General features: G+C 67.3%; 202 protein-coding genes, 1 tRNA gene, 9 pseudogenes, 2 CRISPR repeat arrays and 1 riboswitch (2 of these 215 running past the window's edge). Of the genes and pseudogenes, 83 read left to right on the top strand and 129 right to left on the bottom strand.

Annotation, left to right across the window (positions count from 1 at the left end):
- Positions 1 to 939, bottom strand: the start of a protein-coding gene (locus ACTMO_RS0106790; RefSeq protein WP_019853919.1) for a cellulase family glycosylhydrolase. Its footprint begins 984 nt before the window's first position; the window shows 939 of its 1,923 coding nt (coding positions 1-939); it begins with the start codon at positions 937 to 939; its stop codon lies beyond the left edge, outside the window.
- Between the two features lie 598 nt (positions 940 to 1,537).
- Between ACTMO_RS0106790 and ACTMO_RS20570 the strand changes: the two genes are divergently transcribed.
- The 5 genes from ACTMO_RS20570 to ACTMO_RS0106760 all read left to right on the top strand — a co-directional run bounded on the left by ACTMO_RS20570 (position 1,538) and on the right by ACTMO_RS0106760 (position 6,830).
- Positions 1,538 to 2,572, top strand: a complete 1,035-nt coding sequence (locus ACTMO_RS20570; protein ID WP_019853917.1) for a 3-oxoacyl-ACP synthase III family protein — start codon at positions 1,538 to 1,540, stop codon at positions 2,570 to 2,572.
- Positions 2,573 to 2,575: 3 nt separating this feature from the next.
- On the top strand, positions 2,576 to 3,385 hold the full coding sequence (locus ACTMO_RS0106775; protein WP_033401505.1) for an SDR family NAD(P)-dependent oxidoreductase: 810 nt from the start codon (positions 2,576 to 2,578) through the stop codon (positions 3,383 to 3,385).
- Between the two features lie 26 nt (positions 3,386 to 3,411).
- A complete protein-coding gene (locus tag ACTMO_RS21930) occupies positions 3,412 to 4,155 on the top strand; it encodes an AfsA-related hotdog domain-containing protein (RefSeq protein ID WP_019853915.1) in 744 nt (247 codons plus the stop codon).
- A 7-nt stretch (positions 4,156 to 4,162) separates the two neighbouring features.
- Positions 4,163 to 5,965 (top strand): acyl-CoA dehydrogenase, encoded by a 1,803-nt coding sequence (locus tag ACTMO_RS0106765; RefSeq protein ID WP_019853914.1) that lies wholly within the window; start codon positions 4,163 to 4,165, stop codon positions 5,963 to 5,965.
- Positions 5,966 to 6,062: 97 nt separating this feature from the next.
- A complete protein-coding gene (locus ACTMO_RS0106760; protein WP_026448952.1) occupies positions 6,063 to 6,830 on the top strand; it encodes a dienelactone hydrolase family protein in 768 nt (255 codons plus the stop codon).
- A gap of 115 nt (positions 6,831 to 6,945) precedes the next feature.
- On the opposite strand, the gene ACTMO_RS0106755 is transcribed toward ACTMO_RS0106760, so the two are convergent.
- The 3 genes from ACTMO_RS0106755 to ACTMO_RS23425 form a co-directional block, all read right to left on the bottom strand.
- Positions 6,946 to 7,488 (bottom strand): hypothetical protein, encoded by a 543-nt coding sequence (locus ACTMO_RS0106755; RefSeq protein WP_245556059.1) that lies wholly within the window; start codon positions 7,486 to 7,488, stop codon positions 6,946 to 6,948.
- A 1,536-nt stretch (positions 7,489 to 9,024) separates the two neighbouring features.
- Positions 9,025 to 9,642 carry a hypothetical protein gene (locus ACTMO_RS22315; protein WP_084792085.1) on the bottom strand — a complete coding sequence of 206 codons (618 nt, stop codon included), beginning with the start codon at positions 9,640 to 9,642 and terminating at the stop codon, positions 9,025 to 9,027.
- On the bottom strand, positions 9,642 to 12,395 hold the full coding sequence (locus ACTMO_RS23425) for a polymorphic toxin-type HINT domain-containing protein (protein ID WP_019853909.1): 2,754 nt from the start codon (positions 12,393 to 12,395) through the stop codon (positions 9,642 to 9,644). The genes ACTMO_RS22315 and ACTMO_RS23425 overlap by 1 nt, the downstream gene beginning before the upstream one ends.
- 184 nt (positions 12,396 to 12,579) lie before the next feature.
- Between ACTMO_RS23425 and ACTMO_RS0106735 the strand changes: the two genes are divergently transcribed.
- Complete coding sequence (locus ACTMO_RS0106735) at positions 12,580 to 14,394, top strand: DUF2339 domain-containing protein (RefSeq protein ID WP_026448950.1); 1,815 nt, start codon at positions 12,580 to 12,582, stop codon at positions 14,392 to 14,394.
- Positions 14,395 to 14,454: 60 nt separating this feature from the next.
- Here the strand turns inward: ACTMO_RS0106735 and ACTMO_RS0106730 are convergent, their stop codons facing one another.
- The gene (locus tag ACTMO_RS0106730; protein ID WP_051099214.1) at positions 14,455 to 14,946 is read right to left on the bottom strand and encodes an Rrf2 family transcriptional regulator; all 492 of its coding nucleotides are present in this window, start codon (positions 14,944 to 14,946) and stop codon (positions 14,455 to 14,457) included.
- 144 nt (positions 14,947 to 15,090) lie between these two features.
- Here ACTMO_RS0106730 and ACTMO_RS0106725 point away from each other — a divergent pair, with 144 nt between their 5' ends.
- Positions 15,091 to 16,212: an NADH:flavin oxidoreductase gene (locus ACTMO_RS0106725; protein ID WP_019853906.1), complete on the top strand. Its 1,122-nt coding sequence runs from the start codon at positions 15,091 to 15,093 to the stop codon at positions 16,210 to 16,212.
- A gap of 57 nt (positions 16,213 to 16,269) precedes the next feature.
- Here ACTMO_RS0106725 and ACTMO_RS0106720 read toward each other — a convergent pair whose 3' ends face one another.
- Positions 16,270 to 17,487, bottom strand: coding sequence for a metal-dependent hydrolase family protein (locus tag ACTMO_RS0106720; protein ID WP_019853905.1), 1,218 nt, complete (start codon positions 17,485 to 17,487; stop codon positions 16,270 to 16,272).
- Between the two features lie 436 nt (positions 17,488 to 17,923).
- Here ACTMO_RS0106720 and ACTMO_RS0106715 point away from each other — a divergent pair, with 436 nt between their 5' ends.
- Positions 17,924 to 18,556, top strand: coding sequence for a DUF4360 domain-containing protein (locus ACTMO_RS0106715; RefSeq protein WP_019853904.1), 633 nt, complete (start codon positions 17,924 to 17,926; stop codon positions 18,554 to 18,556).
- A gap of 453 nt (positions 18,557 to 19,009) precedes the next feature.
- On the opposite strand, the gene ACTMO_RS0106710 is transcribed toward ACTMO_RS0106715, so the two are convergent.
- On the bottom strand, positions 19,010 to 19,726 hold the full coding sequence (locus ACTMO_RS0106710; protein ID WP_019853903.1) for a polyamine aminopropyltransferase: 717 nt from the start codon (positions 19,724 to 19,726) through the stop codon (positions 19,010 to 19,012).
- Between the two features lie 320 nt (positions 19,727 to 20,046).
- A complete protein-coding gene (locus ACTMO_RS0106705; protein WP_019853902.1) occupies positions 20,047 to 20,316 on the bottom strand; it encodes a YdeI/OmpD-associated family protein in 270 nt (89 codons plus the stop codon).
- Between the two features lie 715 nt (positions 20,317 to 21,031).
- Here ACTMO_RS0106705 and ACTMO_RS0106700 point away from each other — a divergent pair.
- Positions 21,032 to 21,607, top strand: coding sequence for a TetR/AcrR family transcriptional regulator (locus ACTMO_RS0106700; protein ID WP_019853901.1), 576 nt, complete (start codon positions 21,032 to 21,034; stop codon positions 21,605 to 21,607).
- A gap of 419 nt (positions 21,608 to 22,026) precedes the next feature.
- Positions 22,027 to 23,304, top strand: coding sequence for a DUF2254 domain-containing protein (locus ACTMO_RS0106695; protein ID WP_019853900.1), 1,278 nt, complete (start codon positions 22,027 to 22,029; stop codon positions 23,302 to 23,304).
- Positions 23,305 to 23,510: 206 nt separating this feature from the next.
- Here ACTMO_RS0106695 and htpG read toward each other — a convergent pair whose 3' ends face one another.
- Complete coding sequence (htpG, locus tag ACTMO_RS0106690; protein ID WP_245556058.1) at positions 23,511 to 25,361, bottom strand: molecular chaperone HtpG; 1,851 nt, start codon at positions 25,359 to 25,361, stop codon at positions 23,511 to 23,513.
- Between the two features lie 437 nt (positions 25,362 to 25,798).
- Between htpG and ACTMO_RS0106685 the strand changes: the two genes are divergently transcribed.
- The 14 genes from ACTMO_RS0106685 (at position 25,799) to ACTMO_RS0106615 (ending at position 45,998) form a co-directional block, all read left to right on the top strand.
- Complete coding sequence (locus ACTMO_RS0106685) at positions 25,799 to 26,980, top strand: glycosyltransferase family 87 protein (RefSeq protein ID WP_019853898.1); 1,182 nt, start codon at positions 25,799 to 25,801, stop codon at positions 26,978 to 26,980.
- A 475-nt stretch (positions 26,981 to 27,455) separates the two neighbouring features.
- On the top strand, positions 27,456 to 28,004 hold the full coding sequence (locus tag ACTMO_RS0106680; RefSeq protein WP_245556056.1) for a CHAP domain-containing protein: 549 nt from the start codon (positions 27,456 to 27,458) through the stop codon (positions 28,002 to 28,004).
- Positions 28,005 to 28,167: 163 nt separating this feature from the next.
- Positions 28,168 to 28,341: riboswitch (cobalamin riboswitch) on the top strand.
- 20 nt (positions 28,342 to 28,361) lie between these two features.
- Positions 28,362 to 29,399 carry an ABC transporter substrate-binding protein gene (locus ACTMO_RS0106675; RefSeq protein ID WP_051099027.1) on the top strand — a complete coding sequence of 346 codons (1,038 nt, stop codon included), beginning with the start codon at positions 28,362 to 28,364 and terminating at the stop codon, positions 29,397 to 29,399.
- Positions 29,400 to 29,410: 11 nt separating this feature from the next.
- On the top strand, positions 29,411 to 30,541 hold the full coding sequence (locus ACTMO_RS0106670; RefSeq protein WP_211212916.1) for a FecCD family ABC transporter permease: 1,131 nt from the start codon (positions 29,411 to 29,413) through the stop codon (positions 30,539 to 30,541).
- On the top strand, positions 30,538 to 31,323 hold the full coding sequence (locus ACTMO_RS0106665) for an ABC transporter ATP-binding protein (RefSeq protein WP_019853894.1): 786 nt from the start codon (positions 30,538 to 30,540) through the stop codon (positions 31,321 to 31,323). The genes ACTMO_RS0106670 and ACTMO_RS0106665 overlap by 4 nt, the downstream gene beginning before the upstream one ends.
- Positions 31,324 to 31,371: 48 nt before the next feature.
- Positions 31,372 to 32,118: a (2Fe-2S)-binding protein gene (locus ACTMO_RS20555; RefSeq protein WP_019853893.1), complete on the top strand. Its 747-nt coding sequence runs from the start codon at positions 31,372 to 31,374 to the stop codon at positions 32,116 to 32,118.
- Positions 32,119 to 32,399: 281 nt separating this feature from the next.
- Positions 32,400 to 33,080, top strand: coding sequence for a transposase family protein (locus ACTMO_RS0106655; RefSeq protein ID WP_157062819.1), 681 nt, complete (start codon positions 32,400 to 32,402; stop codon positions 33,078 to 33,080).
- Between the two features lie 94 nt (positions 33,081 to 33,174).
- Positions 33,175 to 33,396 (top strand): hypothetical protein, encoded by a 222-nt coding sequence (locus ACTMO_RS0106645; protein WP_019853891.1) that lies wholly within the window; start codon positions 33,175 to 33,177, stop codon positions 33,394 to 33,396.
- Positions 33,397 to 33,815: 419 nt separating this feature from the next.
- Positions 33,816 to 34,547, top strand: coding sequence for an EF-hand domain-containing protein (locus ACTMO_RS0106640; protein WP_157062818.1), 732 nt, complete (start codon positions 33,816 to 33,818; stop codon positions 34,545 to 34,547).
- Between the two features lie 4 nt (positions 34,548 to 34,551).
- The gene (locus ACTMO_RS0106635; protein ID WP_033401504.1) at positions 34,552 to 36,075 is read left to right on the top strand and encodes a PfaD family polyunsaturated fatty acid/polyketide biosynthesis protein; all 1,524 of its coding nucleotides are present in this window, start codon (positions 34,552 to 34,554) and stop codon (positions 36,073 to 36,075) included.
- Between the two features lie 17 nt (positions 36,076 to 36,092).
- Positions 36,093 to 40,781 (top strand): type I polyketide synthase, encoded by a 4,689-nt coding sequence (locus ACTMO_RS0106630; protein WP_019853888.1) that lies wholly within the window; start codon positions 36,093 to 36,095, stop codon positions 40,779 to 40,781.
- Positions 40,774 to 44,025: a hotdog family protein gene (locus ACTMO_RS21920; RefSeq protein ID WP_019853887.1), complete on the top strand. Its 3,252-nt coding sequence runs from the start codon at positions 40,774 to 40,776 to the stop codon at positions 44,023 to 44,025. Before ACTMO_RS0106630 ends, ACTMO_RS21920 begins: the two co-directional genes overlap by 8 nt.
- A complete protein-coding gene (locus ACTMO_RS0106620) occupies positions 44,022 to 45,026 on the top strand; it encodes an SDR family oxidoreductase (RefSeq protein ID WP_019853886.1) in 1,005 nt (334 codons plus the stop codon). The genes ACTMO_RS21920 and ACTMO_RS0106620 overlap by 4 nt, the downstream gene beginning before the upstream one ends.
- Before the next feature lie 72 nt (positions 45,027 to 45,098).
- Complete coding sequence (locus tag ACTMO_RS0106615) at positions 45,099 to 45,998, top strand: IS982 family transposase (protein WP_019853885.1); 900 nt, start codon at positions 45,099 to 45,101, stop codon at positions 45,996 to 45,998.
- A gap of 109 nt (positions 45,999 to 46,107) precedes the next feature.
- Here ACTMO_RS0106615 and ACTMO_RS0106610 read toward each other — a convergent pair whose 3' ends face one another.
- Together ACTMO_RS0106610 and ACTMO_RS0106605 are read right to left on the bottom strand one after the other, a co-directional pair.
- Complete coding sequence (locus ACTMO_RS0106610) at positions 46,108 to 47,343, bottom strand: PucR family transcriptional regulator (RefSeq protein ID WP_019853884.1); 1,236 nt, start codon at positions 47,341 to 47,343, stop codon at positions 46,108 to 46,110.
- Positions 47,344 to 47,603: 260 nt separating this feature from the next.
- Positions 47,604 to 48,968, bottom strand: a complete 1,365-nt coding sequence (locus tag ACTMO_RS0106605) for an NAD(P)/FAD-dependent oxidoreductase (RefSeq protein ID WP_019853883.1) — start codon at positions 48,966 to 48,968, stop codon at positions 47,604 to 47,606.
- A gap of 122 nt (positions 48,969 to 49,090) precedes the next feature.
- Here ACTMO_RS0106605 and ACTMO_RS22305 point away from each other — a divergent pair.
- Positions 49,091 to 49,341 (top strand): annotated as a pseudogene (locus ACTMO_RS22305) (IS5/IS1182 family transposase); the annotation flags it as partial.
- A gap of 16 nt (positions 49,342 to 49,357) precedes the next feature.
- Here ACTMO_RS22305 and ACTMO_RS0106600 read toward each other — a convergent pair.
- Genes ACTMO_RS0106600 through ACTMO_RS0106590 form a run of 3 tightly spaced genes read right to left on the bottom strand, consistent with a single transcriptional unit; the run spans position 49,358 to position 53,199 of the window.
- Positions 49,358 to 50,755 carry a flavin monoamine oxidase family protein gene (locus ACTMO_RS0106600; RefSeq protein ID WP_019853882.1) on the bottom strand — a complete coding sequence of 466 codons (1,398 nt, stop codon included), beginning with the start codon at positions 50,753 to 50,755 and terminating at the stop codon, positions 49,358 to 49,360.
- Positions 50,739 to 51,689 (bottom strand): alpha/beta fold hydrolase, encoded by a 951-nt coding sequence (locus tag ACTMO_RS0106595; protein WP_425394316.1) that lies wholly within the window; start codon positions 51,687 to 51,689, stop codon positions 50,739 to 50,741. Before ACTMO_RS0106595 ends, ACTMO_RS0106600 begins: the two co-directional genes overlap by 17 nt.
- On the bottom strand, positions 51,664 to 53,199 hold the full coding sequence (locus ACTMO_RS0106590) for a flavin-containing monooxygenase (RefSeq protein WP_026448944.1): 1,536 nt from the start codon (positions 53,197 to 53,199) through the stop codon (positions 51,664 to 51,666). The genes ACTMO_RS0106595 and ACTMO_RS0106590 overlap by 26 nt, the downstream gene beginning before the upstream one ends.
- Before the next feature lie 326 nt (positions 53,200 to 53,525).
- On the opposite strand from ACTMO_RS0106590, the gene ACTMO_RS0106585 reads away from it, so the two are divergent.
- The 3 genes from ACTMO_RS0106585 (at position 53,526) to ACTMO_RS0106575 (ending at position 55,403) form a co-directional block, all read left to right on the top strand.
- Positions 53,526 to 54,230: a hypothetical protein gene (locus tag ACTMO_RS0106585; protein ID WP_019853879.1), complete on the top strand. Its 705-nt coding sequence runs from the start codon at positions 53,526 to 53,528 to the stop codon at positions 54,228 to 54,230.
- On the top strand, positions 54,227 to 54,598 hold the full coding sequence (locus tag ACTMO_RS23420) for a hypothetical protein (RefSeq protein ID WP_019853878.1): 372 nt from the start codon (positions 54,227 to 54,229) through the stop codon (positions 54,596 to 54,598). The genes ACTMO_RS0106585 and ACTMO_RS23420 overlap by 4 nt, the downstream gene beginning before the upstream one ends.
- Before the next feature lie 220 nt (positions 54,599 to 54,818).
- Positions 54,819 to 55,403, top strand: coding sequence for a TIGR03086 family metal-binding protein (locus ACTMO_RS0106575; RefSeq protein ID WP_019853877.1), 585 nt, complete (start codon positions 54,819 to 54,821; stop codon positions 55,401 to 55,403).
- 916 nt (positions 55,404 to 56,319) lie between these two features.
- Here the strand turns inward: ACTMO_RS0106575 and ACTMO_RS21675 are convergent.
- Positions 56,320 to 57,290, bottom strand: a pseudogene (locus tag ACTMO_RS21675) (tyrosine-type recombinase/integrase).
- A gap of 1,241 nt (positions 57,291 to 58,531) precedes the next feature.
- Positions 58,532 to 59,900: direct repeats of the CRISPR family, unit length 28 nt; unit sequence GGATTCCCCGCGCAAGCGGGGGTGAGCC.
- A 531-nt stretch (positions 59,901 to 60,431) separates the two neighbouring features.
- On the opposite strand from ACTMO_RS21675, the gene ACTMO_RS20540 reads away from it, so the two are divergent.
- The 10 genes from ACTMO_RS20540 to fxlM all read left to right on the top strand — a co-directional run bounded on the left by ACTMO_RS20540 (position 60,432) and on the right by fxlM (position 72,400).
- On the top strand, positions 60,432 to 63,026 hold the full coding sequence (locus ACTMO_RS20540) for a CRISPR-associated helicase/endonuclease Cas3 (RefSeq protein WP_084792082.1): 2,595 nt from the start codon (positions 60,432 to 60,434) through the stop codon (positions 63,024 to 63,026).
- Positions 63,023 to 64,558 (top strand): type I-E CRISPR-associated protein Cse1/CasA, encoded by a 1,536-nt coding sequence (casA, locus tag ACTMO_RS20535; RefSeq protein ID WP_019853873.1) that lies wholly within the window; start codon positions 63,023 to 63,025, stop codon positions 64,556 to 64,558. The genes ACTMO_RS20540 and casA overlap by 4 nt, the downstream gene beginning before the upstream one ends.
- Before the next feature lie 13 nt (positions 64,559 to 64,571).
- On the top strand, positions 64,572 to 65,108 hold the full coding sequence (casB, locus tag ACTMO_RS20530; RefSeq protein WP_019853872.1) for a type I-E CRISPR-associated protein Cse2/CasB: 537 nt from the start codon (positions 64,572 to 64,574) through the stop codon (positions 65,106 to 65,108).
- Between the two features lie 71 nt (positions 65,109 to 65,179).
- Positions 65,180 to 66,373, top strand: a complete 1,194-nt coding sequence (gene cas7e, locus ACTMO_RS0106550) for a type I-E CRISPR-associated protein Cas7/Cse4/CasC (RefSeq protein ID WP_019853871.1) — start codon at positions 65,180 to 65,182, stop codon at positions 66,371 to 66,373.
- Positions 66,370 to 67,122: a type I-E CRISPR-associated protein Cas5/CasD gene (gene cas5e / locus ACTMO_RS0106545; protein WP_026448942.1), complete on the top strand. Its 753-nt coding sequence runs from the start codon at positions 66,370 to 66,372 to the stop codon at positions 67,120 to 67,122. Before cas7e ends, cas5e begins: the two co-directional genes overlap by 4 nt.
- A complete protein-coding gene (cas6e, locus tag ACTMO_RS0106540) occupies positions 67,119 to 67,784 on the top strand; it encodes a type I-E CRISPR-associated protein Cas6/Cse3/CasE (RefSeq protein ID WP_019853869.1) in 666 nt (221 codons plus the stop codon). The genes cas5e and cas6e overlap by 4 nt, the downstream gene beginning before the upstream one ends.
- Positions 67,781 to 68,761 (top strand): type I-E CRISPR-associated endonuclease Cas1e, encoded by a 981-nt coding sequence (gene cas1e, locus ACTMO_RS0106535; RefSeq protein ID WP_026448941.1) that lies wholly within the window; start codon positions 67,781 to 67,783, stop codon positions 68,759 to 68,761. The genes cas6e and cas1e overlap by 4 nt, the downstream gene beginning before the upstream one ends.
- A complete protein-coding gene (gene cas2e, locus ACTMO_RS0106530) occupies positions 68,761 to 69,096 on the top strand; it encodes a type I-E CRISPR-associated endoribonuclease Cas2e (RefSeq protein WP_019853867.1) in 336 nt (111 codons plus the stop codon). Before cas1e ends, cas2e begins: the two co-directional genes overlap by 1 nt.
- A 29-nt stretch (positions 69,097 to 69,125) precedes the next feature.
- Positions 69,126 to 70,069: a CRISPR direct-repeat array (repeat unit 28 nt; unit sequence GGTTTCCCCGCTCACGCGGGGGTGAGCC).
- A 155-nt stretch (positions 70,070 to 70,224) separates the two neighbouring features.
- Positions 70,225 to 71,157, top strand: coding sequence for a lanthionine synthetase C family protein (locus tag ACTMO_RS21670; protein WP_019853866.1), 933 nt, complete (start codon positions 70,225 to 70,227; stop codon positions 71,155 to 71,157).
- Positions 71,158 to 71,185: 28 nt separating this feature from the next.
- Complete coding sequence (gene fxlM / locus ACTMO_RS0106520) at positions 71,186 to 72,400, top strand: methyltransferase, FxLD system (protein WP_019853865.1); 1,215 nt, start codon at positions 71,186 to 71,188, stop codon at positions 72,398 to 72,400.
- A gap of 176 nt (positions 72,401 to 72,576) precedes the next feature.
- Here the strand turns inward: fxlM and ACTMO_RS0106515 are convergent, their stop codons facing one another.
- The 6 genes and pseudogenes from ACTMO_RS0106515 to ACTMO_RS20515 all read right to left on the bottom strand — a co-directional run bounded on the left by ACTMO_RS0106515 (position 72,577) and on the right by ACTMO_RS20515 (position 74,741).
- A complete protein-coding gene (locus ACTMO_RS0106515) occupies positions 72,577 to 72,789 on the bottom strand; it encodes a DUF397 domain-containing protein (protein WP_019853864.1) in 213 nt (70 codons plus the stop codon).
- Complete coding sequence (locus tag ACTMO_RS22850; RefSeq protein ID WP_157062816.1) at positions 72,786 to 73,346, bottom strand: DUF5753 domain-containing protein; 561 nt, start codon at positions 73,344 to 73,346, stop codon at positions 72,786 to 72,788. Before ACTMO_RS22850 ends, ACTMO_RS0106515 begins: the two co-directional genes overlap by 4 nt.
- A gap of 729 nt (positions 73,347 to 74,075) precedes the next feature.
- Positions 74,076 to 74,206: pseudogene (locus ACTMO_RS22845) on the bottom strand (IS110 family transposase); the annotation flags it as partial.
- A gap of 8 nt (positions 74,207 to 74,214) precedes the next feature.
- A pseudogene (locus tag ACTMO_RS24040) lies at positions 74,215 to 74,298 on the bottom strand (site-specific integrase); the annotation flags it as partial.
- A gap of 10 nt (positions 74,299 to 74,308) precedes the next feature.
- A complete protein-coding gene (locus ACTMO_RS23240) occupies positions 74,309 to 74,479 on the bottom strand; it encodes a hypothetical protein (RefSeq protein ID WP_019853861.1) in 171 nt (56 codons plus the stop codon).
- Positions 74,472 to 74,741: an AbrB/MazE/SpoVT family DNA-binding domain-containing protein gene (locus tag ACTMO_RS20515; RefSeq protein WP_157062815.1), complete on the bottom strand. Its 270-nt coding sequence runs from the start codon at positions 74,739 to 74,741 to the stop codon at positions 74,472 to 74,474. Before ACTMO_RS20515 ends, ACTMO_RS23240 begins: the two co-directional genes overlap by 8 nt.
- A gap of 26 nt (positions 74,742 to 74,767) precedes the next feature.
- Between ACTMO_RS20515 and ACTMO_RS21910 the strand changes: the two genes are divergently transcribed.
- A complete protein-coding gene (locus tag ACTMO_RS21910; RefSeq protein WP_084792080.1) occupies positions 74,768 to 75,115 on the top strand; it encodes an ANTAR domain-containing protein in 348 nt (115 codons plus the stop codon).
- Positions 75,116 to 75,208: 93 nt separating this feature from the next.
- Here ACTMO_RS21910 and ACTMO_RS20505 read toward each other — a convergent pair whose 3' ends face one another.
- From ACTMO_RS20505 to ACTMO_RS23875, 16 genes are all read right to left on the bottom strand, one after another.
- Positions 75,209 to 76,435: a 3-deoxy-7-phosphoheptulonate synthase gene (locus ACTMO_RS20505; RefSeq protein ID WP_342670122.1), complete on the bottom strand. Its 1,227-nt coding sequence runs from the start codon at positions 76,433 to 76,435 to the stop codon at positions 75,209 to 75,211.
- Between the two features lie 231 nt (positions 76,436 to 76,666).
- Positions 76,667 to 77,632 (bottom strand): dTDP-glucose 4,6-dehydratase, encoded by a 966-nt coding sequence (rfbB, locus tag ACTMO_RS0106480; protein WP_026448940.1) that lies wholly within the window; start codon positions 77,630 to 77,632, stop codon positions 76,667 to 76,669.
- Positions 77,633 to 77,840: 208 nt separating this feature from the next.
- The gene (locus ACTMO_RS0106475) at positions 77,841 to 78,806 is read right to left on the bottom strand and encodes an NAD-dependent epimerase/dehydratase family protein (RefSeq protein WP_084792079.1); all 966 of its coding nucleotides are present in this window, start codon (positions 78,804 to 78,806) and stop codon (positions 77,841 to 77,843) included.
- 14 nt (positions 78,807 to 78,820) lie between these two features.
- Positions 78,821 to 80,020: a hypothetical protein gene (locus ACTMO_RS0106470; RefSeq protein ID WP_019853855.1), complete on the bottom strand. Its 1,200-nt coding sequence runs from the start codon at positions 80,018 to 80,020 to the stop codon at positions 78,821 to 78,823.
- Entirely contained in the window at positions 80,020 to 80,544 is a 525-nt protein-coding gene (locus ACTMO_RS0106465; protein ID WP_019853854.1) for a nucleoside 2-deoxyribosyltransferase, read from the bottom strand. The genes ACTMO_RS0106470 and ACTMO_RS0106465 overlap by 1 nt, the downstream gene beginning before the upstream one ends.
- Before the next feature lie 17 nt (positions 80,545 to 80,561).
- Positions 80,562 to 81,314, bottom strand: a complete 753-nt coding sequence (locus ACTMO_RS22295; RefSeq protein ID WP_084792078.1) for a class I SAM-dependent DNA methyltransferase — start codon at positions 81,312 to 81,314, stop codon at positions 80,562 to 80,564.
- Positions 81,315 to 81,327: 13 nt separating this feature from the next.
- The gene (locus ACTMO_RS21905; RefSeq protein ID WP_019853853.1) at positions 81,328 to 82,806 is read right to left on the bottom strand and encodes a glycosyltransferase family 4 protein; all 1,479 of its coding nucleotides are present in this window, start codon (positions 82,804 to 82,806) and stop codon (positions 81,328 to 81,330) included.
- Positions 82,807 to 83,008: 202 nt separating this feature from the next.
- Positions 83,009 to 84,427, bottom strand: coding sequence for a GNAT family N-acetyltransferase (locus ACTMO_RS21900; RefSeq protein WP_019853852.1), 1,419 nt, complete (start codon positions 84,425 to 84,427; stop codon positions 83,009 to 83,011).
- A 150-nt stretch (positions 84,428 to 84,577) separates the two neighbouring features.
- Complete coding sequence (locus ACTMO_RS0106450) at positions 84,578 to 85,558, bottom strand: Gfo/Idh/MocA family protein (protein WP_019853851.1); 981 nt, start codon at positions 85,556 to 85,558, stop codon at positions 84,578 to 84,580.
- Complete coding sequence (locus tag ACTMO_RS0106445) at positions 85,555 to 86,898, bottom strand: NDP-hexose 2,3-dehydratase family protein (protein ID WP_084792076.1); 1,344 nt, start codon at positions 86,896 to 86,898, stop codon at positions 85,555 to 85,557. The genes ACTMO_RS0106450 and ACTMO_RS0106445 overlap by 4 nt, the downstream gene beginning before the upstream one ends.
- 349 nt (positions 86,899 to 87,247) lie before the next feature.
- Positions 87,248 to 88,468 (bottom strand): DegT/DnrJ/EryC1/StrS family aminotransferase, encoded by a 1,221-nt coding sequence (locus ACTMO_RS0106440; protein ID WP_157062812.1) that lies wholly within the window; start codon positions 88,466 to 88,468, stop codon positions 87,248 to 87,250.
- A gap of 100 nt (positions 88,469 to 88,568) precedes the next feature.
- Positions 88,569 to 90,401 (bottom strand): non-ribosomal peptide synthetase, encoded by a 1,833-nt coding sequence (locus ACTMO_RS0106435; protein ID WP_019853848.1) that lies wholly within the window; start codon positions 90,399 to 90,401, stop codon positions 88,569 to 88,571.
- Positions 90,402 to 90,414: 13 nt separating this feature from the next.
- Positions 90,415 to 91,314, bottom strand: a complete 900-nt coding sequence (locus tag ACTMO_RS0106430; protein ID WP_019853847.1) for a hypothetical protein — start codon at positions 91,312 to 91,314, stop codon at positions 90,415 to 90,417.
- Between the two features lie 320 nt (positions 91,315 to 91,634).
- Entirely contained in the window at positions 91,635 to 93,188 is a 1,554-nt protein-coding gene (locus ACTMO_RS0106425; RefSeq protein ID WP_084792074.1) for a class I adenylate-forming enzyme family protein, read from the bottom strand.
- A 96-nt stretch (positions 93,189 to 93,284) separates the two neighbouring features.
- Positions 93,285 to 94,235, bottom strand: a complete 951-nt coding sequence (gene rfbA, locus ACTMO_RS20490) for a glucose-1-phosphate thymidylyltransferase RfbA (RefSeq protein WP_051099210.1) — start codon at positions 94,233 to 94,235, stop codon at positions 93,285 to 93,287.
- A 477-nt stretch (positions 94,236 to 94,712) separates the two neighbouring features.
- Positions 94,713 to 94,847 carry a hypothetical protein gene (locus ACTMO_RS23875; protein WP_281167484.1) on the bottom strand — a complete coding sequence of 45 codons (135 nt, stop codon included), beginning with the start codon at positions 94,845 to 94,847 and terminating at the stop codon, positions 94,713 to 94,715.
- Between the two features lie 327 nt (positions 94,848 to 95,174).
- On the opposite strand from ACTMO_RS23875, the gene ACTMO_RS22830 reads away from it, so the two are divergent.
- From ACTMO_RS22830 to ACTMO_RS24035, 8 genes and pseudogenes are all read left to right on the top strand, one after another.
- Positions 95,175 to 95,714 carry a hypothetical protein gene (locus tag ACTMO_RS22830; RefSeq protein ID WP_157062810.1) on the top strand — a complete coding sequence of 180 codons (540 nt, stop codon included), beginning with the start codon at positions 95,175 to 95,177 and terminating at the stop codon, positions 95,712 to 95,714.
- Positions 95,715 to 95,867: 153 nt separating this feature from the next.
- Entirely contained in the window at positions 95,868 to 97,985 is a 2,118-nt protein-coding gene (gene pabB, locus ACTMO_RS0106415) for an aminodeoxychorismate synthase component I (RefSeq protein WP_026448939.1), read from the top strand.
- A gap of 11 nt (positions 97,986 to 97,996) precedes the next feature.
- Positions 97,997 to 98,782: an aminotransferase class IV gene (locus ACTMO_RS20485; RefSeq protein WP_157062809.1), complete on the top strand. Its 786-nt coding sequence runs from the start codon at positions 97,997 to 97,999 to the stop codon at positions 98,780 to 98,782.
- 441 nt (positions 98,783 to 99,223) lie between these two features.
- Entirely contained in the window at positions 99,224 to 100,909 is a 1,686-nt protein-coding gene (locus ACTMO_RS0106405; RefSeq protein ID WP_026448938.1) for an ABC-F family ATP-binding cassette domain-containing protein, read from the top strand.
- Between the two features lie 180 nt (positions 100,910 to 101,089).
- Complete coding sequence (locus ACTMO_RS0106400) at positions 101,090 to 102,001, top strand: ABC transporter ATP-binding protein (protein ID WP_019853841.1); 912 nt, start codon at positions 101,090 to 101,092, stop codon at positions 101,999 to 102,001.
- Positions 101,994 to 102,773: an ABC transporter permease gene (locus tag ACTMO_RS20480; protein WP_019853840.1), complete on the top strand. Its 780-nt coding sequence runs from the start codon at positions 101,994 to 101,996 to the stop codon at positions 102,771 to 102,773. The genes ACTMO_RS0106400 and ACTMO_RS20480 overlap by 8 nt, the downstream gene beginning before the upstream one ends.
- Positions 102,774 to 103,282: 509 nt before the next feature.
- Positions 103,283 to 103,636, top strand: a complete 354-nt coding sequence (locus tag ACTMO_RS22825) for a hypothetical protein (RefSeq protein ID WP_157062807.1) — start codon at positions 103,283 to 103,285, stop codon at positions 103,634 to 103,636.
- 428 nt (positions 103,637 to 104,064) lie between these two features.
- Positions 104,065 to 104,825, top strand: a pseudogene (locus tag ACTMO_RS24035) (IS5 family transposase); the annotation flags it as partial.
- Between the two features lie 40 nt (positions 104,826 to 104,865).
- On the opposite strand, the gene ACTMO_RS21665 reads toward ACTMO_RS24035, so the two are convergent.
- The 4 genes and pseudogenes from ACTMO_RS21665 to ACTMO_RS0106370 all read right to left on the bottom strand — a co-directional run bounded on the left by ACTMO_RS21665 (position 104,866) and on the right by ACTMO_RS0106370 (position 106,332).
- Positions 104,866 to 105,162, bottom strand: coding sequence for a putative immunity protein (locus ACTMO_RS21665; RefSeq protein WP_157062806.1), 297 nt, complete (start codon positions 105,160 to 105,162; stop codon positions 104,866 to 104,868).
- Positions 105,163 to 105,285: 123 nt separating this feature from the next.
- A pseudogene (locus tag ACTMO_RS24030) lies at positions 105,286 to 105,924 on the bottom strand (tyrosine-type recombinase/integrase); the annotation flags it as partial.
- Positions 105,866 to 106,036, bottom strand: a complete 171-nt coding sequence (locus ACTMO_RS22815) for a hypothetical protein (protein WP_019853837.1) — start codon at positions 106,034 to 106,036, stop codon at positions 105,866 to 105,868. The pseudogene ACTMO_RS24030 and the gene ACTMO_RS22815, both read right to left, overlap by 59 nt.
- A 209-nt stretch (positions 106,037 to 106,245) precedes the next feature.
- Positions 106,246 to 106,332: transfer RNA gene (locus ACTMO_RS0106370), tRNA-Leu, on the bottom strand.
- A 121-nt stretch (positions 106,333 to 106,453) separates the two neighbouring features.
- Here ACTMO_RS0106370 and ACTMO_RS0106365 point away from each other — a divergent pair.
- On the top strand, positions 106,454 to 107,815 hold the full coding sequence (locus tag ACTMO_RS0106365; protein ID WP_019853836.1) for a M20/M25/M40 family metallo-hydrolase: 1,362 nt from the start codon (positions 106,454 to 106,456) through the stop codon (positions 107,813 to 107,815).
- 95 nt (positions 107,816 to 107,910) lie between these two features.
- Entirely contained in the window at positions 107,911 to 108,918 is a 1,008-nt protein-coding gene (locus tag ACTMO_RS0106360) for a tyrosine-type recombinase/integrase (RefSeq protein WP_019853835.1), read from the top strand.
- 3 nt (positions 108,919 to 108,921) lie between these two features.
- Here the strand turns inward: ACTMO_RS0106360 and ACTMO_RS0106355 are convergent, their stop codons facing one another.
- Entirely contained in the window at positions 108,922 to 109,587 is a 666-nt protein-coding gene (locus tag ACTMO_RS0106355; protein ID WP_019853834.1) for a VOC family protein, read from the bottom strand.
- A 146-nt stretch (positions 109,588 to 109,733) separates the two neighbouring features.
- Entirely contained in the window at positions 109,734 to 110,096 is a 363-nt protein-coding gene (locus ACTMO_RS0106350) for a hypothetical protein (RefSeq protein WP_084792070.1), read from the bottom strand.
- Positions 110,097 to 110,265: 169 nt separating this feature from the next.
- On the opposite strand from ACTMO_RS0106350, the gene ACTMO_RS0106345 reads away from it, so the two are divergent.
- From ACTMO_RS0106345 to ACTMO_RS0106335, 3 genes are all read left to right on the top strand, one after another.
- Positions 110,266 to 111,141 carry a glycerophosphodiester phosphodiesterase family protein gene (locus tag ACTMO_RS0106345; RefSeq protein ID WP_019853832.1) on the top strand — a complete coding sequence of 292 codons (876 nt, stop codon included), beginning with the start codon at positions 110,266 to 110,268 and terminating at the stop codon, positions 111,139 to 111,141.
- An 88-nt stretch (positions 111,142 to 111,229) separates the two neighbouring features.
- Positions 111,230 to 112,639 (top strand): MFS transporter, encoded by a 1,410-nt coding sequence (locus ACTMO_RS0106340; RefSeq protein WP_019853831.1) that lies wholly within the window; start codon positions 111,230 to 111,232, stop codon positions 112,637 to 112,639.
- A gap of 482 nt (positions 112,640 to 113,121) precedes the next feature.
- The gene (locus tag ACTMO_RS0106335; protein ID WP_019853830.1) at positions 113,122 to 113,478 is read left to right on the top strand and encodes an RNA polymerase-binding protein RbpA; all 357 of its coding nucleotides are present in this window, start codon (positions 113,122 to 113,124) and stop codon (positions 113,476 to 113,478) included.
- A gap of 69 nt (positions 113,479 to 113,547) precedes the next feature.
- Here ACTMO_RS0106335 and ACTMO_RS0106330 read toward each other — a convergent pair whose 3' ends face one another.
- The 4 genes from ACTMO_RS0106330 to ACTMO_RS0106315 form a co-directional block, all read right to left on the bottom strand.
- Positions 113,548 to 114,339, bottom strand: coding sequence for a polyprenol monophosphomannose synthase (locus ACTMO_RS0106330; protein ID WP_019853829.1), 792 nt, complete (start codon positions 114,337 to 114,339; stop codon positions 113,548 to 113,550).
- An 84-nt stretch (positions 114,340 to 114,423) separates the two neighbouring features.
- Positions 114,424 to 116,055 carry an apolipoprotein N-acyltransferase gene (gene lnt, locus ACTMO_RS0106325; RefSeq protein ID WP_245556054.1) on the bottom strand — a complete coding sequence of 544 codons (1,632 nt, stop codon included), beginning with the start codon at positions 116,053 to 116,055 and terminating at the stop codon, positions 114,424 to 114,426.
- A gap of 129 nt (positions 116,056 to 116,184) precedes the next feature.
- A complete protein-coding gene (locus ACTMO_RS0106320; protein WP_019853827.1) occupies positions 116,185 to 117,798 on the bottom strand; it encodes an amidohydrolase in 1,614 nt (537 codons plus the stop codon).
- A 181-nt stretch (positions 117,799 to 117,979) separates the two neighbouring features.
- Positions 117,980 to 118,585 carry an FxsA family protein gene (locus ACTMO_RS0106315; protein WP_019853826.1) on the bottom strand — a complete coding sequence of 202 codons (606 nt, stop codon included), beginning with the start codon at positions 118,583 to 118,585 and terminating at the stop codon, positions 117,980 to 117,982.
- Positions 118,586 to 118,755: 170 nt separating this feature from the next.
- Between ACTMO_RS0106315 and ACTMO_RS0106310 the strand changes: the two genes are divergently transcribed.
- On the top strand, positions 118,756 to 119,835 hold the full coding sequence (locus ACTMO_RS0106310; RefSeq protein ID WP_019853825.1) for a GDSL-type esterase/lipase family protein: 1,080 nt from the start codon (positions 118,756 to 118,758) through the stop codon (positions 119,833 to 119,835).
- A gap of 3 nt (positions 119,836 to 119,838) precedes the next feature.
- Here ACTMO_RS0106310 and ACTMO_RS0106305 read toward each other — a convergent pair whose 3' ends face one another.
- The 9 genes from ACTMO_RS0106305 to ACTMO_RS0106265 form a co-directional block, all read right to left on the bottom strand.
- Positions 119,839 to 120,549, bottom strand: a complete 711-nt coding sequence (locus tag ACTMO_RS0106305) for a class I SAM-dependent DNA methyltransferase (protein ID WP_026448936.1) — start codon at positions 120,547 to 120,549, stop codon at positions 119,839 to 119,841.
- A 136-nt stretch (positions 120,550 to 120,685) separates the two neighbouring features.
- On the bottom strand, positions 120,686 to 121,159 hold the full coding sequence (locus ACTMO_RS0106300) for an Lrp/AsnC family transcriptional regulator (protein WP_019853823.1): 474 nt from the start codon (positions 121,157 to 121,159) through the stop codon (positions 120,686 to 120,688).
- The gene (locus ACTMO_RS0106295) at positions 121,156 to 122,310 is read right to left on the bottom strand and encodes a M24 family metallopeptidase (protein ID WP_019853822.1); all 1,155 of its coding nucleotides are present in this window, start codon (positions 122,308 to 122,310) and stop codon (positions 121,156 to 121,158) included. The genes ACTMO_RS0106300 and ACTMO_RS0106295 overlap by 4 nt, the downstream gene beginning before the upstream one ends.
- Positions 122,311 to 122,625: 315 nt before the next feature.
- Complete coding sequence (locus ACTMO_RS0106290) at positions 122,626 to 124,170, bottom strand: glycoside hydrolase family 32 protein (protein WP_019853821.1); 1,545 nt, start codon at positions 124,168 to 124,170, stop codon at positions 122,626 to 122,628.
- A gap of 33 nt (positions 124,171 to 124,203) precedes the next feature.
- Positions 124,204 to 124,497 (bottom strand): HPr family phosphocarrier protein, encoded by a 294-nt coding sequence (locus ACTMO_RS0106285; protein WP_019853820.1) that lies wholly within the window; start codon positions 124,495 to 124,497, stop codon positions 124,204 to 124,206.
- A gap of 35 nt (positions 124,498 to 124,532) precedes the next feature.
- Positions 124,533 to 126,005: a PTS fructose transporter subunit IIC gene (locus ACTMO_RS0106280; protein WP_019853819.1), complete on the bottom strand. Its 1,473-nt coding sequence runs from the start codon at positions 126,003 to 126,005 to the stop codon at positions 124,533 to 124,535.
- A complete protein-coding gene (locus tag ACTMO_RS0106275; protein ID WP_019853818.1) occupies positions 126,002 to 126,454 on the bottom strand; it encodes a PTS sugar transporter subunit IIA in 453 nt (150 codons plus the stop codon). Before ACTMO_RS0106275 ends, ACTMO_RS0106280 begins: the two co-directional genes overlap by 4 nt.
- A gap of 4 nt (positions 126,455 to 126,458) precedes the next feature.
- On the bottom strand, positions 126,459 to 127,394 hold the full coding sequence (gene pfkB / locus ACTMO_RS0106270) for a 1-phosphofructokinase (RefSeq protein WP_019853817.1): 936 nt from the start codon (positions 127,392 to 127,394) through the stop codon (positions 126,459 to 126,461).
- Positions 127,391 to 128,152 carry a DeoR/GlpR family DNA-binding transcription regulator gene (locus tag ACTMO_RS0106265; RefSeq protein WP_019853816.1) on the bottom strand — a complete coding sequence of 254 codons (762 nt, stop codon included), beginning with the start codon at positions 128,150 to 128,152 and terminating at the stop codon, positions 127,391 to 127,393. The genes pfkB and ACTMO_RS0106265 overlap by 4 nt, the downstream gene beginning before the upstream one ends.
- 191 nt (positions 128,153 to 128,343) lie before the next feature.
- Between ACTMO_RS0106265 and ACTMO_RS0106260 the strand changes: the two genes are divergently transcribed.
- Positions 128,344 to 129,261, top strand: a complete 918-nt coding sequence (locus ACTMO_RS0106260; protein ID WP_033401754.1) for a 5'-3' exonuclease — start codon at positions 128,344 to 128,346, stop codon at positions 129,259 to 129,261.
- 22 nt (positions 129,262 to 129,283) lie between these two features.
- On the opposite strand, the gene ACTMO_RS0106255 is transcribed toward ACTMO_RS0106260, so the two are convergent.
- The 14 genes from ACTMO_RS0106255 to dop all read right to left on the bottom strand — a co-directional run bounded on the left by ACTMO_RS0106255 (position 129,284) and on the right by dop (position 144,612).
- Positions 129,284 to 130,501 (bottom strand): GNAT family N-acetyltransferase, encoded by a 1,218-nt coding sequence (locus ACTMO_RS0106255; RefSeq protein WP_019853814.1) that lies wholly within the window; start codon positions 130,499 to 130,501, stop codon positions 129,284 to 129,286.
- A 57-nt stretch (positions 130,502 to 130,558) separates the two neighbouring features.
- A complete protein-coding gene (locus ACTMO_RS22280) occupies positions 130,559 to 131,104 on the bottom strand; it encodes a DUF4333 domain-containing protein (protein ID WP_084792068.1) in 546 nt (181 codons plus the stop codon).
- A 149-nt stretch (positions 131,105 to 131,253) separates the two neighbouring features.
- A complete protein-coding gene (locus tag ACTMO_RS0106245) occupies positions 131,254 to 134,052 on the bottom strand; it encodes a DEAD/DEAH box helicase (protein ID WP_019853812.1) in 2,799 nt (932 codons plus the stop codon).
- Between the two features lie 104 nt (positions 134,053 to 134,156).
- A complete protein-coding gene (gene tatC, locus ACTMO_RS20460) occupies positions 134,157 to 135,017 on the bottom strand; it encodes a twin-arginine translocase subunit TatC (RefSeq protein WP_019853811.1) in 861 nt (286 codons plus the stop codon).
- A 99-nt stretch (positions 135,018 to 135,116) separates the two neighbouring features.
- Complete coding sequence (gene tatA / locus ACTMO_RS0106235; protein WP_019853810.1) at positions 135,117 to 135,422, bottom strand: Sec-independent protein translocase subunit TatA; 306 nt, start codon at positions 135,420 to 135,422, stop codon at positions 135,117 to 135,119.
- Positions 135,423 to 135,462: 40 nt separating this feature from the next.
- The gene (locus ACTMO_RS0106230) at positions 135,463 to 135,699 is read right to left on the bottom strand and encodes a hypothetical protein (protein ID WP_019853809.1); all 237 of its coding nucleotides are present in this window, start codon (positions 135,697 to 135,699) and stop codon (positions 135,463 to 135,465) included.
- 12 nt (positions 135,700 to 135,711) lie between these two features.
- Positions 135,712 to 136,689, bottom strand: a complete 978-nt coding sequence (locus tag ACTMO_RS0106225) for a helix-turn-helix transcriptional regulator (protein ID WP_019853808.1) — start codon at positions 136,687 to 136,689, stop codon at positions 135,712 to 135,714.
- On the bottom strand, positions 136,676 to 137,677 hold the full coding sequence (locus ACTMO_RS0106220) for a helix-turn-helix transcriptional regulator (protein ID WP_019853807.1): 1,002 nt from the start codon (positions 137,675 to 137,677) through the stop codon (positions 136,676 to 136,678). Before ACTMO_RS0106220 ends, ACTMO_RS0106225 begins: the two co-directional genes overlap by 14 nt.
- Positions 137,678 to 137,761: 84 nt before the next feature.
- Positions 137,762 to 139,237 carry an amidase gene (locus tag ACTMO_RS0106215; protein WP_019853806.1) on the bottom strand — a complete coding sequence of 492 codons (1,476 nt, stop codon included), beginning with the start codon at positions 139,235 to 139,237 and terminating at the stop codon, positions 137,762 to 137,764.
- Positions 139,238 to 139,302: 65 nt separating this feature from the next.
- A complete protein-coding gene (gene pafA, locus ACTMO_RS0106210) occupies positions 139,303 to 140,661 on the bottom strand; it encodes a Pup--protein ligase (protein ID WP_026448935.1) in 1,359 nt (452 codons plus the stop codon).
- A gap of 178 nt (positions 140,662 to 140,839) precedes the next feature.
- The gene (prcA, locus tag ACTMO_RS0106205) at positions 140,840 to 141,625 is read right to left on the bottom strand and encodes a proteasome subunit alpha (RefSeq protein WP_019853804.1); all 786 of its coding nucleotides are present in this window, start codon (positions 141,623 to 141,625) and stop codon (positions 140,840 to 140,842) included.
- Between the two features lie 128 nt (positions 141,626 to 141,753).
- Positions 141,754 to 142,602, bottom strand: coding sequence for a proteasome subunit beta (prcB, locus tag ACTMO_RS0106200; RefSeq protein WP_019853803.1), 849 nt, complete (start codon positions 142,600 to 142,602; stop codon positions 141,754 to 141,756).
- A 119-nt stretch (positions 142,603 to 142,721) separates the two neighbouring features.
- Positions 142,722 to 142,919 carry a ubiquitin-like protein Pup gene (locus tag ACTMO_RS0106195; protein ID WP_019853802.1) on the bottom strand — a complete coding sequence of 66 codons (198 nt, stop codon included), beginning with the start codon at positions 142,917 to 142,919 and terminating at the stop codon, positions 142,722 to 142,724.
- Positions 142,920 to 143,115: 196 nt separating this feature from the next.
- Complete coding sequence (gene dop, locus ACTMO_RS0106185) at positions 143,116 to 144,612, bottom strand: depupylase/deamidase Dop (protein ID WP_019853800.1); 1,497 nt, start codon at positions 144,610 to 144,612, stop codon at positions 143,116 to 143,118.
- Positions 144,613 to 144,708: 96 nt separating this feature from the next.
- On the opposite strand from dop, the gene ACTMO_RS0106180 reads away from it, so the two are divergent.
- Positions 144,709 to 145,224 (top strand): NUDIX hydrolase, encoded by a 516-nt coding sequence (locus ACTMO_RS0106180; RefSeq protein WP_019853799.1) that lies wholly within the window; start codon positions 144,709 to 144,711, stop codon positions 145,222 to 145,224.
- 91 nt (positions 145,225 to 145,315) lie between these two features.
- Here the strand turns inward: ACTMO_RS0106180 and ACTMO_RS0106175 are convergent, their stop codons facing one another.
- Positions 145,316 to 146,269 (bottom strand): aldo/keto reductase, encoded by a 954-nt coding sequence (locus ACTMO_RS0106175; protein ID WP_019853798.1) that lies wholly within the window; start codon positions 146,267 to 146,269, stop codon positions 145,316 to 145,318.
- Between the two features lie 114 nt (positions 146,270 to 146,383).
- Positions 146,384 to 148,177: a proteasome ATPase gene (arc, locus tag ACTMO_RS0106170; RefSeq protein ID WP_019853797.1), complete on the bottom strand. Its 1,794-nt coding sequence runs from the start codon at positions 148,175 to 148,177 to the stop codon at positions 146,384 to 146,386.
- 592 nt (positions 148,178 to 148,769) lie between these two features.
- Between arc and ACTMO_RS0106165 the strand changes: the two genes are divergently transcribed.
- Together ACTMO_RS0106165 and ACTMO_RS21895 are read left to right on the top strand one after the other, a co-directional pair.
- The gene (locus tag ACTMO_RS0106165) at positions 148,770 to 149,414 is read left to right on the top strand and encodes a hypothetical protein (protein ID WP_019853796.1); all 645 of its coding nucleotides are present in this window, start codon (positions 148,770 to 148,772) and stop codon (positions 149,412 to 149,414) included.
- Between the two features lie 43 nt (positions 149,415 to 149,457).
- Positions 149,458 to 150,246 carry an Rv0361 family membrane protein gene (locus tag ACTMO_RS21895; protein ID WP_019853795.1) on the top strand — a complete coding sequence of 263 codons (789 nt, stop codon included), beginning with the start codon at positions 149,458 to 149,460 and terminating at the stop codon, positions 150,244 to 150,246.
- Positions 150,247 to 150,387: 141 nt separating this feature from the next.
- Here the strand turns inward: ACTMO_RS21895 and ACTMO_RS0106155 are convergent, their stop codons facing one another.
- Both ACTMO_RS0106155 and ACTMO_RS0106150 read right to left on the bottom strand, forming a co-directional pair.
- Positions 150,388 to 151,218, bottom strand: a complete 831-nt coding sequence (locus ACTMO_RS0106155; RefSeq protein ID WP_019853794.1) for a tRNA (adenine-N1)-methyltransferase — start codon at positions 151,216 to 151,218, stop codon at positions 150,388 to 150,390.
- An 89-nt stretch (positions 151,219 to 151,307) separates the two neighbouring features.
- Positions 151,308 to 152,438 (bottom strand): site-2 protease family protein, encoded by a 1,131-nt coding sequence (locus ACTMO_RS0106150; protein ID WP_019853793.1) that lies wholly within the window; start codon positions 152,436 to 152,438, stop codon positions 151,308 to 151,310.
- Positions 152,439 to 152,595: 157 nt separating this feature from the next.
- Here ACTMO_RS0106150 and ACTMO_RS0106145 point away from each other — a divergent pair, with 157 nt between their 5' ends.
- Together ACTMO_RS0106145 and ACTMO_RS0106140 are read left to right on the top strand one after the other, a co-directional pair.
- Complete coding sequence (locus ACTMO_RS0106145) at positions 152,596 to 153,516, top strand: RecB family exonuclease (protein WP_019853792.1); 921 nt, start codon at positions 152,596 to 152,598, stop codon at positions 153,514 to 153,516.
- A gap of 45 nt (positions 153,517 to 153,561) precedes the next feature.
- Complete coding sequence (locus ACTMO_RS0106140) at positions 153,562 to 154,353, top strand: thioesterase family protein (RefSeq protein WP_019853791.1); 792 nt, start codon at positions 153,562 to 153,564, stop codon at positions 154,351 to 154,353.
- Positions 154,354 to 154,414: 61 nt separating this feature from the next.
- Here the strand turns inward: ACTMO_RS0106140 and ACTMO_RS0106135 are convergent, their stop codons facing one another.
- The 3 genes from ACTMO_RS0106135 to ACTMO_RS0106125 form a co-directional block, all read right to left on the bottom strand.
- On the bottom strand, positions 154,415 to 155,260 hold the full coding sequence (locus ACTMO_RS0106135) for a VOC family protein (RefSeq protein ID WP_019853790.1): 846 nt from the start codon (positions 155,258 to 155,260) through the stop codon (positions 154,415 to 154,417).
- Between the two features lie 198 nt (positions 155,261 to 155,458).
- Positions 155,459 to 155,722 (bottom strand): phosphoribosyl-ATP diphosphatase, encoded by a 264-nt coding sequence (locus ACTMO_RS0106130; protein WP_026448934.1) that lies wholly within the window; start codon positions 155,720 to 155,722, stop codon positions 155,459 to 155,461.
- A 73-nt stretch (positions 155,723 to 155,795) separates the two neighbouring features.
- Positions 155,796 to 156,512 (bottom strand): HAD family hydrolase, encoded by a 717-nt coding sequence (locus ACTMO_RS0106125; protein WP_019853788.1) that lies wholly within the window; start codon positions 156,510 to 156,512, stop codon positions 155,796 to 155,798.
- A 292-nt stretch (positions 156,513 to 156,804) separates the two neighbouring features.
- Here ACTMO_RS0106125 and ACTMO_RS0106115 point away from each other — a divergent pair, with 292 nt between their 5' ends.
- The gene (locus ACTMO_RS0106115; RefSeq protein ID WP_019853786.1) at positions 156,805 to 157,695 is read left to right on the top strand and encodes a PAC2 family protein; all 891 of its coding nucleotides are present in this window, start codon (positions 156,805 to 156,807) and stop codon (positions 157,693 to 157,695) included.
- 104 nt (positions 157,696 to 157,799) lie between these two features.
- Here the strand turns inward: ACTMO_RS0106115 and ACTMO_RS0106110 are convergent, their stop codons facing one another.
- From ACTMO_RS0106110 to ACTMO_RS0106070, 9 genes are all read right to left on the bottom strand, one after another.
- Positions 157,800 to 159,035, bottom strand: a complete 1,236-nt coding sequence (locus tag ACTMO_RS0106110; RefSeq protein ID WP_026448932.1) for a styrene monooxygenase/indole monooxygenase family protein — start codon at positions 159,033 to 159,035, stop codon at positions 157,800 to 157,802.
- A gap of 46 nt (positions 159,036 to 159,081) precedes the next feature.
- Positions 159,082 to 159,678 carry a GTP-binding protein gene (locus ACTMO_RS0106105; protein WP_342670105.1) on the bottom strand — a complete coding sequence of 199 codons (597 nt, stop codon included), beginning with the start codon at positions 159,676 to 159,678 and terminating at the stop codon, positions 159,082 to 159,084.
- Positions 159,653 to 160,024, bottom strand: coding sequence for a DUF742 domain-containing protein (locus tag ACTMO_RS0106100; protein ID WP_019853783.1), 372 nt, complete (start codon positions 160,022 to 160,024; stop codon positions 159,653 to 159,655). Before ACTMO_RS0106100 ends, ACTMO_RS0106105 begins: the two co-directional genes overlap by 26 nt.
- Before the next feature lie 17 nt (positions 160,025 to 160,041).
- Positions 160,042 to 160,485: a roadblock/LC7 domain-containing protein gene (locus ACTMO_RS0106095; RefSeq protein WP_019853782.1), complete on the bottom strand. Its 444-nt coding sequence runs from the start codon at positions 160,483 to 160,485 to the stop codon at positions 160,042 to 160,044.
- Complete coding sequence (locus ACTMO_RS0106090) at positions 160,482 to 161,741, bottom strand: sensor histidine kinase (RefSeq protein WP_019853781.1); 1,260 nt, start codon at positions 161,739 to 161,741, stop codon at positions 160,482 to 160,484. Before ACTMO_RS0106090 ends, ACTMO_RS0106095 begins: the two co-directional genes overlap by 4 nt.
- A 599-nt stretch (positions 161,742 to 162,340) precedes the next feature.
- Positions 162,341 to 163,579: a cysteine--1-D-myo-inosityl 2-amino-2-deoxy-alpha-D-glucopyranoside ligase gene (gene mshC / locus ACTMO_RS0106085; RefSeq protein ID WP_026448931.1), complete on the bottom strand. Its 1,239-nt coding sequence runs from the start codon at positions 163,577 to 163,579 to the stop codon at positions 162,341 to 162,343.
- A 106-nt stretch (positions 163,580 to 163,685) separates the two neighbouring features.
- Positions 163,686 to 164,678 (bottom strand): MBL fold metallo-hydrolase, encoded by a 993-nt coding sequence (locus ACTMO_RS0106080; RefSeq protein ID WP_019853779.1) that lies wholly within the window; start codon positions 164,676 to 164,678, stop codon positions 163,686 to 163,688.
- A 92-nt stretch (positions 164,679 to 164,770) separates the two neighbouring features.
- Positions 164,771 to 165,565: an SCO1664 family protein gene (locus tag ACTMO_RS0106075; RefSeq protein WP_019853778.1), complete on the bottom strand. Its 795-nt coding sequence runs from the start codon at positions 165,563 to 165,565 to the stop codon at positions 164,771 to 164,773.
- A 6-nt stretch (positions 165,566 to 165,571) separates the two neighbouring features.
- The gene (locus ACTMO_RS0106070) at positions 165,572 to 166,138 is read right to left on the bottom strand and encodes a DUF3090 domain-containing protein (RefSeq protein WP_019853777.1); all 567 of its coding nucleotides are present in this window, start codon (positions 166,136 to 166,138) and stop codon (positions 165,572 to 165,574) included.
- Between the two features lie 255 nt (positions 166,139 to 166,393).
- Here ACTMO_RS0106070 and ACTMO_RS0106065 point away from each other — a divergent pair, with 255 nt between their 5' ends.
- Together ACTMO_RS0106065 and ACTMO_RS0106060 are read left to right on the top strand one after the other, a co-directional pair.
- Entirely contained in the window at positions 166,394 to 167,332 is a 939-nt protein-coding gene (locus ACTMO_RS0106065) for a S66 peptidase family protein (protein ID WP_019853776.1), read from the top strand.
- Between the two features lie 76 nt (positions 167,333 to 167,408).
- Entirely contained in the window at positions 167,409 to 168,041 is a 633-nt protein-coding gene (locus ACTMO_RS0106060) for a nucleoside/nucleotide kinase family protein (RefSeq protein ID WP_019853775.1), read from the top strand.
- A gap of 32 nt (positions 168,042 to 168,073) precedes the next feature.
- On the opposite strand, the gene nikE is transcribed toward ACTMO_RS0106060, so the two are convergent.
- The 4 genes from nikE to ACTMO_RS0106040 are packed head-to-tail and all read right to left on the bottom strand — an operon-like array spanning position 168,074 to position 173,469.
- Positions 168,074 to 169,684, bottom strand: coding sequence for a nickel ABC transporter ATP-binding protein NikE (gene nikE, locus ACTMO_RS0106055; protein WP_019853774.1), 1,611 nt, complete (start codon positions 169,682 to 169,684; stop codon positions 168,074 to 168,076).
- Positions 169,681 to 170,583: an ABC transporter permease gene (locus ACTMO_RS0106050; protein ID WP_019853773.1), complete on the bottom strand. Its 903-nt coding sequence runs from the start codon at positions 170,581 to 170,583 to the stop codon at positions 169,681 to 169,683. The genes nikE and ACTMO_RS0106050 overlap by 4 nt, the downstream gene beginning before the upstream one ends.
- Complete coding sequence (locus ACTMO_RS0106045; protein WP_019853772.1) at positions 170,583 to 171,611, bottom strand: ABC transporter permease; 1,029 nt, start codon at positions 171,609 to 171,611, stop codon at positions 170,583 to 170,585. Before ACTMO_RS0106045 ends, ACTMO_RS0106050 begins: the two co-directional genes overlap by 1 nt.
- A 4-nt stretch (positions 171,612 to 171,615) precedes the next feature.
- Entirely contained in the window at positions 171,616 to 173,469 is a 1,854-nt protein-coding gene (locus ACTMO_RS0106040; protein WP_051099206.1) for an ABC transporter substrate-binding protein, read from the bottom strand.
- A 152-nt stretch (positions 173,470 to 173,621) separates the two neighbouring features.
- Here ACTMO_RS0106040 and ACTMO_RS0106035 point away from each other — a divergent pair, with 152 nt between their 5' ends.
- Positions 173,622 to 174,449, top strand: a complete 828-nt coding sequence (locus tag ACTMO_RS0106035; protein WP_026448928.1) for a M55 family metallopeptidase — start codon at positions 173,622 to 173,624, stop codon at positions 174,447 to 174,449.
- A gap of 49 nt (positions 174,450 to 174,498) precedes the next feature.
- Here the strand turns inward: ACTMO_RS0106035 and ACTMO_RS0106030 are convergent, their stop codons facing one another.
- On the bottom strand, positions 174,499 to 175,215 hold the full coding sequence (locus tag ACTMO_RS0106030; RefSeq protein WP_026448927.1) for an Imm1 family immunity protein: 717 nt from the start codon (positions 175,213 to 175,215) through the stop codon (positions 174,499 to 174,501).
- A 309-nt stretch (positions 175,216 to 175,524) separates the two neighbouring features.
- Here ACTMO_RS0106030 and ACTMO_RS0106025 point away from each other — a divergent pair, with 309 nt between their 5' ends.
- A complete protein-coding gene (locus tag ACTMO_RS0106025; protein WP_019853768.1) occupies positions 175,525 to 176,268 on the top strand; it encodes a sugar isomerase domain-containing protein in 744 nt (247 codons plus the stop codon).
- 142 nt (positions 176,269 to 176,410) lie between these two features.
- Here ACTMO_RS0106025 and ACTMO_RS0106020 read toward each other — a convergent pair whose 3' ends face one another.
- The 5 genes from ACTMO_RS0106020 to ACTMO_RS0106000 form a co-directional block, all read right to left on the bottom strand.
- On the bottom strand, positions 176,411 to 177,223 hold the full coding sequence (locus ACTMO_RS0106020; protein ID WP_019853767.1) for an enoyl-CoA hydratase/isomerase family protein: 813 nt from the start codon (positions 177,221 to 177,223) through the stop codon (positions 176,411 to 176,413).
- A gap of 264 nt (positions 177,224 to 177,487) precedes the next feature.
- Positions 177,488 to 177,697 (bottom strand): helix-turn-helix domain-containing protein, encoded by a 210-nt coding sequence (locus ACTMO_RS24025; protein WP_017975887.1) that lies wholly within the window; start codon positions 177,695 to 177,697, stop codon positions 177,488 to 177,490.
- A 413-nt stretch (positions 177,698 to 178,110) separates the two neighbouring features.
- Positions 178,111 to 179,739, bottom strand: coding sequence for an ABC-F family ATP-binding cassette domain-containing protein (locus ACTMO_RS0106010; protein ID WP_019853766.1), 1,629 nt, complete (start codon positions 179,737 to 179,739; stop codon positions 178,111 to 178,113).
- Positions 179,740 to 180,074: 335 nt separating this feature from the next.
- Complete coding sequence (locus tag ACTMO_RS0106005) at positions 180,075 to 180,752, bottom strand: acVLRF1 family peptidyl-tRNA hydrolase (protein ID WP_026448926.1); 678 nt, start codon at positions 180,750 to 180,752, stop codon at positions 180,075 to 180,077.
- Between the two features lie 7 nt (positions 180,753 to 180,759).
- Entirely contained in the window at positions 180,760 to 182,358 is a 1,599-nt protein-coding gene (locus tag ACTMO_RS0106000; protein WP_019853764.1) for a deoxyguanosinetriphosphate triphosphohydrolase family protein, read from the bottom strand.
- 65 nt (positions 182,359 to 182,423) lie between these two features.
- Between ACTMO_RS0106000 and ACTMO_RS0105995 the strand changes: the two genes are divergently transcribed.
- The gene (locus tag ACTMO_RS0105995; RefSeq protein WP_019853763.1) at positions 182,424 to 183,692 is read left to right on the top strand and encodes a lycopene cyclase family protein; all 1,269 of its coding nucleotides are present in this window, start codon (positions 182,424 to 182,426) and stop codon (positions 183,690 to 183,692) included.
- Between the two features lie 142 nt (positions 183,693 to 183,834).
- Positions 183,835 to 185,616, top strand: a complete 1,782-nt coding sequence (locus ACTMO_RS0105990) for an EAL domain-containing protein (RefSeq protein ID WP_019853762.1) — start codon at positions 183,835 to 183,837, stop codon at positions 185,614 to 185,616.
- A 117-nt stretch (positions 185,617 to 185,733) separates the two neighbouring features.
- Here the strand turns inward: ACTMO_RS0105990 and ACTMO_RS0105985 are convergent, their stop codons facing one another.
- The 7 genes from ACTMO_RS0105985 to ACTMO_RS0105955 form a co-directional block, all read right to left on the bottom strand.
- Entirely contained in the window at positions 185,734 to 186,087 is a 354-nt protein-coding gene (locus tag ACTMO_RS0105985; RefSeq protein WP_211213043.1) for a metal-sulfur cluster assembly factor, read from the bottom strand.
- Between the two features lie 68 nt (positions 186,088 to 186,155).
- Complete coding sequence (gene sufU / locus ACTMO_RS0105980; protein ID WP_019853760.1) at positions 186,156 to 186,617, bottom strand: Fe-S cluster assembly sulfur transfer protein SufU; 462 nt, start codon at positions 186,615 to 186,617, stop codon at positions 186,156 to 186,158.
- Positions 186,618 to 186,627: 10 nt separating this feature from the next.
- Positions 186,628 to 187,968, bottom strand: coding sequence for a cysteine desulfurase (locus ACTMO_RS0105975; RefSeq protein ID WP_019853759.1), 1,341 nt, complete (start codon positions 187,966 to 187,968; stop codon positions 186,628 to 186,630).
- On the bottom strand, positions 187,965 to 188,738 hold the full coding sequence (sufC, locus tag ACTMO_RS0105970) for a Fe-S cluster assembly ATPase SufC (protein ID WP_019853758.1): 774 nt from the start codon (positions 188,736 to 188,738) through the stop codon (positions 187,965 to 187,967). Before sufC ends, ACTMO_RS0105975 begins: the two co-directional genes overlap by 4 nt.
- A gap of 108 nt (positions 188,739 to 188,846) precedes the next feature.
- Positions 188,847 to 190,040, bottom strand: a complete 1,194-nt coding sequence (gene sufD / locus ACTMO_RS0105965) for a Fe-S cluster assembly protein SufD (protein WP_019853757.1) — start codon at positions 190,038 to 190,040, stop codon at positions 188,847 to 188,849.
- Positions 190,040 to 191,500, bottom strand: a complete 1,461-nt coding sequence (sufB, locus tag ACTMO_RS0105960; protein ID WP_019853756.1) for a Fe-S cluster assembly protein SufB — start codon at positions 191,498 to 191,500, stop codon at positions 190,040 to 190,042. The genes sufD and sufB overlap by 1 nt, the downstream gene beginning before the upstream one ends.
- 69 nt (positions 191,501 to 191,569) lie before the next feature.
- Positions 191,570 to 192,361 carry a helix-turn-helix transcriptional regulator gene (locus ACTMO_RS0105955; protein ID WP_019853755.1) on the bottom strand — a complete coding sequence of 264 codons (792 nt, stop codon included), beginning with the start codon at positions 192,359 to 192,361 and terminating at the stop codon, positions 191,570 to 191,572.
- Positions 192,362 to 192,545: 184 nt separating this feature from the next.
- Between ACTMO_RS0105955 and mptB the strand changes: the two genes are divergently transcribed.
- The 5 genes from mptB to ACTMO_RS0105930 all read left to right on the top strand — a co-directional run bounded on the left by mptB (position 192,546) and on the right by ACTMO_RS0105930 (position 197,941).
- A complete protein-coding gene (gene mptB / locus ACTMO_RS0105950; protein WP_026448925.1) occupies positions 192,546 to 194,159 on the top strand; it encodes a polyprenol phosphomannose-dependent alpha 1,6 mannosyltransferase MptB in 1,614 nt (537 codons plus the stop codon).
- An 11-nt stretch (positions 194,160 to 194,170) separates the two neighbouring features.
- Positions 194,171 to 195,109, top strand: coding sequence for an ABC transporter ATP-binding protein (locus ACTMO_RS0105945; RefSeq protein ID WP_019853753.1), 939 nt, complete (start codon positions 194,171 to 194,173; stop codon positions 195,107 to 195,109).
- A 44-nt stretch (positions 195,110 to 195,153) separates the two neighbouring features.
- A complete protein-coding gene (locus ACTMO_RS0105940; RefSeq protein WP_026448924.1) occupies positions 195,154 to 195,939 on the top strand; it encodes an ABC transporter permease in 786 nt (261 codons plus the stop codon).
- Between the two features lie 42 nt (positions 195,940 to 195,981).
- The gene (locus ACTMO_RS0105935; RefSeq protein WP_026448923.1) at positions 195,982 to 196,836 is read left to right on the top strand and encodes an SCO6745 family protein; all 855 of its coding nucleotides are present in this window, start codon (positions 195,982 to 195,984) and stop codon (positions 196,834 to 196,836) included.
- A 136-nt stretch (positions 196,837 to 196,972) separates the two neighbouring features.
- Positions 196,973 to 197,941 carry a COX15/CtaA family protein gene (locus tag ACTMO_RS0105930; RefSeq protein WP_026448922.1) on the top strand — a complete coding sequence of 323 codons (969 nt, stop codon included), beginning with the start codon at positions 196,973 to 196,975 and terminating at the stop codon, positions 197,939 to 197,941.
- A gap of 21 nt (positions 197,942 to 197,962) precedes the next feature.
- Here the strand turns inward: ACTMO_RS0105930 and ACTMO_RS0105925 are convergent, their stop codons facing one another.
- The 3 genes from ACTMO_RS0105925 to ACTMO_RS0105915 form a co-directional block, all read right to left on the bottom strand.
- Positions 197,963 to 198,451: a GbsR/MarR family transcriptional regulator gene (locus ACTMO_RS0105925; RefSeq protein ID WP_019853749.1), complete on the bottom strand. Its 489-nt coding sequence runs from the start codon at positions 198,449 to 198,451 to the stop codon at positions 197,963 to 197,965.
- Between the two features lie 225 nt (positions 198,452 to 198,676).
- Positions 198,677 to 199,609 carry an ATP-grasp domain-containing protein gene (locus ACTMO_RS0105920; protein WP_019853748.1) on the bottom strand — a complete coding sequence of 311 codons (933 nt, stop codon included), beginning with the start codon at positions 199,607 to 199,609 and terminating at the stop codon, positions 198,677 to 198,679.
- A 4-nt stretch (positions 199,610 to 199,613) separates the two neighbouring features.
- Positions 199,614 to 199,931: a hypothetical protein gene (locus tag ACTMO_RS0105915; protein ID WP_019853747.1), complete on the bottom strand. Its 318-nt coding sequence runs from the start codon at positions 199,929 to 199,931 to the stop codon at positions 199,614 to 199,616.
- A gap of 174 nt (positions 199,932 to 200,105) precedes the next feature.
- Here ACTMO_RS0105915 and ACTMO_RS0105910 point away from each other — a divergent pair, with 174 nt between their 5' ends.
- Positions 200,106 to 201,074: a quinone oxidoreductase family protein gene (locus tag ACTMO_RS0105910; RefSeq protein ID WP_019853746.1), complete on the top strand. Its 969-nt coding sequence runs from the start codon at positions 200,106 to 200,108 to the stop codon at positions 201,072 to 201,074.
- Positions 201,075 to 201,081: 7 nt separating this feature from the next.
- On the opposite strand, the gene ACTMO_RS0105905 is transcribed toward ACTMO_RS0105910, so the two are convergent.
- Positions 201,082 to 201,450: a group I truncated hemoglobin gene (locus tag ACTMO_RS0105905; protein WP_019853745.1), complete on the bottom strand. Its 369-nt coding sequence runs from the start codon at positions 201,448 to 201,450 to the stop codon at positions 201,082 to 201,084.
- 437 nt (positions 201,451 to 201,887) lie between these two features.
- On the opposite strand from ACTMO_RS0105905, the gene ACTMO_RS0105900 reads away from it, so the two are divergent.
- A complete protein-coding gene (locus tag ACTMO_RS0105900) occupies positions 201,888 to 202,583 on the top strand; it encodes a DedA family protein (protein WP_019853744.1) in 696 nt (231 codons plus the stop codon).
- 40 nt (positions 202,584 to 202,623) lie between these two features.
- Here ACTMO_RS0105900 and ACTMO_RS0105895 read toward each other — a convergent pair whose 3' ends face one another.
- The gene (locus ACTMO_RS0105895; protein ID WP_019853743.1) at positions 202,624 to 203,613 is read right to left on the bottom strand and encodes a DUF2157 domain-containing protein; all 990 of its coding nucleotides are present in this window, start codon (positions 203,611 to 203,613) and stop codon (positions 202,624 to 202,626) included.
- 371 nt (positions 203,614 to 203,984) lie between these two features.
- Between ACTMO_RS0105895 and tkt the strand changes: the two genes are divergently transcribed.
- The 6 genes from tkt (at position 203,985) to pgl (ending at position 212,248) form a co-directional block, all read left to right on the top strand.
- Positions 203,985 to 206,054 (top strand): transketolase, encoded by a 2,070-nt coding sequence (tkt, locus tag ACTMO_RS0105890; protein ID WP_019853742.1) that lies wholly within the window; start codon positions 203,985 to 203,987, stop codon positions 206,052 to 206,054.
- Between the two features lie 47 nt (positions 206,055 to 206,101).
- Positions 206,102 to 207,208, top strand: coding sequence for a transaldolase (gene tal, locus ACTMO_RS0105885; protein ID WP_019853741.1), 1,107 nt, complete (start codon positions 206,102 to 206,104; stop codon positions 207,206 to 207,208).
- A 148-nt stretch (positions 207,209 to 207,356) separates the two neighbouring features.
- Positions 207,357 to 208,982, top strand: coding sequence for a glucose-6-phosphate isomerase (locus tag ACTMO_RS0105880; RefSeq protein ID WP_019853740.1), 1,626 nt, complete (start codon positions 207,357 to 207,359; stop codon positions 208,980 to 208,982).
- A 28-nt stretch (positions 208,983 to 209,010) separates the two neighbouring features.
- Positions 209,011 to 210,540: a glucose-6-phosphate dehydrogenase gene (gene zwf, locus ACTMO_RS0105875; RefSeq protein ID WP_026448921.1), complete on the top strand. Its 1,530-nt coding sequence runs from the start codon at positions 209,011 to 209,013 to the stop codon at positions 210,538 to 210,540.
- Positions 210,537 to 211,508, top strand: a complete 972-nt coding sequence (gene opcA / locus ACTMO_RS0105870; protein ID WP_019853738.1) for a glucose-6-phosphate dehydrogenase assembly protein OpcA — start codon at positions 210,537 to 210,539, stop codon at positions 211,506 to 211,508. Before zwf ends, opcA begins: the two co-directional genes overlap by 4 nt.
- The gene (pgl, locus tag ACTMO_RS0105865) at positions 211,505 to 212,248 is read left to right on the top strand and encodes a 6-phosphogluconolactonase (protein WP_019853737.1); all 744 of its coding nucleotides are present in this window, start codon (positions 211,505 to 211,507) and stop codon (positions 212,246 to 212,248) included. Before opcA ends, pgl begins: the two co-directional genes overlap by 4 nt.
- Before the next feature lie 59 nt (positions 212,249 to 212,307).
- Here pgl and rraA read toward each other — a convergent pair whose 3' ends face one another.
- Genes rraA through ACTMO_RS0105850 form a run of 3 tightly spaced genes read right to left on the bottom strand, consistent with a single transcriptional unit; the run spans position 212,308 to position 214,345 of the window.
- Positions 212,308 to 212,787 (bottom strand): ribonuclease E activity regulator RraA, encoded by a 480-nt coding sequence (gene rraA / locus ACTMO_RS0105860; protein ID WP_019853736.1) that lies wholly within the window; start codon positions 212,785 to 212,787, stop codon positions 212,308 to 212,310.
- Positions 212,784 to 213,479 (bottom strand): 4'-phosphopantetheinyl transferase family protein, encoded by a 696-nt coding sequence (locus tag ACTMO_RS20450; protein ID WP_019853735.1) that lies wholly within the window; start codon positions 213,477 to 213,479, stop codon positions 212,784 to 212,786. Before ACTMO_RS20450 ends, rraA begins: the two co-directional genes overlap by 4 nt.
- A complete protein-coding gene (locus ACTMO_RS0105850; protein WP_019853734.1) occupies positions 213,476 to 214,345 on the bottom strand; it encodes a metallophosphoesterase family protein in 870 nt (289 codons plus the stop codon). Before ACTMO_RS0105850 ends, ACTMO_RS20450 begins: the two co-directional genes overlap by 4 nt.
- Before the next feature lie 175 nt (positions 214,346 to 214,520).
- Between ACTMO_RS0105850 and ACTMO_RS0105845 the strand changes: the two genes are divergently transcribed.
- Positions 214,521 to 214,874, top strand: a complete 354-nt coding sequence (locus tag ACTMO_RS0105845) for a hypothetical protein (RefSeq protein WP_019853733.1) — start codon at positions 214,521 to 214,523, stop codon at positions 214,872 to 214,874.
- Positions 214,875 to 214,910: 36 nt separating this feature from the next.
- On the opposite strand, the gene ACTMO_RS0105840 is transcribed toward ACTMO_RS0105845, so the two are convergent.
- The 6 genes from ACTMO_RS0105840 to ACTMO_RS0105815 form a co-directional block, all read right to left on the bottom strand.
- Entirely contained in the window at positions 214,911 to 215,732 is an 822-nt protein-coding gene (locus ACTMO_RS0105840; protein ID WP_019853732.1) for an ESX secretion-associated protein EspG, read from the bottom strand.
- Between the two features lie 63 nt (positions 215,733 to 215,795).
- Positions 215,796 to 217,319: a PPE domain-containing protein gene (locus ACTMO_RS0105835; protein WP_019853731.1), complete on the bottom strand. Its 1,524-nt coding sequence runs from the start codon at positions 217,317 to 217,319 to the stop codon at positions 215,796 to 215,798.
- A gap of 9 nt (positions 217,320 to 217,328) precedes the next feature.
- Complete coding sequence (locus ACTMO_RS0105830) at positions 217,329 to 217,847, bottom strand: DUF3558 domain-containing protein (protein ID WP_033401502.1); 519 nt, start codon at positions 217,845 to 217,847, stop codon at positions 217,329 to 217,331.
- Between the two features lie 20 nt (positions 217,848 to 217,867).
- Positions 217,868 to 218,293, bottom strand: a complete 426-nt coding sequence (locus tag ACTMO_RS0105825) for a hypothetical protein (protein ID WP_026448919.1) — start codon at positions 218,291 to 218,293, stop codon at positions 217,868 to 217,870.
- A 105-nt stretch (positions 218,294 to 218,398) separates the two neighbouring features.
- Complete coding sequence (locus ACTMO_RS0105820) at positions 218,399 to 218,587, bottom strand: DUF397 domain-containing protein (RefSeq protein ID WP_026448918.1); 189 nt, start codon at positions 218,585 to 218,587, stop codon at positions 218,399 to 218,401.
- A 10-nt stretch (positions 218,588 to 218,597) separates the two neighbouring features.
- Complete coding sequence (locus ACTMO_RS0105815) at positions 218,598 to 219,476, bottom strand: helix-turn-helix domain-containing protein (RefSeq protein WP_019853727.1); 879 nt, start codon at positions 219,474 to 219,476, stop codon at positions 218,598 to 218,600.
- 151 nt (positions 219,477 to 219,627) lie between these two features.
- Between ACTMO_RS0105815 and ACTMO_RS20445 the strand changes: the two genes are divergently transcribed.
- The gene (locus ACTMO_RS20445; RefSeq protein WP_019853726.1) at positions 219,628 to 219,933 is read left to right on the top strand and encodes a hypothetical protein; all 306 of its coding nucleotides are present in this window, start codon (positions 219,628 to 219,630) and stop codon (positions 219,931 to 219,933) included.
- Between the two features lie 78 nt (positions 219,934 to 220,011).
- On the opposite strand, the gene ACTMO_RS0105805 is transcribed toward ACTMO_RS20445, so the two are convergent.
- The 10 genes and pseudogenes from ACTMO_RS0105805 to ACTMO_RS23395 all read right to left on the bottom strand — a co-directional run bounded on the left by ACTMO_RS0105805 (position 220,012) and on the right by ACTMO_RS23395 (position 228,757).
- The gene (locus tag ACTMO_RS0105805; protein WP_033401501.1) at positions 220,012 to 220,530 is read right to left on the bottom strand and encodes a DUF3558 domain-containing protein; all 519 of its coding nucleotides are present in this window, start codon (positions 220,528 to 220,530) and stop codon (positions 220,012 to 220,014) included.
- 20 nt (positions 220,531 to 220,550) lie between these two features.
- Positions 220,551 to 220,754 (bottom strand): hypothetical protein, encoded by a 204-nt coding sequence (locus ACTMO_RS23650; RefSeq protein ID WP_157062801.1) that lies wholly within the window; start codon positions 220,752 to 220,754, stop codon positions 220,551 to 220,553.
- Positions 220,755 to 221,078: 324 nt separating this feature from the next.
- A pseudogene (locus ACTMO_RS23645) lies at positions 221,079 to 221,159 on the bottom strand (DUF397 domain-containing protein); the annotation flags it as partial.
- A 248-nt stretch (positions 221,160 to 221,407) separates the two neighbouring features.
- Positions 221,408 to 222,304: an NADP-dependent oxidoreductase gene (locus ACTMO_RS0105795; RefSeq protein WP_019853722.1), complete on the bottom strand. Its 897-nt coding sequence runs from the start codon at positions 222,302 to 222,304 to the stop codon at positions 221,408 to 221,410.
- Between the two features lie 111 nt (positions 222,305 to 222,415).
- Entirely contained in the window at positions 222,416 to 223,069 is a 654-nt protein-coding gene (gene hypB, locus ACTMO_RS20430; protein WP_169509047.1) for a hydrogenase nickel incorporation protein HypB, read from the bottom strand.
- A gap of 215 nt (positions 223,070 to 223,284) precedes the next feature.
- Entirely contained in the window at positions 223,285 to 225,564 is a 2,280-nt protein-coding gene (locus ACTMO_RS0105785) for a GmrSD restriction endonuclease domain-containing protein (protein ID WP_019853720.1), read from the bottom strand.
- Positions 225,565 to 225,629: 65 nt separating this feature from the next.
- Entirely contained in the window at positions 225,630 to 227,723 is a 2,094-nt protein-coding gene (locus ACTMO_RS0105780; protein ID WP_026448916.1) for a UvrD-helicase domain-containing protein, read from the bottom strand.
- Between the two features lie 124 nt (positions 227,724 to 227,847).
- Complete coding sequence (locus tag ACTMO_RS23640) at positions 227,848 to 228,246, bottom strand: tetratricopeptide repeat protein (RefSeq protein ID WP_026448915.1); 399 nt, start codon at positions 228,244 to 228,246, stop codon at positions 227,848 to 227,850.
- Between the two features lie 152 nt (positions 228,247 to 228,398).
- Positions 228,399 to 228,485 (bottom strand): annotated as a pseudogene (locus ACTMO_RS24020) (hypothetical protein); the annotation flags it as partial.
- Positions 228,482 to 228,757: a protein kinase domain-containing protein gene (locus tag ACTMO_RS23395; protein WP_026448914.1), complete on the bottom strand. Its 276-nt coding sequence runs from the start codon at positions 228,755 to 228,757 to the stop codon at positions 228,482 to 228,484. The gene ACTMO_RS23395 and the pseudogene ACTMO_RS24020, both read right to left, overlap by 4 nt.
- On the opposite strand from ACTMO_RS23395, the gene ACTMO_RS23635 reads away from it, so the two are divergent.
- Positions 228,733 to 229,206, top strand: coding sequence for a DUF4352 domain-containing protein (locus ACTMO_RS23635; RefSeq protein ID WP_084792310.1), 474 nt, complete (start codon positions 228,733 to 228,735; stop codon positions 229,204 to 229,206). The two genes, ACTMO_RS23395 and ACTMO_RS23635, sit on opposite strands and share 25 nt — an antisense overlap.
- Positions 229,207 to 229,547: 341 nt before the next feature.
- A pseudogene (locus ACTMO_RS24015) lies at positions 229,548 to 230,103 on the top strand (NADAR family protein).
- A 92-nt stretch (positions 230,104 to 230,195) separates the two neighbouring features.
- On the opposite strand, the gene ACTMO_RS0105750 reads toward ACTMO_RS24015, so the two are convergent.
- Both ACTMO_RS0105750 and secG read right to left on the bottom strand, forming a co-directional pair.
- Positions 230,196 to 230,552: an RNA polymerase-binding protein RbpA gene (locus tag ACTMO_RS0105750; RefSeq protein WP_157062799.1), complete on the bottom strand. Its 357-nt coding sequence runs from the start codon at positions 230,550 to 230,552 to the stop codon at positions 230,196 to 230,198.
- Positions 230,553 to 230,653: 101 nt separating this feature from the next.
- Positions 230,654 to 230,686: the 3' portion of a preprotein translocase subunit SecG gene (secG, locus tag ACTMO_RS0105745; RefSeq protein WP_019853714.1), read on the bottom strand. Its footprint extends 204 nt past the window's final position; the window shows 33 of its 237 coding nt (coding positions 205-237); its start codon lies beyond the right edge, outside the window; its stop codon occupies positions 230,654 to 230,656.

The following is a 230,686-nucleotide window of genomic DNA, read 5'->3' as shown; positions in this document are numbered from 1 at the left end:
GGTGGTCAGACCGAAGTGCAGTTCGAAGGGATGGTGGCGGTACGGGTCCTGGTCAAAGAGATTGTCGAAGTCGGTGTTGTTCCAGGCCAGCCAGCCCGTGGCCCCCGCGAGCAGGCTGTGGTACAGCGCCTGGCGGTAGTAGTGGGCGGAGTGCTCGGCCGAGGCGAAGTCCGAGGACAGTCCGAACTCCTCCAGCACCACCGGGTGCCCGAGGGTGCTCACCATCTCGCAGACGAAGGCGGCCGCGTAGTGCTGGCGGATCTGGTCGTCCTCCATCCGGTACACGTGCGGGCCGAGGAAGTCGGTCATCTCGCCGAGCTCCCGCACGGAGAAACCGTTGTCCACACCAGTGACCTCGACGCCCCACGCCCCGTCACCGATCGAGACCGGCTGGCGCCCGCCCGCCGCGCGAACCGCGCGCACCATCATCCGGGCCCAGCTCGACACCGTCTCCTCGGAGGCGTGACCACCGTAGATGGGCATCTCGTTGCTGATCAGCCACCCGGCCACGGCGGGGTGTTCGGCGAAACGCTCGGTCATCCGCTCGACGAACCACGCCTGCCTGTCCACCATCCACACGTCGGTGTAGAGATCGCGTCCCCCGCGCCACGGAGGGTCGAAGTTCTCGCCGGACATGTGTCCGATGAGGAAGGTGGGGATGGTGGTCATGCCGATCTCCAGGTGCGCCCGCAGGAAGTCGGCGTAGTTGGCGACGCAGTTCTCGTCGACGCGCTCGGGCTCGGGCATGAAGTCCGGCCAGAAGAAGAACGACCGGGTCACGGTCAGTCCGTGCCGTCGCAGGGTTCGCAGCTCCGTGCGCACCAGTTCGGAGTCGTATCTGCTCCACATCCGCGGGCCACCGCTTCGGGACCAGAAGTTGGCGCCGAGCCAGTTACCCGGCCGGCCGGACGTGTTGACCATCGCGAAGTGGCGACGCATGGAATCCTCTCCTCAACAGGGCCGGGTCTCCCCGCCCACGGTGTGGGTCGTGGTGGGTACCGACGAGGCAGCGGGAGCTGCGGAGACGTCCCACGGCACCGGTGCGTTTCGGCCTCGCCCGAAGCGAACGTCTCGTACACACGCGGGAAACCGCACAGCCCGGGTACCGGCGTTCCTACCTTGACTCGTCCGAGTGCTGTCTCCCGGTCGAGACGCCGTCAACGGAGCGCACGGACTGACGGCGATCCGTACCGGCCCACCCTTCCCCTGACGACAACTGGAAGGCAGTTCATCAGTTAAGCGCTTAAGTGTCAAGTGTCCGTCACGCTCCTCCACGAACCGGGAAGCGTCGGGAGTGTTCCTGATCCGACCACTGGGGACCCACCTCCGGGCCCCGTGTCAGCAGCACGTCAGCACCGTGTCAGCGACGACGTTAGTGTCCCGCGCCACGAACACGAACGTGGCGCCTCTGGCGAGGAAACACCGTTCGACCGAGCGAAAGGAACAGTCCGATACCGGATGTTCCCACAGCAGCACAGAGAACAGCCAGAAAAGACCCCAAGGTCTCCCTCGTTCTTCGGACAAGCAGGTGTGAGCAGTGCCGAACCCCATCGGAATCGTCGGTTTGGGCGCCTGTGTGCCCGAGACCGTGCGTACGAACGCCGAAGTGGCACCCGCGGCGGGAGTCACCGCCGAGTGGGTCGAAGAACGCACCGGAGTGCTAGAACGCCGAGTGGCCGAGGAGGACCAGGGCACCTCCGACCTGGCGGCCGAAGCGGCTCGTCGTGCCATGAGCTCGGCCGGCATCGCGGCAGACCAGATCGAACTGCTGGTGCTGGGGACCTCCACCCCGGACGAACTGGGACCGTCCACGGCGTGTCGGGTCCAGGCCCTGATCGGCGCCGACGAAGCCGTCGCTTTCGACGTGGCCGCCGCGTGTTCCGGATTCGTGTTCGGAACACGAATCGCCCACGACTGGCTCTCCCGGCGGGGAACACGAGGACACGCACTGGTGATCGGAGCCGAAACGTACACGAAGTTCCTGGACCCCGCTGACCGCGGGACCGCCACCCTGTTCGGTGACGGAGCGGGAGCGGCCGTGCTCGGACCGGCGCCCCCCGAACGGGGCATCCTGCACGTGGCACTCGGTTCGGACGGCAGCCAGGCCGACCAGGTGCTCATCCCGGCCGGTGGAAGCCGTATCCCCGCGAGCTCCCGCTCGCTCACCGAGCGAGAACACACGATCTCCATGGACGGACGAGCGGTGCGGGAGTTCATCACCGACATGTTCCCCCGGGTGTTGGCCGAGGCTTGCACGGCCGTGGGAATCCGCATCGCGGATCTGGACGCGGTGGTGCCCCACCAACCGAATCCACTGCTGCTGCGGACCCTGAGCGAGCGGAACGGACTCCCCGAGGGAAAGACGGTGATCATCGGCGAACGACTGGGCAATGTCGGAGCCGCGTCGATCCCGGTGGCGTTGACGCACGCCGTGGCTCACGGCCGAGTCTCCGACGGTGACCACGTGCTGCTTCCCACCTTCGGGGCAGGACTGACATGGGGCTCGTGTCTGCTGCGTTGGTCCCCCACCACGCACACACCGGCCAGCGTGTTCGATGAGACACAGAGGTGACGAATGGAGTCAGCGCGATCATTGTTCGACCTTTCGGACCGGCGGGTACTGATCACCGGGGCTTCTCGGGGCATCGGACTGTGCCTCGCACGAGGTTTCGCCGCCGCCGGTGCTCAGGTGGCCATGGCGGCTCGTTCCGCGGAAACGCTGCGGGAGGAGGCCGCGGCGATCCGCGGGGAAGGCGGGTGGGCCACGGCCGTTCCGGGTGATCTGTCCACCGGTGATGGCTGCACCGGAGTCGTGGAGGACGCCGTGACAGCGCTGGGGGGAGGTCTGGACGTCGTACTGCACAACGCCGGCGGCCCGATCGTCGACGAGGACGGGGTACTGCTGATGCGGACGGTACTGGGGGCCTCGGACACCGAATGGGCCGGTGTGTTGGACGTCAACCTGATGGCGACGGTGTGGCTGCTTCGGGCGGCTCGACCGTTTCTGTCCGTCTCCCCGGATCCGAGTGTGACGGTGATGTCCTCGGTGGCCGGCCTGGTGGGAATAGGAGGGATGGAGCCGTACGGAGCGGCCAAGGCGGCCCAGGTGTCGCTGGTGCGTTCCCTGGGCACCGCATGGGCCCGCCAGGGAATTCGGGTGAACGCCCTCTGCCCCGGCTGGGTACGCACCGAAATGACCTCCTCGGCGCACGAAGACGAGTCCACCTCCGAGGCGGTGCTGTCACACGTTCCCCAGCGCCGTTGGGCCGAGCCCGGGGAACTGGTGGGACCCGCGATCTTCCTGTCCTCTCCGGCGGCCTCGTTCATGACCGGCCAGACCCTGGTCGTCGACGGTGGGCTGGTGGCGCACCCGTTGATCGGATGACGGAAGCGAGATTCGGGAGGAACCTGATGTCGGAAGAACACGTGTGGGTCGTGGGAGACTGCCTCGCCCGCTTCGCCGGGAACGAGGGTGTGGAGACACTAGGCGGGGTTCTGAGCCGTCCGGAGGAGCGTCCGGGCGGGCAGAACACGACCGTGCTGCACCCGGGAATGGGCGTGGACCGGACTTCCTGGAGAGAGTTGGAGGAGACGATCCTCGCTCGCGGACTCTCCGCGTCGATGTCGCTCCACGGCGAACCACCCCGACCGGTGGCCCGGCACAGGGTGCTCAAACAGTCCCAGGACAACGTGCTCATCGGTGACGCCCACGCCTCGGGAGAGACCATCGGCGCCTCGTTGACGGTGCCGAACGACACGGAGATGATCCGCGACCACACGGCCGATCAGCAGCACCTTCCCGGCATGCTGCTGATCGAGGCCGCGATTCAGTTGGTCACATGGGGAGTGGGGGAAACGGTTCCCCGAACGTCGGGCGGAAAAGCCCGATACGCGGTGATGCACCGGTGCGGTTTCTCGTTCCACCGTTTCGTGTTTCCCCTTCCCACGACACTACGCGCACGGCTGTCACGTTCCGGCGAAGCCGATGAGGACCGCGTGCCGTTGACCGCCCGCGTGGAAACGGAGCAGGCCGGAGAAACCACCGGCGTGTACGAGTTCGAGCTCAACGCCTTCGATCCCCACGCGGTGTTCGAGGCCGAAGCGGGGCAGGCGCGAAGGACGCTGACACGTACCGGCCCGCCGGAGAAGAGGTGACCAGAACATGATCCGTTCTTTCGTCCGAGACGGCGACGAGCGCTACGACGCCGAGATGCGGAGGGTGTTCACCGCCCCGCCCTTCACCGATCCTCCGCGGGACCAGTCGAAGTCACAGGCCCAACACCGCACCTACGAACAGCTGCGCCACCTCAACGACGTGCTCGGTCTGGCCGAACGCGTCCGGCGGGACCGTCGCATCCTGTTCACCACACTGGAATGGGTCGCCGTGGTCAACCCCGCCTTGTTCCTGACCACGAAAGTCCACTACGGGGTCTGCCTGGCCGGGATCGACGGCATGGGACGTAGCGGTACGGAGGTGGACCGGGCACGAGCCGAACTCGAATCCGGACAGGCCGTCGGAACCATTCTGATCACCGAACTCGGGCACGGCACGAGTCACGTGGCCCTGCGCACCCGCGCGGACTACGACCCATCCACGAAGACGTTCGTACTGCGCACTCCGGAGGAGGCGGCGCGGAAATTCATGGCCCACGCCGGTCTGGAAGGCGTTCCCAAGATCGGGATGGTCTATGCGCAGCTGTACGTGCACGACGTCTGCCACGGCGTCTTCCCGTTCCTCGTCCGGCTGCGGGACCGGGCGGGAACGTGTTCGGGAGTGTGTGTCGGTCCCGTGTGGAACTCCGAAGCGGTCTCCCTGGACTACACGCTCGTCCGTTTCGACGGAGTACGGGTGCCTTTCGACTGCTGGCTGTCCGACGGTGCCGAGCTGACCTCCGAGAGAGAACTCCACGATCCCGCCGGTTCTCCACAGCAACGGTTGTTGCGTTCCCTGCAGATATCCCGGAACGCCTCCGCGGCCGGGGCGATGGGGCTGGCCGCCGTGACCCGAGCGACGACGGCGATCACACTCCGCTACCTACACCACAGGATCACTTCCGGAAAACTCGCTCCGGGTGCCACGGCGATCCGTCACGGAGGTGTCCAGACGGCGGTGTTCGGGTCCCTGGCCACGGCCATGGCGATCACCGCCCAAGTGAACCGTGCTCGGGAACTTGTGGTGTCCGGGGAGCGTGCCGAACGATCAGCGGAGACCACGTGGTCTCCGTGGGCCTCGGTACACGACGAACTCGCCCTGACCAAGGTGGCGGCCACGTGGGCGGCCGAGCGAGTCACCCGGGACTGCCGCACAAGCCTCGGGGCGCAGGGCATCCTGGAGGTCAACCGTGTTCGCGCGTACGAGGGCCTGGCCAGCGTCTACCACTCGGCGGCGGGCGACAACAGTCTGACGGTGCTGGACCTGGCACGGTCGCTGACCCTGTGGGCGCACCCCCCGGCCCCCCGGGAGAGTCCCGCTCCTCCCACGGGGGACGTCTCGGAGTTGCCCGTCTGCGTCGAGCTCACCCGTCTTCGGGAGAACATGCTGCACACGCGCTTGTGCACCCGGCTGGGAGCGATGTGCGACCGTTCCGAGTTCGAGCGGTGGAACGAGAACACCGCCCTGGCGTGGGAACTCGTCCGCGCACACGCCCACCGTCGGACGCTCGAGGAGTTCCGGGCACGGACGGAGCGTCTCCCGGAGGGAGAGCCACGGGAGCTGTTGCGCCGGCTGTGTCTGGTCTACGCGCTGGAGGAGCTGCACTCCCATGCTGAGCAGCTGCTGCTACACGAGTGGGTCACCCCCGCCCAGCAGCGACGGATCGCTCCGACGCTGGGGGAACAGTTCCGGGCACTGCTCGAAGCGGGGCCCCACCTGTTGGACGAAGCGGGGCTGGACGACGAGGTGCTGCCCGCCCCCATCGCCAGTGCGGACTACATAACCGCCATGACCGCAGCGTCCTCCCCGTGAGCCGCCTCCGCCGGCAGGCCTCCTCCCACGAGGATGTGATGGGATGGAAGTGTCCTTCAGGCAGGCGGATATCGACGGTGTGGAGAGGAGCGGTCCCATGACTGCCGTACGTGGAAGCTCGGTGGACATCCCCACGCCGGATGGTGTGGCCGACGCCTACCTGGCCCATCCGGACGACACCGCCGCCCATCCGGGTGTGCTGTTGTACATGGACGCCTTCGGGATCCGTCCGCACCTGACCGCCATGGCCGACCGTCTGGCCTCCTCCGGCTACACCGTGGTGGTGCCCAACGTGTTCTACCGGCACGGTCGCACTCCGGTGGTGGAACTGCCCGAGTTCATCGACCCACACCAGCGCCCGGACCTCTTCGAGCGGATCGGTCCGATCATGCGGGAACTCACTCCGGAACGGGCGGTGCGGGACGCCGGGGCCTATCTCGAATGGCTGGCCACCCGCCCGGAGGCCGCCAACGGGCCCGTCGGGGTCACCGGTTACTGCATGGGCGCGGCGCTGGCCATGCGCACCGCCGCCGCCCATCCAGACCGCGTCGCCGCGGTGGCCTGCTTCCACGGCGGGAACCTGGCCACGGAGGATCCGGACAGTCCGCACCGGCTGGTCGGACACATCACCGCCGAGCTGTACTTCGGCCACGCCGACCAGGACCACGCGCTGCCGCCCGAGCAGATCGAGCGGCTGAACCGGGCGCTCACCGAGGCGGGGGTCCGCCACCGTGCCGAGGTCTACGAGGGCGCCGCGCACGGTTACACCCAGGCCGACACGGCCAGCTACGACCGGGACGCGGCCGAACGGCACTGGACGGAACTGCTGGCGTTGTTCGAGCGCACCCTCGGGCGTGGGGCGTGAGTTCTCCGCAGCGCCGCCCGTTTCACGCTGTCACGCACTCGAGGCGGAATCCACCATCAACGACCTCCCTGGAAGGCTTCATGCGTCTTCCGGCTCGCTGGATACCCTGGGGACCTCACACGTCCGGGTTGATGAAACGCCGCCGAGGATCCCACCCGGCAGGAACCTCCAACTCCGGAGCGGTCTGCACCACCTCGATCCCCACATCCTCCGTGTCACTGTCCATCAAAGACACCGAGAACTCCCGCTCCGGATACGCCACCTTCAACCGCGCCGACCACGACTCCACCAGAATCTCAGCGATCTGCTCCGACGCCGGAACAACATACTCATCCGGAGGAACGTGAAGACCAAACAGATGAAGCACCTCGAACCAGTTGAAATTGTCTACAACATTTTTCCAGGACATAGGTAGCCAGTCAGAATGACCATCTGCCACTGGAGTTGACAGGAGCTCACGGATATACGATTCATCCTCACCGTTCAGACAGAGAAACACGGCTCCGTGGATCTCAATCAGACGCGGCCAGTACAACCACGCGAACATCAACCCCTGAAAATGCGTCCCCTCCTCCCCGAAGAAGGCCACCGGATCCTCCGAATCCACATCCGGATACGCCGCCCGCAACGCCGCCACAGCAACACGCTCGTCATACACGATATACACCCTCAGTAGTAAACGTAACAGACCTGATCCTCAGTCTCCCCTGTAACATCCTGACACCGCAACTGATTTTCTTTGAAGGTTATGATCAATAAATACCACACGGACCGTAGAATGGCCTTCTCCTCTTATCAACCCATCAAAAACAAGCTCTCCTTGTTCGTCGGAAACGGCCCTCTTACATGTTTTCAAATCCATTTTCACCGTTCAAACCATGGATATCGTCGACCGAATTCATCAGAACCACCAAAAAGTCTCGACCACCAGAACTGATCCCACCAACCCCACCCGGAACCGCCCGATCCCGCTCTTCGTCATCACCAGCACCACATTCCACCGGTTCCCCACACCCTGTCGGACTCCACCCGGCGACGACACACCAGGAGGAGTCCGACAGGAGAAGACCTTATCGTCTAAATATGGGATTAAGCCAAACAGAACACAACTCGCGATCCTTAATACCCAGAATCGTGTTCGAAGCTATCTTATAATTTTCTGATTCTCAATGTTTCCACTTGTGACACATAACCAGTTTTTTTCTTTGTCGAAAAACGTTTCCCGTTCTCCCGCCTCGGCAATTCCTATTGAAACACCATGAAGGTTATGCAGGTGTGGTGATTAGTGGGGATAAGCACAAGAAGCAACGGTCTTTCCTTGAGTGCATGGGATTTTTGGTCGAATTCCATGATACCCGGAAAGACCGTTGCTTTTTATTGCCACCCTCGTCTTCGGCTCACCTGCATAGCCTTCCCTGTTGTCTACACACAAAGCAACGATCTTTTCGATGTCATGCTTGCTGACCAAGAACAGCAGTACGCGAAGGAAAGATCGTCGTGCGGACAATAGCACAGGGTTGCGTGTGGACGGGCTGTGCTGGGTGATCGAGTGGATCAGTGGGTTGGTTGGTTCGGTGGGATCCGTGGTTCACTGTGTCTGGGACGAAATCCGATCCAGAAGCAACCTGGTGTATGAGGAAGTTCCCGCCGAAGACGTGCTGCTCGCCTGAGCATCCCCGGTCGATGCCAGTCTCGATGCGGTCGGCCAAGCGGACGGTACGGATCAGCGTTCCCCTCGACGATGACGTGCGTATCGCGCTGCTCGTGGTACTGACGCAACACCTCGTCCAAGGTCGAGGCCTACTCGGCCACAGGCAATGCTTTCGTCGAGGTGATGATACGCCGTGACGAGATCGACAGTGGCATCGGCAGCCAGCCGAAATATCCGCGTGTCCTCCCCCGAAACCACCGCAGCACCAGTACCGCCTGCCAGAACCGAGCCAACGCAGAGGCCCCATCGCGTACCGCGTCCCCGCTCGAGGGCCAACAGACCGGACACATGCCGGGCGAGCGCCCGAGAGCACATCCAAGCTGGCACGCGATGAAGAAAACTACGGAGAGCCTCTCGATAAAAGGCAGAGCGTCGCAACTCCAGCCCTACCAGAGGCTCTCCGCATCCCCACTCTGGTCTCTCCCGAACAACTACGAACTCACTACCGAGAAAATCTCAGTATTAATGTTACTGATACTGATTTTAGAAAATACTGTAGTTTGCCATCAAAGTTTGAGCGTACTCCTCCGAAACAGCCCGTTTCGCCGGAGCAGGATATACGTACGTCTTTAATGCGTCCGCTACCTCCATGAAAGGACCGTACCGAGTCCACCATTCGTTCCGCATACTACTTTCCTGGAATCCCTGGAACACAGCCACCTCATCGTTCCTTTCTCCCCAGCACCCCCATTTGCCAGAGCGGCCACTGATAGCGACAACCTCCGCAGACTTAGCGAGCGATCCCAAAATTTCACCATTAGGCTCGTATCCGATCAACTCCCAATAGTCCTCCTCATCGGCGTTGACTGACAATGAAAGAGCAGGATACATACGATATTCTGGAAAATAGAATCCCTCACAGGACGGCTCCAGAACCAGCATTTCTACGTGACTATCCCCATTCCATCGAGCCAACTCGCACAACGCAGGCCAAAGTTCCGGAGCGAGCACTCCGTCGAACTCACTGAAAAGCGAATCTCCTTGGTTCTTCTTAAAAACCTGATTCGGCAATCTGAGATCCAGGTTGAATACTGCAGAAACACATGAATAAACACTTTTATATTCTTCTCGATCGGCCGCTATCGAACCCGCATCAACCATTAGTCATCTCCTAGCCTGATTTTGATATCAGCTTTCTTTGAACCTGGCATGTAATAGTCTGCAGTCCACCCATCGTGACTTTTTACCTCTTTACGAAGAAAGTATCTCGCCCCGTCTTTTTCATACATAAAATTCGGCCCTTTTTCCGTTCGATTCCATCCATCAATTTCGAGGTTTTTCTTGAACTTCTCAGGACCAACATCGGTTGATTTGTTTATTACCCTTGATCCACGATCAGTAACATCATCATATCTTGAGTACGGTGCGCAGTCGCTATTGTGTACCAATATCGGGATGTCACCAGCGACTACGTGGTAGGTGTGGATGCCGTTGATGGAGAGGTTGTGCACCCGCTGGGTCTGGGTCCACTGGCGGATGTCGGTGACCTCGACCAGCTCACCGTCCGGGGTGCGCAGCTCGTCACCGGCCCGCAACTTCTCGGCATCGACCCAGCGACCCCGGTCATCGACCCAGAACGGATGCTCATCGGTGGCCACCACCACCCCGGTCTCGTCCCCGGCCGCACCGTCGGTGTCCACGGTGACCTCGACCAGGTCCTTCGCACCGTTGCCGGTGATCGTGGCCACGACCTTCCGCGGCGCTGTCTCACCGGTCTCCGGATCGGTGGCGATCACCCGATCCCCGACCTCGACCTCCTCGATCGGCTCATGCGAGCCATCGGCCATCAACACCGCCGTGCCCGGCACGAAACTGTTCGGAGCACAGTTGGGTTTGCGCCGCGAGGTCAGGTTCTTCCACAGGCCCCGGGCTTTGTTCCACAGACCTTTGCCCGCGTTCCAGGCGCGCTTGCCGTACTTGGCCGCCGTGGCGAACTGACCCGCGCCAGGAACCGCCGCCGCACACGAGAGCGCGGCATCAGTCTTTTTCCCCTCGGCGGAATACCACGCGCAGTTGGCGCCATCGGCGACGTTGCCGACTATCGGCACCATCCCCACCGCGTCCAACAACCCGTGGCCGACTTCTTTGAGTGTCGGCAAGTGCGAGTTCTTCTCTTCGGGCTTCTGCTGCCCCTCCCCGGCACGAGCACCGGAAACCCCACCGGAACGGCTCTGGGCGCCCCCACCACCGACGAAACGGCGATCAGCTCCCTGATCCCCGTAGTCCATCATGGAGTTCAGGACGTAGTTCAAAAAATTGAACACGAAGTTCGGGACGAACGGAATAAAGAACTTTCCGCTGGGATCCGAGTACGTCGCGGGATTGTTGTTGCCGTAGGTGTAACCGTGCATCTGCTGCGGATCGGTCAGGTCCATGACCGGATCCACCGAGATGAACCGCCCCAGATCCGGGTCGTACTGCCGCGCGCCCAGGGTGGTCACCCCGACGGAAGCATCAACCGTGCCCCCGACGAAGCCCTTCTCCCCGGGAAACTCGGTCTGACCCCCACGGTCCCCACCGAACGGCAAAAACCGCCGCCTGGTGGTGTCCAGGGACTCCGCGTCGATCGCCAGCTTCGAGGTTCCCTGGTGGTCCGAGGCCAACCAGGTCAGCCCCTCACCCGAGGCCCGCATCGCCACGGTTTTGTCACCGTGTTGGTAGTAGCGCGTGGCCGACAGCTCCCCGGTCTCGGCATCCAACCGTAGTTCTTGACCGTCCAGGTACAACGTGGTCCCCGAGGGGGAGCGACGCAGCAGCCGCTGCCCCTCCGCGTCGTAGACGAACTCGGTGCTGGTGCCGTCCGGTGTGGAAACCCGACTCAGGTTTCCTCGCGCGCTCCACTCCAGCGTCTGGTCACGACCATCCACCTTCCGGGCGATCATGTTGCCGGTGGCGTCGTAGCCGAACTCACCGGTCGTCGTACCGTCGGTGGACACCGAGGTCAACGCGTGCCCCCGCTGTCCGTAGGAGTACTCGCGAACGGTGTCCCCAGCGGCGGAGTGCCGTGTCTCGGTGAGCCTGTTGCCGACCTCGTCGTAGGTGTAGGAACGCCAGTACGGCGCTGGTCCGCCCAGGTCCTCGGTCGTGGGATCCTGCGAGCACCGCGACCCAGTGGTCCAAGCCTCGGTCAACCTACGCAGGTGGTCGTACCGGAAGCACTGCACATCCGGTACACCGCCGCGCGGCTGGTCCGCGATCGAGGTGATGTTGCCCGCCGGATCGTAGGAGTAGGCCAGATCGGCCTGCATCGGATCCGGCACCTCGGCGTCCACGATCGTGCGCTTGGTGCGCCTGGTGTGCTCGTCGTAGTAGTACGACTGCCACACCCGATTGCCGACCTCACCCAACTGAAGACGGGCGAGCTCCCCGTAGGAGGTGTAGCGGGTGTCGGAAACGTAGTCCGGACTACCCTCTATCGTCCCCCACGTGGTCAGGAGATTACCGAGATCGTCGTGGGTGTGGCTGACCGTTTCCGCAGCCAGCCCACCGATCGCCGAATACGTCCTGCTGTCCCGGGAACCGTCCGGGGCGTACTGGAAATACGAGGTGTAGGACCCGGCGAGCTTTCCTTCGGACTCGGGAATGACGGTTTCGGTCTTGAGCGGATTGCGCAACGAGTCGTATCCCGCGAACTTTCGCTGGTAGGCGTTGCCGTCTATCCAGCGGGTCGCGACCGCCAGCTCGCCCGTGCCCTGCAGTGCGGTGTCGTACTTCCATTCGGCCAGTTTGGGCCCGTCCGAGGAACCCGAGTGCGTGGCGGTCTTGCGCCCGAGTTCGTCGTAGGTGTAGACGAGCTTCTCACCGCGGGCGTCCGTCTCGGACACCAGTTGGCCCGCCGCGTCATACCCCTGCACGTTCCCGCGGGCGAGCTCCGAATTCGAAAGCGCCCGGTCGCGGGGGAACTCCAGCCGAGCGAACAGCCCCGTCTCCGACGAGAGCCGACAACACCGACAAACAGCCGAGTACTCAGGGAGGTGGCCGGGGATCTGAGTATTCGTACTGTTCCCGCACCGAGGCCTGACACACCATCTTGAGGACATGTCCGAGCCGGAGCACCCCACCCTGGAAGCGGTCGCCGAGGAAATCACCGAGATCAGCCGACGGCTGGACCGCCTCGCCGGTGCCGTACGGCTGCAGACGAACCCGTCTTCACCGCATTTCCCCGCAGAACAACCGTTCCCAGCACCACCCACCTCCACCCCACCTCCACCGTCGGAGGTCGCCCCCTCCCCCACCTGGTCGGCGTGGCACGGACCACCGGCGCCCGCCCAGGGCGCTGTCCCGGGCGGGGAGCAGCGCCCCCCGGACTCCCGGCCTGTGGGACACGGTTGGACTCCGAGCAGGCTGCTGGCCTGGATCGGCGGGGCGGTGACGCTGCTCGGCGTGGTGTTCCTGCTGATGCTCGCGGTCCAACGTGGTTGGCTCGGCCCAGCCACACGGGTGCTCGGTGGCGCCGGCCTGGGAGCGGTGCTGCTGGCGGCCGCTTTCCGCGTGCGCGGCAGACCTGGCGGCACGTCCGGCAGTTACGCGCTGGCCGCGACGGGCTTCGCCGCGTTGTACCTGGACGTGGTGGCGGCCACCGTCCTGTACGACTACCTGTCGGTATTCGGGGGTCTCACGGCGGGCTTCGTCCTCGCCGGCGGCGGGTTGCTGTTGTCCGACCGGTGGCGGGCCCAACCGGTGGCCATGGGAGTGGTTGCGGGTTGTGCGGTGTGCGCGCCGCTGGTCATCGGCGAGCCGAACGCGGTGCTGGTCGGTTTTCTGGCGCTGTTGCATCTGGTGGCCACTCCGGTACAGCTCCGGCACGGCTGGAGGCAACTGGCCGGGGTCGCCGCGTTGCCCGTGGTGATCGCCGCGGTTCTCGCCGACGTCTGGGCGATGCTGGCCGCGACCGACCACCTCGCCGTGGTGCTCGTGGTGAGCGCCGCCTCCCTGCTGGGGGTGGTGGTCGCCACGGTCACCTCCGCCCTCCGTCCGGAGGACAACACCGCGACCGCCTCGTTGGTGGCCGCACCGATACCGGTCCTGCTGGCCACCCCGCTGGTGGAGCGGCCGTTCGCGGCCGCGCTCGCGGCGGGCGTGGCCGCAGCGCTGGCGGTCCTGTGGGGCTCGCGCTTCCTCCTGAGCCGGCGTGATCGGCTGCCCGAGGAGTTCACCACCGCGGCGGGCGGAATCGCGGCGATCGCCGTCGTGCAGTCCACGATGACCGCGCTCGACGCCTCGGTTTGGGCCACGGCGTTGCTGTGCGAGGCACTGCTGCTGACCCTCGGGGCACTGTGGCTGCGCAGCCCCGGTGTGCTGCTCGGGGCGTTGTGCTACGCGACGCTCGGTACGGTGATGGCGCTGTACCACGACATTCCGCCGCGCCACCTGGTGCTGGTGTCACACTCGGCGGGTGCCGCCGGAGTTCTGGTGGGCACGCTGACCGCGCTGGTCGCGGTGGCGATTCCGGTCGCGGGAGTTCGCCTCGGGGTGCTGTCCCGCCCGCCGGCGGCGAAGACCTTGTGGATCCTGGCGGGAGTCCTGGTGTTGTACGGCACGGCCAGCGCGACGATGGCGCTGGTGTCGCTGTTGCAACCGGACCGTTCCGGGTTCCTCCTCGGACACGTGTCGATCACGTTGAGCTGGGTGGTGGCCGCGATCGCGTTGTTGCTGCGGGGGATCAGGCTGACTTCGCTTCGTGTCGCGGGTATGGTGCTGCTTCCCGTGGCGCTGACCAAACTGTTCCTGTTCGACCTGGCCACGCTGGACGGCTTCGCGCGGGTGGTGGCGTTCCTGTGCACCGGTCTGGTGCTGCTGGCGGCCGGGGTGCGTTACGCGCGTTCGGTGAGCACGGACCCGACGGCCGGATGAGCCGGGTGCCTCGGGTGTCTCCCGCTCGGTCTCGACCACCTCCGTCCGCGCCCGGTACCGCTAGGACCGGTCGGACGAAGCGACCCCACGGAGTCCTGCGCCGTCCCCACCCGGGTTCCCCTCCCCGTCGAGACGTCGGAGTTCGCGGACCCCGTCGGCGAGCGTGCGGTCGCCGAGCGCGCCCAGCACGGCCCGCTCCGCCTCGGCGGTCAACTCGGCGAAGTAACTCTGCGCGTTCGTGGCGATCCGGCAGTCGTGCTCGTCACCGGAACGGCAGTTCCAGAGCGGTTTGTCCCCCGTCGAACAGCGGTAGATCTCGGCCAGGGTGATCTCCTCCGCCGGACGCGCCAACCTGGCTCCGCCGGCGCGTCCTTTGGTGCACACGACGAGTTCGGCCCGGGCCAACGGGATGAGCAGCTTGCGCACCAGGCTGGCGTTGGTGTCCATTCTCTCGGCGAGCTGGGCGGAGCTCAGCGTCGGGTTTCCCTCCTCCTCGGCGACGGCGAGGAGGAACATCGCCATCAGGGAACTGGAAAAACGGATGTCCAGCACTGCGACGGACACCTCCCTCCTCGGCCGTCCCGGCGGCTCCGCCTCGACGGAGTCCCAGGTTAGCAACACCCGGCGGGAAGCTCCCACAAAGAAGTGTATCTTTTCCAGTAACACTTTTCCGTGTGCAACCAGGAGGACGTCCACATGTCCGCTCGCGCGGCGCAGGCGCTGTCCCGACCACTCACCCTCGGCTCTGTGGAGCTGCCGAACCGGCTGGTCATGGCCCCGATGACCCGTGCCCACTCCCCCGGCGGGGTTCCCGACGAGAACGTCGCCGCCTACTACGCCCGGCGTGCCGCGGCCGGTACCGGTCTGATCATCACCGAGGGCACCTACGTCGACGACCCCTCCGCCGGTGACCAGGAGAACGTGCCACGCTTCCACGGTGAACAGGCACTGGCCGGCTGGGGCGAGGTCGTCTCCGCCGTCCACGCACACGGCGGAAAGATCATGCCGCAGCTGTGGCACGTCGGCATCCAGCGACGGGCGGGCAAACCACCGGTCCCCGAGGCCCCCTCGGTCAGTCCCTCCGGCGTCGCACTGGACGGGACTCCGGGAACCGGCGAGGAACTCTCACTGGCCGACGTCGAACGCCTCGTCGAGGCCTTCGCCGAGGCCGCACGACAGGCCGAACGCGTCGGCTTCGACGGCGTGGAGCTCCACGGCGCGCACGGCTACCTGATCGACCAGTTCCTCTGGGAACGCACCAACCGGCGCACCGACACCTACGGCGGTTCCCCGGTGGAGCGCACCAGGTTCGCCGCCGACATCGTCGCGGCGGTGCGCGAGCGGGTCTCGGCCGACTTCCCCGTCGTGCTGCGGTTCTCGCAGTGGAAGGTCGGGCACTACGACACCAGACTCGCCGAAACGCCGGACGAGCTGCGGGCGATGCTCGCCCCACTGAGCGAGGCCGGGGTCGACGCCTTCCACGCCTCCGGGCGCCGCTACTGGGAGCCCGAGTTCCCCGACTCCGACCCGGAGCTGAACATCGGCGGCTGGACCCGCAAGCTCATCGGCAAACCGGTCATCACCGTGGGCTCGGTCGGGCTGGACGCGGTGTTCGATCCCGCCACCCTCGGCGAGGGCGCGGGAACCAACGTGACCAGCGTCGAAGGACTGGCCGAACGGCTGGAGCGCGAGGAGTTCGATCTCGTCGCCGTCGGTCGTGCGATGCTGGCCGATCCGGAGTGGAGCCAGAAGGTCCTGGAGGGACGCGAGACCGAACTCGTCCCGTTCACCCGCGAGGCGCTGGCCACCCTGTACTGAGCCAGCCCTTCCGTTCTCGTCCGGAGAGACCGCCGCGTCCTCCCGGGTGACCGGCGGCTAGGAGGCCCGCTGTCCGACGGCGGCGTCGGGGACGACCGCGTTTCCCCGTGCGAGCACGAGGCGCTGTCGGTGCAGCGCGGTGATGTCGGACAGTGGGTCACCGTCGACGACGAGCAGGTCCGCCGAGCAGCCGGGAGCGAGTTCCCCGACCCGCTCCCACCCGAGAGCTCGGGCCGCCCCGGTGGTGGCCATGTCGATCACACGTGCCGGCGGCCAGCCGACCGCCTCGACGTAGTAGCTCAGCGCACCGACGTAGTTGTCGAACACCGAGGTCGGCAGTCCCGCGTCGGTGCCGGGCACGAACCGTATGCCGTGCCCGTCCATCCAGTGGATCCGCTCCAGGACGTCCCGTGCTCCTTTCTCACCGACCACCACCCGCTGGAAGGTCCGCCAGTCGGGCGGATAGGCGTGGCACACGGCGATGCCCCGTGCGGCGATCTTCCGGGCGACGTCCTCACGCGGGTCCGGACCGGAGTTCCGCGCCCCCTGCCACGAGCAGTGCTCGATGGTGTCCACACCGGCCGCCGTCGCGGCGGCGATCGCCTCGGTGCCGTGCGCGTGCGCGGCCACGGGCAGCCCGGCCGCGTGGGCTTCTTCGACCACCAGAGCCAACTCCTCGGCGGAGAACTGGCTCTGCCAGGTGGGAGGCGAGCCGGGAGTCATCTGCCCACCGGAGGCCATCACCTTGATGACGTCGGCGCCGAGCGCGACGTTGCCACGGACGCGAGCGCGGATCTCCTCGGGGCCGGAGACCTCACCACCGAAGAACCAGCAGTGTCCCTCCGGCGGCGTCAGTGGTGGGCCGGATCCGAGCAGCCTCGGCCCCACGAGATCGCCGCGTTCGATCGCGTCCCGCACCCGCAGTACCAGCCCGTCCCGGTCCCCGAGATCCCGCAGGGTCGTCACACCCGCCCGCAGTGCCCGCTGCGCCCGACCGGCGATGCCGAGCAGCAGTTCCGCGTCGTCAGCGGCCCGGTAGCGCTCGAGCATCCCGAAATCCGCGTCCCAGCACAGGTGGACGTGGGCGTTGACGAGGCCGGGCAGCACGGTGCCGCCGACCGCGGTGTGGCGACACGTGTCCTCGGTTCGTGGTTCGACCTCGTGACGGGGGCCGACGGCGCTGATCGTGTCGCCGTCGACGAGTACCGCGCCATCGGCGACGCGCTGTCCGGCCGGTCCGACCACGACCTGTTCGGCGGTGATGAGCTGTTGCATGCCGACCTGCTTCCGACGGTGCTCGGGGACTCGGACGGGATTCCGCCCGCACCACGGTATCCGCCGGTGACCGGATTCCGGTTCCCCCCGCGGAAACGGAGGAAACGTCGTACTCACACGATCGGGCCAGTAGGGATCCGATGACGGAGACGACGATGCTCCGAATCCGGCAGAGAACGGGCCCGAACGCTTCCCCTCATTCCTCCGGGTCCGCACACCGAGGTAACGACATCCCCTTTCGTCACGAATCGTCCGACCATCGGATCCGAAGTATTTCCGTACTACCGGAACACCACCATGATTACTCCGAAAGCATCTGCAAACTCCCGAAATCTCCCTCATACAGTGATCCTCGACCGCCCCCGAAGAGGCGGTCGACAATCCGCGTCACGGAAACGAACAACAACGCATTGTCGGAGCAGAGAGGCGAAACACGATGTTCACCAGCATGATCGCGGCAGGAATGGCGTTGTCCACCTTCTTCGCTCCCGCCACGGAAGAATTCAAGAATCCACCTTCCGACGAGATAGTCATCGACGTCGCCACCGTGAACGGTTCCGGCTGCCCGGAGGGGACGGCCGACGTGTCCGTCTCCCCCGACAACAAGGCCTTCACCGTCACCTACAGCGACTACCTCGCCGAGGTGGGACCCGACTCCGATCCCACGGCTTTCCGGAAGAACTGCCAGCTCAACCTCATCGTGCACGTCCCCCAGGGGTTCACCTACGGGATCGCCCGGGCCGACTACCGCGGTTTCGCCCACCTCGCGGAGGGAGCCACCGGAACCCAGAAGGCCAGCTACTACTTCCAGGGTGACTCCGAGACGACCCACACCAGCACGACGTTCGAAGGAGCCTACAGCGACAACTGGCAGGTCACCGACGAAACGGACATCGCCGACATCGTCTACAAACCCTGCGGGGTGCAGCGCAACTTCAACATCAACACGGAACTGCGCGTGAACGCGGGCAGTTCCGACTCCGAAGAGACCAGTTTCATGACCATGGACTCCACCGACGGGAGCATCAAGACCACCTACCACTTCTCCTGGAAGAAGTGCGAGTCCTGAAAAGAAACAACGGAACGGATCCGGACGACCCTCCCGGTTCTTCCCTCGAGAGACCCGAATGACGGAATATTCCGGTGAATTCCGTTTCGGGAAGAACTCTCCGAAAAGCCCTGCGGAACGGTTGGTTTCCGCCGGCTGCCCGGATGCTCCGCCCACGCGGAGCACGTGAGGGGGTGCCCTTCGGTTTCGTCACCCCGAAGGGCACCCCTGTTCGTCTTCCACCTCGGTCCCCGCACGAACCACGGCACTCACCACGAGCGCGGACGCCGCTGCCGCGCGAGGACCACACGGCCGTGGTGGCCCCCTTCCACCGGCCGCGCCGACGTAGCAACCGCGCGGCGTGCTCTCGTCGCTCCGCGACGCTCCCGCCTGGTGGCCTCAGCCGAGGCCCAACTCGGTCCGCTGTTGGCTCACGACGCGAAACACCGCACCGGTCTCACCGCTGCCGGTCGTTCACTCCAGCACGGCCGTGTAGACGGTGTTGCCGGACCGGCCACCGGTGTAGGGGTTGTCGAAGGTGACGACGTGGGACCGCGCCGTGGCGAACACCTCGTCCAGGGCCGCCGTGACCTCCTCCTGCGGCGGATCGTCCGACCACAGCGCGAACACCCCACCAGGGTGCAGCTGGCTGGCGAGCCGACGCAGCCCTTCGACCTCGTAGAACCCGGCGTGGCTCGGGTCCAGCACGTGCCTCGGCGAATGGTCGATGTCGAGGAGAACGGCGTGGAAACGCCGCCGCGGCCGCTCGACGTCGAAACCGGCCCCGGAGTCCACCATCGCGAAGAAGTCCCCGTGCACCAAACGGGTCCGGGAATCCGCCGTCAGCTCCGCGCCGAGCGGCAGCAGAGCACGACGGTGCCACTCGATGACCTCACTGAGGGACTCCACCACGTGCAGCGAGCGCACCCGAGGATCCTCGAGCGCGGCGTGGGCGGTGTAACCGAGTCCGAGTCCACCGACGACCACATCGAGTTCGGCGGCCGAGGACGCGGCGAGCCCGAGCCGCGCGAGTTCGACCTCCGCCACCGTGAACAGGTCGGACATGAGGAACTCGTCGTCCAGTTTGATCTCGTGCACTTCCCGGCCCAGCGACCGGTCCCAGCGGCGACGCAGACTGATCAACCCGATCGGCGTCTCGCGCCAATCGAGTTCCTCGAAACGGGCACTCACTGCCGACATCCCTTCCGTGCGATCACGACGCGGTGTCGCTGACGTGCCGCGACACGCGGAGTTCGGAACATTGTCATCCAGTGGGGAGCGGGCGGGTGGAGCTGCCTTGCCGGTGACCACACGTCGGTGACGGCCTCCCCGAAGCATACGCGCGCCCGTGAGATATCCGTTCGCGGGAAGCCTCCGGATGCTGGTACGTTCCGTCCCGCTCGGCCCCTTGAGGAGATGTTGACATGGTGATCGAGGACGAGCTCAGTTCGTCGTCACCAACACCTCGGCACCTCACGCTGCGCCCGCGACGGGCACACCACCGACAGCGCCTACCGGCCTGAAAGGCGTTCGCGGTGGGCACACCCCGGCCAACAACAGGGCCGACGCTGCCCCTGCTCCAGCTCCTCCCGGCACCGACGGATACGACGCTGGCGGGTGCTGTCCCGTTTGGCGTCCTCGACCCAGCAGATGAACTCGTTACGTGCCAGCGGAGTGATGTCGTTCCAGGCGTCCAGTGCGGTGGTGCTGGCGACCAACGCGGCGCGCAGGTCCGCGGGCAACGCGTGCACCACCCCACCGGGCAGCGGCCGAGTGTTCACAGCACCCATGATAGCCGGTCTCCGGCGGAATCGTAAGATTCTCTGCTCGCCCATCGGGGTATCCCCTCCGGACAGGGCGACTCCCTCGACCATGGGACAAGGCGGGCTCACCGCAGAATCGCAGTAAAGCGGAACGTTACAGCCCTCTCCACCGAGCGGAAGTCACAACCGCGCTCCGGTCAATGCGGGGCATACCGTGTAAACCCCCGAAACCAACGGGTAAGCGACTACCAGCACTCATCGTGCGCTGGTGGTGCTCTCGCTCAGGTTGGCTGAGATCAGCAGGATACCATAGTGGATCACATACCCCACTTCCTGACTGATCCTGAGCGGTTTGCAGGACCCGGCGGAGGCCCGGGGCTTGGGCGGCCAACACCGCGATGACCTCATCCAGGTAGCGATAGCTCGTGGCCCGCGAGACCCCGTGATCCCGTCCTAGCCGACTCGGCGCCAGGCGGCCCCGGAACCAGCGTAGCCCCAGCACAACCTGCCAAAAGCACGTCAACACCCGAGTACCCGACCGCGTGCCGCGACGGCAACGCTCCCCACCGAACAAACTTCTGGGCAATCCCCTGGTCATCTGTCACAGTAACCTCGAATCTTTTTTTGGCGAACCGCGGAAGACTCGTCGGATCCAGCGCCCCGACGGCGGTCGCGCCCCGCCACGACGCAACTGCCTGTGTACACAGCGCGGACGGAAAAGGAGAAACCAGACATGGGGAGAGATCACGCGGTTACGCGCAAGCGGGGCCGTGGGCGGAACACCTCCGACGACCGACCCTCCCGGATCGTACGCGCAGCCATCACACTGATCGCCGAAGGCGGCATCGAAGCACTCACCCATCGTAGGGTGGCCGAAGCCACCGGCGTCCCCCTGGGATCCACGACCTACTACTTCACGGGGATCGACCACCTCGTCGAAGCCGCGATGAAGGAAGTCGCTCGTCACAGCGTGTCCCAGTTACGGGAATGGGAGCAGAACCTTCCCCCGGATGCCGACCTCTCCGCCGCGCTCGCGGACTTCGTCGTGACCTCAACAACCGAACAACGAGAACGCACCGTCGCCGAACACAACCTCTACGGGGCCGCGCTGCATCGACCCTGTCTCCGCTCCACCGCAGCCGCCTGGGATGACGCGTTCGCCGAACCACTCGTTTCCCGCACCAGTACGACAACCGGCCGCATGCTCGGCACTCTGACATGTGGACTGCAAATGCAAGTGATTTTCGGAGAAGAGGAACCCGACCACGACACACTCGAAACCCTCGTCCGCCACGCTCTCGTGAGATAAAGCCGACAAGGCGGCATCCGACTCGGACCGCGGCACCGTACCCGTAAGTATCCGTTTATCGGCTCCGCAACAAAGTCGTTTCATACGAGTCGCCGCCCTCAAGACGATCGGCGAGCGTGCGGGCATCCCGACCGCGTCCGTCTACCGCCTACTTCCGCGAGTACCCGAGGCGTGTCGAACTGTGGTTCACCGGATGCCACCGGGCACTCGGCGAACTGGTTCGCGCTTTCGACTCGCACCGGAAGCGCACGTGCTTGTCGCCCGCTCGGGGGAGCACACCGCGCGAAGACGGCCCCTCCGAGGGACACTGACGGGATCGGGACGCTCCTCGGGGGCGTGCTCCCGTCGCCAGGACGTAGGAGGGCCGGGGCCCGGTGAACCGAGAATCGCCGCACAGGATCCCGCTCCGGGTGTGGCGCATGCGCATGCGCCTCGCGGAGCACCTGCGTAACAGGATCTGGGTTGTGCCTGCCGTGTTCGCGGTGCTGGCGATCACGGCCGGGATCGTGTTCCCGGTCGTTGACGGGGCCACGGAGTTGACGGCCATCGCCTTCGACCCGGAGGCTGCCCGTAGCCTGCTTGGCTCGTTGGCGGGTGGGATGATCACCTTCACCGGCTTCGTCTTCTCCATCCTGCTGGTGGCGGTGCAGTTCGGATCGAGCCAGTTCTCCCCCCGGATGCTGTTGTTGTTCCTGCGGGATCCGGTCACCCAGCTGGCGCTTGGCACCTTCGTCGCCACTTTCCTGTACTCGCTGCTGGTGCTGAGCGCGGTCGGCCGCGCGGAGAACCCCGGCTTCGTGCCCCACAACTCGATCTCGATCGCCCTGGTGCTGCTGCTGGCGAGCATGTTCATGTTCCTGCGGCTGATCACCAACACGACCTCCGGGCTGCGTGTGGCCTCGGTGGTGAGCGAGCTCGGTCGGGAGGCACGCAAGGTGATCGAACGCGCCTATCCCGAACCTGCGGGAGCCGACGAGGCCGGCGAGCGCGATCCCCTTCCCCTTCCGGAGGACTCCCGTGTGATCACCTACCGTGGCGAACCCGGCGTGCTTCAGAGTGTGGACCGGCAGGACCTGGTGTCGTTGGCAACCGAGGCCGAGGCGGTGATCGAGCTGGTGCCCGCTGTCGGGGACCCCCTCGTCCCCGGCGACCCGCTCTTTCGGGTCCACGGACGTGCGGGGGCACTCGAGGCGGAAGAGCTTGAGTCCTCGATCGTGGTCGGTGACGAGCGGTCCGTGGAGCAGGATCCCGCCTTCGCTTTCCGGTTGCTCGCTGACATCTCCGTCAAGGCACTGTCTCCGGGGGTCAACGACCCCACCACCGCGACGCAGACGCTCAACCAGATCGAAGTCCTGCTGCGGATCCTCGCGCACCGCCGTCTCGGAGCCGACGTGGTGCACGACACGGAGGGCCGCGCCCGGTTCCGGTCGCGAACACCTTCCTGGGAGGACTACCTGAGTCTGGCCCTCGACGAGACCCGCCAATTCGGAGCGGGTTCGCTACAGGTCTCCCGGCGGCTGTTGGCGCTGCTTCGAGGCTTGCTGGAGACCGTTCCGAGCTACCGCGCCCCCGCCGTCGAGGCCCAGCTCGAGCTGGTGAGAGCGGGAGCCCGCAGGGCCTTCAGCGACGAACCGGACCGCGAGGCCGCCACCACGATCGATCCCCAAGGACTCGGTTCCTCGCGGGAAACCCCGTGAACGGCCCGGCCGCCGGGGGCAGTTGAGCGGGCGTCATCACCCAGCACACCCTCACGCAGAACTACCGTCTCACCCGACGGAGCACGCTCACCACCGGTGGGCGCACGAGATCCACACCGGGGCGGGATCCACCTCTCGGGTCCCCAGCTCCCCGCTCGTCGGGGCCGGAGAGCGGTCGCTTTCCGACCCCGACGGGGCGGAAGTGGTCACAGCGTCCTGGCGAGCCTGTTGGCCAGCAGGCTGGTGAACTGCGCCGGTTCCCGGAGCTCACCGCCCTCGGCCAGCAGTGCCATGCCGTGGAGGAGTTCGGCCGTCTCCTCCAGCTCCTGGCTCTGGCCGTTCTTCTCGTAGGACTCGCGCATCCCTCGCACGAGGGGGTGGTCGGGATTGACCTCGAGGATGCGTTTCACCGGCGGCACCTCGTGGCCCATGGCGCGGTACATCTTCTCCAGGGTCGGCCCCATGTCGTTGCTGTCGCTGACCACGCAGGCCGGTGAGGTGCTCAACCGCGAGGACAGCCGCACTTCCTTCACGTCGTCGGAGAGCTTGGTCGTCATCCAGGACAGCACCTCGGAGAACTCCTGCTCCCGCTGTGCCCGCTCGCCGTCCTCGCCGTCCTCGTCCTTCTCGTCGAGATCGACCTGCCCCTTGGCGATCGACCGGAACGGCTTACCGTCGAACTCGGGGACCGACTCCACCCACATCTCGTCGACCGGGTCGGTCAGCAGCAGCACCTCCACACCCTTGTCCCGGAAAGCCTCGATGTGCGGGGAGTTCTCGACCTTGGACCGCGAGCTGCCGGTGATGTAGTAGATGCTGTCCTGGCCCTCCTTCATCCGCTCGATGTACTCACGCAGCGTCGTCCTGTTCTCCGGATCGTGGGTGGACTCGAAGGAGGCGATCTCCAGGATCTGGTCACGGTTGTCGACGTCGTTGAGCAGCCCCTCCTTGACGACCTGACCGAACTGGTCCCAGAACTTCGCGTAGCGGTCCCGGTCCTGGCCCATCATGTCCCTGACCGTGGACAGGACCTTCTTGACCAGACGTCTGCGCATCATCTGGATCTGACGGTCCTGCTGCAGGATCTCCCGCGAGACGTTGAGCGAGAGGTCCTGCGCGTCCACCACGCCCTTGACGAAGCGCAGGTACTCCGGCAGGAGCTCCTCGCAGTCGTCCATGATGAACACACGCTTGACGTAGAGCTGGACGCCGCGCTTGTGGTCACGGGTGAACAGGTCGAAGGGAGCGACCGAGGGGATGAACAGCAGCGCCTGGTACTCGATCGTGCCCTCGGCCCGCAGGTGGATCGTCTCCAGCGGGGTGTTCCAGTCGTGGCTGATGTGCTTGTAGAACTCGTGGTACTCCTGCTCGGCCACCTCCTCCTTGGGACGTGCCCAGAGCGCCTTCATCGAGTTGATCGTCTCGACCTGCCGCGTGGTTTCGCCCTCGGAGTCGGTGCGTTCGACCTCCATTCGGATGGGCCACGAGATGAAGTCGGAGTAGCGCTTGACGATGTCGGTGATCGTCGTGCTGTCGGTGTAGTCGAGCAGGCTGTCTTCCTGGTCCTCGGCCTTCAGGTGCAGCGTCACCGCCGTACCCTGCGGGGCCTCGTCGACCGTCTCGAGGGTGTAGGTCCCCTCGCCGGTCGACTCCCATCGGGTGCCGGTGTTCTCCCCGGCCCGGCGGGTCAGCAGGGTCACCCTGTCGGCGACCATGAAACTGGCGTAGAACCCCAGCCCGAACTGGCCGATGAGTTCCCGGGCGGCCGCGCCGTCGTTGGTCTCCTTCAACCGCTGCAACAGCTCGGCCGTGCCCGACTTCGCGATCGTGCCGATGAGCTCCTGGACCTCGTCACGCGACATCCCGATACCGTTGTCGCGCACCGTCAACGTGCGGTTCTGCCTGTCGGTTTCGATCAGAATGTGCAGATCGGAGGTGTCCACCTCCAGGTCCTTGTCCCGGAAGGACTCCAGTCGCAGCTTGTCGAGCGCGTCCGAGGCGTTGGAAACGAGCTCGCGCAGGAACGTGTCCTTGTTCGAGTAGATGGCGTGGACCATCAACTGCAACAATCTGCGGGATTCCGCCTGAAATTCGAACGTTTCCGCCTGTGTACTCACTGATCCCCTTTCCCGAAACAACGGTTCCCACACGTCGTCCCGAACGACGACACCAGCACGGCCAGGATCATAGGACCCCGTGCGAGGGCGACACTCATCCCGCCAGGACAGCTGTGACGCCGCACCCATACCGGTCACCCGAGCGGCAGCGGAACCAGCGGATCACTCCGACAAAGGGCTGGAATCGGTCGTTCTCGTGGCGTTCCGGGCCTGTCGGCGGACACCACGCCCGGGTTCGGGCCACCTTCGGTTCCCACTCGGGAACAGTGTGATCGAATGGCGAAGTGGCATCTTCGAAGCACACTTCCACGAGGCCATCGGTCGTTCCCGAAACGTCGGCTTCGAAGGGCTTCTCGGGGGGATGGCCGCAGGCACTGGTGAGGCGGTACCCGCGTGTCCTCCTCGGCGCCTCGGTACCGCTACTGGCGTTCTCGGTGTGGCAGGTGCTGCTGCCCTTCCTCCACTGGGGGAGCGAGGGGCCCCACCTCCGGGGTGATTTCGAGGTCTACCGCTGGGCGGTACACACCTGGCTGTCCGGCGGCGACATCGTCGAGAACTGGGCACCGCTGCGGAACGGCACCAAGCTGCCCTGGGTGTATCCCCCGTTCGCGCTGCTGCCGTTGAGCCCGTTCGCCCTGCCACCGGCCGCGGTGGGCGCGTTTTTGATGTGGGCCGCTGACGCGGCGGCCATCGGCACGACGCTCTACCTGGTCGTGCGACACCGCTGGCCCGCCGTGGGCCCGCGCGGCGTGTTGGCGGTCGCGGCCGTGGCGCTCGCGTGCACACTGTGGTTGCATCCCGTCGCCGCGTGCTTCACCCAGGGGCAGATCAACCTCGTGCTGATGGGCCTGGTGGCCGCGGACTGTCTGGTACCGAACCCGCGCTGGCCACGCGGACTGCTGGTGGGTGTCGCCGCCGCGACCAAGCTCATGCCCGCTGCGTTCCTGCTGTTCTTCCTGTTCCGCAGGGACTTTCGAGCAGCGCTGGTCAGCGCGGTCACCGCGGTGGTCTGCACGCTGCTGGGGTTCGTGGTCGACTTCGAAGCCTCGGTGGAATACTGGTTCCGCCACGGCCCGGCCTCCTCCGTGGCGGGGCACGCGGCCGACACCAACCAGTCGATCCTGGGAATGCTCGCGCGGCTGGATCCGCAGCCATGGTTGCAGTACGGGATCTGGGCTGGCATATGCCTCGGGTTGCTCGTGATACTCGCGCGCACCCTCGGACGGGTCGACCCGCCGGTGGCGATGACGTTGACCGGACTGTTCTCGCTGCTGGCCTCACCGACGTCCTGGACGAGCAACTGGGTCTGGGTGATCCCCGGGCTGCTGATCCTGCTCGGATCCGCCGTGCGGTGCCGCAGCCTCAGCCGGTTGGCCCTCGCCGTGGTGATCGTCGTCGCGGCCAGGAGGCTACCGTTCACCGCGCTGGCCAACGAGAACATGCCCTGGCTGCCGCAGCAGCTCGTGGGCAACGCCTACGTCGTTCTCGCGGTGCTGCTGTCGCTGCTGACGGCCTGGCAGGCGAACCGTTCCCGTACCTCCGGAACGGTCCGAGCCTAGCCGCTCCGGGCGCACCCGCGGCTTCGGGTGCGCCCTCGCGAGTCCGGTTCCGCCGAGGACCGGGTGAAGAGACCGGCGAACCCGTTCGCTGTCGCCTGCCGCTCTCGGAGACACACGTGCTCCCCGGCCCGGCCACCCCTGAGGCAGGGCACGAACAGTCGCGGAACCCCGTCTCCGGACGGAGGTCCGTCGGATTGCCAGCCGGGTGTGATGATGCTGCGACAGCTCTCGAGGAAGTACGGACGGTGATCCCCACCGCCTGGGGTGTTCGCAGCGGAGACACCGATCGGCGCCATGACCGGCCTGTGGCGTGTCCGGTGTACGTCACTGATGCTTACCACCGCCGGGGGACAGGGTACCTCGGGTGGTGACCCCGTCAGCACCAAGCGCGAGGAGCCCGACGGTGACTCAACGTGGCGATCGGAGCGGAGACCCGGCCGCACACCGGTTCCACCGGAGCGCAACAGTGCTGGGCGTGCTGACGAGCCTGGTGGTGATGGTCGCGACCACGGTTGCCGTGCTCGCGCCCTCCCCGACCGAGACCCCCTCGGACGGCACGAGAGCGCCGGTGATCACGGCCGCTCCCGGAACCGTGCGGGACGAGATCGTCACGGCGGCACGGGCGGAACTCGGCACCGAGGAGGTCGGCAGGAACTGCCACGCGTACTCCGAGCAGTGCGTGCCCTGGTGTGCGCTGTTCGCCATGTCGACCTGGGAACGGGCGGGCGTGGACGTCGAGACCGAGGACTTCGCCTTCACCGGCGACGTCTACACCACAGGACGGAGTGAGGGCACGGCCTACGACAGCGCGCGGCTGGAGGAGGCCCGACCGGGTGACGTGCTGCTGTTCGGTACCGGCCCGCGGACTCCCACCTCCAGTCACCACATCGGCGTGGTCGAGAAGATCCGGGGTGACAGCGTCACCCTGATCGAGGGCAACACCGGCGACAACCCGGACAGGGTCATGCGCAGGACGTACCGACTCGACGCGAACACCTTCTACGGCGGCGTACACCCCTGGTGACCGAGCCCGGAACTCGGTCGAACACCCAGGCCCCTCCCCCGGCGGAGCCGGGCGCCCCACCGTTCGCCGAGCGCCACCACCGCCCGGAGCCGGCACGGACCACGGCACGAGTGCGCGAGTGGGGTATGTCATGAGACGGTCCACCACCACGCTTCGACCGTGTAGCTTCGTTGCTCGCCGCAGTGCTCGGGAAGCCGGTGAGAGTCCGGCGTGGTCCTCGCCACTGTGACCGGGGAGTGTCCCCGCACCAACGACGCCACTGGCCGAAGCGCCGGGAAGGCAGCGCGGGACACGAGGATCCGGAAGCCAGGAGACCGGCTGCGGCGCAGGTATCGCTCGACGAGGGATTGAGGACAGATGCGCCACCCGGCGAGACGTGTCGCCGCCCGGCCCCGCGCCGGACGCGACCGGCCACGACGCGTTGTCACGGTGCTCACCGCGCTGACGCTCACCGCGCTGATCGCCGGATGCGGCACCACCGGCGCGCGAACGACCGGCGGTGACCAGGAGAAGACTCCCCCCGGCTTTCCCGTCACGGTCACCAACTGCGGGGTGAGCACCACCTACCAGCGCCCTCCGCAACGCGCGGTGACGATGAACCAGCACGCCACCGAGATCATGCTCGCTCTCGGCCTTGCGGACCGCATGGTGGGCACCGCCTACCTGGACGACCGCATCCTCCCGGAGTACCGGGAGCAGTACCGGCGGATCCCGGTGTTGGCCGAGCGTTACCCCTCCTACGAGGCGTTACTGAAGAAGGCTCCCGACTTCGTCTACGGCGGTTACTCCTCCGCCTTCAGCCAGCAGGACGGACGCTCGCGCCAACGACTGCGTGAGGCGGGCGTCAACACGCACCTGAACATCGCCAACTGCACCGACGAACCGGTGGGCATGTCCGAGGTCCACGAGGAGATCCGGACGATCGCGAAGATCTTCGGCGTCCCGCAACGGGCCGAGAAGCTCATCGACCGTATGACCGGTACGTTGTCGCAGGTCCAGCGCCGGCTGGGCGACGTGCAGCCGGTGAGCGTGTTCGTCTACGACAGTGGCACGAAGTCGGCCTACACCACGGGCGGTGACGGGATCGCCAACGCGATCATCCGGATGTCCGGTGGTCGCAACATCTTCGCCGACCAGGACGAGAGCTTCTTCGACGTTTCCTGGGAGCAGGTGATCCGGCAGCGTCCCGAGCGGATCGTGATCCTGGACTACGGTTCGACCACGGTCGAGCAGAAGAGGAACGCGCTGCTGAACAAGCCCGCGCTGGCGGAGATCCCGGCCGTCGAGCACCGGCGGTTCGCGGTGCTGCCGCTGTCCTCGGCGGTGACCGGAGTGCGTGTCCCCCGCGCCGTGGCCGAGCTGAGTGAGCAGCTGCATCCGGGGCGGTTCCGATGAACGGTGGTGGGGTGACAAGCTCAGCAAGCACCGCACCGGCGGAGACGAACCCGCCACCGGAACCCGACCGCCCGGCTCCGGAACGCGTTTCGCCGCGCGAGCGCCGGATTCCCTACCCGGCGGTGCTGGCCCTGCTCGGCGGTGCGCTGGTGGTGGCCGTTGTGGTCAGCCTCGCCGTCGGTTCGGTCTGGCTTCCTCCGACGGACGTGGCCGCCGTCCTGGTGCACCAGGTGGTTCCGGGATGGGTCGATCCCGGATGGCCGGCCACGTACGACACGATCGTGCTGGACGTGCGCCTGCCTCGGGTGCTGCTCGCCGGGATCGTCGGTGCCGGCCTGTCCGCCGTCGGGACCGCCCTGCAGGCGCTGGTTCGCAACCCGCTCGCCGATCCCTACCTGCTCGGGATCTCCTCGGGAGCGTCCCTGGGAGCTGTGGCGGTGCTGGTCTCCGGAGCCATGGTTCTCGGGACACTCGCCACACCGATGGTGGCCGCGTTCGCCGGTTCGATGGTCACCCTGGTCGCGGTCTACACGCTGGCCAGTTCTGGGGGACGCATGACCACCACCCGTCTCGTGCTCGCCGGTGTGGCGGTGTCCTACGTGCTGTCCGCACTGGCGGACCTGTTGCTGAGCACCGCCGCCGATCCGCACCTGTTGTCCTCGATCCGGTTCTGGACCCTGGGCAGCGTCGCCGGGGCGGAGTGGCGGACTCTTCCGGTCCCGGCGATCGTGGTGCTGCTCGGTCTGGCCGTGCTGCTGTGGCAGGCGCGCTGGCTGAACCTGCTGGTCTCCGGTGAGGAGTCGGCCGGAACCCTGGGGTTGGACGTGCACCGTTTCCGCACCGGCATGTTCGTGCTGGTGTCGCTGATGACCGGCGTGATGGTGGCGGTCAGCGGTTCCATCGGGTTCGTCGGTCTGATGGTGCCGCACGCGGTGCGCATGCTGGTCGGGGCCGACCACCGGCGCGTGCTGCCGACCGCGGCGCTGCTGGGAGCGACGTTCCTGATCCTCGCCGACCTCGCCGCCCGCACCGTGGCCGCGCCGCAGGAGATCCAGCTCGGGGTGCTCACGGCGCTGTGCGGAGGACCGTTCTTCGTGTGGCTGTTGCGTCGTCAGGCGCGTCGGGAAAGGGCACTCCGATGAGTCACCACGAAGTGCGACCGGCCGAGCTGGACATCCGGGAGGTCTCCTGCACCGTCGGGGATCGTGAGGTCCTCTCGCGGGTGTCGCTGACAGTGGCGTCGGGTGAGATGGTCGGTGTGGTCGGCCCCAACGGCGCCGGAAAGTCGACGCTGCTGCGCACGGCCTACCGACAACTGCGACCCAGCCGGGGGCGGGTTCTGCTCGACGGGACGGACGTGTTCCGGATGTCGCGCCGCTCGCTGGCACGACGGCTGGCGGCCCTGCCCCAGGAGTTCCCCGCCGAGTTCGAGCTGACCGCCCACGACGTGGCCGCGATGGGACGCGCTCCGCACCAGCGGGGGATCGGCGGGGACCGTATCGGTGACGAACGGATCACCACCGTCTCGTTGGAGATGGTCGAGATGGCCGAGTCGGCCCGTCGGCCGTTCGACCAGCTCTCCGGCGGGGAGAAGCAGCGGGTTCTCATCGCTCGGGCACTCGCGCAGGAACCGGGGGTGCTGGTTCTGGACGAGCCCACCAACCATCTGGACATGCGTCACCAGTTCGACGTGCTGACCCTGGTGCGTCGGCTGAACGTGACGACCCTCGCCACGCTGCACGACCTGAACCTGGCCGCCCGTTTCTGCGACCGGATATGCGTGCTCGCCGCGGGTGAGGTGGTGGCGCTCGGAACTCCCGTCGAGGTGCTCACCGAACCGCTGCTGTCCGAGGTGTACGGCGTGCCCACCGAGATCGGCATCCACCCCCGTACCGGCGCTCCGACGGTGCTCTTCGGGGACTGATCGGCCGCCCGGCACCGTGTGGACCGCGCCCCGTCCTTCAGGAGAGAGATGAGCACGCACGCGAACCACCTGCTCACCCGCACACTCGACGGGATGAGCCCCACCGAGCGCGCCCGGCTGTTCCCCGCCGAGAACTGCGAGCTGGTGCCCGCCTCCCTCGTCGAGGATCCCGACTGGATGGCCGAGCAGCTGCGGTTGCGCGGCCGGATCTGGGGCACCGACGACGCGCGGGTGTTGGCCACCCTGTGGTGGTTCTCGACCTCGAGCAGGCTGATCACGCCGTCGATCGCCTCGTTCGTCGTCACCGGCGAGGTACTGTCCCCCAGTCTGGAGGACCTGTGGCTGCACCGGCATCCGGACAGCCGACTGTCCGGGGTCACCTCGGTGAAGGTGCTCACCGGCGGTCCTGCCCTGGAGTCCCTGGCCGAGGCGTTGCGACAGACTCTCGAACGCAGCATCGCCTCGGTAGCCGCCACCGCCCGGATGCGGCATCGCCCCCTCTGGGCGATCGCGACCGACGCCGTCGCCGGATGCCTGCTCTGGGCAGCACGCGCCCGAGGTGAGCCGGAGCGGGCCACCGCCCTGGCCGAACCGCTGGTGGCGGCCATGGGTGCTCCGATGCCCGCACCGCGTTACACCGAGATCGACTCCCCCTCGGGAACTCCCCGGTTGTTCACCAAGCGGACCTCGTGCTGCCTGCTCTACCGGGCGCCCGGCGAGGACAAGTGCTCCTCCTGCCCCGGTCGTCCTCCCGAGCAACGACACGCCCTGCTCCGCGAGAACTCCCCGCACTGACGGAGCTGATCCGGCTGCGACGCGGAGCTCCCGACCACTCAGAGCGCAGCACGACGCCCTCGTACTTGACCGTCGAACGAAGCAGAAAAGGACTCACACTCTGAACGTTATTCATATCGGGTATGAAAGAGCGCCCCAGAAAGAGCAACGGCCTTCCGTGTACGATGGCTCCTGGGAACAGAAACTCGCACGCAGAAAAGACCGTGGCACTACCACCGTGCCACAGGACTGTCGACCGAGGCGGTTGACTACCTGACCCGAGAAGCAACGGGGATGGTGACGTGGAGATCGGGGAATACGTTCTCCGTGTTTCAGGCCGTGGTTATGACATTGGAGTACTGTCGCACAACCTGTCCCAGAATATGTTGGCGGCGTTTCATGGAATATCGCAGCCGACGTTGTCGCGGATCATTACCACCATCGAGGAGAGCTTGGCCCACATCGTGACTGAGTTCCGTATCGACCTCGATGCCCCCGAGCACGATGCGACCCTGCTCGACGGGTTCCTCATCCCCATCGACAACCGGTCTGACCAGGACAAAATCTACTCCGGTAAACGCCGCCCATCCGGAGTCGGTGCCCACGTCGTCGCAACCTCGGACGGGCGACTGCTGACCGTTTCCGAAATCTTTCGTGGTTCCACCCACGATGTCACAGCCTTCCGCAACAGCAGCCTCGCTTCGCTGCCCAACCAGAGCAACACCATCGCCGACGGTGGTTGTCGCGGCACCAACATGGTCGTTCCGGTCCGGAAACCACACGGGTACGAACTCGACGCCGACCGCGCTGCCTTCAACGCAGCCTTGGCAGGATGGCGTGCTCCCGTCGAACGGGTCATCGCACAACCCAAGAACCGGAACATTCCGGCCACCGGACATCGAAGGCGCCTCTGCCACCTGCAACGCGTCGTCCACATCATCACCGGACTGGAACACTTCCGTACCTGCTACACAGCCTCATGAATAACGTTCTCAGAGTTTGAACACGTTGGCCACATAACCGACGTACTTCTCGGTTTTCCGCTCGCTGATCTCCTCCGCCCACGTCCTCAACGAAGTGCTCGGTCCGCGGCGAGCACAACGCTACCTCCGACGCAAGAACATCGCCGTCACGAGGACTCTCTACAAGTGGAGCAAGCGGTTCCCGAAGCTGATGCGCAGGCTCCTCATCGCGCAGGTCCGGGCCCAGCTCCCCGAGCACGTCAACGTCGATGACGGCGTGTGGCAACGACGAGCGCTGGCCGACCAGACCGAGTTCCTGAACCGGGTGCTCCGCTGAAGCCGAGCACGGCGACCCCGGCCGCACCGGCTGGCCCATCCGGTCCGGCAACCGACGGGGCAGCGCCCCGGATCCTGTCAGTGGTGATCGCATTCCCGACCGTGGCCCCCACGGAGACACTCGACCCGCCGCCACACCACCCGGACACCCCGAGTGCGAGCACACCAGCCCGCTGATCGTCCATGTGCGACAGAGCCTGAAAGCACCAGCTCGACGAGGTCGACACGACGCCGATGCACGCCTGTCCCAGGACCGCCTCCCGCTACCGAACGCATCAAACCTCGCGGGAGTTTTCATGTTCACATGGCCAGACCGAGTGCCTTCAAGATCGATAGCTCGCAGAGCTGTTAGCATCCCGAGCGCAAGATCACGAACGACGTTTCCGACAGCGATCACGTCGTGAATTCGAAGGGCTCGGGGTGGCTGAAGCACCGAAGGACGACGAAACGACAGAGGTGACGCGCGGATCGACACTGCGCGATACCGCGGACGTGGCGGCCGGAGCCGTGTCCGGAATGGCCATGGCGGGCGAAGCGGCCACCGAGTCCAAACCGGACGCGGCGACCACCATCGCCGCGGCGGAGCGACTTGCGGCGAACCAGGACTCGTACCTGCGACGCAAGCAGCTGTGGATGTTCGACGTGCTGGACGACGACGGTGACGGCGCGGTAACGCCCGCCGACACCATGCAGTTCGCGCACCGCCTCGCACGACTGACCGGCCACAGCGAGGACTCGCCGAGGGCACGGCAGCTGGAGGCCACGGTGAACCGGATCTGGCACGCACTGGTGGTCAAACCCGCCTGGGTGCCTGACCCGAAACGACTGGACAGGGAGCAGTTCGTCACGGTGATGGCGAACAGCGTGGCGGAAACGCCGGACAAAACACTGCAGTACATCGGCGTGGTCACGAACCTCGCTTTCGCGATGGCCGACGAGGACAACGACGGACTGGTCACCCGGGACGACGGACTCCGGCTCGTCACGGAGGTACTGCGCGTGGAGCGGGAGCACGCCGAGCACGCGTGGTCGGTGCTGGACTCCGACGGGAACGGCTACCTCGGCTATCCCGAGAGCCTGATGGCGGTCACCGACTTCATCATCAGCATCGACCCACAGGCACCGGGCAACCTGGCGCTCGGGCGCATCTGACGCCATGACAGGAGTGTTCTACGGTGCCGGCCTCGTCGAACTCGCCCAGCGGGTGACGGAGCCGGCACACTTGGTGGCGCACGAGCGGGACGGCGCACTGGGGCTCTCGGAGCGGCCGGTTCCGGGAGCCGTCGGCACGGTGCCTGCCTTGTACCCGGAGTGGCTGGGCGGCCAGAGCTTCACTGAGGCGCACGACGTGCGATTCCCCTACGTCGCGGGCGAGATGGCACACGGCATCACCGGCGTCGAACTCGTCGAGACCATGGCGCGGGCGGAGATGCTGACCTTCTTCGGGACGGCGGGGCTCGGCCTCGAACGGCTCGACCGGGAACTGGAACGACTGCGGACCCGTCTCGCCGGGCGACGGAACTGGGGCGTCAACCTCATCCACCACCCCGACGACGCGGCCATGGAGGACGCGGTCGCGGCGCGCCTGTTACGCGCCGGAGTACCGAAGATCTCTCTGTCGGCGTTCCTGGACATCACCCCTGCGGTGGTACGCTGCGCAGCCTCCGGACTGCGCACCGACGCGACGGGCCGGATCATTCGGAAGACCGCGCTGTTCGCCAAGGTCTCACGCCCGGAGACGGCTGAGCTGTTCATGTCGCCTCCCCCTTCCGGGCTGGTTCGTCGGCTCGTGGACAACGGCGAGATCACCGAGGAGGAGGGCCGTCTGGCCAGCCGGATACCGGTGACGGACGACATCACCGTCGAGGCGGACAGCGGTGGGCACACCGACGGCAGACCGCTGGTGTCGATCCTGCCCGCGGTCCTGTCCTTGGCGCGGCGGAAAAGCCCGGGAGTGCGGGTGGGCGCGGCGGGCGGACTCGGCGACCCGGCCGCGGTGTCCGCGGCGTTCTCCCTCGGCGCGGCCTACGTGCTCACCGGCTCGGTGAACCAGATGTCGCGCGAGGCCGCGGTCAGCGACGAGGCAAAAGCCATGCTCGCGCAGGCCGGGGTGGCGGACGTGGCGATGGCACCGGCGGGAGACATGTTCGAACTCGGCGCCAAGGTCCAGGTGCTGCGCCGTGGCACCATGTTCGCCGGCCGGGCGGCCCGGCTGTACCAGCTTTATCTCGAGCACTCCTCGCTGGAATCGCTGCCCGCCGAGACCAGGGACTCGTTGGAGCGCGAGATCCTCGGGGCCAGCCTGGACGAGGTGTGGCAACGCACCGAGGAGTACTGGGCGCAGCGCTGCCCGAGCGAGATCACCCGAGCTCAGGCGGACCCCAAGCACAGGATGGCACTGGTCTTCCGCTGGTACCTGGGCAATTCGGTCACATGGGCGGTCGACGGCACGCCCGGCCGCCGCAACGACTACCAGCTGTGGTGCGGCCCCGCGGCGGGAGCGTTCAACACGTGGACCACGGGCAGCTTCCTGGCCGAACCCGGCGGACGCACGGTCACGCAGATCGCCCGCAACCTGCTCCAGGGAGCCGCCGTACTCACCCGCGTGCACCAGCTGCGCGCGCTCGGGGTCCGCCTCCCCTCCGATGCCTTCGACTTTCGCCCCCGCCCACTGGTTTGAGAAACGGCAGAACGAACATGGACCACCGGATCGCGATCGTCGGCGTCAGCGCGATCATGCCGGGCGCGCCGGACGTGGACTCCTTCTGGCGCAACGTCGTCGAAGGACGCGACCTCATGACCGACGTACCGGCCGACCGCTGGCTGATCGAGGACTTCTACGACCCCGACCCGGACGCGCAGGACAAGACCTACGCCCGCCGCGGGGCCTTCCTGCCCGAAGTCGAGTTCGACCCGATGGCCCTGGGGGTGCCGCCCCGCAACCTGCCCGCCACCGACACCGCCCAGCTGCTGGCCCTGGTCGCCGCGGAACGCCTGCTGGCCGGACTCTCCGACACCGGGCTCGGCCAGATCGACGGCGAACGGGTCAGCGTGTTCCTCGGCTGCGCCTCCCTGCAGCTGCTCGGCGAGATGGCGATGCGGTCCGGACGCCCGCAGTGGCGCCGGACACTGCTGGACAGCGGACTGTCCGAGGCGGACGCCGACGCCGTCTGCGATCGAATCCTCGAGTACACGCCACCGTGGCAGGAAGCGACGTTCCCCGGCATGCTGAGCAACGTGGTCGCCGGGCGGATCGCGAACCGCTTCGACCTGCACGGCACCAACTTCACCGTCGACTCCGCCTGCGCGAGCTCGCTGGCCGCCCTGTCGGTCTCGGTCGACGACCTACTGCTCGGCCGCTCCGACATGGTGATCACCGGCGGGGTGGACACGCTCAACGACGCGATGACCTTCCAGTGCTTCAGCAAGACACCGGCCCTGTCGCCCACCGGCGACTGCCGCCCGTTCGACGAGCACGCGGACGGCACCATGCTGGGCGAGGGCCTCGGCCTGTTCGCCCTGAAACGACTCGCCGACGCCGAACGCGACGGCGACCGGGTGCACGCCGTCATCCGCGGCATCGGCTCCTCCTCGGACGGCAGCGGCACCTCGGTGTACGCACCGCTGGACACCGGGCAGGCACGGGCGCTGCGCCGGGCGTACGAGACCGCCGGCTACGGACCGGACACAGTCGGGCTGGTCGAGGCACACGGCACCGGCACCGCCCCCGGCGACGCCACCGAAACCGCCGCCCTGCACTCGGTGTTCGAGGCGAGTGGGCGGACGGACCGCCAGTGGTGCGCGCTCGGGTCCGTCAAATCCCAGATCGGACACACCAAGGCCGCCGCCGGAGCCGCAGGCCTGCTCAAGACCGCCCTGGCGCTGCAGCACAAGGTGCTACCGCCGACGATCAAGGTCGACCGACCGAACCCCGCGCTGAACCTGGAGAACAGTCCCCTCTACCTCAACACGCGGGCACGACCGTGGATCAACACGAGCGAGCACCCCAGACGGGCCTCGGTGTCCAGCTTCGGCTTCGGCGGCTCGAACTTCCACGTCACACTGGAGGAGTACACTGACGAAACGGCGGGAGCCCGCCCCGCGGTGCGCTGCGAAGCACGGCCGGGAGAACTGGTGGTGCTGTCCGCCGCGACGCCGCAGGAGCTGTTCTCACTCGACCTGTCGGGAAGCCTCACCGCGGTCGCGCGGCACTCCCAGAACGCCTTCCAGCACACGCGGGAACACCGGCTGGCGGTGGTCGCCTCGTCCAAGGAGGACCTCGAGCAGAAGCTGGAGCAGGCCCGGGGACTGGTCGGCACGAAGCCGTTCTCAACACCCTCCGGCCTGCACTACGGTGTCGGGCGCGCGCCGGGTCGGACAGCGTTCCTCTTTCCCGGTCAGGGAGCCCAGTACGTCGGCATGGGGGCCGACCTGGCGATGCACTTCCCCCAGGCCCACGCGGTGTGGGACCGGCACGAGATCTCCCCGCTGGTCTTCCCTCCACCGGCGTTCACCGACGCCGAGCGGCAGGCACAGCAGCACGCGCTCACCGACACCGGCGTCGCGCAACCCGCCATCGCCGCGCACAGCCTCGCGCTGCTGAACGTGTTGGAGACCGCGGGGGTGCGACCGGACTGCGTGGCCGGGCACAGCTTCGGCGAGCTGGTGGGGCTGCACGCGGCACGCGCGTTCGACGAGGACACGTTGATGCGGCTCGCCGTCCGGCGGGGCGAGCTGATGCGGCAGGGCTCCGGCGTCATGATCGCCCTGGACGCGGGCCCGGACGAGGTGACCAACCTCCTCGAGCGGCAGAACCTCGGTCAAGCCTGGATCGCCAACCACAACGGCCCGCGCCAGGTCGTGGTGGCCGCGACCGCCGAGGCGGGCGTGCTGGTGCGCCAGCACGCCACCGCGGCCGGAATGACCGCACGGACGCTCGACACCTCGGTTGCCTTCCACAGCCCTCTCGTCGCCCCCGCGACCGAACCGCTGCGGGACTTCCTGTCGGCGGAGACGGTGCGTGCACCGCTGCTGAACGTGTACGGCAACGCCACGGCAGCCGTGCACCCGGTGCGGCCGGCCGAGATCCGGCAGGCGATCGCCGACCACGTCGCCTCACCGGTCCGGTTCGCGGACATGGTGCACGCGATGCACGCCGACGGGGTGCGGATCTTCCTGGAAGTGGGGCCGGGCGGTACGTTGACCAGCCTGGTCAGGGAGAACCTCTCCGACTGCCATGCGATCGCCCTGGACCGCGCGAACTCCAACGGGGTGACCGGGCTCCTCGACGCGCTCGGGCAGCTCACCGCACTCGGCATCCCGCTCGACTTCGCCGGACTGTGGCACGGCCCGGAGGAGCCCGAGCCCGCACGACCGGCGATGCCCATCATGATCAACGGAGGCAATCACGGCAGGTCCTACCCGCCGACCCCGGAGTCCGCGCCGACCACACCGGCCCCTGCGCTGTCCGGGACCGGATCCGGCAACCAGGACGACGAGACGCTGCGCGCGGTCGCCGAAGCCCAGCAGGAGGTCGCCCGCGCCCACGCGGCGTACCTGAGCATGGCCGAGAAGTCGATCGACGCACTGACCTCGCTGGCCCCTGCCTCGGGCCCCGGCCTCGGGCAGACTGCCGCTCCCTCACCGACTTTCCGGACCACCACCCCACCACCCACACCGGCCGAGCCACCCGCGTCCCCCGAACCCCCTGCGACCTCCGAACCGCCCGCCGCCTCCACCACCCCGGTGACCCCGACGGCCCCGGAACCCGTGCAGTCACGCGGCATCGAAGAACTGGAACCCCAGGTGCTGGCCGCCGTGGCCGAGAAGACCGGCTACCCGGTGGAGATCCTGGAACCGCACATGGAGTTGGAGGCCGACCTCGGCCTGGACTCGATCACCCGCGCCCAGGTTCTCTCGGCCCTGCGCCCGATGTTCCCGCAACTGGAGGGAATGGACCGGGAACGGCTCACCCCGCTGCTGACGCTGCGCACCCTCGGTGAGATCGCCGACCGCTTACGCGAGCTGCTGAACGCACCCGCCCAGCCCGTCACCACCGCCCCCGACCGGACGATCCACCGGCACGTGCCGACGCTGCGGCGTGCGCCCGCACCGGGCGACGCCATGCAAGGACTCGGAACCGTCCTGGTCACCGATGACGGAACCGGAGTCGCCGAGGAAACGGCACGACTGCTCACCGAGCGCGGCGTCCACGCGCGGGTCGGCACCGCGGCCGACATCACCACGCTGGAGGCCGACGGCCTGGTGCTGCTCGGCGGGCTGGCCGAGACCACGTCCGCGGACGAGGCCCTGGCCATCCAACGGGACGCCTTCCGAGCCGCACAGGCGGTCGCGCCCCGGCTGCGCGCCGCGGGCGGTGTCTTCGTCACCGTGCAGGACACCGGAGGCGGATTCGGCCACCGCGACGCGCAACGGCCCTGGATCGGCGGCCTGGCCGCACTCGCCCGCACCGTCCGCTGGGAATGGCCGCTCGCCGCGGTCAAGGCCATCGACTGCCAGCGTGCGAACCGCTCGGCGACCGAGACCGCCACCGCCCTCGTCGACGAACTGCTCACCGGAGGCCCGGACCTCGACGTCGCGCTCGCCGCGGACGGCACCCGGTGGACGCTCGACACCACCGAGGCCCCGGAACCGGCCGCGGCCGGTGACTGGGCCGGTGGCGGGGAAGCCGACCCGGTGATCGTCGTGTCCGGCGGGACCGGGGCCGTCACGGCGGCGGCCCTGCGAGAACTCGGATCCCGGCACCGCGCACGCTTCGTCCTGCTCGGCCGCGGCTCCGGCCGCGAGGTGGACGGGCTGGACCAGGTCCGCTACATGCCCGTCGACGTCCGGGACGGAAACGCCGTACGGACGGCGCTCGCCGACGTCCGACAGCGGTGGGGACCGATCACCGGCGTCGTCCACGCGGCCGGGGTGCTGAACGACCAGCGGGTGGAGGACAAGACCGAGGGTCAGTTCGAGGCGGTGTTCAGCACCAAGGTCGACGGGCTGCGAGCACTGCTGGACGCCACCCGCGAGGACCCGCTGCGACTGCTGTGCGTGTTCTCCTCGGTCGTCGCCACGACCGGCAACGCCGGGCAGTGCGACTACGCGATGGCCAACGAAACCCTCAACCACGTGCTCGCCACCGAACAGCATGCTCGGCCGGACGCTGTGGTCCGCTCACTGCTGTGGGGGCCGTGGGAAGGTGGCATGGTCACCCCCGAACTGGCCGAGGTGTTCCGCCTCGGCGGTGTCGACCTGATCCCCCTGCGAGACGGAGCACGCGTCTTCGCCCAGGAACTGAGCTCCTCTGCCGACGACCCGCGCGTACTGATCACCGCCGGCCGCGCGCTGACGCGACTCGGGGAGGCCACCAATGGATGACCAGGACTTCGAGGTCATGCCCCGCCCTCCGCGGTCCCACCAGCCGACACCGGCCCCGAAGAGTGCCGCGGCGCTGATCTCCGAACAGTTGCGGCAGGCCACCGAGCTCCACGAGCGCTTCCTGGCCACGCAGGCGAGCTTTCACCCTCCCACCACGGGAACGGCCGTCGAACCCGCCACCGAACCGGCCCGCACGGCCCGGACCACCGTCGAGCTCGACGGCTGGTACCTCGACCGGGCCGGCCGCATGACGGGCGGCGCCGTACTGGACGAGCTGCTGGCGCTGTGGTCGCAGAGCGACGGCGTGCTCGACGGCGAACTCACTTTCCACCACGCCCTGCCCGCACCGGGTGATCAGCTGCTCGGCTCGCTGACCGCCACCGGAGCGGCGCTGCAGGGCGGAATCGACGGCCATCTGTCGTTGCACGGCAGCCTTTCGGACGGCTTGGACGTGGCCCTGCCGACGGAGCATCCCGGGGTCGCGTTCGACACCGACGCGGTCACGGCGTTCGCCGAGGGCCGCCCAGCCGACTGCTTCACCGGTCCCGAGTGGGAGCTCACGCGTGCCCACGTCCGAAGCCCCGGAATCGGCTCACGACGCATCCTCCTGCTGCGCGAGGTCACCGCGTTCGATCCCGACCGCGGACTCACCGCGATCGGCCGCACCCCGCCGACCACGTGGCACTCGCCCGCCGCGCTGCTCGAAGGCGGCCTGCAAGCGACGGCGTTCCACCTCGCCGCGACCGGTTGCACGATCCACCACGACGGCTGGCGCTTCGAACCACTTCCGGAGGCTTCCGCCCGCCTGCGGATCCTGCTCAACGCTCCCAACGGAACACCCCGATACCACCTCACCCTGCGCTCACTCACCGGCACGACCGCGCAGGCGGACGTGGTCGTCACGATCGACGAGCAGGTGGTGCTGTGCGCCGAAGGACTCGCCGTTCACCTCGTCGCCGACACCCCCCTGCCCCACTGGAAGCTCCTCGGCCCACCCGCGGTCCAGCGCACCGGCGACCCGGTCCCGCTCAGCACACTGGCGGGCCTGCGCGGCCACGAGGATCCGGCCGCAGCGGACACGGGCCGAATCCGCTACGACCACGCCGCGATGCTCACCGCCGCCTGGGGACCGCGTGCCGAGATCCTCCCCGGCGCCAGCGACGACGCGTTGCGGCTGCCCGGGCCGCCGTACCTGTTCCTCACCCGGGTCACCGAGCTGTCCGTCACCCACGGGTACTTCCTCCCCGGCAGCAGCTTGACCGCCGAGTACGACGTACCCCGGCACGTGTGGTTCCGCGAGCAGAGCGGGACGGTGCCGGTCGCCGTGCTGATGGAGATCGCGCTACAGCCCTGCGGCTTCCTGACCGCCCTGATGAACGGCGGTACGGCCGACGAGCGGCTGCGAATCCGCAATCTCGACGGTCGACTCTCGACGGTCCACGAGGTTCCCCCCGACGTCGGCTCGTTGCGTACCGCGGTCGAGCTCACCGACATCGAGCACTGGGACGGCACGACGATCGAAACGTTCCGTATCCACTGCGAAGCCGACGGCGTCACCGCCCTGGAGGGCACCACGGTATTCGCCTTGACCTCGGCGGAGCAGTTGACGGTCCAGACCGGTCTGCCGGTGAGCGACCACGATCGCTCCCGCCTCGCCCAGCCCTGCGAACACCCCGTTGTCGACCTGCGCTCCCGACCCGCGCGGTTCTTCGGGCACTCCGCCCGGCTGCCCGGCCAGATGCTGCTGATGCTCGACCGGCTCACCGGCTACTGGCCCGACGGCGGCTCGGCAGGACTCGGACGGCTACGCGCCGAGTGTGACGTGCGGGCCGAGGCCTGGTACTTCAAAGCGCACTTCTTCAACGACCCGGTCCAACCCGGTTCCCTCGGGGTCGAGGCGATGTGCCAGCTCCTGTCCTGCTACCTGATCCAGCACGGCGTCGAGGACGGGTTCCGCTTCGAGCCCGTCGTGCCCGACTCGTGGACGTACCGCGGTCAGGTTCTGCCCTCCGACGCGCTCGTCACCATCGAACTGGACGTGCTGGACGTCGAACTGGGTCCCGACGGCGGGCACGCAACGGCCGAGGCCTGGCTGTGGGTGGACGGTCGCAAGATCTACCACGTGCCCCGCCTGCGGGTGCGCGTGGTGCCCGGCGCGCCGGACTCGCCCTCCGCGGTCGACACCGTACTCGACCCCAGAACGGACACGTGGCTGGCCGACCACTGCCCCACCTGGACGGTCCCCGCCGTGCCGCTGATGTCGACCGCCGAACTCCTCGTCCGGTCCGCCGGGGATCGTGCCGGACGCCCGGTGCGGGTGCTGCGTGACCTGAGCATGCAGCGCTGGCTGCCCGTCGCCGACCCGATCCGGCTTCGCGCCACCTGCACCGACGAGCAGACGCGGCTCGCGGTGTGGCACGAGGCCGGATCGCTCTCCAGATTCGTGCCGGTGGCCACCGCGACGGTCAGTTTCGAGCCGCCACCGCGCCCAGCTCGCTTCGCCCCGCTGGCGGACCTCGCGGACGTGCCAGATCCGTACGAAAACGCGAACCTCTTCCACGGGCCGAGCTTCCAGTACCTGACGACACTGAGGATGGGCGCCACCGGGGCCAGCGGCGTCCTCGACGCCGACCGCGGGTCGGTGCCCCGTGGCGTGCTGCACCAAGGGCTGCTGGACGCCGCGCTGCACACCATCCCACACGACGAACTGCACCGGTGGGACCCGGCGATCGGATCCGACCGGCTTGCGTTCCCGCACCGGCTCAGCCACCTCGCCGTGCACGAGCCCCTGCCCGACCACGGCGAGATCGAGGTCGAGGCCCGCTTCGCCGGCACGCTGCCGGACGACCTCGTCGCGATCGACATCCAGATGTGCCGGGGAGAAAACGTGCTGGTCGCGTTCCGGACCGTCGTCGTGCACATCCCGGTCGGAGCTCTGACCGCGGTTTCCGGACGGGAACGACGCGCCTACCTGCGCGACGCAGCGCCCGACTCCCGCCTCCTGCTGACCAGCCCGGACGGAGTGCTGCGACGGCACGACGTGGAGCGGGCCGACACGGTGCCGGGCACCGTCAACGTCATCTACGGTCTGCCCGCGGACACCCGCGCCACGGACTGGCTGGCCCACATCGCCGTCAAGGACCACGTCGCCCGAACCACCGGTGTCCACCCGAGCACGGTCGAGGTAACCAGTCTCGACGACGTCAGCTGGGACGAGGAATCCGCCACTGTGAGGACCCCATGATCCTGATCACCGGAGCCTCCGGTGCCGTAGGCTCCGCCCTGCTGCGCGAGCTGGACGGCACCGACGAGGTCATCGCGCTCACCCATCACAAACCGGTCGGCACCGCTTCCGTGCGTGGCGACGTGACCCGGCCCTGGCTCGGCCTCCACCCGGCCGAGTACCGCGAGCTCGCGGCCAAGGTCGACGTGGTCGTGCACTGCGCGGCGGCCGTGAACTTCTCGGCCTCACACGAGCACCTGCATCGGGTCAACGTCGTCGGCACCGGCCACGTCCTGCGGTTCGTCGCGGACGCCGAAGCCCGCCTCGTGCACGGCTCCACGGCGTTCGTCGCCCGCGCGGGTGACGGCACCCCCTTCGACGCGTACGCCGCCACCAAATCCGCGGGCGAGACCCTGGTCCGCGAATCCGGCCTGCCCGCCTGCATCGCCCGCATCTCCACCGTGATCGGCGACGTCCCGCGGCTTCAGGCGTTCCACTACCTGCTCGGCTTCGCGCTGTCCGGCCAGCTCCCCTTCCTGCCCTGCACGCCCGGAACCCGCGTCGACCTCGTTCCCCGGGATGCCGTCGCCGCCGCGCTGGCCGCCCTCGCCCACGACCACGACGCGCACGGTGACCACTGGCTCACCGCCGGCCCGGCAGCCCTGCCGATGGAACGCGTCATCGAGATCGCTATCGACGCCGCTTCCGCCCGCGCCCAGGACGACGAAGAACTGCGCGACATCGACCAGACGATCTTCCACACCCGGCTGATCGACCCCGCAGTGGCCTCCACGGTGCTCACCGCCGTCCTCTCCCGCTCCTCCAGCTCCGCGGCGCCCAGCGTCATCGAGCGCGCCGCCAACCTCATGGCCGCCTACGACAACGCCGAGCCGTTCCCCACCTCCCTCGGCCAGATTCCCTCCGGCCCACCCGCTCCCACCGTCGAATCGAGTGAGACCGCCCTGCGCCACCTGACCGACTACCTCACCGGACTGCCCCGGCAGACCTGGGAACTGTCCTAGACGAGTGATTCCGAAGTGGTTGCTGGTCGTAGGGATGTGGGGACATAGACGAAGGGTGTCCATGATCGATGTGTGAAGAACGACTCGGATACCCTTCTGACCGCACTGTACTGCGTCGTTGACGATGCCCTGGACCAGCCCTGCAGACCGGGTCGGCCGAAGCGGTTGAGTGATGCCGAGCTGGTGACCCTGGCAGTGGCCCAAGTGCTGCTGGAACCTCCCTCGGAGACTGCCTGGCTACGCTATGCCCGCAAACACCTGGCGGAGATGTTTCCCTCCCTGCCCGGCCAGTCGAGGTGGAACAAACGTCTGCGGGCCGCCGGGGTGATCGCGCGAGTGCTGCGGGCACTGGCGGCGGCCACCCCTATCGGAATGTCGGCCCTGCAGCTGACCGATCCCACCCCGGTGCCGTTCGGAACGTCGCGGGAGACGGTGCAACGCTCCGAGCTGACAGGGACAGCCGGGTATAGCTACTGCGTCAGCCATACCCGATTCTTCTGGGGCCTGCGGCTGTATCTGATGACCACGGCCGAAGGCATGCCGATGACCTGGTGTCTGACTCATCCCACACTCGGCGAGCGCGAGATCATGGCCGCCCTGCTCGACATTAATCACCCTCTCTTCACCGCCGGACAGGTCAGCCTGGTCGACAAAGGCTTTTCCGGTCACGAGTTCGATGCCCTCGTGGCCGACCTCGGTGCACGTCTGGTTACACCACCTCGGTCCAGCAAGGCCGATCCTCACCCCGCTCCCGGCCCTCTCGTACGCCGCCTCGTACGTGTTCGCCAGTGGATCGAATCGATCTTCGACACCCTCAAAGGCCAACTCTGTCTGGAACGCCACGGCGCCCGCACCGAAATCGGCCTCTACACCCGCGTCGAGCAACGACTCCTCGCCCTGGCCGCCGCCATCTGGCACAACACCCACACCGGCCAACCCCACCGCCGCAGCCTCATCGCCTACGACCATTAAGAAACACTCGTCTAGTCCTTCCCCAGATTGCTGTCGAACAGACAGGACAGCTCGACGACGTGGCCGATGGTCGATACCGTCGAGCTGCCGCCTCTCGTCCCCCGGAGGTCTACGAGAACGGGGCCGCCACGATGTCGGGCACGAACTCCAGAACGAGGAGTGCCGCGGCGACGTGGGTGGGGTTGTTTTCCACTTTGACCGTGGAGAGGTTGTTGGCGCGCGTGACGCGCCGCTCGACGGTGTTTCGGTGCGCGTAGAGACTTGCTGCCGCACGGGTGGTGTTGAAACCGCACTGCACATACCTCAGAAGGGTTTCCCGCAGTTCTTCGTCGGCTTCGGCCAACGGGCCCAGAGTCTTGGTGACGAACCGGCGTGCGGTGGAGCGGTCCTTCGTGAGGGCATCGATCAGCTCGACCTCGGCGTACGCCGTGAAGCGCCGGTCGGATCCGAGCCGGACCACCATCGCCTGGGCGGCGAGAGCGTCTTGGTGGCTGGACCGGAACCCTTCGAGACCGTACCCGGGCCTCCCGACCGCCGCGTGAATCTCCTCGGCCCTCGCCATGGCCTCTTCGATCTGATGGGGGTCCGGAACCGCGGATCCGGAGAGCCAGATCCAACGCGCGGTGGCACTCGCGCGGGCGACGAGCGCGTTTCGACCAGCCGTCTTGGAGCGTACGGCCGCGACCACCTCGTCCAAGGCACCGACCCGCTGAAATTCGTCGGACCACAGGACGACGGCGACGTGCCAACGGGACATTCGATAGTTCAGGCGCCCCTCCGCGAAGTCCTGTGTCAGCGGGGCCCCGTTCGCGATCAACTGGATCACCGCGACCGCGTCGGCATCCGCGTCACCGGTCGCGGCGGCGAACATGGCCTCACGCAGGGCCGACACCGAGTCGATGGCGTATTGCACCATCGACTGCGCCGACACGTCGAGGACCTCCACGAGCAGATCCCGGTCCTCGCAGTACACCGAACACTCTTCGAGCCATCGGCGCCACGCGATTGGGAGTGCCGCCCTCCAACCTTCAGCGAAATCCGGGGTGATGCCGCGGGAAACGAGGTCACGAATGTAGGCCGATGTCCTCGTCCCGATGTAAGGGGCCACCCGTCGCCCCGGTTCCTGGATGTTCGCGGTGAGCCACTGGACGACGTCGGCGCGGTTGAGCTGGCGATCCTCCTCGGCCAGCGACGCGTCCGAGAGCAGATTGGGATCGTCCTCGGCCGTGCGTGCGGGTACTGCCAAGGCGTCGGTCAGGCCGTCCGTGTCGGCCAGGATCCGCTGGCACAGCGATCGAATCGCCTCAGCGACCTCGGGGGCGGGTGGGGACCACAACTCCTCCATGTCGGCAGTCTGCCTCGATCACGTGGGCGTGCAACTTAACGTCAGGGCGCTTTCCTCGATCTTAGACCGTACGGCGAATGAGGGTAAGCGCATCTGCGAGTGACGGGTCTCCGCTCGGGTGGCGACATGTTGTCGACATGTTGCCAACCGTCACGTCACCGGAGTCACGACCACGACATCATTTGCCGGAGACTCTCAGGCGTGGTGAACATCCTTCCAGCAGCGGCCGCTCCGTCACGGAGCAGAAGTCACCCAAACCCTCAGCGGTCCCCGCGCCCGCGACGACGCAGCACCCGTCGCGCCAGCGTCTTGCTGCCGTTGAAGAAGTCGTTGAACCGGTCCAGCCCCCAGACGGCTCGGATGACGAACGGATTCAGCAGCCGCGCCATCGACCGTGGGTACTCCGAGACGTCCGACCAGATGCCGGCGAGGTCCTCCGACATCTCACCGTCGACGACGTAGTCGGCGAGCTGATTGGCCACGTACGGCACCTGGGCGAGGCCGTGGCCGTTGCAGGCCAGCGAGTAGTAGACGTTGTCGCCCACCTGCCCGGCGACCGACAGCCAGTCCGGGGTGATCCCGATCCAACCGCCCCAGGCCCGCTCGATGGCCACGTCGGACAGCGACGGGAACCGGTTGGACAGATCCTTCCCCATGTCCCGCACGACACTGGGATCCGGGACTCGGTCCGGGAGCGGGTAGGTCTGGCCGCGCTGCGGCTGGCGGACACCGCAGACGATGGTGTTGCGCTCGGTGAGCCGGTAGTGGGTCATCAACTGGTGCTGGGTGATGATGCCGGAACGACTGGTCCAGTCCAGCTCGGCGAGCCGTTCCGGCGCGATGGGTTCCGACTCGATCTCGATGACGTACAGCGGCGTCGAGAGATTCTTGGGCGTGATGTCCCACTCGCCGGAGTAGGCGTTGGTCGCGAGCACCACCTTGTTGGCCCGCACGGTGCCCTGCGATGTCGTGAGCTCGACCGTGCTGCCCGTCCGCCGGACATGGCTCACCCGCGACCGCTCGAAGACCTTGGCCGAGGAGGCGAGCAGTGCGCGACGCACACCACGAGCGAGCTTGCCCGGGTTCAGCATCCCGCCGATGGTCTCCCGCATGCCGCCCACGAAGCCGGCCGGGAGGCCGAGTTCCTCTCTGCTGCCGACGGTCCCTTGCCCACCGAAGGCGCGCAGGAGCGCCGCCTGGGTGTGCACCCTGAGCATCATGATGGGCGAGACCGCACCCCACACCAGGCCGTTCGCCACGTAGTCACAGTCGATGTCGTGCGTTTTCATGAGGTTTTCCACGTAGTGGCCCGCGTTCTCCGCCAGTTTGACCATGACCGGCATCTTCTTCGGAGATTGGAGGCTGAGCATCCGCAGGTCGCCACCCGGTGCCCCGGCGATCTGACCGCCGTTGCGTGAGGCTGAGCCGTAGCCGCAAAACTCGGCCTCCAGCAGGACCACGTCCTGGTCGCGCTCGGCGAGGCGCAGCGCAGCCGCCATGCCACCCATGCCGCCGCCGATGACGGCGATGTCGCAGGTGAGGTCACCGTCCAGCGCGGGCTGCACGTCGTCCGGTCGGTCGATCCAGCCGGTGAAGTTGCTGTACTTCGTGCCGTCGGTTCTCATGCTGTCCTGATCTCCTTTAGGAGCATCCGACGATGGATGATGTCTGCGTGTCGCTGTGGGGAGAGGCACGGCCCCAGAAGTGATCATGGGATTGCTGATGTCCCGAGATCGTTTGGAGGGTCGTGCCTCTGCTGCCAGTATCGCTGGCAGAGCCGTTGTGGGTCGGGTTCGCCACGCTGCTCGGCATGGATGAGCGGCCTGAGTTCTCGCCGACGCACCCGTGGGGTGTCATCGCCGGCGGATTCCGGACCGGACGGTGTTCGAGCACATGCTCGCTGCGCTGGTGCATGGCAGTGGCTACGAGCGCATCGTCACTGCGGGGTACTCGGACCGCACGGTCCGGCGGCGGCTGCACAGGTGGGCCGAGGTCGGGCACGGCTACACGCTGCTTACCGGGCACCCTCGTCGGCGCTGCCCGCGATCCGCTGTGCGACTCGTTCGGCGGCCTGCTGACCCGTGAGCACGGCGCCGTTCATGGTCCCGGCCCACTCGCCCGCGGTTTCCACCCCGGCCCAGTGGACGCGCCCGTGCGGCTCGGCGAGGGCGCTGCCGTAGCTGACGTACGCATAGGGGGCTACAGCGGGGTTCGGCCCCCCGGGGGCGAACGGTTCGGATTCGGCGCCCCAGCAGTGGTCCACGTAGTCGATGGGGGTGCCCGCCTGAGGACCGTACAGCTCGACGAGCTGTTGGATCACTCGGCCGCGCCGGTCCTCCGAGTTGAAACCGTCGAAGACGCGAGGGTCGCAGAAGGCCATCAGGACGCCTGGTCCGCTGTCGTCGGGCGAAACGTCGAAGGTGATGAACACGGGCCCGGTGTCGGTCAGTGCCTCCCCCGAGAGCCCACTGCTCCGCCAGAAGGGCTTCTCGTAGGCGACGAACGCCTTGCTCAGCGTGCCCAGACGCCAGGTCTTCGTGACCCCCTCGGCCTTGTCCGGCAGGGCGGGTTGGAAGTCGATGTCGGCGCGGTGCGAGGGGGCGGTAGAGACGATGGCGTACTTGGCGTTGATCTCTTCCGAGTCGGTGCTGACCGTGACGCCGCTGTCGTCCTGGGTGATTCGTCGAACAGGGGTTCCCACAACGACCCTGTCGCCGAGTTGCTGCGCGAGCCGCCGGGCGATCTCTTGGGTCGTTTCGGTGATTCGATCCTGTTGCTGACCGCCCTCGACGCTGAGCATATGGTCTATACCACCTACGGCGCGGATGTAGCGCAACGCGTGCAGCAGGGAGACGTCTCCTGGGGTGCAGCCCCACTGCACCTTGCTGAGGATGCTCATCAGCGCACGAGTGCTCGTTCTCGCCTGCTGCTGGTCGAGCCAGTCCCCGAACGAAATCGCGTCAAGCCGGCCTGCGTCCGGGGACTCCCAGGCGGCGTCGACGTTGATGGTCGAGGTCAACTCCTCCAGCATCATCTGGATGCGGCCCACGTCCTCCAAGGCCTCGGATGAGATCTCGGGAAGGGTGCCGGTGTAGGTGCTGCGCTGGCCTGCCATCCACAGGACGTTGTCACCTTCGTCGAACTGGCTGGTCGTGGTGCACCCCAATCGGCTCGCGAGGTCTCGGATCGCGGCGTGCCGCGGTGAGACCCACGTCGCTCCGAGGTCGACCTGAACCCCGGCCACCTCGCCTGTGCGCGCTCGGCCGCCGACCCGGTCGCGGCCTTCGACGACCAGGACGGACAAGCCCGTGTTCACGAGCCGCTCCGCGGCGGTCAGGCCGGCGAAGCCGGCACCGACGATCACGACATCGACCGATGTGGCCTTCGAGTCGCTCTCAAGAGTTTTCGACATCATTTCCTCCGTTGCCCACGCGGTCCGCGTGTTGCGAGATGTGTTGGGTGATCGGGTCGACCAGGGCCTCGGGAATGTGATGGCCCATGCCGGGAAAGACGACGTGCCGCGCCGAGCGGATCGCCCTGACGGTCGCGGCACCGCCGCTGGGAGCCACCAGCAGGTCCCGATCACCGTTGATGACCAAGGTGGGAGCAGTGATCCTGCTCAACTGGGCGGTTCGGTCCCCGGATGCCTGGATCGCCTGAATCTGGCGAGCGTTGCCCGCCGCCGGGTCACCGGCGCTGCGGTCCCATCCGCGTGCCGCGATGGCGGCCTCCGCGGCGTCGTCGATGGGGTATGCCTCCCCCGCGACATGCGCGGTGATCCGCAGGTGGGCGCACACCGCTTCGGTCCTGGTTCTCGCCGGTGGGGCGGCGAGCAGCCGCAGTGTCGACAGCGCGGGCTGACCGACCCTGCCCGCCCCGGTGGTCGAGAAGAGGGACGTCAGGGAAAGGGCTCGCCGAGGTTCCGTCGCGGCGATCGTCTGCGCGATCATTCCGCCCATGGAACGTCCGACCAGATGAACCCGCGCGATGCCCAGATGGTCGAGCACTCCGACGCCGTCCTCGGCCATGTCCGCCAGCGAGTAGCCATCACGGCGGGGGCGTCCCAGCATTTGACGCCACAGCCTGGGGGCCGGTGTGGCCGTGAACGTGGATCGGCCGACGTCACGGTTGTCCATGGCTACGACCCGGAAGCCTCTGACGACGAGCGAGTGAACGAACGAGCCCCAGAAGGTGAGGTCCTCGCCCAGTCCGGCGATGAGCAGGATCGCGGGGTCGGCCTCGTCGCCGTAGTCTCGGAAGCAGATCGTTGTTCCGGACGGGAGGGTTGCGTACTGGTCGACGCTCCCTCGGCCACTGTTCTCAGACACCGGCGGACCGCCTCCCATCGGCCGGCCGCGCCGCCGACCGGCCGGTGCCGAACCGGAGGTTCTCGTCCGACACCGGACCGCGGAGCGCCTTGGCGTCCTCGGGGTACGACATCGCCATCCGCCAGGGGCTGGCCAGCCCCTGCTTGGGCAGGACCGCCTCCCCGCGTTTGACATAGCCGGCGTTCAGGTCCACGATCGGCTTGCGCTCCATCCCCGGCGGCGGGACCGGGACCGCCCAGTCATGTCCGTGGGCATCCATGTGCTTGACCAGGTCGATGAAGTAGCGGCACATCAGGCTCACCTTGAGAGTCCAGGACGATGTCGTGTAGCCGATCGCCATCGCCCAGTTCGGGATACCGCTCAGCAGCATCCCGCGGTAGCTGACCGAGTCCGCGATGTCGATCTCACGCCCGTCGACCACGATCGGCATTCCGCCGAAGAGCTGCATGTTCAACCCGGTCGCGGTGACGATGACGTCGGCTTCCAGCTCCTCGCCCGACTTCAGAACGATGCCGCGTCCGCTGAACCTCGCGATCGAGTCAGTGACGATGGAGGCGCTGCCGGCTTTGATCGCGTCGAAGAAGTCGCCGTCCGGCGCCAGGCACAACCGCTGGTCCCACGGGTCGTACGGCGGGTTGAAATGTTTGTCGACGTCGAACCCCTTGGGCAGGCGCTTGATGTTGTGCCGCCGGATCAGCGCACGCCCGGCCCTGGGGAACGCCCGCAGACCCTTGACGATCGCGTGTTCGAGCCAGATGTTCTTGAGTCTCGTCGCGGCGTAGCCGCGCTGCTCACCGAGAAGCTTCGTGAGAGTCACAGCGAGTCCGTCAACGCGGGACATCGCCATGATGTAGCTGGGGGTGCGCTGCAGCATCGTCACGTGCCGGGCGGCGCCCGGTCCTGTGCTCATGGCAGGCACCATCGTGACCGCGGTCGCCCCGCTGCCGATGATGACGACCTTCTTGCCGCTGTAATCGAGGTCTTCGGGCCAGTGCTGGGGGTGAACCACCAATCCCTCGAAGTCGTCGCGCCCCGGAAACTCCGGGGAGAATCCCTCGTCGTACCTGTAGTAGCCGGTGGCGGCGAACACCCACTTCGCGCGGATCGTCCTGGTGCTGGTCGCTCCCGTGGCGGGATCGGTTGCCTCAACGCTCAGGGTCCACTTCGAGTCCGTTGAGGACCATTCCGACCTCACGACCCGGTGGCGGAACCTGATGAGGCGTCCCAGGTTGTTCTCGTCGACGGTTTCCTGGAGGTACTCCCGGATCAGGGGCGCGTCCGCGATCGCGTTTTCGTGGCGCCACGGCTTGAACTCGTAACCGAAGGTGTGAAGGTCGGAATCCGATCGGATTCCCGGGTAACGGAACAGATCCCAGGTGCCACCGATGTTGTCGCGAGCTTCCAACACGATGAGCGACTTGTCGGGGAGTTCCCGGCTGAAATAGGTCGCCGCGCCGATCCCGGAGATTCCCGCTCCGATGATGACGACGTCGTACTCCGCGGCTGCTTCCGAGTCCTCAGTGGCCATAGCTGCTTCCGACTCCTCACTGATCGCGGTACCGGCGTATCCACCGTCACCGGCGTGTTCACCGTCCCTGACCGTGAACCCCGGTCTCAACAACAACGCGCACCTGTTTCGGTCGAAGCATGTGCAGGATGCACCAAGTCCACTTCTTCAAAGCGTCACCGATTGACAAGCGATGTGACACGCACCATTATCGCTCAAATCCGAAGTGGCTGAGTTCGTTCGAACAATTCGGCAGCCATGCACGCGATGACCGTCTGATTTCGCGATCGAGCACCGGTCGCCACGTCGTTCCAGCCCCGACCTGAACCTCGAGAGGAACCAGGACAGTGAAGGATCTGATCTTCCTGCTGGCGGATCTATGGATGATCTTCGCCGGCTTCGTCTTCGGGTGGAAGTTCATCCGGAACCACAGCAATTACCTCCTCGGGCTGGAGTGGATGATCGTCGCGACGTCCGGCTCCAACTTCCTCCTCTGGTCACTGCTCGGAGGCGACGAGGACAGCGTCTTCTACGACATCGCGTACTTCCTCGACGCGTTCTCACGATCGGTCGGCATCACGCTGATCCTCGTCCTGGGTCTGATGGTCGTCACTCATCGGTACAAACCGACGCTCGCCGTCGACATCGGCGTGTTCGGACTCGCCGTCGCCGCCGGACTCTACCTCCGGCACTTCCACGGCGAGGACATTCATGCCGCCCCCGCAGCATTCTACGTCGCAACGTTCTACGTCGTGGTCAACCTGCTCACGACACTCTTCCTGGCTTACTTCGCCAGGCGACTCTGGAGCATCGGCTCCAAACGGCTCGCGATCTGGACGGGTCTGGTCACCGCTGCGGCGTCGATCATCGCGATCACCTACGACTTCTTTCCGCTCCCGTTCGACGACGAGCAGCGCACGATCTTCTACACCGCCGCCCTGGCGACGTGGGGCACCCAGGGGTTCGTCTACTACTTCGCATACCGCGCACTGCACGCCCACAACGTAGCGACGGGTGTCGAGCCGACTCAGGAAGCGAGCGCGAAGTCATGAAGACCGACAACGTGGAGTACAGCACTTTCACCGGCTGGATCGGCCCGCCCGCGGACATCCTCCCAAGCCTCGATGGCGACCTCACGTACGATGTGGCCGTGGTCGGCGGGGGCATGGGTGGCATGGCGGCGGCGGCGCCGCGGCTCGCCGAACGTGGTCAGGACGCGGTGCTGCCGGAGAGGCCGAGTTCTGCGGCTGTTGGGTCAACTCCCACAACGCACGACATCGACTGTGACTACGACCCCAGTCGTGCCCTGCCCTCTTCTTCGGCTGGGGTGTTCGAGCGAACCAAGGTCGCCGACGTCACGCGGAACAGCGATGAGGTGGTCATCTCGAGCCCCCACCTCTCGCAGCCGGATCGGGAATGATCCGGTTCGCTGCGGCCTTCCGGATGCGGCGTAACGACTCGATCCGAGCCGCAGTTCGGGCTGGGGTCACCATCGACTGCCGGTGCGGCGTCCACGACCGGTCGGTCACACCGAGTTCGGGGTCCGGTATCGCCGCAACGACGAGTTGCGTGGTCACGAGCCCACTGCACAGTGAAGGCGTAGAGGGACAGACCGCGAAGGAGCTCACCGGAGGATACCCATGACAACCACCTACGACCTTGCCCCCGCGGCAGCCCAGGTGGCTCGCCTCGCCGACGGGGTGAACCACGACCAGCTGGACTCAGCAACGCCCTGCGAGGACTGGACGGTAGCCCTTCTGCTGGACCATCTGCTCGGACTGACGGCGGCCTTTACCGCTGCGGCCAACAAGACACCATTGCGGGCAGACACCACTGAGCTCGATGGGAGACTGCCGAGCGATTGGAAGGTTCAGCTACATGAGCGCTTGGACGCGCTGGTCGCCGCGTGGAACACGCCCGAGGCCTGGCAGGGCGAGGCCGAAGCCGGCGGTGTCGTGATGCCCGCGGAGACGATGGGCGTGGTGGCCCTCGACGAACTGGTGCTGCACGGTTGGGACCTGGCGCGGGCCACGGGGCAGGCCTTCCACGCCGACCCCGTCAGCGTGACCGCGTGCCTGAACTTCGCCGCCGCGATGTCCGAGCCCGGCCAGGAGGCTGACCGCGAGGGTCTCTACGGTCCGGTCGTGCCCGTCCCTGCCGACGCTCCCGACCTCGAGCGACTGCTCGGACTGACCGGCCGCGACCCCCAGTGGACGCCAGCCTGACCCCGCCCCCAGCCACGGGTACACCCACCCCGACACGACGAGACGTCCCAAGCCCCGACCGCCGCGATCGTTCAGTCCCGGCATACACGCGTGGGTGAGATTGTCCTAGGGCTTCGGTTCATCTCCAGCCCGCTCGGGCAACTCTGTCGAGGTGCATACAGCGGCGTGGACATGCCCGCCGTGGGTGTGTGGTGCTCGCGATGATCTTTGACAGCGCTGGTCAGCTCGGTCATGTATCGTCTCCGCTGTTCCCGGCCCGCACGGCCGGGCTTCATTCACGGTCTGCGGCCTGGGGTCACCATCGGCTGCCGGTGCGGTGTCGACGGTCGGTCAGAGCGAGTTCACCGAATCCTCGCCCTCGGTAGCGGTGCCCCACGTCGAGGTGCACTGGCGCGAATCGTGACCGTGTCGACCAGCGCGCAAGCCCATTCGATCCCGCCCTCGGCACCGAGCTCGTCCGGCACCGTTTGGTGTAACTTGCTCCAGAGTCCGGTTTGGAATCCACTGTGAAACCGCCGAGCCTCCAGCGTTGGTCGAGACGGCCAACGAGAGCCAAGCCGAAAACGGCCAGCGGCCAAGGCCGAGTTCGACGTTCCCATCACCAGCTCTCTGAGCGAGGCCGACGAGATTCACGCGCGGCTCGACTCGCTCGGAGAGCCAACGTCACCATCCAGCCAGCAGGCCGGGTGAACGATAAGGGTGTCGGAGGAGGACTGGAGTCCTCCGACCAGGGAAATTTCCCCACTTTGGGGAAAGCATACCGAGACCGTAACAGACCATCGGCCTGTCACACACGAGGAGCACCACTTCGCGAAGTCACGAACGATGTGTGCTCGTACGTCGACACCGCCAGCTCAGCAGAGATATCGGCAGTGGAGTCTCCGCTGCCATGGCGGAATCCTGTGAAGGTCTCGGATCATTTCCGGGATTCGGCCAGAGGGTGCCGCTCGCCGGTGAGTGCCGCCAGGGCGGTGGCGATATCGGCAAGATCAGCACGAATATACATGGTGGTCGCACTGGCATGACTGGAGTCGGTGTGCCCGGCCCAGGCACGAGCGATGGCGTAGCCGAAGTGGCGCTCCACCCACGTGAGGGTGGTGTGCCGCAGCCAGTGGGTGCTGATCTGCTGCGTGGCCACCCACGGCAGATGCTGGCCCAGCCGGTGCCAGAGATGGTCGTAGCGCCGTCGAGTCAACGGTTTTCCCGAGCGGTACCGCAGCAGGGCATCATCGGAAGTCTCGGCACCGCGTTGCTCGGCGTGCTCACGAAGATGACGCATGAGCGTCGGGGAGACAGGCTGCCAGCGCACGGTATCGTTTTTCTCTCGCAGCAGAACCACACACTGCGTCTCATCCAGATCGGCAAGGGTTAAGGCCAACGCCCCTCCCCTACGGCAGGCGGTCTCGGTGTGCAACCGCAGCAACAGCGTGTCCAGCATCGGGTCGTTGCCGGTCTGACCGGCCACCCGGTTGATCGCGGCCATGCTCTCGTCCGACAGCCCCCGCCGCGTACTCGGCAACCGACGGGGCTTTCGCACCCGCAGGGCGGGGTTGTCCGCCTCGTCGAGCAGCCCGTCGGCCACCGCGTGACTGTATATGCACCGCAACGCCGCGATCAGGTGTTCCACCGCGCAGCAACCGCCACGTGTGTTGCGCCGGTGCATGACCTGACCGCGGATGTGCTCGGCGAGCCGACGAATCTCCGAGGGGTGGGCTCATCCAGTCGACGTTCTCCCCACTCACGTACGACCCGATTCCAGTACGACCGATACGCCCGAGAAGTCCCCACCGAGACCGCCTCGGCCACCCGGGGAACGTACTCGGCGAACACAGGCACCGTCTTCCGCTGACCTGGTGTGTTGACGAGCTCCTCCGGAGAAACGCCCATCCGGGTCAACACCAGCCGCGCTGCCTCCACCTCAGCCGGATGATGACCGGTATCCGGACTGAGTGCGTCGTAGGAACTCACAACGCCTCCCCCGCCTCCTGGCCGTCATGTGCTGCGTGATGGCACGCGAGCATCGCCTCCACCGTCGACATCGTGTGTACGATGAGCACTCCGTACTCGACGGAGCCCGCCAACAACACACGATCTCCGGGACGAATCGCGCACCGCTCACGCAGCAAACTCGGAATCGGCCCTCTCCCCCGTTCGGCAGCCGCGAGCTCACCTTCCACACAGCTCCGCACGATCACCGCGTTCCCAGAGCACCACGCCCGAACACGATCGCCGGTTCGCCAGCCCAAAGACCGCAGCACACCACGCTCACTCACCCGGCCACTCGCATCAACAGCCGCGATCCCATAGGTCATCGAGCTCGTACCGGTCGACGACAACGCCGCCACCGGAAGCCGCGGAACCCGACCACCAGTCGGTCTTCCCACCGGAACGAGGCCCTCGACAACACGCTCCGCTCTGGATTTCGACGACACGACCTCTCCCCTCGAAGCACACTCGCTATCGCGCATCTGGGAAATCAACATGTCCGCGACAGGACCAACCGCACACCGAGCGAGCGTGCCACACGCCCTACGGTCACGTCCGATTTTGCCCCGGAGACCACCATCAGTTCCGCGAATCCTCTCCGAAGCTCACTAGGCATCGGCCGAGCCTCTGCTGCCGGTGTGCGCTGCCAACAGACAGGCCCGAAACCGTCGTTGCTCGCTCAAGAGCGTAAGGAGGCCGTTCGTGTGATCCACCGGCATCCAGAGAGATGAGCTGTGCAGAAGCTGTGGTTCGGGCCGAGCTAAACATGCCGAGCGGGGCGACTGTTCTCAACATCACGGCCTTTCCCACCTCCGCATAGAAAGGGCGGCTCGATAACCGTTCCCTTCGCGGTCAAGCGAGACACAACCGGATCGAAGTATCACCTGATCTACAACGACGTCAGTGTTTCCTTGACAAAGATGCTTATTGACGACACTCGTCCGGTCCGGTCACCAGCCCGCGTAGCAGCCAGAGTTCACACGCTGCTCGAGGCAAACACGACCATGCGGCTACACGAACTACGCCTTCGATGACAGACTGATCGTCGATGCCCCTCCCCACACCTTCCGACATCGCGGCAAGCGAGCACACCACAAGATCACAAAACGGTAACCCACTCTGATTTTCCCAGCACAAAAAGGGGATTCCCCGCGCAAGCGGGGGTGAGCCCTGAGGCTCTTGCGATAGCCACCGAGGAGTTCGGGATTCCCCGCGCAAGCGGGGGTGAGCCGCTCGGCCTTTTCTTTCAATCGTGGCATTATCCGGATTCCCCGCGCAAGCGGGGGTGAGCCCACGACGCTAGCTGGGCGAGGAGGATGCTCTTAGGATTCCCCGCGCAAGCGGGGGTGAGCCTCCCGGCCGCCCGAAACGCCGCGGTCAGCTGCCGGATTCCCCGCGCAAGCGGGGGTGAGCCCGAAGACTACGGGGTGGTCTGCGAGCTGGTTCGGGATTCCCCGCGCAAGCGGGGGTGAGCCCCAGGCCTACGAGCACATCTCCACGTACATGGAGGATTCCCCGCGCAAGCGGGGGTGAGCCCAGGCTGGGCACCCCACGCTTGCAGGCGTTGACGGATTCCCCGCGCAAGCGGGGGTGAGCCGACCTCCGCCACGTCTATGTCGGAGCCCGAGGGGATTCCCCGCGCAAGCGGGGGTGAGCCGTGGACGACTCTCTCGCGTTCCACCGCAAGACCGGATTCCCCGCGCAAGCGGGGGTGAGCCCGTCGTGAGACCTGGCGTAAAACTCTGACATGTGGATTCCCCGCGCAAGCGGGGGTGAGCCGGCTGTATGACCTGCGGTTTTCTTCCACGTGTAGGATTCCCCGCGCAAGCGGGGGTGAGCCTCAATGGTACCCGTTCCTGACCGGTATGTACCCGGATTCCCCGCGCAAGCGGGGGTGAGCCGCAGGATGGGACCCTTGGTCAGTATCTGACATTGGATTCCCCGCGCAAGCGGGGGTGAGCCCGGAGCTGTTCGTACACCCCTACGACGCGTGATGGATTCCCCGCGCAAGCGGGGGTGAGCCGATATTCGCGCGCCTCGCGGTCAGCCTCGTCTAGGATTCCCCGCGCAAGCGGGGGTGAGCCCGCCAGCGAGAGCGCCCGGACTTTCCTGCGACGGGATTCCCCGCGCAAGCGGGGGTGAGCCTCTGCCCGTAGGTTGGCCCGCTGAGTGCGGCGCGGATTCCCCGCGCAAGCGGGGGTGAGCCGCAGCTGCGGGTCTGTGACATGACCGACCCGCAGGATTCCCCGCGCAAGCGGGGGTGAGCCGGCGCCGGTGCGGCGGCGTTTCCGGCGGCGGTCGGATTCCCCGCGCAAGCGGGGGTGAGCCGTCGGCGGCTGCCGTCGGCGTGGCCTTCGCGTGGGATTCCCCGCGCAAGCGGGGGTGAGCCCCGTGGATCTGTCATCCCTGGTCGAGGCGGCCAGGATTCCCCGCGCAAGCGGGGGTGAGCCCTCCGCGTCCAACCCCGCCGCCGTCGCCAACGCGTTTTCCCCGCGCGAGCGGGGGTGAGCCTTGGACACGTTGCTCGCCGCCGAGGCCGTCGAACTCCCCACGCGAGCGGTGTGAGACCGAAGATGCTCTGAGTCACCGATAAATAGCAGGAAGACCCGGCCTCTGACGGTGGCGGCACGCTGAGGTACTACCACCGTCAGAGGTCGCTTCCACTCTTGTTAACCGTGGCCTCCCCCCACTAGCGAACAGAGTTCTGATCAGGTAATTCGGTCCGTGATCAGGCCCTGCTACGTGGTCGTGGGGAACTGCGACAAGACACCTCTCGTCGAACAGCCAACCGGTACACCCCCACCGTGTGGGGATCTCCCCTAAGGGTAGTCGAACAGTACACCAGTAAGTGTCTCCGTCCCCTCAATGGGCGCATACCGTGCTGCTTGTGGAGCGACAAGAAGACAACCTCGTTGCACTGAACTCTTCGGATAGAGCTAGCAGATCAGGTCAGCGTCGACCCCCTTGTTCACCCCAAGTCCCCAGCCAGTTACAGTAACCTTCACAAAGGTTGGCTGTTCTACCAAAGAACTTTGGGGTCCAATGCATTTATACGTGTGGGGCAAGTCGCGGGGACTGCCGAGGCCGTATCCGCTGGAGTGGCACCTGATCGACGCTGCGGCGGGGGCCACAGCGCTGTGGCACATGCATCTCACGCTGGGGGCGCGACGACAGATCGCCACCGAACTGGGGATGAACGACGCGGACTCGGCTCGGCTGGTCGCACTGTTGGCCGGGCTGCACGACATCGGAAAAGCCATCCCGTGCTTCCAGCAGCAATGGCCAAAACCCGGAACTACTGGCTGGCTTGCTCATGACGAGGCGACGCACCTGGCACTACCCACTCTGCTGGGACTGAGCGACGACGGATTATTGACCGCGGACGTCGCGTACCGGATCGGACAACTTCTGGGCGGACACCACGGGGTCTACTACTCGCCGCGGGAGCGGGACGTGGAGCAGCCGGTTCGACGTGTCGCGAACCTGGGCGAACAGGAGTGGCACGCGATTCGTTCCGACGTGACCAGTTCGGTGCGTTCCGTGCTGGATAACCCAAGGCTGCCGGAGACGATCCCCGCACCGGTGGCTGTGGTGCTGTCCGGTGTGGTGATCGTGGCTGACTGGTTGTCCTCGAACGAGGACTTCATACACCGGCAGCTGGAACACGCTCCGGAAGAACTGGAAGCACGGTACGGCTACACGGTCCCCGCCATGGGAACGGAGATCACGCAAGCTGGTTTGAACAGGCCGGAGTTCGTCGAACGGATCAGCACCCAAGGTGTGTGGGGCTTCGCTCCATCAGTGCTGCAACGCTCCATCATCGATGAGCTGATACCCCACGTGAACGGACCGGGCCTGTTGGTGATCACTGACTCGACCGGTACGGGGAAAACGGAAGCGGGGCTCTTGGCCGCCCACGCGCTGGGTCAGGCCACAGGACGGTCCGGCCTGTACGCGGGGCTTCCCACGATGGCCACGGCCAATGAAATGCGTACTCGGCTTACTGAGTATTCCAGTGCTACCGCGGTGCCCCCCATCCCCGTCACCTTGGCGCATTCGATGGCGGCGTTTCAGCCCGCCTACAGCGCCGACGTAACGGTCAGTGCCTGGTTGCGGCCGTTGAAACGGACTCTGCTGGCCGGAATCTCGGTGGGCACGATCGATCAGGCGTTGCTGGCCGCACTGGCAGCACGACACAACATGCTGCGGCTGCACGGGTTGATGAACAAGACCCTGATCGTCGATGAGGCGCATGCCTACGACCCGTTCATGCAAGCCCTGCTCGCACGACTGCTGTCCTGGTGCGGCCGGCTGGGTGTGCCGGTGGTGTTGCTGTCGGCCACGCTGCCGCAGCCGGTGAGCCGGAACCTCGTGCGAGCGTATCTGTCCGGTGCGGGCAGCCACCTCAAGGAGGAGCTGGATCTGCCGTACCCGGGGTGGGCGTTCGTGACCGCGAGCGGAAACCTGGTGCAACCGTCGACGACGACAGTCTCGACGATGGCCACGGAGGGCGCTCGAACGGCGAGGTTGTGCCACCATCCGCATCGCCGTAGCGGCTCGGCGCGTCAGGAGATTCTACGGGGATTCGTCGAGCGCGTCTCCCGGCAAGGCGGATGCCTGGCGGTGTTGTGCAACACCGTCGCCAGCGCCCAACATACCTACACGGCGCTGAAAACCGAGGCTCCGGACGATGTCGAGCTCATTCTGCTGCACGCGCGCTTTCCGCTACACGAACGTGAAACCATTACCACGAACTTGACCGGCCGGTTCGGCAAGTACGGGGTTGGCAACAATACGCGTCCAGCGAAGGCGATCGTGGTCGCCACTCAGATACTGGAACAAAGCCTGGACGTGGACTTCGACCGGATCGTCAGTGAAATCGCACCGATCGCGTGGCTGATCCAACGGCTGGGGCGGTGCCAGCGCCATCCTCTGCCGCAGTGGCACGAGGAGTACCAGCGTCCATCGTGGTGTCCGGTACCGACAGTGGATGTGCTCGATCCGGTCGACGAATCCGCCGATCCCCCAGTTCCACCTGAGTGGGGAGAAATCTACCCGCCGTTCGAGATGGTGGCCACACACCGTGTGCTGACCGAGCGCGATCCGACCTTGGAGGTCCCCACCGACGTGAACCCCTTGGTGCAGCAGGTGCACGCGGCCACCAGCGGAACCAGCGACAGTCAGCTGCAACAGCTGTGGGACGAACAGTTCAGTCAGAACCGCGCACAGCACCAACAGGCGGCGTTGGTACGTGTCCCCGAACCGGACCAGGTTGACGACCTGGCCCGGATGACCGAACCGGAGGTCACCGAGGCCGATGTGTCCACACGTCTGGGTGTGGACACGGTACGGGTGATTCCGCAGTACACCAGCAGCGATGGTCGTCAGTGGCTGGACGCCGCCCACACACGTCCCTGGCCCACCCAACGACCGAACTCGGACACGATTAACCAATTGATCGACCATTCCATCCCGTGTCCTGGTAATTGGGTCGACGAGCTGGAGTTGCAACCGCAGTCGACCTGGTCACGGACACCGACACTGCGGGATGCCCGCGTTCTGCCCGCGCCGACCTACGGCTCGCTGACCGTCGACCCCGAACTGGGACTGGTTCGCCACACGAAGGGACACACGTGACGTCTTCGGCCGCCTTCGACCTGCGTGACCAGCGATGGATACCTGTGGTCACCAAGAACGGGATCACACTCCCCCTCTCCCTGCGCGAGGTCTTTCACCACGCGCACGAAACAGAAGACCTGGCAGTGACGGTTCCTCCCGCAGCCGTGGGACTGCTTCGGGTGCTGTACACCATCACCGCCCGCGTGACCGGTCTCGACCAACACCTTTTTTCGGAGGAGTGGAAAAAGGCTCGCAGCACCGTGCTGCGCGAGGGCCAATTCGACAAAGACGCTGTCGACGCCTACCTCGACGCCGACCCGGGAGCGTGGAACCTGTTCGACTCCGCCCGCCCCTGGATGCAGGATCCGCGTTTGGTCGAGCAGGCAGAAATCAAAAGCATCAACCAGCTCGATCCGAGTCGTCCCGGGGACAACTCTCCCGTGTGGTTTCGCCACACTCACCACGGACACGCACCGGCGCTGCCGACGGCGGAGGCGGTTCTGTATCTGTTGGTGCACAGTTTCTACGGATCCGGCGGAACCGGAGGGAAACGCACCGTCACCGACGGGTTCGGTCAGACGGTCTCCGATCAGTACATGAGCAGCGGTCCGTTGCGAGGCGTGCTCAGCCATCATCCGCTCGGCCGCAACCTGCTGGAGACACTGGTCCTCGGAGTGCCTGGGCCGAACCATGAGCACGAGTCCGATGTAGCCGACCTGGCTCCGTGGGAACGGCACGAGCTTCCCGACCCACTGGGGCATCCACCACCTGTGACCTGGCCTGCGGGGATTCTGGTCGGGCGATGCCGGCACGCGTTGCTGCTACATCCGAACGAGACCGGCGAACACGTGACCCAATGTCGTCTGACCTGGGCCTACAAGAAACCCCATCCCCCCGTTGCCGACCCGTACACGATTCGGCAACGCACGAAGAGCGGCGAGTGGACCGACCGGAGCGCTCAGGCCGACCGGGCCATCTGGCGAGACCTGGACGCGCTGCTGGCCGACACGGACACGCACACACGTCCCGCCGTTCTCACGGAGGCCACAGGACTACCGAAGGGGGTCAGGGACGCGCTCCGCGTCCGCGTCCACGGGGTCGACCAGGACCGTCAGTCCCGCGATCGCCAGTGGATGACCGCGACGACTCCACCGATCATGCCCTGGCTCGAGACAGAGAATCCCCGTGCCGCCGACGGCGCCAGGCAACTGCACGACGCTGCGGAAACCGTCGCGACCAGGTTGGTCTCGGAGCTGCGCAGGGCCTACCACTCCCTGAGTATCAACAGTGGTCGAGCAGGCAGCGGAGACGTGCCATGGGTGGCCCCTGCACTGCGCCACTACTGGCCCACCGCGGAAACGGTGTTCTGGGAACGGATGTACGAGGAGGACTTCACCGAACCGTACCGTGCCTGCACGGACTGCGCGCTGCAGGCACTGGAGGCAGCCACCGACCACGAAGCCCATCATCCTCCGGTGGGCCACGCACTCGCCACCGCCCGCCAGAACCTGATCAACGCAGCGGCCAAAGCCGAACCCCGCGAGCAATAAGAGGAAACCACCCATGACCCGTGCAGCCAGCGACTACGCGACCCGCTTCGTCACCGACATCGCCACCCAGGCCACTGCGAACCCGGCCATACGCACCGCGCTGCGCACCGGGATAGGACGAGAACCCGACCAGTGCCACCGCATGCACTCTTTCGTCGCCCCGTGGCTGGAGGAAGATATCCACCCCGACAAGGAACGCGTCCACTACACGATCGCCGCACTCATCGCACACGCCCCCGAAACCGCCGTCCCCACCGTGGAGAACGCCCCCCGCGATCTCGGCGAGTCCTTGGCCTTCGCCACCCAACACCACGTACTCGCCCCCGCCACCACGGAGAACTACCTGCATCTCGTGGTCCGCCAAAACCCCGGTACGCTCTGCCGGTACCTCACCACCGTCGTACTCGCGCTGCGCGACACCGGGATACCGGTCGATTTCGCGCGGCTGTTCGACGATGCCGGTCGCTGGCCCTGGCAGTCTCGCCGAATCGCCAAGACCTGGCTGCAGAGCTACTACCGTTCCCTCGCCTCCACAACTTCCTCCTCATAAACTCCACCCCCTTCTCGATCTTCTCCGGCATCGGCCCAAGAAACAGACAAGGAATTCCGAAAGGAAAGAACATGCACCTGGACATTCACGCCTTGCAGCCTGTCCCGTACTCGAACTTGAACCGCGACGCGCTGGGCAGCCCGAAAAGCTGTGTCTACGGTGGATCGACGCGCACACGCGTGTCCAGTCAATCCTGGAAACGCGCCGTCCGTTTCGAACTCGAACAGCAACTCGACGAACCCACGGTCCGCACCCGTCGAATCCCCAAAGCCGTGCAGGAGGAGCTGGAACACCGCGGCTGGGATCACGACACGGCCCGCAAGGCCGGACGTGCGGTGCTGATCAGCGCGGACCAGGCAGCGACCCGCAAAGACACCAAGGAAGGCGGGTTGTTCCCCACGCCGGACGACGACCAGTCCGATGTGCTGTTCTGGGTTCCTCGAGCTGTGATCACGGAACTCTCGGACCTGGCCGAGCAGTACCCCGATGCCATCGCGGACATGCCGTTGCCGTCGCAGCAGGAAGTCACCAAGAAGGAACGTCCGAAGAAACAGGACAAGCTGCGGCCGGTGCTACCGGTGGCCACCGTGGAGGACATCCTGCGTCGCCGTTCCCCCTCGATCAACCTGCTCGGACGGATGCTGGCCGAGATCCCCGGCCACCGCGTCGACGGGGCGAGTCTGTTCGCCCACGCGTTCACCACACACGAATCAGCGATGGACTTCGACTTCTTCACTGCCGTCGACGACCTCAATCCCCCGGCTGCGACAGGCTCCGGACATTTGGCCACAGCCGAGTTCACCAGCGGTGTGTTCTACCGCTACAGCAGCGTCAACCTCACCGACCTCGCCACCAACCTCAGCGGTACGGACAAGACGCGGGACGGCTTCGACGACGCCCTACGAGTGGTCGACGCCTACCTGCGCGCCTTCTGTGAAGCCGTCCCCAGCGGAAAGCAGCGCACCACCGGAGCCACCACCCGTCCCGAGCTGGTGTATCTGGCGCTGCGGCACGATCCGCTGTCGCTGGCGGGAGCGTTCGAAAAGCCCGTGCGCAGCCACAACGGAAGCGGCTACGCGGAACCGTCGCGTGAGCAGCTCGCCCACTACACCGGCAGGCTGCACCGTTTCCTCGGCACCGACGGACTGTTCTGGCACGGCCACGCCTCGATCGCCGCCGAGCCCTACGACCAACTCGGCGAAGGCTACGACAGCCTGCACGACCTGATTACTGACAGCACGAACCGAGCGGGGGATGCGGCATGAGTGGGCTCCTACTCCGTCTGGGCGGACCCCTGCAGTCGTGGGGCACCCATTCGGCTTGGACCGAACGGGACACACACCCCTACCCGACCCGCTCCGGGCTAATCGGCCTCATCGCCGCCTCCGGAGGACATCCCCGTACCATGAACCCCGAGCGTTTTTCCTCATTGCGGTTTCTGGTGCGTATCGACCGGCCCGGTACTCATCTCGTCGACTTCCACACCGTCGGCGGGGGACGGCCATCGAAGCAGACCGTCCCGACCGCCAAAGGCGGTTACCGGCAAGAAGGCACGGGCACACTGGTCTCCAACCGGCACTACTTGTCCGACGCAGTGTTCACCGTGGCGGTGACCAGCTCGGACGGCACGATGCTCACCGAGGCTGAGCAAGCGCTGCGTCATCCCTACTGGGCTGGCTACCTCGGGCGTCGAGCATGTCCTCCGGACACTCCGTTCCTGATCACCGCAGTGGACGACCCCCACACCTGGTTGCACCAGCGTCTTCCGCTGGCTAGACCTGTTCCGCATGAGAAATCGGTGACCGTGGAATTCGTCTCCGAACATCCTCCGGACGAGCCCACAGGTTGGACAGACAACGTCGCCGACGACCCGCGGGATTTCACCCCCGACCACCGCAGCTACCACAGCCGTCCCGCCTACCGCTACCGGCGCGTCCTCCCCGCCGGCCTGTGCGGCGGGTACGGCACCGACTACCTCGATGCCCTCTCCACGGCCTTGGAGGAAGCCGCATGACCACAACCGCCCCACGCACGGCGATGCTGACGCAACTCCGGCTGAACCCGCGTCATCCGGCCACCGGCCGGGAACTGGCCAATGTAGATCGAATGCACCGCCGTGTCATGTCCTTGTTCCCCGACTCGCTCGGAAACAACCCTCGTGCCGAAGCCGGTGTTCTCCACCGCGTGGAACACAGTCACGCAGAAGCCGTCGTGCTCATCCAGTCCACCCTCACCCCCGACACCACCCGACTCCCACGTGGCTACGCCACCACCGCGCATCGCGACCTCGGTCCTCTGCTCACCGCGCTGGAAGTCGGGATGCGAGCCCGTTACCGGATCGTCGCCAATCCCACCCGTATCGAAACCACCGACGAAGGCAGGAAACAACGACGCCAGCTAGTCGGGGACCATGCCGTGGCCTGGTGGCACCGTCGCGCCGAAGAGGCAGGACTCGAGCTCGAATCAGCCATGCTCACCCGTGAATACCGACTGGTCGGGGACAAATCGCAGCGTTCACGACGACCCCACTACCACGGGGCCACTCAGTTCGACGGGAGCGCCACGGTCACTCATCCCGAGGCAACCTTCCGCGCTGTCCTGGAAGGAATCGGACGTGCGAAATCCTACGGCTGCGGGATGCTGTCCCTCGTCCCCCTGACGGGTGGTGACCGGTGAACCAACGGCTTCCCCAAGCACTCGGTGCGCCCAGCGTGCTCGGGCTCCACCCGGTCAAAGACCGCATCACCTATCTCTACGTGGACAGCGTTCGAGTCGTGGCCGACCGCAACGGTGTGTGCGCACAGACCGAACACCCCGATACCGGCACGATCGACCGCGTCTACTTACCGACCGCCAGCCTGGCCTGCCTCCTGCTCGGGCCGGGCACCAGCGTCACCCACGCCGCCGTCACCGCCTTGACCAGAGACGGGACCGTGCTCGGCTGGGTGGGTTCCGGTGGAGTGCGCTGCTATTCCGCCTTCCTGCACGAAAGCACCTCCACCGAACTGTTGCATCAACAAGTCCAGCTCCTGACCGATGACGACCAGCGCATCACCGCGGCGCACCGGCACTTCCAACTCCGTTTCGGGGAATCACCTCCGGAGGACGCGGGCGTAGCTCGGTTGAGGAGCCTGGAGGGAGCCAGGATGAAAGCCACCTACAAGGCGCTGGCGAAAAAGCATCGGGTGGGGCCGTTCCGCCGCTCCTACGATCCCCACGACTTCAGCGCCAGCGATCCGGTCAACCAGGCCATCACCGCGGGCAACAGCGCACTCTACGGAATATGCACCGCCGTGCTGCTCAGCCTCGGTGCCTCGCCCGCCTTGGGCATCATCCACGAGCACAACCAACGCGCCTTCACCTACGACATCGCCGATCTGTACAAAGCAGAACTCACCGTTCCGATCGCTTTCGCCCTGGCCCAAAGCGCCCATCCCGACCGGGACATGCGCTACCGGCTACGTGAAAACGCCCGACTACTCAGACTCGTCCCCCGCATGATCCGCGACATCCGCTACGTCCTCAACGGTGGCGCCGCACCCGAGAAAGACGCCCCCACCGGAGTGGTCGACCTGTGGGATCCAGAGACCAACGTGCCCGCCGGGGTCAACTACGCCAGCCTGGACGACAACAACGATGATCCGGAATTCTGATGAGCACCTTCGCCGTTATCACCACCAGCGCCGTCGCGGACGGCACTCGCGGAGCCCTGACCCGCTGGATGCTCGAACCTGCTCCGGGAGTCTACGTCGGCACACTGACCAACCGCGTCCGAGAATACCTGTGGCAAGCCGTCTGCGAGAGCATCGACGACCAGGAAGGCTGGGCCGCGCTCATCTGCAACGCCGACAACGAACAAGGCTACAACATCCACACCCACGGCCCCGGAACCAGAGGCCGAACGATCGTCGACCTCGACGGCCTCTCACTCGTCTCCTGGACACTGACCCCTGACAACGATTCCGAACCGGAGATCACAAAACGGTAAATCGCACTTATTTTCCCAGCACAAAAAGTGGTTTCCCCGCTCACGCGGGGGTGAGCCCTCGCCTTCGCTGCTCGTGCTGTCCTGCTGCGAGGTTTCCCCGCTCACGCGGGGGTGAGCCGCGCTGGGAACCTCGTCAGCGAGGTGTTGGAGGGGTTTCCCCGCTCACGCGGGGGTGAGCCGTCACCCGATCTCGTTGAAACCATTGAAACCGGGGTTTCCCCGCTCACGCGGGGGTGAGCCCAGGTCCTACAGGGAGTGGAACAAAAACGCTACGGTTTCCCCGCTCACGCGGGGGTGAGACCGATCGTGGCCATCGTCGATGCATTGGATCCGTGGTTTCCCCGCTCACGCGGGGGTGAGCCTTCTGGTAGGCCCACGCCGATATCTGGTCCCCGGGTTTCCCCGCTCACGCGGGGGTGAGCCCGGCCGGGAGGTCTGATGTGGGAGTGGCTGTGGGGTTTCCCCGCTCACGCGGGGGTGAGCCTCACGCGTACGAACTAGCGTGACTGTGCGAAACGGTTTCCCCGCTCACGCGGGGGTGAGCCCCATGAGCCAAACCTCGGGGCTGGAGATCGCACGGTTTCCCCGCTCACGCGGGGGTGAGCCCGCCCATGTCGCTGAGCAGCGACTCAGGACCGGGGTTTCCCCGCTCACGCGGGGGTGAGCCACCCCACTCACCGCTCACGAAGGCCATTTGGTCAGGTTTCCCCGCTCACGCGGGGGTGAGCCCCCGTTCGCGTCGGGAGCTGTGTGAGGGAATTTGGTTTCCCCGCTCACGCGGGGGTGAGCCCTACAAGAAGAAGTTCGGCGTGATGCACCTGTTGGTTTCCCCGCTCACGCGGGGGTGAGCCGGAAACGGAGCTCCGCGCGCCGCGCCGAGCTTGGGTTTCCCCGCTCACGCGGGGGTGAGCCCACATGTTCGGCAGCGTCAGCACGTCGCAGCCGGGTTTCCCCGCTCACGCGGGGGTGAGCCCGGCGGGCACAGTCGCTCGCGGACGGCCCGGCCGGGTCCGTGCTGCTGCACCGGGAACAGGGCGCGCCCTGGATGGACGGGATTCGAGCGATGCTCGCCGCCCCAGTGATGACTCACCCCAACCAGGCGACCCTGTTCCACAGGGCGCTCCCGCCGTGGCGTTCACGCTGGCCGCGATCGAACCGACCCGTGTCCTGGCCACCGTGGACGGGCACATCGAGACGATCACCCGCGTCCGCCTCGCCACGGCCCACCGCCGCATCGATCACGGCGACCTGCCCGACAAGGGCGAGTACGACCTCATGGCCGGGCTGACCGGATTCGGGACGTATCTGCTGCGCCGCTACGGGGAAGGTCCGCTGCTGCGGGACGTGCTGGCCTATCTCGTGCGGCTCACCGAACCCCGCCCGGACGGGCTTCCCGGCTGGTGGGCCGCCCACGGCCCGACCGGCGCTAAGAGTGCGTGGCACGGTAGGCACGGCAGCAACCTCGGGGTCTCCCACGGCATCGCGGGCCCCCTCGCGCTGCTCGCGCAGACGCACCGGCGCGGCATCCAGATTGCCGAGCAGTCCCACGCGATGCACCGCATCCTCGGCTGGCTCGACCAGTGGTTCGACCGCACCGGGATGTGCTGGCCCGGCGCCGTCTCCCGCCCGGAGCAGGACACCGGGGAAGCGCCGAGGGAGACGCCGCGCCCGTCGTGGTGCTACGGCACACCCGGTATCGCTCGCGCGCAGCAACTCGCCGGGCTCGCCCTCGGCGACACCCACCGTCAGCGGTTCCCCGAGACCACGCTCGCAGCGTGCCTCGCCGACGATCACCAGATCGGGAAACTCACCGCCGTGGGACTCTGCCACGGGTGGTCCGGGATGCTGCACACCACCTGGCGCATGAGCCAGCACGACGTGCGGCTCCGCGCCTATCCGCCGATGCTGATCGACCGAGTCACGAAGCGGCTGGCCCAGCAGCCCCCGGTGGACTCGGGGCTGCTCACCGGCGAGGCCGGAGCCCGGCTCTCGCTGCACGCCGCCACCACCGACCAGACCCCCCTCACGCGATGGGATGCCTGCCTACTACTCGACGGGTAACCAGACAACAACATCACGAAAGGAAGCGATGAACACCGAGACCACCACCGACGCAGCCTCCGCCGAGGAACTGCGTGCCCGCATGGTCGACAAGGTCCGCGCCAAGGGCTTCGCCACGAACTCGCGCGTGGAGCAAGCACTGCGGGACATGCCGCGCCACGACTTCGTGCCCGAGCATGACCTGGAAACCGCCTACCACCCGTTCCAGGCGGTGATCACCCACCGTTTCGCCGACGGCACCTCACTGAGCTGTGCCAGCGCCCCGTTCGTCGTGGCGATGATGCTCGACCAGCTCGACGTACGTCCCGGCGATCGGGTGCTGGAGATCGGAGCCGGGACCGGATACAACGCCGCACTGCTTGCCGAACTCACCGGCGACTCCCAGCTCGTGACCACCATCGACGTGGACGAGGACGTGACCGAGCAGGCCCGTCGCAACCTGGACTCGGCTGGTTACGGCGACGTGCGCGTGGTCATCGGAGACGGCACCGACGGTGTACCCGAGCACGGACCCTACGACCGGATCATCGCCACCGTGTCCCCCTGGGAGATCCCCCCGGCCTGGTGGCAGCAGCTCACCCCCGGTGGCCGGATGGTCCTCCCGCTGCGGTGGCGCGGCCAAACCCGCAGCATCGCGTTCGCCGAACAGGACGGAAAACTGGTCTCCGATAGCGTCGAGCTGTGCGGATTCGTCAATCTGACCGGAGACACCGAGGGTGAACAGACCGGTGCGATTACCGAGGACGGCACCGTGAACCTGCACTGGGACCGCGACCAGCCGGTGACCCCCGAAGATCTACGCGGCGTGCTCGACACCCCGAGCACCACCCGCTGGTCCGGCCACACCCTCGGCGGCTCCGAACCCTTCGACGGGATCTGGCTGCGGCTCACCGCCGAGGACGACCGCACCTGCCGGATCAACGTGCACCCGGATGTGTCCCGCGACGTGGCCGCTCCGATCGAGCACATGCGCGCCCCGGCGCTCGTACAGGGTGCCTCTCTGGCCTACGTGACCCACCAACGGACCGAAACCGAGAACGGTCCCCGATGGGAACTCGGCGCGATCGGCCACGGACCGGACGCCGAAACACTGGCCGACCGGCTGATCGAGGTACTCGGACTCTGGTCGGAGGCACGCGACGCGCGCCCCACCGTGACCGCCTACCCAGTCGACACCGATCCCCCGGAAGCATCCATCGAAAAGCGGCACAGCAAACTCCTCGTTATCTATTCCGAAGAATGATGACCATAGTGAGCTTCCTGGTCACGCCATCGTGGACTGAGCACGGTAGGTGCTGTCGCGGAGCGTGGTGGTGGCATCATCTGCCGTGAGCCCGCGCGGCGCTCGTTGGGCTGTCCTCCCGGCCCCCATGTCTGGCCGGGAGGACAGCCCATAAGCGCAGTACATGCTACTGGTGGCTAGTCGAACTCGCCGTCCTTGACCCCGGCAACGAACGCTTGCCATTCGGTCGGCGTGTAGTAGTGTGCCGGCCTGTTGCGATCCTTGGTATCCCGCAGCCAACGACCACCGTCGGCGGCTATGGCGACCTCGACGCAGCCTTGGTGATCGTTGCTGTAACTGCTCTTGTGGAACTCGGCATCCGAGGGGACGTCGAGTGGATACTGCGTCACTTGTGTACCTCCTGTGCTGCTTGGCGCAACATCGCCCGCGAGTCTTCCTGGTTCGCGGCCTGTACTCGTAGGCGGGTCAGGGCACGCTCGTACAGTGCGACTTCGTCGGGCTTTTCGTAGTAGCGGCCTTCGACAAGTCCTTCCAGATACACGACCCCGGGATCTCCTGCCATCTCGCTGGGAAACTTCAGAACCTGGAAACCACCGGACTGCGCCAGATGCGCTCCCGCGTTCAAGGGCAGTATCTGCAGGTCAACACGAGGGCGCTCACAGACTTTGATCAGATGATCGAGTTGTTCGGCCATCACCTCAGCGTTGCCACGGGGGCGGTGCAGTACCGATTCATCGATGATGGCCCACAGGCGGGCCGGATCCTCCTCCCGATCCAGGATATTCTGACGGCCGAGGCGCAGCTGGACACGCTGTTGGACCTGCTCGTCGGTGAGTTCGGGGTCGGCACGGATCACGGCTTCGGCATAGGCTGGTGTCTGCAACAGTCCAGGGATGACAGAGGTGTCGAAGCTGAAGACTTCAGCGGCTCCCGCTTCCAGCCCCAAGAACAGGTCAAACCATGGTGGGACCGAGCCGCTACATGACCTCGGAACGCTCCTTACCGGCTTCTTGACGAAGCTGGCGCAGGTTGAGAGCGATCCAGCGCTTAAGCAGCGCGGGACTCGAAGTGGCAACCACGTGATGGTCTCCTTCGTCTGTTGGTCAACGTCCCATCTTCGGCATACAGCGCATGGTCGCGTCCCAAGAACAACATCACCCGAATGGGCGTATGCACAACTCTTGGATCTGTAGGAGCTACGTTGTAGCTCTTCTGTGGAGCCGCTACGAACGTACGGCTACAGCAAGTTCGGCAAAAGACTGGATGCCATGAGTGAGACCTCGGTGTTCTCACGAGCGCCATGAGGGGCGCCGGAGCCGGTGCTTCCCCCGACAGCATCGGGTCCGCCGCACAACGTAAAGGTCGTCATGCGCCTGGACGGCCGCGTGACGCGGCCGCCCAGGTGGAAGCCCGAGCATGGTGGCGACGACGGGTGCCGGGGCTTGGAGCACGAGGTGGTGCGGGACTGAGGTGTGTCCGGTTTGGATGGGGATGTCGTGGCGGCGGAGGGCGTCGCCAAGGCTGCGGTGCTGGAGAGGTTGGCCTGGTCGGCGGCCGGGGAACAGCCAGTCCGATCCGTGGTTCGCTCCGATGGATGTGGTGCGTTCGGTGAGCAGTCGGCCAGTGGGGCGGGTAGGGGTGTCTCTATGTTTTTGTCAAGCGATGCATGGGGGGCGGGGTTGGTAAAAGGGCCGTCGCGGAGCATGGCGAAGAGGGTGCTGAGGCGTTGACGGGCTAGGCGTAGTAGTGCTGTGTATGGGTCTTGCCGCTGATTCGGTGTTTGTCGTAGTAAGCGCGGGAGGTGGGACCGTGTAGGCCGTCTCGGTGTGCAACCGCAACAGCAACGCATCCAACGCCGGATCATTACCCGTCGAGGCGGCCACCCTGTTCACCTCCGCCACCGGCTGTTCAGCCGACCCCCGGCACATACTCGACGAACCTCGGCACCACACAGGACTCCACCGCCGACCCGACCAGATCCTCCGGCGCCACCCCCATCCGCGCCAACACCAACCGAGCCGCCTCCAGCTCCGACGGACCGGGACCAACACTGCCGGACTGCTCCCCGGGATCACTCATCGAGGCTCATCCCCAGCACGGCCGCGTGCCGCTCGGCCACCACCGGCGGGTGCACCAGCAGCACCCCCTGCCGCGGCGATCCCGCCAACAGCACACGATCACCCGGGCTGATCCCGCAGCGCGAACGCGCCCGCGCCGGAACCACCACATACCCCGGCCCGGAAAGCCCGTAGAGCCCGTCCGGGTGGGCCCGCAGCAGCACCGAGCCCGCGACCACACCGAGCTCGCAGCGCTGAGCACGACTCCAGCCCAGCGCGGCCACCACCGCACGGTCACCGGGACGCGACGCTGTTCGAACAGCTCCAAGCCACTCTGCACCACCACATCGTCATCGAACAGGCCAAAAGGGTGCTCGCCGAATACGGCAACACGACCATGCAGCGCGCCTTCACCATGCTCCGCGACTACGCCCGCACCAACGGCCAAAACCTCACCGATCTGGCGCGCAGTCTCACCGACCGCACCACAAGCCCGACGTGCTCGTCACCAACTGCGACCATGGCGACGAGCCCCAAACAGCTCCGACACCGCGGGACCACTCCGCTGATCAGCCGGAAGCACACTCACGACTCCGATCAACCGGTGCGCTGGCTCGGGGAGCGGCCGCACCAGGTCCGCCGGACATTCATCCGCTGACAGCACCGCACCGACCTCGGCCACCCCACTCCCTCGTCATCAGCCCCGTCTGCTCGCGCCGTTCCCCCAACCAGTGGCGTCGGGACCAATGCGTCAGAAGCTCCAAAGTGAGATCTGATCGTTACTCCGATCCGGAGCAACGGGGGAGGCATCCCAGCAGGAAGTGAGCCAAACTGCCTGTCGGGGATTCAGTCGGGGGTCGCACAGACTGGTGTGCACGCTGTGCGCTTCGAACATGTCCGCATGCGTCGCGACACATTCGGTGACTTCTGCAGGAGTGGTCTCCAGATGCAATCCTCCTGCGACACCTCCCTCCACGGTTACCACCTTCAAAAACCCGTGCAGCTCGTCTACCAGGTCGTTCAACACCCGGGCCTTACGCCCACAAGACGTGTTGACCGTGTTGCCGTGCATAGGGTCACACAGCCAGATAACCGGGTGTCCCGCCGTGCGGACGGCGGATACCAGTCTCGCTAACCGCTCCACGACATCTGCCGCACCCATCCGCGCGATGAGGGTTAATTTCCCGGGTTCGCGCTCGGGGTCGAGCCGCGCGCACAGTCGGATCAGCTCGTCCTCGGACACACTCGGCCCTACCTTGCAGGCCACCGGGTTGCGCACCTCGGCGAGCAGGGCGATGTGTGCTCCATCGAGCTGCCGAGTGCGGTCGCCCACCCACGGCCAATGGGTCGATGTCAGCAGCAGTTTGCCTTCTGCGGTGCGGCGCAGCATCGGCAATTCGTAGTCCAACAGCAGCGCTTCATGACTGGTCCAGATCCGTTGTCCGGGGTCCAGCCGGTCCGCGTTGTGCTGGTGCACCGCATCCATCGCCGCGCTGGCCGCCCAGTAACCCGACAGTACCCGTTTCGGGTCGGGACGGCGCTGGCCCGGATGTTTCTCAGGACTGTTGACCATGTGGCCACGGTAGGCTGTTAGTTCCATATCACCAACCTGCTCCACCGGACGGGACCGCGGTTTCGCGAACTGTCCCGCAATACGACCGACCCGGACCACAGAAGTGCCGCTACGAATGGCTAATGTTTTGGCGATCGTGTCTATCAACTCCGCTTTCCGAGCGATACACACCGGGCGGGTTTCCGAGAAGTCCTCCGCGCAGTCACCCGCCTGCACCACGGTACTCTCCCCACGCGCCACCGCAGCCAGCAGCTCGCGGAACTGATTGGTTTCCTCGGCCCGCACGAGTGGAGGCAACGTGGAAATCTCGTCGCGCACCTGTTCAACCAGTACGGAGTCCTCCCAGTCCGGCTGCTGCCAAGCCGGTAGCGAGCTCAACCATCCGAAATCGGAAGATCCGGACAACACCGCGTCAGAATCGGAAACCGCGGACTTGCCGCTGACGTTCGGGACTCTCACTTTTTCACCCCATCAACTCGGCACTGCTGAACTCTCTTGCTCTAACCCTCGAACGCACTGCAGTGCGTTCGAATTCGACGAACACGCGAGGAAGAGACAGATCACACGCCCGGCGCGTCGACAACCTTAAATTAATCAGGACATACCATCAGATCGATACACCCTTAAAAGTGCACGTCACCTCTGGAGAGTTCGCCACCATTCAGGGTGATCACGGTACCACTCCACGACCTTGCTCAGCCCATCATCAAAGCTCCAGAGCGGCTTCCATCCCAATTCCTGACGAATCTTCGAGTCATCGATCGCATAGCGCATGTCATGACCTTTCCGGTCCGACACCCGGCGCACGCGGTCCCAACCCGCGTCACACAATTCGAGCAACCGCGCGGTCAGTTCCAGGTTGCTCAGAATGGTACCGCCTCCGACATTGTAGATCGATCCCGGTTCCCCATAGGTCAGTACCCGGTCAATAGCCTGACAGTGATCGTCGACGTGCACCCATTCACGTACATTTTCACCATCGCCGTAGAGCGGCACCGCATAGCCGCTCAAAAGATTCGTAACGAACAGCGGGATCATTTTTTCGACGTGCTGGTACGGGCCGTAGTTATTGGAGCAGCGGGTGATCCGGACGTCGAGACCATAAGTCTGGTGGAAGGCGCGCGCGATCAGGTCCGAACCCGCTTTCGAGGCCGCGTAAGGCGAGTTCGGCTGTAACGGCTCCGACTCCGTCCAAGTCCCTCTCTCTATGGAACCGTATACTTCGTCCGTCGAAACGTGCACCACCATACCCACCCCGACACGAACACAAGAATCCAACAAATTTTGAGTCCCTAGAACGTTGGTACGCACGAAATCGGCGGCCCCGACCAGCGACCGATCAACATGGGATTCCGCAGCGAAATGCACGACAGCGTCGTGCTCCGGTAGCAGCCCGAACAGCAGATCCTGATCGCACACATCGCCCTTGACAAATTTCAACCTCGGGTGCTCATCCGGCAAATTAGCAATTTTTCCCGCATAGGTCAGATTGTCGAGAACGGTAACTTGGACATCGGGGCTCCCGGGGCACCCCCCGGCCAGCAGCCTCCGCACGTAATGCGATCCGATAAATCCCGCGCCACCAGTGACCAGAATTTTCACTCACTCCTACCTTTCATGCGCGCCGCCCCCGCTCCCGTGAGGCAATCGGCATCTGGCTCATGGTCCCCACCACAACTGGCGAACGTACCGCCGCACAATTTCCGATCACGGAATCGAGCAGAGCGACCACTCTACCGAGAAGCGCGCAATCCTCCACGATTGGGCCCGCAGCAATCAGATTCCAACGTCCTTCGATAATTTATCCCCTTCACGGTTTTCCCGGAAAAACCGCATCCTCCTGTTTCCCGTAGAGGACGAGACTCGCCCGGACCGAACCCAGCAAGGAGAACTCTCTCCGCCATCCCAATTCCGATTCGGCCTTCGCGATGTCCGCACACTGCCATCGCGATCCCGGCCGCAAGGACATCGTCGTGGAGGAGAACTGATAATCGATTCCTGTTTCCTCCCGGAAGACGTCGAACAGTTCCCGAATGGTCGTCGCTTCACCAGATCCGGCATTGTAGACGGACGCCAACGGAAGATCGGGGCGTCCAAGAGTCAACGTCACCAACCTCGCCACGTCTCTGACATCCACGAAGTCGCGTGTGGTCTCCGGACGCGGAACACTGGCCACTACCTGCTCGGAGCTCTCCGCCAGAGCATTTCGATACAATTCGACCGCAGATGCCCAGAGTCCCTGGGAACCGTGACCCGGTCCTACGACATTGAAGGGACGAACGATTCGAATGGGCACGTCCCTTCCGTACGCCGCACGAACGAGATAAGAGGCCCCGGCTGACTTCGAAGAAGCATAAGTCGAGTCGGGTGTCAGCGGGTCCGACTCACGTACCGCCACGCCTTCGGGCAGCTCACCGTATTCGTGTGCGGAACCGATGTGGACGATTTCTGCGACCGATTCGGACATCTCGCACGCGATACCCAACCGGCGCGCCCAGGTGATGTTGTCCCGGAGAACGGTAGGGGCGTCCGTGGACCACGCCGCTCCGGCCGCGTTGATGACAACGACCGAACCGAACTGTTCCAGGAATCGAGTCAGCGTGACTTCCGACCAGTTCCCCCCATCGTAGTACGGAGCCTCCACATCACGTGCCGCACCTCCGGCACGTCCGCGCCGATCGAGATCCACGCAACGCCAACCGTCCAGTACGAGGGCTCTCGATATCCACCTGCCGATGAATCCGTTCGCGCCGAACACGACCGCCGTATCGGCCATGTCACACTCCCATCCTAGTCATCTGCCGCCTGTACTACGAACTCGGCGGCCTCACTCGCACCGTCCGTTCCCACTTCATTCACGAGTCCTCGCCACGTGCTGGAGAGAAGAGAGCGGCATTCGGGAACCAACTCGGTGATCTGCTTCCGGACTGAGTCACGCACGATTTCTGCCTTCCGAGCAACTCCTTCGGCTATCGCCGAGTAGACGTACTCGTTCCCTGGCGCTTCGCGGTTCGCCGCCTTGCTTCGAGCCAACTTCTCGTCGACGACCTCGGAGGGCCACCTGACATCGGTATCCGCTCCGGTTCCCGATTTGTGGATCTCGGCTTGCTCGAACCCCGATACGTTCTGTGGTGGAAGACGAATCAGCGGAGTACCGCAGGAACTCGCTTCCAACAGGCTCATCAACCCCGGCTGAGTGAGGCAGAGGGAACTCTCGGCGATTCGTGAGAGGTATTCATCGCGTCCCAACGCACCGATCCGGAACTCCGCATACGAGCGGTACGGCTCAACGATCTCGTCCAGCACGCCTTCCGCCACATTCCCGGCGATCACGATATGCTCGAACCCGGAATCGATGAGTGCGTCCAGGACGCCCGGAAGCACCAGCTTCGGATAATTACTGGTGTTCTTCATGTACATGCCCAGAATTCCGCCGAGTGTGACGATCGCCTGACGATCCTTCTGGAACGCTGTCTCAGCTCCACCCGACATTTCACCGGAGTGCAGTGGCACGACCGCCCCTATCCAGCGCAGATTCCGGACCGTCTCCATCCAGCTGAGGGTTTCCTTCTTCAATCCGGGAAGATTCATCGCGAGGTAGTAGCTCACCTCGCGCGGTGGCACCGAAAGATCGTCCCCCCGCCATAGGAATGGCATCAGGTCCAGGAAGACCGTCCTGACCCCGGCTTCCTCGAACGAGCGCGCGGCAAAGCCCTCCAGCGCCACAAGAGCCACGTCGAGCTCCTTCGCCTCAGCGATTCGGGTGAGCGCACGGTGGTCGGCTCCATCGAACTCGCACCACTCGTCCACGACGTCGCGCAGAATGCCACGGCCGTACTCGCTGCCGAAACCGACGATCCGGCAGTGCCCACCTGTCATGCGCCGCACCTCACGCAACGTGGACTCCAGGGCGGCATGCGGCCCCCAGCCGAAGTTCACGCCGAGGACCCCTATCCGCACACCACGCGTCGTCACGCTCGCGGTCTTCATCACCGCCCTCCATTCGAACGGAACTTCAGCGCCCGGACGACATCGGCGCTTTCCCAGAACCGATCGGAGGTGGCCTGATTCGATGCCAGCTCCAGCGCTGACGTGCACGCCTTCTCGACGACAGCCGGGTCGCCGAGATTCCCCTCCACTACCTGAAGATCCAGGAGTTCTCCCATCCCCCGGATCATCGAGGAAAGCCTGGAGAAATCCAGCGTCACGACCACGGTCGGTCGGCGCATCGAGGCAGCATAACCGAGTTCGAAAGCCACACCGGCTGAAGGGGAATCGTCCACAAGGGCACACAGGCAGTCGGAGGCCGTGAGAGCACGGAGATCATCGCGCATGCATTCTTCCGGTGGCAGTCCTTCTTCGCCCCACGCCTCGTTGATGTGGGAGCTGAACACCGACGCACCGTCCGCACGCAACCTGTTGTAGTACGTGAGAATCTCTTTTTTGCGCTCCAGCACGAATCCTGTCTCGGTCACGTGACCGCCGAACCGTGCAGCCAAAAAAACTTTGGACATAACACCGACTCCACCACTCACTTGACAACCGCTTTCACGACCATACTGCCACCGTATTCACCGCGTTTCTTTCCTGTCATATAATCACGAAATGTTATTTCCTTCAGTTCGAAACCGGAGCGACGCAGCAGGCCGGCCACCTCGGATCGGTTGAACAAGTGAACCGATGTACGAAATACACGCCCCCCGGATGTACACGAAGTGACAAAATCCCCACCGCGCGACGAAAACATGTCCTTGATTTTGTTGCGACAGACCGGAATGATACCGTAGTGAGCTACATTGTAGCGATTATTGACATCGAATATCAATATGCCATCCGGCTCAAGAAGCTCCCTGACCTGCCGCAACGACTGGACGATTTCCTCCGCAGGAACGTGTCCCAGCACATTCGACAGGCAAGTCACAATATTGAACAAGCCTTTCACTGAATCTTTCATCAGCGGATCCGTCAACGAGACAGCCACCACCTCGGCGCCCGGACAGTTACGTTGGGCCAGTGCAGTCATTTCACTACTTTCGTCGACCGCAACCGCCCGCTTCGGACCGATTCTCGAAGTCAATCGATCGAACCGCTCGCCAGTACCGGTCCCTATATCCAGTATGGCCACCCCGTTCCGTTCGGCGGCGATACCGACGATCTCATCCTCGACTGACTCGATATACCCCGCATGCTGGTCCATGTACGATGAGTAAGCCTCGGCAAACGCATCATAGAACTGCGCCGAACTTGTCAGGTCACCATCCGAGTACCATTCTTTTCCCGACATGCGCTTCCTTCTGTCACAGATATTTCAAGCAATCATCGACGTCGAACCGGCCCCAGTCAGCAGCTTGCTCCAGCGCCTCCGCGACAGCTTCTTTCGATTCGTCGTGCTCAGCCTCCAACACGTGCCGACAGACATCTCGCAACTTTTCGGTGCTCACACCGCTGGCCCACCCGAGGTAGTAGAACGCCATCGCACCACGCCCGAGCGCACGGAACTCGGGCTCAGCGGTCGACAGGACGAGGTTCTCGACCGCGATCGGCTCGCTCCAGGGATCGTCCAAAGCGGGCTCACGACCGTCTTCGAGAGCGAGATCGTCCCACAGCGCTGCGGTAATCATGTTCCAGGGCAGGAACTCCCTCGGAGTGTAAGACTCGGCGAGCTCCGCATAGACCTCGAGGTAGTGCTCAGCTAACGATGCGGCGCTAAAACCTTCCGCCAGTGAGCGTCCTGCAGTGATGATCCGTTCGCGAACATCCGGATCATGCCACAGGTTACGTACCGCGTCCGCGATCTCCCCGCCATCCGGGGCGCCGACGTAGAGTGCTCCCCGTTCGTCTCCGAGGTACTCGCTGATGCCGCCGGCCCGCGTGGCGATGACCGGACACCCCGCCGCTTGAGCTTCGACGTTGACCAGCCCGCCACCTTCCGACTTCGATGCCACTACCGTCGCGAAGGCACTTCGAAGCAACCGTGCCGCCACTTCGATTGGCACCTCCCCGAGGAAGGAGACCCTCTCCCGGAGGTCGAGCTGGTCGACGTATCGTTCCAACATGCGACGCTCGCTGCCCTCTCCGGCGATCACCAGGTCGAGCTCCGGCATCTCGTCCCGGAGGATGTGCATGGCCTCGACGATCTTGTCCACCGACTTTGCGGGCTCCAGCCGCCGGAGTGACAGCAGAAAGGGTCTGTCGTTCCCGTCCTCCTCAGGAGCAGCCAAGTTGAACAATTCGTAGTCGATGCCGACGTAAAACGTTGGCACCGGGGACCTGTTCCCCAGCAACAGCTCGGTCTTCCTGGCGAGATCGTCCGACGCGGCGTTCAACAGGTCCGCCCGCCGCATCGCGGGAAGCATTGAGTCCTTGCTGGTCAGGAAAACCTTTCTCGGATCGGGATCCACCGGGTCCGGGATGTCGTAGCCCCCCACCGTCTGAATGACCGGGACATTCCACCAGCAGCCCAACAACTCGGCGATCATCGGAAGCGGGCGTCGCAACCCGACCACCTGAATCACATCCGGCTTCGGCATCTGCTGCACCAGCAATCGAAGCTCCGCAGGCGTCCTCCGGAAGTCCGATGGGAGCACCGCGTTACCTATGCGATGAATCCAGATTCCGTTGCGCTGCTCCAGTTTGGGAGTCGTATCAGGAGCGTGTCGTGTCAGAACGTCGACACGGTGCCCCCGGGAGGCGAGCACGTTCCCCAACTGGTCGATCGGGTCCTGTGCCCCGCCGGTGATCGGATAGTAGACACTGCACACGAACAGGATATTCACTCGTGTTGACACCTCAATAGGAGCGGCCGTATTCGGTGACCACGCTCATCACGGTCACCGGAACAACATCTTCTTGAACGAGTCCCGGCATATGTCCACAAAGGTACTGCTCGCCTCGGGGGTACCGAGATTGCCACAGCGGTATCCGCCTTCGGGACATCGTCGGAAACAGGTTCAGAAACACATATCAGAGGAGGACAGCTTATTCACTCGCCTTGTAAGTCTTCCCCTTTAAACCGTAGACCTTGTCCACCGGAAATCGGTCTATGTTGACCGCGAGCTTCTTGTCGGCGGCTTCGATCAAGTCGAATCCGCAGTGCCGTGAAAAACGGATCAGGTAGTTTAGAATATCCGCCACCTCGAACGAGACCGACTTCTTGAACCCGGAATCGTTCTCCAACCGATCCAGAACTTCATCACTGCTCAGCCACTGGAGCTCGGCCAGGAGTTCTCCCGCCTCGCCACCGATCGCCATCGACAGACTCCGAGCATCCTCGAGTTCATCCCACCCGCGCGCCTGGGTGAACGCCAACAACCTCTCGCTGTAAGCCTTGAGGCGATCCGTCTTGCGCCCGAGGTGCGTCGTCTCGTTGGAAAGCCAACCCCACTGTGCGGCGACCTTTCCCTCCCCATACGCCCCTGGGAGCAACCCCTCCAGCGTCCACATCTCGTCCTCGAACGCCGTTACCGTAGCCGCGTCGACTGGCTGGTGCGTGTAAAGCTTATAAGTGCGTCCGGTCGCCCACTCCTGCGCGAACCTGAGAGTCTCCTGCATCGCTCCCCGTGAGACGGCGCAGAGCGGCATGAGCTTGACCGAGCCACCCTTCTTCGGGCCGAACGCGACGACAGAGCTCAACACACCGCCCTCGTACCCGAGGTAGACCTCCTTGTACTTCTGCTCAACCACGCGCTCCCGCTTGCGCTCCTGACCGGCCACCAGCGCTTGGACGAACTCGGTGTCGATCCCGTCCGCGAACGCCGGCATGTGCTCCAGCAGGAAGTCGTTAAGTTCCTCGTACTTCTCCGGTGAGTACTCCTCGAACTCCAGTTTCTCCTCATACGCGCTGATGTCGTCATCAACGTTGATGTAAATCGCGTGCTCGATAACACCCGGGCGGTACTGGCTGTCCGCCTGCGAACCGCATGTCCAACCACGGTTCAGGTAAAAGGTCTCTATCCAGGAGCTGGACTCTGCCACGGTGCCGTACAACTGGCGCACACCACGCGCCTGGGCGACTTCCAAGGCCTTGTCGAGCAGGGAACTGCCAGCACCGTTGGCACCCCTGTAATCCGGATTGATGATGAGCGGACTGATCTTCATCGTTCCTTGTCGCTTCTCTGCGATGTTCATCACGCCAATGAGGTCATCACCCAACATAGCTACGAAAACCCGCTGTGTCAGCGAAAAGTGTCCAACGGCGTCCTTTCCACCCGCCAGGTGCGCATCCAGGATGCGGTCCGCCTGGGCAATGTGGTCACCGTCGTAGTTGCGCCGGAGCGTACCGTGCAGAAGGGCCCGGACTGCCTCTCGATCCTCGGATGTGGCGTCCCGGATCGACAGAACTGCCGATTCCTCGAGGTCCGAAAGTTTCTTGTTGTGGTCACTGAACTGAGTACTCAATTGAATCTCTCCAAACTTCCTGCCAGTCGTCCAAGACTGTCTCGCTTGCTGCCGCGATATGCTGCGGTTCCTTCCTCGACGCGAGCGGGCGAGCCACATCGCCCGCCTGATCGTGTACACGTGCCCCCGGGGGGCAGGTGGTCCCGCCGATCACATCGGCGGAGCCTTGTCGTGCGCGGCAGCTATTTCCTCCAGGGCCGCAACCCGTCGAATGATGGCCTCTCTGTCCACCACCCCGGATACCATTTCGTCTCGTCTGTAGCGGCTGCCCGCAGCCAGACACGCTCTGCTCGACGTAGCCGGCTCGGTTGTGACCACCACAGACGGTTCAGGATCGTCCCGCGTGCGCTCGACCACACGACCGACGGTTTCCGGCGGAGGCGTGAAAGCTCGATGCAGCTCGATTCTTCGATAGCCGTCCGCAACGACAACACTGTTCGCGTACTCGTCTTCGATCGCCCACAGTCCCCCATAATTCGAATTACGTTTTCCCGTGTCCGAACCCGCTATCGCGAAACCGCAGTCATTCGTCGGAGCTCCCATGAGCATCTTGCCGACTCGGATCCCGTCCGCGGAAGCACCGAGCCGCACTAATGCGTCGATGCAGTAGGTCCCCAAGTCAGCGGCAGCTCCGCCGTGCTCCGGCGCCATGCGGAAGTCCGTCGAGTTTCGGCCGGGGATGCGGAACGCAGCTGATACTGTCGTATTCGCTGCCCAGTCCGTTGTCCTCACGCGACCGACGAATTCACTCCAGACCGGATGGTACGGGTACGAAAGGCACTCGAAAACCGTTCGATTACGCTCTCGGGCCATCCGATCCAATTCGACGACCTCACTCGAGCGGAGACAGATCGGCTTTTCCACGAAAACGTCTTTGTCTGCGGCCAGCACTGCCCGGCAATCATCGAAGTGGCGTCCGGTCGCGCTGGAAACATAGACGGCGTCGACATCCGTAGCGGTGAGCACTGCCACGCGGTCGACGGTCGCGAGCTGATCCGCTCCCGCATCGAAGCGAAGGTCGACCGGGTGGTCCGTGCCCACGAGGACCGGTCCGGCAGAACCGTTCAATTCCTGAAGGATAGGCGCGATCCGACGCCCCAGATACTCGGAGTTACCGATTGCTGCGATCATGCCTCGATACTTTCCGCCGAGACGATACCTTTCAGCATCACAAGACTTGTGCGAAGTTCGACGCTGAGGTAGTTCCCGTTCCGGTTTAGGGATTCTATTTCTTCCAGAGGAACCCACCGACCGGCTCGTTCGTGAACTCCCTCGTCAACGAGGAAACCTATCTGGTAAGAGACTATGGCACCTCTGAATCTCCCCCCCTCCTCCGCGTGCACGACGGAGTAGACGCTGCCACAATCCACGAGATCAGCCGCTTCCGCCACCATCGATACGCGACGGGCTGCTGTCGTGTAATCCGCTACGTCGCCTCGCTGGTGCGTAGGTTCGAGCGTCGGCCCCTGGACCGAACCAATACGAACTCGTTCGGCCACCAGCATTTCGAGGCCCTTTTCGCCAGTGCGCAGGAGAAGAGAGCACTGCCCCATGCCCATGGGAGCGAGAAGCGGCTGGTCCCACGATTCCTTCTCGCGGTTCTGTCCCTCGACCCGGCATCCCACAATCGCGAAAAACCGACGGTACCGGTGTTCGAGGCTGTCGGACAGCTCCCAGTTCAGCAAGCTGTCCAGCGGTACCAGCTCGGGACTGGTGCCCAGCGTCTCGTCTCGCTCGACGTGCTCATCCGGCCCTGGGTCTGGGGTTGGTACGGTCGGCGTACGCCCAGCAGGTTCGGAGTCGCCCCCGATTCCGGGGAGGGCATCCAATGGCCACATCGACAGCACCGAACGCAAATCCATATTGATCAGTCGGCTTTGGAGCGTCCCCGCGAGCAATGCGGGGATCGGCACCCAATAGCTGTCCGGAATCGACGAATTAACGCTGTCGGCATCGTCGGCGTCGAGCAGGACGATGCGGTTGCGATTGACCTTCCCGAGGAACCACGCCTCCTGCTCACGTTGCACGGTGTCGGCGAGTGTCGTGCAGGTCTCCGATAACGCGAGACCAACCGCAGACACGTGCGCACCGCCGTGCGCTGCCTCGTAGTTGCTCCGAGTCGCCTGAACGCTCGGGGCCACCTCAATACCGTCCGGAGTGCCCGGCTCAAACTTGAACGTGACCAGACCGTGATATGAGCCCTCGATGACCGTCACGAACAGGCACAGAACTCCTACCTCCGGCTGATCGACTATCGGTTGTTCGAGCATCCTTCCCGACCCCGAGGGGTCCTCGACTCGCGCACCTATGACGCGAAAGAAACGTCCTGTGTGATGGGACAGGGAGCCTTCTTCAGTCATCGACCAATAACGCAGGTCCGATAGCGGTATCGGCAGAACGCGCGCCTCTAGCTTGTTGCGACGCCGTTGGCACTCCGACCGTAACTCCGCCACCGTATCGATCACACGCATGCCAGCTCCCAGCCTGTTGTAAAATACCCACGCATCCGTTCGGGAAAATCGAAAATCATTTTCTTATTCCTGCGCCCGGCCATTGACACGTTCTCGACGAGATACGTCCGGCTGATACCTTCCCACATACTGACCCCAATTCTTTCAGGTTCTACCAGGAATTCTTCTGGCTAGATCGCTCATCCACACAGACCTGGACGTGCTGAACTCCAGCCCCGCCTCACACGTTGGCAGCCGAGCAGCAGAGCAATCCACTCTACGAAAAATCCTCTTCGCGTGACGTTACTTGATGCCGATTTCCACCCCGCGCAAATCCACTCCCATAATGCGGGAACGATCGCTCCTACTTTCATGCCACGGCTTCCAGAAGCCGATCGCAGACATAGTCCACGGAGTCGAAGTCGATCGAAGGATGAATCGGCAGACAAATAACATCACTGGCAAAACGGTCAGCGACGGGAGCTGTCCCCGTGCAATCGATCGAGAACGAATTCAACGGCTTGAAATAAATCTCCGTTCCGATCCCGTAAGAGTCCATCTCTTTCCGAACACGATCGCGCTCCGGAACCAGAGCCGGAACCGCGAATCCTCCGGACCGATCGGTGGAGTCACGTTCGCGGACAAGCTCGACAGGTGAATCCGCCAATCGCTCACGATATCGCCACATAATGGACTGGCGCTTGTCGAGCTCGCTCGGCAAGTTCTCGAGCTGAGCCATACCGATCGCGGCCGCGACATCTCCCATGTTGTATTTGAATCCGAGTTCAGGAATATCGTACGGGTTTCCCCACGATCTCGTCGACATGTCGATACCGAGCCTTCGAAGACGTCGCGCGCGATCGGCGGACTCGGCGTCCGGGAAAGTGACGCACCCCCCTTCACCGACGGCGAGCGCCTTGGTTGCATGGAACGAGTACGCTTGAATGTTAGGAGACGCGCTCAGCGGATGCCCGTTCCAGATCGAACCGACGGCGTGCGCGCAGTCTTCGATTACGACGGCCCCGTACTTTCCGACGATCTCGGACAGAGCGGCCACGTCGCAGGGAATCCCAGAGTAGTGGACGACGATCACGGCGCTGACGTCGGGGGTGCTCTCGATAATACTCCGCACTGAATCAGGATCGATATTTCCAGTAACACGCTCGACATCGGCGATGATGACGCGACATTGGTGGAAGAGCACGACGGCCGCAGTCGATACGAAGGTGTTGGCGGAGACGATTACCGCCGATCCCTTCCGCACCCCACCCGCCACCAAAGCCAGGTGCAACGCCGCCGTTCCCGAATTCACGAGAACCGGGTTCTTTCCGATCAGCTCAGGCCTTTGCAGCTCGTTCTCGAACTCCTCCGTCACTGGCCCGAGGCCGATCCACCCCGAATCAAGTACATGCCGCAGCCGATCCAACGCGGATGGTGCTACCCGAGGTCGGTACATCTGAACATTGTTGATTTTCGAATCGTGTTGCATTTCGGCCTTGCCTCCGCAGTGCCTACCGACTACATGTTCGTCATTATTCGCCAGTACGAGGTCTTGACCGAACCGTTCGACCCGACCGGGACGCTCGTCCAACGCTCCACCAACGATCAAAGCTGCTGTGGCGAGCTCTCCCCTCGTTCAGGAAGTCCGACGAAAAACTCGCCTTAGCCCGCAGAACAGCACCCAAAAGATGCTACTCCCGCACATCAGATCGCTCTTCCATCAGGTGTAGAGTCATCTGCCGGGCTGTCCTGAAATCATGAACTTCCCTGATTTCCACTGTTCTTCCGATAGTTCGACCGAGCAGCCCCGCCACAACTGCAGCCAGCGCCGACGTTCCACCCAGATCAAAAAAGTCGCCATCCAGCGAAAGATCGTCTACTCGGAGAACTTTCCGGAACACGTAGAGCACCGTATTCAGAAGATGTTGGTCGAATTCGCCGTTCCCACTCCCCGAAGCAGCTCCCCCACCTCCTGTTTCCCGGTCACCGGGCTCCTCCGGCGCGGGCGTTGGCAGGGCGGAACGGTCTAGCTTCCCGCTGGGAAGGAGCGGAATTTCGTCGAGCTGGCAGTAGCGGTCGGGAAGCATGTAGGAAGGCAGGGCCGTACCCAGCATTCTTTTGATCTCCGAGAAGTCCAACTGGACCTCCAGCGCAGACACGACGTAAGCAACGAGCGCCGGTTCATCGTCTTTAGCGAGTGTTCGCTGGACCACCAAGGCATTGCGCACCTCCGGGAGATCCTCCAAAGCAGCGGAGATCTCGGACAAAGAAACGCGGTTACCGCGAACCTTCGTGAGTTCATCTTTTCGCGACTCCCATTCAAGGCTTCCGTCACCATGTCTTCTGACGAGGTCCCCCGTCGCGTAGGAACGAACGCCCCGGTCATCGGTGCCGAACGCGCCGACCTCGGTACTGTCCTCACCGCAGTAGCCCCGGGCGACCAAGCTGCCCGAGATGACCAGTTCACCTACATCGTCCGCAGAATCGTTCGTGATCGAAAGTCGGGTGTCCGCGAACGGGTCTCCCAACGGCGCGTAGGACGTGTTCGGGCTGAGCTGCTGACACGAAACCCAGACGGTCGCCTCGGTGGGACCATAGAAGTTCCACAACGTCTCCACCGCCTCCAGGAGCTCTCGTACAGCAGCCATGTCGATGGATTCACCGCCGGTTACGGCGGTCAGTCCGTCGGTGCGGTCCATCCCGAGGGCTAGCAGGATCTTCCAAATCGTCGGTGTCGCCTGCATGAATGTGACGTCACGGAGCAGCGGAAGCAGTTTCTGCGGACTCCCGGACTGCTCGGAGGTAGCCAGGACCATCCGTGCGCCGAGCGTCAAAGGTAAGAACAGCTCGGGGATCGACATGTCGAAGCCCACTGTGCTGTGCGCGAGAACGATGTCGTCGGAACCGAGCCCCAGCCGATCGGTCATGCTGTCAAACAACGTCGACATGGATCTTCTGAAAACTTCCACCCCCTTCGGTGCGCCCGTGGATCCGCTGGTGAACAGCACGTAGCCGAGCGCGTCCGCACGGGGGCGTTCAGCGCGCAACGTCGCGGCCCCTGCCTCGGGGGAGGCGTGGCTGACGAGCATTGGTTCGCCCAGCTCACGGCCCAGGTCTTGATGATTCGGATCGCACATGACCAACCTGGGACGACTCAGGGTCATGAAGCGTCGGAGTCGCGCCCGCGGTTGCTTAGGATCCAGCGGAATGAAGTGCGCTCCCAACGCGAGGACAGCGAGCAGACTGGCGATCAGTTCGGGTGTTCGTCTCTGGTGCACACCGACGCCGTCGCCGGCGCGCACACCGGAGGCGGCGAGTTCCACTCTGAATCGTTCGGCGATCTGCATCAGCTGCCGGTAGCTGATGTGGCTGCCGTCACTCTCGATCACCACGCGGTCCGGAAATTGATCGGCATTCCGGATAATGCGATCGAGCAGATCGGGGGTGGGCTGATCGCTCGACTCATGACTCTGCTGTCGCTGCAACTTCGAAACCGCCTTGAAAGTATTGAACCGCGAAGCCACGGATGTGTTCCGTTCAGCCGAACCTGTATGCCAACCAGCGATCGCCGTAGTAGTCCGTCGGGGCCCCGAATCGAATCCGCAGTTCCCCCAGGAAGGAGCTGACGGCGTGCACCTTATCCAGTCCGAATTTCTCCACTCCCTCTACCAAAACGGGAACCGAGAGAGGGTGGGTTTCACTTTTCAGGAGAGCTTCGGTCGCTTTACCACCGGTGGATGCCTTTTGAAGACCGGGAACCGCAGTGAGCACCGGGGCCATGGGGTCGCTAAGAGGGTTTTCAACCAGGAACGAACTGAGTCGCCGTCGTCCAGGCTCCCGAAAAGGTGAGTGATATGCCTGATCCGCCATGTCCCGATCAACTACTTGTAGTTCCGCAGGCCCTGCGGTCCGCATCGATTCCAGGGTGGAGCGCAGCCCGGAGAGCATGATCATCCTTCCAGTACCATCGAAGACAGGACCGTAGTCGACCGATACGGACATGCTGTCCACATCGTCGTAGTACCTCCAGTCGTCGAGCGTCGGTACAAACGTGAAGCAGATGGCCTCGTCCAGCGAGGTATCGGGCAGGTGGCGGACCCGGAGCAGGTCCACAACCATCTCGACCGAGGCAGCACCCGCCATGTGCAGCGCGGCGAGTTCACCCAGGGAGATGCCACCGTAGACCTGCGCACGACCGAAATCGGCTTCGAGGATCTTGGCGATGCTCAACATGGCAGCCATCTGTCTCAACGAACGTAGCACAACAGCACCGACATGGGGCGCCGGCCGCGCCAGGAGCTGGTCGACCTCGACCCCGGATGCTGCGGCCACCTCGCGGTAGACGGACTGAGCTGTCTCTGAGCTCTCCACCATCGGCGCGTATCGCAGGAAGTCAGCAGTCGCGTCAGCGGGACCGAAGACAATACCTGTAGCCATTCCTCAACACCCAAACTTCTCTCGCCGCCCAGTGCTCAGCGCAGGACGTCCCGGTATCCTTCCGAGACCAAACCGGAGATACTGCGGTACCATGGTGGCTCCCGAGAGGGAGCCAGTATCGGTCCGGCAACGTTCCACGCATGCACTCATGCCTAACTCCATCCTTACAAACTCAATCTCGCGCCGTCCCCATTTCCACCGAAACGATTCGAATTTTCCCCGATTCGACGGGATCATGCCCCTCTGAATACAAGGGAAAAATAGTCAATCACTCCTTTTTGACCAAAATTGCTCCCCCTTGCGACGAAATGACGAAATCATTAGAATTTCTCATCAATAATGGCATCGCAACGGTGGCGAATTATTTTACCACTCGCGGTTCGTGGAACCGCTTCCACAGGAATCCATCGCTTAGGGATCTGAAAGGGTTCCAGCCGTTCGCGCAGCTCGTATCTCATCGTGTCGAAGTGGTCGTCCGGTTCGACACCAGCGACATCCGACACGATCAGGGCGACGAGCGTGGAGACGCCCTCTACCCAGGAAGATCGCACGGCGCAGTCCCACACGTGGTCAAACTCGCGAATCGCCGACTCGATCTCGATCGCGGATATCGAGATCCCCCCTACATGGACGAAGTCATCGATGCGACCAAGTACCACGAGTGCGCCGTGCTCGTCCCAGTACCCGTAGTCTCGGGTTTCCAACCAGCCACCGGCAAGGAGCTCTCGTCTGCCGTCAACGGTCGCGGCGGCCGCCGGGATGGTCGGTCCCGATACCCATACCGCGCCGATCTCGTGGTCCTCGTGCCGTCCTCCCACCATCCTGATACTCGCATCTTCCACCGGCCGCAATTCCACGCGGTACCCGGGGCGGACGAATCCCGCGCTCCCCTCGGAACGAAGCTCTTTACCATTCGCGCAGAACGCGTTGCCGACCTCCGTGGAACCAATCTGGCCAAGAACGGGAATCCCCCACAGATTTTCGAACCGCCGCGCTAGAGAAACCGGAAGTGGTTCCCCTGCGGAAACTATCGCTCGGAGCGACGGTGGTGCTTCGATAGCGTTCTCGTCGATGTGGTCAGCAAGCATCGACAGAGCTGACGGAACCGAGAAGGCGAGCGAGGCATCGTACCTATCCAGGCACTGCGCGAACTCGTCCGCGCTTCTTCGTTCAGAATTGAGCACGACGGAGGCTCCGCTGAAGAGCGGATAAACGAACTGGTTGCTGAACCCATACGTGAAGTAGTACTGAGAGAGCGAGACTATGGTGTCGTCCGCTTGGATGTCGAGACAGCTGCTGCCACCGACCGCATCGTGAAAGATCGGCAGGTCATCGCTGGTGTGCTCAACAGCTTTGGGAGACCCTGTCGATCCGGAGCTGTACAGGTAGTAACGGGAAGGTCCGAATACGGAGACATCGGGCATGCGGAAGTCGTTCAAGTGCTCCCCGGAGGACTTGCCGACCTCGGTCAGCGTGCTTCTCTTCCACGATCGCAATAGCTTCATCGTCGGCATGCTGCGTAGACACAGCTCACCGCTCTGATGAGCGAGCAGGAAACTCGCCGAGAGTACCGTCAACTGCCGCGATTGCGCTCGCCAAGTTAGATCAGGATTCAGGACCAACGGGACGGCCCCGATCAGATGGAGAGCGAGGAAAGCAGGATGCCATTCCAATCGGTCCCCCACCGCGAAACCGATGTGATCACCGGTTCCTACTCCCGATTCGGCGAACTTGTCCGCGAGGTACCGCGCGATTGAGTGAACATCCTGGTGTCGGTAGCGTTCACCCGTTCGTTCGTCGATGAGCGCCGAACTGTCTAACCATCCGCCTCGGTGCGCGAGCTTTTCCGAGAGAATAGCCGTATTATCGTTCATGGTTTTCCGGCTCTTCTTCAGTACTGTGGTGCGGTGGCGTGCTGGCCACCGCGCTGTGCACAAGCTACGAATTGGACTGCGCTTTCGGCGTGACTGTCACGCTCCCCGAACAGGTCCGACTCGATCTCTTCTTTCGCGTTCCGGAACGGGGTCCGGGGCCACTTGCGCGGCCCGACCAGCACGAGTGGCCACCTCGATGACGTAGTCCCCATACCCACTGTTGGCATGGACCTGACCGAGAGCATGCTCGGGGCTGAGCCACCCCTGGAGCATTGCGATCTCTTCGATGCAGGCGAAGCGCACTCCCTGCCGGTGTTCGAGGAGCTGGACGTACTGCGAGGCCTCGACCAACGAATCGTGGGTTCCGGTATCCAACCACGCATACCCACGGTCGAGATCGATCACTCTGGCGGTTCCCCGCCGGATGTAAGCGCGGTTGAGATCGGTGATTTCCAGCTCACCGCGCGCCGAGGGGGTGAGCTGGCGGGCCAGGGCAAGCACGTCGTTGTCGTAGAGATACAGGCCGGTGATGGCCCGACTGCTCTTCGGTCGCATCGGCTTCTCCTCGATGGAGACCAGCCGGCCTGCGGCATCGGTCTCCCCCACGCCGTAGCGGCCGGGATCGCGCACAGGATAGCCGAACAGAATAGCGCCGGAACCTGATTCCACCTCGTCCACAGCCCGGCACAGCAGACTGGAAAAGCCTTGACCGTGGAAGATGTTGTCCCCGAGCACCAGTGCCACGGAATCGTCACCCACGTGATCGGCACCGAGGAGGAAAGCCTCGGCCAGCCCGTTGGGATGGGTTTGCTCGGCGTAGGTGAACCGAAGCCCCCACTCACTGCCATCGCCGAGCAGGCGCTCGAACGCGGGCATGTCGGTCGGGGTGGTGATGATCATGATATCTCGTATTCCGGCGAGCATGAGCACCGAGATCGGATAGTAGATCATCGGTTTGTCATATACCGGAAGCAGTTGCTTAGATACCGCTCGAGTGACCGGCTGCAACCGGGACCCCGAGCCACCAGCCAACACGATCCCCTTCACCACGCACCCCCACTCCGGCCCGCGCGGACCTCATCAACCACGGAGCCACCCACCGGAGGCGATCGCCACCACTGCTCGCGACACGGAATCACGGTGACAACGGCACCATCGATGTCTACGTCGATATCGGAACCGGGGGGCTCTACCACTCGCTCGCGCTCGAACACGATGACTTTGACAGCACGTTCGCCAGTGGACTGCGAGTGTTTACACCGTTTCCCGTTAGATTCGTGCAGCGACCGCGCTGCACCGGACAACTCTCGTTTAATGAACAGCGTAATTCCCTCCAGAAATGCAGCCCACAGCATGAATACCTCCTGCTGCGGCCAGTGAATCATCAACGAAAGAACACGATTCAGTTCTGATCGTGTGTACCGCATGGCCAGTTGCAGTTCCTTCAAGCCACTCTGGCCATAAAGACTTCCTCCGGCAGCAGTAATCCCAAAGAATTATGCGGCTCCACGACGGAGTTCAGCATCATGCACCCCTCCAGAGAGTCGGCATCCGCGACACATCGCCCATCGGTTCAATAAGATTGCTCACCCCCGGTGTCGAGGTTCCATGCTCATCCTCGATGTTGTCGATCATTGCACGGTTCTCGTCGTAGGTCAATGGCATACACCCCCCGCTTCCCCGACCTGCGGGTTCATTTCAGAACACTGACGGGGAAAGTCCGCAGCGGAGAATTATACAGCGGGCGGACGGGAGGATCAGATCGTACGTTCAGAGGAAGGGTTCACACGTTTGGAGGAGAGATTAATATTTTTGGGGCAGGCACCGCTGCCCCAAAAGGAGAGAACATGCAGTCGTCACGACGTGTCCGGCAAATCAGGATCTTGCTAAACCCGCACCCCAGCCGGACACGAGAACCCGCTTTGAGCGGCGAAAACATGACACCAGACTGAGCAAGCAGGGGCGCTCTTCCAACACGATGGTCACTTGGTTTTTCATGACCCTAAAAACGAAAATGCAGACTACATGATTTATGTCACTCGACGCACAACAAAGATGGTGTTGCTGTCCAAGCCGGACTCCGATATGCTCCCCGAAGAACAAGGTCCGGATCCGGAGGTAAAACACCAGACAAACTTCTTCTCGAGCATCAAAGCGGCTGAGCGCGACGTGAAGAAATTCACCAACGAGTCACCTGAAAGCATCTATGCTCCCAACTTACGAGTAGGAGCATTCTGCAGTCAGGAACAACGGAAAGTGCTCGTCGTGTGCTACACTCGCCTCAAATTTGTCTTTCCGAACTGGGGACAGCTATTGGTTAATTCGACGCTACCGCACACTGGGGGTAATGCAGTGGCACGGGCCGGCACCGTTCGCGGTGTTGCACTTGAACCCGCTCCAGCGGGACCATTCAGCGCAACAGTAATGTCGCGCTTCACGCAAGAACCGGGCAGCGCGCAATCACCCGGGAAACACTCGGAGCATATCCGCCGACTGAGACATCGCCACGCTCACGCCCGCCGGTGAACGAACAGAAAAATAACCGGCCGTTCAACGAGCTTCCCCCGGCCGGCTGTCTTCCCGACATCACCGTCGAACAGGGACGCGAGTGGTGCGGACGCACATCGCGTTTCCACTTTTTCCGGGCCGTGTTAAGCAATCTGTCATCCGAGGTGTTCTGTGCGTACTCTCATAGTTGACAACTACGACTCCTTTACCTATAATCTTGTACATTACGTCGCCGAGGTGACCGGTTGCGAACCAACGGTGATCCTCAATGACACTCCCGAGTGGTCGCTGGCGGAGTTGTCCCGGTTCGACTGCGTGATCCTCTCGCCCGGACCGGGTCGGCCGGACCGCCCGGTCGACTTCGGCTGGTGTACGGAGATCATCCGTGCGGCGCAGCTGCCGGTGCTAGGTGTCTGCCTCGGACACCAGGGTATCTGCTACTTTCACGGTGGCGACGTCATTTTCGCACCGGAGGCGTACCACGGGCGCGTGTCCGAGGTGGTCCATGACGGAAGGGAACTGTTCGATGACATCCCGTCACCGTTCGATGTGGTGCGCTACCATTCCCTCGTCACCGACCGGCTTCCCACGGGCATCGAGCCGATAGGTTGGACTCCGGACGGCGTCGTGATGGCCGTGCGGCACCGCAGCCTGCCCCAGTGGGGTGTGCAGTTCCATCCGGAATCGATCCGTTCCGAACACGGTCACAAGCTCCTCGCGAATTTCGTGCGGCTGGCCGAACGGTGGAATCAGAAACACCGACCGCACCCGTCTGATGCTGGCCCGGATCGGGCGAGCGAAACCAATGACCTCGCGACTCAGCCGAAACCACAGCTGGGGCTGCACCATCGGGTGTTCGACCTGGACCTGGCTCCGGAACAAGTCTACGACAAGCTATACCGCGACTCAGAGCACGCATTCTGGCTGGACAGTAGCCAGTACGATGCCGAACGCGGGCGGTTCTCCTTCATGGGAGACGCAAGCGGTCCGCTTGCCCGGACGGTCGAGGCGGATGTTTCTACCGGAACCATCACGGTCGTGGACGACCACGGTGTGGAGACCGTACACGACTCCTTCTTCGACTGGCTCGACGCGGACATCCGCGCACATCGAGTCGTCACTCGAAACCTTCCCTTCGACTTCGCACTCGGATGGGTCGGATACCTCGGGTACGAGCTCAAGGCCGAGTGCGGTGGTGAGCGCGTGTACGACTCCTCGTATCCGGACGCGGCGTTCATCTTCGCCGACCGAGCGATCGCGTTCGACCACCAGGAGAGGCAGATCCACCTACTCGCGCTGTCGGGCACCAAACACGACGACGAGATGCTCCGCTGGCTCCAACACACAGCAGCACGGCTTTACCAGCTCACTGCGGAGTCCCCCTCCCCAGAATACAGCGGCGCGATCACCGCGCTCGGCCCGCCGGAACTGCGCCACGACAGGCAAGCCTATCTGGAGCGGATCGAGGAATGCCAGAACGAGATCCACTCAGGCGAGACCTACGAGGTATGTCTGACCAATATGATCAGCGCGTCCGGTGAACTCGATGTCTGGCAGGGATACCGTAAGCTGCGCAACGCGAATCCGGCGCCGTTCGCCGCACTGCTTCGTCTTGGGTCTCTGTCCGTGCTGAGTTGTTCTCCGGAGCGGTTTCTGCGGGTCACAGCATCCGGGCAGATCGAGTCAAAACCGATCAAGGGCACCAGGCCGCGATCCGATGAGGTCGAGGAGGATGAGCGGTTACGTCGTGACCTGATGGAGAACATCAAGGATCACGCCGAGAACCTGATGATCGTCGACTTGGTGCGCAACGATCTCAGTACCTGTGCCGAAGTGTGCACGGTACGGGTGCCGAAGTTGTTCAACGTAGAGAGCTACGCGACGGTGCATCAACTCGTCAGCACCGTGCAGGCCCAGCTGAGGCCGAACAAGTCTGCTGTGGACTGCGCACGGGCGGCATTCCCCGGTGGGTCGATGACCGGAGCTCCGAAGATCCGCACCATGCAGATCATCGACCGCTTGGAAGACGGACCGCGTGGTGTGTACTCCGGAGCGCTCGGCTACTTCTCGCTGAACGGAGCCACCGACCTCAGTATCGTAATCAGGACCGTCGTCGCACAGCCATCCGGTGTGGAGTTCGGTGTGGGAGGTGCGATCGTCGCGCTGTCCGATCCCGTTGCCGAGTACGAGGAGACCGGCGTCAAGGCGACTCCATTGCTGCGCCTGGTCGGAGAGGAGCGCATGGAACGAGACTCCGAGGAGGCAGCGGCCGTTGAGGGACCCCTTTGAACGCGCGGAGCATGTTGTGGACTGGGCAGGAACTCGTCGACGGCAGCAGGCCGGAAGCAGAACCTGTCGTGGTCGACTCCTGGTTGTTGTCCGACGGTGGTGTGGTTGGTCTCGAGGACCACGAACGACGATTCCGACGTGCCTGCTCGTACAGATTTCCACAGCTCGCGGCCGACGAGTTGACCTGCTTCCTGGCTGCGGTACGGGAGCGGTCGCCAGCCTCCGGGTCATGGTTCCCCCGCATCGAGGCATGGGACACCGGCTTGGCCGTCCAGTTTCGGTTGGCACCGAAGCGGCGTGAGACCACCGAGCTCTGGGTTCCCAGCGTTCCGGATCCTCGCAGTGTGCCGACCGTCAAGGGGCCTGACCTGCCGGCGCTCACCGGGTTGAGGGAGGAAGCACAGCAGGCGGGTGCCGACGACGCCGTGCTCTGCACGTCAGAGGGTTACGTGGTGGAAAGTGCCCACTCCGCCGTGTTGTGGTGGCGGGACGACGCGTTGTGCGTGCCGACCCCGGTCCTTCCCGCACTGGAGTCCGTCACAGTGTCGGCCGTGCTGAACGTCGCCGTCGAGCACGGAGTACGAATCCGGCGAGACCGGTTGTCTCTGGACGAAGTCGGTACCCTTGCGGTGTGGACGGCAAACACGCTGCACGGCGTGTCCCCGGTCACCAAGTGGCGGTTCTGGAACGGGAAGACGATAGTCGGGCCGTCAGCCTCCGCGGACGAATGGAACTACCAGCTCGACAAAGCCGCGCACCCCGTGCGCAAGCCGAGTTCACCGAGTGACGCTCGATGAATACGACGATTCGCACGCCCCTCGCCCCGCAGGGGCGAGCCGGAAAAGTAAGGGGGCATCTGCTGACCTCCTCGAGGGATACGTTCCGCTGCCCCGTCGGGGGCACAAATACCACAAATATGATAACATCATCATCAATGATCACCGGCCTCTCGGTTTCGTCAAGGATCCGTATCGTCGACGTCGCGTTCTGTCTCATCATGTGCGGTGCAGACGCAAGTACATCGCGACCGGAGGACACTGCCTTCCGAATCCTTTCCCGGGGGAGAACGGCTCGACATACCAGCCGACAGCTGGGCCTGCACGCCCACGGGTCGATCAACAGATCCGTCGGCTGACGGCGCTACGCGCCCCTCTCCGGGCTCATATCATCGTCCTTGTCGGCACCGAGAGAAACTCACTGAGCTCGGCCTTCCGCCTTCTTCTGGGGAGTAAACTGCTGTGGGACACATCCAGCTACACAAAGTGCACTACGTGCTACCGGACGGAAGAGTGCTGCTCAACGACGTATCACTGCGCGTGGGTGAGGGAGTCAAAGCCGCCTTGATCGGGGCGAACGGTGCTGGGAAGACAACGTTGCTCCGGCTGCTCGCCGGCGACATGGAGCCGAGCGAAGGCACCGTGACCCACTCTGGCGGACTCGGTGTGATGCCCCAATTTATCGGTCATGCGCGTGATGACTCGACTGTGCAAGATCTGCTGGTATCATTGTCTGGACCACGACTGCGTTCGGCTGCGAAGCACCTGGATCAGGTCGAGAACCAATTGATCGAGTACGACGACGACGCTACCCAGATGACTTACGCCGAAGCGACCGTCGAATACATCGACGCCGGCGGGTACGAGGCCGAGGCGCAATGGGACCAGTGCTGCACGTCCGCGATCGGCTTGCCCTACCACCGACTTCGGTTCCGCAAGCTGCGACATCTTTCGGGGGGACAACAAAAACGGTTGGCTCTGGAGTACCTCCTGCGCGGGCCGGACGAAGTTCTGCTGCTCGACGAGCCAGACAACTATCTGGACGTTCCGGGAAAGGAGTGGTTGGAAGAGCAGATCCAAACGACTTCGAAGACCGTCCTGTTCATAACGCACGACCGTGAACTATTGCACCGCACCGCAAGTCGCATCATCACCGTCGAGCTAGGCGCAGCGGGAAACCGTGTATGGGTGCACGGCGGCGGGTTCGCCACCTATGACGAAGCGCGCGAGAACCGTCTTTCCAGACTCAGTGAGCTACGACGGCGATGGGACGAAGACCGCGCCAAGCTAGTGCGGTTGGTCAACGAGCTCAAGCAGAAAGCTTCGTACAACGACGACATGTCCGCCCGCTACCAGGCTGCGCGCACCCGCCTGCGGCACTTCGAGGAGGCAGGCCCTCCCGAGGAGGTGCCACGCACCCAACGGGTCCAGATGCGAATACGTGGCAGCCGCACCGGTAAGCGTGCGGTGATCTGCGAAGATCTCGCATTCGACGAATTGACCCAACCGTTCGACGCGGAATTTCGCTACGGCGAGCGGATCGCTGTCCTCGGTGGCAACGGTACCGGCAAGTCGCACTTCCTGCGACTGCTGGCCCGCGGCGGCAGCGAGGGCCAGCAGGAATTCTTCGAGCAGGAGGCCCTCACTCCGGTCTCACACACAGGCAGCGCGCGTTTGGGTGCTCGGGTGGTGCCGGGAATATTCGCGCAGACTCACGAGCACCCTGAGTTCCACGGGCGCTCGCTGCTGGAACTGCTCACCAGTGGCGGTCAGCGTCGTTCCGGGATGCCACGCGAGGACGCCAGCCGTGCACTCGCACGTTACGACATCGTGCACGCTGCCCAACGTCCGTTCGACACACTTTCCGGCGGGCAACAGGCACGTTTCCAGATCCTGCTGCTGGAGTTCGAGGGCGTCAATCTGCTGTTGCTCGACGAACCCACGGACAACCTCGACCTTCTCTCTGCCGAAGCGCTCCAGACCGGTCTGGAGCAGTTCGAGGGCACCGTCATCGCCGTGACCCACGACCGCTGGTTCGCGCGCTCGTTCGATCGATTCCTGGTGTTCCACTCCGACGGCCGGGTCCGCGAGGCACCCGAGCCGATCTGGGACGAAGCGGCCACCGGTTCTCATCAAGCTCCGGGATGAACTGGTACTTCGGAGCACGTACCCACCGATCGGAAAGGATCTGCACGTCGTCCTCCCAGTCGCGGCAAAAATCGCTGGACCATCTTCGCGCCAGCGTCGAGGATCGGTCGGTGGCATCGCTGGGACGGCGACGTTCGAGCATGTCCGGACACTTCTAGAGCTGAAGAAAGCGAGAGCTGAGTGACTCCACTGATCAGTGGTTCGCACCTCGGTAAGAGGTACGGCGACATCACGGCCCTCGATGACTTGTCGATCACCGTCGAACGCGGTTCCATCGTCGGTCTCCTGGGACCGAACGGTGCCGGAAAATCGACATTGCTGAGCCTCCTCATGGGCGTGCGCCGCCCCACATCGGGCACGTTGAACGTCCTGGGTGGAAACCCCCGGTACCGATCCGTCCGCGAGCGGTTGGGCGTAACACCGCAGGAGAGCTCCCTTCCCGAGGCGCTGTCCGTGTCCGAGACGATCGACCTGGTCTCGGCTCATTTCAGGGATTCCGTCGACCGGGACGAATTGATCGAGGCGTTCGATCTATCCGGATTCCTGTCCAGGAGGTGCAGTGCCCTCTCAGGAGGACAGCGACGCCGCCTGGCGGTCGCCCTGGCCTTCGTAGGCAACTCCGAGCTCGTTCTGCTCGACGAACCGACTACAGGACTCGATCTGGAATCACGGCGGCTCATGTGGGACTCGATCCTGACACGTCACGCTACGGGTACCACCATCATCATCACGAGCCACTACCTCGAAGAGATCGAGGCGCTCGCGGAACGAGTGGTCGTCATCGACAAGGGTCGCGTGATTGCGGACGATGCCACTCTCAATCTCATAGGAACGTTTGCCACCAAGTCGGTCACTCTGACCACAAAGGACATAATATCGTTGCGTTCGCTTCCCTCCCTCATCGGTGCCCCCAAGGTCGGCAAGGACAACGAAGTCTCACTACGCACGAACGATTCGGACGAACTCATCCGGGAAATCGTCCGCAGTGAGATCCCGTTCTCCGAGCTGCGCGTCGACCGAGCCTCGCTGGAAGACGCTTTTATAGCCATCACGAAGGGATCCGAACACGAAGCGGAGGTACAGGATGCATAGTGTTTCTCATGAAGAGGCCACACGGGACCTGCGTCTCGTCAAAACCTACACCAAGTTCGAGATGACTCAGCTGGTCAGGTCCCCCGGCGCCATGATCTCCTCGCTGGTCTTCCCCTCACTTCTGTTCGCAGCCTTCGTTCTCCCGCAGATGACCGGAGCTCCGGATCCCCGGCACGCGACCGTCGCGGTCGCCCAGCTATGCGTATTCGCGTTCTTCACGACATGCGTCTTCCAGATCGGTTTCACCGTCGCGGAAATGCGTCACGAGGCGTGGTTCGTCTTCTTGCGGACACTTCCGGCCGGCCCGCTTCCGCGAACGGTCGGACAGATCTTCGCCACGACGGTCGTCGCGATCGCCGGTACGATCCCGATTCTGGTTCTCGGAGGACTGTTCACCGACGCCCAACTGTCTGCGGGCGCCATCGCCCGGGGAATGTTGGCGCTGCTGTGTACGACGATCCCGTTCTGCCTGCTGGGCGCATTGTTCGGATACACGCTCAGTTTGCGGACCGCTCTCGGGGTGATATCCCTGGCCAGCTTCCTGCTTGCATTCCTGGGTGGACTGTTCGTGATGCCCGCGACGCTGGGACCCGTGTTCGACTCCATCTCGATGCTGATGCCGACACGCGGCCCCAGAGAACTGGTCGCCGCAGCGTTCGTCGGCAGCCAGGTTCCGTGGTGGAGCGTCGTGAACCTGGTCGCCTGGCTACTGATCTTCACGGCAGGAGTGGTGTGGAGCTTCCGTCGCGATCAGAATGAAAGGTACCGGTAGGGGCGGTTTACGTGAGCCCAACGGGCCAGCGGGGCGATCTCGTCGACGGGGCCAAGACGAGCTCCTCCACTGTGCTCCAGGACAGAACGTCTGCCCGACCGGAAACAGCGGTTCCAGCACCGCCCCACGGCACATCGAGGAAGACGGCCAGTACGAGTGCCGGTATGTTGGCCATCGGTCCGGTGTGTTGTTGACGCTGGCCAATGTGGAATCGGATGGGCTGTGGTCTGGACAGTTGAGTAGTGTGCGGAGCACGTCGAGTTCTGAAAGATTCAAGGTGGGGCTTTCGGCCACGCCGTCAGCTTCCCGGAACCACTAGGTTCTTCGTTCGCGTCCTGACCGCTTTCTCCGACCGGGACCGCTGCGTGCAGCGTCGGGGTGCTGACCGCGCTCCGGTTACGGCGGCCTCCACAGGCGCTCGGACAACGACACCGGACGCCGAGGTGGTGGGCCGGGCAGTCGCCGTGACGTCGAAGTGCCGAGGACGACGTCGATCCCAGGAGCAGCGCATGACCACGGACGCACGTCCTGCCCGCACGTCGCGTTTCATGGACCACTACTCGAGGACCTGGTGGAGCGCCGAGCTGCTCAGCACCGTGTTGCTGGCCTGGCCCCTCTTCTTCGCCGTGCTGCGGCGGAGACTGCCACCGTGGATCTCGCTCGCGCTCGTCACGAGCCTGCTGTGCTGGGTGGCGTTCGTGGAAGCAGAGCGGTACTCGCCACGCCTCGCCACGATCGCGCTGGACTTGTGCTCGATGCTGGCCTCGACGACCGTCGGCACCGTAGGGTGCCTCATGACAACTGAACGACCGGCCGATCATGGATTCCTAGGGTGCCTCGGACCCGGTGAGGTCTCCCCATAGACCGCTGCCGTACTCGGGTGGTCGTTCGCCAGCTCGTATCCCGTCGACGACTCGGCGATACCGGGCCTGTGATGCCTTCACTCAGAGCGTGCGGGGCAGGATACGGAGGTGGTGTGGCCCGGGCAAGTGGCAGACGTCTGCGACGATCCAGGGCCGTAAGTCCTTGTTGGAGACCGGCGCTGTCGCGGCCCGAACCACCATCGTGCCTCCCACTCTCGGGTGGGAGCTTGCTGTCGTGGTCCAAGCCGGTCCGTATGGCCGATGCCTCGCTAACCGGAAGCCGGTGAGCTCTGAAACGAGACCGGTCCCATGCGGATCGCTGGGATCGCAAACAGTTTATCGGAGGGAAGGCCACTAGTGTGCTGAGTCGTTGGTCAGGTGTGTCGTATGGTGAGTTGTCCGATCGGGAGTGGGCGCGGTCGGAGCCGATGTTGCCGCAGGTCACGCCGCAGTGGGGTGGCCGGTGGCGGGAGCATCGGCAGGTGGTTGAGGGCATGATCTTCAAAGACCGCACCAGCTGCCCGTGGCGGGACGTGCCGGAGCGGTTCGGCTCGTGGCAGAGGAGCGCAGTCTCGTTTCTACCGGTGGGCCGAGGAGGGCACGTGGGAGCGCGTTCTGACCGAGCTGCAGCGGGGCTGCCGATGCCGCCAGTGAGGTGGACTGGACGCTGAGTGTGGATTCCCCCGTGATGCGGGCTCATCAAGCACGCAGCCGGGACACAAGGGGCCCGCAGGACTCGGTCGGTTTCGAGGAGGCCTGAGCACGCACCACGATTCCTCTGACCGTGCTCGAGCGTGGCCGTCCGCTGAGCATGTTGATCACGCCGGGGTAAGGTGGTGATGCCCCGCAGTGTCTGTCGTCGTTGGCGGCCGTCCGAGTTCCCTGCGCCAGGGGTGGGCATCCCCGCAGGAGACCGGTGCGGGTCATCGCCGACAAGGCCTAATCATCACGAGCGATCCGGGCTCACCTGCGGCGTCGCGGCATCGCCGTCACAATCCCGGAACCGGCCGGCCAGGCCAGACACCGCCACAGGCGAGGCTCCCGCAGCGGACGCCCACCCGCCTTCGATCCCACTGCCTATCGGCAGCGCAACGTCGTCGAACGCAGCATCAACCGCCTGAAGCAATGGCGCGGTATCGCCACCCGCTTCCACAAGAAAGCCCGATACTTCCACGTCAGCCTGGCCCTAGTCCCAGCATCCTCATCGGGCTCCGCACCTGATCCATCAGTCACGCCCCAGGCCGCCGAGACCGCATCTCCCGCCGCACGACCGGCATTGCAGACGTCTCCTCAGCGGCGGCTCCCGCCGCGCGGTGCGCCTCCAGCGCGGCAACGCGCTGCCAGGTCGACCGCACAGCACCACCGGCGAAAGCCCGCGCGGCCTCCACAGCAGCACGCGGCCGCCCATCCCCGGGACAGACCTCCTCGAAGACCGCGAGAACGTCGCGCGCACCGTCGACCGCGTAACGCGCCACCACCCGCAACTCCCCCACGGTCAACGCGACATCACCCGAAGCGCTCGACACACACTCCAAGCCCGCCCCCCGGCGGACAGGAGGGCCTACCTACCATCCGTGATGGCGGGCAGGCCTCGAGAGAAAGACAGCGGCACCAACTGTCCGGGAAGGACCGGAGGACAGCTCCGGGTTCTAACCCTGTGCGGCCAGTGGGTGGTCTTCTCCGGTCAGGGCGGTCAACGCCGTGGCGATTTCGGGGAGTCCGGCGGGAACGCAGGTGGCCGTGGCCCCGTCCTGGCCGGCGTGGTCGGTGTGGCCGGCATAGGCCCGGGCCACCGCGTAGCCGAGAAGTGGCGCTCCACCCACGTCAGCGTGGTGTGCCGCAGCCAGTGCGTGCTGACCTGCTGGATGGCCACCCACGACACATGCTGCCCCAGCCGATGCCACACGTGGTCATACCGGCGATGCGTCAACGGGTTACCACCGCGGTAGCGCAGCACCCTCCCGTCACCAGCCACATGCGCGCTCCGCTGGTCGGCGTGCTCGCGCAAATGCCGCATGAGTGTCGGCGAGACCGGCTGCCACCGCATCCGCATCATTCTTCTCCCGCAACAACACCAGACACTGATCCACATCCAGATCAGCCACCCTCAACGCCAGGGCCCCGCCCCGGCGGCAGGCCGTCTCGGTGTGCAACCGCACCAACAACGCATCCAACGCCGGATCATTACCCGTCGAGGCGGCCACCCGGTTCACCTCCGCCACCGGCTGCTCAGCCGACCCCCGGCACATACTCGACGAACCTCGGCACCACACAGGAACCCGCCGCGGACCCGACCAGATCCTCCGGCGCCACCCCCATCCGCGCCAACACCAACCGAGCCGCCTCCAGCTCCGACGGACCGGGACCAACACTGCCGGACTGCTCCCCGGGATCACTCATCGGGGCTCAGCCCCGACACGGCCGCGTGCCGCTCGGCCACCACCGGCGGGTGCACCAGGAGCACTCCCTGCCACGCCGACCACCACCCCGGCGGTCACAGCACGGCCCACACACAGCCAACGCGTCAACACACGAAAAAAGCGGCACCCACGGTGCCGCCACAACAAATCTTCGCCCCCCGCGTATCGGGGAAATCTCCCCTGACAGTGTGTCGGAGGGGGGACTTGAACCCCCACGACCATTAATAGGTCACTAGCACCTCAAGCTAGCGCGTCTACCGTTTCCGCCACTCCGACGTGCAGCCTGACCGGAATTCCCTTTCGGCCCCTCGCTGCGTTGTGACACCACGATAACCGATCGGTTCCCCCACCCGTTAACCGCCCCCCTCGTCCCGACCATGGATGGTAGAAAGGCCAGGTGAGCGCACATGTTGATCCCGAAAACGGCGGCTCGGCCAACAGCGACCCGGGCCTGCGACGCGCCGAGGACGAGGTCGTCGACCTCGCCTCCGAACTGATCCGTTTCGACACCACCAACACCGGCGATCCGGACACGCTCAGCCCGGAACGCCCCGCGGCCGAGTACGTCGCCGAGAAACTGGGCGAGGTGGGTTTCGAGACCACCTACGTGGAGTCCGGCGACACCCCGGGGCGGGGCAACGTGATCGCCCGTCTGCCCGGGGCCGACCGGCAGCGCGGCGGGCTGCTGGTGCACGGTCACCTGGACGTGGTCCCGGCCGAGCCCACCGAGTGGTCGGTCCACCCCTTCTCCGGCACGGTGCGGGACGGCTACCTGTGGGGACGCGGGGCGGTGGACATGAAGGACATGGTCGCCATGACCCTGGCCAGCGCCCGCCGTCTCAAACGCGACGGCATCACCCCCCAACGCGACCTGGTGTTCGCCTTCCTCGCCGACGAGGAAGCCGGGGGGCTGCAGGGTGCCCAGTGGCTGGCCGACCACCGCCCCGAACTGTTCGAGGGCTGCACCGAGGCCGTCAGCGAGGTCGGAGGGTACTCGGTCACCTTCGAGGACGGGGTCCGCGCCTATCTGATCCAGACGGCGGAGAAGGGCATCCGGTGGCTCAAACTCCGGGTCCGCGCCCGCGCGGGACACGGTTCGATGGTGCACGAGGACAACGCGGTCACCAAGCTGGCCGAGGCGGTGGCCCGCCTCGGCAACCACCGCTTCCCGATCGTGCTCAACGACAGCGTGCGGGAGTTCCTCGACGGGGTGACCGAACTGACCGGCTGGGAGTTCCCGGAAGACGACCTCGACGGGGCCCTCGCCAAGCTCGGTAACCTCTCCCGCATCATCGGCGCCACCGTGCGCGACATCGCCAACCCGACGATGTTCAACGCGGGTTACAAGGCCAACGTCATCCCCTCCGTCGCCGAGGCCTCGGTGGACTGTCGCATCCTGCCCGGCCGGGAGGAGGCCTTCGACCGGGAGCTCGCCGAGATCCTCGGCCCCGAGGTGGAACGCGAGTGGGTCGGGCTTCCCCCGGTGGAAACCCGCTTCGAGGGCCAGTTGGTGGAGTCCATGAGCCGTTCCCTGCTCACCGAGGACCCGGCCGCCCACACCCTGCCGTACATGATGTCCGGCGGCACCGACGCCAAGTCCTTCAGCAGGCTGGGCATGAACTGCTTCGGCTTCGCCCCGCTGCGGCTTCCCCCCGACCTGGACTTCTCCGCCCTGTTCCACGGGGTGGACGAGCGCGTTCCTGTGGACGGTCTGCGCTTCGGCACCAGGGTGCTGGACCACTTCCTGCGTACCGCCTGACCCCGGAAGGCCCCTCCCGCGGCACAGCCACGCGCCGTGCCGCGGGCCCCGCCCGCCGACCAACACGGACACGACCGCTGCGGAGGTGCTCTCGGATGCACACGGAATCCGCTTCCGACGCCGATCACACCCTGGCCCGGTGGAGCGCGAGCTATCTGGAACACCTCCAGGCCCGGAAGATGGCCGAGAACTCGCTGCGCGCCTACCGGCGGGACCTGGAGTCGGTGGCCACGGAACTGGCCGAGGTCACCGGCCGCCGGAGAGACGAACTGTCGCTTTCCGAGGTCACCTCCCACTCGCTGCGGTCGGCCTTCGCCCGTTACGCCGCCACCCGCTCGGCCTCCTCGGTGACGCGGGCGTGGTCGAGCTGGAACGGGTTCTTCCGTTTCCTCGTGGTGGAGGGAGCCAGTTCGGGAAACCCGATGCCGGTGGTGCCCAAGCCACGCACCACGGAGACCACGCCGAAACCGCTGGAGGGTGAGCAGACCCCGGAAAGGCTGCTGCGCTCGGTGGCCCAGGGGGCGCGCAAGGCCCGCGACCCGTGGCCGGAACGGGACCTGGCGGTGCTGGCGACCCTGCTGTGCACCGGGCTGCGCTCGGCCGAACTGCTCGATCTGACCGTGTCCTGCCTGGCCGGGCGGCGCGGGGAACGCAGGCTGCACGTACGCGGCAAGGGCGGGGTCAACAGGTCCGTGCCGATCGACGAGTCCCTCGAGGGGATTCTGGAGGACTATCTGGACAGTCGCAGACGACGTTTCGGGCGACGCCTGCCCGGAGCCGAGCCGCTGTTCGTCAACCACCGCGGTGAGGCGCTGCGCCGCGGTGGTCTGCAGTACCTGGTACAGCAGTCCCTGAAGGCCGCCGGGGTTTCCGACCGGGTGCGGCGCGGGGCGATGGTGCACGCGCTGCGGCACACCTTCGCCACCAGACTGGCCGAGGACGGCGCCAACGCCGCCGAGATCGCGAAACTGCTCGGGCACGCCTCGATCAGTTCCAGCCAGTCCTACATCGACGTCACGGCCCGAGAACAGCGGCTGTCCGTGCGGGCCAACCGCACCAACCGGGTGTTGGGCGAACTCACCTCCCGCCGACAGGACGAGTGAGTCTCATCCTCCCCAACCTCCGGCCCCTTCGACCAGGGCGGAGACCGCGCCGTCGACGTCGGCGACCACCAGTGTCCTGCCCAGCGTGTCGTGGTGACCCTGCTCCAGCACCGAGCCTCCGATTTCGGGGACCCGTTCGGCGGCGCGGTCGAGCTCGTCGACGGTGAAGTAACACAACCACCCGGTTCCCGCGACGGAACCACGCTGGGCGGTCCGGCCCGCTATCGCCGAGTCCCGCACCGTGTAGAGGGCGCCCGGCGGCCCCTGCCGCACCGACCAGAACAGCGAACCGCTCCAGAACTCGTCGGCCGAGCGTTCCTCGCTCGTGTGTAGTTCGATCCAGCACGGCTCCCCCCGCCGGGGACGGGGTGCCCACGGCCCGTGCTGGGCCCGCCCGGTGACCATGCTGGCCGGGGTGTCCTCGGGTCCGGTGAGTTCGGCGGTCTCGGAGGCTCCCGCGAACACGGGACGCCATCGCGGGGTTTCCCCCGGGGAACCGTCGGCACGTACCGTCGCGCACCTGCGCTCGCCGACCCAGCATTCGAAGCCGTGCTCGGACCGCAACACCGTCCAGTCCAGCAACCTTCGGTAGAACAGCGCGGTTTCCGCGGGGTCGGCAGAGCGCAGTTCGGCACGGCGCAGACCACAGACCGTCGAGTGAGGAGGCAACTTCGTAACTTTCTGGCCGGACCTGGAGCGACCGTCGACACCCTCGCACGATGTCGATCACTCCGTTGGGGCAAAGTTCGGCGTCTCATCCTGACCGCGTCCGACGGGCACGGCAATGCTCCGTTCGGACGAACGTCGCCGCGCGTTCACCGGATACGTTCCAGATCCCGTGCGCTGTCCAACAGTCGCTGGGCCAAAGCGTGCACCTCCTGTGGTCGGGCTCCCTCTCCGGCCGCCGTCGCCACGTCCTCGGCGGCGCACCTCAGTTGGAACAGCCGGTCCTGCAGACTGTCCAGTTCCCCGGCGGAGAGCACCACGGCATCCTCGGGAAGTCCGCCACGCTGCACCGCGGCACGGCGTTCGTAGGCTCGCTGCCTGCAGGACTGGGCGCAGTACATCCGGGGGCGACCGACGTTGCCCGCACCGGGTATCCGGCGGCCACACCACGAGCAGTGCCGGGGTGGACCACTTCGCGTGCCGAGTGACTCGGTGTCCGATGTCGTCTCCACGGACGACCACGCTAGTCCGAAACAGGCTCATTTGCTGAGGCGCCACGCCGAAAAAATCCCCGCCTCCTTCGGATTCTCGTAGCATCCCGCACGGCGGACGCGCCCGTGCCCTCGACGGCCCGGGCCGTCCTCGCCCTCCCGAGCGGCTGGTCAGACGAACACACGAGAGATGGGGACGATGTTCACAACGCTATCCTCCGCCCTCGACCACCCCTTCCTGCGCGGCCCGTATCCCCGTGCCTTCGCCCACCGCGGCTGGCACATCGGTGACCTGCGGGGTATGGAGAACTCGTTGAGCGCCTTCCGCCGCGCCTTCGCGGAGGGATACCGATACCTGGAAACCGACGTGCACGCCACCAGTGACGACCACGTGGTGGTGCATCACGACCCCGATCTGGGCCGCACCACGGACGGACGGGGAAGGATCCGGCGACAACCCTGGTCCCGGGTGCGCACGGCCCGGATCGCGGGGCGGGAACGGGTCTGTTCCCTGGACGAGCTCCTCGAGGAACTGCCCGGGGCACTGCTCAACATAGACGTCAAGGCCGACTCCGCGGTGGTGCCGACACTGCGCACCATCCGCAGGCACGACGCCTGGCACCGGGTCTGCCTGGCCGGCTTCGACGACAGACGCCTGCGGATGTTGCGCCGCAACGGCGAGGCCCGACTGCTGACCTCCATGGGCCCGGGCTCGGTGGCGTGGCTGTGGGTCGGTTCCCGCCCGGTGGTCGGCCCCGTGGCGAGATCTGTGGGCTCGGTCCTGACACGGGGGGCGGCCGCCCAGGTTCCCCGCGGATGGGGCGGGTTGCGGGTGGTGACACCGCGCCTGGTGGAGCTGGCCCGCCGGTGGGGGACCGAAGTGCACGTGTGGACGGTGGACGAGGCCGAGGAGATGGCGCGGCTGTTGGATCTGGGGGTGGACGGGGTGTTGACCGACCGGCCGGACGTACTGCGCGAACTGCTGCGTTCCCGGGGGCAGTGGCCCGAGACGCGGGAGGACTTCCCCGGCGTTCCCGCCTCCACGGCGGAGAAGTCGAAGGTCTGAGTGGAACTACGCATTGTCCCGTCCAGTGGTGACCGAGAAAGGTACTCGGGGTAGTCGCCACGGCAGGTCACACGAGGACGGGACACGCATGCACGCCGACCGCGCGGAGACAGCGCCGGGAAACGTCCGCCGCGACGCACAACGGGGCTGGTGTTGGTACGACTGGGCCAACTCGGTGTTCCCCACCTCGATCACCACCGTCTTCCTCTCGCTGTACCTCACCGAGGTGGCCACCAGGGCCGCCGAGTCCGATGTGGCCCGCAACGGGAGCGCGGCGTGCCCGGATGGGGACGCGCTGCGCCGGTGTGACGTGGCCTTCCTCGGTTGGCACTTCCCGGCGGGGTCCCTGTGGGGCTATCTGCTGTCGGTGGCGGCGGTGCTCCAGCTGCTGGTGCTTCCGCTGGCCGGTGCGGTGGCCGACCGCACCGGTGACAAACGCGGAATGCTCGGCCTGTTCGCCTTCGGCGGGGCCGCCGCGACCACGCTGTTGGCGTTGACCGGGGGGAAGGAGTGGCAGCTGGGGGCCGCGCTGTTCGTGGTGGCCAACGTCTGCTTCGGCGCGGCCGTGGTGGTCTACTACTCGCTGCTTCCGGAGATCGCCACCGCCGACGAGCGCGACGGGCTCTCCGCGCGCGGTTGGGCCTTCGGCTACCTGGGGGGTGGGACCGCGCTGGCGTTGCATCTGGTGCTCTACACCGGACACGGGGTGCTGGGCATCGAGCGGGAGACGGCGGTGCGGCTGGTCTTCGCCTCATCGGGTGTGTGGTGGGCGGTGTTCACGGTGTTCCCGTTGGTGTTGTTGCGCGGGCACGCCTCCCCCGCCGGGGGCGGTTCCCCCGTGGGAACGTCGACGTTGCGGGGCGGTTTCCGCCAGTTGGCGACGACCCTGCGTCAGGCGCGGCGGCTGCCGCTGACGCTGGCCTTTCTGGGTGCCTACATGGTGTTCACCGACGGGATCAGCACCGTGTTCAAGGTTTCCGCCCAGTACGGCAACGTGGAGTTGGGGCTGAGCCAGGACGTGCTCATCGGCACGATCCTGGTGGTGCAGTTCATCGCCTTCCTCGGCGGACTGCTGCACGGTTGGGTGGCCGCCCGCATCGGGGCCGGGAGAACCGTCGTGACCAGTCTGTTGGTCTGGATCGCGGTGCTGACGGCGGCTTTCCACACCCGGGAGGGGGAGCCGGCTCAGTTCTACGCGGTGGCGGCCGGGATCGGGCTGGTGCTGGGCGGCACCAACGCGTTGTCCCGGTCGCTGTTCAGCCAGATGATTCCCCGGGGCAGGGAGGCCGAGTACTTCTCCCTGTACCAGATCGGCGAACGGTCGACCTCGTGGGCGGGTCCGCTCGTGTTCGCGGCGGTGGGGCAGGCCACCGGCTCGTTCCGGTTGGCGATCCTCTCGTTGATCGGGTTCTTCGTCGTCGGCCTGGTGCTGTTCTGGCCGATTCCCCTGGAACGTGCCATTCGCGAGGCGGGCAACGAGCCCCCGGCGAAACTGTGAACGTGCCCGGGCCCGGACCGTGCTCGCGGGCCGTCGTCCCGCCCCCGTAGGACCAGGGGGTTGCTCCACAACGGTGAGGGAGGGTTCCCCCGTGGCCCATGGTGCGGCATATTCCAGTACCTTCCGTCACCACCGGAACAGGAACCACCACAAACACGAAGAGTGAATACAACTTTGTCCGTCACCAGAACGGAGGACGTGATATCGCTCCCAATCTCGTTCGTGACCGCGTCCGCACTTGGTCATGACGCCGGGTGCTCTGGCACTATCACCCGTTCGGACGCACCTGTGGGTCACAAGAGGGATAACGCGTCATGAACGTTCCGCTGATGCATCCCACGGGTAGTCAACGCTGTTGACGAGTGAATGCCGTCACCGACGGCAACCAAAACCCCCAAACCGGGAACAGACGACACCCCCCTGTCGTTGCACTCGGTGAGCAAAGCCCCCGGAACCCCCGGGCCGAAGCGAAAGGAACCGTCATGGCCGATCGCGTTCTGCGTGGCAGCCGGCTCGGAGCAGTCAGCTACGAGACGGACCGTAACCACGACCTCGCACCGCGCCGGACGGTGCGCTACGCCTGCTCCAAGGACCACGAGTTCGAGGTGCCCTTCTCTGACGACGCCGAGGTCCCCACGACCTGGGAATGCCGCCTGCACGGCACCGAGTCGAAGATCGTCGACGGCAGCCAGCCGGAACAGAAGAAGGCCAAACCGCCGCGCACCCACTGGGACATGTTGCTGGAACGCCGCAGCATCCCCGAGCTCGAAGAACTGCTCAACGAACGGTTGGAGGAGCTGCGCTCCCGTCGCAGCCGGTCCGGAGACAGCGCGAACTGACCCAGCGCACGCGGACTCGGGCGCCCGGTTGCCCGGCGAACCGGGCGCCGGCGAGGAACCGACCACACCTCAACGCCGGAGCACGCCGGAACTCCGCAGGACGGCGCGGAGCCTGTTGCCCCACCGGCGCGCCCCCCATCCGGTCACCCGCAGCAGAGCCTCCCGGACGATGGCCCCGTTCATCTTGGACTGGCCGTTCTCCCGTTCCACGAACGTGATCGGGACCTCCACCACGGACCTGCCCGTGTCCAGCACCCGCACGGCCAGGTCCACCTGGAAGCAGTATCCCTGGGAGGCCACCGTGTGCAGGTCCACCTCACGCAGCACCTCGCTGCGGTAGGCCCGGAAACCCCCGGTGAGGTCGTTGACCGCCACCCCGAGGGCCCACTTGGAGTAGACGTTGCCGCCACGGGACAGCAGCGAGCGGTACCACGGCCAGTTCACCACCCTGCCGCCGGGAACATAACGTGAGCCGAGAACAGCCCCCACGTCACGGCGGAACAACGTCTCCAGCAAGGCGGGGAGCTGCTCCGGAGAGTGTGAACCGTCCGCGTCCATCTCCACGATCGCCTGATACCCCCTCCGCAGGGCCCAGTCGAATCCGGCCACGTAGGCGGCCCCCAGACCGGCCTTGCCGGTGCGGTGCAGCACGTGGACCCGTGCGTCCTCGGCGAGCCGGTCGGCGAGCTCCCCCGTACCGTCCGGGCTGTTGTCGTCGACGACCAACACGTGCACCCGGGGAAGGGCGTCGCTGAGGCGGCGCACTATCGGCCGCAGGTTGTCCCGCTCGTTGAACGTGGGGATCACCACCAGCGTGTGCGGGTGGTCCCCGGAAACCCCCGAGTTCCGCGGCTCACTCATTCCTGTCTCCTCGCCTGCTCACCGCCGTCCGACACCTCCGCGCCCGCCGTGGTCTCCCACCACACACGGCCGTCACCACACCACTCATCCCCCGCGTCCGGGACGGCGAGTCCGCCACGCGCTCCAGGCCACCGCGAACAGCCCGAGTACGACCACACCCCAGGTGACGTACGCGCCGAACCGGGTGGCCGGAGTGGTCGAGGAGCGCAGCGGAACCTCGTCGACGAGCGTCTCCGCGGTGAACAGGTCCGTCCGGTGGGCCACGCTCCCGTCCGGGCGGACGATGGCACTGACCCCGCTGGTGGCCGCGACCAGCATCGAACGCCCGTGTTCCACGGCCCGCAACCGTGCCATCGCCAGTTGTTGGTAGCTCATCTCCGAGGGGCCGTACCAGGCGTTGTTGGTGGGCAGGGCGAACAGCTCGGCACCGGCTCCGGCCGCCTCGCGGAACACGTCGTCGTAGGCCACGTCGTAGCAGATCCCCACTCCGAGCCGCACCGGCCCACTCGGAAGGACACCCGGCTCGTCGGCGGGGACCATGTCCCGGTCGAAACGGCGCACGAACGGGCTCACCGCCCCGGCCACCGAACGCAACGGGATCTTCTCCGCGAAGGGGACGAGGTGCTGTTTGACGTACTCCGCGCCCGCCCCCTCGGGACGCCAGGTGATGACACGGTTGCTGAGCTCCCCGTCCGGGCCGCGGGCGAGTCCACCGACGACCACGGGCACACCGAGTCGTTCGGACACGCGACGCAACGCGGGGTCCTGTCGCTCGGGTCCCCACGAACCGACCTGTTCCGGCAACACCACGACATCGGGGCGGGGCACCCGGCCCGCCTCCACGTCCGCGGCGAGTTCCCGGGCGGCCCGGACGTGGTTGACGTACAGCTGCCGGTCCCGGTGCAGCAGGTCCAGCCCCACGTCGGGGGCGTTGCCCTGTACGACGGCCACACGCGCGGTCCCCGTCTCTGGCCCCGTGCCCAGAGTGGGGGTCAGCGCCGCGCCGAGCGTCACCGGCACCAGCGCGAGCACCGCCGGAACCAACCGTCGCGCCGAGCGCCGCGCCGTGCTGAGCTCGGAGGAGTGCCCTTCGCGTCGTGGTCGTGGCAACAACGCCACGAGCCCGGCCAGTCCCGTCCCACTCAACGCCACGCCGAAACCGACCAGACTCGCCCCGCCCAGGGAGGCCAGCGGCAGCAGTGCCCCCTCGGCCTGGGTGAAGGCCAACCTTCCCCAGGGGAAGCCGCCGAAGGGCACCGCGGAACGCAGCAACTCGGCCGTCAGGAACACAAGGGCCTGCCACAGCGGAGCCGCGGGCAGCCGACGCACCCACGCCATGCCGACCCCGGCCAGACCGAAGAACAGGGCCTCGACCAGCCCCACCCCCAACCAGGGCCACGGACCGAACTGCTCGCCCAGGAAGTCCAGCAGCCAGCTCAGCAGCGGCAGCATGTAGGCCAGTCCGAAAACCACTCCGTACCCGAAGGCCGCGCGGAGCCCCCGCCGGTGGAGCACACCGGTGAACACGGCCAGCGCCAGCGGTGCCAGCCACCACAGCTGGCGGGGCGGGGTGCACCAGTAGAGCGCTCCGCCGGCCAGCACGGCGGCGGCGACGCGCGGGAGCACCCGGAGGATGCGGTGCCCACCGGACGGGTCGGAAACGAGACCACCGCCGCTGTTGCGGCGGTTCTCCGAGTTCACCTTGGGGGTAACCAACGATCAACCTTCGCGACGGAGGAACGGTCGGCCACCGTAGACGATGACGCACGCCGCGAATCTACTCCGCCCCCTCGCGAGGGTCGTGCCCGGAAAACCTCCCGGCGGGTGCGGCACCGTCCGGCCGCCTCAGTCCTCGTCCCCCCGGTCCCGACGGTGGATCGTCTCCCCGCGCAGCACGGTACGCAGACAGCGTGGTAACCGGGCCTCCGGTGAGACGTCCGGCAGGGCGGGCACCCCGGAACGAGGGTCGGTAGACCACCGACGCACCCGCGAGTCCTGACCGGCCGGCACGAGCTCGTCCACGCTCCACACCGCGTACGTGGCCGGAGCCCCCGGGACCAGGGTTCCGGTCAGCCCGTCGACCACCCCGGCGGCGCGCCAACCGCCCCGGGTGTGCGCGTTGAACGCGGCCCGCGGGGAGATGCCGAACCCTTCCGTACGGTGGTGCACCGCCGCCCGGATCGCCTCCCACGGGCCCACCCTGGTGACAGGAGCGTCCGAGCCGAAGGCGAGCACCACCCCCTGGGAGGCGAGTTCGGAGAAGGGGTTCAACCGGGCGCCGCGTTCCGGGCCGAGCCGGCTGGCGTACATGCGTGAGGTCCCGCCCCAGGCGGCGTCGAAACACGGCTGCACCGAGGCCGTCACTCCGTATCCGGCCAGTTCGGCGGCGAGTTCCCCGTCGATCATTTCGAGGTGTTCCAGTCGGTGACCGCCACCGGCCAGGGCGGGGGTTCCGAGTACCTCGGCGGCTCGACGGAACCCCTCTCCCACCTCGGCCACACCGGCGTCGCCGATCACGTGGAAACCGGCCTGGATCCCGTTCCTGGTGCAGTCGACGAGATGTTCGGCGATGGCGTCGGCGTCCAGATAGAGCACCCCGGAGGTTCCCGGCGCGTCGGAGTAGGGCTCCCGCAGCGCGGCGGTCCGCGACCCCAGGGCCCCGTCCACGAACAGGTCCCCACCGAGGCCACGAACCCCCAGTTCCCGGGCGGTGTCCAGAGCCCCGAGCTCACCCCAGTAGCCGACCACCTCGGGAACCCCTCCCTGCGCGGAGAGCCCGAGCAGGTCGGCCAGATCGTCCGCGCCGGAGATGTCGGGGCCGGCACACTCGTGCACGCTGGCTATCCCCTGTGCCGCCGCGTGCCGGAGGAAGGCCGCCTGGGCCTCCCGGCGCTGGGCTGGGCTCAGTGACTCGCGGGCGGCGCTGCGCGCGTGATGGTGGGCGACCCGGGTCAACGGCCCCTCCTCGTCCCACCCCTCGGCCCCTCGGGCGAGGGGGGCGCGTTCCACCAGGGCGGTGGAGACCAACGCCGAGTGCACGTCGACCCGGGACAGGTACACCGGCGCTCCCCGCGCGGCCTCGTCGATCTCGGCGCGTGTGGGCGGACGCTGCTCGGGCCACCAGCTCTCGTCCCAGCCGTGTCCCCAGACCAGTCGTCCCGGGTTCTCCGCGACGTAGTCCCGCAGCGCGTGCAGGAACTCCGTCAGGGAGGCACACCCGGTGAGGTCGAGTCCGTTGAGCAGCAACCCGCTCGAGGTCGCGTGTACGTGGGAGTCGACGAACGCGGGAGCGACGAACGCGCCACGCAGATCGACGATCTCGGCTTCCGGATGCAACGCGCGACCGACCGGGTCTGTTCCGACCCAGGCGATCGTGCCGTCGGTGACGGCCATCGCGGTGGCATCCGGGTTACCCGGCGAATAGATGTGCCCGCCGAGCAAGAGCATGGTGTCGGACATGTATCGGACCCTGACCCCTGTCATTCACCATCGCGTGTGCAAACTGCGCAAACCGTCCGACCGTCGTCCGGCACGTCGTCACCACGCGCCGGGAACTTCCGACGCGGCCCGCCGTCGTCGGTCGCGATCGTCGTGAGTAGCTTAACCCGCCCCTGTCGGAGGCATGACACAGCCGACCCGCTCAGCGGCGGTCCCGCTCTCCGTTGCCCTCGGAATACGGCGGCTCCTGCGTCTGACCGGGCAGCTCGGGCCCCGAGGATTCGGAGTGGTGTTCGTCATCCTCGGTGACCGAGACCACCTCACCGTCGATCACGTCCTCGCGTCCCCGCCGGTCACGTGTCCGCGTGGACTCCGTGTGGACGAACGCACCGGGATCGAATCCGGCGGCTCCGAAAGCGCTCATCCGTTCCCGCATGTGCTGTTCCATGCGCTGCTGTCTGCGTTGCGCACCGCGTCGCAGCGGCCCGCGCAGCAGGGCCCTCGTGGGCGGGAACAGCAGCAGCAGACCGAGCAGGTCACTGACCAGGCCGGGCAGCAGGATCAGCAACGCCGCCGCCCCGACGAACATCCCGTCGGAGATCTCCCGTTCCGGGGGACGACGCAGTCGAGCGGCCTCGCTGAACTCGCGCAGGGTTCTGCGTCCCTCCCTGCGCAGCAGCCACGAACCGAGCAGCGCGCCCGCGAGCAGCAGACCGAGGGTGGGCAGGGCCCCGATGGCCTGGCCCACGAGGACGAGCACGCCGACCTCGACGGCGACACCGACGAGCAGCAGAACGAATAGGGGCACGTCGCGCTGGCACCTCCGCTTACGGGCTGTTTCCCGGACAACGCTCGGGAGCACGAAAATACTCCCGCTCGGGAGAATCGTGGGAGTACGGACACCGGAACCGCCCGTACCGATCTTCCCGCCGAACACCGTGCCGTTCTCCCCCTGCGGCACCATAGACTTCCCGAGTGATGTGGACACGCCCGGCGAAACTCACGGCCCTGCTGCTGGCTGTCAGTGTGTTCGCGCTGGTTCTGCTGGTCAGCGACCGGCCCGTACCCACTCCCCCTCCCAGACCCGAACCACAGCTGCCCCGGGCCGTGGTCACCATGGGGGACAGCACCCTCTCCGGCGAAGGAGCGGGTGACTACCTTCCGGGCACGAACGGGCGCGACGGCAACTGGTGCCACCGCTCCCCCGAGGCCGTGGTCCACCAACTGCGGCTGCCCGAGGACGTGACCAGGATCAATCTGGCCTGCTCGGGTGCGGGGGCCGGCCAGGTGGGGCTGACTCCCCGAGGGAATCCGGTGGAGGGGTCCCAGGCTGCCCGGCTGGCCGAGCTGACCGAGCGCTACCGGATCACCGACGTGGTGGTGGCCGTGGGGGCCAACGACGATCCCGACTTCGTCGGCGTGCTCGACGCCTGCGTGCGCGCCTGGGTGGAACGTGCGGAGGGCGGCTGCTCGCGGCGGCTGCGCGAGCGGTGGCCGGAGCGGGTGGAGAACATGCGGCCCAAGGTCTCGGAGGCGTTGTCCGACGTCCGCTCCGTGATGCGCCGGGCCGGCTACGGCAGGGGGGACTACTCCCTGGTGTTGCAGTCCTACGCCTCCCCCGTCGCCCCCGGCATCCGCCCCGACCTGCAGAACCTGTCCGGATGTCCGTTGCGCACCGAGGACGTCCGTTGGGTCCACCGCACCGCGGTACCCCAGCTCTCCGACGCCCTGCGGAAGGTCGCCCGTGCCCAGGGGGCACGGTTTTTGGACCTCTCGCGGGCCGGCAACGGGCACGAGGCGTGCACGGCCGACTCCGCCGCCACCGCCGAGACCGAGTGGTTCCGCAGGCTGTCGGTGGACTGGAACTCCCTGGAGCACGAGGAGCGCGCTCCCCACGCGATGCAGGAGTCCTTCCATCCGAACGCGCGGGGCTACGCGCGCATCGCCGACTGCCTGAGCGAGTTCCTCACGGGGTCCCGGCGAAGCGCGGCCTGCGTCCCGGACGGACGGGGCGGGCTACGGCTGGCGGGTTCCGCACGCGTCTCCGGACAGGGGTGAGCGCTACGGACGGGCCACCGCGAAGGCCTTGACGAACAGGAAGACCGGTTTGGTGCTCAACTCGGCGTAGGCGTCCGGGGACAACCGGGACAGCTCGGGCAGCGGTCGCGGCTCGTCCACGGTGTCCACGACGAACCCGGCCCGGTGGAGCTGCTCGAACACCGCGGAGAGGGGTCTGCGGTAGAAGGAGACCTCGACGTCCTGTCCGCCCACCGGCCAGGTTTCCGAGACGAGCTCGGTGCTCAGGTAGTCCGGCCTGCCCTGGCCCTGCCAGTCCGCGGCCGGATGGTGTACGGAGAAGACCAGTTCCCCGCCCGGGACCAGGCAGCGGCCGAGCTCGGTGAGCAGACCGTGCCAGTCCGGCAGGTAGTGCAGCACCAACGAGGCCACCACCAGGTCCACACCGGCGGTGGGCACCATGTCCAACGGTTCGGACAACTCGGCCACCTCGAACCTGGCACGGCCCCCCAGACGGGCCCGGGCGAGTTCGACCATGCGCGGCTCGCGGTCCACCCCCGTCACCGTCGCTCCCCGGGCCACCAGCTGTTCGGAGAGCACGCCCGCCGCGCACCCGAGGTCGAGCACCCTCCTGCCGCTCACGTCCCCGGCCAGCGCCAGGATCGCCGGACGGTCGTAGTAGGCGTTCGCCGGGCTGTGCTCGGAGTGCCGCGCGTAGGCCTCGGCGAACTGCTCGTAGAGCGTGTTGTGCGCCACTCGACCACGGTAGACGAACACCGGCCGGTCCTCATCGCGAACGGCACTCGCCCGGTCGACTCCGGCGACCGGAGTCGACCGGGTGGGTGTTCGCGGTCACGGCCGTGTCCGAACCCGGTCGAAGACGCTCCGGGGCCTAGAGCTCGGGAGCCCGGTTCTCGAACGGCGTGGACAGCACCACCGTGGTCCGGGTGGAGACCTTCGCCGCCTCCCGGATCTTGCGCAGCAGCTCCTCCAGCGCCACCGGTGAGGCCACACGCACCTGCAGGATGTAGGACTCGTCGCCGGCCACCGAGTAGCAGGACTCGATCTCCGGAAGGTGTTCCAGCCGCTGTGGGTAGTCGTCCGGCGCCGCCGGGTCGGTCGGGGTCAGCGAGATGAACGCCGTCAGCGGCAGTCCGATCTGCTCGCCGTCGACCCTGGCCGTGTATCCGCGCAGCGCGCCCCGCTGTTCCAGCCTGCGGACGCGCTGGTGCACGGCGGAGACGCTGAGTCCCACTTTCTCGCCCAGCTCGGTGAAGCTGCAACGGCCGTCCCGCAGCAGCTCCCGCAGTATCGCCCGGTCGGTGGCTTCCAGCTCGGGGCTCTGCGGGGCGTTTCGCTCCGTCACGTCGGTAGCACCACCAACTCGTGCGGCTGGTTGTTCAGGCTCTCCACACCCTGCTCGGTCACCACGACGATATCCTCGATCCGTGCTCCCCAGTGTCCCTGCTGGTAGATGCCCGGTTCGATGCTGAACGCCATTCCCGGTTCGAGCACGATGTCGTTACCCCCCATGATGTAGGGCTCCTCGTGCACGTCCAACCCGATACCGTGACCGGTGCGGTGGACGAAGTACTCCCCGAACCCGGCTTCGGTGATCGGTTGCCTGGCCGCGGCGTCCACCTGGGCGGCCGTGGCCCCCGGCCGGACGGTCTCGACCGCGGCACGCTGGGCGGAACGCAGCACCTCGTAGGTCTCGCGCACGTCGGAGTCCCTGGGCTCGCCGAGGGAGTAGGTCCGGGTGCAGTCCGAGTTGTAGCCGCCGGGCAGGGGGCCACCGATGTCCACGACCACCACATCGCCCTCACGGATGACCCGGTCGGACAGCGCGTGGTGGGGACTGGCCCCGTTGGGACCGGAACCGACGATCACGAACTCGGCCGCGGAGTGCCCCTCCCGCACGATGGCTTCGCTGATGTCGGCACCCACCTCGGCCTCGGTGCGGCCGACCCGCAGGAACTCGCCCATGCGGGCGTGCACCCGGTCGATGGCCGCGCCCGCCTCACGCAGCGCCCGGATCTCGGCGGCGTCCTTGCGCATCCGCAGCTCCCGCAGCACGGATCCGGCCAGTACCTGCTCGGCGTCGGGCAGGGCCGCGCGCAGTGGCAGGGTGTGCAGTGCGGGCATCGCGTCGGCCACGCCGACCCGTGTGGGTTCCGCGCCGCCACGACGCAGCAGATCGGCGACCATACCGTGAGGATCCTGCCCGTCCACCCAGGTCGCGATCTCCACGCCCAACTGTTGGGCGGGCACCTCCGCGTAGCCGAGCTCCTCGAGCTTGGGAACCACCAACACGGGGGAGGCCGCACTTCCGGCGGCCGGAAGTACCAGGCAGCTGAGCCGTTCGAAGGACTCGCCGTCGACCCCGACGAGGTATCCGAGGTCGGATCCGGGCGAGATCAGCAGCGCGTCGATGTTCGCGCCGGCAGCGGTCTCGGCGGCGCGCTGTAGCCGCGCCGAGAGAACGGTTGGGTCCTGCTTCGTTGCACCGGTGGACATGGCTCAACCCTAAAGAGTCCGCGCGGAACGGGCTGTCGGGGTGGTCGGGTCGCGGCACGTGCGGGGTGCCCGCCCCTTCGTTCCGGGCTCGGAGCCGCCCACGGCGGTGCGGGGCCGCAGCGCCCCACGGGAGGAGAAAGGCGCTCGGCGGCCCCGGCCCGCTCATCGTCCCGCTCGGCGGGCCTCCGTACCCACAACACGGAGATGACGGGTTGCCCAACTCCGTCCGGCCGCACGGTTTTCGCCCGTGGAAACCGTGTCAGCGAAGGCGGGCCTTCCCCTCACGGTTCCGGCCCGGTAGCTGCCTCCGGTGGTTCACGGCCTCAGTTCACGCACCTCCAGTTCGGCCAGTACCCTGCCGCCGGAACAGAAGCCACGGCCTCCGTCGTCCTCCTCGGAGGGAAAGACCAGGTCGGTCAGTACCACCGAACCGTCGTCGCCGAACACCTCGACTCCGCAGTGGTCCAGCAGGATCCGCAGCCGCACCCTTGTCCCGGACACGGACAGCGAGGTCTCGTGCCGCGCGGGGAAGTCCTCGGAGATCCCGGCCTCTCCGGAGTCGGTGCGGTCCACGAAGAGGGTCTGGGCGCGGGCGTCGTAGCCGACGCGGGTGCGGTGCCGTGGCCCGAGGAAGACGTCGAACCCGAACTCCGGCAGACCGTCGAGGACCTCGAAATCCGCGCTGATGTCCAGCGCCCTGCCCCGGAAGCGGGGGGCCTTCGCTTTCCCCACGAGCACACCTCTCCAGCGGCGTCGTCGGCCGTGGGCGAACTCCACCTCCCGCGCGGGACGCTGCACCAGCCGCGGCCCGGATCCGGTTCCGGTGAGCCCCACCTCCCGGGGAACGGTCATCGTGCCGCGCCACGGACGGGTGGGGGTGTTCGACGCGTAGTTCCAGTTGCTCATCCAGCCGAGCCACAGTCTGCGTCCGGGTGTCCCGTACCAGGACTGGCAGGCGTAGAAGTCCGCGCCGTGGTCCGCCCACAGCACCCGGTCCGGGGTGTTGTCGTTGACGAAGACCCTCCCGTCGAAGTCCCCCACGAAGTACTGGGTCGCCGAACCACCGGCGGGACCCCCCGGGTTGATGCTGACCACCAACACCCATCGACGTCGTCGCTCGTCACCGTCCACGGGCAGTTCGAACAGGTCCGGGCACTCCCACACACCGCCGTGCGCCCCCTGGTCGGCGCCGAAGTCACCGACCCGTGTCCAGGTCAGCAGGTCGGTGGAGGAGTAGAACAACACGCGGTCGCCCGCGGCGAGCAGCAGCACCCACGTGCCCGTGGGCTCGTGACGGATCACCTTGGGATCGCGGAAGTCGGCGAAGCCCGGGTTGTCGACCACCGGGTTGCCCGGGTACTTCGTCCAGGTCCGACCGTTGTCCGCGCTGTGGGCCAGACTCTGGGTCTGTGTGGCCCCCGCGCTCGTGTAGTAGGCCACGATTCCGGAGCCGCCACCGAACAGGCCACTGGTGTCGTGTTCGTCCACCACGGCGCTGCCCGAGAAGATCTCTCCGAGCTCGTCGGGGTGCAGGGCCACCGGCAGGTGCTGCCAGTGGACCAGGTCGGTGCTGACCGCGTGTCCCCAGCTCATGTCGGCGTGGTCGATGCCGTGGGGGTTGTGCTGGAAGAAGAGGTGGTACTCGCCCCGGTGGTGGACCAGACCGTTCGGATCGTTCATCCAGTTGTTCTCGGGCGTGAACCGGACCAGTGGGCGCCAGTGCCCGGTGCTCTCGGGACGCCGCCGCGCGGCGGCTCCCGTCGGCGCCAGCCCGGTTCCGAGCAACGCCGCCGTCCCGGTGAGGAAACTCCGCCGCGCGGCGGGACGTTTCCACACGCCTTCGGTGTTCGCGTGTTCCACGGTGCCTCCAGGGTTGGCTTCGTCACGACGGACTCATCCGGCTGGTTCGGCGTCCAGGTCCCGTCCCAGCAGTTCCACCAGTTCGTCCAGCACGGACTCGCCGGTCTCGACGTCGGGGGTGTGCAGTTCGACCTCGTCGCCGTGCTCGGCTCCCAGTCCCATCAGCCCGAGAACGCTGGCCGCCTCCACCGGCTCCCCGGCGACCCCGTCGGTGACCTTGCTGATCCGCACCGACACGGGATGGGCGGCCACCGCCTTGGCGAACAGGGCCGCCGGACGGGCGTGCAGCCCGACACGGGAGGCGATGGTGACCCGACGTTGTGGCATGGTTGCGCTCCTTCCGTGGTTCTCGCGGTCCGCTCTCACGCGGCCGCCGTGGTGGACTCGGCGTTCTCGTCCCCGTCGAGGGCCCGCGCGCCCTCGCGGGCGAAGGACTTGGCCGCCGTCACCGCCAGCGCGGCCAGCAGCACTCCGAGTGCGACCGCCAAGGCGTACAGTCCCGGCTTGCCCACCAGCGGGAACACGAACAGCCCTCCGTGCGGGGCACGCAGCGTCGCTCCGAACAACATGGACAGTGCTCCCGTCCCCGCCGATCCGAGGATCATGCTCGGGATGACCCGCAGCGGGTCGGTGGCGGCGAAGGGGATCGCCCCCTCGGTGATGAAGGAGGCGCCGAGCAGCCAGGCCGGGCGGGCGCTGTCCCGTTCGGCGGCGGTGAACAGTCCCGCGCGCACCGTCGCCGCCGTGGCCAGCGCCAGGGGCGGCACCATTCCCGCCCCCATGACCGCGGCCATGATCTGTAGTGCCGTGTCACTTCCGGTGGTCAGACCACCGACCGCGAAGGTGTAGGCCACCTTGTTGACCGGACCGCCCAGGTCGGAGGCGATCATGCCGCCGAGCAGCGCGCCGAGCAGCACCGCGTTGGCCCCGCCGAGTCCGTTGAGCCAGTCGGTCAGCGCGGTCATGAGCGCGGAGAGCGGGGTGCCCAGCACCACGAACATCAGTACGCCGACGACCAGGGTTCCCACCAGGGGCAGCACCACCACGGGCATGATCCCCGCCATCACCCGGGGAACCGGCACCCGGCGCAGTCCCCCCACCACGACTCCCGCGAGCAGTCCGGCCACCAGACCGCCGAGGAAACCGGCACCCACGGAGACGGCCGCCGCACCACCGACGAAACCGGGGGCCAAGGCGGGCCGGTCGGCCATCGCGTAGGCGACGAAACCCGCCAGGACGGGAACGAGGAAGTCGAAGGCGGTGGTGCCGATCTGGTTCACCAGGGCGGCCCAGCTGGTGAGGGTGGCCGGATCGAAGTGCTCGGTGACGTCGGGAGCCTCGGTGATCCGGTAGCCGCCGAACGCGAAGCTCAACGCGATCAACAGTCCTCCGGCGGCGACGAACGGGATCATGTAGCTCACGCCCGTCATCAACCACTGACGCAGCCGGGTGGCCGCTCCGGTGTGTCCGGCGTCCGGTTCCGGCGTCTCCTCGTGTCGTGTCTGTGGTGCGGCGCCGACCGTCGTGTCGGCCTCGGCCGCTTCGGCGGCACGTCGCAGCAGCTCGGCCGCGTTCTCCACGGCCTGTTTGACCGTGCCCTCCACGAGTGGTTTGCCCGCGAACCGTTCCCGGCCGTTCACTCCCACGTCGGCGGCCAGGACCACCACGTCGGCCTCGTGGACCTCCCGCGTCGACAGTGGTTCGGAGCCGGCGGAGCCCTGGGTCTCCACCGAGATCTCGTCCCCTCGTTCGACGGCGGCCTGTTCCAGGGCCTCGGCGGCCATGTAGGTGTGCGCGATTCCCGTGGGGCAGGCTGTGACCGCGACGACTCTCATGGACTGACCTCCCGGCGCACGTACTCGGCGATCTCGGACGGCTCGGTGGCCTCCAGCAGGGTCCGGGTGAACTCCGCGCGCACGAGCCTGCGGGCCAGCGCGGCCAGCACCGACATGTGCTCGGAGTCCCCGCCCTCGGGGGCGGCGATGAGAAAGACCAGTCGGGCCGGGCCGTCCTCGGCTCCGAAGTCCACCCCCTCCGGGCACCGCCCGAAGGCCAGGGTGGGTGCGGTCACGGCGGCGGAGCGGCAGTGCGGGATCCCGATGCCGCCGCGCATCCCCGTGGCCATCTGCTTCTCCCGCTCGGCGACGTCGGCCACGAACCACTCCAGGTCCGTGACGCGTCCGGCGGTGACCAGTCGTTCGGCCAGGCCTCGTACCGCCGCGTGACGGTCGGGGACACGGAGGTCGAGGTCGACGAGATCGGCGGTGATGAGCTCGTTGTTCACGGTGTCACTCCAGCGAGACGGCGAATTCGTCCACTTCGGTCACTCGGACCGTTTCGGGCCGCAGGTCCCTCGGTGTGGGCATACGTGTTCCGGGCAGTTCCACTCCGGCCGTGCCGTAGGCCACGGCGTGCCGCAGTGCCTCCGGTCCCCGCGCACCGGCGAGCAGGAACCCGGCCAACGTGGCGTCCCCGGCGCCGACGGTGCTGCGTACCCGACGTGCCGGGCTGGTGGCGTGCCAACATCCGCGGGAGTCCACCAGCACCGCCCCGGCCTCCCCGAGGGTCACCAGCACGGTGGCCACTCCCAGCTCGCACACCTCGCGCGCGGCGGCCACCGTCTGCTCCGGACCGGACAGTTCCCGTCCGACCAGCCCGGACAGTTCCGGCAGGTTCGGCGCCAGCAGGTCGGGCCGCTGCCGGCAGGCCTCCCGCAAGGGGACTCCGGAGGTGTCCACCGCCACCCTGGCTCCGGCGTTGCGCGCGGTACGCACCAGTGGCGCGTACGTCCCCTCCGGGCACCCGGCCGGCAGGCTGCCGCAGGCAACCACCCACTCCGCCCGGGCGGCCAGCTCCTCCAGACGGTCGCGCAGCTCCTCCAGCTCGACAGCGCTGAGCGCACTTCCGGGTTCGTTGACCTTGGTGGTGGTGCCGTCCGGTTCCAGCAGGGTCAGGTTGGTGCGGGTGGCCGCCTCCACGGGCACCGCCACCACGGACACGGCCTCGGGGGCCAGCAGTTCGGCGAGCCGGTCGCCCTCGGATCCCCCCACGGGGAGCAGCGCCACCGCGTCGTGGTCGGCGGCGGCGAGCGCCCGGGCCACGTTGACCCCCTTGCCTCCCGGTTCGAGCAGGGCGCGCTCCGCGCGGTGCACCGCACCGCGTTCCAGCCGGTCGAGGGGAACGCTGCGGTCCAGGCTCGGATTCGGTGTGACCGTGACGATCATGTCGACACCACGTCCGTGCCCGCCGCGCGGAGTTCCTCGACGGCCTCGGAGTCCAGTCCACTGTCGGTGATCAGCACGTCCAGTTCGGAGACCGTGGCGAACCTGCTGAAGCAGTCGTGGCCGTACTTGGTGTGGTCGGCCAACAGCACGCGTTTCCTGCTGGCGCCGACCATGGCCGCCTTGATCGCCCCTTCGGCGCTGTCGGGGGTGGTGCAGCCCCGTTCGGCCGAGAATCCGTTGGTCCCCAGGAAACCGAGATCCACGGTCAGCCGGGCCAGCACGTCTCCGGCCCAGGACTCGACCGTGGCCAGGGTGGTGCCCCGCACCCTGCCCCCGAGCAGGTGCAGATCGCAGTTTCCGCGGTGGGCCAGTTGGTGGGCCACCGGCAGCGAGTTCGTCACCACCGTGTACTCGCCTTCGGCGGGCAACATACCGGCCAGCCTGGCGGTGGTGGTGCCCGCGTCCAGCAGCAGAGTCCCCCGTTCCGGAACCAGGTCCAACGCGGCCCGGGCGATGCGGTCCTTCTCGGCCGCGCACGTGGCATCCCGCTGGGCCACCCCCGGTTCGAAGTCCAACCGTTCCAGCGGGATGGCTCCTCCGTAGACCCGGCGCACGAGTCCCTGACGTTCGAGCGCCCCGAGATCGCGCCGGATGGTCTCCGGAGCGACGTCGAGTTCCTCGGAGGCCACGGCGACGTCGATTCGCCCGTCCCGGCGCACCCGGTGCATCAGCAGTTGCCGACGTTCCGCCCCATACATGCCCGTTTTCCTCCGATTGAAGTTTGGTGTTGCCTGATTCTGCCCGTTTATATGGTGTTGTCAAGACCACATTCGAAACCGAACCGATACGGCGGGCACGCGCACCGTCCCGCCACCGCTTCTCCTGGTCTCGGGGTCCCCTCGACGAGAGCCACGGCCCCGGACATGCCACGCTGAACACCGTGCGCCTGATGCTCGTCGACGCCGCCGGACTGTGGTTTCGCTCGTACTACGCGCTGCCCGAGTCACTCACCGCCCCGGACGGAACTCCCGTGAACGCCGTCCGCGGGTTCTGCGACATGCTCGCCAGACTGCTCACCGAACGCTCCCCGGACAGAGTCATCGTCTGCCTGGACAACGACTGGCGACCGGAGTTCCGGGTACGGGCGCTGCCCTCGTACAAGACCCACCGGCTCGCCGAGCAGTCCCCGGAGGCCGAGGACGTTCCGGACACGCTCTCCCCGCAGATCCCGGTGATCCTCGACCTGCTGGGGGCACTGGGGGTGGACACGGCGGAGGCAGCCGGCTACGAGGCCGACGACGTCATGGCCACCCTCTCCAGCACGGAACGGAACGACCCCGTCGACGTGATCACCGGGGATCGGGACCTCTTCCAGCTCGTCCGGCGGGAACCCACACCGGTGCGGGTGGTCTACATCGGAGGGGGGTTGAACCGGATCCAGGACTACGGACCACGGGAACTGGCCGAACGCTACGGACTTCCCGAGCAGAACCCCGCAACGGCCTATGCGGACATGGCCGTCCTGCGCGGCGACCCCTCGGACGGGCTGCCCGGTGTCCCCGGTGTCGGGGAGAAGACGGCGGCGAAACTCGTCTCGCGCTTCGGATCCGTGGACTCCCTGTTGGAAGCCGCGCGGCACGGGGACGAGGGGCTGACCACACGCACCAGAAGACTGCTGCTGGAGGCGGAGGAGTACCTGGCCGCCGCCCCCACCGTGGTGCGCACCGTCACCGACGCGCCGGTGGTGCACACCCTGTCCTCCGACGGACGCGGGGAGATCCCCGTCGACACCTCCGCCGTGGCCGAACTGCGACGAAGCTGGGGGCTGGGCAGCCCGGTGGACCGGCTCGTGGCCGCACTGGGGTGACCGGCACGGCCCTGCCCTCCGCTCAGAAGTGCGTGCCGCACCAGGAACGACGGCGCGTCGCGAACAACCTGTCCGCCCGGGACACCGCGTCCGGGTCGGAGACCTCGATCAGGTTCGCCTCGGCCAGCGTGGAGGCACGGACCTCCCCGAACAGCAACGGGGCCAACCGGGAGACGTCCACCTCCAGCTGCGGGGGCAGTTGGCTGCGTTCGGCCCCGTCCGGAGCGATCCGGTAGCAGCCGGTGTTCTCCGGAAGCATCCGGTCACGGACCCCGAGGACCACCGGTTCGGCCGGATCGTAGCGACACCGCCGCAACAGCTCGGCCACGTCGACCGGACGCACCCACAGTTCGTCGTAGACGTCACGGATCCGGCACTGACGGCTGTCGGCCAGCCACCATTCCAGCGGCTCGTCCAGCGGACGCTCGATGGCCACCACCTCGTCGGCCAGGTCCACCCCGAGCAGGAACCACCACAGCGCCGCTGTGGCCTCGGTGTCGACGCCGTGCAGGTCCAACACCCGCAGAGTGGTGCGTCCGTCCCCGAACCGGTGGTCGTTCGCGCCGGGAACCCACACCGCGAAACCGTCGTCGGTCCCGTGCTCGTCACTGTGCACCGCGACCCGGACCCGATGGCCGTGGGTGTGCTCACGGTTCAGGTGCAGCGTCCACCAGAAGTCCGGGCGGGAGATCATCCCGGCTCCGGGGGAGTCGACGGTGCGGTAGATCCCGGCGAGCAACTTGCCGGCCTCCTCCGGGGTGAGGAGTCTGACCCGACCGCTTCCGGGAGCGTCCCGCCGGGGCCTGGCACGGGCCGTCTCCAGGGCGACCGTTCTGGACGTGGTGGCCACTCCGTAGCCGAAACGGCCGTAGATCCCCGTTTCCGAGGCGTGCAGCATCGCGGCAGCCTCTCCGCGCTCCCGCACCTGCGCCAGCTGGGCACGCATCAGCGCGGTCAGCACACCGCGCCGCGTCCTGTCCGCCCGCACCCCCACGGCGGTCACGGCGGCGGCGGGTAACTCCGCTCCCCCGGGCACCGTCAGGGAGCTGGCGAACGACATGGCGGTACCGGCCAGCTCCCCGTCGAGGTAGTCGCCCCAGACCCTGCCCGTCTGGTAGCGGGAGGAGATGATCCTCCAGGCCTCGTCCGTGGCCACGGGGGCGTGTACCGCTTCGCGGAAGAGGTCGTTCGAAGCGCGGAACTCGGATTCGGGAAGACAGCGGACGTCGTGCTCGGTCACCCCACCAGCATGCCCGTTCCCCGCGGATATTCTCGAACCGTTTTCGTCACTCGGGACTCAGTCCGGGCGCTGCACGGCGTAGGTACCGCGTTCGTCCCGCACGACCACACGCACGTACTGGTTCTCGTCCCCGACCATCACTCGGCAGGTGAAGCTGTGCCCGGGTTGAACCGGCTGACTCGGGGGGCAGAACACCGACTCGACGCCCTCCACCCCGTAGGAGTCGCGCAGGACCTGGCGCACACCGGTGCCCACCGAGTCCGCGTCGAACACGTCACGGTAGAACCAACCGGGGCTGACGAACCCCAGGAACAGCACCGCCAGGACTCCCACCAGCGTCACCGCCGGGCCGAGCGCCCACGCCCACAGCCTCCGCCCCCTGCCTCCGGAACGACGGGCGGCAGGGGGATGTGAGGAGGTCTGGGGCGGTGTGCCCTCGCCCGGGAGCGGCCCGGTCGGGGCCGGGGCGGGCACCCACGTGTTCCGCTCCGGCCGGACTCCCGCACCGCTGCGGTACGGGCCCGTCTCCCACGATCCTCCGGAGTCGCCCGGTGGAAAGGCCTGTCGTCCCCCGTTCGGGGGCGGACCCTGCGGGACGCTCATCCACCCCTCCGGTACACACCCCGTGTTGGCTCGCTCGACATCGCCATGATCCAACCACAGTCCGAGCACATTCCGACAGGCGGGCATCACACGAAGGATTTTCATGTTTCGTGCCGTCCCATCCCGGGCAGTGAAGGCCCTGTCGGAAGTCAGACCGATCCGGCCGCGACCACACCCCGGCGGATCCCCTGGATCGCCCGATGGGCGGCGGCACCGACCGGATCCTCGTGGCCGACCACCTCCCGGATCTGGTCGAGCAGGTCCACCACCTGACGGGACCACCGCACGAAGTCCCCCGCCGAGAGCTCGTGCCCCGCCGAGGCGGAAGCGGTCAGCACCTTCTCCAGCGAGTCCCCCCTGGCCCAGCGGTAGACCGGCCAGGCGAAACCCGGATCGGGCTCACGGGTGCGTTCCAGTTTGTGCCTGCGCTCGTCGTCCTCCAACTCGGCCCACAGCTCCCAGGTGGCCGACAGGGCGTCGGCCACCGGCCCCGGCGGAACCTCCGGGGCCATGGGAGCGTCCCCCCTGGACTCGTACACCAGCGAGGACACCACGGCGGCCAGCTGGGCCGGCTCCAACGCACGCCACTTGCCCACCCGCAGACACTCGGCGACCAGCAGGTCGGACTCGCCGTAGAGGCGGGACAGCCTTCGGCCGAACTCCGTGACCGGATCGTCCGGGTTGTGGGGGTCGAGATAGTGCCGCTCACCGAGCAGGGCGGTGATCCTGTCGAAGGAACGGACGAGGGAGTTGGTGGTGGCCGCGACCTTGTTCCGGAGCTGTTCGGTCTCCCTGCGCAACCGCTCGTGACGTTCCGCCCACCTGGCGTGGGTCTCCCGTTCGGCACAGCCGTGGCAGGGATGCGAACGTATGGCCCGCCGCAGACTCGCCAGCTCCTCGTCCTCCCCGGCGGGACCTCCCTTGTTCCCCCGCCGCTTCCCACCGCGCCGCACACCGCTCTCACGGAGCGTGTTCGCGAGGTGGCGCCGGGACTTCGGGGAACGGACGTCCACGTACTTGGGAAGCTTGATCCGCTCCTGCGGCTCCACGGGGCTGGTGAAGTCGGCCACGGAGACCCGACCCGCCCACCGGTCCTCGGTGACCACCAGTGGACGCGGCTCCGTCATCGAGTCCACCCCGGGGTCGATCACCACGGCCAGTCCCGAACGCCGCCCCGCGGGGATCACGATCACGTCCCCCTTGCGGAGCTTCTCCAGGGAGCGCGCCGCCTCCGCCCGCCGGGCGGCCTTGTTCTGCCGCGCCAGCTCCTTCTCCCGTTCGGAGATACGGCGCCGCAGATCGAAGTACTCGGCGAAGTCCCCCTCGTCACACCGCATCGCCTCGGCGTAGCCGTCGAGCGCCTCGACGTTGCGCTCCACACGTCTCGACTGGCCCACCACGGAACGGTCCGCCTGGAACTGGGCGAAGGACTGCTCCAGCAGCTCCCTGGCGGCCTCCACACCGACCCGACCGACCAGGTTCACCGCCATGTTGTAGCCGGGACGGAACGAGGAACGCAGCGGATAGGTACGGGTGGAGGCCAGGCCGGCGACCTGCTTGGGGTCCATGCCGGGCTGCCAGACCACCACGGCGTGCCCCTCGACGTCGATGCCCCGCCGCCCGGCCCTGCCGGTCAGCTGGGTGTACTCGCCGGGAGTCAGGTCGACGTGTGACTCTCCGTTGAACTTGACCAGGCGCTCCAGCACCACCGTGCGCGCGGGCATGTTGATTCCGAGCGCGAGGGTCTCGGTGGCGAACACCGCCTTGACCAGTCCCCGGACGAACAGCTCCTCGACGGTCTCCTTGAAGGCGGGCAGCAGCCCCGCGTGGTGCGCGGCCACACCCCGTTCCAGCGCCTCCCGCCACTCCCAGAAGCCGAGCACGTCCAGATCGCTCTCCGGCAGCGTGCTGGTGTACTCCTCGATCACCTCGCGGATCTCGGTCGTCTCCTCCTCGGTGGTCAGGCGCAGCCCCGCCCGGACGCACTGGGAGACGGCCGCGTCGCACCCCGCACGGCTGAAGATGAACACGATGGCGGGCAGCAGCTCCGCCTCCTCCAGGTGACCGAGCACATCCACCCGGGAGGGCTGCATGAACCTGTTGCCGCCACGCTGGACCTTGCGCCTACCGTTCGGGCCGCGCCGCACCCTCCCCGGAGGTTCCCCGGCGCGCCCGAGTTCCCTGGTGTGGCGCAGCAGGCCCGGATTGATCCTGAGTTCGCGGTTCTGGTCCTCGCCGCCGAACAGGTCGAACATGCGGCTGCCCACCAGCATGTGCTGCCAGAGCGGCACCGGGCGGTGCTCGTCCACCACCACGGTGGTGTCCCCCCGCACCTCGACCAGCCACTCACCGAACTCCTCGGCGTTGCTCACCGTCGCCGACAGGCTCGCCACCTGCACGTGCTGGGGAAGGTGCAGAATCACCTCCTCCCAGACGGCGCCGCGGAAACGGTCCGCCAGGTAGTGCACCTCGTCCATCACCACGTAACCGAGGGCGTCGAGGGTGCTCGACCCCGCGTAGAGCATGTTCCGCAGCACCTCGGTGGTCATCACGACCACCTGGGCGTTGCCGTTGATGGAGGTGTCACCGGTCAGCAGACCGACGTTGCCGGAACCGTAACGCGCGCAGAAGTCGGTGTACTTCTGGTTGGAAAGCGCCTTGATCGGTGTGGTGTAGAAACACTTGCGTCCGCCGGCCAGGGCCAGGTTCACGGCGAACTCACCGACCACGGTCTTGCCCGCGCCGGTGGGCGCGCAGACCAGCACACCGTGCCCGTCCTCCAACGCCTGGCAGGCCGTCCGCTGGAAGGGATCCAGCTCGAAGGACATGTCCTTCGTGAACGCGGTCAGACGTGGGTGCGCCCTGCGGGCGCGGTGCTCGGCGGGCGCCTCCGCCGGGGTCGTCGAGGCGGAGCCCGTCTCCGTGGTTTCCGTACGGCTGTCAGCCACCCCTCCAGACTTTCATACCTCACCCGGAGATGTGCCAACCGCGGTGATGTTCACCGCACGGGCAACGGGGGACGCCCCGGAGCGCCCCCCGCCACCGTCGGGACTCAGGTGGCCTCGTCACCTCCGTCGGCGGAACCGCCCGTGCTCTGCAACGCCGAGGGCCGGGTATCCACCTCGGAGGGCTGGTCGGGGTCCTCCGTCTGCTCGGCGGCACGCCTGCGTTCCTTGGAGCGGTCCTGGGCACGGCATATCAGCAGGGCGATGCCGTACAGCACGCACAGCGAGAACCCCAGCACCAGCATGGAGATCGGATCCTGGGGAGTGACCACGGCGGCGAAGATGAACAGGGCGAACACGCTCCCCCGCCACCAGCTGCGGAGCTTGGCGTAGCTGACCACGTCCGCCCTGTTGAGCATCACCATGACCAGGGGAAGCTCGAAGCTGATACCGAAGAACAACAGCATCAGCAGCACGAAGTTGATGTACTCGCCCCCGGTGAGGGCCGTGAAGAACTCGTCGCCTCCGAAGCCGGTCATGAAGGCCAGCCCCTTCGGCACCACGAAGTAGGCCAGCACGGCCCCGACCGCGAACAACACGCTGCCGATGCCGACGAACACCCGGGCGAAGGTGCGTTCGCCCTTGTGCAGCCCCGGCGCGATGAACGCCCAGAACTGGTACAGCCACACCGGGCTCAGCAGCACGGCACCCAGTGAGAAACCCACCTTGAGCTGGAGCAGGAAAACCTCGAACGGGCGGGTCTGCATGAGCTGGCACTCGCCGTTCGGCTCCAGACGCATGGTGTCCGGCAACGAGCAGTAGGGGCCGGTCATGAGGTCACCGAGGCTGGGCAGACCGAACAGCCGGTGGGAGAACCACCAGAAGCCGAATATGCCGCCGATCACCACGGCCAGCAGCGCCACTCCGAGCCGATAGCGCAGCTCGTACAGGTGCTCCACGAGACTCATGGTCCCGTCGGGATTGTGTCTGCGGCTGAACGTGCTCCGATCACGACCGAAACGACCACGGCGGCGACGCGAACTGCCTTCCACCGTCCAGCCCCCGGCTCAGTTGGCGGAGTCGTTGCGGTACGTGCTCTCGGCCGGACGTTCCCCGTTGACCTGGTCCGCCCGCTGAGCGGTGAAACCGCTGCCGTGCTGCTCACCGCTGGTGAGCTGCTGTGGCTGCTCCTGCTCGCTCCTGCCGGACTGCGAGGCGGCCTCCTCGTCCTGCTTCATCCCACGGGTCTCGGCCTTGAAGACCCGGGCGGACTGGCCCAGCGACCTGGCCAGCTGCGGCAGCTTGGTGGCCCCGAACAGGAGCACCAGCACACCGACGATCAGAACAAGTTCCCACCCACCGGGAAAACCCATGTTCGCACACCTCTCTGAAGAGCCTGCTACCGCGGAAATACTACGCCGTGCGTGCCCGTTCCCGACAGGTCCGACGGGGCCACCGTCGCCGCAGCGCCACTCCGACGCCGGCGGCTCTGGCACGCAACAACCCCGCCCTGTCCGCGACCTCGGCGACGGCTCGGGAGCGCTCCGCACGCAGGGCGCGCGCCGAACGCAGCGTTGTCCGCGACGACACTCCCAGCAGCACCAGGGCCAGGATCACCAGTCCGACCATCAGCACATACGGCACGTCCATACCGTAACTCCCTCAGGTTGACGGCAGGTGACGAGCGAGCTCCAGGGCCTCCTCCGCCCGGCTGCGCACCTCCCCGGCCAGCTCCTCGGGGGAGACGATCCGCCCCCGGCCCCCCAGACCGAGTACGAGACGAACGACCCACGCCCGGTCGGAATAACGCAGCACCACTCTGGTGTGGCCGTTCGGCAGCTCGGTCAGTTCGTCAACGGGATAGTACTCGGCGACCCAACGGGCCCGGGGAGACAGTTCGAGCTCCACGCGTGGCTGCTCCGGTGACGGGCGGAACGGCCCCCCGGAGAGGTCGGTGGTGCGTGCCTCGGCCGGTGGGCACGCGTGTTCGTCCAGTGGTTCGGCCTCGTCAACCCGGTCCATGCGGAACAACCGCATTCCCCCGGCCCGGCGACACCACGCCTCCAGATACCGCCGCCCCTCCAGCAGCACCAACCTCAGAGGGTCCACGGTGCGTTCGGTGATCGCGTCCCGCGAGGCGGTGTAGTAGCGGATACGCAACGCGGCACGCTGGCGCACCGCCCGCTGCACCGTCTCCTCCACCTCGGCCGGTACCCGGTCGGGCCTCTCGTCGAGACCGACCACCATTCCGGCGGGGTGTGCCTGCCCCGCGGCGTTCTCGATCTTGGCGAGCGCCCGACGCACCGCGTCGGTGTCGACGATCCCGGGGGTCTCCGACAGGGCCCGCAACGCCACCTGCAGGGAGGTCGCCTCCTGACCGGTGAGCCGCAGGGGCTTGCGCATGCCCGCGTCGTAGACGACGGTCACGGTGTCCCCGCTGAACGAGAGGTCGATCAGATCGCCCGGCCCGTATCCGGGCAGTCCGCACATCCAGAGCAGTTCCAGGTCACGACGCACCTGCTGTTCGGTGACCCCGAAATCGGCCGCGACCTCCGCAACCGCCACCCCCGGTCGACTCACCAGGTAGGGAACCAGCGCCAACAGGCGCGGCAACCGCTCGGCCGTGCTACTGCCCGTCATGTTCCCCTCCGAAGGCCGCCAGCGTCGCCAGATAGGCCTCGTGCACGGCCTTGCTCAGCGTTTCCGGTTCCAGCACCACGAGGTCGGGCCCGTACCCGGCCAACCACCCCGCCGCCGTCTCCGGATGCTCCAGTTCCAGCACGACCTCCTGACCGGATTTTCCGGCCAACTCCCGGTCACCGAGCACCTCGGCGTGCCGCCGCACCCCCTGGGCGCGTCCGCGGGCCAGCCACAGACGAACGGAGGTCGGTTCCACGGCGTTCGGTTCGGCACCGGTCACCAGCTCCAACAGCTCAACCCCGGCGGGAGGCCGCACGAAGGCAGCGTCGTCACCGGGCTCGACGGTGTTCACGGAGCCGAGGATCCGGGACAGCCGGAAACAGCGCGCCGCCCGCCTGTCCCGGTCGTGGCCGACCACGTACCACCGGCCGCGCCAGGCGACCACCCCCCACGGATCCACCGTCCGGACGAACGAGGCCGTCTCCCCCGGTTTGCGGTAGTCGAACCGCACCGTGCGTTCCGCGCGCACCGCGGCCAACAACGCGGGGAGGGCGGGTTCCGCGGCACGTACCCTGGGCTCGACCGGAGCGGGAGCGCCGTCGTCGACACGAACTCCCGCGGCGCGCAGTTTGCGCAGCGCACCCCGTGCCGCCGCTCCCAGCTCGGGGGACTCCCACAGTCGGGAGGCCACCGCGACGGCCGCCGCCTCGTCGGAAGCCAGTTCGATGTCGGCCAGCTCGTAGTCCCGGCGCGCTATCCGGTAGCCGTCCACCCCGTCGAACGCGGAGTTCCGCCCGGTTTCCAGCGGGATCCCCAGATCGCGCAACTCCGCCTTGTCCCGTTCGAACTTGCGGTAGAAGGCCTCCTCGCTGCCCGTGTCCGCATACCCCGGAACGATGTGGCGGATACGCTCGGCCGTCAGGTACTGACGGGTCGACAACAGGCACAACACCAGGTTGACCAGGCGTTCGGCGCGCGGGATGCCCACTGTGCCCAGTCTAGTGGGCACGGGCGGGACGGACACGCGGGGGCGGACTCCCCGTTGTCTCCTTGGTCCGGAAACCGGCGGGGATCACAACGGCGGTTCGTGACGGGCCCACGGGTGGGCCCGTTCCAACTGGGCGGCCAGGCGGAACAACATCCCCTCCCCGGCCACCGGTCCGACGAACTGCACTCCCAGCGGAAGCCCCTGCCGGTTCCAGTACAGCGGAACGGACATCGCCGGTCGCCCGGTGATGTTGGCCAACTGGGTGTAGGGCACGTGCCGCAGGTTCTCCCGTGCCACCCGGTCCACCGCCCCCGTAGAGCGCAGCAGACCACGCGCTCCCAGCCGCAGCGCCAGCTCGCCCGCGAGCCGCAGCGGTGCGGGGGTGTCCAACTGCCCGATCCGCACCGGAGGCCCCGCGAGAGCGGGAGTGAGCAGCAGGTCGTGGTGTCGGTGGAACTCGGCCAGCCTGCGGGTGTAGTCGTGCCACCTGTCCAGCAGTGCGCTGTACTCGGCGGCTCCGACGGCACGTCCTGCCGCCGCCAACAGCCTGCTGTCCTGTTCGAAGTCCCGGTCGGTGGCACCGGTGAGCCGCTTGGTCTCGTCCACGGAGGCCGCCAGTTTGACCGACCAGGCACGCAGGAAGTCCACGGCCAGGGCCTCCAGGTCGACCGGGGACTCGACCGGCTCGACACGGTGGCCCAACGACTCCAGCAGCCTCGCCGCGTCGCTCAGTGCCGCCGTGGCGTCGGGATGTGGCCGCCCCAGGGCGGACTGGCCGGTGAACCCGACGCGCAGCCTCCCCGGCTCCCGGGTGCTCTCCACGGCGAAGGAACGTTCGGGAACGGCGGGCGCATAGGGGCTCGTCCCGTGACCGCCCACCACGCTGTCCAGCGCGACCGCGCTGTCGCGCACCGTGCGGGAGACGACTCCGTCCACGGCGGCACCGTGGAAGTTCTCCGCGCGCATCGGCCCCGCCGGAACCAGCCCCCTGCCGGGCTTGAGTCCGAACACCCCGCAGCACGCGGCGGGGATCCGGATCGAGCCGCCCCCGTCGCTGGCCGCGGCCAGGGGGACCACCCCCGCCGCCACCGCAGCGGCCGCGCCCCCGGAGGAACCGCCCGGAGTGCGCTCCGGATCCCAGGGGTTGCGGCTCGGGCCGCAGGTCTCGGGTTCGGTGACCGGCTTGGCCCCGAACTCGGGAGTGTTGGTTCTGCCGAACACCACCAGACCGGCTTCCAGCCAGCGGCGCACCACCTCGGCGGTCTCCGCCGCCGGGACCCGCGCCAAGGCGCGGTTTCCGCCACCGGAGGGCTGTCCCGCCAGCTCCTGCTGAAGGTCCTTCAGCAGGAAGGGCACGCCGGCCAGCGCCCCGGAGCCGGGTTCGGCCGCCGTACGGCGCGCCCACTCCTCGGTCCGGCGCACCACGGCGTTGATACGGTCGTTGACCTGTGCGCTGCGGGCGAGGGCGGCCTCCAGCGGTTCGGAGGCCGCGAGCTCACCCCGTCGGACCAGTTCGGCCAGTCCCACACCGTCCTGGGCTCGGTACTCCGCGTACTCCACGCCGTCCTCCCGCTCGCACCGTCCGCGCCGACGACACGTCCGCAAGGAGCCGGACACGGCGCGGGTCACAACGAGTTGATCAGACGTTCCACCCGTTCGTCCACAGCCCGGAAGGGATCCTTGCACAGCACGGTGCGCTGAGCCTGGTCGTTGAGCTTGAGATGCACCCAGTCCACCGTGAAGTCCCTGCCCGCCGTCTGCGCCGCGGAGATGAAGTCTCCCCGCAGTTTGGCCCTGGTGCTCTGCGGGGGCGTGTCCTTGGCCGCCTCGATGTCGGCATCGTTGGTGGCGCGGTCCACGAGATCCTTGCGTTGCAGCATCTCGAACAGGCCGCGGCTGCGCCGCAGGTCGTGGTAGGCGAGGTCGAGCTGGGCGATCCGCGGGCTGGACAGCTCCAGGCCGTGTTTGCTGCGGTAGCGCTCCAACAGCCGGTGTTTGATCGCCCAGTCCACCTCGCGGTCGATCAACGAGTAGTCCTGGTACTCCACCGCGTCCAACGCACGCCCCCACAGGTCCATGATCCGGTCGGTCATGGGGTCGGAGCCGCGTTTGGCCACGTAGTCCACCGCGCGGCCGTAGTACTCCCGCTGGATGTCCAGTGCCGAGGCCTCCCGCCCCCCGGCCAGTCGGACGGGTCTGCGCCCGGTGAGGTCGTGGCTGATCTCCCGGATCGCCCGGATCGGGTTGTCCAGGCTGAAGTCGTGGAACTGCACGCCCTGCTCGACCATCTCGAGCACCAGGTTCACCGTGCCCACCTTCAGCAGGGTGGTGACCTCGGACATGTTCGAGTCCCCGACGATGACGTGCAGTCTGCGGTAGCGTTCGGCGTCGGCGTGCGGCTCGTCCCTGGTGTTGATGATCGGGCGGGAACGCGTCGTGGCGCTGGAGACGCCCTCCCAGATGTGTTCGGCACGCTGCGACAGGCAGTAGACCGCCCCGCGCGGGGTCTGCAGCACCTTGCCCGCCCCGCAGATCAGCTGACGGGTCACCAGGAAGGGGAGCAGCACGTCGGCGATACGCGAGAACTCACCCGAACGGCCGACGAGGTAGTTCTCGTGGCAGCCGTAGGAGTTGCCCGCCGAGTCGGTGTTGTTCTTGAACAGGAAGATGTCACCACCGATGCCTTCCTCGGCGAGTCTGCGCTCGGCATCGGTCAACAGATCCTCCAGTATCCGCTCACCGGCCTTGTCGTGGGTGACGAGCTGCACCAGGTCGTCGCACTCCGCCGTCGCGTACTCGGGGTGCGAACCCACGTCGAGATAGAGCCTGGCCCCGTTACGCAGGAAGACGTTCGACGAACGCCCCCACGACACGACCTTGCGGAACAGGTATCTGGCCACCTCGTCCGGGGAGAGCCTGCGCTGCCCGTGGAAGGTACAGGTCACCCCGAACTCGGTCTCGATACCGAAGATCCTCCGTTGCATGCCTCCACGGTAGGCGTCTTCGACGAACTCGGCGGTCCGCCGTTCGGGGACGGAAGTCACGAATTTCCCGAAAACCTCTCACGCAGGGTGTTCGCGAACGACTCGACGACCGGGTCCCGTCCCCGACACGACCTCCCGACGGCACCCCGCCTCCACCGACGGGGCCACCGGGGCCGAGTCAGCCCGCTGTGCTGCCGTTCTCCGTCTCCGAGGAGCTCCCGTCGCCTTCGGATCCGGCCGAGTCGTCGGAGGCGGAGGCGGAACTGTCCGCGTTGGTACTCGGCAACAGCTCCCGCAGGGCGGCCCCCGTGATGCGACGGAACGTACGGTGCGGCCTGGACCGTTCCAGCACCGCCACCTCGAGCTGGGAGACTCCCAGTTCCCGGGAACCCTCGCCTCCGGCGACCAGCGCGCTCACGGCCTCACGCACGGCCGGCCCCAGCTCCATCCCGTCGGTGAAGGACTCCTTCAACGCGGAGGTCACGGTCTCGGCCTGCCCGCCCATGGCCACGTACTGCGGCTCGTCCACGATGGAACCGTCGTAGGTCAGCCGGTAGAGCTGGTCCCCCTCCGGGGTCGAGCCCACCTCGGCCACGCAGATCTCCACCTCGAAGGGTTTGACCTGTTCGGTGAAGATCGCCCCGAGCGTCTGCGCGTAGGTGTTCGCCAGGGCGCGTCCGGTGACGTCACGGCGGTCGTAGGAGTAGCCCCGCACGTCGGCCATCCGGATACCCGCCATGCGCAGGTTCTCGAACTCGCTGTAGCGGCCCACTGCCGCGAAACCGATCCGGTCGTATATCTCGGAGATCTTGTGCAGGGTGGTGGAGGGATTCTCGGCGACGAACAGCACCCCGCCCGCGTACTTGAGCACCACCACGCTGCGGCCCCGAGCTATCCCCTTGCGGGCGAGCTCGGAACGTTCGCGCATCAGCTGCTCTGGCGAGGTGTAGAAGGGCATCGACACGGCTGTGCACTCCTGGCTCGAATCGTGCTGTGCCGACGGTCCGGCACATGGCGCTTGGTCCGCACACGCTGCGGTGGGGAACGTGTGACGCCCTCGGTGAGGCCACACGCGTCCGGAGTCCGAGCGACTCAGCCCCCGGGATTCTGCTGACGTCCGGCCACGACCTCCTCGGCGACGGCCGCCGTCCGGTCCTCGGACATGCGCACGGCTCCCTCCGCGCCGGTGATCGTCACCACGGTGGGATAGATCCGACGAGCCACGTCGGGGCCTCCCGTGGCGCTGTCGTCGTCGGCCGCGTCGTAGAGCGCCTCCAGCGCGTTCCGCACGGCGGCGTCGAGGTCGGCCTCCGGATCGTGACGCTTCTTCAACGCGGACTTGGCGAACAGCGACCCCGAGCCCACCGCGTGGTAGCCGGCGCTCTCGTCGTAGCGCCCGCCGGTGATGTCGTAGGTGACGATCCGCCCGGCCTTCTCCGGATCCTCGGCCGAGGTGTCATAACCGGCGAACAACGGCATGACGGCCAGTCCGGACATCGCCCCCTGCAGATTGCCCCGCAGCATGGTCGCGAGCTTGTTCGCCTTGCCGTCCAGGGACAGCGGAACGCCCTCGATCTTCTCGTAGTGTTCCAGCTCGATCGCGTACAGCCGCACCATTTCGAGGGCGATCCCCGCGGTCCCCGCGATTCCCACAGCGGAGTAGCCGTCGGTCACGTAGAGCTTGTCCATATCCCGTTGCGCGATGATGTTGCCCATGGTGGAACGACGGTCTCCGGCGAGGAGCACACCGCCGCGGAAGGTGAGCGCGACGATGGTCGTGCCGTGGGGCGCCTCCACCGAAACATCGGTGTTCTCGTTGATCTGCGGCAGCAGCTCCGGGGAGGCCGCTCGCAGGAACTCCGTGAACGACGAGGATCCGGGGGTGAAGTACTCGGGGGGCAGGGCCTGACCCGGATGGTTCCGAGCCGAGCTGGATTCCATGGGCGACATCGTCTCCTGCTCGAAATAGCTGGCGTCACATGTTCCGGTTCGCACACGTCACAGGCGGTGCGTACACGTGTCGGTCGGCCCGGCGGGCCGACCGACACGTGTCTGAGGACCTATTGTCCACCCTTCTGCACGTAGGCGCGGACGAAGTCCTCGGCGTTCTCCTCCAGAACGTCGTCGATCTCGTCCAGGATGGTGTCCACGTCCTCGTCGAGTTTCTCGCGGCGTTCCTGTCCGGCGGCTCCGGCGCCGGTTTCCTCGTTCTCCTCGTTGTCCCCGCCGCCGTGCCGCTCAACCTTTTCCTGGGACATCTCGCCTCCCGGTGGTCTTGTCGAGGATGTCCGCCGGCCCGGCGTCCGCCGGGCCGTACCGGTGCGGCCCGGAAGCCACCGCCTCCGATCCGCACACCGGGAACATCCTGGTGTGAACACTACCTAGTCAACCGGCCACACGCCCAGGTCCGAAAGATGACTTTTCGATCTCCCCCGCCCGGGGAAGCCCGGCTCGCTACCGTCCGGTGAGCGAGTCCACCAGTTCCTCGGCGCTGGCGGCGGACTCCAGTAACTCGCCCACATGGGCCTTGGTTCCCCGCAGCGGTTCCAGGGTGGGGATGCGCACCAGAGAGTCCCGTCCCAGATCGAAGATCACCGAGTCCCAGGAGGCCGCGGCCACCTCGTCGGGGTAGTGCTCCAGGCACCTCCCCCGGAAGTAGGCCCGGGTGTCCTCCGGTGGGTTCGTCACGGCCTGCCGCACCTCCTCCTCGGTGAGCAGGCGCCGCATCGAGCCGCGGTTGACCAGCCGGTTGTACAGCCCCTTGTCCATACGCACGTCGGCGTACTGCAGGTCGATCATGTGCAGCCGGGGGGAGCTCCACCCGAGGTTGTCCCTGGCCCGGTAGCTCTCCAGCAGCTGGAGCTTGGCGGGCCAGTCGAGCCGGTCGGCGCAGTTCATCGGGTCCTGCCCCAACAGGTCGAGCGTCTCTCCCCACGTCTCCACCACCTCACGGGCCGACTGCCCACCCCGGGAGTCGACGTGGGCGGCGGCGCGTTCGTGGTAGGCACGCTGCAGGTCCAGGCCGGTGAACCGCCTGCCGTCGGCCAGTTCGACCTTCTGACTGAGCTGCGGGTCGTAGCTGATCAGGTGAACGGCCTTGACCGGGTCGGCCAGCCTGAGATCGTCGAAACGGTGCCCGGCCTCGATCATGTCGAGGACCAGGGCGGTGGTCCCCATCTTCAGGTAGGTGGCGGTCTCGGCGAGGTTGGCGTCACCCAGGATCACGTGCAGCCTGCGGTACCTGTCCGCGTCGGCGTGCGGCTCGTCCCTGGTGTTGATGATGCCGCGTTTGAGGGTGGTCTCCAGCCCCACCTCGACCTCGATGTAGTCGGCGCGCTGGGAGAGCTGGAAACCCGGTTTCTCCCCCACCTGGCCGAGGCCCACCCGCCCGGAGCCGCAGACGATCTGCCTGGAGACGAAGAACGGGGTCAGCCCGGTGATCACGGCCGTGAACGGGGTGTCCCGGGAGCACAGGTAGTTCTCGTGGGTGCCGTAGCTGGCGCCCTTGCCGTCGATGTTGTTCTTGTAGAGCTGGATCGGTGAGGTTCCCGGCACGCTGGCCGCGCGTCGCGCCGCTTCCTCCATCACCCGTTCACCGGCCTTGTCCCACAGCACAGCGTCCCGGGGGTTGGTCACCTCCGGTGAGGAGTACTCCGGGTGGGCGTGGTCGACGTAGAGGCGGGCCCCGTTGGTCAGGATGACGTTGGCCGCACCCAGATCGTCTCCTTCCGAACCGTTGCTCTGTGCCGTGGACGCCCCCATGTCGAAGCCACGGGCGTCCCGCAGCGGTGACTCGACCTCGTAGTCCCAGCGTGCGCGTCGCGCACGTGGGACGTCGGCCGCCGCGGCGTAGGCCAGCACGATGTGCGTGGAGCTCAACACCGGGTTGGCCGTGGCATCCCCCGGCACGGTGATCCCGTACTCCACCTCGGTTCCCATGATCCGGCGCATAGTACTCAGCCTACGGATTCCACACGACGAACGAATCCCTAACGCGAGGCCGTGGCCGGAACAAGCCCCCCACCGGAGCACTGCCATCCTCGAAGGGTGACCGACGGTGACGAATCGGTGGCGATCTACGACCGGGAAGGCGCAGTGACCGGTTCGGCCCCTCGGGGCAGAATGCGCGCCGAGGGGCTGTGGCACGCGGCCTCCTCGGTGCTGGTTCGCTCCCCCGATCTGCGCTCGGTCTACGTGCACCGCAGAACGTGGGACAAGGACGTCTATCCGGGCGCGTACGACTGCTGGGCCGGTGGTGTCGTCGCGGCCGGTGAGTCCCCGGACCACGCCGCGGCCCGGGAACTGGCCGAGGAACTCGGGGTCCACACCACCCCCCGGTTCCTGTTCCGCACCCGCCACGAACGGGGGACGGTGCGCTTTCACGCGTTCGTGTACGAAACCTGCTGGGACGGGCCGGTGGTGCACCAGCCCACGGAGATCGCCGAGGGCTGGTGGATGCACCTGTCCGAGTTACGGGAGCGCCTGCGGGATCCGCACTGGCCGTTCGTGCCGGACGGCAGGCAGTTCGTCGAGGAGTGGTTGACCTTCCACGGCCTGGGGTGAGCGCGACCGGCCCGTCCACCGCCGTGGGACCGTGGCGGTGGACGGGCCGGGCATCCGTTCCCGGCTCGGCGACCCGTTCCACCGGGACCGCCTAGTGCCAGGGCAGCGCCGAACGCTCTCCCCAGTAGGTCGCCGGGTCGCCGGCCGCGGCCGCCAGCTCGTCCAGGTCACGTTCCTCCAGCGTCAACGAACACGCGAGCAGGTTGCTACGGAGCTGCCCCACACTGGCCGCCCCGAGCAACACCGTGTCCGCCCACGGCTGGGCCAGCACGTGTGCCAACGCCACCGCGTCGGCCCCCACACCGTGCCGTCCCGCCACGGAGGCGACCGGAGCAGGAGGTCGCACCGCCAGTCTGCCGTTGGCCAGCGTCTCCTTGACCAGCACCCTCCATCCGCCTTCGTGGGCGTAACGCAGTGCCTTGCCCGCGGAGGGCTCCAGGGAGTTCCAGGTGGACTGCACCGCTCCGAACAGCTGCTCGCCACCGACCCGCAGGTCCCAGGCCGCCTCGATCGCGTCGGCCTGTCCCGCCCCGGTGGTGGAGATTCCCAGCAGCATCCCGCTGTCGCGGACCCTGGCCAGTTCCCGTTGCAACTCGGTGTCCTCGAACAGGGGGCTGTCCCTGGTCAGGGAATGAACCTGGTAGAGGCGCAGGTGCTCGCCGAGCGTCTCCCTGGTGGCCGGCCACTGCTGGCGGAACCGTTCCAGCGAGTGCTCCTTGACCTCGTGAACCTCGGTTTCGATCCGCCACTCGGCGACGTAGGCGTAGCCCCACTTGCTGGAGACCACCACGTCGGCGTGACCTCGCTCCCGCAACCACTCGGCCAGGAAGAGCTCGGCGCTGCCGTAGGAACGCGCGGTGTCCACGTGGCGGATCCCCGCCGCGTACGCGGCGTCCAGCACCTGCCTGGTGCGCTCGCGCATGGCCTCCACCGTGCGCGGGCCCGGCAGCACCTCGGCCCGCCCCACGTTGATGTAGGCGGGCCGTCCCAGGGCGGCCAGCCCGACACCGAGACGTTCCGTGGGAGCGTTCGCCACACCCGTCATGGGCCGTAACGTACCCCGCCGGGGCCTGCCACGACAGCGCGAGACGCACGCGGGGCGCCGTCCGTCGGACGGCGCCCCGACGTCCCACCGGGAACGACCCCGGCGGGGACGGTGTCACAGGTACTGACCGGTGTTGGTGGCGGTGTCTATGGCCCGCCCCGACTCCTGGTTCTTACCGCTGACCAGGGTGCGGATGTAGACGATCCGCTCGCCCTTCTTCCCGGAGATCCGTGCCCAGTCGTCCGGGTTGGTCGTGTTGGGCAGGTCCTCGTTCTCGGCGAACTCGTCGACGATGGCGTCCTGCAGGTTCTGGATCCGCAGGCCGGACTGGCCGGTTTCTATCGCCGACTTGATCGCGGCCTTCTTCGCCCGGTCCACGATGTTCTGGATCATCGCGCCGGAGTTGAAGTCCTTGAAGTACAGGACCTCCTTGTCCCCATTGGCGTAGGTGACCTCCAGGAAACGGTTCTCGTCGGTCTCGGCGTACATCCGCTCCACGGTGGTCTGGATCATCGCGTCCACACAGGTGGGCTGGTCACCGCCGAACTCCCGCAGGTCGTCCTCGTGGATGGGGAGGTCGCTGGTCAGGTACTTGGCGAAGATGTCCTTGGCCGACTCCGCGTCGGGCCGCTCGATCTTGATCTTCACGTCCAGTCGCCCCGGACGCAGGATCGCGGGGTCGATCATGTCCTCGCGGTTGGAGGCGCCGATCACGATGACGTTCTCCAGCCCCTCGACACCGTCGATCTCACTGAGCAGCTGGGGGACGATCGTCGTCTCCACGTCCGAGGAGACACCGCTGCCCCTGGTACGGAAGATCGAGTCCATCTCGTCGAAGAACACGATCACCGGTGTGCCCTCCGAGGCCTTCTCCCGGGCACGCTGGAAGATCAGCCGGATGTGACGCTCGGTCTCACCCACGAACTTGTTCAGCAGCTCGGGACCCTTGACGTTGAGGAAGTACGACTTCGCCTGGCCGTCGGCGTCCCCACGCTGTTCGGCGACCTTCTTCGCCAGCGAGTTGGCCACGGCCTTGGCGATGAGGGTCTTCCCGCACCCGGGCGGGCCGTACAGCAGGACACCCTTGGGGGGAGCCAGCTTGTACTGGAGGTACAGCTCCGAGTGCAGAAACGGCAGCTCGACGGCATCCCTGATCTCCTCGATCTGGTTGCCGAGCCCGCCGATGTCCTCGTAGCGGACGTCGGGCACCTCCTCGAGGGTGAGGTCCTCGACGTCGGCTTTCGGCACCGTGTCGTAGGCGTAACCGACCTTGCTGTCCACCAGCACCGAGTCACCGGACTTGAGCCCGGCCTCCACCAGGGGTGGAATCACCCACACCACGCGTTCCTCGTCGGTGTGGCCGGTGACCAGCGCGCGCCGCGGCTGGTCGGTCTCGGCGCTGGGAAGCAGTTCGCGGAACGTACACACTTCGCCGGTACGTTCGAAAGTCCCGGCCTCGACCACGGTCAGGGCCTCGTTGAGCCGGACCGACTGGCCGAGTTGCAGCTCCTCCACGTTCACGTTCGGCGATACGGCAACGCGCATCTTCCTGCCCGAGGTGAACACGTCGACCGTTCCGTCCTCGTACCCGCAGAGGAAAACCCCGTATCCGCTCGGGGGCTGGGCGAGTCGGTCGACCTCTTCCCGCAGGGCGGTCAGCTGGCTGCGCGCTTCTTTGAGGGTCTCGGTGAGTTTTGCGTTCCGTTCGGTGAGCTGGCTCACTCTCTCGGATGCCTCGGCCAGCCGCTGCTCCAACAACCGAACCTGCTGGGGAGACTCGTTGAGCCTGCTGCGCAGCGAGGCTATCTCGTCCTGCAGGGCGCGGATCTGTTCGTTCTGGTCCGCGCTGCCGCGGGCACCCTGCCCAACGGCCTCCTCCGGCCGGTTGTCGGGACGGTCGTGCTGCATATCGGCACCCTCCTCCCGTGCTCGTACCACCACGGTACCGGCGATCAACGACAACGCGAGGTCATCGCATCCCGCCAGGCGCCCCAGAGTGCCACAGAAAACGGCCGTGCCACATGAACCACACCACGTCGGTAACCTTCCCGTCACGGGACTCCGCCGCAGCGACGATCACGGTGTGTTTCGTCCCGTTAGTCCGTTCGGGAGAACGGAGCGGAACCCAGGACGGTCGTACCGCTCCGACACACACCTGCTGTCGCCACATCCCGGGTTCGTGGAGAGGCGGCGGACATCTGTGTGGTATCCGATTCGTAATACGGTTCCGCCAGCTTTCCCCTCTCCTGCTTCCACTGAGTGGGAAGAAGTTCGCCGATTTCTCCCACATCATGGAAACACGCCGAGGTTCGGCGAACTCGGGAACACGCTGTGCCCCGACCAACTGGACACGGAAGATGTCCTCCGAAAGGCGAAGGCGGTGACACAGCGTCCGGATTTCGGGGGAATTCCCCGACTCCCCCTGTCCACCGAAAGTACTTCTGATCTACTTGAGCGGCCGATCGTGTCGACCAGTACGTCCTCGTTCGGGGAGGATCCGATGTCCCACCCGCCACCGTCACCCGTCCCCTGGGACCCCTTCCGGCAGACCGGATCCGCGACGTCCCCGGGCCCGCGCGGTCCCGCCGGCGGAGTGGGAACTCCCAGCCCATGGGGACGATTCCCCGGGGAGAACCCGCCACCCCGACCGCAGGAGCCCCATCCCGAAGGCCGGGACGCCCGCTGGCAGAACCCGGCACTCGGTCCGCACCGGCGCTTCGACCACGAACAAATTCCCCCCGAACTGGACCCACCGCCACGCAGACCACGTCGGAGGGGCCGGTACGCGGCTTCGGCCACGCTGCTGGCCGCGGCACTGCTGGGTGGTTACTTCCTGGTTCCCACCGGACCGGTGGACCCCGGAAACACCGCCGCACGGCTGGTGGACAAAATCAACTCCGGACGTTTCGCCGCGTTGGACGAGGAGCTGTGCGCGGCGAACTCGACACGACTACGACGGCAGATCGAACAGCTCAGCGCTGGTCGGTTTCAACTGAGCCTGGGGGAAGTCACCGCCCACGACGCCACCGCCACGGTGGAGTTGACCGGAACCTACTTCCTGGGGGGGACGTCCCAGCGGGTCGATCAGACCCTGGGACTTCGCCTGGAGAACGGCGAGTGGAAACTCTGCGATCTGGCCCGTTGACGAACCGACGAGACGCGGCACGACCGTCGAGAGAAGGAAGACGATGACATACCCGCAGCAACCGGGGCAGCACGACCCCTGGGGACAGCAGAACCCGTACGCCCCCTCGGGAGGCCAGTTCCCCGCCGGTGCCGAACAGCAGTGGGGACAGCAGTACGGTTCGAACCCCTACGCACAGCCCGGGGGGCAGTACCCGGCCAGTGGACAGCAACCGGTCTGGGGCGGTCAGCCCGGCGGCCAGTACCCGCCCTCCGGACCCCAACAGGGCTGGCCCCAACAGGGCTGGGGTCAGCCAGGCTGGGGTCAGCCGGGATACCAGCAGTACCCGGGCCAGCAGTTCCCCTACGGTCAGCCCACCGGCCCGACCGGAGGCGGAAAATCCAAGCTCCCCTGGATCCTCGGCGGAGTCGGCGGCGTCGTTCTCATCGGCGCCGTCGTCCTCCTGGTCGTCGCGTTCACCGGCGGAGGAAGGGGTCCGCAGGAGCTCGCAGAGCGTTACACGGAACTGGCCCAGCGTCAGTTCGCCGCCCCCGAGCAGCCCCTCGGCGACGAGTTCAGCAGCCTCGTCTGCAGCGAGAAGCGGTCCGAGTTCGTCAAGTCCCTGGAGGACATGCGGCAGGAGACGGAGAACATGACCAACCAGCAGCTCGAACAGCTGAAGAAGGTGCGGGTGGAGCTCGTCGACGTCACCCACCAGGACGACACCGGCGAGTTCACGATGAAACTCTCCCTCGACGGGCGGAACCAGGACCCCTTCAGGAACACGATCCGCATGAAGAAGGAGAGCGGGGAGTGGAAGGCGTGCGGCAACGCGGGCGACAGCATGGGGTGACCGGGAACACCGGCTCGTCCCGCTCCGGGAGTGCCGCGCCCACAGGAGCGCCGGGACACGGAACCCGGTGACCGAAGCCCCGGCTGACCTCCGACGGGTCGAGCGAGTGCCCCGGTTCGACCCGCCGGAGAGTCCACCCCGTCATCCCTTGCTCGGCCTGCGGTGCACGCGCAAGGGGGTCACACCATCGGCAAGCCTGCGGGCGACCAGCAGGAACGCCGTGTGCGCCACCATCCTGTGCTCCGGCCGCACCGCCATACCCACCGCGTGCCACGGACGGATCAGGGTCTCCCAGGACTGTGGTTCGGTCCAGCCCTGCTGTTCCCGCAGGGCCTCGGTGACCGTCGACAGCTGGGTCGTCGTCGCCACGTAGACGACCAGCACCCCGCCGGGAACGAGCGCCCGGTGCACGGGTTCCAGCGCCTCCCAGGGGGAGACCATGTCCAGCACCACACGGTCCACCTCGCCGCCGGAGTACTCGGTGACGTCCCCGACGTGCAGGGTCCAGTTGGCGGGGTGCTCGCCGAAGAACCGCACCACGTTGCGTTCCGCGTGGTCGGCGTGGTCGGAACGCACCTCCCAGGACTCCACCGTCCCGTGCTCACCGACGGCACGCAGCAGCGAGCAGGTCAGCGCCCCCGAACCGGCACCGGCCTCCAGCACCCGCGCCCCGGGACGGACGTCCCCCCACATCAGGATCTGGGCGGCGTCCTTGGGATAGATGACCTGCGCACCCCGCGGCATGGACAGCACGTAGTCGGACAACAACGGTCGCACGGCCAGATAGGACATCCCGCCGGTCGAGGAGACCACGGACCCTTCGGGCTGGCCGATCAACGCGTCGTGGGAGAGCACACCGTACTGGGTGTGATACTCGCCTCCCGGCTGGAGCACGATTGTCTTGCGTCGTCCCTTCGGATCGGTCAGTTGAACCCGATCCCCCGGCCCGAACGGCCCGTTGACGCTGCTCACCTGTGTCGAACCTCCCACGTGTACGCACGGTCCCCGATGCGGAGACGGCAGGCCATCCTGCCAGACACCGTGCCGAGCCCCGGCACGACTCAGGCGGTGCCGTGCCGGCGCGCCGCAGCCCGGAGTTCGGAGCGCCACAGCACCCCACAGGGTTTGCCGTCACCGTCCACCACCAGGAACTGCTTGGCCGCCGCCCCGTGCACCCGCTGCAACACGAGTTCCGGGGACTCGCTGTCCAGCAGCACCGTCTCCGGCCTGACCTCCTCGGCGGCCCGTTCGGCAGGTTCGGCGGGCGAGGACTCGGCCAGCCTGACCGCCTTGTCCCCGTCCAACAGCCCGACCGCGATCCCGTCGGCCCGCACCAGCACCACCCCGCGCCCGGCGGCGGCCAACAGGGCGTCCCCCACGGGGCTTTCCGCGGGCAACTGCAGCACCGGCCGCAACAGGTCACGCAGCTCCGCCCCGACGGGCCAGCGCTCACGCCGCCCCGAGGTGTACTCCGAGACCGCTCCGACGATCACGAACCAGGCCATCAGGACGCACACGGCCAGGCGCAGCCACCGCCCCTGCGCCTCGGTGAGGATCCCGGCGAGTGCCCAGCCGAGCAGCCCCACGGACACCACGACGGCCCCGATCACGGCCGCAACGGTGCCGTGATGGCGGTCCCCGGTCAGTCTCCAGACCAACGCCCGCAACATGCGTCCCCCGTCGAGCGGCAGCCCGGGAAGCAGGTTGAACACCCCGACGGCGAGATTGGCCACGCAGGTCTGGGCCACCAACAGCCACACGGCCCCGTGCGGCTGCAGGGCGAACCACCCGACTCCGGTGGACGCGGCCAGCGCCAGGGAGACCGCGGGGCCGGCCGCCGCGATCAGCCCCTCCCGGAAGGGGGTGGGAGGACTGCGGGAGATCTCCGAGATCCCCCCGAGCAGGAACAGTCTGATCCTGCGGACGGGCAGACCGAGCCGCAGGGCCACCAGGCAGTGCCCCAGTTCGTGCAACAGCACCGAGACGGCCAGAAACACGGTGAACGTGGTGGCCACCAGCGCACTGGCCCACACGCCCGCCCCGGGCAGCAGCTCTCCGACCAGCGGGGTGTACAGCAACACCACGACCGCGGCCCCCAGCCACCACGACGGAGACAGCAACACGGGAACACCGGAGACCCGGCAGAGGTGCAGTCCCCCCGTACCGTTTCCGGCTCGGTCGCCTGTGGCCATGACGAAAGCCTAGAACGCCCCGCGGCCCGGTTTCGCACCCGTGGCGTCCTTCCCGGTGTGTCGTACGGAAAGCGCGGGGCCGGTTGCGCCGGCGCGATGCCGTCCCGACGGGATTGGTCGCACGATCTCCGCCCGGAATCGACTAGGGTGCTCGTCCATGGCGCAATCGGTCCGCAACGCCCAACAGAACGGAAATGCCACCTCCCGGCCCGGGTCGGACCGGGAACCACAGCGCCGACCCGCCCTCTCCCCCTCCCGGGCGAGCGACTTCAAGCAGTGCCCCTTGTTGTACCGCTTCCGCGCGGTGGACCGACTGCCGGAAACCCCCACCCGGGCACAGGCTCGGGGGACGGTCGTGCACAGCGTGTTGGAACGACTTTTCGAACTGCCCGCCGCGCAGCGCAACCGGGCCACGGCCACCGACCTGCTCGCCCCGGCCTGGAAGGAACTCAGCTCCGAGCAGCCGGAGTTGACCGAGCTGTTCAGCGACGAGACCGAACTGGACGAGTGGCTGGAGTCGGCCGGACGACTGCTGGAGTCCTATTTCGAGTTGGAGGACCCGCGGCGGATCGAACCGGAGGCCTGCGAGAAACGCGTGGAGACCGAACTGGACAGCGGGGTGCTGCTGCGCGGGTTCATCGACCGCATCGACGTGGCCCCGACCGGGGAGATCCGCCTGGTGGACTACAAGACCGGGGCTGCTCCCCGGCAGCTTGGCGAGGCCAGGGCCATGTTCCAGATGAAGTTCTACGCCCTGGTGCTGTGGCGCCTCCGGGGAGAGTTGCCCAGCCAGCTGCTGTTGATGTACCTGTCCGACCGGCAGGCCCTGACCTACACTCCGGACGAGGCCGAGCTGACCGGATTCGAACGGACCCTGGAGGCGATCTGGCAGGCCATCCTGCGCGCGGGCCGCAGCGGCGACTTCCGGCCCAATCCCTCACGGCTGTGCGGGTTCTGCGACTTCAAACCGCTCTGCCCCGCGCACGGGGGGACGGCTCCGGAGTATCCCGGATGGCCGGAGCCCGAACCCGCCTCCGACGAGCTGCCCACGAAACGCGGCCGTGAGGACCTGCCGTGACAGCATCGGCGTCTTGAGCACACCCCGCTTCGGAAGGAAGACCTGGTGGACACATCCGCTGCCGAAGAGGCGTTCTACGAGCCGTTGGGCCAGGGACGCTACCGAGCCACCGAACACACCGTGGGCCCCTGGTCCGACAAGGCCCAGCATCTGGGCCCCGTGGCCGCGCTGCTGGTCCGTGGAGTCGAACAGCACACCGCGGAAAGCGGGCGCGGGGTCAGACGGGTGACCGTCGACGTGCTCGGGCCCGTCCCCGTGGACGAGGTCGAGGTCCGCTGCGAGGTCTCGCGTCCCGGCCGCTCCGTCGAACTCGTGACGGCGGAGATCTCGGCCGGTGGCCGGGTGGCGGCGCTGGCACGGGCCTGGCTGATGCGGCGCGCCGACACCACCGAGGTCGCCTCCGACGAGTCCCGCCGCCTGCCCGCGCCGGACTCGTGTGGGCCCATGCCGCTGCCCGCGGGATGGTCGGGAGGTTACGCGCGGGCACTCGACTGGCGGAACGCGAACACCTCGGATCCCGGACTCGGAGGCACCGCCGTCTGGGGACGCCCACGACTGCCGCTGGTCGCCGGGGAACGGACGAGTCCACTGCAACGGTTGTTCGCCGTCGCGGACTGCTCCAGCGGCGTGTCCAGCCCCCTGCCGTTCGAACGGTGGGCCTTCGCCAACACGGACCTGACGGTCCATCTGAGCCGGGATCCCGTGGACGAGTGGGTCGGACTCGACGCGAAAACAGCCATCGGTCCGGACGGGGCGGGCCTGACCCACAGCACCCTGCACGACGCCACGGGCCCGGTGGGGCGCAGCGCCCAGGCGCTGATGCCGAGCAGGGTCTGAGGGCTCCTCCCGGGCCGGTCCGCCGGCGGCGAACCGGCCACCGACGCGTGGGTCGGCGAGTTCAGTCCTCGTAGGGATCGTAGTTCGCGGCGTTCCCCACGGGAGCCCGGCTCGGATCGACCAGGGCGAACCGGGCCCCCGTGGGGTCACGCAGCACGGCGGCCCTGCCCAGCGCCGAGTCGTAGGGATCCACCCGTACCCGCCCGTGGGCACCCACGGCACGTCGTACCGCCTCGTCGGTGCCGACCTCCTCCGAAACACCGAGGTAGAGCAGCCAGTGCGGACGTGTCCGTGCGTCGATGTGCTCGCGCAGCATGCTCACCCTGGCCAACACCGACTCCTCGCCCAGGTACCACACCGAGTAGTCGAGGTGGTTCTCCGTGCCGAACTGGGCGTCTGTGTAGCCGAACAGGTCCTGGAAGAACAGGTCCGCCGTCTGCGCCTTGATCGTCACCAGCTCGGCCCACATGAGCGTTCCCGGCAGTCCCACGTCGAACTGCCAGGAGGCCTCGGGTTCCAGCAGACCGAACTCGGCGTTCGAGGGGCCCTCCAGCACGACCTTCGTTCCGACACCGTCGAGCTGACTGGGTGCGACCGTGACGCAGGCACCGCGCTCCACCGCCTGTTCACAGGCCGCCCGACAGTCCCCCGTGGCCAGGAACAACCGCCACTTGGCGTCCTCACCGGAGGCGGTGGTGCGCAGACTCGCCACGGGGAAACCCTCGTGCAGGGCCAGCAGGTGGTGGCCGCCCTCCGAGTCGTTGCGCTGTTCGTAACTCCACCCGAACAACGCGGCGTAGAACTCGCGGGCGCTGTCGACGTCGGGAGTCACCAACTCGATCCAACAGGGCATACCCGCGTACAGTTGCCACCTGGGCGGTGCCGCGCCCACAGGGACCACACCCATGAGAACCTCCCGAGCGGTTTCGCGATCCTCTGCCCCGGCATTGTCCCCCAGCCGGAACACACTGTGGGGTTTTTCGATCACGATCCGATCAAACCGTGCCGGTCGCACACCTTCCCGTGAGCGCCGGGAACCGTGTCCACCGGGAGGTCCCGGAGACGGGACGTGTGAGTCCGGAAGAGCTCACCGCGCCCGGAGTCCTCAGAGGTGGCGGTAGACGTCCCCGAGGGTGAGCCCCCGGGCCAGCAGGATCACCTGCAGGCGGTAGAGCAGCTGGGAGGCCTCCTCGGCGAGGTTCTCGTCCGACTCGTGCTCGGCGGCCAGCCACACCTCACCGGCCTCCTCCAGCACCTTCTTCCCCTGGGCGTGCACCCCGGCGTCGAGGGCGGCGACGGTGGAGGACCCCTCAGGACGGGTGCGGGCGCGTTGTTCGAGTTCGCTGAACAGCTCGTCGAAGGTCTTCACGAACTCGATCCTTGCATCCCCGGTCGCCGTCACCCACACCGGCCGTGGGAGCCACGGCACGGAGCGGGAGAACTCAACGCTCGTCGAACAGGGCGGCCAGCTCGGCGCTGTCGAGCCCTTCGAGGGAGTCCCGGAGCACGCACCCGGAAGCCGGCTCGAGAGGAACCTCGCAGGCCACACCGAGGACGGTGCACCCGGCTGCCACGGCCGAAGCGACCCCCGTGGGTGAGTCCTCCACCGCCACGCACTCCGCGGGGTCCACCCCCAACGCGCGGCAGGCACGCAGGTAGGGCTCCGGCTCGGGCTTGTTCAGGCCGTCGACCTCGTCACCGCAGACGGTCGCGTCGAAGGTGTCCGGTCCGATGGTGCGCAGGGCGATGTCGGTCAACGAACGAATGGTGGAGGTCACCAGGGCGGTGGGAATGCCCTGGGAGGTGATCTCACGCAGCGCCCTCTCGGCTCCCGGCCGCCACTCCAGATCGGAAGCCAACATCTCGGCCATCCGCGCCACGACCCACCGTCCGGCGGACTCGATCTCGGCCGCTTCCGTGGGCATCCCCAGGTCGGCCAGCAACAGCCGCATGCTGCGGGTCATGTTGGAGCCCACCATGCTGGCCCTGGCTGCCTCACTGATCTCGGCTCCGTGACAGGCGGCGAAATCGTCCATCGCCACCGTCCAGAGCTTCTCGGAGTCGACGAGGGTGCCGTCCATGTCGAACAGCACCGCCGCCGGCGGCGTGACGGCCTGCCTCCGAGGTTCACGCCTGGGACGAGGACCCGTCTCGGACATCGGCACCGGGCCTACCGCTCGGTGCTTTCCCCGTCGCGGATGACCGGGCACCACACGCCTCGCTCGTAGGTCATGGTCCCAGCCTAATGGTTCACGCACGGTAGGCGGCGTCCCGTGTGATCACGAACACCTCGGCACCGGTTCCCGGTGGAACCGGCCCCGGTGTCCGATCCGGCTCCACGCAGCCGTCGCGGGAGAACTCCCGGCCCGGTCGGCCCGCCCCCTTGACGTACTGCCGCGCCCGTATCCGTCGTCTCCTGAACAACCGACTACGGCGAGTACCCTGTTCCCCGTGACACCTCCACTGCCTGACTGGTTCGACCCCGAAGACGCCGTCCTGATCTGCGCCTTCGAGGGCTGGAACGACGGTGGCGACGCCGCCAGCACCGCCATCGAGCACCTTCAGCTCGTCTGGGACGCGACCAGCTGGACCGAGATCGACCCGGATCCGTACTACGACTTCCAGGTGTCCCGTCCCACGGTGAAACTCGTGGGGGGAGTGAGCAGGGAGATCGTGTGGCCGACCACCAGACTCTCGGTGTGCCGGCCGCCCGGGCTCGACCGGGACGTGGTGCTCGTACACGGTGTGGAACCGAACATGCGCTGGCGCGCGTTCTGTGCCGAACTGCTCGAACACGTCGAGCTGGCCGGAGCCGGGACCGTGATCAGTCTGGGGGCGCTGCTGGCCGACGCTCCGCACACCCGCCCCATTCCGGTGACCGGCACCGCCTACGACAACGCCTCGGCCAGTCGTTTCGGTCTGGAGCACTCCCGCTACGAGGGCCCCACCGGGATCGTGGGGGTCTTCCAGGACACCTGTGTTCAGGCGGGAGTACCCGCCATCTCCTTCTGGGCGGCGGTTCCGCACTACGTCTCCCAACCGCCCTCCCCCAAGGCGACTCTGGCGTTGCTGCACCGCGTGGAGGAGGTGCTCGACCTGGAGGTGCCCCTGCACAACCTGCCCGAACAGGCCGAGGAGTGGGAGAACACCGTCAGTGAGATGGCCGAGGAGGACGAGGACGTCCGCAACTACGTCCGGGCCCTGGAGGAACGGGGCGACGCCGAGAGTTCGCTGACCGAGACCAGCGGTGAGGACATCGCCGCCGAGTTCGAACGCTATCTGCGCCGGCGTGGCCCCGAGGATCCCGGAGGGAAGGGGCCGTCCGGCCCCACCTCGGCGTGAGTCCGGTCGGCGGAGGTGGCCGGTACCGTCGCGACACCGCACCGGCCACCTCAGCCGGACGAGCCCCGCCCTGTCTCGACAGCGACCGGGCTCGCGGACCCCGGTCAGTTCGGCGCCACCTCGGCCAGGTACCGCCGGCCCAGTTCCTCGTCGAGGAACCAGTCACCGAAGTCGGCGGGATCGTTGAAACCGTTGACGAACCGCTGCCGAACCGCCCTGTTCCGCTCCGCCCGCCTGAGGACGTCCATCATGTGTTCGGACGGCGGTTGCAGCATCGTGTTCGTCCAGGTGGTCACCGGTTCCACCACGGACCAGTAGCGTTCGAAGGTCCGCTGCATCCACTCCCGGTCGAACGGCCGGTCCCCGTGTTCGAGGATGCTGTCCAGGTACGATCTCGCGCACTTACTGGCGTTGTTGGAGCCCTGGCCGGTGATGGGGTCGTTGGCCACGACGACGTCTGCCATGCCCAGCACCAGCCCTCCCGAGGGAAGTTCCCCCACGGGGTGTCGGACCACGGGCGGGTACCCGCCGGCCAGTGTCCCCTGGGAGTCGGTCACCTCCGCGTTCCGGAAACGCTCGTGCTCCCAGGGAAAGTAGCGGCGCATGAGCTCCAGCATCCGCTGCCAGTGCTCCCGGGCGGGCGGACGGTCGGACCAGCAGTCCAGGGGCCCTCCCGGTATCCCCTCGAAGAAGGGGATCTCGCAGGGCCCACTCAGCGTCAGACCGGGAATGACGAACAGTTCGCCCACACCGGGGACGGCGTTGAAACGCACCGCGTCCATGTCGGGGTGTTCGGGCCTGCGTTCGGCGCCGTGCACATAACTCACCGACAGCACCCGCTGGGGAGTGCTGTAGGGGGAGCGACTCGGGTCCCGCCCGAAGAGCTGCACCAGTTCGCCTTTGCCCGCCGCCACGAGGACGAGTTCGTAGTGCCTGGTCAGCGAGTCCAGGTCCGAGGTGGTCACACCGTGGAAGACGACCTTGCCTCCGCGGTCCTCGAACAGTTCCAACCAGCCGGCCATCTTGATACGTTGGTCCACCGACTGTCCGTAGTGGTCCAGCTCGCCGACCCAGTCGATGGCGCGTCGTCCGTCGGAGTCGGCCACCGACACGCCGAGTCCCTCGATCCGGGGTGCCTGGTCCTCCCAGAGGTTGAGCTCGTACTCCCGTTCGTGTTGCAGCGCGGTGTGGAACATGGCCTGTGTGGACATGACGCGGCCACCGCGGATCTCCTCCGGGGTCCGTGCGGACATGATGGTCACGTCGTAGTCGTGCGCGAGCAGGCTGAGGCCGATCTGTAAGCCCGCCTGCCCCGCACCCACGATGAGGATCTTGCGCACCGCGTCCTCCTTCTCACCCGACGACATTTCCCCGCCACGGCCACGGTCACGCGGCGCCGTGGGTCACGTTCAGCCTCATGGTGTGCGTGACCAAGGCACGCAGCGTATCCACAGTGGACAATGAATCACGTGCGTCACAGGTAATCAAGGGAACGTCCGGGGCCAGCGCCAACGCCTCACGCACCTCTTCCAGGTCGTGGGTCAGCCTGCCGTCGAACAGGTTCACCGCCACCACGAACGGGATCTCCGAGTCGTGTTCGAAGTAGTTGATCGCCGCGAAGGACTCCGAGAGACGTCGGGTGTCGACCAGTACGACGGCACCGAGCGCACCCCTGGTCAGGTCGTCCCAGAGGAACCAGAAACGCGACTGGCCCGGGGTGCCGAACAGGTACAGCATGAGATCCGGGTGCAGCTGGATGCGCCCGAAGTCCATCGCGACCGTGGTGGTCGTCTTGTCCCCGTCGGGGTCGAGATCGTCGACGCCCTCACTGGCCTCGGTCATCCAGGCCTCCGTGTTCAGGGGTGCGATCTCGGACACCGACGAGACGAACGTGGTCTTACCGACTCCGAAGCCACCCGCGATCACGATCTTCGCCGAGAGCATCAGTTCGGCGTGGTCACGCGGAGAGCTTGTTGAGGCCATCGAGAATCCTCTCGAGGATGTTGTGGTCGTAACTGTAGGCCTGCCCGGTCGGGTGAATGAAAATCACCCCGTCCGCCGCCAGATCACTGACCAGCACTCGGATCACACCGAGCGGGATGTCCAGTGTGGCCGAAAGCTCGGCGAGCGAGACCGGGCTGCGAGCGTGCTCGTACACCGCACGGGACTCGGGCAGCAGCCTCTCGGCGACCTCGGGGTCGTACTCGGTGACCGAGATCATCGTCTCGACCAGGAGCTGGTGGCGTGTCCGAGTACGCCCACCGGTCAGGGCGTAGGGGCGCACCCGGCTGCTGCGCGTTTCCCGCTGGGTCTGTGCGTGTGTGGCCATGGGGGTTCCTTAACCGATCAGTCACTCGGTCGCCTGGCGGTGACCACCCGCCGCAGGTCGGCCCGAACCTCGGGGGTCAACGCGTGTCCGGTGTTCTCGACGAACTGGGTCATCTCGTAGGCGACCACCCGCATCTGTGCCTCCGAGGAAGTGAGCACGGCCAACCCGGCACCGCTTCCTATCCCCATGAACAGGAAGTAGCCGTGGTTCAACCTGATGATGATCTGCTCACAGGCCCCCTTGTCGAACAGGGCCGACCCGTTCTGGGCCAGGCTGAGCAGACCACTGGAGATCGCCGCCAACTGTTCGGCCTCGTCATTGGTGACCGAGGAGGACCCCGCCAGCGGAAGACCGTCCGCCGACAGGATCAACGCGTGGGTGACACCGTGCACTCTGCGCACGAAGTCGTCGACTAACCAGTCGAAGTTCGGGGGCTGGGCACTGTCTTCTGCAGCCGTCACTGCTGTGACCTCTCGGCGTCGTCGTTGTCGTCCTGACCGGCCTGTTTGGCCTCCCGCTCGCCTTCGGCGAAAGCACCCAGATCGGCCAACAGTTGCTCGTGGCTACGGCGCATGTCCACCCCCGTGCCCCGGTCCGTGGGGGCGGGGGTGTCCTGGCGGGCCGCCGAGGACCCCTTCAGACTCTGCGAAACCCTGCGCGGCAGTCCGTTCACGGTGGTCGAGGGCTCCGTCTCTCGTGGTCGCGGAGTCCGCTGGTCCTCGGAAGGCCAGGCCGGCTCCTCCGTGGCGGGCGGCGCGGACGTCCGTTCCGGTGGTTCGACCGGGCCGCTTCGGTCCTCCGTGCCTGAGGGGTTCCCAGTACGGGCTCTTCCCACCGGAGCGGCCGGAGTGAGGCGTGTTCCCGGGGTTCCGGAGGTCTCCTTCCCGCCGCCGCGGGAGTCCGATCGGTAACGTTCGTGCACCAAAGCGGACGGAAGCAGCACCGAGGCGGTGGTCCCGTGCGGAGCACGGCGGGACAACCACACCCGGATCCCGTGCCGGGCCGACAGCCTGCGCACCACCGCCAGTCCCATGTGTCGCACCGCCTCGCGGTCGAGCACGGGGGCACTGGCCAGCCGCTCGTTCAGCGCGGAGAGCCGCGCCGCGGGCAGGCCGATCCCCGAGTCCTCGACCCGCACCATGACACTTCCCTGCTCGGTCAGGTGCGCACTGACGGTCACCGCCGAGTCCGGTGGGGAATGGACCGTGGCGTTGTCCAGCAGTTCGGCCAACAACCGGCTGACGTCGTCGGCGGCCAGGCCGACCACGCCCAGCTCGGCCACCTTCCCGAACTCCACCCTGCCGTACTGCTCGATGGCCGACATCCCCGCGCGGACGACGTCGACCAGCGTGGCCGACTCCGGACGCGTTCCGCCCGCGTCCCTGCCCGCCAACACACGCAGGTTCTCCCCGTTGCGCCGCAGTCGTGTGGCGAGATGGTCGAGCCGGTAGAGGCGGTCCAGGGCTTCCGGATCGTCCTCCTCGGCCTCCATCCGCTCGAGCTGTTCGAGTAACGAGTCCACCAGGTTCAGGTCGCGCAGGGCCACACTGGAGCACACCCCGGCCAGCACGTCCTGGGTGCCGGACTCACGCGGGGAGGTCGGTCCGATGATCTGGGCCACGGTCTCGCGGGAACGCTGCAACAGCTGTCTGGTGGAGCCCTCCAACCGTTGTCTGGCCGTCCCCTCCCGCAACGTTCTGCGCGAACGTTCGAGCATCTCCCATACCCGACTCACCGTCCCACCTCGCAACCAAAGCGCGTAGCACCGATCCGGGCTCCGTGCGGACTCATGTCACAAGATCCAATCAGACCGGCGCGCAAGAGTGTACGACGCCCCTGGTTGGAGCAGAATGGCGAGTGCCGACGACATGATTCGTTTCAGTGGAGTTCACCGCAACGGAGCAGTCGGACACATATCGACCATGATTCGCCGAGGGGAACGGAAACGCAGCTCACCGCCTCACGAATGAGGACGGGAGCGCTTCGCGCCGAAAAGGGAGACACCGTGCGTGTCCGATTTTCCCGAAGAATCGGGCCCGCTTCCGAACAAGGAACACCGAGAGTGACCACTCGACGGGTCGGGCCCGGCACCCTTCCGGAAAAAGGTCCGGACACACCAAACGACTATCCCCGACCGTATTTCGGCAGGGAAAACAACACACCGAGCCGGTAAGCACCGTTCCGCGGGGATTTCCCGCTTTTCGGGAAAGCCGAATACCGACAGCGACGACAATTGTCACGCTGAGCGGTTCCCGCTGGAGGCTTCGGGAAACTCCGGACGAACTCGGAGTTTCCCGAAGATCCACGGCGGAAGGGTCACAACGCCACACCCAGCAGGGCGTCCACGGCGTCCCTGACCAAGGACGGACTCCGCGGATCACTGCCCTGCCCGCACAGGGCCTGCTCGACCCATTCGTCGACGGCACGCAACGCCGACTCGGTGTCCAGATCGTCGCCGAGCCGTTCCCGCATCCGATCCAGTGTGGTCCCGGCCTCCGGCCCCCGGTCCAGTGCCACGGCCTGTCGCCACCGCGCCAACCTCGCGGCCCCGGCCGTGAGCAGATCGGCGGTCCAGGAACGGTCACTGCGGTAATGCTGGCCCAGCAGAGCCAGCCTGATCGCCATGGGGTCCACTCGGTCGCCCCGCAGCCGGGAGACGAACACGAGATTGCCCTTGGACTTGGACATCTTCTGCCCGTCCAACCCCACCATGCCGGTGTGGGAGTAGTGCCGGGCGAAGGGATGCCGCTCGGTCAACGCCTCGGCGTGGGCCGCGCTGAACTCGTGGTGGGGGAACGCCAGGTCCGATCCTCCCCCCTGCAGGTCGAAGGCCATCCCCAACCGGTTGAGCGCGATGACCGAACACTCCAGGTGCCAACCGGGCCGACCCGCTCCGAGCTCCTCCGAGTCCCAGGAGGGCTCACCGGGGCGGGCCATCCGCCACAACAGGGCGTCGAGGGGGTCCTTCTTACCGGGGCGCTGCGGGTCACCGCCCCGCTCGGGAAAGACCTCGTTCATCTCGGCGAGGCTGTATCCCGACTCGTACCCGAGCCGGCCGGTGGCGTCCTTGTGGAAGTAGACGTCCGGGTACTCGTCGTCGACCCGGTAAGCCGCTCCCGAGGCGAGGAGCTCGGCCACGGCGCGCTCGATCTCGGGGATCGCCTCGACCGCACCGACGAAGTCGTGTGGAGGCAGCACGCGCAACGCGGCCATGTCCTCCCGGAACAACGCGGTCTCCCGCATCCCCAGCACGACCCAGTCCTCGTTGTCGTGCTCGGCCCTTTCCAGCAGGGGATCGTCGATGTCGGTGACGTTCTGCACGTAGTGCACGTCGTAGCCGTTGTCCAGCCACAACCGGTGCACCAGGTCATACGCCAGGTAGGTGGCGGCGTGCCCCAGATGCGTGGCGTCGTAGGGAGTGATTCCGCACACGTACATCCGTGCCTGCGGACCGGTCCCGACGGGTCTCACCTCGCCGGTCGCGGTGTCGAACAGGTGTAACGGCCGAGCCCTGCCGGGCAGGCCGGGAACAGAAACCGACGACCAGGGTTGCATGTGTTCGACCCTAGTCCCCGGCGTCGGGACCACGGCCGCGGGCCGCGCACCCCGCTGGGGCGTCACGGTCGCCGTCACCCTTCCCGAGGGCGGCCGTGCGGGCGCCTCACTCCGGAGCCGAGCGCGCGGACAACACCCACGTCTGCCCCACCGCGACCTCCCGGAGCCGCTGTCCCCGTCCGCCTGCCGCGGACCACTCCCGGCGTAACCGCTCCATCGGCTGGGCAACGGGTTCTCCGGTCAGCGCGAAGGTGCCCCAGTGCATCCCCACGAGCTCACGCGCGCCGAGGTCACGGGCCGCCCGCACCGCGTCCTCGGGAGTGAGGTGCACGGTCCGCATCACCTCGACGGGGTGGTAGGCCCCGATCGGCAGCAGGGCCGTGTCGATCTCCGGGAACCTCCGCCCGATCTCCGCGAAGAACGGTCCGTACCCGGTGTCCCCCGCGTGGTAGAGCCTCAGTCCGTGGAAGGTGGTCACCACCCAGCCGCCCCACAGACTGCGGCAGAAGTCCCACACCCCGCGTCTGCTCCAGTGCCGTGCCGGGACGAAGTCGCACCGGGTCGTGCCGAGCACGGTGGAGTCCCACCAGTCCACCTCCCGAACATCCGTGAAACCCCTTCGGGTGAACCAGTTGCCCAGTCCCAGCGGGACGAGCACCGTGGTCTCGCGGGGAAGACGACGTACCGTGGCCGCGTCCAGGTGATCGTAGTGGTCGTGGCTGATCAGCACCGCGTCCACCGGCGGCAACGCGTCGAAAGCCATCCCGGGAGGGCTCAGACGGGGCCGGACGAAGGGGATCCGCACCGACCACACCGGATCGATCAGCAGACACAGCTCCGGAGTACGGAGCAGGAAGGTGGCATGCCCGATCCAGGTGAGTGACACCTCACCCGGCCCGAGCTCGGGAAGTCGCCCCTCACAGCGGGGAACGAGCCGGCGGTCCAGCTCCGTACGACCGGTGCTGGTTCCACCGCGGTACCGCAGCACCTCCCACGGACGCGGAGGCGAACTCCGCAACCTCCCGACGAAACGTCCCCGGCACGGAACACCCCAGACCATCTCGACCGCCTCCGCACTGTGGAACCCACCGGTGAACACGCGACTCCGGGAGACTCCGAGCCTGCCATCCTCGCGCGAGGATTCGTAACACCTCGCCGGGTGAACCGCGCACCGACGCGGGCGGGGACACTTCAGAACGGCGGCCAGGGAATGGCGGGCCACTCCCCCGAGGGGGCCGGTAACACTCCCTGCTGCAACAGCCGGTCGATCCGGTCGGCGGTGGCCCGGATCTCCTTCGGGGAGACGTACTCGGCCAGCAGGGCCGCGAACGAGTCGTCCAGGCGGGCCCGTAACCGCCGTAGGTGCTCCACGGCGGACTCGCCCAGTGGCTGCCCCAGCCAGCCCCACAGCACCGTACGCAGCTTGTCGTCGACGTTGAGGCTCACCCCGTGGTCGATCCCCAGCACCCGCCCGTCGCCGGGGACGAGGACGTGGCCGCCCTTGCGGTCGGCGTTGTTGAGCACCACGTCGAGAATCGCCAGCCTGCGCAGCCCGGGATGGTCGGCGTGGGCCAGCACCAGCGGACTGCCCTCCTCGTCCCGGGCGTGCAGCACGCTCAGCCAGTCGGAGGGCACCTCCCGCGGCGGCAGCACGTCGACGAGTTCGGTGTCCTGCTCGGTGTCCACCCACAACTGGAGCATTCCCGGCCCGTACGGGGCCTCGTCCCGCCACCGGGTGGGCGGGACCAGCCCCCACCCGATCTCCTCGGAGAGCAGGTACGAAGCCACCTCACGCCCGGCCAGCGTCCCCTCCGGGAAATCCCACAGCGGCCTTTCTCCGCGTACGGGTTTGTACACGCAGTCGGCACGCACCCCTTCGTGCTCCACGGAACAGAGCAGGGTCGCGTTGGATGCCTCGACCAGTCGCCCCCGAACCTCGATCCGCCCGTTGGCCAACAACTCGGCGGCGACATCGTCGGAGAGCACGATCCGCTACTCCTCCTCCGAACGCCGGTATCCGTTCTGGCGTGGGCAGATGTGGCCGTTCGGGTCCAGCGGCTCCGAACACAGCGGACACGGTTTGCGTCCGGCCTCGATCACTCGCTGGGCACGCTCCGCGAAGGCGCGGGCGTAGGCGGCGCTGAGGAAGACCCGAACCGCGTCGGGCCCCTCCTCGGTGTCGTCGAGCACCACCGACTCGTCCACCTCTTCCTCGGTGGCGGCGAGCAGTTCCACGACCACCGCCTCCGTCTCGGCGTCCCAGCCGAGCCCCATGGTGCCCACCCGGAACTCCTCCTCGACGGGGACCTCGAGAGGACCGGAGTCGACGAGTTCGGCGGGCGGTTCGGCGGGCAGCTCGGTGTCGAACCGGCGCTGCACCTCCTCCAGCAGCGCGTCGATGCGTTCGGTCAACACCGACACCTGCTGCTTCTCCAGCTGAACGCTCACCGTCCGCAAGTCCTCGGTGGCCTGCAGATAGAAGGTACGCTCGCCGGGCTCTCCGACCGTTCCCACGATGAAGCGGTCGGGCTGACGGAATACGTGGATGACACGAGCCATGACACCCTCGACACTAAGTCACCGTCGCGCGGATCGTGCAGCCCCGCCCCTGTCACAGCCGGGGATCCGTTGCTGGTAACGCGTTCGCTCCCCCGCCGATTCCGGCCTCACCGGGACTTTCTCCGGAAGCCGTGGGATTGTTCGCCTTCCGCGAACATCACGACCCTCCGGGGAAGGGGGTTACTCTCGGTGGACGGAGACCGTCGGAAACGTCACGTTCCGGCCGGGCAACGACGGCCGTCCCGAGAGGAAGACATGACGAACAGCACTGCCCCACTCGCTCCCCTGCGTCCCGGAGACACCGTGGCCGTGGTGGCTCCGGCCGGCCCGGTCCCCGAACAACAGCTGCGTGCCGGAGTCGTCGAACTCGAGTCCTGGGGTCTGCGGGTGCTGCTCGGCAAGCACGTGCTGGACCGTCACCCCTCGGTGGACTACCTGGCGGGCTCGGACACCGCCCGCGCCGCCGACCTGCTGTGGGCCTGGTGCTCACCGGAGATCTCGGCCGTGTTCTGCGCACGCGGCGGATACGGAACCCTGCGGACGCTCGACGAGCTGGACTGGACGAGCATGGCCGCCGTCCCGGGGAAAACCCTCGTCGGTTCCAGTGACGTCACCGCCCTGCACGAAGCCCTGTACCGCCGACTCGGCGTCCCCACCCTGTTCGGACCGATGCCGGCCACCTCGGCCTTCACCGAGGACCCCGTGGCCCGACGACACCTGCACGAGGCACTGTTCCACCCGGTGGAGGGACGCGTGCTCACCGGAAGCACAGCGGAACCGTTGGTGGGAGGCCGCGCCCGGGGAGTCCTCCACGGAGGGAACCTCAGCGTCCTGGCCGGAACACTGGGCACCATCCCGCCGCCCCGCCCTCCGGAACGGGCCCTGGTGCTGCTGGAGGACGTCACCGAGGAGCCCTACCAGCTCGACCGCTATCTCACCCAGCTCCGGCGGTCCGGATGGTTCGGCCACGCCACCGGGGTGGTCCTCGGCTCGTGGGAGCGCTGCGGGGATCCCGAACGGGTCCGGCAGACCATGTCCGAGATCCTCGGTGACCTCGGTGTCCCCGTGGTCTGGGAGCTGGGATTCGGGCACTGCGCCGGGCAGCTCACCGTCCCGCTCGGGCTGCCCGCCGAGCTCGACGCCGACGCCGGAAGACTGGTGATCCACACCAGCCCCTCCCCCGCTCGGGGATAGTCTCCTCCTCGGAGCCCGCACGCGCGGGCCCGGCTTGCCGGCGTGGAACCGACCCTGGAGCGGAGTCGCCGACCCCATGCGAGTACGCCCCACCACCTCCGAGAACCTGGTGGCCGAACTGACCGAGACCATCACGCGGCGGGCACGCCCGCCGGGAACGCGGATCGCGCTCGACGGCCATCCGGTCTCCGGAACGCGCGAGCTGACCGACTCCCTGGTCCGTACCCTGCGTGTGGCGGGTGTCCGGGCCGTACGCGTCGGGATGTGGGACTATCTGCGACCGGCCTCGCTACGGTTCGAGCGGGGACGCCACAACCCCGAAGGCCTGCGCGAGGACTGGTTCGACCTCGCGGGACTGAGCCGTGAGGTACTCACCCCCCTGGCCCCCGGTGGCAGCGGCCACGTGCTCCCGGCCCTGTGGGACCCGGACAGGGACCGTTCCCCCCGTCTGGCACGCACGGACCTGGGTGAACGGGGAATGGCCCTGGTCGAGGGCCCCCTGTTGCTGGGACACGGCCTGGACTTCGACTTCACGGTGCACCTGTGGGTCTCGGAGAAGGTACTGCACCGCAGGACCCCCGTCGAGGACCGCTGGCAGCTTCCCGCTTTCGCCGAGTACGCGAGGCGGACCCGTCCGGAACGCACCGCCGACCGGGTGATCAGGATGGACCACCCGGAGCGTCCGGCGGTGGTGGACGCCCTCGACTGAGCACACCTCCCGACGGCGGACACGCGGTCCGGTCAGTCGACCACGCGGGGCAGCGAGGGCACGGCCGCCAGCAGGGCTCTGGTGTACTCGTGCTCCGGCTCGGTCAGCACCCGTTCCACCGGCCCCTGCTCCACCAGCTCCCCGGCGCGCATGACAGCCACCCGGTCCGCGATGCTCCAGGCCAGCCCCAGGTCGTGCGTGATCACCAGTACGGACAGTCCGCGTCGACGGCGCAGCTCCAGCAACAGCTCCAGGATCTCACCGCGCACGGTCGCGTCCAGCGAGGCGACGGGTTCGTCGGCGACCAGCACGGCGGGTTCGAGCACCAGCGCCCCGGCGATGACCACCCGTTGGCGTTGTCCTCCGGAGAGCTCGTGGGGAAAACGCCCGACGAAGTCGGCGGCGGGACGCAGTTCGGCCGCTTCGAGAGCGGCCCGGACCCGTTCCGTCTCCCCGACCACGTCCCGGTGGATCCGCAGCCCCTCGGCGACCGCCTCGTAGACGGTGTGGCGCGGGTTGAGCGCCCCGGTCGGATCCTGGGCGACCAGCTGCACCTGCCTGCGGAACTCACGCAGGCTCCCGGAGGAGGAGCCCGGTTCGACCCCGCGGTAGCGGACCCGTCCCGTGTCGGGACGGCACAGCCCCAACAGGGTCCGCGCCAGCGTCGTCTTGCCCGATCCCGACTGCCCCACCAGGGCGACTGTCTCGTCCGCGCACACCTCCAGATCGACGTCGCGCACCGCCCTCGTCCGCGTCCGTGAGCGGTCCACGAAGGTCACCCCGACCCCCCGCGCGGAGAGCAGCACGTTCCCGCCCCCGCCCGAGCCTGCGGAACCGTCGACGTGACGCGATCCCGCGTCCCCCACGGTCGGAAAAGCCGCGGCCAGCTCACGGGTGTGCCGGTGTTCGGGGGCCGTGACCAGCCGCGCGGTCTCCCCCTGCTCCACCACGGCGCCCCGGTACATCACCGCCAGTCGATGACAGGTTCCGGCCAGCACCGACAGGTCGTGGCTGATCATCAGCAACGCGGCCCCCCGCTCCCGCACGGCGCGCCGCAGCACGTCCATGACCTGGGCCTGGACCACCACGTCCAGGGCGGTGGTGGGTTCGTCCGCGATGACCAGGCTCGGTTCGCAGGCCAACGCCATCGCGATCATCACACGCTGCCGCTGCCCTCCGGAGAGCTCGTGCGGATAGGCCCTCGCCCGTTCCGGAGGCAGCTCCACCCGTTCGAGCAGCTCGCGCACGCGCTCCCGCAGCGCCGAGACCGTAGGGCGTTCGACGGAGTGCACCCGGAGGGGTTCGGCGATCTGATCGAACACCGTGCGGACCGGGTTGAGGGCGTGCATCGCCCCCTGGAACACCACCGAGGCGCCGGCCCAACGCACGGCCCGCAAGCCACCCCAGGTCAGCTGACTCACGTCCTGCTCGTTCAGCAGCACCCGTCCCCGCACCCGGGCCGTGCGGGGCAGCAGCCGCAGTACCGCGAGCGCGAGCGTGGTCTTGCCGCACCCCGACTCCCCCGCCAGCCCCAGCGTCCCGCCGGAGTCCAGGTCCAGGTTCACCCGGTCCACCACGCGGCGTGGTCCCGCCGGTGTGGCGTAGTCCACCGAGACATCGCACAGCCGCAGGACAGACGTCATCGCCCCTCCCCCCGCAGCCTCGGGTTCAGCACGGTCTCCAGTGAACGCCCGCACAGGGTGAAGGCGAGCACGACCACCGCGATACCGAGCCCGGGGGGAAACAGGTACCACCAGGCTCCCGCCGTCACTGCCCCGGTGTCCATGGCCGACTTCAGCATCGCTCCCCAGGAGATCCGACTCGGATCGCCGAGTCCCAGGAAGGACAGTGTGGACTCGGCGATGATGGCGCTGGCCACCGTCAACGTCGTGGTGGCGAACACCAGCGGCAGCACCGCCGGCAGCACGTGCCTGCCGAGCACGTGTCGGTGACCGCCACCGAGGGCCCTGGCCCGTTCCACATAGGGCCGGGTCTGCACCGTGAGGGTCTGCGCCCGCACCAACCTGGCCGTCTGCGGCCAGGAAGTGACCCCGATGGCCAGCACGATGGTGAACACGCCCCGGGAGAGCACCGTCGACAGGGCGATGGCCAGCACCAGGGCCGGAAGCACCAGGAAGAAGTCGGTGAGTCGCAGCAGCACGGTGTCCGTCCAGCCCCCGAAGTGGGCCGCGGTCACCCCCACCAGGGTTCCGATCACCATCGACAGCGCCGCCGCGCAGGAACCCACCAACAGCGAGACCCGTGCCCCCCACCAGGTCAACAACAGCACCGAACGCCCGGACTCGTCCGTGCCCAGCCAGTGCCCCGCCCCCGGCGGCCGCAGCGGTGCCTCCTCCACTCGGGTGACGTCCAAGCCGGCCGGATCAGTCAGCAACGGAGCCGACAGGGCCAACAGCACGACGAGCACGAGCACCGCGAGTCCGAACACACCTCCCCGCTCGTTGCGGTAGGCCCGCCACCCCTCAGCCAGGGCGGACGGTCGACGGGCACGGACGTCGGCGGAAGGGCCTCCGGTGGTCATCAGGCACGCACCCGTGGATCGAGAACCCGGTACAACAGTTCGGCCAGCGTGTTCATGACGATCACGCTGCTCGCCAGGACGATGAAGGTCCCCTGCAGGAGGGGCAGATCGGGCACCCGCAGCGCCTCGTAGGTCAGCAGCCCGAGCCCGGGCCAGGAGAAGACGGTCTCCACCGTGATGGCCCCGGCCACCACCATCCCGAGGTGGAGGAAGACCAACGTCACCGTGGGCAGCAACGCGTTGGGAACCGCGTGCCCCCGACGCACCGCGTCGTCGCGCAGCCCCTTCGCCCGGGCCGTGGTCAGGTACTCGGCACCCATCTCCTCCAACAGGGAACTACGCATCACCATCATGAACTGCGCGTGGATCACCGCGACCAGCGTCACGCACGGCAGCACCATGTGGTGGGCCACGTCGAGCACGCGGGGCAGCACACCGGGCGGCACGTCGGGCGAGGACATCCCGGCCACCGGGAACAGCCCCGGAAGCGGACCCACCCCCACCCCGAAGGCCATGAGCAGCAACAGCCCCAGCCAGAAGGTCGGTACCGACCACAGTGTCAACCCGACCGAGGTGAACCAGCGGTCGGTGGCCGTACCGTGCCGCCACGCGGCCCGCGTCCCCAGCCACAGCCCCAGCAGCACGGCGAGCACCGTCGCGGTGCCCACCAACAGGACGGTCGGACCGAGCCGTTCGCCGATCAGCTCGGTCACCGGCCTGTTGTAGGTGTAGGAGGTGCCCAGGTCCCCCCGTGCCAGGTTCCCGAGGAAGTCCCGGAACTGCGCGTACAGCGGCTGGTCCAGCCCGAAACGATGACGCAGCTGCGCCAGCTGCTCGGCACTGACCGGGGCGGACCTGGTCATGGTCCGGGCCGGGTCGCCGGGCAACACCCGGAAGAGGAAGAAGCCCAGCACCGCCACCAGGCCCAGACTCACCGCGGCACCCCCCAGCTTCCGCGCCACGAAGCCGAGCGTCCGCGGCACGGTTCCGGAGCGGCGTGTCCCCCCGTGTTCGAGCGTGTCGGTCATGGGCTCATTCCCGGTGTTCGGCGGTGCGACGACGGTGGACGGTCACGGCGGCCACCACGAGGCCCCCGAGCAGCAGCGCCCCTCCGAGCGCGAGGGCCGCCGAGCGGTAGCCACCGCCGCCTCCCGCCGTGCGTGCCCGCTCGGTGGGCTCGGCACGGTAGTAACCCCAGTAGCCCTGCTGGGCCGTGATCACTCCCCGCTCGGCGGGCTGACGAAGGAAGCCGGAGAAACGGTCCGCCCGGTAGGCTTCCAGCGCGTTCGGGTAGAACAGGATCAGCCCCGTGGCCATCTCGTGGAACCGCCGCTGGGCCCGTTTCACCGTCTCCACGCGTTCGGACTCGTCGAACTCGGTGAGCTGACGCCGGTACAGCTCGTCGTAACGCCGGTCGCAGAGGAAACTGTCCGGCAGACCGCCCCCGCCGGGATCGGGGCGGGCCCCGCAGGTCTGCAACCGCAGCACGTAGTCCGGATCGGGATTGACCGACCAGCCGCTGACCACCATGTCGAAGTCACCGGCGGTGGTGCGCTGGTTGACCTGGTTGTCCGAGACCGGCAGCAGTCGCACTCGGATCCCCGTCCGGGCCAGCCACTCCTTGACGAACTCGCCCACCAGCGCGTCGGTGGCGGAGTCGCCGTGCAGCACGAACTCGAAGTCCAACGGTTTCCCGGAGGGACCACGACGGATCCCGTCCGGGCCCCGGGGGTATCCGGCCTCGTCCAGGGCACGGTTGGCGGCCTCGATCGAGAAGGAACGTCGTTGCTCCTCGGGAGGACTCCAGTAGTACCTCCGGAAGATGGGAGGCAGGTAGCCCGCCCCGACCGTGCCGTACCCACCGAGCACCCGGTCGACGAGTTCGGCACGGTTGACGGCGTGGTCGATCGCCCGGCGCACCCGCACGTCCCGCAGGGCGGGATGACCGGTCCCTATGGGGGAACCCGCGCTGTTGGTCGCACCCGGATTCAGCACGATCTCGTAGAACCTGCGGCCCTTGCCGCGTACCCGCTCGATGTCGCGCGCTCCGTCCAGGGCGTCGAACTGCGCCGGGGTCAGTTCCCTGGCCACGTCGATGTCGCCCTTGCGCAGTGCCTGCACCGCGGCGTCGCTGTTCTCGAAGTTCACGAACCGCAGTCGGTCCACGGTGGGTGGACCGCGCCAGAAGTCCTCGTTGGCCTCCAGGGTGAGGTACTGCTGGGGACGGTACTCGGTGGCCACGAAGGGACCGCTGCCGACCACGGGCATGCGCTGGTTGGCGAAACCGGCCACGTCGTCGACTCCGGACCAGACGTGTTCGGGCACGATCGGAACGGCGATGGAACGCATCGTGGCCTGGGGAGTCTCCGTCCTGATCACCACCGTCCGCGCGTCGGGGGCGTGGACCTCGGCGAAGTTGTCCACGTAGTTCCCGTTGGCCGTGGCCGCGGCCGGGTCGTTCATCATGCGCTCGAACGTGTAGACGACGTCGGCGGCGGTGACCGGTTCCCCGTCCGACCAGCTGACCCCCTTCCTGATGCGGAAGGTCCAGGTGAGTTTGTCGGGTGAGGACGTCCACTCGGTGGCCAGCTCCGGCATCACCGAGAAGTCCTCCGGGGCGTAGGTGGTCAGGGTGGGGTAGATCAGCCGGAAGACGTCGGTGGCGGCCAGGCTGAACCCGAGGAAGGGATTGAGCGAGTCGAACTCCTGCTGGATGCCGACCCGCAGCGTGACCTCGCCGTCCGCGGCCGCCCGGTCGTGCCGCGTCTGGGCGGTGCCGGTGTGGGCGAACGGCGCGGACGGGGCCAGCAGGGCCACGACGAGGAGGGAGAGCAGCACCGCTGCGCGGGGTCGTGCCGTGCGGACTCCGACAGCACTCACACGCATGGTGATCACTCCCTCGCGGTACGTGTCCAAAAAGAACCACCCCGTGGGGTTCCACGTCAATGGTTCACCGCCTCGGCGTGGCGCGGGTGAGAACGGCGGCGGGCCCGTTTCGGGGAATGCTCGGGCGCGGAGGCGGACCTATCGTGGTCGGCGTGCGGATTCTGATCTCTGCCGACATGGAGGGGGCCACCGGCGTGACCGGCCCCCAGGACGTGATCGCGGGAACCGAACCCTGGCACCGGTTCCGCGAGCTGTTCACCGGGGACGTCAACGCCTGCGTGGCCGGCCTGTTCGCCGGAGGGGCCACCGAGACCCTGGTCAACGAGGCCCACTCGATCCAGCGGCATCTGCTGCTCGAACGGCTCGACTCCCGGGCCAGGATGCTCACCGGACGGCACAAGCCGCTGTCGATGATGGAGGGAGTCGACTCCGGAGTGGACGGCGTGGTCCTGCTCGGCTACCACACCGGTGCGGGCGCGGAGGGGGTGCTGTCACACACCTACGTGGAGAGCGGGCTGACCGGGGTGTGGTTGGACGGGGTCCACGCCAGCGAGGGAAGGCTGAACGCGGCTCTGGCCGCCGAACACGGAGTTCCGGTGCTGTTGGTGACCGGCGACGACCTGACCTGTGAGGAGGCCGGATCCTACGCCCCCCGGTGCCGGACCGTCCCGGTGAAGGAGTGCGTGAGCAGGTACGCGGCGGTGTGTGCCACCCCCGAACGCACGGCCGCCTCCATCCGGGCCGTCGCGGAGGAGGCCATGAACCTGGCCGGCGGCGAGGAGCCCTCCGTCGACGCACACCGCGTCGAGGTGGAGTTCGCCGCTACCCACCTCGCGGCGGCGGCCGCTCTCGTGCCCACTGTGGAACAGCTCTCGCCCCGCCGGATCGGTTTCGACGCCACGGACATGACCACGGCGATGCGGACCTTCAAAGTGGTCACCACCGTGGCCTCCAGGGCGGCCCAGGAGACCTACGGATGAGTCCGGCGAGGGCGAGGCGGCGACCACGGGACCGCACCGCCGGAAGCGCTCACTCCCCCCACCGGGCTTGGCGCCACTCCACGCTGCGTGGGCACTCGCCGGTACGCACGAACTCGTCGAGCGCGGTGCGCAGCTCGGAGAACCCGACCACGGAGCTGCGCGGAAAGGTCAACGCGCTGCCCCGGTCGAAACGCAGTGTCGGCACCCCCTCGGGCTGGTCCCGGTTGTGGGTCTGCCAGGAGTACAGCTGTCCGTCCTCCTGCTCCTCGGTGAAGGTCAGCGCCCCCATCTCCTCCTCGGGGGAGGTGACCACACGAATGTGCTGGTAGGGGCCGGGAACCTGGTCGTCCTCGTGCGGGCGGTCCCAGACGTAGAGGTGGCAGGCCAGCCCCTGTCGCGGGGGACGGAGCAGCCTTTCGACCAGGGCCCGCTTGCTCTCCTCGTCCTCGGCGTACTCTCGCCTACCGTCGATGACCCCGGTGGCCACCATGATCCCGAGTTCCGTGTTGCGCGCCCCGGTGGCCTCGGCCCGGAAGGCGTCCAGCTCAGCGCGGGCCTCGCGCAGGGCACGCAGTGTGGATCCCTGGTGGAAGACCAGGTCCGCCCAGTAGGGGTGTTCCATCACCCTGTTCAGATCCGCGTAGGCGGACTCGACCGTTTCCACCAGTTTGTCCACTTGCTCCAGCGGGACGTCCGTGAGCCGGGCGAACACTTCCGAAAGGTTCTCCGGGGCAGCGGACTCGTCGTGCGACGGCGGATTCGACATGCTTTCCCCGCGTTTCCATCCGTGTACCCGATTGCCTGGTGGCACCGTTCGAACCCTCTCCGCCACCGGGCTGCCGTGATCATGTTGCCAGCCCGCCCTCGGAAGAAGGCGCGGCGGTGACCGAGCACGATCCCGGAGGGAAGCCTACCGAGGGCCCGGCCGGTCACCACCCCCGGGAGGGATTCGGGCACGGAGCGTCGTGCCGCACCGACCGCGGGACACGGAGCGATCCGCCACACCGGCACCCCGAGGCGGCCGTGTTGCTGCGAGGATCGGAGCCCACCGCACAGTATCGATCGAGAGGACGGTATGTCGGACGGTTCCCACGCGCGCAAGCACGCCGAACAGAGCCTGCGGGAGCTGGATCGGGTGGCCGAACACAACGAGGAAGCGCTGGCCGAGGCGGCGGGACTGCTGATCGAGTGCGTCACCTCGGGCGGGCTGGTCCACACCGCCGGGGCCGGGCACTCCCTGGCCGGTGTGATGGAGAGCTTCTACCGGGCGGGCGGCCTCGCCGCGGTGCACCCGCTGTACCAACCCGAGCTGCTTCCGCTGCACGGCGCGGCGACCAGCACGGCCACCGAACGCGAGGAGGGTCTCGCCGAGAGGACACTGCGGGAGGCCGGGGTGGACGGCACCACCGACGTGCTGGTGGTCTTCTCCAACTCCGGGATCAATCCCTACCCGGTCGAGCTGGCGGCCACCGCCCGGGAACGGGGATGCCCGGTGGTGGCGGTCACCTCCCGCGCGGCCTCCGCCGCGGCGCCACGCCGCACGGCGGCGGGTACGCTCGCCGAACAGGCGACTCTGGTGTTGGACACGCTGGTCCCGCCGGGGGACACCACGTACCCGGAGTCCCGTCCCGCCACCGCCCCGGCCTCCTCGCTGGCCAACATGTTCCTGTGGAACCTGCTGATGGTGGAGACCTACGAACGGGCCGGTGCCCACGGAGTGGTCCTGCCGTGGTGGCGCAGCTCGAACATTCCCGGTGGGGACGAGGCCAACGCCGCCCAACTGGAGCAGTACGGTCGACGGATTCCCCCGCTGCGCTGATTCCGCCACGGGCACGGACCCGTTCGGATGAGGCACCCGAACGACCCAACTGGTCTAGACCGAACCGGAGCACCGTCGGGAGTCGGCACCGGCACACTCGGCCCCGGCGGGGATCCGGTCCCCGCCGGGGCCGCGCCGTCGTTCACTCCTCCGAGGGAGTGGTACCGCTCAGCTCCCCGAGCCTGCGAAGCTGGGCCGCCCGCTCCGCGGCGAGCTGCTGCTCCGGGTCCTCGGCCTCGCTCGCCTGGGACAACAACGCCAGGGTCTCCCGCACGGCTCCCCGCGGTGCCCGCACCACGGCGTCGGCCAGCCGGTCGGTGGCCGCTTCCAGGTCCTCGGAGGCCACCACCGAGTTGGCCAGTCCGACACGCAGCGCCTCCTCGGCGGAAACCTCCCGCCCGGTCAGGCACATCTCCACCGCCCTGGAGTAACCGACGGTCTGCACCAACGGAAGCGTGCCGCCCAGGTCGGGGACCAGGCCGAGACCGGTCTCGGCCATACGGAAGCCGGCATCCTCGGCCACCACCCGCAGGTCACAGGCAAGCGCCAGTTGGAAACCCGCCCCGATGGCGTGGCCACGCACGGCTGCGATCGTCACTCTTTCCGGGTCACGCAGCCAGCTGAACCCCTGTTGGAACGCGGCGATCTCCGCGTCCGCCTGCTCCACCGGGCGGGAGGCCAGCGAGAGCAGACCGGGCGAGCCGTCCACCTCCTCGGCCTCGAACAGGCGCCGGTCCAGCCCCGCCGAGAACGCCCGTCCCGTGGCACGCACGTCGACCACGCGCACCTCGTCGGCGAGGTTCTGTCCGATCTCGCGTAACGCCTTCCACGTGTCCGGCGTCTGCGCGTTCAGTCGATCCGGGCGGTCGAGCACGATCGTGGCACGGGCTCCACTGACCGTCAGCCGAACGTGTCCGCGTTCGAGCAGGCCGGGGTCAATTGCCGATTCCGTCAAGCGGTCCTCCGTCGCGATGCACCACAGTGGTCGAAGACGGGCACCACTCTAGGACCGCTCCCACGGGGGTGCGGAGGTGGTCACCGAGCGGAGCCTCCTTCGGACGAGGCGGATTACCGCCGGTCTCCCGCACGACGCTCCGGCCGAAGCCCTTCGGCACACCGCGCACGTCGTGGCCTCGGATGCCACCGCAGAACTCGGCGCCGCGGGCACGGCGTGCCCGGCACCACCAGCGTGCCGGGCACGCCGCACGACGGTGAAAGGTTATTTCTTCTTGGATCGGGTCGCTCCTCCACGCCCGCGCAATTGCACTCCCGACTCGACCAACACGCGGTGGACGAAGCCGTAGGAACGGCCGGTCGCCTCCGCGAGTGACCGAATGCTCGCTCCCTTCTCGTACTTTTTCTTCAGATCACTGGCCAACTTGTCTCGTGCGCTTCCGGTGATTCGCGCACCCTTCTTCAGATCAACCACAGTCTCCCCGCCTTCCCCGTAGAACAGGTAGGGCCGTTCACGACCCCTGTCAAGCCAATGATCGAACAGGAAAGCCGGAAACGCCAGACGACCTCGGCAACAGATCCCCCACTGCCGGCAAATATATTCCTATTGATCTTGAAAATGCGATATGGGGAACCGAAAACCAAGATCAACAATTCGTTTCGGACATAGCCGAGGTCGCTGAGTCAGGATTGCCCGGGAAAACACGCCCTCCACGGGAGAGATCCCGACCACACGGGGCCTCCGTCCCGACCGGGAAGCTCCCCACCCGAGGCCCTGTCGACCACGCACGACCGACAGGGCGAACGTTTTCCGAGAAAACGAACACGTTCCGAGTGACACGGCCGGAAACGGCCCGGGTCCGAACCCGGGCCGACCGCCTCCGGAGATCAGGTCAGCTGGACCAGATCCATGTACTCCTCGGACCAGTGGTCCTCGCTGCCGTCGGGCAGCAGGATCACCCGTTCCGGTTCGAGTGCCTCGACCGCACCCGGATCATGGGTGACCAGCACCACCGCTCCGGTGAAACCGCGCAGCGCGTCCAACACCTGCTCCCGGCTGGCCGGGTCGAGGTTGTTGGTCGGCTCGTCCAGCAGCAACACGTTCGCGGCACTGGAGACCAGTCCGGCCAGCGCCAACCGGGTCTTCTCCCCACCGGACAGGGTCCCCGCCGGCTGCTGGAGCTGTTCCCCGCCGAACAGGAAGGCCCCCAACAGGGTGCGCAGCTCCTGCTCCGGGGTCCCCGGGGCCACCCCGCGGATGTTCTCCCACACCGTGGCGTCGGTGTCCAGGGTCTCGTGCTCCTGGGCGTAGTAGCCGATCCGCAGGCCGTAGCCCGGCTGCACCTGCCCCGCGTCGGGCGCCTCCATCCCGGCCAGCAGGCGCAACAGCGTGGTCTTGCCCGCGCCGTTGAACCCGAGCACCACCACCCTGGAACCACGGTCCACCGCCAGATCGACCCCGCTGAAGATCTCCAGCGACCCGTAGGACTTCGACAGTCCCCTGGCCGTCAACGGCGTGCTGCCGCAGTTCGCCGGAGCGGGGAAACGGATCCTGGCCGTCTTCTCGACGGCCTGTTCCTCGTCGAGATCGGCCAGCATCTCCTCGGCACGCCGGGCCATGTTCTTGGCGGCCACGGCCTTGGTCGCCTTCGCCCCCAGCTTATCGGCCTGGGCCTTGAGTGCGGAGGCCTTCTTCTCCGCGTTCGCCCGTTCCCGGCGCCTGCGCTTCTCGTCGTCGGCCCGGGCCTCCTGGTAACGCTGCCAGTTCATGTTGTACACGTCGGCCTCACCGCGCACCGCGTCCAGGTACCAGACCTTGTTGACCACGGCGTCGATGAGCTCCACGTCGTGGCTGATCACCACGAGACCCCCGTCGTGGGCCTTGAGGAAGTCCCGCAGCCAGGTGATCGAGTCGGCGTCCAGGTGGTTGGTGGGCTCGTCCAACAGCAGGGTCGTGTTGGAGCGCCCGCCGGGACCGGCCTCGGAGGCGGCGAACAGGATGCGGGCGAGCTCCACCCTCCTGCGCTGGCCTCCCGACAGGGTTCGCAGCGGCTGGTTCAGCACCCCGTCCGGCAGTCCGAGATTGCCACAGATCCGTCCCGCCTCGCCCTCCGCAGCGTAGCCACCACGCGCGGCGAAACGCTCCTCCAGCTTGCCGTACCTGCGAATGACGCGATCGCGCTCCCGCTCGTCGACGAGTTCGGCCATCTCGGTCTGGGCCTTGTCCATGTCACGCAGAATCCGGTCCAGTCCGCGCGCGGACAGCACCCGGTCGCGGGCGGTGACCGAGAGGTCCCCCTCCCTCGGGTCCTGTGGCAGGTAACCGATCTCGCCCTGCCGGGTGATCTCGCCTCCGTAGGGCTCCCCCTCACCGGCCAGCACCCGCAGGGTCGTGGTCTTGCCGGCACCGTTGCGTCCGACCAGACCCACCCGGTCACCGGGCTGGACGCGCAGGGTCGCGTCCGAGAGCAGGATGCGGGAACCGGCCCTGAGTTCCAGGCCATTCGCAGAGATCAACGAAAACTCCGGATCGAGACGTATCGGGCACACAGACTTACAGGGGCACAGCCACCCCGGGACTCGGCGGAAACAGCGGACGCGTCGGGCCGGCGGACTCCCGTGTCCCGCTGCGGGACACGCACCCACGAACCGAGGCGGCAGCCCGCGGAACAGCCATGCGAAACGGCCGGACGTCCGAGCCCGACGAGGTCACGAGCCACGGAAAGCGGCCGGTCACGAGCCGCAACGAGTATACCCGCCCCGGAACGCGGCACGACAAGGATTTCTGGTCTCCGCCGGCGCGCGACGGGCGACGAACGCGGAACACCACTTCGGAGCCGGCAGCGGGCCGCTCACCCGCCGGGTTCCCGGACCTCCACTTCCACGGCACGGGCACGACGGGCGGCCCGCTCCAGCACCGAGCGCCGGGGTTCGGCCACGTCCAGCACCCGGGGTTCCGCCCACCGCCACAGCTCGGCCAGCCGGGTGTCGGAGCCCAGCTCGGACAGCACCCCCCGGTCTCCACCGAGCACCAGCCCCTCCAGCCGTTCCCGTTCCGGGAGGAGCACCTCGGCCACCGTGTCGGCCACCGCGCTCACCGCCCTACGCGCCTGGCCCTGCCTTCTGCGCGCGTAGCGCTTCTGGGACCAACCACCGGCCTTGCTCCTGCCCTGCAGGTGGTGCCGGTCCGTGGAGGAGAACAGCACCTCCTCCCCCTGGGCCACCCCGACACTGTGCGCCCCGTGCCGCGCCAGCACCAGCCCTGTCCGACGGCTCCTGCCGACGTGCTCGACCAGCCCGTCCACCTCCAGGCCGGGACGGGTTCCGTGGGGCGGGGAAAGCTCCTCGAAGGGAACGCGCACTGTGGCACTCGCCCCGTCGGAGGTGAGCACCCGCACGTGGCGGGGTTCCACCGTGGTGGACTCTGTCCCCTCGTGGTTCGCCGCGAAACGCTCGAACCACCCGAGCAGCCTCTCCGGCTCCACCTCGACCGCTCTGCCGCCTCCCGGCAACTGTCGCACTCTGCTCACGAGGCGCTCACAGCACGAAGGTGTCCGACCACAGCTGGGTGGTACGTCCGGACAACGACTCCAACAGCGCCGCCGCCTGCTCGTCGGTCAACGAGGCGACGAAGTCGATGACCGCGCGGCCACGGGCCATGCGTTCCAGTTCCTCACGGTCGGGCGGACCGTGCGAACCCCCCGAGGGGGCCAACAACTCCGGGTCCTGGCGACGCATCCGCTCGAACTGACCCACGGCGTGCTCGAACAGGTCGCGCAGCCGGTGCGGCAGGCGCGCGGACTCGCTGCGGTCGATCAACCACTCGTCCAGGGCCTGCACGAGCTTGCTCACCAGCCGGTCCTGTCCCCGCTGGTGCAGTGCCAGGTCGGGGCGTTGCAGCACGAACCGCCGGTGCACGAACTTCAGGATCTGGACCTCGTGCCACTGCTCGGTCTCCAGCAGCACATGCCCGGAGCGGACCGTGGGCTCCTCCTCCACCCGAACACCACGCACCAACCGTCTGGTCCACGTTCCGGAGAAGGCGGCCACGGCCTGCTCTGCCTGCTTGGAACGGTCGAAGGGCTGTTCCAGCAGCTTGGTCACCAGGTCGGCCTGGACCTTCTTGACGGCGTTGACGAAGGCCTCGTCGTCGGCGATCCAGGAGTCCTTGGCGTGCAGCCTCCGGCGCAGGCTCTCCAGCGAGTAGCCCGGACGCTCGATCCCGCGCTCCACCACCCCGTCGTCCAGCGCGGCCAGCTCCGCGGAACGGCCCAGCCACTCGGTCAGCTCCGTGGAGACCGTGGCGTGCTGCAGGATCCCCACGCGGTGGAAGTCCTCCAGGTCGTGGATCGCGTAGGCGATGTCGTCGGCCGTGTCCATGATCGAGGCTTCCACGGTCTGCTGCCACTGCCGCAGACGTCCGGCGAACGGTGCCCGGCAGTCGAGCATGTCGTCGAGCTCCGTGCCGTAGCACGAGAACTTGGAGGCACCGGTTCCCGGCGCGTCCTCCGGTTCGGAGGCCCCGCGCGGGGGCACGGGCCATCCGCTCGGATGGGGCTCGGGGCGGGACAGACGCGTCCACGGGTACTTCAGCAGCGCCGCCCGCGTCGCGGCGGTCAGATCCAGTCCGTCCCCGCCGCCACCGCGCACGTCCACACTGCTGACGATCCGGAAGGTCTGGGCGTTGCCCTCGAAACCGTCCGCGATCCCGAAACGCTGCCGCGCCACGCGGTCCAGCACCCGTTCTCCCAGGTGGCCGAACGGAGGGTGCCCGAGATCGTGGGCGAGTCCGGCCCCCTCGACCACGTCGAGATCGCATCCGCCCAGTCGCTCCAGGACGGCACGACTGTCGGAATCCTCGAGCAGGCTCTCCGCGATCGCCCTGGCCACCTGGGCCACCTTGAGGCTGTGTGTGAGCCTGTTGTGCAGCAGCAACCCCGAACCACTGGGGCTGACGACCTGGGTGACCCCACCGAGACGGGCGAAGAAGGCCGAACTGGAGATCCTGTCCCGGTCGGCGCGGAACGGGCTGGAGGCCAGGTCGGCGGGCTGACCGGCCTCGCCGGGGGCCGCTGCCCCGGCGGAACCGGAAGCGCCGCGCCGCGCGGTTCGCTCGATTGGCGGCTCGCTGTCCATGACGTCACGCTACCGCCTCACCGGCCCGCCCCACGGAGGCACCGCCCTCGTGGTCTGATGGCCCCGTGGCGGACGTGCTGGTTGTGGGTGCGGGTCCCGCCGGTCGGTCCCTGGGGGCGGCCTGCGCGGACCTCGGACTGCGGGTGACCCTGGTCGACCCCGCCCCGGAGCGGGAATGGCCCCACACCTACGCGCTGTGGCGCGAGGAACTCCCGCCCCCCTTCGACGACACGGTCGTGGCCGCCAGCACCGACCGCATGACCGCGGTCGGCACCCGCGCCCACCCCCTGGAGGGCGAGTACTGCGTGGTGGACAACACCGCGCTGCGCGGGAGCCTGCACCGGGACTCGGTCCGCGAGGTGGCGGGAATCGTGCGCGCGGTGGAAGACGCCGGGGCCCGCCCGACGGTGCTGCTGCGGGACGGCAGGAAACTCTCGGCGACCGTGCTGGTCGACGCCTCCGGCGGTAACCGGGTGCTCTGCGGAGGACGCCCCGCCCGCACGGCCAGCGAGCAAACCGCCGTGGGGGTGGTGCTCGACGCCGAGAGCGCTGCTCCGCTGCTCGGCGGGGCGGGCGGGATCTTCATGGACTGGACCCGACCGCCGCACGTGCCACAGGGGTGGCCGACGTTCCTCTACGCGGTTCCGCTTCCGGGCCGACGGGTCCTGGTGGAGGAGACGGCGCTGGCCCGGCGACCGGGACTGCCCCTGGGCGTGCTGCGTGAGCGGCTGCGGAACCGACTGGCCAGCCGGGGGCTGGAACACTGTCCCCGGCTGGCCGAGGAGAGGGTGCGATTCACCCTGGACGATCCCGTGCCCGAGCTCTCCCGGACGGTTCCCTTCGGAATCGTTCCCTTCGGAGCCGCCGCCGGGTTGATCCACCCGGCCACCGGGTTCAGCGTGGGTGCCGTTCTCCGGCTGGCGCCGCTGGTCGCCGGTGCCGTGTCCGCGGCCCTGGGACAGGGTCCGGTGGCGGCGGCCGACAACGCCCGGCGGGTGTTGTGGCCGCCCCGGGCGCGGCTCGCCCGTCACCTGCGGCTGCGCGCCGCCGAAGGGCTGCTCACGATGCCCTCCGAGGCCGTCCCCCACTTCTTCGACGTGTTCTTCACGATGCGCCGTCGGCGGCGGCACGCCTTCCTCTCGCCCACCGGAACTCCCGGCGAGTGTCACCAGGCGATGACGGAGCTGTTCCGCCACTCCCCCTGGTGGCTGCGTCGGCACCTGGTTCTCGGAGGGCTCGGGTCCGGGGCGCTCGGTGGTCCACGACCGAGTGGGAGGACCGAAGGAGCGGGGCCACTCCCCCACGGGAAGGACGCGGAACGTGGCGCTTCGTGAGCACTGCGCTGTGGGAGTCACCACACCGCCCGCCCGCGATCGCTGTCACGGCAGGAACGAACGCGCTATGTTGTCGAAAGACTCTCGGACAGGAGCGTTGATATGTCGGTGAACACCCGGTGAACGGACTCGCTGAGCAAGCATGAATCCGGGCAGTATCGATCACGTGCTTGGACCGGCCAACGATGTGCGATTCGCGTTCCAGCCGTTGATCAACATCCGCACCGGAGCCGTGATCTCCGTGGAGGCACTGGCCCGTCCCGCCGACGGGCACGTCACCGAACTCTTCCGGAACGCCGCACGCGACAGGCGCGTCGGCACGCTGGACGTCGAACTGGCGGTCGCCGCCGTGGCACGGACCGCCGAACAACAGTCCCTGCTGCCACTGCACCTCAACGTCTTCGGGGGAACGGTCGCCTACGAAACCGACTCGCTGGACAGGCTGCACGGGAAACTCACCGAGGTCGGACGTCGCACTCCCGAGATCACCCTCGAGCTGACCCCTCCGTTCGCCCGGTTGGAGCGGGACAGGCTGTGCGCCGGGGTCGACCGGTTGCGCTCCCACGGCTACCGGATCGCGGTGGACGGCGTGGGGGAGGGCGACGTCCCACTGCGCACCATCACCGACCTCGCTCCGGAGGCGGTCAAACTCGACCCGGGTGTGGTGCGGGGCCTGCCCGACGACCCCGGCTGTGTCGCCCTGCTGGACACGCTGCTGGGACTGTGCGAGACGATCGGTGCGGTGCTCATCGCCGAAGGGGTGGAACAGGAGCACCAGCTGGAAACGCTCCGCGGTCGCGGAGTCCGGACGGTACAGGGAAACCTGTTGGCCGCCCCGGCACGCCGCCCGCCGAGTTCGCTGCAGATCACGGAACCGGCCACCGAGATCAGCGGATTCTCCGCCCGCCCTGATCCCGCTCCCTCCGGCCCCCGGGTGACCGACTTCCTCTCCCCGGCGACCATGCTGCCCGACGACGTCACGGCGGACACGGTGCGTGGTGTACTCGCCGACCACCCGGAGATCAGCGGGGTCGTGCTCGTCGACGAGCACAACAGACCCGAGTACTCCATCGACCGCAACCGCTTCCTGCTCGCGGTCACCGGTCCCTACGGGCACGCGCTGCACGCCCAGCGCCCCGCCTACCGCCTCGCGGACGAACCCCGTGTGGTGAGCACGGCGACCACCGCGATGGAGGCCCTCAACCTGGTCAGCGGCTCCGACCAGACCCGGGTCTACGACGACGCCGTGGTCGTGGACGAACAGGGCAGGTGTCTGGGTACCGTACGCGCGGTGCACCTGATCAGGGGGATGGCCGAGTTCCGCGCCGAACAGGCGGCCGCGCTGAACCCGTTGACCAGGCTGCCGGGCAGCGAGGCGATCGAACGCGACGTGAACGCCCGCATCGCCGCGGGTGAGGTCTTCGCGCTGAGCTGGTTGGACATCGACAGCTTCAAAACGATCAACGACACCGCCGGGTTCTCGGTGGGGGACGAGCTGATCCGCTCGGTCGGCAGAAGTCTCACCGACGCCGCCACGGCGTTACGGTCGGTGCGGGTCGGTCACGTCGGCGGGGACGACTTCCTGGTGGTCACCGACCTGGACGACCTGCTCTCCCTGGGAGAGGCGGTACTCGACCCGCCCAGGCGGGCGGGGGAGCTGAACGTGACCCTCTCGTTGTCGACCCTCGTGTGCGCCGGCAACGAGACGGACTCCTACCGTGAGGCCTCCCGGATGCTGGTTCCGTTGAAGGAACGGGCCAAGTCCCTGGCGGGATCCAGCTGGGTGATGTCGCGCATCGGTTCGGGCCGCGTCGACGTGCTGCGGGGCTCACCCCCCGACATACCCTCCCAGGCCGATCCCGGCTTCCCCAGCCGGGACCCCGATCCTCCGGGAGGAGTCGAACACCGCGGCGACGGTCCCTGATCCCCCGCCCCGCGCGGCGTCGGAACCGGCCCCTCCACGAGAACGGACCCCGTGGAACGACGTTTCCACGGGGTCCGTCCGGGACTCACGGGCCACGAACACGCGGCCCGCCGTGTTTCAGAGGGTGAATCCGAGTGCCCGGAGCTGCTCACGCCCCTCTTCGGTGATCTTCTCCGGACCCCACGGCGGGATCCACACCCACTCGATGTGGAAGTCGTTGACCAGACCACCACCCGGTCCGCCGGTCAGCGCGGAACGTGCCTGCTCCTCGATGACGTCGGTCAACGGACAGGCCGGCGAGGTCAACGTCATCTCGATGGTCGCCGTGTTGTCCTGTTCGACCCGCACTCCGTAGACCAGGCCGAGGTCGACCACGTTGATCCCCAACTCGGGGTCGACCACGTCACGCATGGCCTCCTCGACGTCCTCGACCGCGGCCAGCTCCGCCGTGGCCGTCGAGGTCTCGGGCATCCCCTCGGCCCCGCGCACCACCTCGGTGTTGTCCCCGGCGTTCTGCCGGGATTCGTTCTCGGTACTGGTCATGACGCTCCTACCTCGTCGACAACGCGCGATACGGCGTCCCGGAACGCCATCCACCCCAGCAGGGCGCACTTGACCCGCATGGGGTACTTGGCGACTCCCGCGAAGGCGACACCGTCCTCCAGAACGTCCTCGTCGGGTTCGACCTGGCCGCGCCCCTCCATGAGTTCGGTGAAGGCGGCCTGCTTGTCCAGTGCCTCCCGCAACGGACGTCCGACCACCAGATCGGTCAGCACCGAGGTGGCCGCCTGACTGATCGAACAACCCTGTCCGGAGTAGGAGACATCCTCGACGGTGGCTTCCGTGCCGGAACCGGTCAAGCGCACCCGCAACGTCACTTCGTCGCCACAGGTCGGATTCACCTGGAACGACTCGGCGTCGAACGGCTCCCGCAGCCCGTGTCGGTGCGGATTGCGGTAGTGGTCCAGGATGATCTCCTGGTACATCTGTTCGAGTTGCATCACCACGTCCTCAGCCTGCCGTCGGTGTCACCGCGAAGAAACGTTGTGCCTCCCGAACAGCATCCGCCAACGCCGTGACCTCGTCGAGCTCGTTGTAGAGGTAGAAGCTCGCCCGGATGGTCGCCGGCACTCCCATCCTGCGATGCAACGGCCACGCACAGTGGTGACCCACTCGGACCTCGACGCCTTGGTCGTCCATCACCTGGCTCGCGTCGTGCGGGTGGATCCCGTCGATCACGAAGGAGACCGCACCCCCGCGCTGCTCGGTCTCGGTGGGGCCGACGACGCGGACCCCCTCGATCGCCGAGAGCTCCCGCAAGGCGCGTTCGACCAACTGGTGCTCGTGCCGGGCGATCCGCTCCATACCGACCACAGACAGGTAGTCCACGGCGGCGCCGAGACCAACCACCTGGGACGTCATCGGAACCCCGGCCTCGAACCGCTGCGGCGGCTCGGCGAAGGTCGAGTGCTCCATGTGCACCAGCTCGATCATCGAACCGCCCGTCAGGAAGGGCGGCATCGCCCGGAGCAGCTCGTGCCTGCCGTAGAGCACCCCGATGCCGGAGGGGCCGAGCATCTTGTGCCCGGAGAACACGGCGAAGTCGACGCCGAGGCCGGCGAAGTCGACCGGCCCGTGCGGCACGGACTGGCACGCGTCGAGCACCACGAGAGCCCCGACCTCGTGGGCACGCCGCACGATCGACTCCAGCGGGTTGACGGTCCCCAGCACGTTCGACTGGTGCGTCACCGCCACCACCCTGGTCCGCTCGTGCACCAGCGTGTCCAGCTCGGACAGGTCCAGACGCCCCTCGTCGGTCACCCCGAACCAGCGCAGGGTGGCACCGGTGCGCTGGCACAGCTGCTGCCACGGCACGAGGTTGGCGTGGTGCTCCATCTCGCTGACCACCACCTCGTCCCCCGGTCCGAGACGGAAGCGTTCCGCCTCGGGCCCGGACGTGGCCGCGTTGCTCATCGCGTACGCGACGAGATTGACCCCCTCGGTGGCGTTCTTGGTGAACACGATCTCGTCGGTGTTCACCCCGACGAACCGGGCGATCCTGGCACGCGCGCCCTCGTAGGCGTCCGTCGCCTCCTCAGCGAGCTGATGCGCACCACGATGCACCGCCGCGTTGGAGGTCTCCAGGAAGGATCGCTCCGCGTCGAGCACCTGACGGGGCCGCTGGGAGGTCGCCCCGGAATCCAGGTAGACCAGCCGGCGCCCGTCGCGCACCGTCCGCTGGAGAATCGGAAAGTCGGCACGGATGGCGGCGACGTCCAACGGCGCCGTCGTGGTGCTCACACCCGTCTGCGCGGTGTCCTGCCCCCGGACACCGGGAGGCTCAACGGTCATGACTGTGCGGCCGCCTCCTTCTTGTTCGTGAAGCGGACGTAGCCGGACTCCTCCAGCTCGTCGGCCAGCTCCGGACCACCGGACTCCACGACCTGCCCGCCGACGAAGACGTGCACGTAGTCGGGCTGGACGTGCTTGAGGATCCGGGTGTAGTGGGTGATCAGCAGAACGCCCCTGTCCCCGTTCTGCCGGTAGCGGTTGATCCCGTCGGAGACCACCCGCAGCGCGTCGACGTCCAGACCGGAGTCGGTCTCGTCGAGGATCGCGAACTTCGGGTTGAGCAGGTCCAGCTGCAGGATCTCGTGACGCTTCTTCTCGCCACCGGAGAAGCCCTCGTTGACGCTGCGCTCGGAGAACGACTCGTCGATCTCCAGGTTGCTCATCGCCTGCTTGACTTCCTTGACCCAGTGGCGGATCTGCGGCGCCTCACCCCGTGTGGCGGTGGCCGCGCTGCGCAGGAAGTTCGACATGGAGACGCCCGGGACCTCCACCGGGTACTGCATGGCGAGGAACAGCCCCGCGCGGGCGCGCTCGTCCACGCTCATCTCCAGCACGTCCTCACCGTCGAGCAGCACCGAGCCCGAGGTGACGGTGTACTTGGGGTGTCCGGCGACCGCGTAGGCCAGGGTCGACTTGCCCGAGCCGTTGGGGCCCATGAAGGCGTGGGTCTCACCCGAACGCACGGTGAGGTTCACGCCGGTGAGGATCTCCTTGGACTCCTCCTCGGTCACCACGTCGGCGTGCAGGTCCTTGATTTCCAGGGTGGCCATCGTGTTCGTTCTTCTCCCGGTGTTGTCGCGAAAAGCCTTGTCCGACGCCGCGGGCGGCGGCGGTGGGCGGTGCGGTCGGAACGCCGCGGCGTTCCGACCGTGGCCGGGTCACTCCCCGACCGCCGCCAGTTCCTTGTCGATCGCGGCCTCCAGCCGCTCGCGCACCTCGTCGACGGTGATCTTCTGCAGGATCTCGCCGAAGAAACCCCGCACCACCAGACGACGGGCCTGGTCGTAGGGGATACCCCTGGCCTGGAGGTAGAACAGCTGGTCGTCGTCGAAGCGTCCGATGGCACTGGCGTGGCCCGCTCCGGCGATCTCGCCGGTCTCGATCTCCAGGTTGGGCACCGAGTCAGCCCGGGCCCCCTCGGTGAGCACGAGGTTGCGGTTGAGCTCGAAGGTGTCCGTTCCCTCGGCGGCCGCCTGGATGAGCACGTCGCCGATCCAGACCGAACGTGCCGAATCGCCCTGCAACGCCCCCTTGTAGGTGACGTTGCTGCGGCAGTTCGGCTGGGCGTGGTCCATCAGCAGCCGGTGCTCCTGGTGCTGGCCGCTGTCGGTGAAGTACACACCGAGGACCTCGGCGTCGCCGCCCCGGTCGGTGAAGCTGACCTTGGTGTTGACCCGCACGAGGTCCCCGCCGAGGGTGGCGGCGAAGTGCCGGAACACCGCGTCCTTGCCGAGACTGGCGTGCTCGGAGGACACCTGGGTGGCGTCGTCGGCGAAGTCGTGGATGGTGACCACCGAGAGCCGGGCGGAGTCCTCGACGATCAGCTCGACGTTGTCGCCGATCACTCCGGAGCCCCGGTAGTCCAACACCACGGTGGCATCCGAGAGGGGCTCGGCCCGCACCTGAAGGTGCCCGTAGGCGGTGGCCCCCTCTCCGGGACCGTGCACGGTGACGGTGATCGGCTCACTCGCCCTGGTGTCCTTCGGTACGGTCACCACGGTGGCCTCGGAGAAGGAGCACCACGACTGGGCGGCCACCCGGTCGGCGGGCGCACCGGCCCTGCCGAGTCGCTCGTCCTCGCGACCGACGGTCTCCACCCGGGCGGAGCTGTCCCCGGTGACCTCGACGCTCAGCGAACCGGTCGCCGCGGCGGAGCCGTCGTGCAGCCCCCGCAGCCGCTTCATCGGAGTGAAGCGCCAGTCCTCCTCACGACCTCCGGGAACCTCGAAGGCCTCCACGTCGTAGGAGGTGAAACGGTGTCCCCGGGAACTCCGCGGCGGAACCGCGGAGTTGGTCGTGCCCTGCTCGTCGAGGCCCTCGCGGCCGGACGTTTCGAGAGTCGACTCCGTCATCAGCCGACGGCCCCTTCCATCTGCAGCTCGATCAAACGGTTGAGTTCCAGTGCGTATTCCATGGGCAGTTCGCGCGCGATGGGCTCGACGAAACCACGCACCACCATCGCCATGGCCTCGTCCTCGGTCAGCCCACGCTGCATGAGGTAGAACAGCTGGTCGTCGCTGACCTTGGAGACGGTGGCCTCGTGGCCCATCGTCACGTCGTCGACCCGCACGTCCACGTAGGGATAGGTGTCCGACTGGCTGATGTTGTCCACCAGCAGCGCGTCACACTTCACGTTGGAGGCCGAGTGGTTGGCGCGCTTGGCGACCTTGACCAGCCCCCGGTAGGAGGTGCGCCCCCCGCTGCGGGCGATCGACTTGGACACGATGGAGGACGAGGTGTGCGGGGCCATGTGCTCCATCTTGGCACCCGCGTCCTGGTGCTGGTTCTCGCCGGCGAAGGCGACCGAGAGCACCTCGCCCTTGGCGTGCTCGCCCATCAGGAAGACCGAGGGATACTTCATGGTCACCTTGGAGCCGAGGTTGCCGTCGACCCACTCCATGGTGGCGCCCTCCTCGGCCTTGGCCCGCTTGGTGACCAGGTTGTACACGTTGTTCGACCAGTTCTGGATGGTCGTGTAGCGGCAGCGCGCGTTGCGCTTGACCACGATCTCGACCACGGCGGAGTGCAGCGAGTCGGTCGAGTAGATCGGGGCGGTGCAGCCCTCGACGTAGTGCACGTAGGCACCCTCGTCGACCACGATCAGCGTCCGCTCGAACTGGCCCATGTTCTCGGTGTTGATCCGGAAATAGGCCTGCAGCGGGATGTCCACGTGGACGCCCTTGGGCACGTAGATGAACGAACCGCCGGACCACACCGCGGTGTTCAGCGCGGAGAACTTGTTGTCCCCCGCCGGGATCACCGAGCCGAAGTACTCCTCGAAGATCTCGGGGTGCTCCTGCAGGGCCGTGTCGGTGTCCAGGAACTTGACGCCCTTTTCCTCGAGGTCCTCACGGATCTTGTGGTAGACCACCTCGGACTCGTACTGCGCGGCGACACCGGCCACCAGACGCTGCTTCTCCGCCTCGGGGATCCCCAGCCTGTCGTAGGTGTTCCTGATGTCCTCGGGCAGGTCCTCCCAGCTCTGGGCCTGCTCCTCGGTGGAACGGACGAAGTACTTGATGTTGTCGAAGTCGATCTCCGAGAGATCGGCACCCCAGGTCGGGGTCGGCTTGCGCTCGAACAGGTTGAGCGCCTTCAGCCTGGTCTGCAGCATCCACTCGGGCTCGCCCTTCTGCTGCGAGATCTCCCGGACCACGTCCTCGTTGAGACCACGCTGCGCGTTCGCGCCCGCGAAGTCGGGATCGGCCCAGCCGTACTCGTAGTTGCCGAGCGTGGCGAGGGTCTCCTCCTGGGACATCGGTTCGGAACTGGGCACCGTGGTGGGTGTGCGCTGCTCCGCAGCGGCAGTCATACGGGCTCCCCTCCATGAGGAATCGGGGCGGTCTCCTGCTGTTTCGGGTTCCGCTCGGCGGTCCCCTGCTCAACAGTCTCGCGGTCGGCTCCCGGGCGAACGGTCCGCTCGGGTGTCCGACCTGTGGGGGACGTGCGTGGTACAGGCCGCGTCGCCGTTGGCGATCGTGGCCAGCCGTTGCACGTGGGTGCCGAGGACTTCGGCGAAGGCCTCCGTCTCGGCTTCACACAACTGCGGAAAGTCCGCAGCGACATGCGCCACCGGGCAGTGGTGCTGGCACAGCTGCTCTCCCGAGCCGACGGTGCGGGTGGAGGCGGCGTAGCCCTCCCGCGTCAACGCGTCGGCCAGCACCCGGGCACGTTCGGCGACGCTCCCACCGGCCGCCAACGCCTCCCGGTGGTGCTCCACGAGAGCGGCCATCCTCCGCTCGGCGAACGAACGGATCGCCTCCTCGCCGGACTGTTCGGCCAGAAAACGCAGCGCCGAGACGGCGAGGTCGTCGTAGGCGTGACCGAACCGGGCCCTACCCGCCTCGGTCAGCAGGAACAGCTTAGCCGGACGTCCCCTTCCCCGCCGACCACGGCGCGAGGACTCCCTCGTGCAGGCCTCACCGTCGGCGACGAGCGCGTCGAGGTGCCTGCGCACCGCCGTGGCGCTGATGCCGAGGCGTTCGGCCACCGCGGCCGCGGTCACCGGCCCCTGCTCCAGCACCGTCCGGGCGACCAGGTGCCTGGTACGCCCGTCCCCGGCGTTCGGCGCCGGGGGCCGTGCGGCGTTCGGCGCCGGGGGCCGTGCGGCGTCCGGCGCCGCGGCGGCCGAGGGGCTCGCCGCGTCCGCGGGGGAGGTTCCGACGTTTTTCACAACACTGATGTTACCTAATTAGTCGACCCGCAGCAGCGGGCAGGGTCGACCACATGATTCGGATCACACCACGGCCCCAAGAACCGCTCGGCGGCGGACTCCCCACCGCCCCGCTCCGGGAGATGCCACGACGAAGTCGCCCTTGACACCCGAAGCCACGAACGAGTAGCTAGGCTCGGTCGACATGGCAGCCGCAGCGACCGAGACGGAAGACCCCGGTGGGGGCGTGTCCGAGCGGGACCCCCTCGGAGCGAGCACGGGCCCCGAGCCCGACGAGCAGCGCGGCCCCGCGCCGCTCGACGAGCGGGAACGTCGCCAACTCGCGCTCACCCGCAGGTTCGGAACCACCGGCTCCCTGCTGCTCGCCGTGGGGGCCATCGGAGCGGGAGCGGCCCCGGTGGACAACCCGGTCTCCGGGATGCGCCTGATCGGACTGCCCGCCCGGATGCCCACCGTGGCCATGGCCTGCGCCTGGCTGGGCATGTTGATGATCGTCACCGCCTGGCTGTGGCTGGGCCGGTTCGCCGCCCCCGGACGGCCGCGCAGACTGTCCCGACCCCAGCTCGGACGCACCGTGGTGATGTGGGCCCTACCGCTGGCGGTGGCCCCACCGTTGTTCAGCCGCGACATGTACGCCTACCTGGCCCAGAGCGCCGTGGCCGCCAGCGGGGCCGATCCCTACCAGGTGGGACCCGACGCGGCTCTCGGGGTGGACCACCCGCTCACCGCGAACGTCCCCAACATCTGGCGCGACACCCCGGCGCCGTACGGCCCCCTGTTCCTCATGCTCGGCCGGGTGGTCGCCCTCGTCGTCGGCAACGACGTGGTCTTCGGCGTGCTGGCCTGGCGCACCATCATGATCGCCTCCCTCGTGCTGGCGATCTGGGCCATCCCCCGACTGGCCGCCCGCTGCGGCGTACACCCCTCCGGAGCGCTGTGGCTCACCGCGGCCAACCCGCTGGTGCTGTTCCACGTGGTCAGCGGGATGCACAACGAGGCCCTGCTGCTGGGGATGATGCTGGCCGGACTCGAACTCGGACTCCGCCTGCGCGGAACGCTCGGACTCACCGTGGGGGGCGTGATCATCGTGATCGCCGGGGCGATCAAACCGCCCGCCTTCATCGCGCTGGGGTTCTTCGGCATCCAGCTCGTACGCCGCCGCGGCGGCGGGATGCTGGAGCTGGTGCGCACCGCCGCCCTGCTCACCGTGATCTTCCTCGTCACCATGGCCGTGATCACCCAGACCAGCACCTGGGGACTCGGCTGGATGGAGACCTTCGACGTTCCGAACCGCATCAAGACGTGGCTGGCACCGATGACCGCCCTGGGCATGTTCGGCGGAGGCGGGGTCAGCATGCTGCTCGGGCTCGGCAACCACACCGACGCGATGCTGAGCATCACCAAGGTCGTCGGTTACGCGGGATGCGCCGTGGTGTGCCTGTGGCTGCTGTGGCTGTCCTTCCGTGACCGGATCCGCCCCCTCACGGGTCTGGGCATCACCCTGGGCGCGGTCGCGCTGCTCGGGCCGGTGCTGCACCCCTGGTACCTGTTGTGGGCGCTCGCCCCGCTGGCCGTGTCGACCACCGACTCCCGGATCCGCGGCTCCATCATCGGCATCAGCGCCGTGGTCGCCCTGCTGGTCCCCCCCACCGGCATGGCCTACGTCCTGCGTGCCTACATGATCCCCTTCGCCGTGATCGCCGCCCTCGTCGCGTTCGGCCTGATTCTGCTGCTCCTGCGGGGCAGATCCCCCGGCCTACCGCAGACCCGCGGTGAACGTGTTCCGGCGGGGTCCTAGGCTGGCGGAGCGTGGAACCAGACGCCGACCGCGCTGCCGTGCGGGCGCAGGGGCTGAGCAAACGACTCGGCGGCAACCTCGCCGTGGCCGATGTCGACCTGTCCCTGGACCGCGGGGAGGTCCTCGCCCTGCTCGGGCCCAACGGGGCGGGCAAAACCACCACCGTGGAGATCTGCGAGGGCTTCCTGCGTCCGGACGACGGGCGGGTGCGCGTGCTCGGCACGGACCCCTTCACCCAGGGACACCGGTTGCGTCCCCGGATCGGGGTGATGCCCCAGGGGGGCGGGGCCTATCCCGGGGTGCGCGCCGGAGAGATGCTGAGGTTGCTGGCCTCCTGCTGCGCCACCCCCCTGGACCCGGAGTGGCTGCTGGCGACCCTGGGCCTGAGCGAGGTGCGCTCCACCCCGTACAAGCGCCTCTCCGGTGGTCAGCAGCAGCGCCTCTCCCTGGCCTGCGCCCTGGTGGGACGTCCCGAACTCGTCTTCCTCGACGAACCCACCGCCGGAATGGACGCACACGCCCGCAACCTGGTGTGGGAACTGATCACGGCCCTGCGCTCCGACGGTGTCGGCGTGCTGCTGACCACCCACGTGATGGAGGAGGCCGAGACCCTCGCCGACCGCGTGGTGATCGTGGACCACGGGCGGGTGCTGGCCGCGGGCACCCCCACGGAACTGACCTCCGGCGAGGAACGCGGACGTGAGTTGCGCTTCACTTCCCGCCCCGCTCTCGACCTGGAACCGCTGCTGGCCGCACTGCCCGAGGGGTGCTCGGCGTGGGAGAGCCGGCCCGGCCAATACCTGCTGCGCGGCGACATCGACCCGCAGACGATCTCCACCGTGACGGCCTGGTGCGCCCGGCACGGAGTGCTCGCCGACGAGCTGCGGCTCGGGCGACGCACCCTGGAGGACGTCTTCCTCGACCTCACCGGACGGGAGTTGCGCTCGTGACACGCGACGGCCTCGACAACCCGCGAGCGGAAACGGGCACCGGGATGGGGACGGACTCCACCGCCTTCCCCCCGGGAACGTTCCGCCCGGCTCCCGGCAGGGCGAAAGCGGCGCGGATGCTGCTCGCGCAGACCAGGACGGAGATATCGCTCACCCTGCGCCATCCCGAACAGACCCTGCTCACCCTGCTGATCCCGCTGGTGTTGCTCGTGGGGCTGAGCACCCTGGAGCTGGGGATGCTCACCCCGCCCCGGGTGGACTCCGTGGCTCCGCGCATCCTGGCGCTGGCCGTGATGTCCACGGCTTTCACCGGTCAGGCGATCGCCCTCGGCTTCGACCGCAGGTACGGGGTCATCAAACGACTCACCGCCACCGCCCTGCCCAGGTGGGTGCTGATCGCCGGGCGGGTGCTGGCCGCGTTGTCCGTGGTGGCGCTGCAGACGGTGGTGCTCTCCGCCACCGCGTTCGCACTCGGATGGCACCCCTCGCCGTCGGGAGCGCTGCCCGGGGTGCTGGTCCTCGTGCTGGGAACCCTGGCCTTCGGAGCCGGGGGTGTGCTGGTCGGGGGAGCGCTGCGGGCCGAGATCGTGCTCGCGGTCGCCAACACGATCTGGTTCCTCCTGCTGATGGGTGGCGGGCTGGCCGTTCCCGCCCGACACCTTCCCGGACCGATGACCGCGGTCGCCGACTACCTTCCCTCCGGAGCGTTGGCCCGGGCGCTGACCGCCTGCACGGTCGGGGACACTGTCCCGGTCTCCTCGCTGTTCGTGCTGCTCGGCTGGGGGGTGCTGGCGGGAGCCCTCGCGGTACGCACCACCAGGGTGAGCTGACGCACAGACCCGCGAAGGAGAACACCCGTTAGGGTGCGGATCATGCAGTCACGGATCGCGAGGAGCGCCAAGAAGGCCCTCGAAGCCCCCCACGCGATGATCTACTTCGCTCCCGAGTTGGAACGGGAGACGACCGCCCTGGGCCTGGAGCCCGGATCCATGTCGTACTTCGCCGGACGAGCCGCCCCGATGGGACCGGTCGGACCGGGGGTGGTGGCGGCGACCTTCTACAACTTCAACCCGGAGCTGGTCGCGACGTGCATCCCCAAGGCCTGGGAGATCGCCTCTCCCGAGAAGGTCGTCGCCGCCAGGTTCCGAGCCGCCTCGGCGGCCCTCGAACGACTGCTCGGCTCGGAAACGGTGCGCTCGGAGACCGTGCTGGAGGCGGCTCGGTTGACCGAGGAGGCCGCCGAGGCGTGCCCTCCGGCGGGCAAACCGCTGTTCGCCGCCCACGCGGACCTGCCCCGACCGAAAGAGCCCCACACGCGGCTCTGGCACGCCCTGACCCTGCTGCGTGAGTTCCGCGGCGACGCGCACATCGCCGCGTTGCAGCACGCCCTGGTCGGCCCGCTGGAGGCGCTGGTGTTGCAGAGCGCCACCGGCAAGGGCATGAACGCGGCCACCCTGCGCCGCACCCGCCACTGGTCCGAGCAGCAGTGGTCCGAGACCGCCGAACAGTTGACCGAACGGGGACTGCTGGAGGACTCCGGCGGGCTCTCCGAACAGGGCAGGGAGTTACTGGAGGAGGTCGAACAGGCCACCGACGCGGCCTCGCTCGCGCCGTGGCGTCACCTCGGCGAGGACAAGGCCAACCGGCTCTTCGAGCACGGCTCGGCGTTGAGCGCACGCGTCGTCGAGGGTGGAGCCTTCCCGAAGGAGATCTTCTCCCACCAGTAGGAGCACCGTCGGGGCCACCCACGGCAGTGGATCGTCCGCGAGAACTCGACGAGCTCCCTCCCTCTCGGGGGTGACCCACGGCACCGATCCCGGTCCCGGCGCCTCCCCCCGGGAGGCCCGTGCCTACCATCGACCCGTGCCGACGCTCTCGTTGCCCGCGCGGATCTCCCGACCGTCCGCCCGTCTGGTCCGTGGTTCGGCTGTCGCGGTGCTGCTGACCCAGTGTCTGATCGCGGTCACCGGCGCCACCGTCCGGGTCACCGGATCCGGACTGGGGTGCCCCACCTGGCCGCAGTGCTTCCCCGGAAGCATGGTCCCGGTCTCCCACGCCGACATCGCACCGCTGCACCAGGCGGTCGAGTTCGGCAACCGGCTGCTCACCTGGGTGGTGGCGGCGACCGCGTTGGTCTGCCTGCTGCTGGCCTGGCGCGTACGCCCGGCCCGCCCCAGGCTGAGGCTGCTGGCGGGCGCGGTGCTGATCGGAGTCCCGGTGCAGGCGGTGATCGGCGGCATGACGGTGCTGCTGGACCTGCTCTGGTGGAGCGTCTCGCTGCACTTCACGGCCTCGGCGGTGCTGATCTGGCTGGCCGGACAGCTGGTGAAGGCCACCCGGGAGGGGGACCAATTCCCTCGGCCGGTGGTCACCACGGGCATGCGCCGGGTGTTGGTCGCCGCCTGTGTGGCGGCGGCGGGCATGGTGCTGGCGGGGACGCTGGTCACCGCGGCGGGTCCGCACGCCGGTGATCCCGCCACTCCCCGACTTCCGGTGGCCATCACCCTGCTCACCCAGGTCCACGGGCTGTTCGTGATGGCCTACCTGTGTCTGCTGGCGGTGTTCGGGGTCTGGCTGCGCAACGCCGCGCCGACCAGGGGACTGCTGCGTGCCTACACCGCCGCCTGCCTGGTGGTGCTGGCGCAGGGAGTCCTCGGTTCCGTCCAGTACGCGATCGGGGTTCCGGAGGCACTGGTCGTGCTGCACGTGGCCGGGGCGACGCTGGTGATCACCACGCTGTCGCTGCTGTGGGGCGAGTCCCGGTACCGGGGTCCCGTTCCGCCCACCGAGTCCCGGCAGTCGGCGACAACGAGCGAACGAGCCCCCGCCTGAGACGGGCGCGGTGGGGGGCTGTCAGCGCCTGCGCCGGGAGTCCCGCTCCCAGCGGCGCCACAGCTCCGGAATCTCCTCGGACAACCACTGGTAGAACTCATGCACCGTGCGCAGCCTGCGTGCCCGTTCCCCCTGGCCGCTGAACATGCGCAGTCCGGACTCGAGCAGGCTCTCCAACTCGACCATGCGGTGCATACGCGCGCTGACCAGCTCGGGCCAGCGCTCCTCCTCCACGCGGTACAACGCCGCCTCACGGCCCTGCCGTGTGGTCTTGGAGATGATCCCCATGCGCAGCAGGAAGCGGACGTTGGTGCTCACCGACCCGGTGCTGGCGTTGAGCGCGTGGGACAGCTCGGCGGCCGTGCGTTCCGGGGGGTCGCAGATCAGCAGGAACGCCAGGATCCGTCCCGCGATCAGCGGCATTCCCTCGGTGGCCTCGAAGTGCGCCGCCATCTGCTCGATCCACTCCGACATCGCGGGCCGGTCGGTGCGCTGGGTGTACTCCGCCACTGCCCTGCTCGCTTCCCGTGTCGGACCACGGCAGCACCGTGATCGGTTTCGCTCACCACTGAAACAATAGGTTTCACCGACACGGGTGAGCAAGCCGGCCGGCTCGATGCGCGACATCGGGAGTGACCGGACTCCGGTCACCTCGTGGAACGAAACCGCTATCGTGCGGAGTGGAACGTGGTGGGACGCCGGGGTGTCGCACCAGTGGGGCCCCGCCGCGCGGACTCACTCCCCGCGACGCGCGAGCTCGGCGCGCACCGCCGAGGCGAAACGCGACGGCGCGTCCCGGTCGGCGAGGTCGAAGCCGAGTCTCGGCTCGGTGAGTTCCAGTTCCAGCAACATGGGCGCACCGTCCTCGCCACGCACCAGGTCCACGCGGGCGTAGAGCAGTTCCCGGCGGCCGAGTCCCAACAACGCGGTGGTGGCGTCCAGCACGTCCTCGGCCGTGGCCCGCAGGGCGGGGTCGGGATCGACGGCGAACGATCCCCGCTCCAGCTCCGGAACGACACCGTCGCCGGCGGGGTCCAGCAGCGGCCCCTTCACGAAGCCGTGCGAGTAGACCCCGCCGAAGAAGACCACGGCCGTCTCGCCCTCCCGGTCCACCACGGGCTGGTAGGGCTGCACGAGCGCTGCCGTGCCCTGCCGGTGCAGGGTGCGCAGGTGTTCGACGGCCCGCTCCCGCTGGTCCGGCAGGAAGCGTCGCGCTCCGCTGGAACCCGCCCCGACCGTGGGCTTGACCACGAACTCGCGGTCGGGAAAGTCCGTTCCCCCGGTGGCTCCGGATCCCGGCACCGTCTCCCCCGGCTCCACGAGTCGGGTGGGAGTGACCGGAACACCGGCTTCGGTCAGCTCGACCAGATAACGCTTGTCGGTGTTCCACCGCACCACCCGAGCCGGATTCGCCAGGGCGGGCACCGAGTCGCACCAGCGCAGGAACTCCTCCAGCCTGCTGGTGTAGTCCCAGGTGGTGCGCAGTACCACCAGGTCGGCCTCCTCCGCGGCCGAGCCGGCCTCGTCCCAGACCACCCAGTCGGCCGCCAGGCCGAGTTCCTCCAGCGCCTTCGGCAGCACCCCCTCGTCCGAGGCGGCCTCGGGCCGGGAGGAGCAGGTGGCCAGCAGCACCCGCCGGGGTGCGGAGGGCGACGTCGAGGTGCTCATCGCCTCACCGGGCGCGCGGACCGGCCATACGCCGGCGGTGCTCGGGGCCGATGGTCAGCGCGGCGGCGGTCTCGGAGTCCCACTCACCGCCTTCCAGGCCGTCCACGGCCTCCACCACGGCCTCGCCAGTGGCCGGGTCGGCGACCATGACGTCGCCGAGCGAGCCGTCCTCGCCGATCAGCACGATCCGGGCGCCACCCCGCCCCAGGTTCTCCACCACGGCCCGGGCGGAGCCGCCGTGTCGGCGCACGAAACGCCGTGCCGCCTCCACGGACCTACGCGGGGGCTCCTGTTTGGTCTCGCTGTTCCGCTGCGTCGTCACGGGGCGATCCTAGGACGCTGTCCCGACGCGTGGGGCGGGGACGTGGTCCGTGCCTCCCGGTGTATCGATACCGCGCCGGCACCGACCGTCGACGTCCCACGCCACGGACGTGGCATGATCGGATCCCGCGCATGTCCGCGCGCCCGAGCAGGCAGTCGAACCAGGAGGTTTCGGATGCGCGCCGTCCGGATGGTGGAACACGGTGGCCCCGAGGTGCTGCGCTACGAGGAGGTCGCCGACCCGAGCGTCGGCCCGCGCGACCTGCTGGTCGAGGTCACCGCCTGCGGGGTGAACTTCATCGACACCTACCAGCGCAGCGGCCAGTACCCGGTGTCGCTGCCCTGCGTGCCCGGGTCCGAGGGGGCGGGCACCGTCACCGAGGTGGGTTCCGCCGTGACGGGCTTCGAGGTGGGGGACCGGGTGGCCTGGCCCCAGGTTCCGGGAAGCTACGCCGAACGGGTCGCGCTTCCCGCCGAGCGGGCCGTGAGACTTCCGGCGGAGCTGGACAGCACCACGGCGGCGGCCGCGATGTTGCAGGGGCTGACCGCCCACTACCTGGTCACCTCCACCCATCCGGTGGGTCCGGGCACGGTGGCACTGGTGCACGCCGCCGCGGGTGGGATGGGGCTGCTGTTGACCCAGTGGATCACCGCCCGGGGCGGCACCGTGGTCGGCACGGTCTCCACGCCGGAGAAGGAGCGCCTGGCCCGACAGGCCGGTGCCACCGAGATCATCCGCTACACCGAGCGGGACGTCGTGGAAGGAGTGCGTGCGGCCACCGAGGGATCGGGAGTGCACGTGGTCTACGACGGGGTGGGCAGGGACACCTTCGAGGCGAGCCTGTCCTGTCTGCGCCCACGCGGAACCCTGGCGCTGTTCGGGGCGGCCAGCGGGCCGGTGCCGCCTTTCGACCCCCAACGGCTGAACTCGGCGGGTTCGCTGTTCCTGACCAGGCCCACCCTGGCGCATCACCTGGCGGACCGGGCCGAGCTGGAATGGCGCACCGGGGAGCTGTTCGAGGCGATCACGCGGCAGCGGCTGCGGATCCGGACCGGAGGAAGCTACCGGCTCTCCGAGGCGGCCCGGGCCCACGAGGACCTGGAGGGAAGGCGCACCACGGGCAAACTGCTGCTGCGCCCCTGACCACCGCTCAGCCGGGAACGGCGGGAACGGTGGTCACGTCCCTGGCCAGCGGGGCGAGCACGAACAGCACCCCGGACAGCAGGTCCTCCTCCACCGAGCTCTCCCGCAGCGCGTCGGCCAGGTAACCGATCACCAGGTCGTACTCGTCGTGGTGGATGCCCGGAAGGGAGTCGTCCGGTTCCGCTGGTTCCCGCCTCGAGGTGTCCCCCGTGAGCGCGGCCACGAACAGTTCGGTCTGGTGACGTCGCAGCAGTTCGATGTTCGTGCCGTGGAAGTACCCGGCCAGGCGCGGATCGGCCAGGGCCTTGGCGTAGAAGCGGGTCACCACGGCGCTCACGGTACGTTCCCCTCCCAGCCGTTCGAGAGTGGTGCTCATCGTTTCCCCTTCCCGGTTCGGTGTCGACGACACCTCCAGTCAACCGCACTGGTTTTGCGTGTGCGTAATTCCGATGTGAACAACCGGCGTAGCAGGGGTGCGAGAAGGATCACCCTGAAGCTCGCGGCGGGAGCTGGCGGGGACTGGTACCGCACGGTCACGGCAGCCACCCACGCGTGCCCGGAGACCCCGGAGCGGAACCGGGAGAACAGAGGAAGAATTCACAGCGCCCGAAAAATCACGATCATTTCCGCCGTCACGCCACGATTTCCGAGGGACTCGGACGGTACCGATTTCCGAGTGAGACGGCACTGTTTCGTCCTCTCCCTTTCCGGGTTGGCGATCACGAACGATCCCGTGAACCACAGGCACGACTGTGTATGATCGCGGGGAACGCTTTTACGCCCGCGACGATCGCTGTTTCAGGAGCAGACCGCATGTCGTTGTTCTCCGACGCGTTGGACACGCTCTCGGCCCTTCCCGCCGGGCTGCTCCTCGTCGTGGCCGGAGCCATGGCGTTCGCGGAGTCGGGGCTCGGGGTCGGCATGGTCCTTCCCGGCGAGACCATGGTGCTGTTTTCCAGCGCCGCCGCGGACAGTCGTGCCCTGCTCGCCGGTCTGCTGCTGGTGGTGACGCTCACCGGATCCGCTGGCGACCACATCGGTTACCTGCTGGGACGGAGGTACGGGCCCGCGCTGCGCTTCACCTCGATGGTGCGGCGCATGGGAGTACAGCGCTGGGACCAGGCCATGGCGGCCCTGGACCGGCACGGGGCGAGGGCCATCTTCGTCACCAGGCTGGTTCCCGTGGTACGTACCTTCGCCCCCGCCGCAGCCGGGGTCTCCGGGGTGCGCTACAACCGGTTCCTGCCCGCCTCCCTGTGCGCGGCGGCCCTGTGGTCGACCGTCTACGTCGGCACCGGAGCACTGGCACGGGCCTCCCTGGAACGCGTCGAGAGCCTCCTCGGCAGGGCGAGCTGGGCGGCCCTGGGAGCGCTCGTGCTCGTTGGAGGAGCGGTGTACGTGATACGCCGGAGAAGAACGGCAGATCGCGGAAAAAGCACCACGGATCAGGAATCCCCGACCGCCGGGGAGGAAACGGCCGACATTCCGGCCGAAAAGGATCCGTCGTGATCCTCGGCTCACGAGGAAACCGGAAATCCGGTGGAATCCACTAGTCGATCTTCCCGTCGACCGAGGCGTAGCGCAGCCCGAGAGCCCCGAAGATCAGCAGCACCATCCCGATCATCAGGACGAACAGTCCCACGGTGATCGCGTTGTCGAACAGTCGTGGGACGATCCGAGCCACGGCGAGCACCACAGCGACCAGTCCTCCGGTGAGCAGCACCACCTCCCTGCGCAGCAGGAATCCGAGCAGCAGCAGAGCCGCCACCGCGAAGGCCACCAGGTCCGTCCACCAACTCCCGTTCCAGAAGGGCCAGTGCGCCCCGACCAGGGACAGGCCCACCCCGAGCACCAACGCGAGCCGAGGAACGACGAACCCGCCGTTCAGGGCCAGCAGCGACCAGGTGGCCCCCAGCACCAGCAGACCGGCGGCGGTGATCTCGGCCGATCCGAGCGGGAACGTGGGTGGCGCGCCGAGCAGGTGCGGCAGATCGGAGAGCGCTCCCACCGTGTACACCGCGGCCACGGTCACGGCCAGCAGCCCCGGAACGGTGGGCAACACCAGGTAGCCGCCCAGGGCGAGCACGAGACCCGTGAGCACCGCCGGCAGCATGGTCGGGCTCTCCGGAAGGGCGACCCCGACCGCGCACGCACCGGTGAGCGCGGTCAGCACGAAGAGCACCGCGGTGACCCTGCCCCGCACGCCGGGGTGTTCGCGCAGCTGCCGGGATCCTCCGCCCAGATAGATCCCCACCACGCACAGCAGCACGGTCGTCGCCACCAGAATCCCGACGCGCAGCTGCCGGGCGAGAGCCTCGAAGGTTTCCGCCACGAGGATCCAGCCACCGGTGAACACCAGCACGGCCCCGAGGTAGCCCGCCAGCTCCACCAGCACCCCCCGCGACCGTGGGGTGGACCGGTGCCGCGCAGGTCCCTCGACGGCCTCCAGCGCGGCGTGTGCCTGTTCCTCGGTGAGTGTTCCGGACTCGACCAGCCGGTGGAGCGCGGCGCGCTGTTCACGACTGAGTACTCCGGTCACGTTGACCCCCCTGTCGTTCAGGTCCCGCTTCCTCCTCCGGCGGGACCATCTCCCCCATGTCCGGTGTTACCGGATCATCCTTTCCCGCTCGGTGGCAAACCCCCCGGCGCAACGGTCCGCATCCCGAACCGTCGAACACGAAGGGTTTTGCGACGGACACCGACAGCATTCACTCGGAAGTGGCATCCCTCACACCGAGCCCCCGCCGCGCCATCCGAGGCGGACGGGTCGCGACAGCGGCCCTCCAACAGGACTACGCTGCACGTTGGACGAGGGATAACAGCGGAACGAATCGGTCAAGTTCGACCGAATTCACCGCACGAGGGAAACTGGAGCCGCGAGGAGTGTCCGTCACAGACGACCTTGCCCGTTTGACCACCAAACGAGTTCCCGAGGACTGGACCGAGCTGGACCAGCGCGCCGTGGACACCATCCGCGTCCTGGCCGCCGACGCGGTCGAGAGATGCGGAAGTGGCCACCCCGGCACCGCCATGAGTCTGGCTCCCGTCGCGTACACGCTGTTCCAGCGCGTGATGCGACACGACCCCAACGACGCCGGCTGGATCGGCCGGGACCGCTTCGTGCTGTCCGCCGGCCATTCGAGCCTGACACTGTACCTGCAGCTCTACCTGTGCGGCTACGGGCTGGAGCTGGACGACATCAAGGCACTGCGCACCTGGGACTCGCTCACCCCGGGCCACCCGGAGTACGGCCACACCACGGGTGTGGAGACCACCACCGGCCCGCTCGGCCAGGGACTGGCCAACGCGGTCGGCATGGCCATGGCGGCCCGGCGTGAGCGCGGACTGTTCGACCCGGACGCCGAGCCGGGCCAGAGCGTCTTCGACCACCAGATCTACGTGCTCGCCTCCGACGGGGACATCGAGGAGGGGGTCACCGCCGAGGCGTCCTCGTTGGCCGGCACACAGCGGCTGGGCAACCTCACGGTGATCTACGACTCCAACGAGATCTCCATCGAGGACGACACCCACATCGCGCTGTCCGAGGACACCGCGAAGCGGTACGAGGCCTACGGCTGGCACGTGGTCACCGTCCACGGCGGTGAGGACGTGCAGGGCTTCCTCGAGGCCCTGGAGGCCGCCCGTGCCGAGACGGACCGGCCGAGCCTGATCGTGCTGCGCACGGTCATCGGCTACCCGGCGCCCACCAAGATGAACACCGGCAAGGCGCACGGGGCCGCCCTCGGCGCGGAGGAGGTCGCCGAGGTCAAGAAGGCCCTCGGCTTCGACCCGGAGAGGAGCTTCGAGGTCTCCCCGGAGGTGCTGGCACACACCCGCGCGGTCACCGAACGCGGGCGGGCCGACCACGAGAAGTGGCAGATCGCCTTCGACTCGTGGGCGGCGGAGAACCCGGAGCGCAAGGCGCTGCTCGACCGGATGAACGCGCGTGAGCTGCCCGCCGGCTGGGACGAGGTGCTGCCGAGCTGGGAACCCGACGCGAAGGGGATCGCCACCCGCAAGGCCTCCGCGGAGGTCCTCGCGGCCGTCCGGGACGTGCTGCCCGAGCTCTGGGGAGGCTCCGCGGACCTCGCCGAGAGCAACAACACCACGATGAAGGGGGCCGACTCCTTCGGTCCCGAAAGCATCTCCACGAACATGTTCCCCGCCCACCCCTACGGGCGGACGCTGCACTTCGGTGTACGGGAACACGCCATGGGTTCGGTGCTCAACGGCATCGCGCTGCACGGCGGCACCCGCCCCTACGGCGGCACCTTCCTGATCTTCTCCGACTACATGCGGCCCGCCGTGCGGCTGGCGGCGCTGATGCGCGTGCCCACCATCTACGTGTGGACACACGACTCGATCGGGCTGGGTGAGGACGGCCCGACCCACCAGCCCGTCGAACATCTGGCCAGCCTGCGCGGCATCCCGGGCCTGTCGGTGGTGCGTCCGGCCGACGCCAACGAGACGGCGGCCGCGTGGAAGGCGGTGCTGGAGCGGCCCGAGGGTCCGGCCGGTCTGGCCCTGACGCGTCAGGGAGTTCCCACCCTGGAGGGAACCGACCGTGCCGGGGTCGCCCGGGGCGGTTACGTGTTGGCCGAGGCCTCCTCGGGTACCCCGGAGGTGGTCCTCACCGCCACCGGCTCCGAGGTGCAGTTGGCCGTGGAAGCCAGGAAGATTCTGGAAGACGAGGGCGTTGCCACCCGTGTGGTGTCGATGCCGTGCGTGGAGTGGTTCGACGCGCAGGACGAGGAGTACCGCCGGAAGGTGCTGCCGTCCTCGGTGCGCGCCCGGGTCTTCGTCGAGGCGGGCATCGCCCAGCCCTGGCACCGCTTCGCCGGTGACCACGGTGAGATCGTCTCGCTGGAGCACTTCGGCGCCTCGGCCGACCACAAGACGTTGTTCGACAAGTTCGGCATCACGACCGAAGCCGTGGTCGCGGCCGCGCGGCGGAGCCTGAACAGCGTGCGTTCCGGTTGAGGCCGCGCACGCCACGACACGACCGCTGCGAACGACGGAGGTAATCAGTGAGCGGTAACAGCAACCTACAGGCTCTCACCGACGCCGGGGTGGCCATCTGGTTGGACGACCTGTCCAGGCAGCGGATCAACTCCGGCAACCTCGCCGAGCTGATCGCGAACCACAACCTCGTCGGGGTGACCAGCAACCCCACGATCTTCGCCGGGGCCATGTCCGACGCGCGGGACTACCAGGAGCAGATCTCCGAGCTCGCCGCGCGGGGAGCGAGCGTGGACCAGGCGGTCCGTGAGCTCACGACCAAGGACATCCGGGACGCCGCCGACGTCTTCCGCGAGGTCCACCGGGCCACCGACGGTGAGGACGGCCGGATCTCGATCGAGGTGGACCCGCGGCTGGCGCACGACACCGAGGGCACGGTCTCCGAGGCACTGGAACTGGCCAAGGCCGTGGACCGGCCGAACATGTTCGTGAAGATCCCGGCCACGGTGGAGGGACTTCCCGCCATCACGCGCACCCTCGCCGAGGGGGTGAGCGTCAACGTGACGCTGATCTTCTCGGTGCAGCGGTACCGGGAGGTCATGGAGGCGTTCATCTCCGGCCTGGAACGGGCACGGGACAACGGCCACGACATCAGCCAGATCCTCTCGGTGGCCTCGTTCTTCGTCTCGCGTGTGGACTCGGAGATCGACAAACGACTGAAGGCGATCGACGCCCCCGAGCACCTGTACGGCAAGGCCGCCATCGCCAACGCCCGGCTGGCCTACGCCGCCTACGAGGAGGTGTTCGCCGGGCAGCGCTGGCAGTCCCTGGAGCGGGCCGGTGCGCGTCGGCAGCGTCCGCTGTGGGCCTCCACCGGGGTGAAGAACCCCGAGTACTCCGACACGCGCTACGTCGACGAGCTGGTGGCCCCGCACACGGTCAACACCATGCCCGAGTCCACGTTGTACGCCGTGGCCGACCACGGCAACATCGTGGGTGACACGGTTCGTGGCACGGCCGCCGCCTCCCAGGAGGTCTTCGACTCCCTGTCGGCGGCGGGCATCGACCTGGACGACGTCTACACCGTCCTCGAACGCGAGGGTGTGGAGAAGTTCGAGAAGTCCTGGAACGAGTTGCTCCAGACGGTCTCGCAGCAGCTCGAACAGGCTCGGTGACCGGCGGCGCCCGTGTGTGGGAGGCGGTCCTCCGACACACGGGTGCCCGCCCGGACGCAGGCGGCCGCCCGGTCGGAGGTGCCGGCGGCCGCCTGTCAACGTGTGCACCTTTTCGTCACGTGGTGACGATCGAACGCGAAGGAACCCTATGACGACTGAAACCTCAGCCGAGATCACCGATCCTTCGCTGGCACGGGAGGCCGAGCCCCTGGTCCAGCGGCTGGTCGAGGACCGGGCCGCGAGCAAGCTCGCCGCCGGGGACCCCACCCTCTGGGGACCGGAGGCGGAGTCGGAGGCCTCGGTGCGCCTGGCGTGGACGACGCTGCACGAGACCTCGCGCGGGCTGCTCGCCGAGATCGACGCGCTGCGCGCGGAGTTGCACGACGAGGGCCTCAGCCGCGTGGTGCTGGCGGGTATGGGCGGCTCCTCGCTGGCCCCCGAGGTCATCACCGCCACGGCGGGAACCCAGCTGGTCGTGCTCGACACCACCGACCCGGGCCAGGTCGCCGACGCCCTGGAGGGCGAGCTGGACCGCACCGTGGTGGTGGTCTCCTCCAAGTCGGGGACCACGGTGGAGACCGACAGCCACCGCAGGATCTTCGAACAGGCCTTCACCGAGGAGGGCATCGACCCGGCGCGACGCATGATCGTGGTGACCGACCCGGGTTCCCCCCTGCAGGAGCTGGGTGAGCGGGCCGGTTACCGCAGGGTGTTCACCGCCGACCCCAACGTGGGTGGCCGTTACTCCGCGCTGAGCGCGTTCGGGCTGGTTCCGGCCGGGTTGGCCGGGGCCGACGTCGCCGCGCTGCTCGACGACGCGGCCGCCGCCTTCCCCAACCTGCGGTCCGACGACGCCGCCAACCCCGCCGTGCGACTGGCAGCGGCGCTGGCGGCGGCCCACGGCAACGGGGCGGAGAAGGTCGTTCTCGCCGACAGCGGCTCCGGCATCGTCGGGTTCGGCGACTGGGTGGAGCAGCTGATCGCCGAGTCCACCGGCAAGTCGGGCCTGGGCCTGCTGCCGGTGCCGGTGGAGAACGTGGAGGCGCCCGGCTTCGCCACGGCGGGGCAGGACGCGACTCCCGTGGCCATCGGCCCGGCCGACGGCACCGCCTCGGTCAACACCCACGGCCCGCTCGGTGGGTTGATGCTGCTCTGGGAGTTCGCCACGGCCCTGGCGGGCAGGCTGATCGGCATCAACCCCTTCGACCAGCCGGACGTGGAGGCCGCCAAACGGGCCGCACGGAGTCTGCTGGACGGTCCCGCCGGGGGCCCGGCGGCCACTCCCCTCACGGTCGACGGGGCCGTCGAGATCCACCCCAGCGGCGAGTGGCTCTCCGCCGGGATGGGAACGGTGGCCGAGGCGCTGCGCGCGCTGGTCAACGCCGCACCGCGGGACGGTTACCTGGCCGTGCAGGCCTATCTGGACAGGCTGGACGACGCCTCGATCAGCGTGCTGCGTCCCGAACTGGCGCGGCGCAGCGGGCTACAGACCACCTTCGGCTGGGGGCCGCGTTTCCTGCACTCCACCGGGCAGTACCACAAGGGCGGTCACCAGAACGGTGTCTTCCTGCAGATCACCGGGGACCCCGGCTCGGACGTGGAGATCCCGGAGCAGCCGTACACCCTCGGTGCGTTGCAGCGCGCCCAGGCCCTCGGGGACGGCCAGGTCCTCGCGCAGCAGCACCGTCCGGTGCTGCGCCTGCACCTGACCGACCGCGCCGCCGGACTGGTGGAGCTGGTCAAGGCGGTGCAGGATCTGCGTGCGGCCGGCTGAGGCGCGACCTATCGGGAAAGGACGAGACGTGAGCTCCCCTGCGCACAACCCACTGCGTGACCCTCGGGACAAGCGGTTGCCCCGCATCGCCGGGCCCTCCGGACTGACGATCTTCGGGGTGACCGGCGACCTGTCGCGCAAGAAACTGATGCCGGCCATCTACGACCTGTCCAACCGGGGCCTGCTGCCTCCCGGTTTCGCCCTCACCGGCGTGGCCCGGCGGGAATGGGAGAACCAGGACTTCGGCGAGGTCGTCTACGAGGCGGTCAAGGAGAACGCGCGCACCCCCTTCCACCAGGCCGTGTGGGACCGGCTGGCCGAAGGCATCCGGTTCGTGCCCGGCAGTTTCGACGACCCGGCCACGTTCGACCGGCTCAGTCAGACGATCAAGGAACTCGACGAGGAGCGGGGTACCGGAGGCAACCACGCCTTCTACCTGTCGGTCCCGCCGTCGATGTTCCCCACCGTGCTGACCCACCTGTCCCGCTCGGGTCTGGCCGAGCAGTCGGCGGAGGCGTGGCGGCGCGTGGTCATCGAGAAGCCCTTCGGGCACGACCTGGAGAGCGCCCAGGAACTCAACCGCATCGTCAACGAGGTCTTCCCCGAGGACTCGGTGTTCCGCATCGACCACTACCTCGGCAAGGAGACGGTGCAGAACATCCTGGCGCTGCGCTTCGCCAACCAGCTGTTCGAACCGTTGTGGAACGCCCACTACGTGGACCACGTGCAGATCACCATGGCCGAGGACATCGGACTCGGCGGACGCGCGGGCTACTACGACGGGATCGGCGCCGCCCGCGACGTGATCCAGAACCACCTGCTCCAGCTGTTGGCTCTGACCGCCATGGAGGAACCGCTGTCGTTCTCCCCGGACGACCTGCGCGCGGAGAAGAGCAAGGTGCTGTCGGCGACCAAACCGGTGGGTCCCTTCGCCGAGACCACGGCACGGGGGCAGTACACCGGCGGCTGGCAGGGCGGACAGCAGGTTCCCGGCCTGCACGAGGAGGGAGGTTTCGCCTCCGACTCCCGGACGGAGACCTTCGCCGCGATCACCCTGGAGATCGAGAACCGCCGCTGGGCCGGGGTGCCGTTCTACCTGCGCACCGGCAAACGCCTCGGCAGGCGGGTCACCGAGATCGCCGTGGTGTTCAAACGCGCCCCCCATCTGCCGTTCGACGACACCATGACCGAGGAACTCGGCCAGAACGCGCTGGTGATCCGGATCCAGCCGGACGAGGGGGTCACCATGCGGTTCGGGGCCAAGGTTCCGGGCACCTCGATGGAGGTGCGGGACGTGACCATGGACTTCGGCTACGGTCACGCCTTCACCGAGTCCTCCCCGGAGGCCTACGAGCGCCTGCTGCTGGACGTGCTGCTCGGTGAGCCCTCCCTGTTCCCGGTCAACGAGGAGGTCGAGCTGTCCTGGCAGATCCTCGACCCGGTGCTGGACTACTGGGCCGAGCACGGATACCCGGAGAAGTACAAGGCAGGAACCTGGGGGCCACCCTCGGCGGAGGCGATGCTGGCCCGCAGTGGACGCGTCTGGAGGCGGCCGTGATTGTCGATCTGCCCTCCACCACCACCTCGCAGGTCAACAAGAAGTTGGTCGAGCTGCGTGAGTCCGGTGGTGCCGTAGCGCTCGGCAGAGTGCTCACCCTGGTCATCGTCACCGACGACAGCTCGGAGACCGAGCAGGCCATCCAGGCGGCCAACGAGGCCAGTCGGGAACACCCGGCCCGGGTGATCGTGGTCGCCAAGGGGGCGCGGCAGGCCGCTCCCCGGATCGACGCGCAGATCCGCATCGGCGGGGACGCCGGGGCCTCCGAGGTCGTGGTGCTACGACTGTACGGCCAACTGGCCGAGGAGGGTGCCGGCTCGGTGGTTCCGATGCTGCTGCCGGACGCCCCGGTGGTGGCCTGGTGGCCCAACGACTCCCCTGACCACCCGGCCAAGGACCCGATCGGGGAACTGGCACACCGCAGGATCACCGACGCCGCCGCCGAGCCCGACCCGATCGAGGCACTCGGGGCCCGGGCTCGTTCCTATGTGGACGGGGACACCGACCTGGCCTGGACACGGCTGACCTCCTGGCGGGCACTGCTGGCCGCGGCCCTGGACCAACCCCCGTTGGAACCGGTCCGGGCGGCCACCGTCTCCGGCGAGGCCGACTCCCCCTCCACCGACCTGCTCGCCGGGTGGCTGGCCGCCAGCCTCGGCATCCCGGTGCGGCGGGAGATCCACAAGGGCCCCGGTATCGTCTCGGCCGTGCTGGAGCGCCCCAGCGGCAACGTCGAGGTGGTCCGCCCGGACGGCAAGATCGGCTATCTCACCCAGCCGGGCCAACCCGATCGCAGGGTGACGTTGCAACGCCGCGCCGTGCGGGACTGCCTGACCGAGGAGCTACGCAGGTTGGGGCCGGACGAGATCTACGAAAGCACGCTGCGCGGGCTGTCCGACGTGGTTCGCCAGAACCCGGAGGAGGGTTCCGAGCAGTCCGAACCGGTATCGGCGGGACAACACTCATGAACGAAGTCGTCGTGCATCCCGACGCGGAGACGCTGGCCGAGGCGGCCGCAGCGCGACTGGTCACCCGGATCGTGGACGCCCAACAGGCACGGGGCGTGGCCTCGGTGGTGCTCACCGGAGGACGCACCGGCATCGACGTGCTGGCCCGACTGCGGAAGTCCCCCGCCCACCGGGCGGTGGACTGGTCGGCGGTGGACGTCTTCTGGGGAGACGAACGTTTCCTGCCCGACGGAGACGGGGAACGCAACGAGACCCAGGCCCGGCAGGCCCTGCTGGACCACGTGGAGCTCGACCCGGACAGGGTGCATCCGATGCCCTCCGCGGACGGGCGTTTCGGCGGTGATCCGGAGGTGGCCGCGGCACACTACGCCGAGGTGCTCGGTGCGCTCGCCGGGGCGAACGAGGACACGCCGGTGCCGCGTTTCGACGTGGTGATGCTGGGTGTCGGGGAGGAGGGCCACACGGCTTCCCTGTTTCCCGACACGTCGTACGTGCGGGACACCGCGCACTCGGTGGTGGGGGTGCGACAGTGCCCGAAACCGCCGCCGGAGCGGATCTCGCTGACCCTGCCGGCCGTGCGGGCCGCCTCCGAGGTGTGGCTGATGACCACGGGAGCTGGCAAGGCCGAGGCGGTGGCGCGGGCGCTGTCCGGAGCCGATCCGGTGGAGATCCCCGCCGCCGGCGCCCGGGGCAGGAACCGCACCCTGTGGTTGCTGGACCGGGAGGCCGCCGGACTGTGACCGCCAGGGCGGCCCGGCGAGAACCCTGTGGTTCCCGGGCCGCCGAGGCGGGACGGATTTCACTCGATCGGGGTCTGGCTCACCACCACACCGTCGTGGTCGCTGAGCAGGTACTCGCCGGGGACGAAGCGGACCCCTCCGAACTCCACGGGCACGTCGGCCTCGCCCGCTCCGGTCTTGGAGCTCTTGCGGGGGTTGGTGCCCAGCGCCTTGATCCCGAACTCCATGCCGTCGATGACGGCGGAGTCGCGGATCGCGCCGTTGACGACGATCCCGCTCCATCCGTGGGACCTGCCGAGTTCGGCGATCAGGTCCCCCACCAGCGCGGTGTGCACCGATCCGGCGCCGTCCACGACGAGCACACCACCCTCACCCGGTTCGGAGAGCAGCTTCTTCAGCAGCGCGTTGTCCTGGAAACACCGCACCGTCCGGATCGGACCGGAAAACACCCGGCGGGCTCCGAAACTCCGCAGTTGCAGGTCGCAGCTGCGCACGTCGTCGCCGTCACGGTCGGCGAGATCGGCGGTCGTGGTGGTCATGGTCTCCTGGGTTCCTTTCCGTTCGGTCGGTTTCCCCGCCGGAGGTCGCCGGGACGCACGACCACCGACGTGGCCATCAGTCCGGCCGAGGTCACGAAGTGCCCGGTGAATCCGGTGAGTCTCCCCGCGGGCAGTTCCACGGCGGGCACGGTCAGTTCGGCCCGGAAGCGCCCGCCCCGCTCGAAACGCACGAAGGCGTCGGTGAAGCCCAGCCACCGCCCGGTCAACGGGAACCACGCCTTGTACACGCTCTCCTTGGCGCTGAACAGCAGCCGGTCCCAGTTGCCGCCGTCGGGCAGCTCCTCCAGCAGCCTCCGCTCCTCCTCCGTACTCACCTGGTCGAGCACCCCGGTGGGCAGCGGAGCGTCGGACTCGGCGTCGACGCCCACGGTGAGCACGTCGGCGGAGGAGGTGACGGCGGCGGCGCAGTAGCCGGTGCAGTGGGTGATGCTGCCGACCACCCCCTCGGGCCAGACCGGCTCCCGGGACTCCCCACGGGGGACGGGAACCTCGTCATAACCCAGCCGGACGAGGGCACGCCGGGCACAGTGCCGAGCGACGGTGAACTCCCGTCGTCTGCTGTCCACCGCTCTGGCGACGAACCGCTCCTCCTCCGGCAGCAGCCTGGCACGCGGATCGTCACCGAAGGTCTCGGAGGAGACCACCTCCTCCGGCAGGATCCGTTCGATCATCGGTGTGCCCTCACCAGCTCCTCGAAGGTGCGTTCGGGTGCGGGAGGCAGGATGCTGTGCACCGGTGTCCCCGGTCCTCCGCGCCTGCGCCACTCCCGCGGGTAGCCGAGCGAGACCTCCTCGAAGGGAACCCCGTCGATCACGTCGGTGACGGGAATGTGCAGGTGGCCGTGAACCTCGGCCACGGCCCGGAAACGCAGGTGCCAGTCGGCGGTGAGCTCGGTTCCGCACCAGATGCCGAACTGCGGGTAGTACAGCCGCCGGGTCGGGGCGCGGTGCAGCGGCCAGTGCGAGACCAGCACGGTCGGCAGTTCCTCCGGCACCGCTTCGAGACGGGCCCGGGTGTGTCGCACCCGCTCGTGGCACCAGGCGGTCCGAGTCGGGTACGGGTCGGGGTGCAGCAGCACCTCGTCGGTACACACCACCCTGGTCTCGTAGGCGTGTTCCAGCGCCCGCTCGGCGGTGCTGCCCTCCGCGCGGAAGCTGTAGTCGTAGAGCAGGAACAGCGGTGCGACCACGACCTCGCGGTGTCCGTCGTTCCACACGGGATAGGGGTCCTCGGGGGTGGTCACGTCCAGCTCGCGGCACATCCGCACCAGGTGCTCGTAACGCTCCACTCCACGGGCCCGCACCGGGTCGTCGGCCGGGCTCCACAGCTCGTGGTTGCCGGGTACCCAGATGAGCCGGGCGAAGCGTTCGCGCAACACCCCGAGTGCCCACCGGATCGTCTCCGTGTTCTCGGCGACGTCGCCGGCCACGATCAGCCAGTCCCCGTCGGTGTGAGGGCGGATCGTGTCCAGCACCGGCACGTTGTCCCGGTGCGAGACATGCAGATCGCTGGTCGCGAGCAACGACGGCGTCGCCATGCGCCAGACCCTACCGGCCGGTCACCCCGGTACGGGAGGAGACGTGTCGCACACCGCGCCCCGCCCACTGCGTCCTCCCCTCCCGGACCACGGACACCGAGTGCCGCGTCGCCCCAACGGAGGAGTGTTCCGGACACCGGCACACGGGCGGGGATCGCGGTGGCAGGATACGGGTATGGACGAGTCCGAGGGCTACGACGGGGACGGTTCCGCGCCGGACGAAGCGGAGGATCCCGGCTTCTCCGAGGTGTTGCGCCGCCAGTCGGCGGGGTGGCGACTGCTGGCCGAACGGATGCACCCGCGGCAGCAGCCCGCACTGGACGAACTGGACAAACTGGGGTTGGACAGCGAGTCGCTGCGGGCCACCTTCGACCAGTTCCGCCAGCAGGCACTGCTGCTGCACAACGCCATGTCCGCGCAGGCACGGGCCTACGACGAGATGATGGAGGCGGGCGGGCCGGACGATCCCGAGGCCTACGAGAACTACCGGTTGGCCACCGAGTTCATCACCGACCTGATGCCCTGGTAGGACCGCGGAGCGGAACGGGGTGCCGGTAGACACGGCTCACCGCACGGTGGCCACGAGCTCCTCGATGCGGCGGCCGAGGGTCGCGGCGTCGACCGGCAGGAGGGCGTAGACGGTCTCGCCGGTACTGCCACGTTCGGTGTGGTCGAGGTAGCGCCCGTCGTCGACGTTGTCGAACCAGCGCACCACCTGGGAGCGGTGCACCCGACCGGTGCGGTCCCGGCAGTTGGCGGCGAGCTGTCCGGCACGGGGGTGCTGGGCGGCGCCGATGGCGCGGTACAGCTCCAGCTGGCGATCGCCGCTGGATCCGCTCCGGGTGACGGAGACCTGTTGCAGCACACCCTGTTCGGCGGGTTCCCGTTCGCGCTCCGGGGCCGGGAAGGAGCTCTCCGGGACCTTCGCCGATCCCTGCCTTCCCGGCGGGGCGGCGGGCAGGGTGGGCAGCAGCGCCTGGGACAGCGTCACCCGCTCGTGCAGCTCGACGGTGAGCATCCCGCCGTACTGTCCGTCCTCCCCGGGAGCCTGCACTCCGAGCACGATCCGGCTGCCGTCGGTGACGGCGGCGAGCGCGCGGCACAGGGCCCGCTCACCGGGCTCGGGCACCCACAGCGAGTCCACCCACAGGTAGGGCTTGGCCAGCACGGCCAGCGCCCGGGCCAGGCCGGGGTCGACCTCGTCGTCGACGATCAGTCCGGCCGAGCACATGTTCTCGTACTCGCGTTCGCCGACTTCGGCGAACTCCTGGCGGGTACTGGTGTAGGGGGTGATCTCCAGCGGCAGGGCGAGATCGTCCAGCCCGAGGTAGGAGTGCACGAAGTACAGGTGCAGCGGATGTAGCTGCCAACGGCCCGAGACGGCCACACTCGTCCCTTTCTGTTCCGGCACGACCCCGGAAAAAGGGGCCGTGCCCGCGTGGTCGTGGTCTCATTCGATGACCGGCGGGGCGGTGCGGGGCATGTCGTTGAACCACACGTCGTCCCACTCCTCCAGCCAGTTGGGACGTTCGTGCTCCTCGTCCTCACCGCCCTGGCCGCGCTGCCCGGCCGGTCCCATGCCCATGGGAGCCCGTCCGCCCGAACGGCCCGCTCCGGGGGCCGCCGCGGCACCGGGGCCGGAGGTGGGACTGGCCCCGCCCTTGACGGGAGCCGCTCCGGAACGACCGCCCGGACCGGGTCCGGAGCCCGTCCCGGTACCACCGCCGAGCCCTCCTCCGACGTAACCGCCCGCGCCGCCTCCGGCACCTCCGACTCCTCCGGCGGCACCGCCGGCGCCGGGGCCGCCCGCCCCGAAGCCGGATCGTCCGGTGGAGGTGTCGGGGGCCCAGGCGGACTCGCTGCCCGAGGGGGGTGTGGGGCTTCCCGTGCCGGGCACTGACTGCGGGGTGTTCCCTCCGGAGCGCGGTGGTTGCCCGTCTCCTCCCGCACCGGGTCCGGGGGCTCCCGTGCCGGGATAACCACCTCCCGGGGAGCCACCACCGGGGTAACCTCCCGAGGAACCGACCGAACCGATCCCGGCGGGGTGGGCGCCTCCAGCGCCGCCACCTGCCACTCCCCCGGCCGGGGAACCGGCCCCGACCGCCGTCGCACCGCCGGAGACCGTGCCCGTCGGGTGCGCCGGACTGCCGTCGAGCTGGCGGTAGGCGGGCACGGTGGTGTCCACGTTGCGGTAGGTGTTGCCCAACACCCGCTCCATGGTCTCCTGGGCCTGCCGTTCGGCCTGTTGGCGTTCGTACTGCTGACGAACAGCGTCCACGGAGCCGCCAAAAGGACCACCCGCGATGTTGGCCGTCACCGACCGGCTGACGTCGAAGTCCTGTGGCTCGGGAACCATGGCCTTGACCTGGCCCGCCGCCGAACCGGCCTCCTCGATCTTGTTACCGGTCAGGTGGAAGCACTCGCCGCTGTTCTGCGACCACCGGGCCAGGGGCTGTGCGGCCTGCTTGGCCGCCTCGGCGGCCTGGCCGGACCAGCCGCTGTCGATGGCCTTGGCGGAGTCATTCGCCAACCGCTCGCCGAGCTTGCCCAGTTCCTTACCGATGTTGCGCCAAGCCTCGGCGACGGCGACCGCGTCGGACTGGCTCAGGGTCTGCTGGTTGGTGTCGTAGATCCGCCGGTGGCTGAAGGACCGCCAGTTCTCCTGTTCCCGGATGGCGGGCGGGTCGTAACCCGCCGGGGCGTCCAGTCTGCGGTTGCGTTCGGCCAGTTCCCGGCGCAGCCGCTCGCCCTCCTCGGCGGCCGCGGCCGCCTGCTCCTGGTGTGCGTTCTCCGCCCGGGTGTCGAACCCGAACACGCTGCCGACGTCGTCGCGCACCATCCCGGCGAAGTCGCCGACGGCGTCCACTGTGGTGCCGGCGGCGTCGGACACCGCGCTGCCCGCACTGCTCAACGCGCTGCCGACGGCGTCACCGACCCCGCTGGCCTGTTCTTCCAACCACTTTCCGAAGCCCATAACGCCCCCTCAGGCAGGTTCCGGAACCTTCGGCTCCACCGTCTCCGCGATCTCCAACGCCTTGGCACACTCGTCAAGGTCATCGGGCAGGCTAGACTCCATGGCACGAACAAGTATCGTCCCCCGCCCGGCATCGAACATCACGTTACAAGTCCGCGCCTGCGTGGCTCCCTTGGTAATCGCCCGAGCCCCCGGACGACCATTGACCTCCACCCGCTCGAACTCTGCCCAGACATCCTTCCGCTCCGACGAAGCCACCGTCTGACGTGTGTTCTTCTCCAATCGCGCATTAATGGGCGAACCTTCGTAGTAACAACCCGGCTTCCACGGCAACTCACTTCGAGGCTCCCCCGGCCCCCTCAACCCGAAAGACTCCAGCTCGGACTCCGACAGCACCTCACACGGATCCACACTCGCCAGAACCTCCTCCGAGGAAGACGGGCCTGTAGTCTCCGACGACCCCTCGGCACCCCCACCCGGCGAACACGCCGTGACACCGACCAACACCGCACCGGCCAGCACGGCCACCACCGAACTCGTCCACCGACTCACCACTGAATCCCCCTGCCCAGATCACCGCTGATCTGCTCATCGGTGGCCTGGTAATTCTTCTTGGCCTCGCGGAACAACTCCGCCTTCCGCTTCAACTCGTCAGCGAACTGTTGCAGCAGATCCGCCGCCCCCGTGGAACCGTTACCGGCCTTACTCCCGAACTTGGCCGCCAACTGCCGACCCGACGGATAATCACCCAAACCGGGAACCTGCTGCAATCCCTCGGCAGCATCAGCGAGCTTTTTCGCTTCCTCAGCCTCGCGTTCGTACACCGCCGCCGCCTGATCCGCAGCACTGGGCTCCATACTCAACCCACCCGCGGCGATCTGACGCCGAATCCAGACATTCTCCTGCTGGATAGCCCCCAACGCTTCACCGGCCTCGGCGAAACCAGCATCCAACTCCTCCGGAACCTCCGTCACAGTCCCCTCCCACACGCACACCGACATCCACACCCACCAGCACCCTAGCCAACCCACCCCACCCCCATGTGCCAAAACCCCACAAACACCCCCGTGACCAACACCTCACTCGCACAGTCGTCGGAGGAACGCCGACCACTCGCGTGTGCCCACACACACCACCGGCCCGGCCGGATCCTTGGAATCCCGCACCCACACCCCGCCGGCGGCGAAAGCCACCTCAACACAGGCACCCTGGTGGTTGCTGTAGCTGCTCCTGTGCCAGTCCACGGCGGACAGGGTGGTGCTGTTCATCATCGTCACCTCAACCGGAGAAACTCGCGCGTACGGACTCGATGAGTGCCAGTGACTCCTCCGTACCGTACGCGACTTCGCGAACCTGATTCGCAACTTGCGTGTAGGCTTCCCCCACTTCCCGTTCGTCCGAGTACCGAGCGCCCATGACCGGATGTTGTTGCAGATACACGGCGGGCAGGAACTCGGCGAACTCCAGCAGGATGAACGAGCCGTCGATGGCGGCGTGGGCCCCGGCGGAGGTCGGCACCACTCTTACATCCACATTGCTCTGTCGTCCCATCTTCACGAGGTGGTCCAGTTGCTCACGCATGACCTCCTCGGAGCCGACCGGTCGCCACAGCACCGACTCCTCGACGAGTGCCTCCAGCACCAGCGGGTCCTCCTCGTCGAGAAGCCGGTTCTGACGCTCCAGCCGCAGACCGACCACCAGATCGTGTTGCTGCTCGTCCACCATCGGGCTGGCCCGGGTCAGAGCCTCCACGTACTGCCTGCTCTGCAACAGGCCCGGCACCAAACCGTGCTCGTACGTGATCTCGCGTTGGGCTTCGCCCTCACCACCGATCAGATCGGCGAACCAGTCCTCCACGACTTCGGAGAACGGAGCCCACCAGATAGGCTCGTTGGAACGCTTGGCCCAGTTGATCAGACGTGTCTTCTCACTGGCCGTCGCTCCGTACAAATCCAGCAGGTCCCGCACGTCACGCCACCGCAGTCGGTACTTGCCCTGCTCCATGCTGGTGATCTTCGGTTGCGTGCACCCGAGCTCGGCAGCCGCCTCGGACGTACTGATCTTGCGTCCCGTCCTCTCCGGAGCCAACTCACGCAGAGTTCGCAGTTCCCGCCCGATCCTCCGGCGCAGCCAACCCGCATCCGATCTCGGTGTCATCGCACTCCCCTCCGTTGTCGCTCTGGGAAGAGACCTACGCCGTAACGGCCTCCACACTCCACCGGTTTCACCTGATCGTGCACTACCCAAACTTATTTATAAGAAGTAAATACATAAGTGTACCGAGTACGCATTCTGGAAGGAGTCACTCATGACCGAGTTCGACCACCTCTCCGGCCCCCAGCGTCCCGCACCGCCGTCTTCGCCGGGCCGCCGCGCGGAGTTCCTGGCCGCCCTCCAGGAGATGGTCACCGAGAGCGCCCCACGGGTGTTCGCCCTCTGCGAGGAGATCGACGAGTGCCAGCAGGCGGTACTGTGCTACTGGGGCCTGGCCCACCCCGACCGGGCCGACGTGCTCGGCACCGGCGGCGGCATCCACCTCGGCTTCCGCGACGCCGCCACCGCCCACCAACGCCTCAGCACCCCCACCCGCCCCCTGCACCTTCTCTGGGCCTGATCCCCCAAACATCCAACCCACACACAGAACCGCCCGGCGTGTACCCGCACGCCGGGCGACCCCGTGATCCCAACACCCCTACACCGGCTCCGGAACCTTCGGTTCGACCGTCTCGGCGATCTTCAGGGCCTCGGCACACTCGTCGACATCATCTGGAAGAGCAACTTCCTGGACACGCACCTGGATCATGCCCTGCCCGGCATCGAACATCACGTTACAAGTCCGCGCCTGCGTCGCTCCCTTGGTGATCGCCCGCGCCCCGGAACGACCGTTGACCTCGATGCGCTCGAACTCCGCCCAGACATCCTTCCGCTCCGACGAAGCTACCGTCTGGCGTGTATTCTTCACGAATCTCACCCCAACCGGATCGCCGGAATAGTCACATTCAGATGTCCAAGGCAACTGATCTATGGATTCCCCCGGAAACTCCAAGCCAAAGGACTCCATTTCTTTTTCCGAAAGCAAATTGCAAATATCCACACTCGCCAGAACCTCCTCCGAGGAAGACGGGCCTGTAGTCTCCGACGACCCCTCGGCACCCCCACCCGGCGAACACGCCGTGACACCGACCAACACCGCACCGGCCAGCACGGCCACCACCGAACTCGTCCACCGACTCACCACTGAATCCCCCTGCCCAGATCACCGCTGATCTGCTCATCGGTGGCCTGGTAATTCTTCTTGGCCTCGCGGAACAACTCCGCCTTCCGCTTCAACTCGTCAGCGAACTGTTGCAGCAGATCCGCCGCCCCCGTGGAACCGTTACCGGCCTTACTCCCGAACTTGGCCGCCAACTGCCGACCCGACGGATAATCTCCCAACCCCGTTACTTGTTGTAAACCTTCAGCTGACCTAGACAACTTCTCAGCTTCTTTGGCTTCGCGTTCGTAGACAGCGGCCGCGTGGTCGGCGGCGCCGGGTTCCCATGCTCAACCCGCCCCCCTCGATCTGCTGCCGGATCCAGGCGTTCTCCTCCCGGATGGATCCCAAGACCGCGCTCGCCTCGGAAAACCCGGAATCCTGGCCACCCACCGTCGTCATCACATGCCTCCCACACACGCGTGTGCACCTCGTCCGCCGCACCCTAACGAGCCCGACACCACCCCGTCCGGCAAACCGACGAAACCACCCTGCGACCGCCCCTCTCAGCCGCGTAACCTCCGAAGGAACGCCGACCACTCGCGTGTGTCCACACGCACCACCGGCCCCGCCGGATCCTTGGAGTCCCGTGTCCCGGTCTGCCTCCGCGACGCTGCGGCTGGCGGCCGTCAACGCTGCGGCATACTCTCCGGTTTGCAGCAGGCCGGGAACAACCAGCTGTTCGTGGTTGAACTCGCGCCACAGTCACTCACGACCGAGTTCGACCACCTCTCCACCCACCAACGCCTCAGCACCCGCCCCTACAACTCCTCCGGGCCTGAGCGGGCACCTCGGGACGCCCCCGACACGCCCTCGGTCGCCGGGAGGTTTCCGGTCACCCGATGTCGAGCGTGATCTTCCCACCGCTGTGCCCGGTCTCGCTGTCATCCTGCGCCCGGGCCGCCTCACTCAACGGGTAGGACCGCGCGTGGGCGATACTGAGCTCGCCCGCCACGACGCGCCCGGCGAGCTCGTCGAGCACCCCGGTACCGCGTTCCGCCGAACCACCGCTGGAAAACACCACCCCCAGCGCGGAGGCCCGCGTGTCCGCGATGGTGACAATCCGGTCGGTGCCCCCACGCAGCTCCACCGAGTCCGGCAGGACCCCTTTGCCCGCGGCGTCGAACACCGCGTCCACCCGGGAGGTCACCTCCCGCACCCGTTCCACCAGCCCTTCCCCGTACGTCACGGGCACGGCCCCCAGCGAGCGGAGATCCTCGAACCGTTCCGGCGCGGCCGTACCCACCACCGTGGCCCCCATGGCGACCGCGAGTTGCACCGCGATCCGCCCCACGGCTCCACTGGCCCCGTGCAGCAACAGCACTTCTCCGGGGGAGAGCTCCAACTGGCGCAGCACCCGCGCGGCCGTCGCCCCCGCCACCGGCAGGGCCGCCGCGTCCCGCCAGGACAGCTCCGGAGGTTTACGCGCCACCAGCGAGGCCAACGCGTACTCGGCGTACGACCCGGTGTCGGCCCAGCCGAACACCTCCTCCCCCACACCGAACGGGGCCCCCTCCCCGGCGGCGTCCACCACGCCCGCCAGCTCCAGCCCGGGACGGCGCGGCAACGCGAGCTCGGGCATCACCCCGCCGCGCAGCTTCCAGTCCAGCGGGTTGACCCCGGCCACCCGGACGGCGACCCGGACCTGCCTCCGGCCGGGTTCCGGCGCGCCCGCCTCCACCAGCCGCAACACGTCCGAGGAGCCGTACTCGGAGAACTGAACGGCGCGCATGACTCCGCCTCCCGGAACGACGCTTCCTGCCCGCTCCCCGAAACTCCCACGAAAAGACCGGGCCCGCCACGGGGCCCGGCCGCGCACATCCTCACCTCCCGGATCCTCGGGTCACACGCCTTCTCCCACGGGCGTGTGCACCCGCTCGGACAGCCAGTCGTACCAGACCGCCAGTCCCAGGCTCTCCGTCACCGAGATCGGAAGGATCTCCGCCTCCGGGTTCACCCCGCGCAGCCGCTCGGTGAACACCGCCGGGTCGAAGGACAGGTACGGCAGCAGGTCCATCTTGTTCATCAGCACCAGGTCCGCGCCGTGGAACAGGTGCGGATACTTCACCGGCCCGTCGTCACCCTCGGTGGCCGCGGTCAGCACGACCCGGGCATGCTCGCCCAGGTCGAAAGGGGCCGGACGACCCGGATCGCACACGCTGTCCACCAACACCACCGAGCCCCGCGCCGGATCCAGGGCGCGCAGGCTCCGGCCCAACGCCTCCGCGTCCGGAGGAGCGCCCTCCTCCGTGTCGATCCGCGCCACCGTTCCCCCGGCGGCGGTCAGCCGTTCCGCGTCCCGCTCGGGCGCCTGGTTACCCACCAGTACCGCCACCGGGGCCCGTGGCCCGTTCTCCGCCAGCGTGCGTTCCACCAGGGCGGTCCGCCCCGCCCCCGGAAAACCCACCAGGTTCAGTGCCAGCACGCCCCGCTCCGTCAGCCAGTCACGGTTGGCCTCCGCCGGGGCGCGCCCGTCCTCGTCGACGAGCCCGTGCACGGTCCCGCTCCGCGTTTCGCCCTCACCGCACCCGCACGTGGCGCACATCCGCACTCCCCTCGAACAAGGAACTCGGCGCCGTCGTCTCGGAACACCCCGGACGGCGCCCGGCCGTACACCACCACAGGGTCCTCCGGAACGGGCCCGAAACCGCGACCGCGACACACCCCTTCCCCCGGAGGAATGACGCAGCTCGCCCGGTCCGGCGGCGGGTCTCAGGCGGCGTAACCGAACTGTTCGAGCCGACGCTCGGCGGTGCGAAGCTCCTCCGCGGAGAACAGCTCGGCGAACCTGGGCTGGATGACCAGGGCCTCGACGGTGAGATCGAGCCTGCCGCGTTCCCAGAGCGCGGCGAATCCGTCGGAGACGGCCGCCCCGGCCAGCAGCCTGCGCGCGGTGTCCAAACCGCCGTGCTCGGCGAGCATACTCAGGAAGTACGTCGCGGTGTAGTGCGCTTCCTTCCGCCCACGTTCGTACAACGAACGCATCCGCTGCTCGAACTCGGCCACCAACGGCTCCCGCGTGGGATCGGGACGGGGTCGCTGTTCGCCGGCGTCGACGTCCTCCGTGGAGGTTTCCTCCTGTCCCTGGTTACGACGGCGCACGTAACCACGAAACGCATCCACCGAGGTGAACACCTCGTAGCCGAGTTCCTCCAGACGGGCGAGGTCGGCCTCGGCGGTGTCGAGTTCGAGCACCACCGGGCTGCCCTGACCGGTCTGCAACCCGTCGGGCCAGAACGCCTCGGCCACGGCCAGCGGCCGTCCCGTACGCGGGTCGGCGATCTCGGTGTCGGTGGCCGGGTACGCGCACCCCATCCCGACGAGTTCGGAAATCAGCCCACTGACCTGGGCGGCCCGGGCGTCCAGCGCGTCGTCGGCGGCCACCGACAGCGGTTGCAGCTCCACCCGCTCCGCGGAGGTCACTCCCGTACGCAGCTCGGTGAGAAAAGACTGTGCCGCCTCGGCCAACAGTTCACGCCGTGCCTGCAGGAACTCGGGATAGCGCTCGATCTTCCACAGCTCGGGGTCGGTGGGGACCCACTGCGAGGCCAGCACCCCGGGATGTTTCTCCTCCACCTCGGCGAAGTACTCCTCCGGAGGCCTGTTGCCCACCACCAGATTGGTGTCCTGGGTCAGGAAACAGAAGTTGGCGATGGCGTTGACCTGCGAACGTTCGTAGCCGGCCCGGTACAGCAGCGACTTCGGGAACAGGTGGTGAACCTGCAGCGAGGAGTTCCTGCCCAACAAGTCGGCGCGCAACGGTATCCCACTGCCGAAGTCCCGGGCCTGTCTGACCCTGGTGAGCATGTACAGCAGCGGGTAGAAACGCGACCCCTTCGTCGACCCCTCGAAATCGTGGGCGTGCACGTCGAGGTTGCCGCCACGCCACCGCTCCAGCGCGGTGATCAGTCCGTCGATGCCGGCTCGTTCGACGGTTTCGTAGTCCCGCTGGAGGAAGGATTCGGTCGAGCCGGCGAACCTTCCCCACAACGCCGCGTGGATGTACCAGTACAGCACCTTGTCCTGGTGCGAGCTGTCGTCGAAGCGGCCGCCGTTGAGTTCCAACAGCCGGGAGACCACGGGGAAGGCGTAGCGGGCCATCAGCACCCGGTCGTGGTCCAGCCCGAGCCGGCCGGAGACCAGGTCGAGGAACCGGCCTATGTATCCGGTGGACCGGTGCAACGCCTCCCGGAACTCCTCGGCCGAGACATGGTCCAAGGCGGTGAACAGGGCGCGCCCGGTGGCCACCGCGTTGACGTTGCGCAACAGCCAGTCCAGTGTGAAGTCGAACCCGGCCTCGTGCCACGTCCGCAGCGTCCGGCGCATCTCACCGCGTGCCTCGCTCCACTGTGCGCAGATCTTGGCCAGCGCGAGGTCCCCCTTGGACAGTTTCGTCCCGCCCGAGTTGACCCGGTTGAAGATGTCGACGACCGTGTCGACGTTCTTGTCGTCCCCGGTGATCTTCTCCGCGTAGAACTCCCGCTCCAGCAGGTTGTGCAGCCTGTTCAACCGCTCCACGTAGGTACCGAGATTGTCCGGGTCGTGCTGTTGGAAGCTCGTGATGTACTCCCCGAGGTTCTCCCGGAAGAGTCTGGTCACGTTCACCCAGCGGTAGTCCTCGGCCATCCTGGACGGCGCGTAGAACTCGAACTTCTCCTCGGCGACGTTGAAGTACAGGCCGGTGAAGGCGCTCTGGTCTCCCTCGAAGAAGGCCGGTGGCTGACCACGTATCACCCCGTAGAGTGAGGTGATGCGCTGCTGGCCGTCCAACAACAGCAGGTGGGGACCGTGGTTACCCCCGGTTTCTCCCCGGACGGAGATCCCTTCGGCGTCGGTTTCCCACATGAGCAGCCCACCCACCGGATGTCCGCGGTACAGCGACTGCATCAACTCCCGCACCTGCTCCCGGTTCCACACGTAACCACGTTGGAACTCGGGAAGCAGCACCGACCCGGAGTCGATCTGGTACAGCAGGGTGGAAAGCGTGGGCATGGTCTCCCTTTCCTCTTGTCATGACTGTCTCGCGCGAGTCCGGAAGGCTCCGACCACGACCGGTGTCAGCCCTCGACGGGCAGAAACGGGCTCCTGGAGCCGTGCCAGGACACGACGAGCTGTTCCCGGGCACGGGTGCAGGCGACGAACAGCAGACAGCGCTCGCGCTGGGTGTCCCGACGATGCGCCGCGGGATCCTCCTCCTCTGGGGTGATCGCGCTGGCCGGCGGAACGTGGTACTCGGTCACTCCGACCACGGCCAGGCAACGGAACTCCAACCCCTTCATCCGGTGCATGGTGCCCACGGCGACGGCCTGCTCGTCGCCGCCAGTGGCACCGAACAGTTTCTCGTGGGGAACTCCGGCCCCGGCGAGTGCGGCCATGACCGTGTCAACGAGTCGGTTCGACCGCACCGCCACCCCGATCTCACCGGGTTGTACTCCGGCATCCATCCACTCGCGCACCGTGGTCACCAGATGCTCGGTCTCGGCGTTCCTGGTCGGAAAGCCGAGGACACGGGGGTGTCGACCCCGCACTTCCGAACGGCATCCCGCGATGGAGGCGAGCCCCTCGTCCATGTCGTCGATACGTTCGCCACGCAGCAGGCCGAGACTCCAGGCGAGGATCTCGGCGGTGGTGCGGTAGTTGACGGTCAACCGGCTCGACCGTCCGACCACCTGGATCCCGACCTCGCGCAGGCTCACCCGGTTGTTGTAGATGCGCTGGTGCGTGTCCCCCGCCAGGAAGACGTCGTTCGGCAGCTCGGGCACGGCCGCGCGCAGTAACCGCCACTGCACCGGGCTGAGATCCTGGGCCTCGTCGACCACCACGTGTCGGTACGGCTTCTCGGCGCGCTGTTCGAGCAGCCGGGTCGCCTCGACGCAGACGGTCTCATGGGTCCACACCCCGCGTCGCCGCAGCGTGTTCTCGAACTCCCAGACCGCCTGCCAGACCCGGGCCTTCTGGCGGGAACCGAGGCCGCGCCCCCGCCCGTCGCGTTTGGCGTTCAGATACTCCTCGGCACTGCCGATCCGCCGGGCGAGCACGACCTGACGCCATTCCTCACCCAGGAAGGAGGCCGTGAACGGCACCTCCAGCTCCGCAATGACCGAGTCCCACAGTCGTCGTTCCTCCTCGGAGGACAGGATCGTGGGAGGCCCGTGGTGTTCGCGGAAGATCCGGTTGGCGAGCTGGTCCACGTGACGCACGTCGATGCGTTCGCGCACCCCGGGGTCCTCGACGAGCAGCTCGACGCCGGTGCGCAGGGAGTCGGCCAGGGTCGCGGTGAAGGTGGTCATCAGCACCGGTCCCTCCCCGTTCGTGGCCAACCGGTGGGCCCGGTGCATCGTCACCACCGTCTTGCCGGTGCCGGGGCCTCCGGTGACCCGGGCCGGGCCACCGTAGGAGGCCTCGACCACGAAACGCTGCCTGGGATGGAGATACACCCGCCACGTCGCCAGCGGGTGCCGGAATATCGCCATCAGTTCCTCGGGTCCGTCGACGAGGACGACTCGATCGGAACTGCGCTCCACGGCCGCGTCCAGATCCTCGGTGTCGAACCCCGCCTCGGTCACCTCGGCGGCCAGTTCGGCCCACACCTGCTCGGGGGTGTAGCCAGCGGCCAGCCCGAACAGTACGTCCCACTGGTTGGACGGCAAAAACGACTTGGCCGCCTCGAGCTGCGTCGAGTCCGTCAGCACCCGCGCGAACTCCAGGGTCTGCTCGTCGACTCCCAGCTGCCGCAGCTGGGAGTCCTTGACGTGGTCGAACAGCCGGCTGGGGGCGGTTTCGGCCAGCCGGGACAACGCGGGCATGCTGTCCTCCACCGCTGCGACGTCGCGGAGCTCGATGCGTCCGGTGGCGGCGTTGACCGAAGCCCGGTGCCGTCTCGCCCAGGCATAGGCGTCGTCGTGCGGACGTACGGTGAGTAGGGTGTAGTTGTCCCCCGAGTCCGGTGCCAGCACGATCCCCCGCCAGAAGTCGCTGATCCGGATGGAACGGAACCGGGGATCGCGCGCGTTGGCGATCTTCTCCAGATGCGCTCCGGCGTGACTGATGTCCTCGAACTTCTCCAGTGTCCGGGTCACTCGATCCCGAACCGTTTTTTCGAGTTTGGTGAACTCGTGGAGGAAGTCCTTGTCGATACCGAGTCGGGCCACCTGTGTCTCCCTGCCGCTGTCCCGTGTCGCCCAGTCGTCCGTTTCGCGTCGCCGTCGAACCGCGAGGGGTTTTCCGCCGACGTCCGGCCGGTTCCCACAGGGGAACACCGGCCCGCACCGATGATCATCGCCCGCCAGTGGGCAGGACGTCGAGCAGTTCGCGCACTTTGACGACGGTGGGATGCTCCGGGTCGTGGGTTCGGAGCAGATCGTCGAGCAACTCGCTCAGCGTCGTCTCGGCCTCCTCCGTTCTGCCCGCACCGAACTGGATCATCCCGATCTGACGCCGCAGGTCCAGCGTGCGGGGGTGCTCGTCACCGAACACCCGTCGTTCGTCGGCCAACAGACCGTTCATGATCCGCAGCGCGTGCCCGGGGTTACCACCGAGGGCGTGGCAGGTGGCGTTGCGCAACCGGCAGTGGAGAACGAGTTCGGTGTCGAGACCGTCCCGCTGTGCCAGGTCGGTGGCCAACGTGTGGTACACGGGACCGGCTCGTTGGTACTGGCCACCGTCGAACAGCACCTTGGCCCATTCCAGCCGCAGGCCGATTCGGAGACGAGCTCGTCCAGCTCGGCCGGAATGTCCGAACGGTGTCCACGTAGTGGCGTCGGCCGCTCGTAGACCTGTTTGTGCATCACGGCGTAGGCGGTCGAACCGGTGAACAGCCGTAGCCCGGTGAGCATCTCGTAGAGCACACAGCCCAGGGAGTAGAGATCGCTGTGGGCGGAGCTGGTAGCTTCCTGGATCTGTTCCGGGGTCATGTAGGCGGGGTGCCGATGGGCTGGCCGGTGCGGGTCAACCGGGACATGTCGGCCATGTCGAGAGCCACGGCCAGTCCGAAGTCGAGCACTTTGACGGTGCCGTCCGGTTGCAGCATGAGGTTGGCCGGTTTGAGGTCGCGATGCACCAGCCGGGCCTGGTGGGCGGCGGTGAGTATCGAGGAATACTGGCGATCGTGGTCACCGTGGCGGTCCAGGGGATACTCGTCAGCGCCATCAACGAGGCCGGATCCTCCGGCGGAGCCCCTCGGCACCCGAGCAGCCCGCCCCCGACCCCGGCTCCGGTTCCGACCCCGACTCCGGCTCCTCCGAATCCTCGACCGAACTCGCGTTCGGGGAGAACCACAGCTGGCCGGGTGGCGAGACGATATCGATCTCGGAACCGACTCCCTACACCAGCGACAACCAGTTCCTCCAGCCACAGGAGGGAAAGCGCTACGTCCAGTTCGACGTCCACGTGGTCAACAACGGTGACGACGAGTACAACGTCGGCTCCGTCACGATCACCGCACAGCACGCCGGAAAGGTCGCCCAGCAGAACTACAGCGCCGGCGACCAGCTCCCGAACACCCAACTGCCGCCCGGAGACGAGGTCTCCTACACCATGGTCTTCGAGATCTCCGAGGAGCCGGGCGAACTGAAGGTCAGTGTCCAGCCGAACGCGTTCGCCGCCCAGACGGTCTACTTCACGGGCAGGGTGTGACCGAAAGACGGTCCCCGCCACCCCCTCGAAACGGCCCACAACACGGGCCGTGCGACGAACTCCGGCGGCGACCTCCGAACGCCACCGGACGGTCGCCTTCCTTCTCGTGGTCCGGGATCCGGTCCTGCGGGCACCGGACCACGAGAGGAGCCACGGCATCGCGCACACCGGCGAAACTCCGTCGGTACACGGTTCCTCCCGCACCGGAACGAACTCCGACCCTGCCGGGGACACTCCCCGCGGGGAACAGTCCGGGAAGTAACATCACCCGCGTGTCCGGTACCGAACACGGCGAGAACGGAGACCTCGGTGTCACGAACACCCGGAGATCTGTCCGCAGTGTGACCGAACTGGTCGAACGTCTCCGACAGGGCGTGCGGACGAAGTTCGTGTTCTTCTGGGGAGACCACCCTCAACGGGACGGCAGCCCCGGCCGGGGCTGCCTGAGCCAGTGGTGGCCGGCTCCGTTCACCGCCCACGAGCGCCTTTTCCCCACCGCGGAGCACTACATGATGTGGCGCAAGGCGACACTGTTCGGTGACCACGAGGCCGCGGAACGCATCCTGGCGGCCGAACATCCACACCGCGCCAGGGCGCTGGGGCGCACGGTAGCCGGATTCGACCAGCGAGTGTGGGAACGGGAGCGGTTCTCTGCCGTGGTGGCCGGCCGGCAATGTGGCGAAGTTCGGACAACACGATCAGCTGTGCCGTTTTCTGCTCGGCACGGGAGAACGGATACTGGTCGAGGCCAGTCCGGTCGACACGGTCTGGGGCATCGGCCTCACCGCGGACGACTCCCGCGCACGGAATCCGGAACGATGGCCGGGGTTGAACCTGCTCGGCTTCGCGTTGGGCGAAGCACGCCAGAGACTGCGTGAGCAGCAAGCCCCAGCCTGAGAGCCCCCGCGCCGAACACCGTCCCGCATCGGCGCCCGCGGGCCACCGAGCCGGTGGTTTCCGCCCGGGGCGGAAGCCACCGGCTCCCGTCCTTACCGCTCGCCGGAACGGCCCCGCCGCTCGCGCAGCTTGCGCAGCGCCTCGTCCAGCAGCTCCATGCCGTCGGCGTCGCTGCGCCGCTCCTTCACGTAGGCGAAGTGGCTCTTGTAGGGCTCGGTGCGCTTCGGGGCGGGAGGATTGTCCCGGTCCCGCCCGGCCGGAAGACCGCAGCGCGTGCACTCCCAGGTGTCCGGAACGTGGGCGTCCACGGCGAACGCGGGACGAACCCGGTGGCCGTTGTCACACCAGTACTCCACCTGCTGGCGCGGGGCGGACTCCCCGCGCTCCACGTCCCCGCTGATCGTTCCGGAACCGAGCCGCATGCCCCGTATCGCATTCCCGTCGGTCAACAGCTTTCACCCACCGTCCCACCATCGAACGAAACGGACACCGGGTGGACCGGGCCGCAGATCACCGTGGCCGGGCACCCGCGATGCCCGGCCACGTGCCGTCAGGCTCCCATTTTGATCAGCAGGCCGGTGCC

It is taken from the genome of Actinopolyspora mortivallis DSM 44261 (genome assembly GCF_000384035.1).
GTDB classification, from domain to species: domain Bacteria; phylum Actinomycetota; class Actinomycetes; order Mycobacteriales; family Pseudonocardiaceae; genus Actinopolyspora; species Actinopolyspora mortivallis.
The sequence above is the reverse complement of the archived record's forward strand: the minus strand, read 5'-3'. Positions and strand labels throughout refer to the sequence as shown.

Bases quoted from the DNA above. Each gene is read 5' to 3' on its own strand.
- ACTMO_RS22295 (WP_084792078.1), bottom strand. From the start codon at position 81,314: ATGTCGGGAAAAGAATGGTACTCGGATGGTGACCTGACAAGTTCGGCG.
- ACTMO_RS0105820 (WP_026448918.1), bottom strand. From the start codon at position 218,587: ATGAACAGCACCACCCTGTCCGCCGTGGACTGGCACAGGAGCAGCTAC.
- fxlM (WP_019853865.1), top strand. From the start codon at position 71,186: ATGAACACCGAGACCACCACCGACGCAGCCTCCGCCGAGGAACTGCGT.
- ACTMO_RS23240 (WP_019853861.1), bottom strand. From the start codon at position 74,479: ATGAGTGATCCCGGGGAGCAGTCCGGCAGTGTTGGTCCCGGTCCGTCG.
- ACTMO_RS0106605 (WP_019853883.1), bottom strand. From the start codon at position 48,968: ATGAGAACCGACGGCACGAAGTACAGCAACTTCACCGGCTGGATCGAC.
- ACTMO_RS0105850 (WP_019853734.1), bottom strand. From the start codon at position 214,345: ATGGCGACGCCGTCGTTGCTCGCGACCAGCGATCTGCATGTCTCGCAC.
- ACTMO_RS0106575 (WP_019853877.1), top strand. From the start codon at position 54,819: ATGACAACCACCTACGACCTTGCCCCCGCGGCAGCCCAGGTGGCTCGC.
- ACTMO_RS0106150 (WP_019853793.1), bottom strand. From the start codon at position 152,438: ATGGCCACAGGCGACCGAGCCGGAAACGGTACGGGGGGACTGCACCTC.
- ACTMO_RS0105905 (WP_019853745.1), bottom strand. From the start codon at position 201,450: ATGAGCACCACTCTCGAACGGCTGGGAGGGGAACGTACCGTGAGCGCC.
- ACTMO_RS0106045 (WP_019853772.1), bottom strand. From the start codon at position 171,611: ATGACCGACACGCTCGAACACGGGGGGACACGCCGCTCCGGAACCGTG.
- ACTMO_RS0105935 (WP_026448923.1), top strand. From the start codon at position 195,982: ATGCAGTCACGGATCGCGAGGAGCGCCAAGAAGGCCCTCGAAGCCCCC.
- ACTMO_RS21930 (WP_019853915.1), top strand. From the start codon at position 3,412: ATGTCGGAAGAACACGTGTGGGTCGTGGGAGACTGCCTCGCCCGCTTC.
- ACTMO_RS0105785 (WP_019853720.1), bottom strand. From the start codon at position 225,564: ATGCCCACGCTTTCCACCCTGCTGTACCAGATCGACTCCGGGTCGGTG.
- ACTMO_RS0106695 (WP_019853900.1), top strand. From the start codon at position 22,027: ATGCGCATGCGCCTCGCGGAGCACCTGCGTAACAGGATCTGGGTTGTG.
- ACTMO_RS0105845 (WP_019853733.1), top strand. From the start codon at position 214,521: ATGGACGAGTCCGAGGGCTACGACGGGGACGGTTCCGCGCCGGACGAA.
- ACTMO_RS0106030 (WP_026448927.1), bottom strand. From the start codon at position 175,215: ATGTCGAATCCGCCGTCGCACGACGAGTCCGCTGCCCCGGAGAACCTT.
- tatA (WP_019853810.1), bottom strand. From the start codon at position 135,422: ATGGGTTTTCCCGGTGGGTGGGAACTTGTTCTGATCGTCGGTGTGCTG.
- ACTMO_RS0106310 (WP_019853825.1), top strand. From the start codon at position 118,756: ATGTGGACACGCCCGGCGAAACTCACGGCCCTGCTGCTGGCTGTCAGT.
- ACTMO_RS0106340 (WP_019853831.1), top strand. From the start codon at position 111,230: ATGCACGCCGACCGCGCGGAGACAGCGCCGGGAAACGTCCGCCGCGAC.
- ACTMO_RS20480 (WP_019853840.1), top strand. From the start codon at position 101,994: ATGCATAGTGTTTCTCATGAAGAGGCCACACGGGACCTGCGTCTCGTC.
- cas2e (WP_019853867.1), top strand. From the start codon at position 68,761: ATGAGCACCTTCGCCGTTATCACCACCAGCGCCGTCGCGGACGGCACT.
- ACTMO_RS0106735 (WP_026448950.1), top strand. From the start codon at position 12,580: ATGTCCGAGCCGGAGCACCCCACCCTGGAAGCGGTCGCCGAGGAAATC.
- ACTMO_RS0106125 (WP_019853788.1), bottom strand. From the start codon at position 156,512: ATGTCCGAGACGGGTCCTCGTCCCAGGCGTGAACCTCGGAGGCAGGCC.
- casB (WP_019853872.1), top strand. From the start codon at position 64,572: ATGACCCGTGCAGCCAGCGACTACGCGACCCGCTTCGTCACCGACATC.
- ACTMO_RS22815 (WP_019853837.1), bottom strand. From the start codon at position 106,036: ATGAGTGATCCCGGGGAGCAGTCCGGCAGTGTTGGTCCCGGTCCGTCG.
- sufD (WP_019853757.1), bottom strand. From the start codon at position 190,040: ATGACGGAGTCGACTCTCGAAACGTCCGGCCGCGAGGGCCTCGACGAG.
- ACTMO_RS0106470 (WP_019853855.1), bottom strand. From the start codon at position 80,020: ATGAAGACCGCGAGCGTGACGACGCGTGGTGTGCGGATAGGGGTCCTC.
- htpG (WP_245556058.1), bottom strand. From the start codon at position 25,361: ATGGTCCACGCCATCTACTCGAACAAGGACACGTTCCTGCGCGAGCTC.
- ACTMO_RS0106620 (WP_019853886.1), top strand. From the start codon at position 44,022: ATGATCCTGATCACCGGAGCCTCCGGTGCCGTAGGCTCCGCCCTGCTG.
- ACTMO_RS0106765 (WP_019853914.1), top strand. From the start codon at position 4,163: ATGATCCGTTCTTTCGTCCGAGACGGCGACGAGCGCTACGACGCCGAG.
- rraA (WP_019853736.1), bottom strand. From the start codon at position 212,787: ATGACCACCACGACCGCCGATCTCGCCGACCGTGACGGCGACGACGTG.
- ACTMO_RS0106145 (WP_019853792.1), top strand. From the start codon at position 152,596: ATGGCGCAATCGGTCCGCAACGCCCAACAGAACGGAAATGCCACCTCC.
- ACTMO_RS0106665 (WP_019853894.1), top strand. From the start codon at position 30,538: ATGAGTCACCACGAAGTGCGACCGGCCGAGCTGGACATCCGGGAGGTC.
- ACTMO_RS0105920 (WP_019853748.1), bottom strand. From the start codon at position 199,609: ATGAGCACCTCGACGTCGCCCTCCGCACCCCGGCGGGTGCTGCTGGCC.
- ACTMO_RS0106320 (WP_019853827.1), bottom strand. From the start codon at position 117,798: ATGTCCGACACCATGCTCTTGCTCGGCGGGCACATCTATTCGCCGGGT.
- dop (WP_019853800.1), bottom strand. From the start codon at position 144,612: ATGCGCCGGATCATGGGAACCGAGGTGGAGTACGGGATCACCGTGCCG.
- ACTMO_RS0105990 (WP_019853762.1), top strand. From the start codon at position 183,835: ATGAATCCGGGCAGTATCGATCACGTGCTTGGACCGGCCAACGATGTG.
- mshC (WP_026448931.1), bottom strand. From the start codon at position 163,579: ATGCAACCCTGGTCGTCGGTTTCTGTTCCCGGCCTGCCCGGCAGGGCT.
- ACTMO_RS0106360 (WP_019853835.1), top strand. From the start codon at position 107,911: ATGCACACGGAATCCGCTTCCGACGCCGATCACACCCTGGCCCGGTGG.
- ACTMO_RS0106135 (WP_019853790.1), bottom strand. From the start codon at position 155,260: ATGGGTGTGGTCCCTGTGGGCGCGGCACCGCCCAGGTGGCAACTGTAC.
- ACTMO_RS0106425 (WP_084792074.1), bottom strand. From the start codon at position 93,188: ATGAACGATAATACGGCTATTCTCTCGGAAAAGCTCGCGCACCGAGGC.
- ACTMO_RS0106760 (WP_026448952.1), top strand. From the start codon at position 6,063: ATGACTGCCGTACGTGGAAGCTCGGTGGACATCCCCACGCCGGATGGT.
- ACTMO_RS0105835 (WP_019853731.1), bottom strand. From the start codon at position 217,319: ATGGGCTTCGGAAAGTGGTTGGAAGAACAGGCCAGCGGGGTCGGTGAC.
- ACTMO_RS0106265 (WP_019853816.1), bottom strand. From the start codon at position 128,152: ATGTATGGGGCGGAACGTCGGCAACTGCTGATGCACCGGGTGCGCCGG.
- ACTMO_RS0106000 (WP_019853764.1), bottom strand. From the start codon at position 182,358: ATGGACAGCGAGCCGCCAATCGAGCGAACCGCGCGGCGCGGCGCTTCC.
- ACTMO_RS0106070 (WP_019853777.1), bottom strand. From the start codon at position 166,138: ATGGCTCGTGTCATCCACGTATTCCGTCAGCCCGACCGCTTCATCGTG.
- ACTMO_RS0106700 (WP_019853901.1), top strand. From the start codon at position 21,032: ATGGGGAGAGATCACGCGGTTACGCGCAAGCGGGGCCGTGGGCGGAAC.
- ACTMO_RS22280 (WP_084792068.1), bottom strand. From the start codon at position 131,104: ATGAGCGTCCCGCAGGGTCCGCCCCCGAACGGGGGACGACAGGCCTTT.
- ACTMO_RS0106590 (WP_026448944.1), bottom strand. From the start codon at position 53,199: ATGGCCACTGAGGACTCGGAAGCAGCCGCGGAGTACGACGTCGTCATC.
- cas7e (WP_019853871.1), top strand. From the start codon at position 65,180: ATGCACCTGGACATTCACGCCTTGCAGCCTGTCCCGTACTCGAACTTG.
- ACTMO_RS0105940 (WP_026448924.1), top strand. From the start codon at position 195,154: ATGGGGACGGACTCCACCGCCTTCCCCCCGGGAACGTTCCGCCCGGCT.
- ACTMO_RS0106675 (WP_051099027.1), top strand. From the start codon at position 28,362: ATGCGCCACCCGGCGAGACGTGTCGCCGCCCGGCCCCGCGCCGGACGC.
- ACTMO_RS0106475 (WP_084792079.1), bottom strand. From the start codon at position 78,806: ATGGCCGATACGGCGGTCGTGTTCGGCGCGAACGGATTCATCGGCAGG.
- ACTMO_RS0105910 (WP_019853746.1), top strand. From the start codon at position 200,106: ATGCGCGCCGTCCGGATGGTGGAACACGGTGGCCCCGAGGTGCTGCGC.
- cas5e (WP_026448942.1), top strand. From the start codon at position 66,370: ATGAGTGGGCTCCTACTCCGTCTGGGCGGACCCCTGCAGTCGTGGGGC.
- ACTMO_RS0105900 (WP_019853744.1), top strand. From the start codon at position 201,888: ATGTCGTTGTTCTCCGACGCGTTGGACACGCTCTCGGCCCTTCCCGCC.
- ACTMO_RS0106630 (WP_019853888.1), top strand. From the start codon at position 36,093: ATGGACCACCGGATCGCGATCGTCGGCGTCAGCGCGATCATGCCGGGC.
- ACTMO_RS0106610 (WP_019853884.1), bottom strand. From the start codon at position 47,343: ATGGAGGAGTTGTGGTCCCCACCCGCCCCCGAGGTCGCTGAGGCGATT.
- pafA (WP_026448935.1), bottom strand. From the start codon at position 140,661: ATGCAACGGAGGATCTTCGGTATCGAGACCGAGTTCGGGGTGACCTGT.
- ACTMO_RS0106050 (WP_019853773.1), bottom strand. From the start codon at position 170,583: ATGACCACCGGAGGCCCTTCCGCCGACGTCCGTGCCCGTCGACCGTCC.
- ACTMO_RS0106100 (WP_019853783.1), bottom strand. From the start codon at position 160,024: ATGGCCACACACGCACAGACCCAGCGGGAAACGCGCAGCAGCCGGGTG.
- ACTMO_RS0105880 (WP_019853740.1), top strand. From the start codon at position 207,357: ATGACGACTGAAACCTCAGCCGAGATCACCGATCCTTCGCTGGCACGG.
- ACTMO_RS23420 (WP_019853878.1), top strand. From the start codon at position 54,227: ATGAAGACCGACAACGTGGAGTACAGCACTTTCACCGGCTGGATCGGC.
- ACTMO_RS20485 (WP_157062809.1), top strand. From the start codon at position 97,997: ATGTTGTGGACTGGGCAGGAACTCGTCGACGGCAGCAGGCCGGAAGCA.
- ACTMO_RS0106060 (WP_019853775.1), top strand. From the start codon at position 167,409: ATGCGAGTACGCCCCACCACCTCCGAGAACCTGGTGGCCGAACTGACC.
- ACTMO_RS0106345 (WP_019853832.1), top strand. From the start codon at position 110,266: ATGGGGACGATGTTCACAACGCTATCCTCCGCCCTCGACCACCCCTTC.
- cas6e (WP_019853869.1), top strand. From the start codon at position 67,119: ATGACCACAACCGCCCCACGCACGGCGATGCTGACGCAACTCCGGCTG.
- ACTMO_RS0105975 (WP_019853759.1), bottom strand. From the start codon at position 187,968: ATGACCGTTGAGCCTCCCGGTGTCCGGGGGCAGGACACCGCGCAGACG.
- ACTMO_RS0105795 (WP_019853722.1), bottom strand. From the start codon at position 222,304: ATGCGCGCCGTTCAGTTCTCCGAGTACGGCTCCTCGGACGTGTTGCGG.
- mptB (WP_026448925.1), top strand. From the start codon at position 192,546: ATGGCAGCCGCAGCGACCGAGACGGAAGACCCCGGTGGGGGCGTGTCC.
- ACTMO_RS20450 (WP_019853735.1), bottom strand. From the start codon at position 213,479: ATGATCGAACGGATCCTGCCGGAGGAGGTGGTCTCCTCCGAGACCTTC.
- ACTMO_RS0106445 (WP_084792076.1), bottom strand. From the start codon at position 86,898: ATGCGTGTGATCGATACGGTGGCGGAGTTACGGTCGGAGTGCCAACGG.
- ACTMO_RS0106065 (WP_019853776.1), top strand. From the start codon at position 166,394: ATGACGAACAGCACTGCCCCACTCGCTCCCCTGCGTCCCGGAGACACC.
- ACTMO_RS0106230 (WP_019853809.1), bottom strand. From the start codon at position 135,699: ATGGACGTGCCGTATGTGCTGATGGTCGGACTGGTGATCCTGGCCCTG.
- ACTMO_RS0106335 (WP_019853830.1), top strand. From the start codon at position 113,122: ATGGCCGATCGCGTTCTGCGTGGCAGCCGGCTCGGAGCAGTCAGCTAC.
- pfkB (WP_019853817.1), bottom strand. From the start codon at position 127,394: ATGATCGTCACGGTCACACCGAATCCGAGCCTGGACCGCAGCGTTCCC.
- ACTMO_RS20555 (WP_019853893.1), top strand. From the start codon at position 31,372: ATGAGCACGCACGCGAACCACCTGCTCACCCGCACACTCGACGGGATG.
- ACTMO_RS21920 (WP_019853887.1), top strand. From the start codon at position 40,774: ATGGATGACCAGGACTTCGAGGTCATGCCCCGCCCTCCGCGGTCCCAC.
- ACTMO_RS0105985 (WP_211213043.1), bottom strand. From the start codon at position 186,087: ATGCCCGAGACCTCGACGGCCACGGCGGAGCTGGCCGCGGTCGAGGAC.
- sufC (WP_019853758.1), bottom strand. From the start codon at position 188,738: ATGGCCACCCTGGAAATCAAGGACCTGCACGCCGACGTGGTGACCGAG.
- ACTMO_RS20540 (WP_084792082.1), top strand. From the start codon at position 60,432: ATGCATTTATACGTGTGGGGCAAGTCGCGGGGACTGCCGAGGCCGTAT.
- ACTMO_RS0106040 (WP_051099206.1), bottom strand. From the start codon at position 173,469: ATGCGTGTGAGTGCTGTCGGAGTCCGCACGGCACGACCCCGCGCAGCG.
- ACTMO_RS0106430 (WP_019853847.1), bottom strand. From the start codon at position 91,314: ATGGCTACAGGTATTGTCTTCGGTCCCGCTGACGCGACTGCTGACTTC.
- sufB (WP_019853756.1), bottom strand. From the start codon at position 191,500: ATGACTGCCGCTGCGGAGCAGCGCACACCCACCACGGTGCCCAGTTCC.
- ACTMO_RS0106635 (WP_033401504.1), top strand. From the start codon at position 34,552: ATGACAGGAGTGTTCTACGGTGCCGGCCTCGTCGAACTCGCCCAGCGG.
- arc (WP_019853797.1), bottom strand. From the start codon at position 148,177: ATGCAGCACGACCGTCCCGACAACCGGCCGGAGGAGGCCGTTGGGCAG.
- ACTMO_RS0106285 (WP_019853820.1), bottom strand. From the start codon at position 124,497: ATGCCACAACGTCGGGTCACCATCGCCTCCCGTGTCGGGCTGCACGCC.
- ACTMO_RS0106090 (WP_019853781.1), bottom strand. From the start codon at position 161,741: ATGCTCGAACGTTCGCGCAGAACGTTGCGGGAGGGGACGGCCAGACAA.
- ACTMO_RS0106225 (WP_019853808.1), bottom strand. From the start codon at position 136,689: ATGACGGGCAGTAGCACGGCCGAGCGGTTGCCGCGCCTGTTGGCGCTG.
- ACTMO_RS0106330 (WP_019853829.1), bottom strand. From the start codon at position 114,339: ATGAGTGAGCCGCGGAACTCGGGGGTTTCCGGGGACCACCCGCACACG.
- ACTMO_RS0106595 (WP_425394316.1), bottom strand. From the start codon at position 51,689: ATGGGAGGCGGTCCGCCGGTGTCTGAGAACAGTGGCCGAGGGAGCGTC.
- ACTMO_RS22825 (WP_157062807.1), top strand. From the start codon at position 103,283: ATGACCACGGACGCACGTCCTGCCCGCACGTCGCGTTTCATGGACCAC.
- ACTMO_RS0106195 (WP_019853802.1), bottom strand. From the start codon at position 142,919: ATGTCCCAGGAAAAGGTTGAGCGGCACGGCGGCGGGGACAACGAGGAG.
- ACTMO_RS21895 (WP_019853795.1), top strand. From the start codon at position 149,458: ATGACATACCCGCAGCAACCGGGGCAGCACGACCCCTGGGGACAGCAG.
- ACTMO_RS0106165 (WP_019853796.1), top strand. From the start codon at position 148,770: ATGTCCCACCCGCCACCGTCACCCGTCCCCTGGGACCCCTTCCGGCAG.
- ACTMO_RS0106715 (WP_019853904.1), top strand. From the start codon at position 17,924: ATGTTCACCAGCATGATCGCGGCAGGAATGGCGTTGTCCACCTTCTTC.
- ACTMO_RS0106600 (WP_019853882.1), bottom strand. From the start codon at position 50,755: ATGTCGAAAACTCTTGAGAGCGACTCGAAGGCCACATCGGTCGATGTC.
- ACTMO_RS0106775 (WP_033401505.1), top strand. From the start codon at position 2,576: ATGGAGTCAGCGCGATCATTGTTCGACCTTTCGGACCGGCGGGTACTG.
- ACTMO_RS0106280 (WP_019853819.1), bottom strand. From the start codon at position 126,005: ATGAGAGTCGTCGCGGTCACAGCCTGCCCCACGGGAATCGCGCACACC.
- ACTMO_RS0106105 (WP_342670105.1), bottom strand. From the start codon at position 159,678: ATGGCCTCAACAAGCTCTCCGCGTGACCACGCCGAACTGATGCTCTCG.
- ACTMO_RS0106720 (WP_019853905.1), bottom strand. From the start codon at position 17,487: ATGCAACAGCTCATCACCGCCGAACAGGTCGTGGTCGGACCGGCCGGA.
- pgl (WP_019853737.1), top strand. From the start codon at position 211,505: ATGAACGAAGTCGTCGTGCATCCCGACGCGGAGACGCTGGCCGAGGCG.
- ACTMO_RS0106295 (WP_019853822.1), bottom strand. From the start codon at position 122,310: ATGTCCACCGGTGCAACGAAGCAGGACCCAACCGTTCTCTCGGCGCGG.
- prcB (WP_019853803.1), bottom strand. From the start codon at position 142,602: ATGGAATCCAGCTCGGCTCGGAACCATCCGGGTCAGGCCCTGCCCCCC.
- ACTMO_RS22315 (WP_084792085.1), bottom strand. From the start codon at position 9,642: ATGGTTGATGCGGGTTCGATAGCGGCCGATCGAGAAGAATATAAAAGT.
- ACTMO_RS0106465 (WP_019853854.1), bottom strand. From the start codon at position 80,544: ATGTCCAAAGTTTTTTTGGCTGCACGGTTCGGCGGTCACGTGACCGAG.
- ACTMO_RS20445 (WP_019853726.1), top strand. From the start codon at position 219,628: ATGACCGAGTTCGACCACCTCTCCGGCCCCCAGCGTCCCGCACCGCCG.
- nikE (WP_019853774.1), bottom strand. From the start codon at position 169,684: ATGACGTCTGTCCTGCGGCTGTGCGATGTCTCGGTGGACTACGCCACA.
- ACTMO_RS0106260 (WP_033401754.1), top strand. From the start codon at position 128,344: ATGCTCGTCGACGCCGCCGGACTGTGGTTTCGCTCGTACTACGCGCTG.
- ACTMO_RS0106025 (WP_019853768.1), top strand. From the start codon at position 175,525: ATGTCGGACGGTTCCCACGCGCGCAAGCACGCCGAACAGAGCCTGCGG.
- ACTMO_RS0106450 (WP_019853851.1), bottom strand. From the start codon at position 85,558: ATGATCGCAGCAATCGGTAACTCCGAGTATCTGGGGCGTCGGATCGCG.
- ACTMO_RS0106725 (WP_019853906.1), top strand. From the start codon at position 15,091: ATGTCCGCTCGCGCGGCGCAGGCGCTGTCCCGACCACTCACCCTCGGC.
- sufU (WP_019853760.1), bottom strand. From the start codon at position 186,617: ATGCAACTCGAACAGATGTACCAGGAGATCATCCTGGACCACTACCGC.
- tatC (WP_019853811.1), bottom strand. From the start codon at position 135,017: ATGAGTCTCGTGGAGCACCTGTACGAGCTGCGCTATCGGCTCGGAGTG.
- ACTMO_RS0105815 (WP_019853727.1), bottom strand. From the start codon at position 219,476: ATGACACCGAGATCGGATGCGGGTTGGCTGCGCCGGAGGATCGGGCGG.
- ACTMO_RS0106175 (WP_019853798.1), bottom strand. From the start codon at position 146,269: ATGACGGGTGTGGCGAACGCTCCCACGGAACGTCTCGGTGTCGGGCTG.